Annotated in this window: 202 protein-coding genes, 2 tRNA genes, 1 other RNA gene, 1 CRISPR repeat array, 2 riboswitches and 2 other annotated features (1 of these 210 cut by a window edge); of the genes, 153 read left to right on the top strand and 52 right to left on the bottom strand. The window is 33.1% G+C overall.

Features of this window, described 5'->3' with window-relative positions:
• The 25 genes from glyS to C683_RS03725 all read left to right on the top strand — a co-directional run.
• Positions 1 to 418, top strand: the end of a protein-coding gene (glyS, locus tag C683_RS03840) for a glycine--tRNA ligase subunit beta (protein WP_040388678.1). 1,634 nt of this gene lie to the left of the window's left edge; only the last 418 of its 2,052 coding nucleotides appear in the window; the start codon falls outside the window, past its left edge; it ends in the stop codon at positions 416 to 418.
• A gap of 188 nt (positions 419 to 606) precedes the next feature.
• Positions 607 to 735, top strand: a complete 129-nt coding sequence (locus tag C683_RS06695) for a hypothetical protein (RefSeq protein WP_009490187.1) — start codon at positions 607 to 609, stop codon at positions 733 to 735.
• Between the two features lie 98 nt (positions 736 to 833).
• Positions 834 to 2,675, top strand: a complete 1,842-nt coding sequence (gene dnaG, locus C683_RS06370) for a DNA primase (protein WP_009490185.1) — start codon at positions 834 to 836, stop codon at positions 2,673 to 2,675.
• 18 nt (positions 2,676 to 2,693) lie between these two features.
• Entirely contained in the window at positions 2,694 to 3,806 is a 1,113-nt protein-coding gene (gene rpoD / locus C683_RS03830) for an RNA polymerase sigma factor RpoD (RefSeq protein WP_009490183.1), read from the top strand.
• Between the two features lie 107 nt (positions 3,807 to 3,913).
• Positions 3,914 to 5,260 carry an amino acid permease gene (locus tag C683_RS03825; RefSeq protein ID WP_009490181.1) on the top strand — a complete coding sequence of 449 codons (1,347 nt, stop codon included), beginning with the start codon at positions 3,914 to 3,916 and terminating at the stop codon, positions 5,258 to 5,260.
• 97 nt (positions 5,261 to 5,357) lie between these two features.
• Positions 5,358 to 8,030, top strand: coding sequence for an ATP-dependent chaperone ClpB (gene clpB, locus C683_RS03820; protein WP_009490179.1), 2,673 nt, complete (start codon positions 5,358 to 5,360; stop codon positions 8,028 to 8,030).
• A 100-nt stretch (positions 8,031 to 8,130) separates the two neighbouring features.
• Positions 8,131 to 10,068, top strand: a complete 1,938-nt coding sequence (locus C683_RS03815) for an acyltransferase family protein (RefSeq protein ID WP_009490177.1) — start codon at positions 8,131 to 8,133, stop codon at positions 10,066 to 10,068.
• A gap of 69 nt (positions 10,069 to 10,137) precedes the next feature.
• Positions 10,138 to 10,374 (top strand): hypothetical protein, encoded by a 237-nt coding sequence (locus C683_RS03810; RefSeq protein WP_009490175.1) that lies wholly within the window; start codon positions 10,138 to 10,140, stop codon positions 10,372 to 10,374.
• Positions 10,375 to 10,522: 148 nt separating this feature from the next.
• A complete protein-coding gene (locus C683_RS03805) occupies positions 10,523 to 10,714 on the top strand; it encodes a hypothetical protein (protein ID WP_009490173.1) in 192 nt (63 codons plus the stop codon).
• Between the two features lie 62 nt (positions 10,715 to 10,776).
• On the top strand, positions 10,777 to 11,247 hold the full coding sequence (locus C683_RS03800) for a nucleoside 2-deoxyribosyltransferase (RefSeq protein ID WP_009490171.1): 471 nt from the start codon (positions 10,777 to 10,779) through the stop codon (positions 11,245 to 11,247).
• 139 nt (positions 11,248 to 11,386) lie between these two features.
• Positions 11,387 to 13,219: a translation elongation factor 4 gene (lepA, locus tag C683_RS03795; protein ID WP_009490169.1), complete on the top strand. Its 1,833-nt coding sequence runs from the start codon at positions 11,387 to 11,389 to the stop codon at positions 13,217 to 13,219.
• Positions 13,200 to 13,862, top strand: a complete 663-nt coding sequence (locus C683_RS03790; RefSeq protein WP_083848950.1) for a lysozyme family protein — start codon at positions 13,200 to 13,202, stop codon at positions 13,860 to 13,862. Before lepA ends, C683_RS03790 begins: the two co-directional genes overlap by 20 nt.
• Before the next feature lie 18 nt (positions 13,863 to 13,880).
• Positions 13,881 to 14,498, top strand: a complete 618-nt coding sequence (locus C683_RS06555) for a LysM peptidoglycan-binding domain-containing protein (protein ID WP_009490165.1) — start codon at positions 13,881 to 13,883, stop codon at positions 14,496 to 14,498.
• Positions 14,499 to 14,553: 55 nt separating this feature from the next.
• Positions 14,554 to 15,234, top strand: a complete 681-nt coding sequence (locus C683_RS03780; protein WP_009490163.1) for a DnaD domain-containing protein — start codon at positions 14,554 to 14,556, stop codon at positions 15,232 to 15,234.
• Between the two features lie 9 nt (positions 15,235 to 15,243).
• Positions 15,244 to 15,900 carry an endonuclease III gene (gene nth, locus C683_RS03775; protein WP_009490161.1) on the top strand — a complete coding sequence of 219 codons (657 nt, stop codon included), beginning with the start codon at positions 15,244 to 15,246 and terminating at the stop codon, positions 15,898 to 15,900.
• A 136-nt stretch (positions 15,901 to 16,036) separates the two neighbouring features.
• On the top strand, positions 16,037 to 16,750 hold the full coding sequence (apf, locus tag C683_RS03770) for an aggregation-promoting factor (protein WP_009490159.1): 714 nt from the start codon (positions 16,037 to 16,039) through the stop codon (positions 16,748 to 16,750).
• 112 nt (positions 16,751 to 16,862) lie between these two features.
• The gene (lepB, locus tag C683_RS03765; RefSeq protein WP_009490157.1) at positions 16,863 to 17,480 is read left to right on the top strand and encodes a signal peptidase I; all 618 of its coding nucleotides are present in this window, start codon (positions 16,863 to 16,865) and stop codon (positions 17,478 to 17,480) included.
• 55 nt (positions 17,481 to 17,535) lie between these two features.
• Complete coding sequence (locus tag C683_RS03760; protein ID WP_009490155.1) at positions 17,536 to 21,111, top strand: PD-(D/E)XK nuclease family protein; 3,576 nt, start codon at positions 17,536 to 17,538, stop codon at positions 21,109 to 21,111.
• Between the two features lie 20 nt (positions 21,112 to 21,131).
• On the top strand, positions 21,132 to 24,608 hold the full coding sequence (gene addA, locus C683_RS03755) for a helicase-exonuclease AddAB subunit AddA (protein ID WP_009490153.1): 3,477 nt from the start codon (positions 21,132 to 21,134) through the stop codon (positions 24,606 to 24,608).
• A gap of 41 nt (positions 24,609 to 24,649) precedes the next feature.
• Entirely contained in the window at positions 24,650 to 25,852 is a 1,203-nt protein-coding gene (locus tag C683_RS03750) for a chloride channel protein (RefSeq protein ID WP_009490151.1), read from the top strand.
• 21 nt (positions 25,853 to 25,873) lie between these two features.
• Positions 25,874 to 27,961: an exonuclease domain-containing protein gene (locus tag C683_RS03745; RefSeq protein ID WP_009490149.1), complete on the top strand. Its 2,088-nt coding sequence runs from the start codon at positions 25,874 to 25,876 to the stop codon at positions 27,959 to 27,961.
• An 84-nt stretch (positions 27,962 to 28,045) separates the two neighbouring features.
• The gene (locus C683_RS03740) at positions 28,046 to 28,519 is read left to right on the top strand and encodes a cell wall elongation regulator TseB-like domain-containing protein (RefSeq protein ID WP_009490147.1); all 474 of its coding nucleotides are present in this window, start codon (positions 28,046 to 28,048) and stop codon (positions 28,517 to 28,519) included.
• 11 nt (positions 28,520 to 28,530) lie between these two features.
• Positions 28,531 to 29,829 carry an asparagine--tRNA ligase gene (asnS, locus tag C683_RS03735; RefSeq protein WP_009490145.1) on the top strand — a complete coding sequence of 433 codons (1,299 nt, stop codon included), beginning with the start codon at positions 28,531 to 28,533 and terminating at the stop codon, positions 29,827 to 29,829.
• A gap of 110 nt (positions 29,830 to 29,939) precedes the next feature.
• Positions 29,940 to 31,802: a heavy metal translocating P-type ATPase gene (locus C683_RS03730; RefSeq protein WP_009490143.1), complete on the top strand. Its 1,863-nt coding sequence runs from the start codon at positions 29,940 to 29,942 to the stop codon at positions 31,800 to 31,802.
• Between the two features lie 142 nt (positions 31,803 to 31,944).
• Entirely contained in the window at positions 31,945 to 33,393 is a 1,449-nt protein-coding gene (locus C683_RS03725) for an APC family permease (RefSeq protein WP_009490141.1), read from the top strand.
• A 25-nt stretch (positions 33,394 to 33,418) separates the two neighbouring features.
• On the opposite strand, the gene C683_RS03720 is transcribed toward C683_RS03725, so the two are convergent.
• Complete coding sequence (locus C683_RS03720; protein ID WP_009490139.1) at positions 33,419 to 35,134, bottom strand: ATP-binding protein; 1,716 nt, start codon at positions 35,132 to 35,134, stop codon at positions 33,419 to 33,421.
• Positions 35,127 to 35,819, bottom strand: coding sequence for a response regulator transcription factor (locus tag C683_RS03715; protein ID WP_009490137.1), 693 nt, complete (start codon positions 35,817 to 35,819; stop codon positions 35,127 to 35,129). Before C683_RS03715 ends, C683_RS03720 begins: the two co-directional genes overlap by 8 nt.
• A gap of 105 nt (positions 35,820 to 35,924) precedes the next feature.
• Between C683_RS03715 and C683_RS03710 the strand changes: the two genes are divergently transcribed.
• Both C683_RS03710 and ffh read left to right on the top strand, forming a co-directional pair.
• The gene (locus C683_RS03710; protein ID WP_009490135.1) at positions 35,925 to 36,266 is read left to right on the top strand and encodes a putative DNA-binding protein; all 342 of its coding nucleotides are present in this window, start codon (positions 35,925 to 35,927) and stop codon (positions 36,264 to 36,266) included.
• A gap of 8 nt (positions 36,267 to 36,274) precedes the next feature.
• Entirely contained in the window at positions 36,275 to 37,711 is a 1,437-nt protein-coding gene (gene ffh / locus C683_RS03705; protein ID WP_009490133.1) for a signal recognition particle protein, read from the top strand.
• A gap of 46 nt (positions 37,712 to 37,757) precedes the next feature.
• On the opposite strand, the gene C683_RS03700 is transcribed toward ffh, so the two are convergent.
• Positions 37,758 to 39,083: a C1 family peptidase gene (locus C683_RS03700; RefSeq protein ID WP_009490131.1), complete on the bottom strand. Its 1,326-nt coding sequence runs from the start codon at positions 39,081 to 39,083 to the stop codon at positions 37,758 to 37,760.
• A gap of 216 nt (positions 39,084 to 39,299) precedes the next feature.
• Between C683_RS03700 and C683_RS03695 the strand changes: the two genes are divergently transcribed.
• From C683_RS03695 to C683_RS03605, 19 genes are all read left to right on the top strand, one after another.
• On the top strand, positions 39,300 to 40,049 hold the full coding sequence (locus C683_RS03695) for a VOC family protein (RefSeq protein ID WP_009490129.1): 750 nt from the start codon (positions 39,300 to 39,302) through the stop codon (positions 40,047 to 40,049).
• Positions 40,046 to 41,026, top strand: coding sequence for a serine hydrolase domain-containing protein (locus C683_RS03690; RefSeq protein WP_051011327.1), 981 nt, complete (start codon positions 40,046 to 40,048; stop codon positions 41,024 to 41,026). The genes C683_RS03695 and C683_RS03690 overlap by 4 nt, the downstream gene beginning before the upstream one ends.
• A 109-nt stretch (positions 41,027 to 41,135) precedes the next feature.
• Positions 41,136 to 42,098: a mannose-6-phosphate isomerase, class I gene (gene manA / locus C683_RS03685; RefSeq protein WP_009490126.1), complete on the top strand. Its 963-nt coding sequence runs from the start codon at positions 41,136 to 41,138 to the stop codon at positions 42,096 to 42,098.
• Positions 42,099 to 42,225: 127 nt separating this feature from the next.
• Positions 42,226 to 42,747, top strand: coding sequence for a YqeG family HAD IIIA-type phosphatase (locus tag C683_RS03680; RefSeq protein WP_009490124.1), 522 nt, complete (start codon positions 42,226 to 42,228; stop codon positions 42,745 to 42,747).
• On the top strand, positions 42,747 to 43,862 hold the full coding sequence (gene yqeH, locus C683_RS03675; RefSeq protein WP_009490122.1) for a ribosome biogenesis GTPase YqeH: 1,116 nt from the start codon (positions 42,747 to 42,749) through the stop codon (positions 43,860 to 43,862). The genes C683_RS03680 and yqeH overlap by 1 nt, the downstream gene beginning before the upstream one ends.
• Positions 43,863 to 43,882: 20 nt before the next feature.
• Positions 43,883 to 44,191, top strand: a complete 309-nt coding sequence (gene yhbY, locus C683_RS03670; RefSeq protein ID WP_009490120.1) for a ribosome assembly RNA-binding protein YhbY — start codon at positions 43,883 to 43,885, stop codon at positions 44,189 to 44,191.
• Entirely contained in the window at positions 44,191 to 44,748 is a 558-nt protein-coding gene (locus C683_RS03665) for a nicotinate-nucleotide adenylyltransferase (RefSeq protein WP_009490118.1), read from the top strand. The genes yhbY and C683_RS03665 overlap by 1 nt, the downstream gene beginning before the upstream one ends.
• Complete coding sequence (gene yqeK / locus C683_RS03660; protein ID WP_009490116.1) at positions 44,748 to 45,344, top strand: bis(5'-nucleosyl)-tetraphosphatase (symmetrical) YqeK; 597 nt, start codon at positions 44,748 to 44,750, stop codon at positions 45,342 to 45,344. Before C683_RS03665 ends, yqeK begins: the two co-directional genes overlap by 1 nt.
• Before the next feature lie 9 nt (positions 45,345 to 45,353).
• Positions 45,354 to 45,713: a ribosome silencing factor gene (gene rsfS / locus C683_RS03655; RefSeq protein WP_009490114.1), complete on the top strand. Its 360-nt coding sequence runs from the start codon at positions 45,354 to 45,356 to the stop codon at positions 45,711 to 45,713.
• Positions 45,713 to 46,465 (top strand): class I SAM-dependent DNA methyltransferase, encoded by a 753-nt coding sequence (locus tag C683_RS03650; RefSeq protein WP_009490112.1) that lies wholly within the window; start codon positions 45,713 to 45,715, stop codon positions 46,463 to 46,465. The genes rsfS and C683_RS03650 overlap by 1 nt, the downstream gene beginning before the upstream one ends.
• Positions 46,462 to 47,634, top strand: a complete 1,173-nt coding sequence (locus tag C683_RS03645; RefSeq protein ID WP_009490110.1) for a nucleotidyltransferase — start codon at positions 46,462 to 46,464, stop codon at positions 47,632 to 47,634. Before C683_RS03650 ends, C683_RS03645 begins: the two co-directional genes overlap by 4 nt.
• Positions 47,634 to 48,053, top strand: a complete 420-nt coding sequence (locus C683_RS03640) for a hypothetical protein (RefSeq protein WP_009490108.1) — start codon at positions 47,634 to 47,636, stop codon at positions 48,051 to 48,053. Before C683_RS03645 ends, C683_RS03640 begins: the two co-directional genes overlap by 1 nt.
• Positions 48,053 to 48,766, top strand: coding sequence for an O-methyltransferase (locus C683_RS03635; protein ID WP_009490106.1), 714 nt, complete (start codon positions 48,053 to 48,055; stop codon positions 48,764 to 48,766). Before C683_RS03640 ends, C683_RS03635 begins: the two co-directional genes overlap by 1 nt.
• Before the next feature lie 68 nt (positions 48,767 to 48,834).
• On the top strand, positions 48,835 to 49,620 hold the full coding sequence (locus C683_RS03630; protein WP_009490104.1) for a hypothetical protein: 786 nt from the start codon (positions 48,835 to 48,837) through the stop codon (positions 49,618 to 49,620).
• Between the two features lie 79 nt (positions 49,621 to 49,699).
• Positions 49,700 to 49,771, top strand: a sequence feature (ribosomal protein L21 leader region).
• A 19-nt stretch (positions 49,772 to 49,790) separates the two neighbouring features.
• Complete coding sequence (gene rplU / locus C683_RS03625; protein WP_009490102.1) at positions 49,791 to 50,099, top strand: 50S ribosomal protein L21; 309 nt, start codon at positions 49,791 to 49,793, stop codon at positions 50,097 to 50,099.
• Positions 50,100 to 50,117: 18 nt separating this feature from the next.
• Positions 50,118 to 50,447: a ribosomal-processing cysteine protease Prp gene (locus C683_RS03620; protein ID WP_009490100.1), complete on the top strand. Its 330-nt coding sequence runs from the start codon at positions 50,118 to 50,120 to the stop codon at positions 50,445 to 50,447.
• A gap of 1 nt (position 50,448) precedes the next feature.
• The gene (rpmA, locus tag C683_RS03615) at positions 50,449 to 50,733 is read left to right on the top strand and encodes a 50S ribosomal protein L27 (protein ID WP_009490098.1); all 285 of its coding nucleotides are present in this window, start codon (positions 50,449 to 50,451) and stop codon (positions 50,731 to 50,733) included.
• A gap of 145 nt (positions 50,734 to 50,878) precedes the next feature.
• The gene (locus C683_RS03610; RefSeq protein WP_009490096.1) at positions 50,879 to 52,111 is read left to right on the top strand and encodes an SAM-dependent methyltransferase; all 1,233 of its coding nucleotides are present in this window, start codon (positions 50,879 to 50,881) and stop codon (positions 52,109 to 52,111) included.
• Positions 52,112 to 52,131: 20 nt separating this feature from the next.
• Positions 52,132 to 52,668 (top strand): DedA family protein, encoded by a 537-nt coding sequence (locus C683_RS03605; RefSeq protein WP_009490094.1) that lies wholly within the window; start codon positions 52,132 to 52,134, stop codon positions 52,666 to 52,668.
• A gap of 45 nt (positions 52,669 to 52,713) precedes the next feature.
• Here the strand turns inward: C683_RS03605 and C683_RS03600 are convergent, their stop codons facing one another.
• Entirely contained in the window at positions 52,714 to 53,316 is a 603-nt protein-coding gene (locus tag C683_RS03600) for an FMN-dependent NADH-azoreductase (RefSeq protein WP_009490092.1), read from the bottom strand.
• A 223-nt stretch (positions 53,317 to 53,539) separates the two neighbouring features.
• On the opposite strand from C683_RS03600, the gene C683_RS03595 reads away from it, so the two are divergent.
• The 11 genes from C683_RS03595 to recN all read left to right on the top strand — a co-directional run bounded on the left by C683_RS03595 (position 53,540) and on the right by recN (position 62,481).
• A complete protein-coding gene (locus C683_RS03595) occupies positions 53,540 to 54,610 on the top strand; it encodes a M24 family metallopeptidase (protein WP_009490090.1) in 1,071 nt (356 codons plus the stop codon).
• Between the two features lie 64 nt (positions 54,611 to 54,674).
• Positions 54,675 to 55,232, top strand: coding sequence for an elongation factor P (gene efp / locus C683_RS03590; RefSeq protein WP_009490088.1), 558 nt, complete (start codon positions 54,675 to 54,677; stop codon positions 55,230 to 55,232).
• Between the two features lie 33 nt (positions 55,233 to 55,265).
• A complete protein-coding gene (locus C683_RS03585; protein WP_009490086.1) occupies positions 55,266 to 55,700 on the top strand; it encodes an Asp23/Gls24 family envelope stress response protein in 435 nt (144 codons plus the stop codon).
• 1 nt (position 55,701) lies between these two features.
• The gene (nusB, locus tag C683_RS03580; RefSeq protein ID WP_040388644.1) at positions 55,702 to 56,109 is read left to right on the top strand and encodes a transcription antitermination factor NusB; all 408 of its coding nucleotides are present in this window, start codon (positions 55,702 to 55,704) and stop codon (positions 56,107 to 56,109) included.
• Between the two features lie 52 nt (positions 56,110 to 56,161).
• Positions 56,162 to 57,004: a bifunctional 5,10-methylenetetrahydrofolate dehydrogenase/5,10-methenyltetrahydrofolate cyclohydrolase gene (locus C683_RS03575; RefSeq protein ID WP_009490082.1), complete on the top strand. Its 843-nt coding sequence runs from the start codon at positions 56,162 to 56,164 to the stop codon at positions 57,002 to 57,004.
• A gap of 2 nt (positions 57,005 to 57,006) precedes the next feature.
• Positions 57,007 to 58,356, top strand: coding sequence for an exodeoxyribonuclease VII large subunit (gene xseA, locus C683_RS03570; protein WP_009490080.1), 1,350 nt, complete (start codon positions 57,007 to 57,009; stop codon positions 58,354 to 58,356).
• Between the two features lie 2 nt (positions 58,357 to 58,358).
• Positions 58,359 to 58,574: an exodeoxyribonuclease VII small subunit gene (locus tag C683_RS03565; RefSeq protein ID WP_009490078.1), complete on the top strand. Its 216-nt coding sequence runs from the start codon at positions 58,359 to 58,361 to the stop codon at positions 58,572 to 58,574.
• Positions 58,574 to 59,434 carry a polyprenyl synthetase family protein gene (locus C683_RS03560; RefSeq protein ID WP_009490076.1) on the top strand — a complete coding sequence of 287 codons (861 nt, stop codon included), beginning with the start codon at positions 58,574 to 58,576 and terminating at the stop codon, positions 59,432 to 59,434. The genes C683_RS03565 and C683_RS03560 overlap by 1 nt, the downstream gene beginning before the upstream one ends.
• 3 nt (positions 59,435 to 59,437) lie before the next feature.
• On the top strand, positions 59,438 to 60,277 hold the full coding sequence (locus C683_RS03555; protein WP_009490075.1) for a TlyA family RNA methyltransferase: 840 nt from the start codon (positions 59,438 to 59,440) through the stop codon (positions 60,275 to 60,277).
• A gap of 37 nt (positions 60,278 to 60,314) precedes the next feature.
• Positions 60,315 to 60,818, top strand: coding sequence for an arginine repressor (locus C683_RS03550; protein WP_051011326.1), 504 nt, complete (start codon positions 60,315 to 60,317; stop codon positions 60,816 to 60,818).
• Positions 60,793 to 62,481 (top strand): DNA repair protein RecN, encoded by a 1,689-nt coding sequence (gene recN, locus C683_RS03545; RefSeq protein WP_009490073.1) that lies wholly within the window; start codon positions 60,793 to 60,795, stop codon positions 62,479 to 62,481. The genes C683_RS03550 and recN overlap by 26 nt, the downstream gene beginning before the upstream one ends.
• On the opposite strand, the gene C683_RS03540 is transcribed toward recN, so the two are convergent.
• Entirely contained in the window at positions 62,478 to 62,852 is a 375-nt protein-coding gene (locus tag C683_RS03540; protein ID WP_009490072.1) for a type II toxin-antitoxin system RelE/ParE family toxin, read from the bottom strand. The genes recN and C683_RS03540 overlap by 4 nt on opposite strands.
• Position 62,853: 1 nt before the next feature.
• On the bottom strand, positions 62,854 to 62,967 hold the full coding sequence (locus C683_RS06485; RefSeq protein WP_009490071.1) for a DUF4044 domain-containing protein: 114 nt from the start codon (positions 62,965 to 62,967) through the stop codon (positions 62,854 to 62,856).
• Positions 62,968 to 63,754: 787 nt separating this feature from the next.
• On the opposite strand from C683_RS06485, the gene rsmH reads away from it, so the two are divergent.
• The 16 genes from rsmH to C683_RS03455 all read left to right on the top strand — a co-directional run bounded on the left by rsmH (position 63,755) and on the right by C683_RS03455 (position 82,181).
• The gene (rsmH, locus tag C683_RS03530; protein WP_009490069.1) at positions 63,755 to 64,717 is read left to right on the top strand and encodes a 16S rRNA (cytosine(1402)-N(4))-methyltransferase RsmH; all 963 of its coding nucleotides are present in this window, start codon (positions 63,755 to 63,757) and stop codon (positions 64,715 to 64,717) included.
• 13 nt (positions 64,718 to 64,730) lie between these two features.
• Positions 64,731 to 65,111 (top strand): cell division protein FtsL, encoded by a 381-nt coding sequence (ftsL, locus tag C683_RS03525; protein ID WP_009490067.1) that lies wholly within the window; start codon positions 64,731 to 64,733, stop codon positions 65,109 to 65,111.
• Positions 65,101 to 67,128 carry a peptidoglycan D,D-transpeptidase FtsI family protein gene (locus C683_RS03520; protein WP_009490065.1) on the top strand — a complete coding sequence of 676 codons (2,028 nt, stop codon included), beginning with the start codon at positions 65,101 to 65,103 and terminating at the stop codon, positions 67,126 to 67,128. The genes ftsL and C683_RS03520 overlap by 11 nt, the downstream gene beginning before the upstream one ends.
• A gap of 17 nt (positions 67,129 to 67,145) precedes the next feature.
• Positions 67,146 to 68,108: a phospho-N-acetylmuramoyl-pentapeptide-transferase gene (gene mraY / locus C683_RS03515; protein WP_009490063.1), complete on the top strand. Its 963-nt coding sequence runs from the start codon at positions 67,146 to 67,148 to the stop codon at positions 68,106 to 68,108.
• 27 nt (positions 68,109 to 68,135) lie between these two features.
• Positions 68,136 to 69,509, top strand: coding sequence for a UDP-N-acetylmuramoyl-L-alanine--D-glutamate ligase (gene murD, locus C683_RS03510; RefSeq protein WP_009490061.1), 1,374 nt, complete (start codon positions 68,136 to 68,138; stop codon positions 69,507 to 69,509).
• Positions 69,506 to 70,597, top strand: a complete 1,092-nt coding sequence (gene murG / locus C683_RS03505) for an undecaprenyldiphospho-muramoylpentapeptide beta-N-acetylglucosaminyltransferase (protein WP_009490059.1) — start codon at positions 69,506 to 69,508, stop codon at positions 70,595 to 70,597. Before murD ends, murG begins: the two co-directional genes overlap by 4 nt.
• Before the next feature lie 12 nt (positions 70,598 to 70,609).
• On the top strand, positions 70,610 to 71,971 hold the full coding sequence (locus C683_RS06365; RefSeq protein ID WP_009490057.1) for a cell division protein FtsQ/DivIB: 1,362 nt from the start codon (positions 70,610 to 70,612) through the stop codon (positions 71,969 to 71,971).
• Between the two features lie 129 nt (positions 71,972 to 72,100).
• Positions 72,101 to 73,447, top strand: a complete 1,347-nt coding sequence (gene ftsA / locus C683_RS03495) for a cell division protein FtsA (protein ID WP_009490055.1) — start codon at positions 72,101 to 72,103, stop codon at positions 73,445 to 73,447.
• Positions 73,448 to 73,464: 17 nt separating this feature from the next.
• A complete protein-coding gene (ftsZ, locus tag C683_RS03490) occupies positions 73,465 to 74,679 on the top strand; it encodes a cell division protein FtsZ (protein ID WP_009490053.1) in 1,215 nt (404 codons plus the stop codon).
• A gap of 62 nt (positions 74,680 to 74,741) precedes the next feature.
• Positions 74,742 to 75,212, top strand: a complete 471-nt coding sequence (locus C683_RS06360) for a cell division protein SepF (RefSeq protein WP_009490051.1) — start codon at positions 74,742 to 74,744, stop codon at positions 75,210 to 75,212.
• A 61-nt stretch (positions 75,213 to 75,273) separates the two neighbouring features.
• Positions 75,274 to 76,173, top strand: coding sequence for a tyrosine recombinase XerC (xerC, locus tag C683_RS03480; protein WP_009490049.1), 900 nt, complete (start codon positions 75,274 to 75,276; stop codon positions 76,171 to 76,173).
• A gap of 41 nt (positions 76,174 to 76,214) precedes the next feature.
• Positions 76,215 to 76,760, top strand: a complete 546-nt coding sequence (hslV, locus tag C683_RS03475; RefSeq protein WP_040388664.1) for an ATP-dependent protease subunit HslV — start codon at positions 76,215 to 76,217, stop codon at positions 76,758 to 76,760.
• A gap of 24 nt (positions 76,761 to 76,784) precedes the next feature.
• Positions 76,785 to 78,200 (top strand): ATP-dependent protease ATPase subunit HslU, encoded by a 1,416-nt coding sequence (hslU, locus tag C683_RS03470; protein ID WP_009490045.1) that lies wholly within the window; start codon positions 76,785 to 76,787, stop codon positions 78,198 to 78,200.
• 11 nt (positions 78,201 to 78,211) lie between these two features.
• On the top strand, positions 78,212 to 79,084 hold the full coding sequence (locus C683_RS03465; RefSeq protein ID WP_009490043.1) for an aldose 1-epimerase family protein: 873 nt from the start codon (positions 78,212 to 78,214) through the stop codon (positions 79,082 to 79,084).
• A 140-nt stretch (positions 79,085 to 79,224) separates the two neighbouring features.
• Positions 79,225 to 79,395: riboswitch (Lysine riboswitch) on the top strand.
• Between the two features lie 87 nt (positions 79,396 to 79,482).
• Entirely contained in the window at positions 79,483 to 80,922 is a 1,440-nt protein-coding gene (locus C683_RS03460) for an amino acid permease (RefSeq protein WP_009490041.1), read from the top strand.
• Positions 80,923 to 81,035: 113 nt separating this feature from the next.
• Entirely contained in the window at positions 81,036 to 82,181 is a 1,146-nt protein-coding gene (locus tag C683_RS03455) for a THUMP domain-containing class I SAM-dependent RNA methyltransferase (RefSeq protein WP_009490039.1), read from the top strand.
• Between the two features lie 149 nt (positions 82,182 to 82,330).
• On the opposite strand, the gene C683_RS03450 is transcribed toward C683_RS03455, so the two are convergent.
• Positions 82,331 to 83,623: a solute carrier family 23 protein gene (locus C683_RS03450; protein WP_009490035.1), complete on the bottom strand. Its 1,293-nt coding sequence runs from the start codon at positions 83,621 to 83,623 to the stop codon at positions 82,331 to 82,333.
• 328 nt (positions 83,624 to 83,951) lie between these two features.
• Between C683_RS03450 and C683_RS03445 the strand changes: the two genes are divergently transcribed.
• Positions 83,952 to 85,136 (top strand): hypothetical protein, encoded by a 1,185-nt coding sequence (locus tag C683_RS03445; RefSeq protein WP_009490032.1) that lies wholly within the window; start codon positions 83,952 to 83,954, stop codon positions 85,134 to 85,136.
• Positions 85,137 to 85,204: 68 nt separating this feature from the next.
• Here C683_RS03445 and C683_RS03440 read toward each other — a convergent pair whose 3' ends face one another.
• The gene (locus C683_RS03440) at positions 85,205 to 85,405 is read right to left on the bottom strand and encodes a hypothetical protein (RefSeq protein ID WP_009490030.1); all 201 of its coding nucleotides are present in this window, start codon (positions 85,403 to 85,405) and stop codon (positions 85,205 to 85,207) included.
• A 206-nt stretch (positions 85,406 to 85,611) separates the two neighbouring features.
• Between C683_RS03440 and C683_RS03435 the strand changes: the two genes are divergently transcribed.
• From C683_RS03435 to C683_RS03425, 3 genes are all read left to right on the top strand, one after another.
• Complete coding sequence (locus C683_RS03435) at positions 85,612 to 86,691, top strand: ABC transporter permease (RefSeq protein WP_009490028.1); 1,080 nt, start codon at positions 85,612 to 85,614, stop codon at positions 86,689 to 86,691.
• A gap of 13 nt (positions 86,692 to 86,704) precedes the next feature.
• The gene (locus tag C683_RS03430) at positions 86,705 to 87,385 is read left to right on the top strand and encodes an ABC transporter ATP-binding protein (RefSeq protein ID WP_009490026.1); all 681 of its coding nucleotides are present in this window, start codon (positions 86,705 to 86,707) and stop codon (positions 87,383 to 87,385) included.
• 176 nt (positions 87,386 to 87,561) lie between these two features.
• Complete coding sequence (locus C683_RS03425; protein ID WP_009490024.1) at positions 87,562 to 89,076, top strand: carboxypeptidase M32; 1,515 nt, start codon at positions 87,562 to 87,564, stop codon at positions 89,074 to 89,076.
• Between the two features lie 23 nt (positions 89,077 to 89,099).
• On the opposite strand, the gene pflA is transcribed toward C683_RS03425, so the two are convergent.
• Positions 89,100 to 89,873: a pyruvate formate-lyase-activating protein gene (gene pflA, locus C683_RS03420; protein WP_009490022.1), complete on the bottom strand. Its 774-nt coding sequence runs from the start codon at positions 89,871 to 89,873 to the stop codon at positions 89,100 to 89,102.
• 66 nt (positions 89,874 to 89,939) lie between these two features.
• Positions 89,940 to 92,192, bottom strand: coding sequence for a formate C-acetyltransferase (gene pflB / locus C683_RS03415; RefSeq protein WP_009490020.1), 2,253 nt, complete (start codon positions 92,190 to 92,192; stop codon positions 89,940 to 89,942).
• 317 nt (positions 92,193 to 92,509) lie between these two features.
• Here pflB and C683_RS03410 point away from each other — a divergent pair, with 317 nt between their 5' ends.
• The 10 genes from C683_RS03410 (at position 92,510) to ileS (ending at position 104,332) form a co-directional block, all read left to right on the top strand.
• Complete coding sequence (locus tag C683_RS03410) at positions 92,510 to 93,133, top strand: YpmS family protein (protein ID WP_009490018.1); 624 nt, start codon at positions 92,510 to 92,512, stop codon at positions 93,131 to 93,133.
• A 25-nt stretch (positions 93,134 to 93,158) separates the two neighbouring features.
• Positions 93,159 to 94,016, top strand: a complete 858-nt coding sequence (gene ylqF / locus C683_RS03405; protein ID WP_009490016.1) for a ribosome biogenesis GTPase YlqF — start codon at positions 93,159 to 93,161, stop codon at positions 94,014 to 94,016.
• The gene (locus C683_RS03400) at positions 94,003 to 94,773 is read left to right on the top strand and encodes a ribonuclease HII (protein ID WP_009490014.1); all 771 of its coding nucleotides are present in this window, start codon (positions 94,003 to 94,005) and stop codon (positions 94,771 to 94,773) included. Before ylqF ends, C683_RS03400 begins: the two co-directional genes overlap by 14 nt.
• 50 nt (positions 94,774 to 94,823) lie before the next feature.
• Positions 94,824 to 95,693: a DNA-processing protein DprA gene (gene dprA, locus C683_RS03395; protein ID WP_009490012.1), complete on the top strand. Its 870-nt coding sequence runs from the start codon at positions 94,824 to 94,826 to the stop codon at positions 95,691 to 95,693.
• 68 nt (positions 95,694 to 95,761) lie between these two features.
• Entirely contained in the window at positions 95,762 to 97,831 is a 2,070-nt protein-coding gene (topA, locus tag C683_RS03390; protein WP_009490010.1) for a type I DNA topoisomerase, read from the top strand.
• A 21-nt stretch (positions 97,832 to 97,852) separates the two neighbouring features.
• A complete protein-coding gene (gene trmFO / locus C683_RS03385; protein WP_009490008.1) occupies positions 97,853 to 99,169 on the top strand; it encodes an FADH(2)-oxidizing methylenetetrahydrofolate--tRNA-(uracil(54)-C(5))-methyltransferase TrmFO in 1,317 nt (438 codons plus the stop codon).
• Between the two features lie 9 nt (positions 99,170 to 99,178).
• Positions 99,179 to 99,466: a YggT family protein gene (locus tag C683_RS03380; RefSeq protein ID WP_009490006.1), complete on the top strand. Its 288-nt coding sequence runs from the start codon at positions 99,179 to 99,181 to the stop codon at positions 99,464 to 99,466.
• Entirely contained in the window at positions 99,466 to 100,251 is a 786-nt protein-coding gene (locus tag C683_RS03375) for a YlmH family RNA-binding protein (protein WP_009490004.1), read from the top strand. The genes C683_RS03380 and C683_RS03375 overlap by 1 nt, the downstream gene beginning before the upstream one ends.
• 19 nt (positions 100,252 to 100,270) lie before the next feature.
• Positions 100,271 to 101,275 (top strand): DivIVA domain-containing protein, encoded by a 1,005-nt coding sequence (locus tag C683_RS06740; RefSeq protein WP_009490002.1) that lies wholly within the window; start codon positions 100,271 to 100,273, stop codon positions 101,273 to 101,275.
• Positions 101,276 to 101,296: 21 nt separating this feature from the next.
• Positions 101,297 to 101,509 (top strand) — a binding site (T-box leader).
• 39 nt (positions 101,510 to 101,548) lie between these two features.
• Entirely contained in the window at positions 101,549 to 104,332 is a 2,784-nt protein-coding gene (gene ileS / locus C683_RS03365) for an isoleucine--tRNA ligase (protein ID WP_009490000.1), read from the top strand.
• Between the two features lie 47 nt (positions 104,333 to 104,379).
• On the opposite strand, the gene treC is transcribed toward ileS, so the two are convergent.
• Both treC and treR read right to left on the bottom strand, forming a co-directional pair.
• Complete coding sequence (gene treC / locus C683_RS03360; protein ID WP_009489998.1) at positions 104,380 to 106,044, bottom strand: alpha,alpha-phosphotrehalase; 1,665 nt, start codon at positions 106,042 to 106,044, stop codon at positions 104,380 to 104,382.
• 12 nt (positions 106,045 to 106,056) lie between these two features.
• Positions 106,057 to 106,773, bottom strand: a complete 717-nt coding sequence (gene treR, locus C683_RS03355; protein ID WP_009489996.1) for a trehalose operon repressor — start codon at positions 106,771 to 106,773, stop codon at positions 106,057 to 106,059.
• A 159-nt stretch (positions 106,774 to 106,932) separates the two neighbouring features.
• Between treR and C683_RS03350 the strand changes: the two genes are divergently transcribed.
• From C683_RS03350 to C683_RS06355, 15 genes are all read left to right on the top strand, one after another.
• Positions 106,933 to 108,849: a PTS sugar transporter subunit IIABC gene (locus tag C683_RS03350; RefSeq protein WP_040388642.1), complete on the top strand. Its 1,917-nt coding sequence runs from the start codon at positions 106,933 to 106,935 to the stop codon at positions 108,847 to 108,849.
• Between the two features lie 127 nt (positions 108,850 to 108,976).
• Positions 108,977 to 112,399: a type II CRISPR RNA-guided endonuclease Cas9 gene (gene cas9 / locus C683_RS03345; RefSeq protein WP_009489992.1), complete on the top strand. Its 3,423-nt coding sequence runs from the start codon at positions 108,977 to 108,979 to the stop codon at positions 112,397 to 112,399.
• A 203-nt stretch (positions 112,400 to 112,602) separates the two neighbouring features.
• A complete protein-coding gene (gene cas1 / locus C683_RS03340) occupies positions 112,603 to 113,517 on the top strand; it encodes a type II CRISPR-associated endonuclease Cas1 (protein ID WP_009489990.1) in 915 nt (304 codons plus the stop codon).
• 18 nt (positions 113,518 to 113,535) lie between these two features.
• A complete protein-coding gene (gene cas2, locus C683_RS03335) occupies positions 113,536 to 113,844 on the top strand; it encodes a CRISPR-associated endonuclease Cas2 (RefSeq protein WP_040388659.1) in 309 nt (102 codons plus the stop codon).
• Between the two features lie 2 nt (positions 113,845 to 113,846).
• The gene (gene csn2-St / locus C683_RS03330) at positions 113,847 to 114,773 is read left to right on the top strand and encodes a CRISPR-associated protein Csn2-St (RefSeq protein ID WP_009489987.1); all 927 of its coding nucleotides are present in this window, start codon (positions 113,847 to 113,849) and stop codon (positions 114,771 to 114,773) included.
• Positions 114,774 to 114,826: 53 nt separating this feature from the next.
• Positions 114,827 to 115,390: a CRISPR direct-repeat array (repeat unit 36 nt; unit sequence GTTCTTGTACTTTCTAGATTTTCATATTAGTAAAAC).
• 152 nt (positions 115,391 to 115,542) lie between these two features.
• Positions 115,543 to 116,700 carry a hypothetical protein gene (locus tag C683_RS03325; protein ID WP_040388641.1) on the top strand — a complete coding sequence of 386 codons (1,158 nt, stop codon included), beginning with the start codon at positions 115,543 to 115,545 and terminating at the stop codon, positions 116,698 to 116,700.
• Between the two features lie 129 nt (positions 116,701 to 116,829).
• Complete coding sequence (locus tag C683_RS03320; RefSeq protein ID WP_040388640.1) at positions 116,830 to 117,036, top strand: hypothetical protein; 207 nt, start codon at positions 116,830 to 116,832, stop codon at positions 117,034 to 117,036.
• Positions 117,037 to 117,284: 248 nt separating this feature from the next.
• Entirely contained in the window at positions 117,285 to 117,572 is a 288-nt protein-coding gene (locus C683_RS03315) for an HU family DNA-binding protein (protein ID WP_009489981.1), read from the top strand.
• A gap of 96 nt (positions 117,573 to 117,668) precedes the next feature.
• Positions 117,669 to 118,934 carry a tetratricopeptide repeat protein gene (locus C683_RS03310; protein WP_009489978.1) on the top strand — a complete coding sequence of 422 codons (1,266 nt, stop codon included), beginning with the start codon at positions 117,669 to 117,671 and terminating at the stop codon, positions 118,932 to 118,934.
• 19 nt (positions 118,935 to 118,953) lie between these two features.
• Entirely contained in the window at positions 118,954 to 119,313 is a 360-nt protein-coding gene (locus C683_RS03305; RefSeq protein WP_009489976.1) for a nucleotide pyrophosphohydrolase, read from the top strand.
• Complete coding sequence (locus C683_RS03300; RefSeq protein WP_009489974.1) at positions 119,304 to 120,509, top strand: CCA tRNA nucleotidyltransferase; 1,206 nt, start codon at positions 119,304 to 119,306, stop codon at positions 120,507 to 120,509. The genes C683_RS03305 and C683_RS03300 overlap by 10 nt, the downstream gene beginning before the upstream one ends.
• 1 nt (position 120,510) lies before the next feature.
• A complete protein-coding gene (locus tag C683_RS03295; RefSeq protein ID WP_009489971.1) occupies positions 120,511 to 122,427 on the top strand; it encodes an ABC-F family ATP-binding cassette domain-containing protein in 1,917 nt (638 codons plus the stop codon).
• 29 nt (positions 122,428 to 122,456) lie between these two features.
• A riboswitch (purine riboswitch) is annotated at positions 122,457 to 122,554 on the top strand.
• Positions 122,555 to 122,638: 84 nt separating this feature from the next.
• On the top strand, positions 122,639 to 123,961 hold the full coding sequence (locus C683_RS03290; protein WP_009489969.1) for an NCS2 family permease: 1,323 nt from the start codon (positions 122,639 to 122,641) through the stop codon (positions 123,959 to 123,961).
• Between the two features lie 81 nt (positions 123,962 to 124,042).
• Entirely contained in the window at positions 124,043 to 124,585 is a 543-nt protein-coding gene (locus C683_RS03285) for a DUF5662 family protein (RefSeq protein ID WP_009489967.1), read from the top strand.
• A 156-nt stretch (positions 124,586 to 124,741) separates the two neighbouring features.
• On the top strand, positions 124,742 to 126,637 hold the full coding sequence (locus tag C683_RS06355; protein WP_009489965.1) for a C40 family peptidase: 1,896 nt from the start codon (positions 124,742 to 124,744) through the stop codon (positions 126,635 to 126,637).
• A 43-nt stretch (positions 126,638 to 126,680) separates the two neighbouring features.
• Here C683_RS06355 and C683_RS03275 read toward each other — a convergent pair whose 3' ends face one another.
• The gene (locus C683_RS03275; protein ID WP_009489963.1) at positions 126,681 to 127,298 is read right to left on the bottom strand and encodes a hypothetical protein; all 618 of its coding nucleotides are present in this window, start codon (positions 127,296 to 127,298) and stop codon (positions 126,681 to 126,683) included.
• A gap of 271 nt (positions 127,299 to 127,569) precedes the next feature.
• Between C683_RS03275 and C683_RS03270 the strand changes: the two genes are divergently transcribed.
• Both C683_RS03270 and C683_RS03265 read left to right on the top strand, forming a co-directional pair.
• Complete coding sequence (locus C683_RS03270) at positions 127,570 to 128,247, top strand: CPBP family intramembrane glutamic endopeptidase (RefSeq protein WP_009489961.1); 678 nt, start codon at positions 127,570 to 127,572, stop codon at positions 128,245 to 128,247.
• Between the two features lie 152 nt (positions 128,248 to 128,399).
• On the top strand, positions 128,400 to 129,314 hold the full coding sequence (locus C683_RS03265; RefSeq protein WP_040388638.1) for a hypothetical protein: 915 nt from the start codon (positions 128,400 to 128,402) through the stop codon (positions 129,312 to 129,314).
• A gap of 152 nt (positions 129,315 to 129,466) precedes the next feature.
• Here C683_RS03265 and C683_RS03260 read toward each other — a convergent pair whose 3' ends face one another.
• A complete protein-coding gene (locus C683_RS03260; RefSeq protein ID WP_040388637.1) occupies positions 129,467 to 129,742 on the bottom strand; it encodes a hypothetical protein in 276 nt (91 codons plus the stop codon).
• Positions 129,739 to 130,470: a hypothetical protein gene (locus C683_RS03255; protein ID WP_009489957.1), complete on the bottom strand. Its 732-nt coding sequence runs from the start codon at positions 130,468 to 130,470 to the stop codon at positions 129,739 to 129,741. Before C683_RS03255 ends, C683_RS03260 begins: the two co-directional genes overlap by 4 nt.
• A 338-nt stretch (positions 130,471 to 130,808) precedes the next feature.
• Between C683_RS03255 and C683_RS06650 the strand changes: the two genes are divergently transcribed.
• From C683_RS06650 to C683_RS03240, 3 genes are all read left to right on the top strand, one after another.
• The gene (locus C683_RS06650; protein WP_244425055.1) at positions 130,809 to 131,507 is read left to right on the top strand and encodes a type I restriction-modification system subunit M; all 699 of its coding nucleotides are present in this window, start codon (positions 130,809 to 130,811) and stop codon (positions 131,505 to 131,507) included.
• Between the two features lie 1,570 nt (positions 131,508 to 133,077).
• Complete coding sequence (locus tag C683_RS03245) at positions 133,078 to 133,731, top strand: hypothetical protein (RefSeq protein WP_009489951.1); 654 nt, start codon at positions 133,078 to 133,080, stop codon at positions 133,729 to 133,731.
• A 5-nt stretch (positions 133,732 to 133,736) separates the two neighbouring features.
• Complete coding sequence (locus C683_RS03240; protein WP_009489950.1) at positions 133,737 to 134,735, top strand: hypothetical protein; 999 nt, start codon at positions 133,737 to 133,739, stop codon at positions 134,733 to 134,735.
• 220 nt (positions 134,736 to 134,955) lie between these two features.
• Here the strand turns inward: C683_RS03240 and C683_RS03235 are convergent, their stop codons facing one another.
• Positions 134,956 to 136,428: a C40 family peptidase gene (locus C683_RS03235; RefSeq protein ID WP_009489948.1), complete on the bottom strand. Its 1,473-nt coding sequence runs from the start codon at positions 136,426 to 136,428 to the stop codon at positions 134,956 to 134,958.
• Positions 136,429 to 136,654: 226 nt separating this feature from the next.
• Between C683_RS03235 and C683_RS03230 the strand changes: the two genes are divergently transcribed.
• Positions 136,655 to 136,981, top strand: coding sequence for a hypothetical protein (locus tag C683_RS03230; RefSeq protein WP_040388634.1), 327 nt, complete (start codon positions 136,655 to 136,657; stop codon positions 136,979 to 136,981).
• Positions 136,982 to 137,024: 43 nt separating this feature from the next.
• Here C683_RS03230 and gad read toward each other — a convergent pair whose 3' ends face one another.
• Entirely contained in the window at positions 137,025 to 138,431 is a 1,407-nt protein-coding gene (gene gad / locus C683_RS03225) for a glutamate decarboxylase (RefSeq protein ID WP_009489944.1), read from the bottom strand.
• Between the two features lie 193 nt (positions 138,432 to 138,624).
• Here gad and C683_RS03220 point away from each other — a divergent pair, with 193 nt between their 5' ends.
• The 9 genes from C683_RS03220 (at position 138,625) to C683_RS03180 (ending at position 148,573) form a co-directional block, all read left to right on the top strand.
• Complete coding sequence (locus C683_RS03220) at positions 138,625 to 140,385, top strand: DUF262 domain-containing protein (RefSeq protein ID WP_009489942.1); 1,761 nt, start codon at positions 138,625 to 138,627, stop codon at positions 140,383 to 140,385.
• Positions 140,386 to 140,510: 125 nt separating this feature from the next.
• Positions 140,511 to 142,031 carry a TM2 domain-containing protein gene (locus C683_RS03215; RefSeq protein ID WP_009489940.1) on the top strand — a complete coding sequence of 507 codons (1,521 nt, stop codon included), beginning with the start codon at positions 140,511 to 140,513 and terminating at the stop codon, positions 142,029 to 142,031.
• A gap of 43 nt (positions 142,032 to 142,074) precedes the next feature.
• Positions 142,075 to 143,415: a hypothetical protein gene (locus C683_RS03210; RefSeq protein WP_009489938.1), complete on the top strand. Its 1,341-nt coding sequence runs from the start codon at positions 142,075 to 142,077 to the stop codon at positions 143,413 to 143,415.
• Between the two features lie 125 nt (positions 143,416 to 143,540).
• On the top strand, positions 143,541 to 143,819 hold the full coding sequence (locus C683_RS03205; protein ID WP_009489936.1) for a bacteriocin immunity protein: 279 nt from the start codon (positions 143,541 to 143,543) through the stop codon (positions 143,817 to 143,819).
• Positions 143,820 to 144,168: 349 nt separating this feature from the next.
• The gene (locus C683_RS03200) at positions 144,169 to 144,444 is read left to right on the top strand and encodes a bacteriocin immunity protein (protein ID WP_161599366.1); all 276 of its coding nucleotides are present in this window, start codon (positions 144,169 to 144,171) and stop codon (positions 144,442 to 144,444) included.
• Between the two features lie 121 nt (positions 144,445 to 144,565).
• Positions 144,566 to 145,003, top strand: a complete 438-nt coding sequence (locus C683_RS03195; RefSeq protein WP_009489932.1) for a hypothetical protein — start codon at positions 144,566 to 144,568, stop codon at positions 145,001 to 145,003.
• 33 nt (positions 145,004 to 145,036) lie between these two features.
• Positions 145,037 to 146,683: a DUF2075 domain-containing protein gene (locus C683_RS03190; protein WP_009489930.1), complete on the top strand. Its 1,647-nt coding sequence runs from the start codon at positions 145,037 to 145,039 to the stop codon at positions 146,681 to 146,683.
• Positions 146,684 to 146,707: 24 nt separating this feature from the next.
• Positions 146,708 to 147,604, top strand: a complete 897-nt coding sequence (locus C683_RS03185; protein WP_009489927.1) for a BRCT domain-containing protein — start codon at positions 146,708 to 146,710, stop codon at positions 147,602 to 147,604.
• Positions 147,605 to 147,766: 162 nt separating this feature from the next.
• Entirely contained in the window at positions 147,767 to 148,573 is an 807-nt protein-coding gene (locus C683_RS03180) for a ZIP family metal transporter (RefSeq protein WP_009489925.1), read from the top strand.
• A 53-nt stretch (positions 148,574 to 148,626) separates the two neighbouring features.
• On the opposite strand, the gene C683_RS03175 is transcribed toward C683_RS03180, so the two are convergent.
• The 3 genes from C683_RS03175 to C683_RS03165 all read right to left on the bottom strand — a co-directional run bounded on the left by C683_RS03175 (position 148,627) and on the right by C683_RS03165 (position 152,305).
• Positions 148,627 to 150,525 (bottom strand): PTS fructose transporter subunit IIABC, encoded by a 1,899-nt coding sequence (locus C683_RS03175; protein WP_009489923.1) that lies wholly within the window; start codon positions 150,523 to 150,525, stop codon positions 148,627 to 148,629.
• Between the two features lie 119 nt (positions 150,526 to 150,644).
• Positions 150,645 to 151,559 (bottom strand): 1-phosphofructokinase, encoded by a 915-nt coding sequence (gene pfkB / locus C683_RS03170; RefSeq protein ID WP_009489922.1) that lies wholly within the window; start codon positions 151,557 to 151,559, stop codon positions 150,645 to 150,647.
• Positions 151,556 to 152,305, bottom strand: a complete 750-nt coding sequence (locus C683_RS03165; RefSeq protein ID WP_009489920.1) for a DeoR/GlpR family DNA-binding transcription regulator — start codon at positions 152,303 to 152,305, stop codon at positions 151,556 to 151,558. The genes pfkB and C683_RS03165 overlap by 4 nt, the downstream gene beginning before the upstream one ends.
• 257 nt (positions 152,306 to 152,562) lie before the next feature.
• Here C683_RS03165 and C683_RS03160 point away from each other — a divergent pair, with 257 nt between their 5' ends.
• Positions 152,563 to 153,405: a DegV family protein gene (locus tag C683_RS03160; protein WP_009489919.1), complete on the top strand. Its 843-nt coding sequence runs from the start codon at positions 152,563 to 152,565 to the stop codon at positions 153,403 to 153,405.
• A 32-nt stretch (positions 153,406 to 153,437) separates the two neighbouring features.
• Here C683_RS03160 and C683_RS03155 read toward each other — a convergent pair whose 3' ends face one another.
• Positions 153,438 to 153,842: a ribonuclease HI family protein gene (locus C683_RS03155; protein ID WP_009489917.1), complete on the bottom strand. Its 405-nt coding sequence runs from the start codon at positions 153,840 to 153,842 to the stop codon at positions 153,438 to 153,440.
• Between the two features lie 29 nt (positions 153,843 to 153,871).
• On the opposite strand from C683_RS03155, the gene C683_RS03150 reads away from it, so the two are divergent.
• The 5 genes from C683_RS03150 to pyrR are packed head-to-tail and all read left to right on the top strand — an operon-like array spanning position 153,872 to position 157,849.
• Positions 153,872 to 154,279: an EbsA family protein gene (locus C683_RS03150; protein WP_040388633.1), complete on the top strand. Its 408-nt coding sequence runs from the start codon at positions 153,872 to 153,874 to the stop codon at positions 154,277 to 154,279.
• A 17-nt stretch (positions 154,280 to 154,296) separates the two neighbouring features.
• Positions 154,297 to 155,961, top strand: coding sequence for a formate--tetrahydrofolate ligase (locus C683_RS03145; RefSeq protein WP_009489914.1), 1,665 nt, complete (start codon positions 154,297 to 154,299; stop codon positions 155,959 to 155,961).
• A complete protein-coding gene (gene lspA / locus C683_RS03140; RefSeq protein ID WP_009489912.1) occupies positions 155,962 to 156,399 on the top strand; it encodes a signal peptidase II in 438 nt (145 codons plus the stop codon).
• A gap of 12 nt (positions 156,400 to 156,411) precedes the next feature.
• Positions 156,412 to 157,317, top strand: coding sequence for an RluA family pseudouridine synthase (locus C683_RS03135; protein WP_009489910.1), 906 nt, complete (start codon positions 156,412 to 156,414; stop codon positions 157,315 to 157,317).
• A 4-nt stretch (positions 157,318 to 157,321) separates the two neighbouring features.
• The gene (gene pyrR, locus C683_RS03130) at positions 157,322 to 157,849 is read left to right on the top strand and encodes a bifunctional pyr operon transcriptional regulator/uracil phosphoribosyltransferase PyrR (RefSeq protein WP_009489907.1); all 528 of its coding nucleotides are present in this window, start codon (positions 157,322 to 157,324) and stop codon (positions 157,847 to 157,849) included.
• 71 nt (positions 157,850 to 157,920) lie between these two features.
• Here the strand turns inward: pyrR and C683_RS06590 are convergent, their stop codons facing one another.
• A complete protein-coding gene (locus tag C683_RS06590; RefSeq protein WP_009489905.1) occupies positions 157,921 to 159,639 on the bottom strand; it encodes an Ig-like domain-containing protein in 1,719 nt (572 codons plus the stop codon).
• A 246-nt stretch (positions 159,640 to 159,885) separates the two neighbouring features.
• On the opposite strand from C683_RS06590, the gene pcrA reads away from it, so the two are divergent.
• The 12 genes from pcrA to C683_RS03065 all read left to right on the top strand — a co-directional run bounded on the left by pcrA (position 159,886) and on the right by C683_RS03065 (position 175,803).
• Positions 159,886 to 162,141 (top strand): DNA helicase PcrA, encoded by a 2,256-nt coding sequence (pcrA, locus tag C683_RS06530; protein WP_009489904.1) that lies wholly within the window; start codon positions 159,886 to 159,888, stop codon positions 162,139 to 162,141.
• Positions 162,142 to 162,150: 9 nt separating this feature from the next.
• Positions 162,151 to 164,157: an NAD-dependent DNA ligase LigA gene (gene ligA, locus C683_RS06525; protein WP_009489902.1), complete on the top strand. Its 2,007-nt coding sequence runs from the start codon at positions 162,151 to 162,153 to the stop codon at positions 164,155 to 164,157.
• A gap of 19 nt (positions 164,158 to 164,176) precedes the next feature.
• Positions 164,177 to 164,692, top strand: coding sequence for a DedA family protein (locus C683_RS03110; RefSeq protein ID WP_009489900.1), 516 nt, complete (start codon positions 164,177 to 164,179; stop codon positions 164,690 to 164,692).
• A gap of 151 nt (positions 164,693 to 164,843) precedes the next feature.
• Positions 164,844 to 165,146, top strand: coding sequence for an Asp-tRNA(Asn)/Glu-tRNA(Gln) amidotransferase subunit GatC (gatC, locus tag C683_RS03105; RefSeq protein WP_009489898.1), 303 nt, complete (start codon positions 164,844 to 164,846; stop codon positions 165,144 to 165,146).
• Entirely contained in the window at positions 165,143 to 166,615 is a 1,473-nt protein-coding gene (gene gatA / locus C683_RS03100; RefSeq protein WP_152411688.1) for an Asp-tRNA(Asn)/Glu-tRNA(Gln) amidotransferase subunit GatA, read from the top strand. The genes gatC and gatA overlap by 4 nt, the downstream gene beginning before the upstream one ends.
• Complete coding sequence (gatB, locus tag C683_RS03095; RefSeq protein ID WP_009489894.1) at positions 166,608 to 168,041, top strand: Asp-tRNA(Asn)/Glu-tRNA(Gln) amidotransferase subunit GatB; 1,434 nt, start codon at positions 166,608 to 166,610, stop codon at positions 168,039 to 168,041. Before gatA ends, gatB begins: the two co-directional genes overlap by 8 nt.
• Before the next feature lie 49 nt (positions 168,042 to 168,090).
• Positions 168,091 to 169,446, top strand: coding sequence for a 23S rRNA (uracil(1939)-C(5))-methyltransferase RlmD (rlmD, locus tag C683_RS03090; protein WP_009489892.1), 1,356 nt, complete (start codon positions 168,091 to 168,093; stop codon positions 169,444 to 169,446).
• An 18-nt stretch (positions 169,447 to 169,464) separates the two neighbouring features.
• Entirely contained in the window at positions 169,465 to 171,624 is a 2,160-nt protein-coding gene (locus C683_RS03085) for a Tex family protein (RefSeq protein WP_009489890.1), read from the top strand.
• Positions 171,625 to 171,895: 271 nt separating this feature from the next.
• Positions 171,896 to 172,117: a glutaredoxin family protein gene (locus C683_RS03080; RefSeq protein ID WP_009489888.1), complete on the top strand. Its 222-nt coding sequence runs from the start codon at positions 171,896 to 171,898 to the stop codon at positions 172,115 to 172,117.
• Between the two features lie 2 nt (positions 172,118 to 172,119).
• Positions 172,120 to 174,279 carry a class 1b ribonucleoside-diphosphate reductase subunit alpha gene (nrdE, locus tag C683_RS03075; protein WP_009489886.1) on the top strand — a complete coding sequence of 720 codons (2,160 nt, stop codon included), beginning with the start codon at positions 172,120 to 172,122 and terminating at the stop codon, positions 174,277 to 174,279.
• A 1-nt stretch (position 174,280) separates the two neighbouring features.
• The gene (gene nrdF / locus C683_RS03070) at positions 174,281 to 175,252 is read left to right on the top strand and encodes a class 1b ribonucleoside-diphosphate reductase subunit beta (RefSeq protein WP_009489885.1); all 972 of its coding nucleotides are present in this window, start codon (positions 174,281 to 174,283) and stop codon (positions 175,250 to 175,252) included.
• A gap of 59 nt (positions 175,253 to 175,311) precedes the next feature.
• Complete coding sequence (locus C683_RS03065; RefSeq protein WP_009489883.1) at positions 175,312 to 175,803, top strand: dihydrofolate reductase; 492 nt, start codon at positions 175,312 to 175,314, stop codon at positions 175,801 to 175,803.
• Positions 175,804 to 175,819: 16 nt separating this feature from the next.
• On the opposite strand, the gene C683_RS03060 is transcribed toward C683_RS03065, so the two are convergent.
• From C683_RS03060 to C683_RS03045, 4 genes are all read right to left on the bottom strand, one after another.
• On the bottom strand, positions 175,820 to 177,259 hold the full coding sequence (locus C683_RS03060) for a hypothetical protein (protein ID WP_009489881.1): 1,440 nt from the start codon (positions 177,257 to 177,259) through the stop codon (positions 175,820 to 175,822).
• Between the two features lie 862 nt (positions 177,260 to 178,121).
• Complete coding sequence (locus C683_RS03055) at positions 178,122 to 179,459, bottom strand: APC family permease (RefSeq protein ID WP_009489879.1); 1,338 nt, start codon at positions 179,457 to 179,459, stop codon at positions 178,122 to 178,124.
• Between the two features lie 94 nt (positions 179,460 to 179,553).
• The gene (gene tdcB / locus C683_RS03050; RefSeq protein ID WP_009489877.1) at positions 179,554 to 180,546 is read right to left on the bottom strand and encodes a bifunctional threonine ammonia-lyase/L-serine ammonia-lyase TdcB; all 993 of its coding nucleotides are present in this window, start codon (positions 180,544 to 180,546) and stop codon (positions 179,554 to 179,556) included.
• Between the two features lie 53 nt (positions 180,547 to 180,599).
• Positions 180,600 to 181,697, bottom strand: a complete 1,098-nt coding sequence (locus C683_RS03045) for an alanine dehydrogenase (RefSeq protein ID WP_009489875.1) — start codon at positions 181,695 to 181,697, stop codon at positions 180,600 to 180,602.
• A 477-nt stretch (positions 181,698 to 182,174) separates the two neighbouring features.
• On the opposite strand from C683_RS03045, the gene C683_RS03040 reads away from it, so the two are divergent.
• The 11 genes from C683_RS03040 to glf all read left to right on the top strand — a co-directional run bounded on the left by C683_RS03040 (position 182,175) and on the right by glf (position 194,684).
• A complete protein-coding gene (locus tag C683_RS03040) occupies positions 182,175 to 183,860 on the top strand; it encodes an Rqc2 family fibronectin-binding protein (protein ID WP_040388631.1) in 1,686 nt (561 codons plus the stop codon).
• Positions 183,853 to 184,686, top strand: coding sequence for a shikimate dehydrogenase family protein (locus C683_RS03035; RefSeq protein ID WP_009489871.1), 834 nt, complete (start codon positions 183,853 to 183,855; stop codon positions 184,684 to 184,686). Before C683_RS03040 ends, C683_RS03035 begins: the two co-directional genes overlap by 8 nt.
• 33 nt (positions 184,687 to 184,719) lie before the next feature.
• Entirely contained in the window at positions 184,720 to 185,568 is an 849-nt protein-coding gene (gene aroF / locus C683_RS03030; protein ID WP_009489869.1) for a 3-deoxy-7-phosphoheptulonate synthase, read from the top strand.
• A gap of 1 nt (position 185,569) precedes the next feature.
• Positions 185,570 to 186,634: a 3-dehydroquinate synthase gene (gene aroB / locus C683_RS03025; RefSeq protein WP_009489868.1), complete on the top strand. Its 1,065-nt coding sequence runs from the start codon at positions 185,570 to 185,572 to the stop codon at positions 186,632 to 186,634.
• Positions 186,635 to 186,644: 10 nt separating this feature from the next.
• Positions 186,645 to 187,781, top strand: coding sequence for a chorismate synthase (aroC, locus tag C683_RS03020; protein ID WP_009489867.1), 1,137 nt, complete (start codon positions 186,645 to 186,647; stop codon positions 187,779 to 187,781).
• Positions 187,778 to 189,070, top strand: a complete 1,293-nt coding sequence (gene aroA, locus C683_RS03015; RefSeq protein WP_009489865.1) for a 3-phosphoshikimate 1-carboxyvinyltransferase — start codon at positions 187,778 to 187,780, stop codon at positions 189,068 to 189,070. The genes aroC and aroA overlap by 4 nt, the downstream gene beginning before the upstream one ends.
• 34 nt (positions 189,071 to 189,104) lie before the next feature.
• Entirely contained in the window at positions 189,105 to 189,899 is a 795-nt protein-coding gene (locus C683_RS03010; protein WP_009489864.1) for a YveK family protein, read from the top strand.
• Positions 189,896 to 190,510 carry a tyrosine-protein kinase family protein gene (locus C683_RS03005; protein WP_009489862.1) on the top strand — a complete coding sequence of 205 codons (615 nt, stop codon included), beginning with the start codon at positions 189,896 to 189,898 and terminating at the stop codon, positions 190,508 to 190,510. Before C683_RS03010 ends, C683_RS03005 begins: the two co-directional genes overlap by 4 nt.
• A 156-nt stretch (positions 190,511 to 190,666) precedes the next feature.
• Positions 190,667 to 192,988 carry a single-stranded-DNA-specific exonuclease RecJ gene (recJ, locus tag C683_RS03000; RefSeq protein ID WP_009489860.1) on the top strand — a complete coding sequence of 774 codons (2,322 nt, stop codon included), beginning with the start codon at positions 190,667 to 190,669 and terminating at the stop codon, positions 192,986 to 192,988.
• Position 192,989: 1 nt separating this feature from the next.
• Positions 192,990 to 193,502 carry an adenine phosphoribosyltransferase gene (locus tag C683_RS02995; protein WP_009489858.1) on the top strand — a complete coding sequence of 171 codons (513 nt, stop codon included), beginning with the start codon at positions 192,990 to 192,992 and terminating at the stop codon, positions 193,500 to 193,502.
• Between the two features lie 63 nt (positions 193,503 to 193,565).
• Positions 193,566 to 194,684 carry a UDP-galactopyranose mutase gene (gene glf / locus C683_RS02990; RefSeq protein WP_009489856.1) on the top strand — a complete coding sequence of 373 codons (1,119 nt, stop codon included), beginning with the start codon at positions 193,566 to 193,568 and terminating at the stop codon, positions 194,682 to 194,684.
• Between the two features lie 208 nt (positions 194,685 to 194,892).
• Here glf and C683_RS02985 read toward each other — a convergent pair.
• The 11 genes from C683_RS02985 to C683_RS02935 all read right to left on the bottom strand — a co-directional run bounded on the left by C683_RS02985 (position 194,893) and on the right by C683_RS02935 (position 203,605).
• Positions 194,893 to 194,979 (bottom strand) — tRNA-Ser (locus tag C683_RS02985).
• Between the two features lie 3 nt (positions 194,980 to 194,982).
• Positions 194,983 to 195,056 (bottom strand) — tRNA-Arg (locus C683_RS02980).
• 51 nt (positions 195,057 to 195,107) lie between these two features.
• Positions 195,108 to 196,043, bottom strand: coding sequence for a DUF1803 domain-containing protein (locus C683_RS02975; protein ID WP_040388630.1), 936 nt, complete (start codon positions 196,041 to 196,043; stop codon positions 195,108 to 195,110).
• The gene (locus C683_RS02970; protein WP_009489852.1) at positions 196,036 to 196,962 is read right to left on the bottom strand and encodes a manganese-dependent inorganic pyrophosphatase; all 927 of its coding nucleotides are present in this window, start codon (positions 196,960 to 196,962) and stop codon (positions 196,036 to 196,038) included. The genes C683_RS02975 and C683_RS02970 overlap by 8 nt, the downstream gene beginning before the upstream one ends.
• 105 nt (positions 196,963 to 197,067) lie before the next feature.
• Positions 197,068 to 197,658, bottom strand: a complete 591-nt coding sequence (locus C683_RS06350) for a TetR/AcrR family transcriptional regulator (protein WP_009489850.1) — start codon at positions 197,656 to 197,658, stop codon at positions 197,068 to 197,070.
• Positions 197,645 to 198,040, bottom strand: a complete 396-nt coding sequence (locus tag C683_RS02960) for a LapA family protein (protein WP_009489759.1) — start codon at positions 198,038 to 198,040, stop codon at positions 197,645 to 197,647. The genes C683_RS06350 and C683_RS02960 overlap by 14 nt, the downstream gene beginning before the upstream one ends.
• Positions 198,037 to 199,005: a ribonuclease Z gene (gene rnz / locus C683_RS02955; RefSeq protein WP_009489757.1), complete on the bottom strand. Its 969-nt coding sequence runs from the start codon at positions 199,003 to 199,005 to the stop codon at positions 198,037 to 198,039. The genes C683_RS02960 and rnz overlap by 4 nt, the downstream gene beginning before the upstream one ends.
• A gap of 19 nt (positions 199,006 to 199,024) precedes the next feature.
• Positions 199,025 to 200,302: a sensor histidine kinase gene (locus tag C683_RS02950; RefSeq protein WP_009489755.1), complete on the bottom strand. Its 1,278-nt coding sequence runs from the start codon at positions 200,300 to 200,302 to the stop codon at positions 199,025 to 199,027.
• Entirely contained in the window at positions 200,302 to 200,985 is a 684-nt protein-coding gene (locus C683_RS02945) for a response regulator transcription factor (RefSeq protein ID WP_040388653.1), read from the bottom strand. The genes C683_RS02950 and C683_RS02945 overlap by 1 nt, the downstream gene beginning before the upstream one ends.
• Before the next feature lie 62 nt (positions 200,986 to 201,047).
• On the bottom strand, positions 201,048 to 202,355 hold the full coding sequence (gene obgE, locus C683_RS02940; RefSeq protein ID WP_009489751.1) for a GTPase ObgE: 1,308 nt from the start codon (positions 202,353 to 202,355) through the stop codon (positions 201,048 to 201,050).
• Positions 202,356 to 202,513: 158 nt separating this feature from the next.
• A complete protein-coding gene (locus tag C683_RS02935) occupies positions 202,514 to 203,605 on the bottom strand; it encodes a DUF871 domain-containing protein (RefSeq protein WP_009489749.1) in 1,092 nt (363 codons plus the stop codon).
• A 140-nt stretch (positions 203,606 to 203,745) separates the two neighbouring features.
• Between C683_RS02935 and C683_RS02930 the strand changes: the two genes are divergently transcribed.
• Positions 203,746 to 204,528: a peptidylprolyl isomerase gene (locus C683_RS02930; protein ID WP_009489747.1), complete on the top strand. Its 783-nt coding sequence runs from the start codon at positions 203,746 to 203,748 to the stop codon at positions 204,526 to 204,528.
• A 12-nt stretch (positions 204,529 to 204,540) separates the two neighbouring features.
• Positions 204,541 to 207,006 carry a YfhO family protein gene (locus C683_RS02925; protein ID WP_040388629.1) on the top strand — a complete coding sequence of 822 codons (2,466 nt, stop codon included), beginning with the start codon at positions 204,541 to 204,543 and terminating at the stop codon, positions 207,004 to 207,006.
• A gap of 21 nt (positions 207,007 to 207,027) precedes the next feature.
• Here the strand turns inward: C683_RS02925 and uidA are convergent, their stop codons facing one another.
• Complete coding sequence (gene uidA, locus C683_RS02920; RefSeq protein WP_051011322.1) at positions 207,028 to 208,821, bottom strand: beta-glucuronidase; 1,794 nt, start codon at positions 208,819 to 208,821, stop codon at positions 207,028 to 207,030.
• A gap of 176 nt (positions 208,822 to 208,997) precedes the next feature.
• Between uidA and C683_RS02915 the strand changes: the two genes are divergently transcribed.
• Complete coding sequence (locus C683_RS02915) at positions 208,998 to 210,116, top strand: linear amide C-N hydrolase (RefSeq protein ID WP_009489741.1); 1,119 nt, start codon at positions 208,998 to 209,000, stop codon at positions 210,114 to 210,116.
• Positions 210,117 to 210,158: 42 nt separating this feature from the next.
• Here the strand turns inward: C683_RS02915 and C683_RS02910 are convergent, their stop codons facing one another.
• Together C683_RS02910 and C683_RS02905 are read right to left on the bottom strand one after the other, a co-directional pair.
• A complete protein-coding gene (locus C683_RS02910; RefSeq protein WP_009489739.1) occupies positions 210,159 to 211,133 on the bottom strand; it encodes an outer membrane protein assembly factor BamD in 975 nt (324 codons plus the stop codon).
• A gap of 497 nt (positions 211,134 to 211,630) precedes the next feature.
• The gene (locus tag C683_RS02905; protein ID WP_009489737.1) at positions 211,631 to 213,241 is read right to left on the bottom strand and encodes a glycosyltransferase family protein; all 1,611 of its coding nucleotides are present in this window, start codon (positions 213,239 to 213,241) and stop codon (positions 211,631 to 211,633) included.
• A 189-nt stretch (positions 213,242 to 213,430) separates the two neighbouring features.
• On the opposite strand from C683_RS02905, the gene C683_RS02900 reads away from it, so the two are divergent.
• Positions 213,431 to 214,642, top strand: coding sequence for a MalY/PatB family protein (locus tag C683_RS02900; protein WP_009489735.1), 1,212 nt, complete (start codon positions 213,431 to 213,433; stop codon positions 214,640 to 214,642).
• A gap of 40 nt (positions 214,643 to 214,682) precedes the next feature.
• Here the strand turns inward: C683_RS02900 and C683_RS02895 are convergent, their stop codons facing one another.
• The 11 genes from C683_RS02895 to C683_RS02850 form a co-directional block, all read right to left on the bottom strand.
• Positions 214,683 to 215,318 carry an HD domain-containing protein gene (locus C683_RS02895; protein ID WP_009489733.1) on the bottom strand — a complete coding sequence of 212 codons (636 nt, stop codon included), beginning with the start codon at positions 215,316 to 215,318 and terminating at the stop codon, positions 214,683 to 214,685.
• Between the two features lie 4 nt (positions 215,319 to 215,322).
• On the bottom strand, positions 215,323 to 216,357 hold the full coding sequence (locus C683_RS02890) for an LD-carboxypeptidase (protein WP_009489731.1): 1,035 nt from the start codon (positions 216,355 to 216,357) through the stop codon (positions 215,323 to 215,325).
• Positions 216,358 to 216,460: 103 nt separating this feature from the next.
• Positions 216,461 to 217,474 carry an NAD(P)H-dependent glycerol-3-phosphate dehydrogenase gene (locus C683_RS02885; protein ID WP_040388652.1) on the bottom strand — a complete coding sequence of 338 codons (1,014 nt, stop codon included), beginning with the start codon at positions 217,472 to 217,474 and terminating at the stop codon, positions 216,461 to 216,463.
• A 113-nt stretch (positions 217,475 to 217,587) separates the two neighbouring features.
• Positions 217,588 to 218,397 (bottom strand): prolipoprotein diacylglyceryl transferase, encoded by an 810-nt coding sequence (lgt, locus tag C683_RS02880; protein ID WP_009489727.1) that lies wholly within the window; start codon positions 218,395 to 218,397, stop codon positions 217,588 to 217,590.
• 20 nt (positions 218,398 to 218,417) lie between these two features.
• Entirely contained in the window at positions 218,418 to 219,347 is a 930-nt protein-coding gene (hprK, locus tag C683_RS02875) for an HPr(Ser) kinase/phosphatase (RefSeq protein WP_009489725.1), read from the bottom strand.
• A gap of 74 nt (positions 219,348 to 219,421) precedes the next feature.
• Positions 219,422 to 219,786, bottom strand: an RNA gene (gene rnpB / locus C683_RS06475) — RNase P RNA component class B.
• Positions 219,787 to 219,801: 15 nt separating this feature from the next.
• A complete protein-coding gene (gene gpsB, locus C683_RS02870) occupies positions 219,802 to 220,113 on the bottom strand; it encodes a cell division regulator GpsB (protein WP_009489723.1) in 312 nt (103 codons plus the stop codon).
• Positions 220,114 to 220,233: 120 nt separating this feature from the next.
• Positions 220,234 to 220,791, bottom strand: coding sequence for an SLOG family protein (locus tag C683_RS02865; RefSeq protein ID WP_009489721.1), 558 nt, complete (start codon positions 220,789 to 220,791; stop codon positions 220,234 to 220,236).
• Positions 220,791 to 222,101, bottom strand: coding sequence for a bifunctional folylpolyglutamate synthase/dihydrofolate synthase (locus tag C683_RS02860; protein ID WP_009489719.1), 1,311 nt, complete (start codon positions 222,099 to 222,101; stop codon positions 220,791 to 220,793). Before C683_RS02860 ends, C683_RS02865 begins: the two co-directional genes overlap by 1 nt.
• 29 nt (positions 222,102 to 222,130) lie before the next feature.
• The gene (locus C683_RS02855) at positions 222,131 to 224,767 is read right to left on the bottom strand and encodes a valine--tRNA ligase (RefSeq protein WP_009489717.1); all 2,637 of its coding nucleotides are present in this window, start codon (positions 224,765 to 224,767) and stop codon (positions 222,131 to 222,133) included.
• Positions 224,768 to 225,174: 407 nt separating this feature from the next.
• Positions 225,175 to 225,864 (bottom strand): N-acetylmannosamine-6-phosphate 2-epimerase, encoded by a 690-nt coding sequence (locus C683_RS02850; protein ID WP_009489715.1) that lies wholly within the window; start codon positions 225,862 to 225,864, stop codon positions 225,175 to 225,177.
• Positions 225,865 to 226,155: 291 nt separating this feature from the next.
• Here C683_RS02850 and C683_RS02845 point away from each other — a divergent pair, with 291 nt between their 5' ends.
• On the top strand, positions 226,156 to 227,106 hold the full coding sequence (locus C683_RS02845; protein WP_009489713.1) for a phosphotriesterase family protein: 951 nt from the start codon (positions 226,156 to 226,158) through the stop codon (positions 227,104 to 227,106).
• Positions 227,107 to 227,330: 224 nt separating this feature from the next.
• Here C683_RS02845 and C683_RS02840 read toward each other — a convergent pair whose 3' ends face one another.
• Positions 227,331 to 228,050: a YebC/PmpR family DNA-binding transcriptional regulator gene (locus tag C683_RS02840; RefSeq protein ID WP_009489711.1), complete on the bottom strand. Its 720-nt coding sequence runs from the start codon at positions 228,048 to 228,050 to the stop codon at positions 227,331 to 227,333.
• 164 nt (positions 228,051 to 228,214) lie between these two features.
• Here C683_RS02840 and C683_RS02835 point away from each other — a divergent pair, with 164 nt between their 5' ends.
• Positions 228,215 to 229,159, top strand: coding sequence for a Gfo/Idh/MocA family protein (locus tag C683_RS02835; protein ID WP_009489709.1), 945 nt, complete (start codon positions 228,215 to 228,217; stop codon positions 229,157 to 229,159).
• A gap of 280 nt (positions 229,160 to 229,439) precedes the next feature.
• Positions 229,440 to 230,686: thioester domain-containing protein (locus C683_RS02830; protein ID WP_161599365.1), on the top strand; the 1,247-nt coding region annotated here is incomplete at its 3' end.

The raw sequence follows: 230,686 nt of genomic DNA, 5'->3' as shown, positions 1-230,686 counted from the left end.
TATTATGGATGCTGCTTTTGCTAGCACTACGCTAGACTTCTACTATCAAATTCAAGCGGCAGAAGTACTAGAAAACCATCGTCAAGATGCAGATATGAAAGTAGCAACAGAAAGCTTTACTCGTATCGCTAACTTAGCGCAAAAAGCAGAAAAAGAAGTAGTTGTAGATGCAAAATTATTTACCGATGCTTCTGAAAATGAATTATATGAAGCTTATCAAGCTTTATCTTTAGAAGGAACGATTGAAGAAAACTATTTAGCTTTGAAATCATTGCAGCCTGCAATCGCTAATTATTTTGAAAATAATATGATTATGGTAGAAGATGAGGCGGTTCGTAACAATCGTTTATCTCTATTAAAACAAATTAATCAATCAGTACAAAAAATTGCTGATATGAGTAAATTAGTAATTAAATAATAAAAAGGAGCTATTCTTCGGAATAGCTCTTTTTGATAAAGGGCTTGCAGTTTTAAATATAAACAAGATAATCTATTTATATGATTTTAATAAATAATCATGACTTTGATATTTTATAAGTAAAAAGAATTAAAATTGAAAAAATCTTTAATTTATCTAGCTGTGATATTAAAACTTTTGCTAAAAAAATGGTAGAAATTGTCCGTTTAGAAAAAGAACATCAATTATGGACTCGTGATAAAATTCAAAGAATAGAACAAGAAAAATATGGTCTTCCTGCATATGTTCAAAAATGGAAAGATTTATTATTAAAATAGTCTAAGAAAATCATCTCTTCATGAGATGATTTTTATTTGACACTAATACATATAATTACTATAATAAAAGTTATGAAAAAATAAGGAGCAGACAGGAAATGGTATATATTCCACCAGAAAAAGTTGAAGAAATTCAAGCAAAATCAAATATTGTCGAATATATTGGTCAATATGTTCCATTGAAAAAAACAGGTTCTGATTATTCTGGATTATGTCCATTTCATCATGAAAAAACACCTTCCTTCCATGTCAGTGAGGAGAAGCAAGTTTTTCACTGCTTTGGTTGTGGAAAAAAAGGGAATTTATTTCAATTTATCCAACAATATCAACATGTAGGATTTTTAGAAGCGGTCCAAGAGGCGGCACATTTCATTCATGAGCCATTAGAAACTACAACAACTGTGACTCATCATTCTTCCCAATTTTCTCAACGAACAAAATTTTATGATTGGCATCAAAAAGCAGCTGAAATTTATCACTATGTATTGATGCATACAAAAGAAGGTCGAGTTGCTCGAGAGTATTTACAGCAACGAGGAATAGATACCAAAACGATGGAGCATTTTCAATTAGGGTATGCTCCTAAGCTACAAGGAAACGATTTTCTCTTTCCTTTATTGAAAAATGAAGAATCAAAAGAAAGCGATTATGAAGATAGTGGTTTGTTCCAAATGGACCGCTCGGGTAATTATCATGATCGTTTTTTTGACCGCTTAATGATTCCACTTTTAGACTTGCAGCAACATGTTGTTGGATTTTCGGGTCGAAGCATTCACCCTGAGTTAGAGCCAAAGTATTTAAATACAAATGAAACGCTTATTTTTAAGAAAAGTGAATTGCTCTTCCATTATCAAGAAGCGAAATCTAGCTTACGTCCAGAATCGCCATTACTATTGATGGAAGGTTATATGGATGTGATGCAAGCCTGGCAGCAAGGGATTCCTCAAGCAATCGCTAGTATGGGTACAAGTTTAAGTGCAACGCAAATTCAAGCGATTCAAAAATGTGGGGATACATTGATTTTATGTTTTGATGGAGATCGAGCCGGTTGGAATGCCACTTATAAAGCATTAGATCAATTATGGGGGAAAATAAAAGAACTTCGTGTTGCTATTTTTCCAGAAAATTTAGATCCAGATGAGTTTTTAAGAGAAAAAGGAAAAGAGGCGTTCGAGCATTTTTTACAAACTCAAACTCTTTCTGCATTTTCTTTTTTATTACAATATTTCAAAAAGGATTTGAATTTACAACAAACCAAAAGCAAGCTTCAGTATATTGAAGAAATTTTACAATTTTTAGCACCAAGAACGGATCGCTTAGAAGCTGAACTTTATCTTCAACGTTTAAGTGCTGAACTGCAAATTGATGAGACACTTTTACAACAAAAATTTCTTTCTTATCAAAGAAAAGAAATCATATCCAAACCGACAAAAAAGAGATATAATAATAGAGAAACTATTTCTTTTCCTAAACAAAACAAAAATCATGTCACTTTATCTATTCAAGAAAAAGGAAAGTGGCAAAATAAACAAAAAGAGATAGCAATGAAATGCTTGTTACAACGAGCATTTTATTTTCCAAAAGTGCGAGATTATTTATCAGAAAAAGAATTTTATTTCGCTGATTCAAAATATGCACAATTGTATACCTTTATGGAAATGTTCTTTCAACATTATGAAAGTCACAATATAGAACTATTTCTTTCGTATTTACCAACGGAAGAAATGAAAACTTTATTTTCTGATGTGTTAGCTCAACCATTAAATTCAGATTGGCAATATGAAGAAATTGATGATTATTTAGCATGTTTAACAGAAAATGATTTACAAGCATTGATTCGTGAAAAGCAATTTGCGATGAATGAAGCAAAAGAAAAAGGCGATACAGCACAGATGAAGCAACTAAGCTTAGAAATAATTCATCTGCTACGTCAACAATAAGAAGGAGAGAGAGAACGGATGACAAAAAATACGACAAACCCTGAAGTAATTAAGGTTTTTAATAAAGTAGTTCGTGAAAATAAATTGTTAGGACAAATTAACTACGAACAATTATCAAAAGAAATTGCAGAACCTTTCTCATTAACAGCAGATGAAATGGATGACATTATCCAAAAATTAGAAGATAAAGGAATCAGCGTGGTTGATGAAAACGGTGAACCTTCTCTTCGTAGTTTAAGTATTAATCAAAAACAAGAAGAAACGGAAAATGTAGAAGAAATTCTAGAAGATAATAGTAGCATTAAAATTAGTGATCCTGTCCGTATGTACTTAAAAGAAATTGGTCGTGTTCCTTTGTTAAATGCTGAAGAAGAAAAAGCATTAGCAGAACGAATTGCAGCTGGAGACCAAGAAGCAAAACAACGTCTAGCTGAAGCGAACTTACGTTTAGTGGTAAGTATTGCTAAACGTTACGTTGGTCGTGGAATGCATTTTTTAGATTTAATCCAAGAAGGAAATATGGGGTTAATGAAAGCAGTAGAAAAATTTGACTATACTAAAGGATTTAAATTTTCTACTTATGCTACTTGGTGGATTCGTCAAGCGATTACACGTGCGATTGCTGACCAAGCTCGTACAATCCGTATTCCAGTTCATATGGTAGAAACTATCAATAAATTAATTCGTATCCAACGTCAATTATTGCAAGATTTAGGTCGTGAACCTTTACCAGAAGAAATTGGTGCAGAAATGGATATGACGCCAGAAAAAGTTCGTGAAATTTTAAAAATTGCTCAAGAACCAGTATCTTTAGAAACTCCAATTGGAGAAGAAGATGATTCTCATTTAGGCGATTTTATCGAAGATTATGAAGCAACCAGTCCAGCAGATCATGCAGCATATGAATTATTAAAAGAACAGTTAGAAAGCGTATTAGATCGTCTAACAGATCGTGAAGAAAATGTTTTACGTTTACGTTTTGGTTTAGATGATGGTCGTTCTCGTACTTTAGAAGAAGTCGGAAAAGTCTTTGGGGTAACAAGAGAGCGTATCCGTCAAATTGAAGCGAAAGCATTGCGTCGTTTACGTCATCCATCTTGTTCGAAACAATTGAAAGATTTCTTAGATTAAGGCTGATAAATTCAGCCTTTTTTCTTTGGAAAACAAAAAAAGCTTAACATTTCTTTCGTTTTTTAGTAGAATATACATAATATTAAAAAAAGAAAGGGATGATAAGTATGTCTCAAGAGAAACTAGAACGTGGGTTGAGTAACCGCCATGTTCAATTGATTTCTATTGGAGGAGCGATTGGTACAGGGCTATTTTTAGCTTCCGGAAAATCAATTGCGATTGCTGGACCGTCTGTATTATTAGCCTACATGATTGTAGGGATGTTCGTGTTTTTCATTATGCGTAGTTTAGGAGAGCTTTTATTAGCTAACTTAGATTGCCATTCCTTTGTTGAATTAGCTCATCAATATTTAGGAAGACGTTGGGCGTTTGTTACCGGATGGACCTACTGGTTCTGTTGGATTACTGTAGCGATGTCAGATTTGACAGCCGTTGGGATGTATATGCGTTATTGGTTCCCACATTTACCTCAGTGGATACCTGCATTATTGATGTTATTATTCTTAATGGCATTGAACTTGCTATCAGTAAAATTATTTGGTGAAATTGAATTTTGGTTAGCTTTGATTAAAATTTTAGCGATTGTAGCTTTAATTGGCGTAGGTCTATATATGATCTTTACTCACCATAAGTTAGAAAATGGAATTGTTGCAAGTTTTGCTAATTTATATCAAGATGGTGGATTCTTCCCACATGGATTTAGTGGCTTCATTTTATCGTTCCAATTAGCAGTATTCTCCTTTACAGGGGTGGAGTTAGTTGGTTTAACGGCAGGAGAAACGCAAGATCCAGAAAAAACATTACCAAAAGCAATCAACAATATTCCTGTTCGTATTTTGCTATTTTACGTTGGATCATTAGCAGTGATTATGGCTGTTCAACCTTGGAATATCATTGACCCAACACAAAGTCCATTTGTAACTGTGTTCAGTTCTATTGGTATCGCTGCAGCCGCAAGTATTATTAACTTTGTTGTTTTATCTTCAGCAGCATCTGCTTGTAACTCAGCGTTATTCAGTACTAGTCGTATGTTATATGGATTGGCAAAAGATGATAATGCACCAAAAACTTTTGCGAAATTAAATAAAAATAGTACTCCAGCCATGGCATTATTAATGTCTAGTGTAGTTGTTGGAATCACTATTGTTCTAAACTATGTGATGCCAGAGGGAGTATTCTCTTTAATCTCTGGTATTTCTACAGTTTGTTTCTTATTTATTTGGACAATTATTGTGATTTGTCATATGAAGTTTTTAAAACAAACAAAAGACGAAGATCGTCCAAAATTCCGTCTGAAAGGTGCAAAAGTGATTAATATTTTATCTTTAATCTTCTTAGCGTTGATTATTGTTATTTGTGCCGTATTGGAAAGCACACGTATTGCTTTATTTATTACACCAATTTGGTTTATTGCATTATTAATCATTTATCAAGTAAAATTCAAAGAACAATAAGAAAAAAGAGCCTAGAAAAATTTCTAGGCTCTTTTTAATCATATCTTTTGTATTTTAAGAATAGATGAGATAGCATAAAGACAGAAGGAGGGGTTAGATGAATATAGAACAAATGACAACGACAATGCAAGAGGCGATTGGTTCAGCGCAACAAATTGCAGTGCATCGTCAAAACCAAGAAATTGATATCGCCCATTTATGGAAAGTCTTTATGGGACACGGTCATTTTGGTCGTTCTTTTTATGAAGATTTGGGTGTGAATGTTGATGCTTTTGAACAAAAGATTGATCAACAATTAGATGCTCTTCCGGTAGTAAGTGGGAATGTACAATATGGACAAGTTATGAGTCAAAACTTGTATCGTTTGTTACAAGAAGGATCCCAATTAATGACACAATTCCAAGATGAATATCTTTCTACAGAGATTGTGTTACTTGCCCTTATGGAATTAAAAAATCATCCTTTGACTGTGTATTTAACACAACAAGGAATTACTAAAGAAAAAATGAAAAAAGAAATTGAAGAATTGAGAGGAGGACAAAGCGTGACAAGTCAAAATCAAGAAGAAACTTATAAAGCACTAGAAAAATATGGTACAGATTTAGTAGCTGCAGTAAAAAGCGGTAAAATGGATCCAGTTATTGGTCGTGATGAAGAAATCCGTGATGTAATCCGTATTTTATCTCGTAAAACAAAAAATAATCCAGTCCTAATCGGAGAACCAGGGGTTGGTAAAACAGCTATCGTAGAAGGATTAGCACAACGTATTGTAAAACGCGATGTGCCAGAAAACTTACTAGATAAGACTATCTTTTCTCTAGATATGGGTGCTTTAATTGCGGGCGCTAAATTCCGCGGTGAATTTGAAGAACGTTTAAAAGCAGTGTTACAAGAAGTGAAAAAATCAGATGGACGTATCATCTTATTCATCGATGAAATTCATACGATTGTTGGTGCTGGAAAAACAGAAGGTAGTATGGATGCTGGTAACTTATTAAAACCAATGTTAGCTCGTGGTGAATTACATTGTATTGGTGCTACAACTTTAGATGAATATCGTCAATACATGGAAACTGATAAAGCCTTAGAACGTCGTTTCCAAAAAGTATTAGTTCAAGAACCAACAGTAGAAGATGCAATTTCTATTTTACGTGGTTTGAAAGAACGTTTTGAAGTTCACCATGGAGTAACGATTCATGATAATGCGTTAGTTGCAGCAGCAACTTTATCTAACCGCTATATTACTGATCGTTATTTACCAGATAAAGCAATCGACTTAGTCGATGAAGCTTGTGCAACGATTCGAGTAGAAATGAACTCTATGCCTACTGAATTGGATCAAATTACTCGTCGTAAAATGCAATTAGAAATTGAAGAACAAGCATTGAAAAAAGAAACAGACGATGCAAGTAAAAAACGTTTGGAAATTTTACAAAGTGAATTAGCAGATTTAAATGAAGAAGCTAATAAAATGCAATTACGTTGGCAAAAAGAAAAAGATTCAGTCGAAGCTATTAATCAAAAACGTGCGGAACTAGAAAAAACAAAAATTGAATTAGAAGATGCTGAAAATAAATATGACTTAGAAAAAGCTGCAGTTTTACGTCATGGAACAATCCCAAGCTTAGAGCACGAATTGAATGAGTTAGAAAAAGAAGCTCATAAGGATAATGGAGAAAGTTTAGTTCAAGAATCTGTTACAGCAGATGAAATTTCTCGTGTTGTAAGTCGTATGACTGGAATTCCAGTAACAAAATTAGCAGAAGGCGAACGAGAAAAAATCTTACGTCTAAATGATACATTACATGAACGTGTTATTGGACAAGAAGAAGCAGTAGATGCGGTAAGTGATGCTGTTATCCGTTCTCGTGCTGGACTACAAGATCCAAATCGTCCATTAGGCTCATTCTTATTCTTAGGACCTACCGGAGTCGGAAAAACAGAATTAGCAAAAGCTTTAGCTGAAAACCTATTTGATTCTGAAGAACATATCGTTCGTATCGATATGAGTGAATACATGGAAAAACACAATGTGAGTCGTTTAGTCGGAGCTCCTCCAGGATATGTAGGTTACGAAGAAGGAGGACAATTAACAGAGGCTGTCCGTCGTAATCCATATACGATTGTTTTATTAGATGAAATCGAAAAAGCACATCCAGATGTTTTCAATATCTTATTACAAGTACTAGATGATGGTCGTTTAACTGATTCACAAGGACGTGTTGTTGATTTTAAAAATACAATCCTTATTATGACAAGTAATTTAGGTTCACAACAATTACTAGAAGGAGTAACTCCAGATGGTCATATTCCAGAAGAAGTAGCTAATGAAGTAAATAGTATGTTAAAAGGTTACTTCAAACCTGAATTTTTAAATCGTATCGATGATACTATCTTATTCACACCATTAACATTAGCAAACGTGAAAGAAATCGTTGTGAAGATGACAAAACAATTACGTAAACGTTTATCTGAACAAGAAATTCATTTGGAAATTACAGAGGAAGCAAAAACTTGGATTGCAGAAAAAGCATATGATCCAATGTTCGGAGCTCGTCCATTACGTCGTTTCATTACAAAAGAAGTAGAAACTCCTTTAGCAAAAGAAATGTTAGCAAGTAATATTTTACCTAAGACAACGGTAACGATTGAATTGGTAGATGATCATCTACAATTTATCGATCGCGATGAAGATGGAAATATTATTGTAAATGCCAACGAAAAAGATGCAGAAGATGCTATCGAAGATGAAGCTCATTCTCAAAAATAAAAAAATAATAGCTCTCGGTAAGCGGGAGCTATTTTTTTATTGTCTCATAACGTGTAATATGGTATTTTAAATTTAAAATGATAAATTTAAGGAGAAAATGATGAGAAGCGAGAAATTAAATAACGATTGGGAAATAGATTCAACTCGCAACGAAAAAGAGGAAGGAAAGCCATTATTACGTCGTCGAGCTCGTTATCAAGAGCAAACACTTTTACAACGACGTTATATTCAAGGGATTGATGGACTACGTAGTTTAGCTGTTTTAGGTGTGATTTTTTACCATCTAATGCCAAAAGAATGGAGAGGTGGATATTTAGGAGTAACGTTATTTTTTGTTATTTCTGGATATTTAATGACAGATATTTTATGTCGTCAATGGCAGGAAAATAAATTTTCAATTTGGAAATTCTATGGTCGAAGAATTCGACGATTGTTACCTGCCATTTTAATTTTATTCATTGCTTGTGGAGCAGTATTACCGTTTTTTGGTTTAGAATACATGGTAAAGTTTCGTGGAGTGGTGTATTCTACTCTATTAAATATTAATAACTGGTGGCAATTAGCCAATGGTGGAAATTATTTTGATCAATTTTCGCAAATTACTCCTTTTGCTAATCTGTGGTCTTTATCTGTAGAAGGACAATTTTATATTTTTTATCCTATTATTGTCTTTATTTTATTAAAATTAAAAAATGAGAAATGGCTTTTTGGAGCATTAGTTTTAGGAACTATAGCTTCTAGCATCGAAATGGGAATGCTTTATCAACCTCATGACGTAATGAGAATTTATTACGGAACCGATACTCGTATATTTTCTCTTTTAATTGGTGGATTATTAGCGTTAATTCTTCGTCGGTATGGTACAGTATTACAACAAAAGTTACAAAATGTATTTTGGAAATGGATTGCTGGTATTTGCGTAGGAATTACGGTTTGGTCTTTTTTTGCTATTAGTGACCAACAACCATTTGTTTACCGTGGAGGCATGGTTTTATTTAGTGTGATTGATGCTTTCTTACTATTATTTACTATTGTACAACCTCAAGTGGAACAATGGTTCATTCATCCATTTTTCCATTGGTGTGGGACACGCAGCTATGAAATTTATTTGTGGCAGTTCCCAGTGATGATTGTGTTGGAACATATGTGGAAAGTAAATCCAAGTCAACAAATCCAATTTATAACCGTGAGTTTATTAATTATTGCTGCTTTAGCTGAAATTACTCATCGTTTAGTCGAATCCTTCTATTTATTCCAAAGCAGAGTGAAAGAAAAAGGATTTTGGCGTACGCTTTGGCGTTATGTTCCTACTGGAGTGGTAGCTTGTGTAGGGTTGATGCTATTTGCTACTGGATTTTTAAAAGCACCAACAAAATCACTAGCTAGTCAAAATACATTAGAACAGCAATTGACACAAAATCAAGCACAAATCCAAAAACAAAAGAAAAAGAAAAACTTGAGTCCAAAAGAAAAAGCTCAACAAAAAGCAGCATCTCAAGTGGAATCTATTTTACAAGGAAATATCAAAGATTTAGCGTTATCCAAAGCTCAAAAAGAAAAAGCGCAAAAAACACCATTAACAGCAATTGGAGATTCTGTTCTTTTAAATGCAGCTCCACAATTGCAAGAGATTTTCCCAAATATGCAATGTGATGCGATTGTAGGTCGACAAATCACAGATGGAATTGGGATTATTAATCAAATGAATCAAAATGGTACATTAGCTAAAAATGTTTTATTTGCTTTAGGAACCAATGGACCAACTTATAATGAAGAAGATTTCGATCAAATGTTGGCCCAACTAAAAGATAAAAATGTTTTCATTGTAAATACAAAATCGAATTTGTATTGGCAAGATGAAGTCAATGAAAAATTAGTTAAAGCAAGTGAAAAATATAAAAATATTCATTTGATTCAATGGTGTGAATTAGCAAATCAACATTCGGATTGGTTTGGTGATGATCAAACGCATATGCAAGGAGAAGGAAGTAAATATTACGCTGAGTTTATTGCGAAAAATATTTTAGCGGATATATAAAGAAGAGACTAGAAATCTAGTCTCTTTTTTTATGGTGTGCTATGATGATAACAGAAAAGAGGGACGAAAATGAAATGTAACCAATGTGGAAAAAATTTACAAGATACACAAAGTTGGATGTGTGAAGAAGAAGGGCATGAAATTTATTTATGTGAAGATTGTTTTTCTCAATTAGAAGGATCAGAGGAAGAAATTGTTTTTTGTGCTTCTTGCTTGCGTCCATTATTACCAGGAGAAGAATATATGGAAGAAACAGAAACAGGGGAAGCTTTTTGTTTATCTTGTGCTGAAAAATTGATGCAATAATAAAAAAACACTCCTCAAAAGAGAAGTGTCGAGTTAAAAGATAAATAATTTTTAATTTTAAAAGAAGATATGTCTATATTATAACGTATTTTTCTAAAATAAGACATAATTTTGAATAGAAAAATAAGAAAAATAGGAGAAAAAATTTATGTTAAGTACACGTCGTAAAGAAACGAAATTACCAGAAGGAATTGAATTACCTTTAGAAGGAGAAATTGTCGTTGAGGACTACCATTTATCTAGTAAAAATGCAGGATATACTATGAATACAGAAATTTTTTCTTGTCATAAACAAGAAGAAGATGGATTGGTTAAGGAAAAAGAAAAAAATAAAAAATAACATTCACAAATAGAGAGATATTCGCTATACTATAAAGGTATTTTTAAATAAAGGAGAAATTTATGCGTAAGAATCATATCTATTTGGCTGGTCCTTTTTTTAATGAGCAGCAATGTCGAATTTTAGACGCTGTCCAAGAAGCGTTACAAAAAAATGCTACGGTAGGAGAAATTTTTTCACCAAGCAAATGGCAAGGAGCTAAAGACCTAGCTTTTGGCTCAACAGAATGGAAACAAAAAACATTTTTAGCCGATATTCGCCAAATTGATCGCTGTGATGCAGTAGTGGCAATTGCAGATTATACCGTATTAGAAGGTGAAACTCTACCAGATTCAGGGACAACCTTTGAAATGGGGTATGCTTATGCAACGAATAAACCTCTAATTATTGTGCATGCAGAAGATATGAATAAATTGAACTTAATGTTGCTAGAAGCACAAACTTCAATTCAATCTATTGATACATTAGCAAATTACGATTTCAATACCTTACATCCAAATATTGAAATGGAACAGAAATTAGAAGTATTTTAGTCGTTAAGGAGATGATTCTTTTTCCCACTCTGAAAGATTAGGTGAAAGAGAATCAATCCTTTTTTTTATCTGAATTTTGCAATAGAATGATGAACTTATGATATAATCAAAAGAAGAATAAATAGATGAGAGTGATGAAATGAATATTGAACAGATGAAGCAAAGACAAGAGAAAATTCGTAATTTTTCAATTGTTGCTCATATTGACCATGGAAAATCAACATTAGCAGACCGTATTTTAGAAAAAACAAATACGGTTTCTAAGCGCGAAATGCATGATCAACTGTTGGATTCTATGGATTTAGAACAAGAGCGTGGAATTACTATTAAATTAAATGCAGTAGAATTAAGTTATAAGGCGAAAGATGGAGAAGAATATATCTTTCACTTAATTGACACCCCAGGTCACGTCGACTTCTCTTATGAAGTTTCACGTAGCTTAGCAGCTTGTGAAGGTGCCATCTTGGTTGTCGATGCTGCTCAAGGAATTGAAGCTCAAACGTTAGCTAATGTTTATTTAGCTTTAGATAATGATTTGGAATTAATTCCTGTCATTAATAAAATTGATTTACCTGCGGCTGATCCAGAACGTGTAAAAAAAGAAATTGAAGACGTAATCGGATTAGATGCTGAAGATGCAGTATTAGCGAGTGCCAAAGCAGGAATTGGTATTGAAGAGATTTTAGAAGAAATTGTTGATAAAGTCCCTGCTCCAGATGGTGACATTGAAGCACCATTGAAAGCATTAATTTTTGACTCAAAATATGATTCTTATCGTGGAGTGGTTTTAAATATCCGTGTTGTAGATGGAATGGTAAAACCAGGAGATAAAATTTTATTAATGAGTAATGGAGCTACTTTTGATGTAACAGAAGTAGGGGTGTTCTCACCAAAACCATTATCAAGAGAGTGCTTAATGCCTGGAGATGTAGGCTATTTAACTGCAAGTATTAAAACTGTTCAAGATACACGTGTAGGGGATACCATTACCCTAGCAAATCGACCAGCAGAAGAACCTTTAGCAGGTTATCGTCAAATGAATCCAATGGTCTATTGTGGATTATATCCAGTAGATAATTCAAAATTTAACGATTTACGTGAAGCTTTAGAAAAACTACAATTAAATGATGCTGCTTTACAGTTTGAAGCAGAATCCTCACAAGCACTAGGATTTGGTTTCCGTTGTGGTTTCTTAGGATTGCTACATATGGATGTCGTGCAAGAGCGTTTAGAACGTGAATTTGATTTAGATTTAATTACCACTGCACCATCTGTAATTTATGAAGTAACAAAAACAGATAAAACGACGCTACGTGTGGATAATCCAGCTGATTTCCCAGAACAAGGATTGATTGATCACGTGGAAGAGCCTTATGTTAAAGCGAGCATTATGGTACCAAAAGAATATGTCGGTGCAGTAATGGATATTGCTCAAAGAAAACGTGGAGAATTCATTACGATGGATTACATTGATGACTATCGTGTGAATGTTATTTATGAATTACCATTATCAGAAATTGTTTTTGACTTTTTTGATAAATTAAAATCAGGAACAAAAGGATATGCTTCTTTAGACTATGAAATGATTGGTTATAAACCAAGTAATCTAGTAAAAATGGATATTTTATTAAATGGAGAACAAGTCGATGCATTAAGCTTCATTGTCCATAAAGATTTCGCCTATGATCGTGGAAAAGCGATTGTAGAAAAATTACGTGGATTGATTCCACGTCAACAATTTGAAGTGCCAATTCAAGCAGCAATTGGAAATAAAATTGTGGCTCGTAGCAATATTAAAGCATTGCGTAAAAATGTATTGGCTAAATGTTATGGTGGGGATGTTTCCCGTAAGCGTAAATTATTAGAAAAACAAAAACAAGGGAAAAAACGTATGAAACAAGTCGGAAGTGTGGAAGTACCACAAGAAGCCTTTATGGCAGTTCTGAAGATGGATGATGAAGATACAAAATAAAATTTCTGCTTTCTTAAAAAAAGAAAAATGGCAAGCAGGATTTCGTATTCTTCTACTTGTGATGGTTAGTATTTTTCTATTTATTGGTTCAGCTTTTATTACAGAGAGAGGATTAGAAATAGAAAATGTACGTACGTTACAACCCTTAATTTCAGAGGTGGCGAAAGAAGAAGGAATGATGGAATATCTTCCTTATATCAAAGGGATTATTATGTTAGAATCAGCAGGTACAGGAACCGATGTGATGCAATCCAGTGAAAGTAAATATGGAGTTCCTAATAAAATCACTTCGCAAAAAGAAAGTTTAGAAGCAGGAATCTCTTTTTTAAAACAAGCGATTGAAAAAGCAAAAGAGATGGATTGCGATATTTGGACTGCTATTCAAGCATATAATTTTGGCTTAAGCTATATTCATTATGTAGCTCAACATGGAAAGAAAAACACGATTCCTTTAGCAGAAACCTATTCTGAACAAATGTTAGCTAGTAAAAATGCAAAAGGAGAACATCAAAAATATCGTTATTGGAAATTAAAAGCGATGAAATATAATGGAGGTTACCTTTATCGTGATGGTGGAAACTTCTTTTATGCAGAGCAAGTTGCTTTTAATATGAAGATTTTGAAGTTTTTCCATCAAGGATAAAGAAAGTGTGAATAGAAAATGAAAAAATCGTCAATATTTCTCATCGCACTTGCAGCTATAATTACCGTTGGTATTTGCTTTTATGGTGAAGTAAAAGATAAAAAAGAAGTTGCGCAATATGAAGCAACTTATAAAAAGCAGGCAAAAGAAGAAAACGTGTTGCAAGAACGCGATGATGATAAGGAAAAAGAAAGTACAGATTCAAAAGATAAAGAAGAGACCAAGAAAAAAGAAGAACCTAAAAAAGCTAAACCAGTGAAAAAAGAAAAAAAACAAGAGAAAGATAAAAAAGAAGAAGATAAGGAACAAACGGCAGGTTATACAATTAAAGAAGGGGATGACTTACAAGTCATTGCTAATAAATGTGGAATTTCAACAGATGAATTAATGAAAATGAATCAATGGAGTTCTCTTCCTATTGTTCAACCAGGTCAAGTGATTCAAGTTCCAGCAAATAAAGTAGGTGCACTAGGAGGAGAAAATATTTCTCAACAGGCACCCACATCAAATGCACCAGTAGCGCCAGCACCACAAAATAATGGAACGCAGGGAGCCACACAAACGCCAGCTCCAACTCCAACACCGGCGCCAGCACCAGTACAACAACCAGTAGCACCAACACCGGTAGCTCAATAATAATTAGTAATGGAAAGACTGACTTTGTCAGTCTTTTCATAATTCAGGGGGAACTATGGAAATTAGTCGATATCTTAGTGCAGGAAGTGTTACGCTTTCGAATCTATTATTAAAATATTATCGTCAACTTAATTTATCAGAAATTGAGTTAGTAATGTATATTCAATTGTCTTCAGCTCAACAACGCAGTAAAAAAATGCCAGATATTGGTAAAATTAGTGAAGCGATGGGCTTAGATGTGAAACAAGGATATCATATTATTGAATCATTGATGAGAAAAGGGTGTATTCAACTCTGTCGTTATGAAACTGAAGAAGGAAAAGAAGCGGATGCTTATGATCTTTCTGGTGTTTTTCAAAAAATTGATTTATTGGAAAGAAAAGAAAAAGAATTGGCAGTTAAAGAACAATTACCTAAATTAGTAACAGAATTTGAATTAGACTTAGGAAGAACAGTATCTCCTTATGAAATTGAACAAATTCAATCTTGGTTACAAAATTATTCCTTTGATTTAATAGTATTAGCATTAAAAGAGACTGTATATCATCGAGCAAAAAGTCCTTTTCGTTATTTACAGAAGATTTTGGAGTATTGGCGAAATCAAGGGGCAAATACAGTAGAAAAAGCAAAAATGATCATTGAAGAATCAAGAAATCATAAGTTAAGACAAGAAAAAGAAGAAACACCACCACTAGAAGTACCTATCTTTGAGGATTGGAATGGTGGATACGAATAGGAGGATTTGATGCGTTCAAAAGAGGAAAATCGCAAATTGATTACAGCAGTATCCCAAGTATATAAAGATGCTACGGTAGCTTTGCATTATGAAACTACTTTTCAGTTATTAATTGCAGTGATTTTAAGTGCACAAACTACAGATGTGGCAGTAAATAAGGCTACACCTAGTTTGTTTGCTTCTTATCCGACACCTGAAAAATTGGCCAATGCTTCAATAGAAGATGTAATCTCAAAAATTAAAACGATTGGCCTTTATCGAAATAAAGCTAAAAATATTATTGCTTGTAGTCAAAAATTAGTAGAAGAATTTGGTGGAAAAGTTCCAGCCGATCGTAAACAATTAATGAGTTTACCGGGAGTAGGAAGAAAAACAGCGAATGTAGTATTAAGTGTGGCTTTTAATATTCCAGCATTTGCGGTAGATACGCACATTCAACGAATTGCTAAGCGTCTACAAATTGTTCCTTTAGATGCTTCAGTAGATGAAGTAGAAAAAACCATTACTTCTATTATGCCCAAAGAGACATGGAATCATTTGCATCATCAATTAATTTATTTTGGTCGATATTTATGTACGGCCAAAAAACCAAAATGCGATCAATGTCCATTTACAAAGGAATGTTTATATTATGAATCAGAAGTAGCCGAGAAAAAAGAATCCTAGATGTAATCATTTTGTAATAAAACGTTATCGTTTTGTAAACTGATGTTTAACTATGAAATAGAAAATCATGATATCCTAAGACAGTAGTTAAAAGAGAAGAAAAAAGAAGATTACAAACAAAGGAGATCATTATTTTATGAAAGCAAACAAATCACTAGTATTAGGAACTGTATTAGCAGCGGCAGGAATTGGCGTATGCATGACAAGTGGAGACGCAAAAGCAGATACTGTTTACACAGTTCAAAAAGGCGATACTCTATACAAAATTTCTCGTAAATTTGCTGGAGACGCAAGTTTAGTACAAGCGATTGTTGAAAAAAATAATATTGCTAACCCAAACATGATTTTTGTGGGTGAAAAGGTTACAATTCCTGAAAATGCAAATGATACAAAATCTGTTAAAAAATCAACAAATACTTATAAATCAGTAGCAAAAGCACAAACAGTGAAAGCTACACCAAAAGCAGTAAAAGCTACACCAAAAGCAACTGCACCAAAACAACAAAATACTTACCAAGCGCCAAAACAAAATGTTGCTCCACAGCAAACATACCAAGCTCCTAAGCAACAACAAACTTATCAAGCGCCAAAACAACAAAATACTTACCAAGCACCTCAACATTCAGGTAGCGAAGCAAGTGCAAAATCATGGATTGCAATGAAAGAATCAACAAACAACTACAACGCTCGTAACGGTCGTTACATTGGTAAATACCAATTAGACGCTGCTTACTTAAACGGAGATTACTCTGCAGCAAACCAAGAACGTGTAGCTGAACGTTATGTAAAACAACGTTACGGTAGCTGGTCAAAAGCGAAAGCTTTCCACGAAGCAAACGGTTGGTATTAATAAGATAAGAAAAGATAAAGGTTAGTGAATTTCACTAACCTTTTTTTTGTAAAAAAATTGGTAATTCTTTTCAATAATGATAAAATGAAACTATATTAAAGGGGGAATTGAATTGGCACAAAAAGAGAAAAAAGAATCTGGCTGGATAGGGACTCTTGTTTATTGTGCAATTATTATATTAATTGTCGTTTTATTACGTACTTTTGTCTTTAGTCCGATGAAAATTTCTGGTCATTCAATGGATCCAACATTACATGATGGTGAGCGTGTAATTTCTGTCAAATTAGCAAAAGTAAAACGATTTGATATTGTTACATTGAAAGCACCAGATGATCCAGATAAAGATTATGTCAAACGAGTCATTGGTTTACCAGGAGATACAATTAAAATGCAAAATGATACATTGTATATCAACGGTAAAAAATATAATGAACCTTATTTAGATGATTTTAAAAAATTAATGAAAAAAGGGACATTAGCTAGTCAATATGAACCAATGTTCCAACCAGAAGTAGAGAATGCCAAACATTTTACTGAGAATTTTTCATTACAAACGTTAGCTTCCACAAAAGGAGCAATTAAAGTTCCAAAAGATACTTATTTTGTGATGGGAGATAATCGTCTAATCTCAAAAGATAGTCGAATGTTAGGTTTTATTCCGAAAAAGAATATTTTAGGAGTTGTAGAATTTGTCTACTGGCCATTAAAAGATATTGGTTTTGTCCATTAATTAATCAGAAAAGAATCTATGGAAACATAGATTCTTCTTTTTTATAGGAGGAAGTATGAGCTTACTTTATATTTATGGAGATCGTAGTCATCAGCACTTACAAATGATGATGCAAGAAAAAGAGAAATTTTGTGGTGCAAAAGCATGGTTACAAGAAAAAGAGCATCAAGTCTGTTTTCTTGTTCCCAATAATTTGAAATTTGAAGGAGAAGTAGCGATTTTACAAGAGTATGCACAAGGAGAATCCTACGATTTTATTAGTAACCTTTCTCTTTCTGTTTTCAGTTTTGAGCGTTTAGCATGGTATTTGTTGGAAGAAGATCATACACCAAAAATTTCGCAAAGTGGATTACAAATGTTATTGCGAAAACAAATGTTAGAGATTGAAAAAGATACGACAGAGGATAAGTATACCCACTTAAAGCCATTATTTAATAAGAAAGGATTTATTGAAAAAGTATTAGACCTTTTTTTAGAATGGATAGAAGGTCAATTAACTCCAGAATTACTTTTGGACTATCTTTCTCTAGCGGAAGAAGCATCTTTGAATGAAGAAACGCTGAAGGAATTAATCTATTTATATCAAAATTTTTTACAAGTAAGTCAAGGATATTCATTTAATAATCACCAATTATTAGCGCAATTAAAAGAATATTTACAAACACATTCTTTAAATCATTACCAGTTTTATGTTTATGGATTTCAGCGTTTTACCGCAGAAGAACTAGAAATTCTATCTTTACTGGCAAAACGCTCTCAATTAATCGTCAGTGTTATCAGTCCAGATCATCCATTGACAGGAAGTATGAGTTCATTATATGAGAGTCAAAAACAATTAGCCAAACGTTTAGCTATTCTGGCAGAAGAACCTTATCCATTATGCTTTTTAGCGCCAAAAGAGGAATATCCATTAGCCTCAATGTCACAAGTGTGGCAAACGTTTGATGAGGGAAAAACTTCTAATTATTCTTTACCTCAATCGGTAATGTTATGGAAAGCAGAGGATGAATTAGCAGAGGTAGAGCAAGTAGCACGAACAATCTATCAACTGGTTCGAGAAGAGAACTATCGCTATCGAGACATTACGATTTTTACTCGTAATTTAGAAGGATATCATTCACATTTTGCGCCTATTTTTCATAAATATCAAATTCCATATCATCTAGGAGAATCGCAAAATATGGCGCACCACTCTTTAACGATTTTATTGGAATCTTTATTTAAAATCGAACAATACCCACATCAGGCACAGTTTGTTTTTGACTTTCTAAAAACAGGTTTAGTTCGTCCAACCTATGAAGAAATTTGGTCTGAGCAAGAAAAAGAACAATATGAAAAAGACCAGCAAACGCAAGCTCTAGAAGAATATCAAGCAGCGTTCACAATGGAAGAAGAAAAAGAAGAAGTTCAAAACCGGGAATTAACAGATTTTGTTTCGTTTGAGGAATGGTCCCAATGGATTTCTCTTGCAGAAATTTTTATGGAAACAAGTGGGTATGATGGAAGAGATTGGCAAAAAGAAGAATTCCCTTACCGTGGGAGCCAATTAAAAGAAGGGGATGAAAAAGCGATTGCTAAATTAACAGAAGCCATAACTTATGTAGCACGTTTTGTTCGTCAATTGTTAGCAGACATCCATCAAATTTTTGCAGAGAAAAATACCTATCGTGAAGTATTACAAGCTTTGTATCAACAACTACTTTCTTGGCACGTTCTAGAAGAATTACAAAAAGAAGAAGTAGATAAAAATGAAGAAGTGTGGAATCAATTTGTCGCTTTAGTAGAAGAAATGAATCAATTATTAGGAGCTTATCCTTATCAAAAAGAAGAGAATCTCTTTTTTGAATTATTTATCGAAGGACTAAGAAGTAGAACCTATTCTTCGATTCCAAATACAGTAGATGAAGTACATATTGCCGATATTATGCGTCCTAGAATGGTAAAAACAAAAGTTTGCTTTATTATCGGTGGAGATGAATTGCATTTACCAAAAGTGATGAGTAATGATACGTTACTTAGCGATGAAGAACGAATGCATTTAACTACGTATTTAGAAGATTATCCACAGTGCTACTTGGGTAAAGATACGATTACGATGATGAATCATGAATATTATCATGCCTATTTAGCAATGACTACCGCTAAAGAAAAATTATATTTAAGCTATGCTCAAAGTAAAGGAGAAATGTCTCCTTATTATCAATGGATGAAAGAATTAGGAGTAGAAACTAAATCTATCTTTTTATTCCCACAAAATGGTACCTTCCAAAAAGAATATTTAGCCAATGGGCAACAAAATAATGCGGTCGCTCTTACTTTATATCGTAAAGAACAAACAGGAATTTTTCCTTTAGATCCAACTTGGCAAAAATGTTTAACTTCTTGTCAACAAAAATTTCCAACTCTTTGGCAAGGTCTGTTTTTAGAAAATCAAGCCGAGTCTTTACGTAAAGATCAAATCTTTGATTATTATGATGAACCATTTGGTAAAGAACATCAGTTTATTACATCAGTAAGTCAATTGAGTGGATATTTAACCTGTCCTTATCGCTATTATTTACAAAAAGGATTACAGTTAGAACCACTAGAAGAATATCAACCAGATTATCGGATGCATGGAAACTTTTTACACGAAGCATTAGATGTTTTAATGAAAGAATTACGTCAAAGAAAACAAAATTTCCATGTTTTATCTACGCAAGAATTATATGATTTATGTCAATCGGTGTTAAAAGAATTAGAGGGAGAAAAGATATATTCTGTCTATCAAGCAAATGAAAAGAATCGCTTTGAAAATCAACAATTAAAACGATTGTTCCAAAATGTCTGTGCGATTTTACATTATGAAATGGAAATACAAGAAGATATTCAATATGAAGACTCCTTAACCGAGATTCGTTTTGTGCCAGAACGAGACAAAATCTATCCTAATCAATTGATAGCTCCTAATTTAAGCATTCACACAGAAGATGAAACTGGAAAAGAAGTACCTATTACTATTGGTTTAAAAGGACGAATTGACCGGTTAGATTTATTAAAAGTCGGCAAAGAAAGATATTATCAATTGCTAGATTATAAATCAAAAGCTAAAAAATTAAGAGCGAATGGTGTCGATGTTGGGGATGCTTTACAATTATTGACTTATATTGCAGTATTGCAAGAAAACCAAGAAGCTCTCCGTCAAGCTTTTTCGTTACCAAAAGAAGAGGTCGAGGAAATTCATTTAGATGGTGCATATTTTGTTCCTTTAGAAAATAACGATTTACAAGAAAAAGATCAGATTAAGATTAGTTCACAAATTCGTTGGGAGGGAATTGCTTTAAAAGAAGGACTACCTAAAGAAAAAGAAGTATATCATTTATTGGGAAGCCCAAAAAAGGAATATGCCGCTGGATTAACGGAAGAGCAAATGACACAATTAGTGGAAAAAAATAAAGCAGATATTAAACAAGCAGTACAAAATATTTATGATGGAGACTGCTCGATTCGTCCTCGTAATGAAAAGAGTTGTCAACATTGTCCATTCCATAGTATTTGTCAGTTTTCAACAGAAACGAATCAATATCAAAAAGGAAGTTCGGTCCAAAATGTCGACGAACTTTTTGAAAAATTGAAGAAAGGAAAAGAGTAAGTCGCTTTACTCAAAAGATTATGGCTGAAGTACATTATACTGAAGAACAAAAAAGAATTATTGAACATGAAGGGAATAATTTACTTGTTTCTGCTTCGGCAGGCTCAGGGAAAACGATGGTATTAATTGAGCATATTTTATTTTTAATCCAAGAAAAAAAAGTATCTCTCGATCAATTACTCGTTGTAACTTTTACCAATGATGCTGCCAATGAGATGAAACAGCGCTTAAAATCATTATTACAAAAAGCAATTCAAAAAGAAAAAGAGAAAGAGCAGAAGCGTTGGTTGCAAGACCAACTAGTAAAATTACCTAGCGCGATGATTTGTACGATTGATAGTTTTTGTTTACAAGTCTTACAAAAATATTATTATTTATTAGAATTAGATCCCAAAATTCAATTATTAACCGAAAAAGTGGAACAAATGGAGATGCAAGAAGAAACGTTCGATACTTGGTTTGAAGAACAAGTTCGATTACAAAAGCATCCTTTACTATTCCAACAATTCCAAGATTTAGCTGCTCTACAGAGAGTATTTGTTATGGCAAATCAAGAGCTAGATGCAACTGCTGATGAAGAAGCGTTATATCAACAATGGTTGTATTGGTTTGATCATAAAGAAGAATATTACCAACAAAAATTATTATCTATCGCCAAAGAAATGTCTTTCTTTTTGAGTGATAACGCTTTTGCAATAGAAGGTACTTCTTTTTTTGAAAAAGGAACAGAAATTTATCAACAATTTTGTCAAGCGTTAGAGGGGAAACAAGCTTGGTCAGAAGTTCCTAAAGGACTGCGAAAGCCACCTAGAGTAGAACTGAAAGGTACAAATCCTTTTACCAATACTGCACTAAAAGAAGACCAAAAGCTACTAAAAGAAGCATTTGAATCTCAAAAAGAAGAAGCAATTAGTAAAGAATTGGCCATTGAATTATTAGAAAGTATTTATGAAATTCGCCAATTAGAAAAAGAATGGCGCAAAGAAAAGGGAGTAGCTACCTTTAGTGATGTGGCTAAAAACGTTCAACAATTATTACAAGAACAACCCGAATTAGTTCGTTTATATCAAGAACAATTCATTGAAGTGATTGTGGATGAATATCAAGATGTGAACGACCTACAAGAAAATATTTTATCAACGATTAGTCGAGGAGATAATTATTTCATGGTGGGAGATGCTAAACAAAGTATCTATCAATTCCGAAAAGCGAATCCACATAATTTTATCGCTAAACGGACTTTATATTTAGAAGATCAGCAAAAAGGAAAAGTAATTTCTTTACGAGATAATTTCCGTTCTCGTAAAGAAGTTCTTGATTTTGCAAATGCGGTATTTGAAAAAACGATGACAGATGCTTTTGGTGGTATTTCTTATGATGAAAAAGAGGCTTTACGGGCAGGAGCTACTTATTCACAAAGCTGGGATGCTACGACCGAATGGTTAACCTGTGAAGAAATAAAAATACCAGAAGAATGGCAAGAAACGATAGAAGAATCCAAAGAATTGCAAGATGCGTTCTTCCAAGAAGGAAAATTGGATGAAAAGAAATTACAAGCACATCTAATTGCTCAATCCATTCAAGAACAATTAGGAAAAGAAATTTATATTCAAGGAAAAGAAGAAAATCATCCTCTTTCTTACCATGATATTGCGATTTTAAGTCGTAGCAATGTGGGATTAAGCATTGTAGAAAATATTTTAGCCAAATATAAAATTCCTACGGTTCGTAGTAAAAATATGAATTATTTCCAAGCCATTGAAGTGCAACAAGTACTAGCATTATTAGAAATTATTGAAAATCCCTACCAAAATATCCCATTTGTAGCGGTATTGCGTTCGCCTTTTGTCGGAATGAAGGAACAAGAATTAATGGATTTGCGTCACTATCAAAAAGAAGAAGGAAAGCAAAGTATTTATTTGCAAGCAAAAGTATGGGCTGAAAAAGATGAACGTTTAGCTCAATTTTTGGAACAATTATCCTTTTGGCAACAAAGAAAAAGAAATATCTCTGTTCGAGAGTTATTATGGGATATTTATGAACAAACGCAAATTGTCACTTATCAACTAGCTTTTGATAATGGAGAACAAAGACAGAGAAATTTATCTTTACTTTATGAACAAGCAGAAGCCTTTGAAGCTTTGGAATATCGAGGGTTGTCATCTTTTTTACGATATGTCCGTCGTTTAGTAAAAAATAATAAAGAACTAGAAGGCATTCAAAAAGAAAATGCAGTTATTTTGCAGACCATTCATGGAAGTAAAGGATTAGAATATCCCTTTGTTTATTTATATCAAATGGATCAAAGTTTACAGCTAAAAAATAATAAAGATTTAGTGATTTTTAGTAATAAAAATCATTTAGGATTAAAGTATCGTCAAATTTCTGACTTTGCTAAAGAAAAAGAACAGCTCCCTTATCAAAAGACAATTCGTAATTATACGTATCAAGCAGTAGCCGAAGAAGCGAAAAAAGAATATTTAGAAGAGGAGTTGCGTATTTTATATGTAGCCATTACTCGTGCGAGAGAAAAGTTATTTGTCGTTGGTTTTGGGAAAGAAACAGAAATTGAAGCAAGAGAAACGATTTCCTTACCTTTAGAAAAAAATAATTCCTTTATGAATTGGATCTTAGCTGCATCTAGTGCGACTTATCATTTTCCTTGGAAGAAAAATGAGCAAGAAATAGAGCAAATTTTTAGAAATTTTTGGGAACAAAAACAAAAGAAACTCGAGTTTATTACTACCGTTGAGCCAGCAAAAGAAAAAGCAGCAGAAAAAACTTGGCAAGAAGTAGAAGCTGTATTGCAACAAAAATATCATTATGAAGCACAAACAGAGATTCAAAGTTATCAATCTGTTTCTCATTTAAAACATGAATTTAGCGATCCTGATATTGTTCAATTAGAGGAACAAGGAGCTTCTTTCTTTAAAGAAAAAAGTACAAATTGGAAACAACCTAATTGGCAGGAAAGTCAAAAAGAAGTGACAAGAGCTCAATTGGGAAGCGCGATGCACTTACTTTTACAATATTTAGATTGGACAAAAGATATTACATTAGATACTTTCATTGAGCTAAGTAATGAATTAGTACATAAAGGAAAATTAGATCTTCTCGTCGCACAAAAACTAGATTATACTACTTTATTAAAATTCGTTCATAGTCCATTAGGGCAATTTTTTAAAGAACACCACGCTCATTTATATTGTGAACAAGCATTTTCAGGTCTTTTTCCTGTAGAAAAAGAGGATGTTTTAGTTCACGGAATTATTGATGGTTATATCGTCTTAGAAGATTGGGTGTTATTATATGATTATAAGACGAACTTGCGCCGTAAGTATGAACGTAAAGATACATTTAAAAAACGAATGAAAGATGAATATTACGGACAGTTACGCTTATATGCGAAGGCGTTACAGGGTACATATCCAGAAAAGAAAATTGTACCCATCCTGATTTTATTATCAGAAAATGATTGGCTATTAATAGAAGAATAGAAAAGAATTATAAAAAGTACGATATATAGAAAGAGAGAATAATGAAAGAACATTCAATTCATGCAACAGTATATTATGTCTTAAAATGGCTAGTAATTTCTTTTATTTTAGCCATTTTATGTGGGAGTATTATTTCCATTTATATTTTAGCGATTAATAAAGGAGAGCAAGTCCGAGCCTTGCATCCAATAATGATTTTAGGCTTACCTTTTGTTGGTGCAGCGGTAACTTATATGTATCAATATTTTCATTTAACAAGTCAAGTAGGAAATAAATTATTAATTGCCAAAGCCAATGGATCTGAAGAAAAAATTCCTTTTCGAGCAATTCCTGTATCCATGTTAGGTACGATTGCTTCTCATTGGTTTGGAGCCTCAATCGGTCGAGAAGACATTGCGACTCAATTAGCAGGTGGAATGATTGATCAAGTAGATCAGCATTTCTATTTTCGATTTACAGACATAGAAAAACAATGGTTAATTACTTGTGGATTAGGAGCAGGGTTTGCTTGTACCTTTGGCACTCCTGTCGCAGGAACATTGTTTGCTTTAGAAATTTCAAAAGCTCGCTCTTTTCGCTTAGATGCAATTTATCCTGTATTTATGACGTCTCTATTATCTTATTGGGTGACGACTTGTTTTGACTTACATCAAAGAGGAGTTTTTTCTGTGACTGGTTATCCAAAAGAAGAATTAATGACTTTTGTGTGGTTATTTATCATTAGTATTCTTTTTGCTTGTATCGGTCGTTGTTACCGTTTTGGTATTTCTTTAGTGCAAAAGTCAATGCAAACTTGGATTAAAAATCCTGTTTGGATTACTTTTTTAGGAGGATTATGTGTTGTCATTTTAACTTTGATTTTTCATAATATAGAATATTTAGGGTTAAGTTCGGCGATGCAAAAGGAAGCTATTGATGGTACTCCATCTCCATTTGGGTTTTTTTGGAAACTACTCTATACTATGATATGTGTAGGAACAGGATTTCGTGGGGGAACCTTAACGCCTTTATTTGATATTGGCTCCAATTTTGGACATTTTCTTAGCCGTTGGGTTCCATTTGATGCCAGTTTCATTTCTGCACTAGGATTTTTAGGAGTTTTTGCGGCAGCAACAAATACTCCGTTAACTTGTTTTATTTTAGGAATTGAATTATTTGGTGGGAAAGGAGCAATTTTCTTTTTCTTTGTCACCATTACTAGCTATATTTGCTCTGGGAAATATAGTGTCTTTACACAAAAGTAAAAAAGAGATGAGGCTATAACAGTGAAGAAAACGTATGCGATTATTGATATCGAGACAACGAATTCAAGTTTTAAAAAAGGAAAGATGATCCAATTTGCTTGTGCATTGGTTCAAAAAGACAAAGTAATTCAACGTTTTAATACGTTTATTAATCCAGAAACGCCTATTCATGAAGGAATTACTCAATTAACGGGAATTACAGAAGAAATGGTAAAAGATGCTCCTTATTTTTGTGATGTAGCTTCCATTTTACATGATTTATTGACTGATTGTACTTTAGTCGCACATAATGCACAATTCGATGTTAATTTTTTAAATATGCAATTTGAGCAAGAAGGATTGACTCCTCTTTCTTGCCCTGTCATAGATACTGTGCAGTTAGCAGAGGTATTATTTCCAACCGTAGAAGGATATCGATTACAAAATTTAGCTAAAGAATTGAAACTGACTCATTGTCATGCGCATCGAGCAGATAGTGATGTTGAAGCAACAGTTGAACTTTTTTTGGCGCTAAAAACAAAGTGGCAGAGTTTACCTGCACATATTCAAAAACGAGTCGTACGTTATGCGGATTGTTTTTATGAGAATACAGGAGAATTTTTTGCCGATTTCATATCCTTGGAAAAGGAACTTGATCCTAAATATATTAAAATTGGCATCTTTTCTTTATTACGTAAAGAAAAAGAAGATGACACATTATCATTTGCTGAAGTAGGTCAACAAAAAACGATAGGTATAGAATTGCCACAAAAAGATCGTTTTTTTGCTTATGAAGAAATGAAAAAAAAGAAAAAAAATAGTTTATGTTTAATTCCTAAATATGAGTATCAACGTTGGACGGAAAAAGGGTATGAAGTTTGGGATTGTGCTTCTGAATATATTGATTTGGAATTATTTCAAAATCATTGGGACGAGTCAAATTCAGATGAGGTCCGTAGATTACAAATTAAATTATTGATTTGGTTAACAGAGACAAAGACAGGATGTTTTCATGAATTAAGATTGAAAATTCGTCCTAATTTTTTCCAACAAATCGCTCATAGGGGACTATCTTTTTTACAAAAAAGAAAAAGAACCTATTCTTATGATTTTTTAGTTCGTCAAGAGGAAAGAATAAAACATCAAGCACATATTATAATGACTCAAGAACGTTTTTTAGAATATGAAGAAGAAGAAAATCCAATTCGAAATACGTTATATGTGGATGAAGCTACTTATTTTTCTTTTTTATTAGAAGAAAATACAAAAGAATATTTATCTCTACAAAAGTTTAAGCATTGGCAACAGCAATTAACGAAAGAAGATTTTGCAAGTAAAATTGAATTTCCTTCTGAAAAGCAAACTCGACAATGGAATTCTTATTTACCTTTTTTAAAGAAAAAAACGGTCTTTTTCTATCAAAAATGGAAAGAATACTATCAAACAGGAGATTTGAAGAAATTACCATCGATTGAGAAAATGAAAAATCAATTACAGCAATATATCACAATTTTGAACAAAGGAATTCAATATGTACAAAAGAGTCAAAATCGAAAACGTGAGAAAAAAGAAATTGAATCTTTTTTTATCGAACTAATTCAATGGGCAGATTATTTATATGTATATCTAGAATCAGAAAATATGGGAATAAAAACAGGAATAGATGACAAAGAGCATCCTTATCTTTTCCGAGATAAAAAACGAGAATGGGAGTTTTATATCCATATCCAGGAAGTAGGAACTATTTATTTAGTTGACGAATGTTTAATCCAAGAAGGGAAAAGCTATTATCCTTTAGATTATTGTTTTTATTGGAAAGAGGAAACAAACATTCAAAAACAAGAGAAAGAAGTAATTTTATATGATCAACTTTCTTCTTTATCGACGAATGAATTCGTTTATGCTTATGTAAATCAACAAGGAATTTACAGTATTAATAAATGGTTATCTCAAGGACAAAGAGTATATCTTCCTTTTACAACAAGTTTTTATTATGCGTTCTTATTCCAAAATATAAAGATTACTTTGATGAATACTATTTCGCTAACTCTTTGGCAAGAGATATTTTTAGAAAAATTACATCGAAAAGATTGCCTTATTGAAAGAAGTTCTTTTCCTAGAGAAAAATGAGGAAATTCATCATTTTGAGTAGAAAAAGAACTTAATATTGTCTATAATAAACATATATCTATGCGAAAAAAGGAGAGGCAAAAAATGAAAAAAATAATTACTACATCGTTAATTACTATTGTGACGATTGTTTGTCTTGTAGGTGCCTTTTTCTTTTATGCAAGTACTCCAGTTCGTAAAGAGAGGAAAGAAGCGATTCAATTGGCAGAAAAATATGCAGATATGAATAAGCCAGAACGCTTTTATCTTTTTACACGTGATCAAACGTATTATACGATTGCTGGAGAAAACAAAAAACGTCAAGAAATTTTAGTTTCCATTCCAAAAGACGGAGATACCATTAAGGTAGTAGACCAAAAAGATGGAATTACTGAAAAACAAGCGCAAGAGATTGTACAAAAAAAATATCATCCCTACAAGATAGAAAATATTAATTTTGGCTATATTAAAGGTATTCCAGTGTGGGAAGTCACAACAATGAATAAAGATCATACTTTATCTTATTATTCATTACGCTTCCGTAATGGTAGTATCTATAATAAAATTACAAACTTTTAAGGAGTGAGTTTATGGAAAAAATTAGCATCATTGATTCAAAGAACCATGTTAACGAGGTTGTAGAAATTAATGGTTGGATTGCCAACAAACGCTCTAGCGGTAAAATTGCCTTCTTAACATTGCGTGATGGATCTGCTTATTTCCAAGGAATTGTTTTAAAAGAAACAGTAGGAGAAGAAGCTTTCGCTCAAATTAAAAATTTACCACAAGAAACAGCAGTAAAAATTATTGGAGAAATCCACGAAGATAAGCGTTCAAAATTTGGTTATGAAATTGAAATTAGTCAATTAGAAGTAATTGGTACAAGTGGTGATTATCCAATTACACCAAAAGAACACGGAACAGATTTCTTGATGGATCACCGTCATTTATGGCTACGTTCATCAAAACAACATGCGATTATGCAAATCCGTAATGAAATTATTCGTGCGACTTATGAATTCTTTAACGACCGTGGCTTTATTAAAATTGATCCACCAATTTTAACTGGTTCTGCTCCAGAAGGAACAACAGAATTATTTGAAACAGATTACTTTGGTCAATCTGCTTATTTATCACAAAGTGGTCAATTATATGCTGAAGCTGCAGCAATGGCTTTTGGTAAAGTATTTACTTTTGGACCTACTTTCCGTGCCGAAAAATCAAAAACACGTCGCCATTTAACTGAATTCTGGATGATTGAACCAGAAATGGCTTTCACTCATCAAGATGAAAGCTTAAAAGTGCAAGAAGATTATGTTGCCTTTTTAGTACGTAACGTATTAGATCATTGTGAATATGCGTTAGATGTTTTAGGTCGTGATCGTGACGTTTTAGAACGTTATACACAAACACCATATCCAAGAATCAGTTATGATGAAGCAATTGAATTATTAAAAGAAAATGGATTTGATGATATTGAATGGGGCGATGACTTTGGTTCACCACATGAAACATTTATCGCTAACTCTTTTGAAAAACCAGTATTCATCATGAACTATCCAGCAAAAATTAAACCATTCTATATGCCATTAGCACCAGGACGCGATGATGTTGTTATTTGTGCAGACTTAATCGCTCCAGAAGGATACGGCGAAATTATCGGTGGTAGTGAACGTGAAGTTGACTATGATGTATTAGCTGAAAACATCGAAAAATTTGGCTTATCTGAAGAAGAATATGGTTGGTATTTAGATTTACGTAAGTATGGTTCTGTACCACACAGTGGTTTTGGTTTAGGGCTAGAACGTACAGTAACATGGATTAGTGGTATTGAACACATCCGTGAAGCAAGCCCATTCCCACGTTTATTACATCGCTTACGTCCGTAATAGAGAAGTAATAAAAAAGTCCCATACTTGCATGGGACTTTTTTCTTTATATTGTCAAAGAAAGGATAAAAAGCAATTTAATTTCTAAATAAATTGCTGATAAAAAGAAAATGAATCAGAAAAATAAAAAAAGATTAGGATTGATCTTAGCAACGATTGTTTTATTGGTAGCGGTAATTTTTATTGAACCTCATGTCTCTGCTCCCATTTCATTTATTTTATACTTTTTAGTTTACTTACTAATCAGTTTTGATATTTTCCAAGGAGCATTTAAACATATTGCTAAAGGAGAATGGTTCGATGAAAATCTATTGATGATTGTAGCAACATTAGGAGCCTTCTTGATTAAAGAATATCATGAAGGAATCATGGTTATGCTATTATTCCAAATTGGCGAATTGTTACAAAGCTTAGCATTGAATAAATCTCGTCAATCCATTCACCATTTACTAGATTTACAAGAAGATACCGCTCGCGTAAAGACAGAAAATGGTTGGCAAGAAGTTCCATTAGAAAAAATTGCTATTGGATCTACTTTACAAGTTAAAGCTGGGGAACGCATTCCAATTGATGGAGTATTATTAAGTGAACAAGCAGTGGTGGATACTTCTGCTGTCACAGGAGAAGCACTAGCTCGTACTTATCATCAAGGAGAAGAAATTAGTAGCGGAACTTTGAATGAATCTTATACGATTGAGTTAAAAACAACGATTCTTTCAGAAAATAGTACTACAAGTAAAATGATTGAATTGGTACAAAATGCGCAAGCGAAAAAAGCTCGTAGTGAACAATTCATTCGTAAGTTTGCAAAGGTGTATACGCCAATTGTTTTGGCAGTAGCTTTATTAGTAGGAATTATTCCACCACTTGTTTTCCATTTCCCATGGCAAGAATGGATATATCGTGCATTAATCTTTTTAGTCATTAGTTGTCCATGTGCTTTAGTAATTTCTGTACCATTAAGCTTCTTTGCTGGAATTGGTGCAGGATCAAAAAATGGAGTTCTATTTAAAGGAAGCCAATATATTGAACAATTAGCGACGGTGAAACATGTAATTTGTGATAAGACGGGTACAATTACTACAGGAAAATTCACAGTTAAGGAAGTATATACGAGTGAAACTTGTACAAAAGAAGAAGCATTAGCATTAAGTGCAGGCTTAGAAGCTTATTCTAACCATCCAATTGCCCAATCAATTGTGGAGGCAAATCAAGGAAAAACAGATGAATATACTTTTGAAAATGTGCAAGAAATTGCTGGTTATGGATTGAGTGCTTTTTATAATGGAAAACCAATTTTTATTGGAAACGAAGATTGGATGACACAACAAAAAATCTTAGTTCCACAAATTAAAGAAGCAGGAACGATTGTTTATTTAGCTTATGATGGACTATATCAAGCAGCCATTTTAATTGGAGATACGATTAAGAAAAGTGCTTATGGTTTCTTCTCTTACTTGAAAGAGGAAAATATTGATTCAGCCTTAGTTACTGGAGACCGTGCAGAAAGTGCGGAATCTGTAGCTCGTACATTAAATATCCGCACTGTCAAAGCAAATTGTTTACCAACAGATAAAGTAGATTATGTAGAACAAGTGCTACGTAATGAAAAAGAAGGGGAAGCAACTGCCTTTATTGGCGATGGAATGAATGATGCTCCAGTAATTGCGACAGCAGATGTAGGGATTTCTTTAGGAGGAGTTTCTAGCCAAGCAGCCATCGATGCAGCAGATGTTGTATTTATGGACAATGATTTGACGAAATTTAATTTTGCTCAGCAATTGTCACGAAAAATTATGAAGACTGTTAAGATTAATATTGTTTTTGCGTTAGTAATTAAAGTCTTGTTCTTATTACTTTCTACCTTAGGATTGGTTTCTATGGAAGGAGCTATTTTTGCTGATGTGGGCGTAACTATCTTAACAATTTTATATGCTAGTCGTTTATTATATGATAAACATGTAAAAGAATAGAATATTAAATAGGAAGAAAGAGTTAAATGTTCGTTATTTACGAACTTTTTGAACTCTTTCTTCTTTTTTATAGTGAAAAGATTTGCAAGAGCATCCATTTATTCATATAATAGTGATAATTATATGATAAGGAGGGGTTCCTATGAATCCACAGTCGGAGCAGACGAAAAAGCAGCTTCGTTGGTTTAACATTTCCTTTATCGCTTTTACTTCTGTATGGGGATTAGGGAATGTCGTAAATAACTATGCTCAACAGGGAGTATCAGTTATTGTTTCTTGGCTATTAATTTTAGCCTTATATTTCATTCCATATGCTTTAATTGTAGGTCAATTAGGTTCTACATTTAAAGATAGTGCCGGAGGCGTAAGTTCTTGGGTAGAACATACGACAACAAAACAATTGGCATATTTAGCAGCCTGGACCTATTGGGTAGTACATATCCCATATTTAGCACAAAAACCACAAGGGATTTTAGTTGCTTTATCTTGGGCTGTTAATGGAAATGGCGATATGGTTAAAGAGACACCAGCATTACTACTTTCACTGATCTGTTTTGCTATTTTCTTACTTTTCCTATGGATTGCTTCAAAAGGAATTAAGACAATTAATGCCATCAGTAGTATTGCCGGTATCGCAATGTTTATCATGTCTATGTTATTCATTCTTTTAGCTGTATCCGCACCGATGGTATTTGATATTAAAGCAGCAACGCCAAATCTAGCAGATATTAAAACTTATTTACCAAAATTTGATTTGCAATACTTTACAACATTATCAATGCTAGTATTTGCGGTTGGAGGAGCAGAGAAAATTTCTCCTTATGTTAATAGCACAAAAAATCCAGAAAAAGAATTTCCAAAAGGGATGATTTTCCTAGCGATTATGGTAGCAGTATCTGCTTTATTAGGATCATTTGCCATGGCATTTATCTTTAATAGTAATGATATTCCAAAAGACTTAATGATGAACGGTGCTTATGAAGCCTTCGCTAAATTAGGTCATTATTACCATATTGGAAACTCATTAATGATTATTTATGCTGTAACAAATACATTAGCACAAATTGCTGCGTTATCTATTTCTATCGATGCACCACTGAAAATTTTATTAGCGAATGCAAATCCAGAATATATTCCATCTGCATTACGCAAACAAAATAAACGTGGTACTTTTGTTAACGGATATTTAATGACAGGAATTTTAGTAGGAATTTTAATTTTAGTTCCAGCATTAGGAATTGGTGATATGACAGAGTTATATAACTGGTTATTAAACTTAAACTCTGTAGTAATGCCTATGCGTTACTTATTCGTATTCTTAGCCTTCATTTTCTTAATGAAAAATATTCAAAAATTCCAATCTGAATATCAGTTTATGAAGAAAAAAGTTCCTGGTATGATTGTCGGAATTTGGTGCTTTGGCTTCACAGCATTTGCATGTATTTTGGGTATGGTACCAAAAGTAAGTTATGCTGCTGAACCAACACAATGGTGGTTCCAATTATTAATGAATATTGCGACACCATTAATCTTATTAGCATTAGGTTTAATCCTACCATTTATTGCTCGACGTGAAAATCGAAAAAAATAATAAAGATAGATAAAAAGCTTCGTCATTAAGACGAAGCTTTTTCTTTTGGAAAAGTTAATGAAAAGGTAGTACCTACTCCAATTTGACTTTTTACTGTTAATGTTCCTTTTAAAATTTCTGTATAATGTCGGACGATAGAAAGTCCTAATCCCGTTCCGCCAGAATTTCGACTACGTGCTTTATCTACACGATAAAAACGTTCAAAGATACGTTGTTGATCTTGATGTGAAATACCAATCCCTGTATCTGCGACAGAAATTTTAATGGCTTTAGCAGTTTCTTTAAATTGAATTTCGATTTTTCCGTATTCTTTATTATACATCACTGCATTTTCAATCAAATTTTTCAAAATAGGTTCAAAGTAATAAAGATAGGTAGACCACTCAATTGTAGAATCTCCTTGAACCGAAACTTGTAAATGTTTTTCATCAATCTGCCGTTGATAACGTTCCAATAGATGTTCAATAAAAGAAGACAAATGAACTGGAACTTTTGTTTCATTTTTTAATTCATTTCCACTACGAGATAATTGAATAATTTCTTGAATTAATTGTTTTAAGCGTTGTGCATCTTTTTCCATAATGGTTAAAAATTCTTTTGTAATGTCTGGTTCTAGATAGGCACCGTCTAGCAGTGTCTCAATAAAACCAATAATAGAAGTTACTGGTGTTTTTAATTCATGAGAGACGTTACTGATGAAATCCTCTTGCATCAATTCTACTTTTTTCAAATCCGTTAAATCATAGATCGTTCCTAAAATCCAATAATGCTCTTGATTGGATAGGTAACGTAAAGAAAGATGAAGAATCTGTTCTTGGGGTTGAAAAATATGAATTTCTTTTTGGATATCTTTTTGTTTTTGATAACATTGTTCCACTGAACGAATGAAATCAGGATTCACTTGTGCTTCTAAGTAATGTTGATTCTTTTTTTGTAAATGCAATAAGCTCTTGCCTCGTGGGTTAATTAAGGTAAATCGTTGTTTGGCATCTAGCACGAAAACTCCGACTTGTAAGTCATCAATTAAAGAAGAAAATTGAATCGCTTCTGCATCTGCTTTTTTTCGCTCTTCTTGCCAAGAAGAAGAAAGAGTTTCAATATCTTGAAAAAGAGGAGTCCATTCTGAATAACGATAAAATAAAGAAGGTTGTTTGGTAGGTTCCTCTTTTATTTTTTGAATCCATTGATGAATCGTAGAAAGTAATTCCTCTCTTTTTTTCTTATGGTAATAAAAAAGATAAAAGACAATCACTGTAAAAAGTGTCGCAAAGAAAAAGAGCCAGTGAAAAATTTGATCTAAAAGATGAAAAGAGGGAATCTTTTTTTGAATGACTTCTATATATCCAACTTTTTGTTGTTTTTGATTATAAATGGGTTTTGCGACAAAGAGTGTTTTATTTTTAGTGTCATAATGATATCCAACTTTTTGTTGATGAGAAAGAGCAGTAAACTCTTTTTGAGAACTATTAGCCAAATCTGCATTATTATCTTTACTTTTGCGATTTTTATCTAAGAAAAGCAAAGTCATTTCTTTATTTTTAATCGTTGCTGGTAGAAGTCCTTGTTGAACTTTCTTCCATTCCTTTTGCCAAGGAGTCATCGTTTCAGATAAAGTCTGTACTTGAGATTCTAATGCTTTATGATAGATGAATGGACGTAAAAGAAAAAGACTTCCCCAAAAAAGAACTACACTTAAAAAAAGAAGAAGGAAAGATCGTTGTACTCTTTTTGTTTTACTCATCGATTTTTACCATCCGATATCCAATCCCTCGTACTGTTTGTAAATATTGAGGTTTTTTAGGATTCTCTTCAATTTTTTCACGCAAAGCACTGACGTGTACATCAACAATTCTTGATTCTCCAACAAAATCTGTATGCCAAATTTTTTCTAATAAATAATCACGAGAAAGTGGCTCATCGAGATGTTGTAAAAAGCAAAGCAATAATTTATATTCTGTTTTACGTAAAGAAATTTCTTTTCCAGAAATAAAAACTTGTTTTGTATCCATATGAACTACAATTGGTCCATTTTGTATTTCGTTTTTGACAGGAGAAGTTGTTTTCATCCTTCTTTGAATTGCTTTCATACGGGCAATGACTTCTCTTGGGCTAAAAGGCTTCACCATATAATCATCAGCTCCCATTTCTAACCCAATGATACGGTCAATGGTATCCTCTTTTGCTGTAAGCATAATAATAGGAGTTTCGACATGTTGTTGGCGTAATTTTTTAACAACTTCCATTCCATCTAGTTTGGGTAACATCCAATCTAATAAGATGAAGTCATAAGATTCTTTTAATGCTAATTGGTAAGCAGTTTCTCCGTCTTCTGCCACATCCGTTTGATATCCTTCTTTTTCTAAATTATAGGTAAGTAAAGTGACAATCGAAGGTTCATCATCTACTACTAATACTTTTTGTGTCATAAAGTTTTCCTTTCTCTAGTCAGTTCTTACAACCTATTATATACGAAAAGAAGATTCTGTGGTAAAGTGAAAGGTGATAAAATGCTCGGTGTTAGGTGAGGAATCATGGAAATAGAAAAAACAAATCGCATGAATGCTCTTTTTGAGTGTTATGCGACATTATTAACCGATAAGCAAATGAATTATATGGAATTATACTATGCAGATGATTTCTCATTAGGGGAAATTGCAGAGGAATATGGAGTTAGTCGACAAGCAGTTTATGATAATATTCGACGTACAGAAACGATTTTAGAAAATTATGAGCGCAAGCTTCATATTTTATCTGACTATATTATGCGTAGTGAAATTCTTGATCAAATGGAGCAAATGTTAAAAGAAGATTGCTACACAAAAGAAGAACTTTTAACACAAATTGACCAATTAAAAAAAATTGATGAGGAATAGGTGAAAAAATGGCTTTTGAAAGTTTAACAGAACGCTTACAACAAGCAATGTCAAAATTAAAACGTAAAGGGAAAATTTCACAATCAGATGTAAAAGAAATGATGCGTGAAATTCGTATGGCGTTATTAGATGCTGACGTAAGTTACAAAGTAGTTAAAGATTTTACAAAAACAGTTTCTGAACGAGCTGTTGGAAGCGAAGTTTTAGAAAGTTTATCTCCTTCTCAACAAATTGTAAAAATTGTCGATGAAGAATTAACAAAAGTATTAGGGGAAGAAACAGTTCCTTTAAATAAATCGCCTAAAATTCCAACGATTATTATGATGGTTGGTTTACAAGGGGCTGGGAAAACGACTTTTGCTGGAAAATTGGCGAATGATTTAAAACAAAATCAAAAGGCGCGTCCATTATTAATTGCAGGAGACGTTTATCGTCCAGCGGCGATTGACCAATTAAAAACGGTAGGAGAAATGATTGATGTACCTGTTTTTGAATTGGGTACAGAAGTTAGTCCGGTAGAAATTGTACGCCAAGGATTAGAACTAGCGCATGAAAAGAAAAATGATTATGTGATTATCGATACGGCCGGTCGTTTACATATCGATGAAGCACTAATGACAGAGTTAAAAGAAATTAAAGAATTAGCGCAACCTGATGAAATTCTATTAACGGTCGATGCGATGTCTGGTCAAGATGCAGTAAATGTCGCAGAAAGTTTCAATGAGCAGCTAGATATTACCGGAGTTGTTTTAACAAAATTAGACGGGGATACTCGAGGCGGGGCTGCTCTTTCTATTCGTGCAGTAACTGGAAAACCAATCAAATTTGTTGGTACCGGAGAAAAAATGAATGCGATTGAAGTCTTCCACCCAGACCGCATGTCTAGTCGTATTTTAGGAATGGGTGATTTACTAACTTTAATTGATAAAGCAAGTAAAGAATTCGATGAGAAAAAAGCACTAGAAGTAACAGAAAAAATGCGTGCTAATACGTTTGATTTCAATGATTTTATTGAACAATTAGATCAAATGATGAATATGGGACCTTTAGAAGATTTAATTAAAATGATTCCAGGAATGAGTCAAATTCCAGGAATGAATAACATTGAAATTGACCATAAAGAAATTGCTCGTAAACGTGCGATGATTTTATCTATGACAGAAGAAGAACGCCAAAATCCAGATCTATTAAATCCAAGTCGTCGTCGTCGTATTGCTCGTGGTTCAGGAAATAGTGAAATTGAAGTTAATCGTATGATTAAACAATTTAAACAATCACGTAAAATGATGAGTGACATGACAAAAGGGAATATGCCAAAAGAATTTGAATCTATGTTTGGTCAAGGAGTCAAAGGAAAAATTGGTAAAGCAGTAATGAGCCGTGAAATGAAAAAAATGAACAAAAAACTGCAAAAAAATAAAAAGAAACGTAAAAAGAAAAAATAAAAAGAGGAGCAAGTAGCTCCTCTTTTTTATCTATTATAATTAAAGACTAAGCTAAAGAATCCCATAAAGGAAGACGAATAGGTTCTTTTTCTAAGTCTGCCTTTAATTCATCTGTTAGATAATCTTTGTGAATGACTACTTCATAGACATAGTCATCGAACCAAGCATCATCCATAACAAAGTATCCTTCATGACCAATTTTTTCGCCCCAACTATTTTCTACTTTCCAACGATTTGGTGTGCCATCAATCAAGTTAACACCAGTAAATGTCATTGCATGAGAGCAAGCTGCTTGGCGATAACGTAGACGGTCTGCTTTATTGAAAGATAGGTCTCCGTCAAATAGTGCTTGATAATTATAAAGATCTTTGGCTAGCCAACCATTTTTACGATCCATTTGTTCTAATACATCACAACCAAACCAAGCGGTACGACCATCTAATAATTGTTGAATCGTTAGATGTTTTAAAGTATCTAGTTCGACATTTAAGAAACGAACTGGACGACCGCCAATAATATTATCTTCTTCTGGTAAAGAATAAGTTTGATGATATTTGTGATCAGGTGCGTTGCAAAGTACAACATAATCTTCAATAGCAAAAATAGGGTGAACATATTGTTCATAAAAAGCTTGAGGAGTAAGTTGTAAATCGCGATGGAAGTTTTTATCTTCGTCACGATATTCAAAATCAAAAGTTTCTACTGGTTCACCAAAACATAAGGTACATAGACGATAAACATCAGCCATAAATTCTTCTTTTAATTGACGTAAATGAGATACATCTTTGTTTTGTTCCCAATCTTCTTTTAATTGTAAAGCATCCTTACGTAATTTTAAGTTTAAAAGACGATCGAAATCATCTGTATGGTCACTCACTGCAGTTTCGTGCATTGCTGCTTGAGGAACTAGGCCATATTTTTGAATTAATGCGACAGCATTATCAAATTGACCGCCATCCCCATTTCCCATTTGTAAAAGTGAGGTTAGTTCACGACTATCTAAATCTAAATCAATTTGTGCAATAAAGTGTTCAAAGAAAGCATTAGATTTTTCGATACGATCCCAAAAAGATAAATAATTTTGAGAAAATTGGAAATCTTTACAATTGTATTTCTTCGTAAAAGCGTAGCGGATGGTATTTAATGTGGCAAATAACCAACAACGTCCGCTATCTTTTTGTGCACAAACCTTTCCTGTTTCTAGTTCACAAGAGAATGAAGGATTTAATGTGTCAGAAGCTTTCTTTTTCTGCTCACATGCTTCATTCAGACCGACATTAGCAATTGCATTTTGTAACCATTGGTCACGAGTGTCTTTGTTCCATTTTGTTTGATAAGTTTTGATTTGTTCCATCAATAATTTTTCATCCATGATGAATCCCTCCTCATTTTCATAGTACGCCTTTTTGATTTAATTTTCCAGAAAAAGTGTATTCTATCACAAAAAAATATTTAATTTTTTTGAAAAAATAAATTATTCATATTTTAAGCTAAGAAGATAATTTAGGAGAGATAAGGGCTATCGCTTTATTTTAGATAGTAGTATTGCTAGAATAAGATTAGATAATTATGGGAGAAAGGAGATATTATGAATCAGTCTGTTTTAAGTTTAAATTATATTTCAATTGCAACATGCAACTTTGAAGAAATGTTAACTTTCTATACAGAAGAATTACATTTAGATGCATTAAGCTTTGAAAATGATTTAGTATATTTAGGAAATAAAAAAGACCAAGCGATTTTATTTATGTTAGTGGAAGAGGAAGAATTGGAACAGCCAATTGTGAATGAAAAGCGTGCATTAAATCATATTAGTTTTAGTGTTCCAACAGAAGAACAATTTTTATCTCTTTATGAAACGTTAAAAAATCATGGATACGAGTGCTCTGATTTCCATGCTTATTGTGCAGGTCGTTGTTTTATTACGAACGATCCAGATGGAAATCAAATTGAAATTTGTTTACCTTTCGAAATTGAATATCATCGTATTCATTTAGAACACATTCATTTACGTGTGCCACACTTAAAACAAACGCTATCTTTCTATCATGACTGTTTGCATTTAACGGTAGAAGAAGAAGATAATGCTTATTTAGTCTATGGAGTAGGTTGTCAACCACTGATTGCTTTAGAAAAAGAAAGTCATCCAGAATATCATGAAAATCGAATCGATTTTATTGCATTAGAAGTTCCTTCAATGAAAGCAGTAGATGACTTATATGAAAACTTACAAGAACGTGGATGGAATTGTTACTACAATAGAGGGAAACGTATTGTTCAATTTTTAGATGACAATGGTATTTCTTATTGGATTCAAGCCAAAGAGTTAGAAGAATGAGAGATACAGAACAGCAAATCATAGAAATGTGTCAAAAAGAAGTCATTTCTTATGCGCAAGTTGCTTATTTCTCTCATCAACAATGGAAAAAAGAATGGGTGAATTCTGAAGGTATTTATCCAATAACGTCACCTTGTAATCTTCAATTTGATATTGCTTCTTTAACAAAAGTTTTAGGGACAACACCTATTATTTTACAATTGTTAAAAGAAAAAAGAATTGCTCTAACCGATAAAGTAAGTACTTATTTACCGATTAAAAATCAGGACTTGGAAATTATTCATTTATTAACACATACGAGCAATTTTGTTGGCTATATCCCTAATCGCAATCAATTACCCGCCGACCAGTTGGAAAAAGCGTTATATGAAGAAATGAATCCAGGAAACTTATTAGGAAAAGAAGTTCAATATTCAGATATTAATTTTATTTATTTAGGGATGATTATTGAACAAATTTATTATAAACCCGTTCAGCAAGTGATTAAAGAGGAGATATTAAATAAGAAATCCTTGCAAAATACAACATTTCATCCTATGGCCCAACAATGTATTCCTACAGACTGGAGAGAGAAAGGGATACGTAGAAGAGGAGAAGTTCATGATCCAAAGGCAAGAATTTTACAAGAGCGTTGTGGAAGCGCAGGCTTATTTTCTACTTTAGATGATTTATGCGTCTTGATAGAAGAATATTTGTCATTACCTATCAACTCATTTGTCCAAACTTATTTACAACAAGTTTGGACTAAAGAGGCTAAAGGCAGAACTCGAAGCTTAGGATGGGTCGTGGAAGAAGAAGCTGAAACATTAACCTTATCACATACAGGATATACAGGGATGTATCTTTGTTGGAATCAAGAAAAACAAAAAGCATTTATCTTTTTGAGTCAACGTTTTGATCACGGAGATGATAATGCAACTTATTTAACTTATCGTGATTCACTTATTCAAAAGTATATTATGGAAGAAAATCTATAGAAGAAAGTATTTTACTTTCTTCTTTTTGTTTTTTATGTAATAAATCATGATATAATAGAAGGAACAAAATATGAAGAAGACTATCAAAGTAGAGTTAAAGGAGAAAATAATGAAAGAAGTATTATTTTTAAACCCAGTATTCCAAGAACGTATTTGGGGCGGAAATCGTCTACATGAAGAGTTTGGATATGAAATCCCAAGTGATAAAACAGGAGAATGTTGGGCCATCAGTGGTCATAAGAATGGAGAAGCGACTATTAAAAATGGAGAATGGAAAGGAGAGTCTTTAGCTCATCTTTATGCCAATCATCCAGAATTTTTTGGTGAAAAAGAAAAAGGACAAAACTTCCCACTATTAGTAAAAGTATTAGATGCAAAAGCAGATTTATCTGTACAAGTTCACCCAGGAGATGAATATGCTCAAGAATTTGAAGGAGAACTTGGAAAAACAGAGTGCTGGTATGTACTAGATTGTCAACCAAATGCTAAAATTGTTTATGGTCATAATGCAAAAACAAAAGAAGAATTAAAAACATGGATTGAAGAAGGAAAATGGTCTGAATTATTACATGAAGTTCCTGTTCAAAAAGGAGATTTCTTCTATGTACCAAGTGGAATGGTTCATGCAATTGGGGAAGGAATTATGATTTTAGAAATTCAACAAAGTAGTGATACGACTTATCGTGTTTATGATTATGATCGTAAAGATGATGCAGGAAACTTACGTGAATTACATTTAAAACAAGCATTAGATGTAATTACTGTTCCTTGTGAATATCCAGTATGTAAAAAAGTAGAAGAGCATACAAAAGGTGGAGTAGTAACAACACTAGCAGAAGAGCATTACTTCTCTGTTTATCGTTGGGATATCGATGGTATTTTCCATTGGCAACAAAAAGCTCCTTATACTTTAGTAAGTATTATTGATGGAGCTGGTCGTTTAATCGTTGATGGTACATCTTATGAGCTACAAAAAGGAGATCACTTCTTGTTACCTTACGATGTAACCGATACACAATGGGAAGGTAAGTTTACTGCTGTTTTAGCAAATAATAGTCAAAAAAGAGCGTAACAAAAGGGACTCTGGTAGTCCCTTTTTCTTATCATTACAAGGGAAAGCGTTAGATAAACGTTGACCCGTGTTCAAATATTCAATATAATTTTTCTGTAATGAGTAAGAAACAGAGAAAGGAAAGAAAATGTTAAAATCATTTCAACCAACGTGGCAAATTCGTTCTATTACCAAAATCACTCCTTCTCAATGGAAAAAAGAAGGAATCCAAACCATTTTGACGGATTTAGATAATACTTTGGTTTCATGGAAAGAGCCACTACCTACACAGGAATTAAAAGATTGGGTTCACTACTTGCAATCAGAAGGAATCCAAATCATTATTATCTCTAATAATAATAAAGAGCGTGTTCAATTAGTAGCACAAGAACTAGGCGTTGATTATATTTCTCGTGCTTTAAAACCATTGCCAACTGGGATTTTAAAAGCTATTCATCGCTACCATTTAAATAAAGAAGAGGTTGTTATGGTTGGAGATCAATTAATGACTGATATTCAAGCAGCACGTCTAGCAGGTGTTCGCTCTATTTTAGTACAACCTCTAGTAAATACGGATTCTAAAGCAACGAAATTCAATCGTTTGATGGAAAATAAAGTAAAACAAAAACTACAAGCCGCAAACCTTTGGCACTGGGAGGATCAATTATAATGGAACAAGAAGAATTACATTGTATTGGTTGTGGGGTACCGATTCAAACCGAAGATAAAGAAGGACTAGGATATACACCAAAAAGTTCTTTACAAAAATCAGAAGAATCTGGAAAGGCGTTATATTGCCAACGTTGTTTCCGTCTACGTCATTATAATGAGATACAAGATGTCTCTTTAACGGATGATGATTTTTTACGTTTATTAAATGAAATTCGTACAAAAGATGCTTTGATTATTAATGTGGTAGATATTTTTGACTTCAATGGTAGTATCATTAAAGGATTACATCGTTTCATTGGAGATAATGAACTATTATTAGTAGGAAATAAACGTGATTTATTACCTAAATCATTGAAAAAAGGTCGTTTAATTCAATGGATGAAGGAACGTGCTCATGAAATAGGGCTACGTCCAGAAGAAGTGTTATTAACGAGTGCGAAAAAGAAAGAAGACGTATTAGAATTATTATCAACCATTGAAGAATATCGTCAAGGGCGTGATGTTTACATTGTTGGTGTTACGAATGTTGGAAAATCAACATTAATTAACGCAATTATTCAAGCAGCAGTCGGAGAAGAGAGTGTGATTACTACTTCTCAATTCCCAGGAACGACGTTAGATTTAATTGAGATTCCTCTAGATGATGGACATTATATCATTGATACTCCAGGAATTATTCATCGTGAGCAAATGGCCCACTATCTAAGTCCAAATGACTTAAAAGCAATTACACCTAAAAAAGAACTAAAACCAAAAACCTATCAATTAAATGCGGGGCAAACACTATTTTTAGGTGGATTAGCTCGTTTTGATTATTTAGAAGGAGATAAAGGTTCATTTGTTGTATATACTGCGCGTGATTTAATGATTCATCGTACAAAATTAGAAAAAGCAGATGCATTTTATCAAAAACATGTGGGAGAACTATTACAGCCTCCTACAGATTTAGAACATTATCCTTTACCAGAACTTGTTCGTTTTGAATTTACAGCAAAAGAAAAAATGGACATCGTCTTTTCTGGTCTAGGATGGATTACCGTACCAAAAGGAAGTAAAATTGCTGGATGGGCTCCTAAAGGGGTAGCAGTTATTCGTCGTAAAGCATTAATTTAAAGATAGAAAGGAATTCATTTATGTTACGTGGAAAACAAAAACGTTATTTAAGAAGCCAAGCGCACCATATGCAACCGATTTTTCAAATTGGAAAAAATGGTGTAAGTCCAGAGTTACTACAACAAGTAGATGATGCTTTGGAAAAACGTGAATTATTTAAAGTAAGCTTGCTACAAAATACCGATGAAATCGCTGAAGATGTAGCAGAAATTTTTGAAGAAGAATTAGGTGCACAAGTTGTGCAAATTATTGGCCGTATTCTAGTTGTTTATCGCCCAAGTTCAAAAGAAAAAAATCAACGTTATTCAACCGAGGTGAATCGTATTTAATGCGAGTTGGTTTATTAGGTGGGAGCTTTAATCCCGTTCACAATATGCATTTATTTATTGCCCAAAAGGCAAAAGAGCAATATCAGTTAGATGAAGTATACTTACTTCCTGCTTATGTTTCACCGCATAAAATAGGACAAAAAATGGCCAGTGTAAAGGATCGCTGTGAAATGCTATCTTTAGCTATTGCACATAATGCAGATTTGAAGATTGAATATCTTGATGTTATGCGAGAAGAACCAAGTTATACTTACCATACCATCTGTCAATTACAAGAAAAGTATCCAGAAAATGAATATTTTTTTATTATCGGTGGAGATCAAATTGCTAACTTAGATCAATGGTATCGAATTGAAGAACTAAAACAAAAAATCCAATTTATTGGAGTGAGTAGAAATCAAGTGGATGTGCCTAAAGGGATTTTGCCGCTACTTATCCCACAATATGAATTGAGTTCTTCTTATATTCGACAACAATGTCATGAAGGAAAAAGTATTCGTTATTTAGTACCTGATGCTGTAAATGCGTATATTCAAGAAAAGGAGTTGTATCAATAATGGAAGAAAAAATTGTTTATCAAAGTAGTTGGATTCCTTATACAAGAGATCAGTTATTAGAAAAAATTAAACGTAGTATGAGTGAACGTCGTTTTCAACATGTATTAGGAGTAGAAGAAACAGCAATTGAATTAGCGAAACGCTATGGAGAAGATATCAATATGGCGAGTTTAGCAGCGTTACTCCATGATTATGGAAAAGAACGTTCAGATGCTTCTTATTTATCTTTAATTGAAAAACACCATTGCGATTATATTAAAGCCTATGGTAATAACATTTGGCATGGATTATTAGGAGTTGAACTAATTCGTCATGAATTAGAAGTAAACAATGATTATGTATTACATGCGGTTCAAGTTCATACTACAGGAGCACCTCATATGACGTTACTTGATAAAATTATTTTTGTGGCGGATTATATTGAACCACATCGTCATTTTCCAGGAGTTGATACCGCTCGCCTATTAGCTGAACAAGACTTAAATGCGGCGGTTGCGTATGAATTAAAACATACATTATTACATTTAATTTCAGAAAATCAACCGGTCTATCCATTAACATTAGAAGCATATAACAAATGGGTAGCTCATATTTAGGAGGATATTATGACAAAAAGTTTAGAGTTATTAGAAGTAGCTGTAAAAGCTGCAGATTTAAAACGAGCAGAAAATATTATGGCTGTTGATGTACAAAATATTTCTTTATTAGCAGATTACTATATGATTTGCGAAGGATCTAATGTACGTCAAATTGAAGCTATTGCAAACGAAGTGATTGAAAAAGTAGAAGAAGCTGGTGGACAATTAAAACAAGTAGAAGGAATGGAAAAAGCAGAATGGATTTTACTTGATTTTGGAGATTTAATTGTTCATGTTTTAAATGAAGACACACGTTCTTTCTATCAATTAGAAAAATTATGGATTGATGCGACTCCTGTTGATGTTCGTCCATGGGTGAGTGAATAATGGAATACGAAACATTTGCTTTTGTTTATGACGCAATGATGGATACCAGTTTATATGAACAATGGTTGGATTTTACTTTACGTCATACGAAAGGAAAACAGAATTTATTAGAACTTGCTTGCGGAACGGGACATTTAGCTTTGTTATTAGCTAAAGCTGGATTTACAGTGACAGGATTAGATTTATCAGAAGAGATGCTTTCCATTGCCAGCGAACGATTTAATGAAGCTTTTGGCGAAGAGGATAATCCTATTTGCTTAACTCAAGGTGATATGATGGATTTATCTGAGGTAGGAACTTATGAGGTAGTTACTTGTTATTCTGATTCTCTTTGTTATATGAAAAATGACTTTGAGGTCCAACAAGTTTTTGATGAAGTATATCGCATTTTAGAGGAAGATGGAATCTTTATTTTTGATGTTCATTCAGATTATAAGATGACAGAATGTTTCCCTAATTTTAGCTTCCATAATGAAACCGAAGATTATGCGTTTTTATGGGATTCTTATCCCGATGAAGCTCCACTAAGCATTGTCCATGAACTATCTTTCTATGTTCGCGATGAAGATGATCGTTTTGAACGCTATTTAGAAGACCATCATGAGCGTACCTATCCATTAGAGCATTATCTGCGTCTTTTAGAGAATGCTGGATTTAGTCAAGTAGAAGTATATGCTGATTTTACAGATGAAGCACCAACAGAAACAAGTGAACGCTGGTTTTTCGTCTGTCATAAAGAAGAAAATCTATGAGAAGTTGTGGCGTAATTGTAGAGTATAATCCCTTTCACCAAGGGCATGCCTATCACTTACAAAAAGCAAAAGAAAAAAGTGGAGCAGATTGTTGTATTGCAGTTATGAGTGGTAATTTTGTGCAAAGAGGGGAGCCTGCAATTTTAGATAAATGGACAAGAACAAAGTTAGCACTAGAAGCAGGAGCAGATTTAGTTATTGAACTTCCGTGGTTTGGTGCTGTACAACCTGCAGATTATTTTGGATCTATGGCTGTTCAACTTTTATCTGCTTTGCAAGTAGACGCTTTTTGTTTTGGTACAGAAAAGGAAAATGAATTTTCTTATATGGATTTTGTCAAAAAAGAAAAAGCTCATCAAAAAGAATTAGACCAACGGATTCAACAACTAAATTGTGAACATCCAGAATGGTCTTATCCTAAAAAAATGGCAGAAGCTTACCGTGAAATTTTTCCAGAAGAATATAAAGATATGGATCAGTCCAATCACTTATTAGGACTAGCTTATGCTCGGGCAAATCTACAATTGGAACGTCCCTTAGAATTATTGACGATTGAGCGAAAAGGAAGTCAACATCGAGAGAAAGAGTTAACTTCTTTTGCTAGTGGTACGGCAATTCGTAAAGCAGTACAACAAAAGGATTGGACGGAACTTAAAAATTATGTTCCAATAGCTACCTATCAAGCTTTAAAAGAAGGTCCTTGTCATCGTTGGGAAGATTATTGGGCACAATTGCAAGGAATTGGTTTGAGTTTATCTTCTTCACAGTGGAAACAACTCTATGAAGTACATGATGGCTTAGAAGAACGATTACAAAAATCATTTTATGAAGCGAATAGCTTTTCAGAATGGAAGGAATCTTTAAGTTGTGCCCATCTTACACAAGCAAAGATTCAAAGATTGGCAACGTATATTTTAACGCAAACTACAAAAGAAGAAGTTACTTATGCGTGGAATCATCCATACATTAAAATATTAGGTTTTAGTTTGCAAGGACGACAATGGTTAAAAGAAAAAGAGATTTCTTTACCGATAGTAGTAAATATTAGACAACAAGAGGAACGATTACTCCGTTTAGAACAACGTTACGATATGATTTACTTAAGTCCTTATCAAACTCCTAAAGATTATTTTTCATTATATAAACCAATTAGCAAGGAGGAGTTGTAATGGATCGTCAACCCATGTCTACATTTATGTTATGGTTTGATTTTCTAATGTTAGGTTTTGTGATGTTTAGTGCTTTTTTCACTCAGTATTCCACTGCAGAATCTAATTGGTATATTTGGTTGTTGACTTATATCGTGAGTGATAGTCTATCTTGGATTCAACAATCAAGAAATCGTCCATTATCCGTAGAAGAATATATTTTTGCTACGAAAAAACCTGCGCCACGGAGTCTATATCTATTACAAAAAATGAATCGTTTATTAACAACGATTTCTTTGATTTTTGTTATCGTTGGTATCTTTACTTCTTCTTGGATGGTTTGGTTAGGGATGATTTGTTTAATCCGTTTAATTGTTTTGATTTTATTTATGTTAATTATGAATCGAACATGGGAAATAAATAGGAAAGGAGGACTATAATGCGAGAAATTCAAAAAAATGAAATGATGCACCGACCAATTGTTGATGAACGTGTATTACAATTTATGCGTACTGGACAAAAGCCATTAACAGGTTATATGCGAGAAATTCAAAAAGAAGCTCAAGAAGAAGAAATCCCAGTAATTCCAGAAGAAACGGTCGTCTTTTTACGTTTTTTATTTAGTCAAATTCAAATTCGTGAAGTATTAGAAATTGGTGCGGCAATTGGTTTTTCTTCAGCTTTAATGGATCAATTAATGCATCAAGAAGGGCATGTAACAACCATCGATCGTTTTGATTATATGATTAAAAAAGCAAAGAAGAACTATGAGAAATACCAATTAACAGATCGCATTACTCTTTTAGAAGGTCAAGCGGTTGATATTTTACCTACTTTGCCAAGTGCTCACTACGATTTTTTATTTATGGACAGCGCAAAAGCGAAATACATTGAGTTTTTACCCCAATGTCTACGTTTAGTAAAAACAGGAGGATGTATTATGATTGATGATATCTTCCAAGGCGGAACGGTTTTTGATCCAGAAGAGACGATTCGTCGTGGAACGAGAAAAATTCATCGTCGCTTAAAAGAGTTACTAGAAGTAGTAAATGAAGTAGAGGGATTAACTTCTTGTGTTTTACCATTGGGAGATGGCGTTATGTTAATAACAAAAGAAAAAGATCAAGTGATTTTACCAGAACTAAGAGATTAAATCTTTAGTGTTAATCACAAAAGAATCATGTATAATGGAATTATGAAAAATTAGTAAAGGTGGATTTCATGTATTATTTAATTGGTTATGTTATGTATATCGCCTTAACCATCGGAGTTTTATTTTATTTACTCGTATATCGTTCACACATTTCTTTATTATGGAAAAAAGTTTGGACGAGTATAACTTTAGTGGGAGTATTAATCTTTACGATTTTATGTACTAGCTTTTTACCATTTCGTTGGATTAATATTTTATTCTATATTGGTGTGATTGTTAGTTACATCCTTATTTTTAGTGCAATTTATTTATTAAGTTCATTTCTTTACAATAAATGGTTAAAACATAAAGGACAGCAAACAGAAGGTTCAAGTTGGAAAACTGAAATTGAACAATTGAGAAAAAAACATCAAAAGAAAAAAGAAAATCAAACTACAGGAACAAAACCAACGAAAACTTCTCGACCTAAAAGAAAAAGAAGAGAGACTCCTCTTTTTGTTGAGCGAGAAAAAGTAGCGAAAAAAGAAAAAGTAGTGAAAGAAAAAGAGCCTAGTATCCAAGAAGAAATTAAACAATGGAATCAAAAGAAAGAGAAAAAAGAATTAAAGAAACAACCGATTAAAGCGGTAACAAAACAAAAAAAAGGCAATAAGACAAAAGTACCTTCACCTGATCAAAAGGCAGCTCCTGTAAAAGTAGAAACTAAACCTACTAAAAATACAGAGAGTGTTCAGGTAAAATCAAAAACAAACAATCAACGTCCGAAAAATATTCAAGATTATGCACCAAAGATGAATACAACATCCAAAGTGAAAAAACCAAAATCTATTAAGAAATTTAATAATAAAAAATAGAGAGGAAGAATTTCCTCTCTATTTTTGTTTGACAATCAAAAAGACTATGATATAATTGTTTATGTTGTAATTGTGGCACACACAGCTACAACCGCTCCGACTAAGTTTTTAAGAACCATGGTCACTTAGGAAGGCGAGTCTAAGATTTAAATAAGGAGGTGCTACATAGAATGTACGCAATCATTAAAACAGGTGGAAAACAAATCAAAGTTGAAGAAGGACAAGCAATCTACGTTGAAAAATTAAACGTTGCTGCTGGTGAAAAAGTAGTCTTCGACGAAGTTATTTTAGTAGGTGGAGAAAACACTAAAGTAGGTACTCCATTAGTAGAAGGTGCTACTGTTGAAGGAACTGTTGAAAAACACGGAAAACAAAAGAAAGTAGTTACTTTCAAATATAAACCTAAAAAACATTCTCACCGCAAACAAGGTCATCGTCAACCTTATACAAAAGTAATGATCGACAAAATTTGTGGTTAAGAGAAAGTAGTGTGAACGATGATCTCTATTTTATTTACCGTAGATTCACAAAAAAACATTCAAAGTTTTACATGTTCCGGGCATGCCGGTGCAGGACCTTATGGTAGTGATATTGTTTGTGCGGCGGTTTCTGCTTTAACAATCAGTACTGTAAATGGAATGGAAGCACTCGCTCATCTAACGCCAAAAGTAGAGGTTGATGTAGTAGAAGGTGGGTATTTATCAGTCGAATTGAATGAGTCTAATCCTACCGCACAAATTTTATTACAAAATCTGTATTTAGCGTTACAACAATTACAAAAAGAAAATGAAACGTATATAGATTTAAGCATACAGGAGGTGCAATGACATGTTAAAATTTGATTTACAATTATTCGCTCATAAAAAAGGTGGAGGTTCTACATCAAACGGACGTGACTCAGAATCAAAACGTCTAGGTGCTAAACGTGCTGACGGACAAATGGTTTCTGCAGGTTCTATCTTATACCGTCAACGTGGAACAAAAATCTACCCAGGTGCAAACGTGAAAAAAGGTGGAGATGACACTTTATTCGCAGTTGCTGACGGAATCGTTCGTTTTGAACGTAAAGGACGCGATAAAAAACAAGTTTCTGTATATCCAGTAGAAGCTTAATATTAGTGAGAAAAGAGGCCTTTAAGAGGTCTCTTTTTTTGTGTGTTGAATATAAAAAAACAAAAAAAATATAAAATGAAGAGTTATTATTTCTCATTCTTTCTTAATAAGAGTACAATAGAATTATTAAAAAGGAGTGAAAGAAATGAAAATAAGAGAAGAAGAGATCAACGAATTTTTAAACCAACAATTACCATTCCCAGTAGAAATGAAAGACAGTGATGGAACAGTACGTTGTTGGGCAGAAAATAAAGAAGGAGATGCAATCCGCATTACTTGGCATGTCCCATTCTCTCTTAAAGATTGTATGAAAAAAGGAGTATCTATGTATTTAGGAGAAGCATACATGGATGGTCTAGTTGATGTTGAAGGTGAAAATCGTCCTTTAGAACGTCTAGTAGAATTTGCCTATGAAATGATGTTGAAATTACAACAAAATGCCACATGGACAAAATGGGTATCTACAACGATGAAAGTAAAACAAAAATTCCATCGTCATACCCCTTCAGAAAATAAAGAAGAGATCCATGCTCATTACGATATTTCTAATGATTTCTATCGTTTATGGTTAGATGACACAATGACTTATTCTTGTGCTTATTTTGCAAATGAAAAAGATACATTAACGCAAGCGCAAGAAAATAAAGTACAACATATTTTGAAAAAATTAAATCCAAAACCAGGAAAAACATTGGTAGATATTGGTTGTGGCTGGGGAACATTAATGTTAACTGCTTGTGAACAATATCAATTAAAAGTGACAGGGATTACCTTAAGTGAAGAACAATATAACTATGTACAAGAACAAATTGAAAAACGTAATTTACAAGATCGAGCAGAAGTATTATTGATGGACTACCGTAACTTAAAAGGCCGTCATTTTGATTATGTAACTAGCGTTGGTATGTTTGAACATGTAGGTTCACAAGAATTACCAAATTATTTCCAAATTGTTTCTGATTTATTATCTGAAGGTGGAAATGCATTGATTCATGGAATTACAAGCCAACAAAATGGAGGAACAGATCCATGGCTAGATAAATATATCTTCCCAGGAGGCTATATTCCAAGTATGGTGGAAATTTTGGAAGATACACGCAGTGCAGGATTACAACTTTTTGATTTAGAAACCTTACGCCGTCATTACCAAAAAACATTGGAATGTTGGACAGATAATTTCCATCAATGTAAAGATGAAGTGTTGAAGATGGAAGGAGAGCGCTTCTATCGTATGTGGGATGCTTACTTACAAGCTTGTGCAGGATCTTTTGCGGCAGGAAATATTGATTGTTGCCAATATCTATTAACTAAAGGTCCAAGTGGAATGAACTTGCCAATGACACGTGAATATATGTATCATAATATTAATATTCAATAATTTATTTTATAAGGAAAGATATGTCAGTATTATCAACCATTGTATTTAGTCTTAGTGCATTATTAAGAATTCATGCAGAACATGTACATTTTTGGCATGTACTTTTAGCGATTTTCATTGCGTTAGTGATGAGTGTAAGCGGGGATGCCATTGATTTTTGTATTGGAAAATATACGAATAAACTATTAAATCATTGGAAGTTTTTCCAAAAGCATTTTTCTGAACAAGAATTAGCTAGAGGAGAGCGGTTCGTGCAACGTTATGGAAAGATGGCTATCTTTTTTTCCCGTTATATTCCAGGAATCCGTACTATTACTTCTTATGTAATTGGGGCATCTAATTATTCCTTTCCGATTTATGTTTCGCTAAATATACTAGCAAATCTAATTATGTTAACTTTATATGCACTATTTGGCTATTTTTTGGGAGGAATTCCTTTTGTCAAAGAGCATTTCGTTGTCATTGTTATGTTATTAGTGCTTTTACCATTGATTCCAAGTTTATATTTTACTTGGAAGAAAAACAAAAAGGATTCTAGCGAGAAAACCGAAAAATAAAAAACAAAAAGTCCAAAAGGTTGTTTCCTTTTGGACTTTTTTATTTTAAAATTCTTTTGCTTTTTCTTTTGCTTCTTCCATCGCTAATTTTGGTAAATGACGTCCTGCAGAACGATCTTTTCCGTCGATAAAGATGTGTTCGACATCATGAATACCAATAAATTTAAAAATTCCTTCAATATGTTTTGTGGCTGGATCTTGTCCACCAAAAGGACTTCCATTGGATTGTAAATGCATTACCTTTTTGCCTTTTACTAACCCTTCTGGACCATGAGAAGTATAACGGAATGTTTTATTGGTAATCAATAAAGTATCTAACCACGCTTTTAAACGTGTAGGGACATGCATATTCCACAATGGATTAGCAATAACGATTTTATCATATTCTAAAAATTGATTACTAAATGAATCAAAACGTTCTGCGCATACTCGTTGAGCTTCTGTCCATTCTGAAGGATCTGTCTCCCAAGCTGTTAACAAAGTTCCATCAATATCTGGAATCTCTGTCGCAAATAAATCTAAAACAGTAATCTCATCTTCAGGGTGAGACTCTGCATAACTTTCTAAAAATTGATCTAATAAAGCAACAGTAGTACTTTTCTCTTTCGTAAAAGGATGAGCTTTAATTGCTAATAATTTTTGTGTCAATGTAAATTCTTCCTTTCAATATTATTATTCAATGTTTCTAGGATACGATGGATAAATAAAGAAGTCAAAAAAATTGCTTTAAAATACCAAAAAATAAAAGTTTTGCTAAAAATAATAAGCTTTGCTTTAATTTGTTCTCATAAAAAGGATTTTTCTTTTTTATTCATAAAAAATAGAGAAAGATATGCTATAATGTAAGAGATAAAGAAAGGAAGATCTGTTTATGAATAAACGCTTATCACAATTAAGAACAAAAATGTTAGAGGAAAAAATTCCTGCCTTATTAATTACAAATCCATATAATTTACGTTATATGACTGGATTTACAGGTACAACAGGAATGGCATTGGTAACAGCAAATCAAGCCTATTTTATTACTGACTTCCGCTATGTTGAACAAGCAAGTGAGCAATGTGTAGGTTATGAAATTGTCAAAAATACAGGTCCAATTTTTGAGGAAATCCTACCTCTTTTAAATAAAGAAGAGATTGCACAATTAGGATTCGACGATTTACATTTATCTTTTGCCCAATATATGGAATTAGATGATTTACTATGGGATGTTGACTTAATTCCTGTTCATGGAATCATTGAAGGATTGCGTGAAGTAAAAGATGAATCAGAAATCGCTACAATTCAAGAAGCATGTCGCATTGCAGATGCTGCTTTTGATCACATTTTAGGATTTATTCAACCAGGAATGACAGAAATCGAAGTGGCAAATGAATTAGATTTCTTCATGCGTAAACAAGGTGCAAGTGGAGTTTCTTTTGATACAATTGTTGCAAGTGGGGTTCGTTCTGCTTTACCTCATGGAGTGGCAAGTCATAAAGTAATTGAAAAAGGTGATTTCATTACTTTAGATTACGGTTGCTATTACAATGGATACGTGTCTGATATGACAAGAACAATTTCTTTAGGTGAACCAAGTGATCCTGTATTGAAAGAAATTTATGATATTGTTTTACAAGCTCATTTGAAAGTAGAACAAGAAATGAAACCAGGAATGACAGGAAAAGAAGTGGATGCCATTGCTCGTGACTATATTAAAGAACATGGCTATGGTGAACAATTTGGACATTCTACAGGCCATGGTATTGGTTTAGAAATTCATGAACATCCTATGATTTCTATGCGTAGTGATGCTGTATTAGTAGAAGGAAATACAGTAACAGATGAACCTGGTATTTATTTACCAGGAATTGGTGGAGTTCGTATTGAAAATGACTTCTTAATTACAAAAGATGGATGTCAATCCTTTACAACTTCCCCTCGTGAACTTATTATTTTATAATAGAGAACAAAGAAGAGATATTTTTAGTGAAAAATAGTTAGAATTGATTTTTAGGAGGCACATTATGATTTCTGTAAATGATTTTAAAAATGGTATGACAATTGAAGTAGATGGTAACTTATGGCGTGTTATTGAATTCATGCACGTTAAACCAGGAAAAGGAAGTGCGTTTGTACGTTCTAAATTAAAAAACTTACGTACAGGTGCAGTTCAAGATAAAACATTCCGTGCAGGTGAAAAAGTACAAAAAGCACAAATCGATAACAAAAAAATGCAATACTTATATGATTCTGGCGAAGGGCATGTGTTCATGGATATGGATACTTATGAACAAATTGAAATTCCAGCAGAACGCTTAGAACATGAATTAAAATACTTATTAGAAAACATGGAAGTTAATATCATGATGTATGGTTCTGAAATTTTAGGTGTTGATTTACCAAATACTGTAGAATTAGAAGTTAAAGAAACAGAACCAGGAATCAAAGGAGATACTGCTTCAGGTGGTTCTAAACCAGCAACAATGGAAACAGGATTAGTAGTACAAGTTCCATTCTTTATTAATGAAGGGGATAAATTAGTAATTAATACCGTAGATGGTAGCTACATTTCTCGTGCTTAAAATTACATCGTATATGGAGAAAGCAGGTGCTTTATGACAGATCATAAATTATTAATTAGTGAACAACGTGAAGGTATGGAAGGAGAAATTGTTATTTCTCCAGAAGTAATGGAAATTATAATCGGGATTGCTGCTTCAAAAGTAGAAGGAGTATATTCTATGCAAGGTAGTTTAGCTAGCAATGTACATGAATGGCTAGGACGTAAGGTTTCTCACGACAAAGGAGTTTCTTTATCTCAAGATGAAGATGGAAACTTAATTGTGGATCTATATTGTTATGTTCGTTACGGAGTATCTGTGCCTAAGGTAGCTATTGCGATGCAAAATGCCGTAAAACAACAAGTACGCAATATGACAGACTTCGAATTAAAAGAAGTAAATATTCATGTCGTAGGTATGGTTCCAGATTCTGAAACAGAATTACCTACTGGAGAATTTTCAACGCTAACAAAAGAGGAAGAAGAATAACGTGAAATTAAATCGACACAAGATACGAGAAAAGGCATTACAAACACTTTTTTCATTGCAGTTTAATAAAGTGGCAGTTGTAGAAGCATTGGATTTTGCTCTTTATTATGAACAAGAAGAAACAGTCTCTAACGCAGAAACTGTTTTACAACTAATTGAAGGAGTACAATCTCGTCGTGAGGAAATTAATGAATTGATTCGTCCTCATTTGAAACGTTGGACTCTGGATCGTTTACCAAAATTAAACTTGTTAATTATGCAAATTGCAATTTACGAAATGTTAACGGGACAAGCACCAGGAATTGCAATTAACGAAGCAGTACAATTAACAAAAGAATATAGTGATGAGAAAGATACTCGTTTTGTTAATGCGGTCTTAAATAATGTGAAAACAGCATTAGAACAATAGAAAAAGAGGCAGTTCTGGCTGCCTCTTTTTTTCTTATAAGGAGAGAACTTTTGTGGAAAAAATTTTAGATGGTAAGCGCTGCGCTCAATTTTATTACGAGCGATTAGAAAGAGCAGTACAAGATTTAAAAGAAAAAGGAAAGACACCAAAATTAGTGGTGATCATTGTTGGAGAAGATGCTGCAAGTCATATTTATGTGAAAAATAAAGAAAAAGCAGCACAAAGAATCGGTATTGATAGTGAAACAGTATATTTACCAAAAGAAACAACAGAAGAAGAATTATTACGTTATATCCATCATTATAATTCTATGATGGAAGTAGATGGGATTTTAGTTCAAACGCCATTACCTGACCATATTTGTGAAGCAAAAGTGTTAGAGGCGATTGATCCAAGAAAAGATGTAGATGGATTTCATCCACACAATGTTGGTGCTTTGTACTGCGGAACTCCACAAAGCTATCCTTGTACTCCTTTAGGAATTATCCAATTATTGAAATATTATGATTATTCTTTTGAAGGAAAAAATGTTGTTGTTGTGGGAAGAAGTAATATTGTGGGTCGGCCAATGGCACAATTATTATTAAAAGAGGATGCAACGGTTACGATTTGTCATTCAAAAACAAAAGATATTACCTCTTACTTACAAAATGCAGACTTAATTGTGGTAGCTATTGGAGTTGCTAATTGGCTACAACCAGAATGGATTAAAAAAGAAGCAGTTTTAGTAGACGTAGGAATGAATCGTACCAAAGAAGGATTACGAGGAGATATTTCTAAAGCTGCTCAAGAGAAGGCCTGTGCGTATACTCCTGTACCTGGTGGAGTAGGACCGATGACAATCGCGATGTTAATGGCACAGACTGTATATTTTGCACAACAGAAAGAGGGATAAATATGAGTGAAACGTATTTAACTGTTGGTGCACTAACAGATTATTTACAATATAAGTTTACTGCGGATCCTTATCTACAAGAAGTAACAGTAGAAGGAGAAGTAACAAACTTTAAAATTGGGACAAAGCACAAATACTTTAAATTAAAAGATGAAAATGAAGAAAAACAAATTTCTATTACGATGTTTTCTTGGCAATTTAATCAAGTGAATTTTCCAGTTGAAAATGGAATGAAAGTTCGAATCACTGGTAAAATTGAACTTTATGCTCCAAATGGAACCTATAGTTTAGTAGCGAAAAAAATGGTTCTAGCCGGTGAAGGAGAATTACATCAAAAATTTTTAGAGATTCAACAAAAGCTACAACAAGAAGGGATTTTTCAATTTCAAAAGAAAGCAATCCCACTGTATCCTAAAAAGATTGCTGTGGTTACGTCTCCCACTGGAGCTGTGATTCATGATATCATTCGAGTAGTGAATGAACGCTATCCTTTAGCAGAAATTGTTTTATTTCCAGCAGTTGTTCAAGGTCAATTAGCACCAGCCTCTATTGTTCAACAATTAGAAGCGATTCAAAGAAACGCTGAGGAATATGATGTTGCTATTGTTGGACGTGGTGGCGGATCTTATGAGGAGCTATTCTGTTTTAATGATGAAGCGGTTGTCCGAGCGGCAAGTCAATTGACTCTACCTTTAATTACTTGTGTGGGACATCAAGTGGACTTAACATTAATTGATGAAGTGGCAGATTATTCTGCATCTACACCTACTGCAGCAGCAACAAAAGCGACACCAGATAAAATAGAATTAGTTCAAAAATTGCAGTATTTTCGTCAGTTATTACAAACGAATATAGAAAAAGTTTGGTTAAATAAAGAGCAGCAATTACGTCGTTGTGCTCAATCTCCAGTTTTTAAACAATCAGAACAGTTGTACCAAATGAAAGAGATACAGTTAGAACAACTGAAAGTGAAATTAGAACAGGCAATTCAACAACAGTATCAGCAAAAATGGATTGCTTATCAAAATGTTAAAGCACGATTAAATGACCGAGTATTAGAACAACAATTTACACATAATCAAACCATTTTTCAACATCAAAAAGCACAATTGTTAAAGGCTTTTGAACAAGATTATACAAAAAAGAAAGAAAAACTTTCTTTTTTAAAACAACAATTAAGTGCATTAAATCCAGAAGCAGTATTGAAACGTGGGTATGCTTATGTAACAAAAGAAAAAGAATGGATTGAATCTGGAGAAAAACTACAAGTTGATGATGAAATTGTGATTCATTTACAAGATGCGACTTTATTAGCAACAATTACGAAAAAAGAAATGAGAGAGGAAGACTAATTATGGCAACAGAATCTTTTGAACAAGCAATGCAGCGCTTAGAACAAATTGTTTATCAATTAGAACAAGGACAATTATCTTTAGAAGAGTCCGTCCACTCCTTTGAAGAAGGAATGCAATTATGTAAGGATTGCGAAGCAATGTTAAATCAAGCCAAAGAAGCAATTGTAAAAGTAAAACAAGAAGATGGAAAAGAAGTAGATTTTGAGGAAAAATAATGAAATTAGATGAAGTACAGACTCATTTATCAAAAGTCGAAGCGATTTTTTTAGATCAAATGAAAAATACAGCTTCCTTTCGATTAAAAGAAAGTATGGAATACTCTTTTTTAGCTGGGGGAAAAAGAATTCGACCGTTATTACTACTATCTCTTTATGCAGATTTAACTGGAAAAATAGAAGATAAGGCAATTACTGTAGCAACAGCTTTAGAGATGATTCATACTTATTCTTTAATTCACGATGATTTACCAGCAATGGATAATGATGATTATCGTCGAGGTCAATATTCGAACCATAAACAATTTGATGAAGCAACAGCCATTTTAGCAGGAGATGCTTTGTTAACGGATGCTTTTGTGGTATTAGCAAAAAGTCCCATAGATTCAGCATTAAAGATTCGTTTGGTTGAAGAATTAGCTTCTACAGCAGGATCGAATGGAATGGTAGCAGGGCAAATGGAAGACATGCTAGGTGAAGAAAAACATTTATCGTTGCAAGAATTACAAAAAATACATCGAGAAAAGACAGGGCGATTATTTGTTTTTGCCTGTCAAGCTGCAGCACAATTGGCGGATAAAGATGATTATTTAGCTCAAAAATTAGGAGAGCATTTAGGAATAGCTTTTCAAATTCGTGATGATATTTTAGATGTGACTGCTTCTTTTGAAAGTCTTGGCAAAACTATAGGGAAAGATGCTGCTACAGAAAAAAGCACATATGTGCAATGTTTTGGTTTAGAAGGAGCGAAAGAAAAACTAAAAGAGCAAATTCAAGAAGCAAAAGAAACTCTAGCTCAGTTAACCAATGAGCGAGGAGCAACATGGGAAATTATAGAGAGGATAGAGAAGGTTAATTAACGCATGAAAAAAGAACGAGTAGACGTTTTATTAGTGAAGCAAGGATTATTTGAAACAAGAGAGCAAGCCAAACGTGGTGTAATGGCAGGTCTGGTTTGTAATGAAAAAAATGAACGTTTTGATAAACCAGGAGTAAAAGTACCAGAAGATACCATTTTTCATTTAAAAGGAAACCAAAAACAATATGCGAGTCGTGGTGGCTTGAAGTTAGAAAAAGCATTAAATGATTTTGCTGTAGATGTAAAAGATAAGGTAGTATTAGATATCGGTGCTTCAACCGGTGGATTTACAGATGTAATGTTACAAAGTGGAGCGAAATTAAGTTATGCCTTAGATGTAGGTTATAATCAATTAGCGTGGCGTTTACGACAAGACCCAAGAGTTGTTGTTATGGAGCGACAAAACTTTCGTTATTCTAAATTAGAAGATTTTACAGAAGGACAACCTGAATTTGCTTCTATCGATGTTTCTTTTATTTCATTGAAATTAATTTTGCCAGTGTTAGCTACGATTATTCAAAAGGGCGGCGATGTAGTAGCTCTAATTAAGCCACAATTTGAAGCTGGAAAAGAAAATGTAGGAAAAAATGGAATTGTTCGAGATCCACAGATTCATGAACAAGTATTAGAAGATATTTTATCTTTTGCTGTACAAGAAGGATTCAACGTGGAAGAATTATCTTTTTCACCGATTAAAGGAGGAGAAGGGAATATCGAATTTTTAGTTCATTTAAATTATGTTGGAAAAGAAGATGCCCAAATTTCTTCTTCTATTCCTTCTATTCATGAACTAGTGGCACAAGCACATACACAATTGAAAAAAGAAAAAAAAGCTTCTGAGTAGAAAGGAGTTAGGAATTGATAAAATTCCATAAATTCGTATGAAGGTGACAAAAAAAGAGAGACAATCTTTGATTCAAGAAATTGTTCAAACAGGGAAAATTCGTACTCAACAAGATTTATTGGATGAACTAACAAAACGCGAATATCGATTTACACAAGCCACCATTTCTCGTGATATGCGAGAATTAGGATTGATAAAAAAGGTGAATGCAGAAGGTTGTTGGGTTTATCATTTACCACCTAAAAAACCAGATGCTGGGAAAATGCGTTTGGTTCATTTATTAAATCAATGCTTTCGTTCTTATCGTCGACAAAAAGAAATGGTTGTCATTTATACCTTACCTGGAAGTTCACCAGCATTAGGGAATCTAATTTTAGAAGTGTATCAAGAAGAATTATTTACCGTAATGACCAATGATGATCATTTATTGATTATTGCGAAAGATGAAGAAAAAGCAATTTACATTATTGAAGAATTGATTTCTTTCCAAGAAAAAAGAGAAGAGGGTGGCTATTATGTTGCAGGAATTAAACATTCGTAATTTTGCGATTATTGAACAGTTACAACTTTCTTTTTCTGATGGAATGACAGTATTAACAGGGGAAACTGGTGCAGGAAAATCCATTATTATTGATGCGGTTAGTCTTTTATTAGGTGCTCGTGGTTCAGCAGACTACATTCGCTCAGGTGCAGAAAAATGCCAATTAGAAGCGTTGTTTATGATAAGTGATGAAGAGGAAATGTCTGAAAAATTACAAGCGTTAGGAATTGAGCCAGATGAGATGCTTGTCATTCAACGTGAGATTTTTAAAAATGGACGTAACGTTTGTCGTATTAATGGACAACTTGTCAATACCTCTATGCTGCGCCAAATTGGGCCAGATTTAGTAGATATTCAAGGACAATATGACCAGCAAAAATTAATGCAAGAAGAAAATCATGTCCTATTGTTAGATAGTTATGGTGGAATTGATTTAGAAGCAAAGGTACAAGACTATCAACTTGTATTTCATCGCTATCAAAAGTTAAAAGAAAAAATTCATCATGATGAAGCGCATGCTAAAGATTTCGCTCAGCGAATGGATATGCTACGATTTCAACGCCAAGAAATTGAAAATGCAGAACTAAAACTAGAAGAAGAAGAAACACTGCGAGAAGAGAGAACATTATTACGAAATGCCACTAAGATTCATGAATCACTAGAAGAAAGTTATCAATTACTTTCTGGAGATAATTTTGTTCTAAGCTTTTTAAGCATCATCCGTCATAATTTACAAAAAATTTCTGACTGGAATTCAGAGTATGCTACGATTCAAGAAAATATCGATAGTGCGTATTATTTATTACAAGAATGTTCTGCTGATATTTTACAACAGATGGAACAATTATCTGCAGACCCGAATCGTTTAGAAGAAGTAGAATCTCGTTTACAACAAATTCGTAATTTAGAGCGTAAATATGGCAGTACCATTCCCGAAATTCTATCGTATTATGATGAAATTACAAAAGAATGGGAAGAAAATTGCTATGATGAAGACCATATTGAAGTCTGGAAAGAAGAGCTAATTGGATTAAAAAAAGAAGTCGAACAGAAAGGACAATCGCTACAAAACGCACGAGAAAAAATTGCACTTTCATTGGAAGAAGCAGTAGAAAAACAATTGAAAGATTTATACATGCCTCATGCCCAATTTAAAGTGAAATTTTTACCTTGGCATCAAGGAGAATGGAGAGAAGAAGGACTATCTCGAGTTGCTTTTTATATTTCAACCAATAAAGGGGAACCCTTCCATCCATTAGCAAAAGTGTTATCAGGTGGCGAATTAAGTCGTCTCTTATTAGCTTTAAAAGTGATTTTTCATGATAAAGATGCGAAAACAAGTATTGTTTTTGATGAGGTGGATACAGGAGTATCTGGACGTGTTGCTTCTGCTATCGCTCAAAAAATTTATCAAATAGGACGCGATGCACAAGTATTGTGCATTACTCATTTGCCACAAGTGGCTGCGATTGCAGATCATCAATTTTACATTTCAAAAGTCGAAGAAGAAGGTCGAGTAGAAACAAAAGTTCAAGTGTTATCTACAGAGGAAAGAATAAAAGAAATTGCTCGCATGATGACAGGAGAAGAAGTGACAGAATTGAGTCTACAACATGCAGACGAATTATTACAATTAAGTCAAAAAGAAAGAGAGATATCTTAGTGATATCTCTCTTTTATTTCATCCCATAGAATATAGCTGTCTTGTTTAATTTCTTTATTTACTTGTTTAACTTCTTTTTCAGGTGTCGTTTGTGAATGCTTTGGGAAAGCATGCAATAGATAATAATTGTGATTTTGATATAAGAAAAATAAACGATATTCTCCAAGACGCATTTTAAATAAATTCCGATGTTTTGTTCGTGCTAACATTTTTTTTACTTGTGGTGGCTTCATAGAAAGCTCACCTTTTTCCATTTGTTGAATCGTCACTAAAGCTTTATGGTAAACGGATGTATTTTTTGTTTGCACATGATCTAACCAAGTTTGAATCGGAATTTTATTGGTCGGTGATTGAAAAATATAAACGGTCATTTTATTGGAAGTTTACTAATGCACCGATGACAATTCCACCAACCATAATGAATAACATTAAATAAATGAAAAATTTAGTTACTTTTTGAAAGGTAGATTCTTTTTTCTTTGCCATAATAATACTCCTTTTTTTCTTTTTACTCGATACAATTCTATCATATCCTATTATGGAATCCTACTGATTTTCTAAAGAAAAAAGAAGAAGCAAACATTTACTAATAACAGGGGATGATTTATAATGAGATTAAATTATTATTAAAGAGGAGAGATGAGTTTGCTAACAATATTGAATGGGTTTATGCTCCCGTTACTATATATTCTTATTTTATATCTACTGCAAGCGTATATCCCTAAATTCCAATCATTTATTTTTAAAAAAGGAAATCGGGTTTGGGTACTCTTTCTCTTTTCTTTTGTTGTTCTCTATAGTGCACTTTTTTTAGCAAAGAAAACCTTTACCCTATCGTTTCTTCCTTTTTATTGTTTGATTTTATTATTTTTATCCGCTTTTATTTGGGGAGTACAACTTCATTATTTAAAACAAGTAGTTTTTAAAGTTTATCGAAAATTATTGATAGGAATTATTTTTATGTTGAACATTGGATTATATTTCTTTTTTGTTATTAGTTTTTTCCTTTGTCATTTTATTTCTTTTACTAGTTAAAAATTCCTGTTTTTAATCTATAAAAAATAAAAATAAATGAGCGATTCTGTTTTTTAAAAAATAGAATCGCTTTTTTCTTAAAAAAATTGCAAAAAAACGTAAGAAATACAAGGGAATTATGGTATCTCTATAGGGGTTGTGTTAGAATAAGCGTAGATTATATGAAAATAGATTGAAATCAATGAAAATATGATAATATATAGCGAATTGAGAAGATAAAATAGAAGGGAATGAAAAGATGTCACAAATGTTTCATCATGTGACTGTCTTATTAAAAGAAACGGTTGATTATTTAAATGTTAAAAAAGATGGGGTTTATGTAGACTGTACACTTGGTGGAGGTGGACATAGCGAGTATCTGTTAAGTCAACTAGATCAAGCAGGACATCTGTATTGTTTTGACCAAGATGAGACAGCAATTGAAAATGCAAAAATTAGATTAGCAGAATATGTAGAAAAAGGAATGGTCACTTTTATTCATGCTAATTTTCGTGAATTACAAAAACAACTGGCAGCTTTAGGGGTAACAGAAGTAGATGGGATTCTTTATGACTTAGGAGTTTCTTCTCCGCAGTTGGATGAAGCGGAACGTGGATTTAGCTATCATCAAGATGCACCATTGGATATGCGAATGAATCGCCAACAAGCATTATCGGCTTATGAAGTTGTGAATGAATATTCATTTCAAGATTTAGTTCGTATTTTTCAACGTTATGGAGAAGAAAAATTTGCGAAAAATATTGCCAGAAAAATTGAAATGGCAAGAGAAAAAGCACCAATCCAAACTACAGGAGAATTAGTGGAGTGTATCAAAGAGGGAATTCCTGCTCCTGCTCGTCGTAAAGGAGGACATCCAGCAAAACGAGTGTTCCAAGCCATCCGAATTGAAGTAAATGATGAATTAGGTGCTGAAGAATCTTCCTTAGAACAAGCATTACAGCTTTTAAAAGTAGGAGGAAGAGTAAGTGTGATTACTTTCCATTCTTTAGAAGATCGAATTGCGAAAACGTTATTTAAAGAATATAGTGAGCCGCATGCTGATTTACCACCAGGATTACCAATCATTCCTGAAGAGTATCAACCAGAGTTTAAATTAATTACTAGAAAACCAATTCTTCCATCTGATGAAGAATTAGAAGAAAATAATCGAGCTCGTAGTGCTAAATTACGTGTGATTGAACGAATAAAAGAAACAAATTAAGGAGGGAGTTACGATGGCAGAAGCACGAAATTTGCCAGAATATGAAGAAAAACCAAAGATCATTAGCGTCGTCAAGCCAAGTACAACTCCTACGCAAAAAGCTCCTAAAACAAAAAAGAAAAAGATATACTATTGGCTAACTGCCATTGGAGCGTTGTTAGTTACTTTTATTTGCATTATTTCTTTAATTAGTATTCAGAATGAAATCACTGATATTTCGCAAAATATTGTGACGATTGAACAAAAGAACAATGATGTAGATGAAGAGATTAAAGAAATGACACAAGAAGAGAATGAATTGTCTCGTGTTGATCGCGTAATGAAAATTGCGAAAGAAGAAGGCTTAAGTGTAGATGATAATAACATAAGGAAAGTGATTCCGAATGAAAAATAAAAAAAATAATAATCCACAAAATATGAGCTTTCTAGATATGGTAGATCAAAAGGTAGAATCTCTTTGGGATAAAGGAAAAGAGATTCTATCTCGTTTTATTAGAAAGCCAATCTTTCGTCGTCTAAGACGGTGGTACTTAGTTTCCAAACGACAAATGCCTAATGCCAACAATAATCGAAAATTATCAGCAATTTTTATTTTAGGAGGTAGTATTGTTCTACTTTCGACTTTAATTTGTGGGCGATTGCTTTATGTAGAAGGACGGCAAATGGTAGATGGAGTCTCTTTAGATAAAAAAACAAAAGAGTTATATCAAGGCTCAAGAGAAGTAGAAGCAAAACGAGGGACCATTTACGATCGAAATGGAGTAGCTATTGCTAAAGACGCTACCTCTTACTCAGTATATGCAGTTTTAGATAAGGATTATGTAGGAATTGAAAATGAGAAATTATACTTACAATCCAAAAATATTTCTAAAGTTGCAGAAATTTTTCATAAATATTTAAAAATGAAAGTTTCCTTTGTCGAAAAGCAATTAGAACAAGCAGAAGATAAACATTTAAAACAAGTTGAGTTTGGGACACAAGGAAAAGGGATTTCGATTGAAACAAGAAACAAAATAGAAGAAGCTTTGAAAAAAGAACATATCAAAGGAATTTATTTTGAAAAACATCCAGACCGAATTTATCCCAATGGAGTCTTTGCGTCTCATTTAATTGGGTATGCGGATTTAGTAAACCAAGATGACGATTCCAAAGGATTACACGGTGTGATGGGAATTGAAGCAGCATTCAATGATCAATTAGATGGTACGAATGGAGAAGAATATTTCCAAAAAGATGTCAATGGGAATCCAATCCCAGGTACTATTGTTGAAACAAAGAAAGCATCAGATGGAAAAGACATTTATACGACATTAGATGCAAATTTACAAACGTATCTAGAAAGTTTAATGACAAAAGTAGATAAGACTTATTATCCAGAGTCAATGACAGCTGTATTGATGAAAGCAAATACAGGAGAGATTTTGGCAGCAGCGCAACGTCCATCTTTCAATCCAGAAACTAAAGCTGGCTTACAAAATACGAAAGATAGTCGTGAAGCTCAATGGCGAAACTTGTTAGTGCAAGATGCGTATGAACCAGGTTCGGTAATGAAGATTTTCACTGTAGCTGCAGCAATTCAATGTGGAAAATTCAATCCTAATGCGACTTATCAAGCAGGGTCTATTAATGTAGATGGAACGACCATTCGAGATTGGGACTATGATAAGCCAAAAGTATTGACGTACGCTCAAGCATTGGCTCACTCAAGTAATGTTGGGATGGTAAAACTCCAACAAGCAATGGGTCCAGAATGGGAAGAATATCTACAAAAATTTGGATTCACGAAAAAAACAAACTCTGCCTTGCCAGGAGAAGTTTCTGGATCGATGCAAACAGGTACAAGTGTCGACCAAGCGATGACTGCCTATGGTCAAGCGATTGCGGTGACAAATTTCCAAATGCTACGAGCATATACAGCAATTGCTAATTTAGGAACGATGTTAAAACCACAATATATTAGTAAAATTGTGGATCCAACTACTAAAAAGGTAACAGAAATTGAACCAAAAGTAGAAGGACATCCAATTACTGCAAAAACGGCACATGAAGTGTTATCAATTATGCAGCAAACCGTAGATACTCCATTAGGAACTGGGAAAGATTATTCTTTACCAAATTATAATTCTTCGGTAAAAACAGGAACTGCTCAAATTTTTGAAAATGGTTCTTATAGTTTGGTGGATGGAGATTATATTTATTCTGTTGTACAAATGGCACCAACAGAACATCCAGAATATGTAATGTACGTAACTTTAAAACGACCACATATTCCAGATTCTGATCCAATGACACCAACAAAATTAATTTCATCGATTTCTACTCCAATGATGGAACGAGCTTTAGCTTTGAATACAAGCGCTAGTCGTTATGAAGTAGATCGTAAATCAACAGACAAAAAAACAAATGAATAAAGATTGTGAGGGAAATTATGAAGTGGACAGACATTTTCTTACCAATCGTTAGTGGCTTTGGAATTACCTTTGTCATTATGCCAATGGTAATTGCTTATTTTCGTCAAAAACAATTTGGTCAAGAAATCCGTGAAGTAGGCCCAGAGTGGCATCAAAAAAAATCAGGGACACCAACGATGGGAGGAGTAGTCTTTATTTTGGCAGCAGCAATTACTATGCTGTGGGTAGGATTATGGCAAAAACAATTTACTCCTTCACTTGTGCTCCTATTATTCGTTATGCTAGGATATGGAGTAATTGGTTTTTGTGATGACTTTGTAAAAGTATTTAATAAAAGAAATTTAGGATTGACTTCAAAACAAAAATTTCTTTTCCAATTAGTAATTGCAGTAGTATTTTATTGTATTTACTGCTTTGATGGCTTCCCAAATATTTTACATTTACCATTTGGTAATTTACATTTGGGTTGGTTCTATCCTATCTTTGTTGTATTCTGGTTAGTAGGATTTTCTAATGCAGTGAATTTAACAGATGGTTTAGATGGTTTAGTAACTGGATTAGGAACAATTTCTTTTGGTACCTATGCGATTATTGCATGGCATCAACAGCAATGGGCAGTACTTATTGCTTGTCTAGCTATTATTGGTGGGTTATTGGGATTCTTCCCTTATAACCATAAACCTGCGAAAATTTTCATGGGAGATGTTGGTTCTCTATCATTAGGCGGATTGTTAGCTGCGATATCTATTCTTTTACATCAAGAATGGACATTATTACTTGTCGGATTCATTTATGTGATTGAGACATTAAGCGTTATGATTCAAGTAACTGTCTTCCGTGCAACTGGAAAACGAGTATTCAAAATGAGTCCAATTCACCATCATTTTGAAATGTGTGGATGGTCTGAATGGAAAGTAGACATTGTCTTTTGGACAGTAAACTTAATTGGTTCAATCATTGCATTGATGATTGTTTTATAATAAATCTCAAAAAGTGGGGCAAATAGAATGAAAAAAATTCTAGATTTTAAAGAAAAACATATTTTAGTGTTAGGTTTGGCTCGCAGTGGGATGAATGTCGCCAAGTTGTTAACTCGACTTGGCGCTTTTGTTACTGTGAATGATATTACGCCAAAAGAAAAAAATGAAGAGGCAAAAGAATTGGAATCATTGGAAATTCCTATGTTATTAGGAAAACATGATACTCATTTGTTTGATGAGCAAGATTTTGCTTATGTCGTAAAAAATCCAGGAATTCCTTATCGAAATGAAATGTTGGTAGAAGCACAAAAAAGAAAGATTCCGATTATTACAGATATTGAAGTAGCAAGTCGTTGTGTCGAAACACCGATGATTGCGATTACAGGAACGAATGGGAAAACTACAACAACGATGATGACAGGAGAGATTTTAAATGCTAGTTCCAATCACCAAGTTCGCCTAGCAGGGAATATTGGTTATCCGATGAGTGAAGTAGTGATGGAATTACAACCTAAAGAACAAGTGGTTTTGGAATTATCAAGTTTTCAGTTAATGGGAACAGAAACCTTCCATCCTCATATTGCAGCCATTACTAACCTTTATTCTGCTCATTTAGATTATCATAAAGATCGTACAGAATACGTAGAAAGCAAATGGAAAATTCAACAAAATATGACAAAAGAAGATTATTTAATTTTGAATTTTGATCAAGAAGAACTTCGTCAATTGAGTCAACAAACAAAAGCAACGGTTATTCCTTTTTCTCGTCAAAAAGAATATACAAATGGTGCTTATGTAAAAGATGGAACTCTTTATTTCCAACAAGAAGAAATTATGGCAGTAGAAGAAATTGGGGTTCCTGGAGAACATAATATTGAAAATGCATTAGTTGCTATTGCGATTGCAAAATTAAGTGATGTAGATACTGAAGTGATTCGCCATGTTTTGATGCATTTTTCAGGAGCTAAACATCGCCTACAATGGGTGGATCGTTTCCATGATGTAGATTTTTATAATGATTCTAAAGCGACCAATCGTTTAGCAATGTTAAGTGCGTTAAGCGGATTTGATCTTCAACATGTTATCCTATTACTAGGTGGGTTAGACCGTGGAGATGAAAATGAAGTTCAGCCTAAAGATATTGTTGGATTGAAAGGTCTTGTTACTTTTGGTGAAGTGAAAGAAAAGATGGCTAGATGTGGAAAAGAAGCTAACCTTTCTCTTATCAAAGAGGCAGACTCATTACAAGATGCGGTACAAAAAGCCTATACCATGGCAGAAAAAGGCGATACAATTTTATTATCTCCTGCTCATGCGAGTTGGGATGCTTATCGTACTTTTGAAGAACGAGGAGAAGAATATATGCAATGTGTTGCAAAATTAAAGGAGGACGTAAAATGAAAGTTGTAGTAAGTGGTGGAGGAACTGGAGGACACATCTATCCAGCGTTAGCCTTAATTCACCATATTCAAAAGGTAGATCCATCCACTGAATTTTTATATATTGGAACCGAAAAAGGACTAGAAAAGAAAATTGTAGAAAAAGAACATATTCCGTTTAAAACGATTGAAATTCAAGGTTTTAAACGTTCTCTATCTCTTTACAATGTTAAAACAGTGCAATTATTTTTCAAAGCGATTAAACGCTCAAAAGAATTATTAGAAGAATTTCAACCGGACGTTGTGATTGGTACAGGAGGATATGTTTGTGGTGCGGTAGTATATGCTGCCCATAAATTAAATATTCCAACAATGATTCACGAACAAAATAGTGTTGCAGGTGTAACAAATAAATTTTTATCAAAATATGTAGATAAAGTAGGAATTTGTTTCCCAGAAGTAAGAACTGCTTTTCCAGAACAGAAAGTTGTATTTACTGGTAATCCACGTGGGCAAGAAGTAGTAGAAATTGATAAAGAAGAAGGCGTTTTAGAACAATATGGCTTGAAAACGGGGATTCCAACGATTTTAATTTTTGGTGGTAGTCGCGGAGCATTAACAATCAATAATGCAGTTTTAGAAGCTATACCAGAATTAGTGAAAAAAGATTATCAAGTGCTTTATGTACCTGGAAATTACTATTATGAAGAAGTAATGAAAAAAATGCCCCAAGAGCATCCAAATATTTCTGTTCAACCTTATATTGATCAAATGCCAGAAGTATTAGTCAATGTTGAATTAGTATTAGCTCGCGCGGGTGCAACAACGTTAGCAGAACTAACGGCATTAGGACTTCCATCTATTTTAGTCCCAAGTCCAAATGTTACGAACGACCATCAAACGAAAAATGCGAAAAGTTTAGTGGATGCTGGTGCTAGCGTGTTAATAAAAGATGATGAATTGAATGGAACTTCATTAGTACAAGCGATTGATCAAATTTTATTACAACCTGATGAATTGCAAAAAATGACATTGAAAGCAAAAGAACAAGGCGTTCCTGATGCTAGTCAACGAGTATATGAAGTGTTACAAGAAATTTCCCATTCATAAAGGAGGATTTCTATGAAGCGATTTCTCTCTTCTAGGAAGAAAAAAGAAGAAAAAGAAGTAGAGATGAAAAAAGAGGAAGAAGAGAAAGAAAAAGAAGAAGAAAGTCTTTCTCCTTGGCAAAAAGAAAATGTCAAATATTTAAAGAAACATAGCTCTACAAAAGAAGAAGAAAAAGAACAATCTCTGCCTACTACGGTGGAAACGCCGGAAGATATTTTTCCTACTCCTGTGAAAAAGAAAGATGGCCGAGTAAAACGTTATTTATTGCCTTCTGAATTAGATGAAATAGATTGGACAGAAGAGCAAAAAGAACCAGAAGATAAACCAACAATTGCAGTTGTTGAAAAGACAAAGGAAAAAGAAATAAACAAAGAAAAGAAAGTAAATTCTTCTTCATCAAAATCAGAAAATAAAAAAGAAGGAAAAGAACCAACGATTGAGGTGGTCAAAGCAGAGCCAACGAAGGATAAAAAGGAAGAATCTAATTATCAAAAAGAATTATCTTTGTTGGATAAAGAAGCAGAACAAGAAAAGAAAGAACAGCGATTAAAAGAAGAAAAGCAAAAATTAAAGAAACCAAAATTAAGTAAAAAGGTTCGTTGGCAAACCACAGCATTTATTGTCTTTTTTACGATTTCTTTATTAATTATTCTGTATTATGCTAGTCCATTGAGTAACCTACACGAAGTCCAAGTCGTAGGAGATAAATATATGAATAGTAATAAAATTATCAAAACGGCAAACTTTAAGCCAGGAGAGCGTTTATGGCATCAATATTTTGGTCGCGATGAAGTAGAACAACGAATTCAAAAAGCGTATCCTGGAATTAAAAAAGTAGATATTACCTTAGATCATCTCAATGATTTTACCATTCATGTAGAAGAATATCCTTTAGCAGGGTATGTAATTGTGGATAAAGTGAAATATGCCCCTATCTTAGAAAATGGGACTATTTTAAAAGAAACGATTAAAAACAAGCCAGAAGGAATTATTTATGCCGATTTCAAATCTGGTGAATTATTAAAATCAGTGATTTATGCTTATATGCACTTACCAGAAAAAATTCGTTCTTTAGTGCAACAAATTACGTTAACGCCAACAAAAAGTAATCCAGAATTACTAACTTTATATATGAAAGATGGAAATCAAGTGAAAGTAAGTAGTTCAGAAATGGAAGAACAACTTCCTTACTATGAGCAAGTAGCAAAACAAATGAAGAACAAAGGAATTGTTGATATGGAAGTAGGGATTTACTCTTATCCATATGGAAATAATGATACAGAGCGAAAAAATTTAAATGCTTCTGAAACTCAACCAACAGATTCAGAAACAAGTAGTTCTTCGACAATGGAAATTGTAATTCCAGAAAATTGAGAAATTTGCGAAAATAAAGAAACAACGCTTTCTCTTTTCCTTATAAATATGATACTATGATAAAAGTAAGATATAATAATCATCGATCAATAAGATGTTGTAATTAAAAAATTTAGGAGGGAACCTTTCATGGCAAAATCAGGAATGTATGTCGGCTTAGATATTGGTACTGCTTCCGTTAAAGTCGTAGTAGCCGAATATGTGGAAGGTCAAATGAATATTATTGGCGTAGGAGACGCCAAATCAGAAGGTTTAGATCGTGGAATAGTGGTAGATATTGAAGAAACAGTATCTTCTATTCAAAAAGCAGTAAAACAAGCTGAAATGAAATCAGGAATTGAAATTAAAGAGGTGGCTGTTGGGTTACCTGGAAATCAAGTAGAGGTAATTCCTTGTGAAGGAATGATTGCAGTAAATCCTGATTCACAAGAAATTGGTGTGGAAGATGTGTACAATGTTGCATCTGCTTCTATGGTTCGTTCTATCCCACCAGAAAGAGAAATTATTTCTATCGTACCTCAAAGCTTTAAAGTAGATGGATTTGATGGAATTAAAGATCCACGTGGCATGGTCGGTGTACGTTTAGAAATGAAAGGATTATTATTCACAGGTCCAAAAACAATTGTTCACAATATTGAAACCTGTGTGAAACGTGCAGGACTAGAAATTGATAAAATGGTCATCACACCATTAGCATTAGTAGAAACCATTTTACCAAATGGCGAAAAAGAATTTGGTACTACAGTGATTGACATGGGTGCTGGTCAAACAACTGCCACAGTAATTTATGAAGATGAAATGAAATTCACTCATGTAGAACAAGAAGGTGGCGATAATGTCACAAAAGATATCTCTCTTGTGTTAAATACTTCAATGACAAATGCAGAAGGATTAAAAAATAACTACGGTTATGCTTATGCGAAAGAAGCTTCAGAAACAGAAGACTTTCCAGTAGATGTGATTGGTCAAAATGATCCTGTGATGGTAACCGAACATTACTTAGCAGAAATTATTGAAGCACGTGAAGCAGAAATTTTTGAACATATGAAACAAATCTTATCAGAAATCGACGCTTTATCTCTTGCTGGAGGAATCGTCTTAACTGGAGGCGCAGCTAGCATCCCTGGCATTCTTGATTTAGCGACAGAAATTTTTGATATTGATAGTAGTATTCGTTTACATGTACCAAATCATATGGGATTACGTAATCCAATGTTTTCTAGTGTATTAGCGATTGTCGAATATACTGCCAATTTAACAGATATTGATCGTATCGTGAACGGAAAACCAGTTGCACCAAAAGCAACACCTAAAAAAGAAACAGTAGCGGCGAAAAAAGCAGAACCTACAAAACAAAAAACTGTAGATAATAGCTACTATGAACAACCAAAAGAAGAAAAGAAAAAAGAAGAGGAACAACCGGAAGAAGAAAAAACTTCTCGTTTCAAAAACTTCTTTGATAATATCTTTGAATAATGAGGGAGGACACCACAATGGAATTTAGTATTGATAATAACTTTGAAAATAGCGGTGCCGTAATTAAAGTAGTCGGTGTCGGAGGCGGCGGTGGAAATGCCGTAAATCGCATGATTGAAGAAGGAGTACAAGGAGTACAATTCTACTTAGCAAATACAGATGTGCAAGCATTAAAACAAGCAAAAACAGAAAACGTAATCCAATTAGGACCTAAAGTAACTCGTGGATTAGGTGCTGGTTCTAAACCAGAAGTTGGGGAAAAAGCAGCAGAAGAAAGTGAAAACGAATTACGCTCTGCTTTAGAAGGCGCAGATATGGTCTTTGTTACTGCCGGAATGGGTGGTGGTACAGGTACAGGTGCTGCTCCAATCGTTGCTCGTATCGCTCAAGAAATCGGTGCATTAACTGTTGGTGTGGTTACTCGTCCATTCTCATTTGAAGGTTCTACTCGTGGTAAATATGCTGCAGAAGGAATTGCTAAATTAAAAGATAATGTAGATACTTTATTAATCATCTCTAATAACCGTTTATTAGAAGTAGTAGATAAGAAAACACCAATTACAGAAGCATTCCGTGAAGCAGATAACGTATTACGTCAAGGGGTACAAGGAATCTCTGACTTAATTACTTCAGAAGGACAAGTCAATGTTGACTTTGCCGATGTACGTACTGTAATGGCTGACCAAGGTTTAGCTTTAATGGGTATTGGTACAGCAGTAGGAGAAGATCGTGTTGTAGAAGCGACAAAACTAGCGATTTCTTCTCCATTATTAGAAACTTCTATCGATGGTGCCGAACAAGTCCTATTGAACATCACAGGTGGTTTAGATATGACATTATTCGAAGCACAAGAAGCTTCTGATATCGTGGCAGCTGCAGCTGCAAGCGATGTAAACATCATCTTAGGAACTTCAATTAATGCTGACTTAGCAGATGAAATCATCGTTACAGTAATTGCTACAGGAATCGAGAATAAAGAAAAAAAGTCCGCACGTCCCGCCGCTAACAATTTACGACCACAACGTAAAGAAACAGAATTAGGGACAGCTAAAGAAAAAACAAACGGACAATTTGGGAATTGGGATATTCAAAAAGAAACTTCTGCTCGTACAAATGATGCTGGTATCGAAAGTAGTACGATTGAAAAGAAAGAATTTGAAGCGAATACTCATACATCAAACAATAAAGGAAAAGATGACACACCAGCAATTTTCCGTAAGTTTAATCGCTAATAGATTGAAAAGAAGTGTTGAGGTTCAGCACTTCTTTTTTTTCAAAAAAGGGGGAGAAATGGGTGCATAAAAATCATTTAGACTGGGCAAATTTAGAAGACAATCCTATAGATAAAGATCAAATTGTAGCTGAAATTGATCAACAATTGGCACAAGAATATCATGATGAAGAAATACAGGAAGTAGCATCGCAAAAAGAAGAGGTTGAAGGTACGGAAGAAAAGAAAAATGCAGCAATTTTTTCTACTAGTATGGATGAAAATCAAGAATTACCTGTGATGCAAGTCTATCAACCTTTATCTTATCGTGATACACAAACCATTGCTTTGCAATTAAAGGCAGGACAAGTAGCCATTATCGATTTTGTACAAACAGAAGAAAAAATTGCTTCTCGTATTGTAGATTTCTTAACCGGATTAGTTTATGGCTTGGATGGAGATATTGTTCATTTTAAAGAAAAGCAATATATTTGTGCGCCAAAAGGAATTTCACTAACAGAAGAATTTCTAAATCGTTTCCGTGCTACTTCATAAGGAAGATTATTTTTGGTACTTAAAATAAAGAGTGTTATAATATGCCAAAGGAGAGAAAATAATGGAAGAAATACAAGAAATAAAAGATTTTCTCTTATATTTAAAGGTAGAACGTAATTATTCTGAAAAAACGATCCAAAATTATGAACGAGATATTAAAGATTTCCTTCAATTTATGGAAAATACTGGTAACCTAGAAATAACTAAAGTAACCAGTCGGGATGTGAGAATTTATACTAGTGAGATGTATGACAGAGGGTATAAACGAACCACGATGCAACGTCATTTATCAAGTTTGCGTTCTTTTTATCGTTATTTATTACAACAAGGAAAGGTTACAGAAAATCCTTTTTCCTATGTAGTAATGCAAAAAAAAGAAAAACGATTACCGCAATTCTTTTATGAAAAAGAAATGCAAGCATTATTTCAAGCAACAGAAGGTTCGGAACCACTGCGCTTAAGAGATAATGCTCTATTGGAAGTTCTTTATGCTAGTGGCATGCGAGTGAGTGAGTGTGTTAGTTTACAACTTTCTGATATTCAACAGAATCAATCTTTTGTTTTAATTACTGGGAAAGGAAATAAACAAAGATATGTTCCTTTAAATCATCATGCCATGGCTTCTATTGAGCGTTATGTATCACAGGCAAGACCAAAATTAATGAAGCAAAAAGAACATGAATTTCTTTTCGTTAATGGTAAAGGAGATCCGCTAACTGATCGAGGGGTTCGCTATGTACTTGATCAAATTATTAAGCGTTCAAGTTTAAATTCAAAAATTCATCCGCATGAATTACGTCATACTTTTGCGACTCATTTATTAAATAATGGAGCCGATATGAGAACCGTTCAAGAATTACTAGGGCATGTTGATTTGTCTTCCACACAAATCTATGCTCATGTAACAAAAGAAAGCCTACAAAGAACGTATCGCTCTTGTCATCCAAGAGCCGAGGAATAAAGAAAGGAGAAGTTATTTGTTTAATACAAATAACAATAAAGATAATGTCAGAATTTCATTCAACAACTATTTGTGCAGTACAAAAAGATGGTCACTTTGCGATGGCTGGAGATGGTCAAGTGACTATGGGAGAACAAGTCGTTATGAAAGGGACCGCACGTAAAGTACGCCGTATTTATGGTGGAAAAGTGGTCGTTGGGTTCGCTGGTAGTGTTGCCGATGCTTTTAATTTAGAAGGAAAATTCGAAGCTAAATTAAATGAGTTCAACGGTCATTTGCAACGCGCTGCTGTTGAGTTAGCTCAAGAGTGGCGTAAAGACCAAGCAATGCAAAAATTAGAAGCTCTATTAATCGTAATGAATGATAAAGAAATGTATTTAGTTTCTGGAACAGGAGAGGTGATTGCTCCTGACGATGGTATTTTAGCGATTGGTTCAGGTGGGAACTATGCATTAGCAGCAGCTCGTGCTTTAAAACAAGATGGGGCAGCAGAATTAACAGCTAAAGAAATTGCAGAAAAGGCATTACATGTTGCTGCTGATATTTGTGTATTTACGAATCATAATGTCATTGTCGAAGAAATGTAAAAAGGATAGAAGGAAGTAACAACTATGGAAAATCAAACACCTAGACAGTTAGTCGCAGAATTAGATCGTTATATTATTGGTCAAGAAGAAGCGAAACGTGCAGTAGCGATTGCTTTTCGTAATCGTTATCGTCGTCAACAATTACGTGAAGAATTACAAGATGAAGTAACACCTAAAAATATTTTAATGATCGGTTCTACTGGGATTGGGAAAACAGAAATTGCACGTCGTTTAGCTAAAATTACAAAAGCTCCTTTTGTAAAAGTAGAAGCAACAAAATTTACAGAAGTAGGCTATGTTGGACGCGATGTAGAATCAATGATTCGAGACTTAGTGGAAGTTTCTTATAAAATTGTCAAAGATGAAGCCTACGTTCATGTGAAACCAGAAGCGACAAAACGTGCGAATGAACGTTTAGTGGAAGCATTAGTACCTAATAAGAAAGCTCAAGAAGATGCTAACGCTAAAATGAATCAAGATTTTATGAATATGATGCAACAAATTCAACGTGGGAATTTTGATTTTAATTCTTTACAAGGGACAAAAGAAGAATCTATTCCTACAGAAATCAAACAAGAACGTGCTCAAGTTGCAGAACAATTAGATAAAGGATTGTTAGAAAATCGCACAGTAGAAGTAGATGTGTTACAACAAAGAGAAACTCCAGATAGTAATCCTACAGAAATGGCGTTAGGGATTGATTTAAGTGGGATGATGTCTAGCTTAATGCCAAAAAATTATGAACGTCGTACTCTAACTGTTAAAGAAGCACGTGAACGCTTTATTGATGAAGAATCAGAAAAATTAGTTAATACAGCAGATTTATCTGCAAAAGCGATTGAATTAGCAGAAAATATGGGAATTGTTTTTATTGATGAGTTTGATAAAATCACTTCTAAAAATAATCAAAACAATGGTCAAGTTTCTCGTGAAGGAGTCCAACGTGATATTTTACCAATTGTTGAAGGAAGCCAAGTAAAAACAAAACATGGGCTAATTAACACTGATCATATTTTATTTATTGCTTCTGGCGCTTTCCATTTCAGCAAACCAAGTGATTTAATCCCTGAATTACAAGGACGTTTCCCAATTCGTGTGGAATTAAAATCATTAACTAAAGAAGATTTTGTTCGTATCTTAATGGAACCAAAACATTCATTAATTGAACAATATGTAGCGTTATTAGCAACAGAAAATATCCAGGTGATTTTCACAAAAGAAGCCGTAGAAAAAATTGCAGAAATTGCTTATAACGTCAACGAAGAAACAGATAATATTGGTGCTCGTCGTTTGCATACTATTTTAGAAAAAGTATTAGAAGACTTATTATTCGAAGCTGCGGATATGGGAGCTGCTGAAATTACCATTACAGAACAATATGTTTTGGATAAAGTAGGCAATATTGCTCAAGATCGTGACTTAAGTCAATATATTTTATAGGAGTCAAAAAGATGGACTATGTATTAGAAAATGAAGACTTAAAAGTAATAATTTCTTCTCATGGCGCAGAATTACAAAGTGTCTATGATAAAAAAGCACAAAAAGAGTATCTTTGGCAAGGAGATGCAACGATTTGGGGCCGCAGAGCTCCAGTGCTTTTTCCTATTGTGGGACGATTAAAAGAAGGAAAATATAAGTATCAAGATACAGAATATATGATGCCTGGACACGGATTTGCTCGTGATTTAGAATTTCATGAATTATTACATGATACAACAGAAATTTGTTTTGAATTACATGATTCAGAACAAACAAAAGAAATGTATCCTTTTGCTTTTGTTTTACGCATTTTTTATCAACTAAAAGGAAGAGAGATTGCGGTCCGTTATGAAGTGTTTAATCCTGATAGTGAAGAAATACTGTGGTTTAGTATCGGTGGGCATCCTGCATTCCAAGTTCCAATGACAGAAGAAGGAGAATTTATCGATACCCATTTCTTTTTAGGAACAGATGAACCTGTCACTCAGCGTTTTATCCAAGGAGTATTGTTAACAAAAGAAAAAGAAGAACAACCAAAATTAGAGCGTGCGATTCATCGTAAAGATTTTGAGCAAGATGCTTGGATTTATGAAACAAAAAATTCCGTTACAGCTATCTTAAAGAGTCCTTATTCAACGATTCGTTTATCTTATCAAAACGCACCTTATCTTGGAGTTTGGTCACCAGCTGATAAGAAAGCACCTTTTGTTTGCTTAGAACCTTGGTGGGGAATTACAGATACAGAAGAAGCTAGTCAACTTTGGCCAGATAAATTAGGATTACATTCTCTTTTACCAAGACAAAAATGGGATACATCCTATCAATTAATTTTTGGTGAAAAATAAAATCGATTTCTGATTGTTTTTTTAATAAATTAAAAATCGTGATATTTTCTATAAGGAAGACGGGATTTGACCGTCTTCTTTTTTTATTTTTATTGACGAACCTTGTGATTTTCGATATAGTTTATATCAAGAATGACTCTTTATGAGATAGAGGTTGCATTAGGCGAAGAGTATCTTTTTTGAAGTATAGGGCTAATGAGAAAAAGAGAAAGGCGTCGATGCCGAAAGAAAAAGAGAGCCTATCTCGATTTTTCTTGGGGGTATGTTGAAGAAGCGTATCACTGTCCTTTTTAGGATGAGCTATCCATATACTGATAGAAATCATGAGTGAATGATTCACGTACAGTTTATCGCATGAAGGGCTGTTTTGAAAATTAAATATTTTGGAGGCTATGACTATGAGCGAAAACGATCATTCGATGCAGCGCGGGTTGAAAACTCGTCACTTGTCCATGATTGCTATCGGGGGTTCTATTGGAACGGGTCTTTTTGTAGCAAGTGGATCAGCAATTTCAACCGCTGGACCTGGAGGTGCTCTTGTTGCATACGGATTAATCGGATTATTAGTATTCTTTATGATGACTTCTTTAGGAGAAATGGCAACTTATATGCCAGTATCAGGATCATTTAGTACGTATGCGACAAAATTTGTCGATCCAGCGTTTGGATTTGCTTTAGGATGGAACTATTGGTTTAACTGGGCGATTACTTTAGCGGTAGATATCAGTACTTCAGCAATTATTATGGAATACTGGTTCCCAGATGTCCCAGGGTGGATTTTTAGTATCATTTTCTTTGTCCTAATTTTCTTGATGAACTTAGCATCTGTAGAGTTATTTGGTGAAGCTGAGTTTTGGTTCTCAATGATTAAAGTAATTACTGTAATTTGCTTTATTGGAGTTGGGTTATTAACCGTAACAGGAATCTTAGGTGGTCATGCGGATGGATTAATGAACTTTACAAAAGGAGATGCTCCTTTTGTTGGGGGATTACCAACGATTGTTAGTGTGTTTGTAGTAGCAGGATTTTCTTTCCAAGGGGTCGAAATGATTGGGATTACTGCTGGTGAATCTGCCAACCCAGAAAAATCGATTCCAAAAGCGATTAAACAAGTATTTTGGCGTATTTTGCTATTCTACTTAGTATCAATTTTCATTATTGGTTTGATTATTCCTTATACTTCACCAAACTTATTAGGAAGCGATGCGACAGATATCGCAATCAGTCCATTTACATTAGTTTTCCAACGTGCAGGGTTAGCTGCGGCAGCTAGTGTGATGAATGCAGTAATTTTAACTTCTGTATTATCTGCTGGAAATTCTGGATTATATGCAGGGGCTCGTATGCTATGTGCGATGGCACAAAGTGGACAAGCACCAAAAGCATTCCAAAAAATTAATCGTCGTGGAATCCCAGTAAATGCTTTATTATTAACTGCTGCTGTAGGTGGTTTAGCATTTATTACTTCTTTCATGGGAGACAAGATTTATAACTTCTTATTAAGCGCATCTGGATTAACTGGATTTATTGCTTGGTTTGGGGTTGCTGTATCTCATTACCGTTTCCGTCGTGCATTTATTAAACAAGGACATGACATCAGTGAATTAAAATATAAATCAAAATGGTTCCCATTTGGGCCAATCTTTGCCATTATTATGTGTATTGCCGTAATTGTGGGACAAGATATTCCAGGGTTCATTAATGGAAATTGGGATGAATTAATTGTAACTTATATGAGTTTACCTTTATTCTTTATCCTATTCTTCTATTACAAATGGAAACATAAAACACATCTAATTCCATTAGATGAAGTAGATTTAACTTATCATGAAGAATAAAAAAAGGAGCTTTGGCTCCTTTTTTTGCGTTTATTAGAGGAAGACTTTTTACTCATCCTATGCTATTATCAAAAATAGAATAAAAGACAAACTTGGAAAGAAAAGGAAAAACTATGAAGAAATTTAAATGTATGGCTACTTGTGCCAGTGGATTAGAAGCGTTAGTAGGAAAAGAACTACGCGCGATGGGCATTGAATGTCAGTTAGAAAATGGTCATGCTCTTTTTATGGGAACAATGGAAGATATCGCCAAAGCGAGTCTATGGCTTCGTACTGCTGACCGAATCAAAATTATTGTAGCTCAATTCCCAGCTACAACGTTTACACAATTATTTGACTATACAGCAGCGATTCCTTGGGAAAAATTATTACCTTTAGATGCAAATATTCATGTCACAGGAAAATCAGTGAAATCTACGTTATTTAGTGTTCCTGATTGTCAATCCATTACAAAAAAAGCAATCGTTCAACGTCTAAGTAATTATTATCATCGTTATGGACGTTTACCAGAATCAGGAGCAAAATTCCCAGTAGAGGTTGCTTTGTTAAAGGATAAAGTGACATTGAGTTTAGATACAACAGGGGATAGCTTCTTCAAACGTGGATATCGGACAGAAAAGGGAGGAGCCCCACTAAAAGAAACGTTAGCTGCTGCTCTTGTTTCTTTAACGAATTGGCGTCCAGATCGTCCTTTTGTTGATCCAACATGTGGTTCAGGAACGATTTGTATTGAGGCTGCGATGATGGCATTAAATATTGCTCCAGGACTACATCGCAAATTTTTATGTGAAGACTGGCCATGGGTAGAAGAAGAAATCTTTGCGAATGCTCGTCAAGAAGCGAAAGCTGCCATTCGATGGGATCAATCTTTACAAATTTTTGGTAGTGATATTGATCATCGTTTAGTAGAAATTGCGAAAGATAATGCGAAAAAAGCAGGAGTAGCCGATTATATCGAATTTAAACAAATGCGTTTACAAGACTTCCATACCGACCAACAATATGGAGTAATTGTGAGCAATCCCCCTTATGGAGAACGTTTAAATGATAAAGAAGAAGTAGAACAATTATATAAAGAAATGGGAGAAGTATTCCGCCCATTAAAAACTTGGAGTAAGTATATTTTAACTAGTGATCTGAATTTTGAAGCTTATTATGGGGAAAAGGCAACGAAAAAACGTAAACTATACAATGGAGCATTAAGAACAGACTACTTCCAATATTGGGGAGAACGTCCACCAAAACCCAAAAGAAAATAAGAGGAGAAAAGGAGAATAAAAATGAAAAAGAGTTTAGTGGCGATTGGAGTTACTTTAGCTTGTATTGGAGGGTTATTTGTCCCTGCAAAAGAAGTGTTATCAGAACATAAAAAGAATAAAAAAAGCCAATCTTAAAGATTGGCTTTTTCTTATGCTTCACTTTTGGCTTTTTTTGGTAGGACTAAGTTTAATACAATACCAATGACCGTAGCTAAGGCCATTCCAGAAAGAGAGAATGAACCAATTTGGAAGGTTAATCCACCAATTCCGATAATTAAAATGGCTGAAGCAATGATTAAGTTACGTTTTTCGTTAAAATCAATTTGTTTTTCAATTAAGATGCGTAGTCCACTAGCTGCAATAACACCAAAGAGAATGAAGCTAATTCCACCAATGACTGGATTTGGAATACTTTGAATCACAGCTGTTACTTTTCCACAAAATCCTAATAAAACGGCAAAGATAGCTGCACCGGCAATAACGTAGACACTATGAACTTTTGTAATCGTCATTACACCAATATTTTCTCCATAACTTGTTACTGGAGGAGCTCCTACAAGAGAAGCTGTAATTTGTGCTAATCCATCTCCTAATAAGGTTTTATCTAAGCCTGGTTCATCATAGAAATCACGCTTTGTAATTTGGTTTAATACCATTAAATGACCAATATGTTCTGTCATTGTAACAAAAGCGATAGGAGTCATCGTCGTAATCGCAGCTAAATAAAATTTTGGCTCATAGTTAACAAAAGGTACATGTAGATTAGGGACCTTAAACCAAGGTGCATCTAAAATAGGTTGGAAATCCACTAAACCAAATAGCACCGCAGCAATATATCCAGTAACGATTCCTAATAAGATAGGAATTAAACTGAAAAATCCTTTCATATACATATTAAAGAAAATTACTGCAGCTAATGTAATTAGAGCCACACAAATATATTTAATATCATAAGTTTGTGTCCCATGGACGGTACGATACATCGCGTTACTACAAGCATTCCCTGCTAGACCTAATCCAATGACCATAACTACTGGACCAACTACAATTGGCGGTAAAATACGATGGATCCAGTTGCTTCCTAAGCGATGAACAATCAGTGAAACAATGATATAGACACATCCTGTCGTTAAACCACCAAGAGCTACTGCTTTAAATCCGTAGCTTTTCATCAAAAATTGCATGGCAGTAATAAAAGCAAAACTACTTCCCATATAAGCTGGGATTTTTCCTTTGGTTACTAACAAATGAACAATCGTTCCTAATCCAGAACTAAATAATGCAATGGCTGGATCAATTCCAACTAGTAATGGAACGAGCACAGTTGCTCCAAACATGGTAAATAAATGTTGTAGACTTAAACCAATTCCTAGCCAAAAAGGTGGACGCTCATGAATGTCTAGAACCACCTCTGGATTACGAAATACTTCTTTTTTTTCCATAGAATTCCTCCTGGCACGACCCCAAAAGAAAAAGGACATAAGGAATCCCTTATGTCCAATGATAGTATCTTTTCTACAGTTTTATCTCTGTATTTTATATCGAACTCTACCTTATCAGCCTCACAGGACTCATTTAAAGGGACGTGTATTTTTATTTTTAAAATATTTTACTCGTTTTTATCTAAAAAATCAATCTCTAAATGAGAAATTCCAAAAAGTAAAATTATCGTTGATAAATTGTAAAGATAATGCAAAGAAAAACAAGTATAGTTTTAAGATTTTCTTTATATAATAAATGAGGATTTATTAAAGAAAAGAGGAGATATTCATGAAAAAAGGGTATTATGGTCTTTTTCTGGCGGCTGTAGCAGGCTTTTTTGGAATGACACATTCTGTTCAGGCGAGTACAGAAGATTTTGGACCGAAAATTAGTCACAAAGCATATCTTTCCGTAGTGGAGAATAATTATTCTCGCTTAGGAGATAAAAATGGAAAAATAAAAGGGTCAACTAATGATTACTATCAACAAACTTTAAAAACCGATGGATATTATAATCATGTAAATGGTCATCGCTATTATTCAGCTTATAACAATAAAGATAAATGGGTAGGTTATATTGATGCTAAAGCAGTAAAAGAAGCGAATAGTTCCTGGGGCGTAGGATATTCCACAAAACAATATGGAAGTTACACAAGAAAAGATTGGAGTATTTATGATAACAAGTCCTTTAAAGAAAGCGATAATTTATTAAAAAAAGGAAATAAAACTTACCAAGTTAAACGATACTATTATCACTTTAATGGGAATATGTACTTATCTTTATATGATAAAAACAATCAGTGGGTTGGTTATATTAATAAAAAAGCAGGGGGATTAACAAATTCTCCGTGGGGAACAAAATTTAAAGGAGAAAAACCCATTTCTTTAAATAAAAATTACCCAATTTATAACAATAAAAATTTCCATGAAGTCGCTACAGGAGATAAATATAAAAATAAACTTGTAAGAACTATGGGATATTATAACCATTTTAATGGAAGAAGATACTATAGTATGGAAGTTAATGGAGATTGGATAGGTTATACAAATTCTGATGGAACAGTAAATAAAAAAACGAATGGTGTATATCAATTTGTTTTAGATGCAGCTCATGAAATCCAAAAGAAATTTGGAGCAAACTTGATTAGTGGCTATCGTGAAGGAGATATTGATTACTATGGTACAGGTCATGGTAATGGATTAGCTGTCGATTTAAGTGTAGGAACTGCAGAAAAGAAAAATGATCCTGTTTGGAAGAAAAATAATGCCATGCGTCAATATGCATTAGAACATTATGGAAATGAAACAGAATATATCATTACTAACAATAGTGTATTAGGAGATCAACATGGTTGGAATCCAACAGACTATTTAGCAGCGATTGGTAGCAACGCCTATAAAGATCCAACACAAAGTCACCGCAACCATATGTGCTGGCACTTCAATCGTCCACAAGATATTTTTGATTTCTAATATAAAGCATCATTTAAAAATCAATTAGGAGTTTACATACAAAGAAAGACACGCATTGCGTGTCTTTTTTATTCTTTGATTAAATTCCAATGTTTTAATTCGTTAATCGCATCGACAAAATCTTCGTTATCTTCCCAATCACTAGCAGCGATTTCTTTTAATTGCTCTGCGGAAAGAGGAGCATACTCTACTAATTCTGTATATAATTTTTTGGCATTTTCACTCAATGGAGGTAAATGACGTTCATTTTGTTTTACTAAAGTATACATACAAAATCCCTACTTTCTTTGATTTTTATTCATTATACCTAATTTTACCAAGAATTGCGATGAATTTATGAAGGAAATACAATTTTATTTTTTAGAAAAAGTCAAATATAAAGGTAAAAATTTTGAGCAAAATTTTCTTATCCTTTTCTTATTTGTGATATAATCTGTAGTCGGAATCAAATAATATAAAGAAAAGAGGAATGAGTATGTTTCTAGCATGGAAAGAAATTAAACATGCCAAAGGAAGATATGCGTTAATCACAGGAGTAATTTTCTTGATTGCTTTTCTTGTCTTCTTTTTAAGCGGACTTGCTTATGGATTAGCACAAGAAGGTAGAATGGCAGTAGATAACTGGAAAGCAAATGCTGTGATTTTAACCAAAGATGCCAATGATAATTTAAGTGCATCTCAATTTGATAAAGAGGATATAAATGGTGTAACAGCAAAAGAAAAAGCAACTTTATTACAAGGAGCAAGTGTTATCCAAGTCAAAAATGATAGTGATAAAAAAGATAACATTATGATGTTTGGGATTAACAAAGATCAATTTTTAGCTCCAAAAATTAGTAAAGGAGAAATGTTCCAAAATAATAAAGAAGTAGTCATTGATGAATCATTAGCCAAACAAAAAGGATTTGCGATTGGGGATAAAGTATTATTCACTGGTTATGATACACCAATGAAAGTGGTAGGGATGACAAAAGGCAATATGTTTAATATGGCGCCTACAGTTTATATGTCAGAAAAAGCCTTTCAAAATGTACGTCAAACTCCCGTACCAATGCAAAAAAATGTGAATGCGATTATTGTTCGTGCAAAAGATGGTAATTTAGATAATGTGAAAGTGAAAAATAAAAAATTGGAAGTTATTCCAACGAAAGAATTTATTGATCACTTGCCAGGATACAAAGCCCAAGTAATGACATTTAGCTTTATGATTGGCTTTTTAATTTTAATTGCTGCGATTGTTGTAGGAATTTTCATTTATGTATTAACAATGCAAAAGAAACAAATCTTTGGTGTAATGAAAGTTCAAGGAATTCCAACTTCCTTTATTGCTAAATCTGTCGTAATGCAAACTTTCATTTTAGGAGTCATTGGAGTCGTTATTGGTTTTGTAGCAACGATTGGTGTAAGTTTATTATTACCAGCAGCTGTTCCATTCCAATTAAATGTTCCATTAATGATTGTTATTGCAATCTTAATGATTATTATTGCAGTATTAGGTTCAATTTTCTCTGTCCGTTCGATTGCTAAAATTGATCCATTACAAGCATTGAATTAAGGAGGATGAATGTATGTCAACAATTGAATTAAAACAAGTAAGTAAACAATTTTATGATGGAGACACCGTCATCCAATCTTTAAAACCCACTGATTTTTCAGCAGATAATGGAGAATTTATCGCTGTGATTGGTCCTTCTGGTTCAGGAAAAAGTACGTTCTTAACCATTGTTGGTGGATTACAAACACCAACAGAAGGAGAAGTGATTATTAATGGAACTTCTTTCCAAAGTCTAAGTGAGAAGAAACGTTCTAAATTGCGTTTTGAAAACATCGGTTTTATTTTACAAAGCTCAAATTTAGTACCATTTTTAACCATTTATGATCAATTTGTTTTGATGGATAAAGTAGCAAAGAAAAAAACGGATCCAAAGCAATTAGAAGAGTTATTAACTCAACTAGAAATTGCTCATTTACAAAAAAAATATCCAGAAGAAATTTCTGGTGGGGAACGTCAACGTGTTGCGATTGCTAAGGCGTTATATCATAACCCAAGTGTAATTTTAGCGGATGAACCAACCGCAAGTTTAGACTCTAAACGTGCGTTTGAAGTAGCAAATTTACTAGCAAAAGAAACTCATGAGAAAAATAAAACAACGATTATGGTTACTCATGATACACGTTTAATTGATTTATGCGACAAAGTCTATATGATGAAAGATGGCGTATTAACGTTACAAGAAAAAGAAGCATAAAGAAGCATAGAGAGAAGAGCCTTGTTTATAACAACAAGGTTCTTTTTTTGTATTCGTTTTCACTTTATTACTGAATTTTTATCAATCTTTGTTATAATAAAGGTGAAAGGATAGTTTTCCTTTTTAAATGAATCTTAGGAAGGAGAGTTATCTTCTTAGAGATAACAACAAAAGTTATGGAACATAAAACAGAACAAGAAGCACAATTTTTCCAATTGTTAAAAGAAGCTGCTTTATTAAAAGAAGCTTATTATTTAGCAGATTGGGACACACAAACAGGAATGCCAGAAAAAGCAAATGAATACCGTGGAGAATTAGAAGGTTACTTAAACGAGTTAATCTTTGAAAAAGAAAACGGAAAAGAAATGGCTCACTGGATTGAATATTTTACTGAACATCCAGAAGACTTATCTGAATTTGGTCAAAAAGTCTTTAAAAAAGTTAAAGAAGAGTTTACTCGTAATCATACGATTCCTGCTGATGAATGGGCACATTATACAAAATTAGTCGCTCAATCACATGCTATTTGGGTCGAAGCGCGTGAAAAACAAGATTATCAAATTTTAGAACCAGTCTTAGAAGAAATGGTAGATTGTGTTCGTAAATTTATTCCGTTATGGCGTCAGGATGAAAAGACTCCTTATGATGTTTTATTGAATCAAAATGAACCAGGAATGACTACTGAAAAATTGGATGCTTTGTTTGCGGAAGTGCGCGATGGAATTATTGAAATTCGCCAACGTCTAGAAAAAGAAGGAACAGCTCCTGAACGTGATTTCTTATATCGTTTCGTTCCAAAAGAACAACAAGAACGCTTCTCAAGAAAAGTGGCAGCTCAATTGGGATATGATTTTGATAAAGGAAGATTAGATGACACGGTTCATCCATTCATGCAAGAATTAAATCGTTGTGATGCTCGTATTGCGACACGTTGGAATGAACATGATGTAATGTTTGCGGTATTAGGAATTATGCACGAAGCAGGACATGGTACTTATGAACAACATATTGATGCTAAATATGACTACACACCATTTGCTGGTGGGGTTTCTGCTGGAATGCATGAAGGACAATCTCTATTTAATGAATTAGTAATCGGTTCAAACTTAGAGTTTTGGCGTCAAGTATATCCATTCTTCCAAGAATGTACCGAAGGAGCTTTTGATGATATCGATGTAGAAACATTCTATAAAGCATTGAAATATTCTCAATCTAGCTTAATCCGTATTGAAGCTGATTCTTTAACTTATCCTTTACATGTTATTATTCGTTATGAAATTGAAAAAGCATTGTTTAACGATAATTTACCAGTGAAGGATTTAGCAAAAGTATGGAACGAAAAATATGAAGAGTATTTAGGAGTTCGTCCAGATAACGATACAGATGGGGTCTTACAAGATGTACATTGGCCTACAGGTTTATTTGGTTACTTCCCATCTTATGCTTTAGGATTCATGTATGCGACTCAATTGTATTATGCAATGAGTAAAGATTTCTCTATGGATGAAGCCTTCGCAGAAGGACGTTTAGATGCACCAAGTCAATGGTTAAAAGAACATATTCATCGTTTCGGTGGATCAAAATCACCAAGTGAGTTGATTATGGATGCGACTGGCGAATCATTGAATGCGAAATACTTATTACAATTCTTAAAACAAGTCTACTATCCAGTATATGGAATTGAAGAATAAAAGAGAAATAAAAAAGAACCACTTTATTGTGGTTCTTTTTTTGTGTCTTCTCCTGTATATTTTCCAGTATGCAAACGAAGGTTCGCATTTTTAATGCGCTCTGGAGTAGGAGGCTGAATATCTTCCAATTCATAAGGAATGCCTAATTGATCCCATTTAAATTTACCCATTGTATGATAAGGAAGAACTTCGATTCTTTCTACATTATTTAAAGTGTCAATAAAGACATGTAGACGATCTAAATATTCATCTTTATCAGACCATTCTGGTAATAAAACATGGCGAATCCAAACTGGTTGATTCACTTCCGATAGATAAGTGGCCATTTCTAAGATCGGTTCATTTTCACATTTTGTTAATTCTAGATGGACTTTAGGATCAATATGTTTTAAATCCAATAAAATTAAATCTGTATATTCTAGTAATTCATTAAATTGAGAAAAGAAAGGATCTTTTTTAGTAAAAGGTTGACCACAAGTATCTAAACAAGTATGGATTCCACGTTTTTTCGCTTCTTTAAATAATTCAATGAGGAAAGGAAGTTGTAATAAAGGTTCGCCTCCGCTTACAGTGATTCCACCATTTTCTCCCCAATAAGGACGATAGCGTTCTGCTTTATCTAATAATTCCTTTGCTGTGTATTCTTTTTCTTTTCCTGTACGTAATTTCCAAGTATCTGGATTATGACAGAATTTGCAACGCATACGACATCCTTGGGTAAAAATGACGAAACGAATACCTGGTCCATCGACCGTACCAAAATTTTCTGTTGAATGTATAATTCCTTTTGTTTCCATAAGCGATACTCCTATAAAAGAAATAAGGCTGGAGCAACCAGCCTTATTCCAACTCATTGATTGATATTATAAACGATCATGTGCAGTACGAGCAATAACGTCTGCTTGTTGTTCTGGTGTTAAATCACGGAATTTAACAGCGTAACCAGATACACGAATCGTTAAGTTTGGATATTTTTCTGGATGAGCTTGTGCGTCTAATAGTAAATCAGTTGTAAATACGTTTACGTTTAAGTGGTAAGCTCCTTGATCGAAGTAGCCATCCATAACTTGACGTAAGTTATCTACACGCATGTCTTCATCTTTTCCTAAGCCACTAGGGTTAATCGTTTGTGTATTAGAAATACCATCTAAAGCACAGCAATAAGATAAACGAGCTGTAGAGTTTAATGAAGCTAATAAGCCGTTTAATTCTCCTAAGAATTTACCATCTTTGTAAGAAGGGTTAGCTCCTGGAGCTAAAGGTTTACCAGCACGACGTCCGTCTGGAGTGTTACCTGTTGCTTTTCCGTATACTACGTTAGAAGTAATCGTTAAGATTGATGTTGTAGGTGTAGCATCACGGTAAGTATGTTGACGTTTGATTTGATCCATGAAGTATTCAATGATCCAGTTTGCCATTGCATCTGCTTCTTCATTGTCATTTCCGTAAGTAGGGAATGCGTTTTGTGGTTCATAGTCAACTGCTAAACCATCTTCATCACGAATTACTTTAACGTTTCCGTATTTAATAGCCATGATAGAGTCAGCAGCGTGAGAAAGTCCAGCAATACCTGTTGCGAATGTACGTTTCAAATGAGTATCCATTAAGGCAGTTTGTGGAGCTTCATACGCATATTTATCATGCATGTAGTGAATGATATTTAATGTATTTACATATAATTCTGCTAACCAATCTAAGATGTCTTTGTAGTGCATCATAAATTCGTCAAAGTCTAGAGTATCTCCTGTCATTGGACGGAAGCGTGGAGCAACTTGCATCTTCGTATTTTCATCAACCCCACCGTTGATAGCGTATAATACTGCTTTCGCTAAGTTTGCACGAGCACCGAAGAATTGCATATCTTTACCCATAACTGTACCAGATACGCAGCAAGCAATAGCGCAGTCGTCTGAACCCCAGTTTGTACGTAATAAATCATCATTTTCAAATTGAACAGATGAAGTATCTTTTGCGACTTTAGCAGCAAAAGTACGGAAGTTCAATGGTAATTGTGATGAATATAAAATTGTTAAGTTTGGTTCAGGAGATGGTCCCATGTTATATAGTGTATGTAAGAAACGGAAGTCATTTTTTGTAACTAAAGAACGACCAGTTAAGCTCATACCAGCAATAGATAAAGTAGCCCAAATAGGGTAACCAGAGAATAATTGGTTGTAATCTGGTGTACGAGCGAATTTAACCATACGTAATTTTAATACGAAATGGTCGATTAATTCTTGTGCTTCTTTTTCATCGATAATACCACGATCTAAGTCACGTTGAATATAAATATCTAAGAATGCAGAAATACGACCAACAGACATTGCGGCACCATTTTGTGATTTAATCGCAGCTAAATATCCGAAGTATAACCATTGGATTGCTTCTTGTGCTGTAGCTGCTGGACGAGAAATATCGAAACCATAAGAAGCAGCCATTTCTTTCATGTCTTTTAAGGCGCGAATTTGTTCAGATACTTCTTCACGTAGACGAATTACATCGTCAGTCATTGTTTTATAACCAATTAATGATTTATCTTTTTCTTTTTCTTCAATTAAACGATCAATACCGTAAAGAGCGACACGACGGTAGTCACCGATAATACGGCCACGACCATAGGCATCAGGTAAACCAGTGATGATTTTATTTTTACGAGCCATTCTCATTTCAGGAGTGTAGGCATCAAATACACCTTGGTTATGTGTTTTACGCCAATCAGTGAAGATTTTTGTCATTTCTTCATCAGATTCATATCCATTTGCTTCTAAAGCAGTATTAGCCATACGAATACCACCAAATGGCATGAATGCTTGTTTTAAAGGTTCATCAGTTTGTAGACCAACAATTTTTTCTTCTTCTTTAATTAAGTATCCAGGACCATAAGCAGTAATTGTAGCTGGAATATCGTTATCCATGTTGTATACACCGTTATTTTGGTGTTCAATTTCTTGTAATTCTTGTAAACGATTCCATAATTTGTTTGTACTTTCAGTAGGGCCTTCTAAGAAAGAATCGTCCCCTGTGTATTCTGTGTAGTTATCTTGAATGAAAGCTCGAGTATCAATATGTTTTTTCCATGCATCACCATGGAAGCCTTCCCATTCTTTATATTCCATAATATTCACCTCTGATGTGCTTCATTTAATCGCGTCATCTCTGACATCCTTAGTTTATCACAAAGATTTTGGGGAGAAGAACTGTATTTAATAAAAAATAAAGAAAGAAACATTAAATTTATCAAAAAAATAGTAGTTTTAGCATAAAAAATGAAATCGTTTCCAAAAATATATACAATATTGTATAAAGTTTGTGAAAAAAATTTATTATTTTTTTAAGTTTTCTTAAGTTAGGAAGAGATAAAGAGAGTTCGCACAATGAATCAAGAATTGCTATAATGAAAATAATCCATTTTTTCTTTGGTTAGGAGGAAATAATGAAGAAAGAAAGAAATTATTGGAAAATCGCCTTTTGGACACTTGTTGGAATTCTTTTCTTAGGAGGAGGAATTGTGAGCTGGAAACTCTTTGCTCCAAGTCCAGAGCATGTTTCAAAAGAAGAACAGACGGAAATTCAAAAAGCCGAGAAAAAAGAACAAGTGCCAATTCAAATTTCTTTAACAGGAAATGAAGTAGAAACGATGGTTAACGAGGCATTAAATACAAAAGAAAATCAAAAAACGAGCTATGATTTTGTTTTACAAAAAAAAGAAGCCTTATTACAAATGAAAACAAAATTATTAGGTTTATCTGTCGAAATTATTGCTAAGGTGCAACCAGTAGTAATGGAAAATGGAGATTTGAAATTAAAAATTAATGAATTGGGCTGTGGAGAATTACTTCATTTCCCAACAAAATTTTTATTAAGAGAAATCAAAAGAAATGAAATCTTACCAGAATGGATTGAAGTATTACCGGATGAAAAAGCATTTGAACTTCATTTTGCAGAAAGTCCATTTAGTAATTATGGTCATTTAAAAGTAGAAACTATCGATTTAAATCGAGATGTTTATCAATTTACTTTTGATTTAAATATGAAAAAAATGTTGCAAAATTCATAAATAAGAAATCTAAGGAGGAAAAAGAATGGGGAAAATTCAATGGTTTCCAGGACACATGGCCAAAGCGCGCCGTGAAGTAATTGAAAAACTAAAATTAGTCGATATTGTAATTGAAGTAGTGGATGCTCGATTACCAAAATCAAGTCAAAATCCAATGTTAGATAAAATTATTCAACAAAAACCACGTTTAGTTTTATTAAACAAAGCAGATTTGGCAGATCCAGAAGAAACAAAAAAATGGCAAGCACATTTTGAAGCACAAGGAATGGCTTGTCTAGCAATTAATGCCCAAGAAGGAAAAGGAATTAAACAAATTACACCGACTTGTGAAAAAGTACTAGCAGATAAAATCCAACGTCGCCGTGAAAAAGGAATGAAAGATAAAGCGATTCGAGCAATGATTATTGGAATTCCTAATGTTGGAAAATCAACAGTATTAAATCGTTTGATTCGTAAAAATGTGGCTAAAACAGGAAATAAACCAGGAGTAACAAAAGCACAACAATGGTTGAAAATTGATAAAAAGTTAGAATTGTTGGACACACCAGGAATTTTATGGCCAAAATTTGAAGAGGAAGAAACAGGATATAAATTGGCACTAACTGGAGCAATTAAAGACGATTTACTTCATTTTGATGATATTGCTTTATTTGGGTTAGAATTTTTTGATCGTCATTATCATGAAGCGTTATGGAAACGCTATGCCTTTATTCCAGAAGAAGATCGTACCTTACCTTATCCAGAATTATTGATGTTGATGACGGAAAAACGAGGATTCCGTGACGATTATGAACGAATGAGTAAACAATTTATTCAAGATGTGCGTACCAATAAATTAGGACGTTACACGTTAGATTGGGTTGAGGAAAATGAAAACGATTAAAGAAGTAAAAGAATATTTAGCTCAATGTACTTCTTTAGACGATCCAGAGCTTATCCTTTTCAAAGAAGATCAAAGAAAAGGAGTACAACAAGAATTACAGCGTTTTTATAAACGTTGGCAAAAAAGAGAAGAACAGCATCAAAAATTTTTAGAGCGACAAAAATATGAGCGTTCGTTACGCACGCAAGGGTATACAAAAATTGCGGGAATTGATGAAGTAGGGCGTGGACCTTTAGCTGGACCTGTCGTTGCGGCTGCAGTCATTTTACCAGAAGACTGTACAATTGAAGAATTAAATGATTCAAAACAATTATCAGAAAAGAAAAGAGAAGAGCTGTTTTTAGCGATTCAAAAAGAAGCGATTGGAATTGGCGTTGGTATTTGTAGTCCAGAAGAAATTGATGAATATAATATTTACGAAGCAACAAAAATTGCTATGCAGCGAGCTATTGCTCAATTAAAAGAGCAGCCTGATTGTCTTCTATTAGACGCGATGGAATTGCCTTTAGAAATTCCTCAACAAAGTCTGATTAAAGGAGATGCAAAAAGCATTTCCATTGCCGCAGCAAGTATTGTTGCCAAATGTATTCGTGATGGACAGATGAAAGAATATGCCAAAGAATATCCTTATTATGATTTTGAACATAATATGGGCTATGGTACGAAAAATCATTTAAAAGGATTAGAAAATCATGGGATTTGTGATTTACATCGCAAATCTTTTGAACCTATTAAATCAATGGTAGAGAAAGGATAGGAAGATTAATTCCTATCCTTTTTTGTATCAATTTAATGAGGTGAATCATTATGCAAGATATGGAAGAAGAAAAAGCAATTCTTTTAGGATTAAGAGAACAAAAAGGATGGGGCAATCGTCGTTGCCACCGATTATTAGATCATTGGGAAGAGGCTGAAACGAAATCTTCTTTTTTAGAATGGGTGATAGAAGAAGGAGAAAAAGAAAATATCGAAAGAGAAGGAATTGAAAAGGTAATAAAAAATCTCGCTTTTTGGCAACGTATTATAATAGAAGAAAAACCAATTTATTATCGAGAAGAGGAATATCCTTCCTTATTAAAAGAGATTTATAATCCACCTTTATTTTTATTTTGGCAAGGAAAGATAGAACTATTACAAAAACCAAGTCTAGCATTTATTGGTAGTCGCAAGATGCAAAAAGAAGCACAACAACAAGTCACACAATTTGTCCAAGGATTGAAAGAAGAGTATGTTATTGTAAGTGGGTTAGCTAGAGGAGTGGATGCTGAAAGTCAATTTCAAGCTCTTAAACATAAGGGTTCAACCATTGCCGTTTTAGGAAATGGATTGGATTATTATTATCCAAAAGAAAATCAAGCACTACAACAAATTATCGCCAAAAAAGGATTACTTCTTAGTGAATATCGAAAAGGAACAGCACCAAAAAAATATCATTTTCCTGCACGAAATCGAATCATTGCTGGACTTTGTCAAGGTATTATTGTCATCCAAGCCGGCGAAAAGAGTGGTACTTTTATTACGGCAAAAATTGGATTAGAAGAGGGAAGAGAAGTTTTTGTTCTACCAGGAAGCACTATAGAACATGCTTATGATGGTAGTTATTCTTTATTGCGAGAAGGAGCAGAATTAGTTTGGCAACCAGACCAAATTTACGAAAGCTTAACGTTTTGGCGTTAGAAAAAGATTGACAAAAGCTAAATGTAAATGTTAAAAGTAATAATGATTATATTAAGGGAGGACTTAGTTTGGCGTATAAATATTTAGTGATCGTAGAATCTCCAGCAAAAGCAAAGACTATTGAAAAGTATTTAGGGAAAAATTATAAAGTAATCGCAAGTAAAGGACATGTTCGTGACTTGCCAAAAAGTAAAATGGGAATTGAAATCGAAAATGATGAACATTTCATTCCACAATATATTACGATTCGTGGACAAGGAGAAACCATTAAAGAAATTCGTAAATTAGCAAAAAAAGCAGAAAAAGTATATTTGGCTTCCGACCCGGACCGTGAGGGAGAAGCGATTGCTTGGCATTTAGCTCATTTATTAAACCTAGATGTCCAAGATAAAAATCGTGTAGTATTCAACGAAATTACCAAAGATGCGGTAAAAGAAGCATTTAAAAATCCACGTAGTATCGATAAACGTTTATTTGATGCGCAACAAGCACGTCGTGTATTGGACCGTTTGGTAGGATATTCTATTAGTCCAATGTTATGGCAAAAAGTTAAAAAAGGGTTAAGTGCCGGACGAGTTCAATCCGTTGCCTTAAAACTAATTATCGATCGTGAAGAAGAAATTAAACAATTCCAACCTGAAGAATATTGGGAAATCACTGGACAATTTATGAAAAAACGTAAAAAATTCGAAGGTCATTTCCATGGTGTAAATCATAAAAAAGTCAAATTACGTAGTAAAGAAGAATGTGACGCAATTTTAGAGCGATTAAAAGGAAAAGAGTTTGTGGTAACTAAAGTAGAGAAAAAACAACGCCAACGTAAAGCGCCAAAACCATTTACTACGAGTACATTACAACAAGAAGCCGCAAATAAATTAAACTTCCGTACAAGAAAAACAATGATGGTGGCCCAACAACTTTATGAAGGAATCTCTTTAGGTCGTAAAGGAACTGTAGGGTTAATTACTTATATGCGTACTGACTCAACGCGTATTTCTAATGTGGCAAAAGATGAAGCAAGTCAATTCATCCAAGAAAACTTTGGAGAAAACTATGCTAGTCATAAACCATCTCAAGTGAAAAATAGTAAAGGGGCACAAGATGCCCACGAAGCAATTCGTCCTTCAAGTGTGGAACGTACTCCAGAAAGCTTAGAAGCTTATTTAGATAAAGATCAATTGAAATTATATCGTTTGATTTGGAACCGCTTTGTAGCTAGTCAAATGACACCGATGGTTTTAGATACAATGCGTGTAGAATTAGATCAAAATGATGTTCAATTTATCGCTAATGGATCAGAAGTCATCTTTGATGGCTATAGTCGTGTTTATCCATCTGATACAAAAAAAGAAAAACAATTGCCATTACTAGAAGAAGGAGAAAAAGTGCAATCTGTACAAATTGAAGCTACTCAGCACTTTACAAATCCACCAGCACGCTTTAGTGAACCAACGATGATTAAAACGTTAGAAGAAAACGGTGTTGGTCGTCCATCTACCTATGCACCAACCTTACAAACGATTCAATCTCGTTATTATGTGAAATTGGATAATAAACGTTTTGAACCAACAGAATTAGGGGAAATTGTTGATGATATTATGGAAACTTATTTCCCACAAATCGTTGATGTGAAATTTACCGCTGAAATGGAAAATCAACTGGATAAAGTAGCCGAAGGAGAAGAAGATTGGCAAGAAGTCATTCATGAATTCTATGTTCCATTTAAAAAAGAATTAACGACCGCAGAAAAAGAATTAGAAAAAGTCCAAATTAAAGATGAGCCTGCTGGCTTTGATTGTGAAGAATGTGGTAGTCCAATGGTAATCAAAATGGGACGCTTTGGTAAGTTTTATGCGTGTAGTAACTTCCCAGAATGTCATAATACAAAAGCCATTGTCAAAGAAATCGGTGTGACTTGTCCAGAATGTCATCAAGGTCATGTTATTGAAAGAAAAACAAAGAAAAATCGTGTTTTCTATGGTTGTGACCGCTATCCAGAGTGTGAGTTTTTATCTTGGGATAAACCGATTGCTCGTAGTTGTCCAAAATGTGGCCATTATTTAGTAGAGAAAAAAGTAAAAGGTGGTAAACAAGTTCAATGTAGCCACTGTGATTATAAAGAAGAAATTCAAAAGTAAGTGAAACGAGGGAAAAATAGAATGGAAAAACCAATCGTAACGGTTATTGGGGCAGGTTTAGCAGGAAGTGAAGCTGCCTTTCAAGCAGCAGAACAAGGAGTAGAAGTGCATTTATATGAAATGCGTAAAGAAAAGAAAACACCAGCGCATAAAACTGATCAATTTGCAGAATTAGTGTGCTCTAACTCTTTACGTGCCAACCAAATTACAAACGCTGTAGGATTATTAAAAGAAGAAATGCGTCAATTATCTTCTGTCATTATGTCAGCAGCAGATCATAATAGCGTTCCTGCAGGAGGAGCCTTAGCTGTTGACCGTGAAAACTTCTCAAAAGAGATTACAGAACGCGTTCGTAATCATCCGAACATCACTGTTCATGATGAAGAAGTTACAGAGATTCCAAAAGAAGGAATTGTTATCATCGCTTCTGGACCTTTAACAAGTGACGCGTTAGCTGAAGATATTAAATCCTTCAATGAAGATGAAGGATTATACTTCTATGATGCAGCAGCACCAATTATTGAAAAAGATTCGATTGATATGGACAAAGTATACTTGAAATCCCGTTATGATAAAGGAGAAGCAGCGTACTTAAACTGTCCAATGACAAAAGAAGAATTTACTACTTTCTATGAAGCATTAATTACTGCAGAAGTCGCTCCATTGAAAGAATTTGAAAAAGAAAAATTCTTTGAAGGTTGTATGCCGATTGAAGTAATGGCAAAACGTGGAGAAAAAACGATGTTATTTGGACCATTAAAACCAGTAGGATTAGAAGATCCAAAAACAGGGAAACGTCCTTATGCTGTTGTTCAATTACGTCAAGATAATGCAGCTGGTTCTTTATATAATATTGTTGGCTTCCAAACTCACTTAAAATGGGGCGAACAAAAACGCGTCTTCCAAATGATTCCAGGGTTAGAAAATGCACAAATCGTTCGTTATGGAGTGATGCATCGTAATACCTTCATGAATTCACCAAAATTATTAGAACCAACGTATCAAACGAAAAAACGCCCTTCTCTTTTCTTTGCTGGTCAAATGACAGGGGTAGAAGGATATGTGGAAAGTGCAGCGAGTGGTTTAGTTGCTGGATTGAATGCTGCTCGTTTAGCAAAAGGCGAAGAACCAGTGATCTTCCCAGAAACAACACAAATGGGAAGTATGGCTCATTATATTACGCATACTGATGGCAAACATTTCCAACCAATGAATGCAAACTTTGGTATTATGCCAGCATTGCCAAATCGTATCAAAGATAAAAAAGAACGCTACGAAGCTTTAGCCGGTCGTGCACTAGCAGATTTAGAAGAATTTAAAGAAGCAAAAGGATTATAGGTGACAGACATGGGATTTTTAATCTTTTTATTGAACTTTACATTAAAAGCGGTCAATTTATATAGCATGTTATTAGTGGCCTATGCGTTACTATCTTGGTTCCCTAATGCTTATAATACAGTGATTGGTCGTTTTTTAGTACGTATTTGTGAGCCTTACTTAAACTTGTTCCGTCGTTTACCTTTACAATTTTTTGGCTTAGATTTTAGTGTAATTGTAGGAATTTTAGTGCTAGAACTAGGTTCAAATCTCATTGTTCGTATTGCAAATCATTTATTAATAGGAATGATGTATTAATGGTCGAAGAAAATATTGCGCAACATTTTCGTCCAGAAGAACGACCATTTTTAGAACAAGTGGATCGTTGGTTAACTCAAGTAGAAGAACAATACCAACCAAAGTTAACTGCATTTTTAAATCCAAGAGAACAATACTTAGTCGAAAATTTAGCGCATCAACGAGGGGTTTCTGTTCAAGCTTATAGTCAATTCCGCCATAGTGAACAAAAACGAGTGCTTCTTTATCCAGAATATTTTGTGCCAGAAGAAGAAGATTTTGAAACGCAATTAATCGAAATTCATTACGCACAAAAATTTGTCGAATTACATCATAGAGAAGTACTCGGTACATTGTTAGGACAAGGAATTAAGCGAGAACAAATTGGGGATATTCATCTGAATGATAAGCAAATTCAAGTCGAAGTGAGTCAAAATTTAACTTCTTATTTATGTATGAATGTCACTAAAATGAGTAACCAAAGTGTACGGTTAGAACCTATCGCAAAAGAAAAGCGAATTGATGCTGAAGAGAGAAGTAAAACAGAAAATGCAACGATTACCTCGTTTAGGCTTGATAATATCGTGGCAACTGTTTACAATATATCTAGACAACTTTCCAAAAAACTGATTCAAGCAGAAAAGGTAAAAGTAAATTTCATGACTGTAGATAAGGCCGACTTTTCTGTCGCTGAAGAAGATTTAATTTCTGTTCGTGGTTATGGCCGCTGTCAGATCAAAGAAATTGGGAAGGAACGGACAAAGAAAGGCCGATATCGCATAACGTATTCCGTTTTGCGCAAATAATAAATGGGGTGAATGAAGAATGGTATTAAGTCCATTAGATATTCGTAACAAAACATTTTCAACAAAAATGCGTGGCTTCTCACAAGAAGAAGTCGATGATTTTTTAGACCAAGTCATCAATGATTACGAAGGAATCTTAAATCAAAATCGTGATTTAGAAAAACATGTAAAACATTTAGAAGAAAAATTACGTTATTTCAATGAATTAAAAGAAGCATTGAACCAAAGTATTATCGTTGCACAAGAAACAGCAGATCAAGTAAAAGAAAGTGCACAAAAAGAAGCAGAAGCTATTATTGCAGATGCTCGTTTAGAAGCAAATCAAGTACTAGAAGATGCGACAACAAAAGCAACAGATATGGTACAAGATGCTAAAGAACGTTCTACTACTATGGTTAAAGATGCGACAGAACGTGCAAACTTCTTAATCAATGATGCAACAGCAAAAGCAAATTCACTAGCAAGTGAAACTGATGATTTGAAGAAGAAAACTCGTACTTTCCATCAACGTTTAACTTTATTATTAGAATCTCAATTAGAAATTGTGAAAAGTGATGAATGGGAAGACCTTTTAAAGCCATTCTCAGCGTATATTACAGAGGGACATCAAACTTTCCGCAATGCAGTAGACATGAACAAATTGGAAGAACCAAATGTTCAAAAGAAAGTGGAAAAACAAGAAGCTCCAGAATTACCAAGTCGTAATATTACAAAAGAAGAGAAAAAAGAAGCTGCACCAAAAACAGAAGAAAAAGTAGAAGCTCCAGTAGCTGAAACTCGCGCAGCTCGTACAGAAAAAACAGTGGATACACCAAAAAAAGAAGATCCACAACCTAGCTTAATGCAACAACAATCTGCAAATCACGATGAATTTTTAGGTCAAACTATGGCGTTAGATCGTTCACAATTAAATGAACAAATGACTCGTCAAACTCGTCGCTCACGTAATCAAAACTTGGATTTCCAAGAAACAACAGCGATTGAATTACCTAAATTACGTCGTCGTAGCGATTTATCAGAATAATAAATAATTATACATAAAAGAATAGAAAAGAAGATGTAGACGGCAGTTTATCTCTTTCCAGCGAGTTGAGGATGGTGGAAGCTCAATAAGTAAGATAAACCTGTAGATCACTACGGATTTGTAAGTTGGAATTCAGTACAGCTTACCGGCGACTAACCGTTATTAGATGAAGGGAAAAAGAGTATATACTCTTTTTCTAAATAAAGGTGGTACCACGAGCAATTCGTCCTTTGCGGATGAGTTGCTCTTTTTTTATTTTAAGGAGGAAGCAACGTGAAATTAAAGGAAACATTACATATTGGAAAAACTGCTTTTCCAATGCGTGCTGGTTTGCCAAATCGTGAACCAGAATGGCAAAAGGAATGGGAAGAAAATCAATTATACGCACAACGTTTGAAATTAAATGAAGGAAAACCTTCATTTGTTTTACATGATGGACCTCCTTATGCCAACGGAAATATCCATTTAGGACATTCATTAAACAAAATTAGTAAAGATATCATTTTACGCTATAAAGCAATGAGTGGTTATTATACTCCATTTATTCCAGGATGGGATACTCATGGATTACCAATTGAAACGGTATTAGCGAAAAAAGGTATTAAACGTAAAGAAATGCCAATGGCTGAATACTTAGATCGTTGTAAAGAATATGCGCTAAGCCAAGTGGATAAACAACGCGATGACTTTAAACGTTTAGGAATTTTAGCTGATTGGGAACATCCTTATTTAACTTTACAACCAGAATACGAAGCAGCACAAATTCGTGTCTTTGGAAAAATGGCAGAAAAAGGTTATATCTATAAAGGATTAAAACCAATTTATTGGTCACCATCTAGTGAAAGTTCTTTAGCCGAAGCTGAAATCGAATATAAAGATGTGAAATCTCCATCTATCTATGTAGCGTTCAAAGTAAAAGATGGGAAAGGTCGTTTATCTGAGGATACAGAATTTGTCATTTGGACAACTACTCCATGGACATTACCAGCTAACTTGGGAATTTCTGTAAATGCTAACTACACTTATGATGTCGTTGCTGTGAATGGACATCGTTATGTTGTCGCTCATGACTTATTAGAAAACGTGGCGAAAGCGATTGGTTGGGAAGATTATGAAATTGTAGACCAATTAAAAGGTTCAGAAATGGAATACATGACAGCTCAACATCCATTCTATGATCGTGAATCATTAGTAATGAATGGAGATCATGTTACTTTAGAATCTGGTACAGGATTAGTTCATACGGCACCAGGACATGGGGAAGATGACTATCAAGTAGGAATGAAATATCATTTAGACGTATTATCTCCAGTCGATGCTAAAGGGGTGTTTACTGATGAAGCTCCTGGCTTTGAAGGAATGTTCTATGATAAAGCTAATCCAGTAGTTACTGAATTATTAGAAGAAAAAGGTGCGTTATTGAAATTAGACTTCTTTACGCATAGTTACCCACATGACTGGCGTACGAAAAAACCAGTAATCTTCCGTGCTACTCCACAATGGTTTGCATCGATTGCTGATTTCCGCCAAGAAATCTTAGATCAAATCGAAAAAGTAAACTGGATCAATCCATGGGGTAAAACTCGTATTTACAATATGATTCGTGACCGTGGAGACTGGGTAATTTCTCGTCAACGTGCTTGGGGAGTTCCACTACCAATTTTCTATGCTGAAAATGGAGATGCCATTTTAACAAAAGAAACAACAGATCATGTCGCAGAATTATTTGAAAAACATGGTTCTAAGATTTGGGTTGAATGGGAAGCAAAAGACTTATTACCAGAAGGATTCACTCATCCAGGTTCACCAAATGGAATCTTTACAAAAGAAAAAGATATCATGGATGTTTGGTTCGATTCTGGTTCTAGTCATGAAGCAGTCTTAAAAGGACGTGAAGGCTTAACCTTCCCAGCAGACCTAGTATTAGAAGGAAGCGACCAATATCGTGGTTGGTTTAACTCAAGTATTACTACTTCAACTGCGATTAACGGTGTAGCACCATATAAAGCATGCTTATCTCAAGGATTTGTTTTAGATGGTGAAGGACGTAAGATGAGTAAATCTTTAGGAAATACAATCTTACCAGATAAAGTATGGAATCAATTTGGTGCAGATATTTTACGTCTTTGGGTTTCTAGTGTTGACTATGAAGCAGACGTACGTGTTTCTATGGATATCTTAAAACAAGTTTCTGAGACTTATCGTAAGATCCGTAATACAATGCGCTTCTTAATTGCTAATACCAGTGACTTTGTGCCACAAAAACAACGTGTCGCTTATGAAGATTTACGCTCTGTAGATAAATATATGATGAATCGTTTACAAGAAGAAATTGCAACGATGGAAGAAGCTTATGAAAACTATCGCTTCATGGATGTTTATAAAGCATTTGTAAACTTCTGTACTTCTGATTTATCTTCATTCTATTTAGACTTTGCAAAAGACGTAGTATATATTGAAACAGAAAATAACTATGATCGTCGTTGCATGCAAACAGTCTTCTATGAAATCTTAGTTGCATTAACAAAATTAATGAACCCAATTTTACCATTCACTTCTGAAGAAATTTGGGGTTACTTAAGTGAAGAAGAAGACTACTGCTACTTATCTGAAATGCCAGAAGTTCAACACTTTGCTGATAAAGAAGAATTAATGGACTTATGGCAAGCCTTCATGGACTTCCGTGATGAAGTATTGAAAGCATTAGAAGAAGCACGTAATGAAAAAATCATTGGTAAATCTTTCGAAGCAAAAGTAACGGTTTATCCAAGTGAACCAGTTCGTATGATGTTAGATGGATTAAACGCAAATGTTGCTCAATTATTAATCGTTTCTGATTTTGCAGTATCAAAAGATGCAGCACCAGAAAACGCGATGAAATTTGAAGATTGTGCCATCCTTGTTGAACATGCTTCAGGTCATACTTGTGATCGTTGCCGTGCAATTAAAGAAGATGTAGGAGAAAACGAAGCTTTACCAAACTTATGTGGACGTTGTGTTGCGATTGTAGAAGAAGAATTCCCAACACAAGCCAAAGAAGGTTTTGAAGAAAAATAATTCCAAACAAAAAACTCTCACTAATATAGTGGGAGTTTTTTTTATGGTTATTTTTCAATTTTAAAAATATAAGATTGATAAGGTTGTAGTGTGATTTTTTCTGGAATTACAGAAATATCGGCTACTTCATAATTAGATAAAAGAATATGACCTGTTTTCCCTTGGAATTTTTTCGGAATTTCGATAGTTGTTACTTTGCCATAAAATTGGTTAACAACAAATAAAACTTCTTTTTCTGATTCTAAATAACGCTCATAAGCAAATACACTTGGATGTTCTTTTAAATGAGCTTGGAAATGCCCTTGAGAAAGCAAAATTTCTGTTTTACGTAACTGGATTAGTTGTTGATAATAGTTAAAAATTTTACCTTCCTGTTGTTCTTTTTCTACATTGATTTCTTTTTGATTAGAAGGAGCTAACCAAGGAGTCTCTTTGCTAAATCCAGCATTATCTGTATCATCCCAAGACATAGGGATGCGAGAGTTATCACGTGCTTTTGTTGCAATAATTGAAAAAGCTTCTTCTTTAGGAATAGTTTTACATAATTCTTCATATGCGTTTATCGCTTCTACATCTACATAATCATCCATAGATTGATAAGACGGATCAATCATTCCAATTTCTTCTCCCATGTAGATATAAGGAGTTCCTCTTAATCCATGAATGGCTGTAGCCAGCATTGTAGCTGATTCAATATGATAATGTACTGGATCACCAAAACGATTTAAAGCTCGAGGCTGATCATGGTTATTCCAAAATAATGCTTGCCAACCATTTCCTTCATCCATTTTAGTTTGCCATTCAATAAATAAATCCTTCAATGCTAGAAAATCAAAAGGTGTTTTTGTCCATTTTTCTCCATCTTTATAATCTACTTTTAAATGGTGAAAAGAAAATACCATAGATAATTCATGACGATCAGGACGAGTATACTGAATCGAATTTGAAATTGTAGTAGAAGACATTTCTCCCACAGTGATTGAATCTTTTTCTTTACCAAAAGTGGCTTCATTTAGTTCTTGAATATACTCGTGAACAATAGGAGTATCTGTATATAAAGATTTTTCTTGTGTTGGATTGATAGAATCTACTAAAATTTCGTCTTTTCCAATGACATTTAAAACATCAAAACGGAATCCTTTTACTCCTTTATCTAACCAAAAATTCACAATATTTTGCATCTCATGACGAACATCAGGGTTATGCCAATCTAAATCAGCTTGTGATTTATCATATAGATGTAAATAATATAAATCTGTATTCCCAAAAGGTTCCCAAGCTGGTCCGCCAAACTTCGACTGCCAATTAGTTGGTAAAGATCCATCAGGTTTAGCTGGACGTAAATAGAAATAATCTTGATATTTTTTTTCACCTGCTAAAGCACGTTGGAACCATTCATGATCTGTAGAACAGTGATTAAATACCATATCTAACATAACTTCGACATTGATTTCTTTTAGTTTATGGACTAATTCTTCAAAATCTTCCATAGTTCCAAAGAGAGGATCAATTTCATAGTAATTAGCAATGTCATATCCATTATCTTTTTGAGGAGAAACATAAAAGGGATTAAACCAAATCATATCAATATTTAATGATTGAATATAAGGGATTTTTTGAATAATTCCTCGTAAATCGCCAATTCCATCTCCATTACTATCATAAAAAGATTTAGGGTAAATTTGATAAATAACTTTTTCTCCTAAATTCATCTGTTTTCCTCCTTAAAATTGAATTGGATTTCGTCTAGCAAAATCAGTGAATTTGAATTTTTCTGGTCGATGATAAGATTCTGTTAATTGAAAAAGGGTAGTATCTTGTAAAAAAGACATGCTTCTGGTTACTACTACTAGTGGTTGGTCTAGTTGTAATTCCTCTTTGATTTTTTCTGTTGCTGGCTCAACAGTAATTTCTTTATTAGCATAAGCAATTTTTAATTTTAATGTGTCCTCAATATATTGATATAAAGAATGTTCAGCAATTTCTTTTGTAATTCCTGTGACTGGTGGAAGGAGATAGTCGCAATCAATTACACTTGGAACTTGATCAATCGTACGAAGACGCTCTACATAAGTACCTGTAGTATTTTCATCTACTCCATGCTCTATAAAATATTGCGGGATAGAAGAAATGGGTTCGCAAGAAATAACTTTAGTAGAAGCATGTAACCCTAGTTGTTCATTTAATTCTTGGAAACTAACAATCCCCGAAATAGGTAAAGAAAAGCGGTCTGAATTAAGTACGATGGATCCTTTACCTTTAATTTTTTGAATGAGTCCTAATTGAGTTAAAAGGGATAATGCATTTCGAACGGTTTCTCGAGAAGTTCCATAAAGTTCAGTTAATTGATTTTCACTAGGAAGAAACTCACCTACTGAATACATTTTTGAGCGGATTTTTTGTGCTAAATCGCTTGCAATAAGTTCTTGTTTGTTTTTCATTATCTTCACCTTTTTCTATATCATCTTGTCTATACAAGAATATTAAATCATATAAACAAGTATAATTCAATTGAAATTAAAGCTAAAAAAATATTTGACAACTTGTATAGACAAGTATAGAATAAAAATCAAGAAAACGATTTCATGGGAGTGAGGAAAATGAAAAAACAATGTACACTATTTTCTCCAGTATTTGGACAGGTCATAGAATTAAAAGATACAAAAGATCCTGTTTTTTCTTCTGGAATGATGGGAAAAGGCTTAGGAGTAGAGCCATCTGAAGATAACATTTATTCTCCAGTTAATGGAACAATTACTATGATTGCAGAAACAAAACATGCAATTGGGATTACAACAGAAGAAGGAATAGAACTGTTAATTCATATTGGGATTGATACGGTGAAATTAAAAGGAGAAGGATTTAACTTGTCTTGTCAAGTTGGATCAGAAGTCAAAGTTGGAGATTTATTAGGAACTGTAGATTTTTCTTTCATAAAAGAAAAGGGATATGCTTCTACAATTATGCTTATCTTAACAAATAGCATTGGGAAAGAAATGGAAGTTGAAACTTTTGTTGGAGAGAAAAAAGCAAAAGAACCTATTTTTGTTGCCTCTTGGGAAGAAGAAGCAAATGAAAATGGAAAAGCGAAACCAAAGAAAAAAGATTATCAACTGTTAGCTCAAGAAATTATTGCTTCCGTTGGAGGAAAAGAAAATATTAACAATGTGGTTCATTGTTTTACTCGTTTACGCTTCTATTTGAAAGATGAATCTATTGCTCAAACAGAAAAATTACAATCTATGTCTGGAGTTATCGATGTCATTCAATCTGGTGGACAATATCAAGTGGTTATTGGACAAGAAGTGGATGTAGTTTTTGATAAAATCATTCAACAATTAGGAACTTTGAATCAAGAAGTTGTAGAAGAGCCAAAAGAAAAGAACCCATTGAAACGTGGCATGAATCAATTAATTGGAGTAATTACAGGATCAATGAGTCCAGTTGTTGGAATTATCGCTGCATCAGGGATTATTAAAGGAATTTTAGCATTATTAACACTACCTCAATTAGGTAGTATTATGAGTACAAATAGTGAAATTTATATTACGATTAGCGCGATGGCCGATGCAGCATTCTTCTTCTTACCAGTATTGGTCGGATTTTCAGCCGCAAAACGTTTGGGAGGAGATCCGATTGTTACTGCCACGATTGGTGCCTTTCTAACCTATCCACAAATAGTAGAGTGGGGAATGAAAGGGAAAGAAATGTTTGAAATTGGTGGCTTATCTTTTAACTTTATCAATTATACTTATTCTATTTTCCCAATGATTTTAGCTGCTTGGTTAGTAAAAGTTATTGGAAATAAATTAAAAGAATGGTTACCTTCTTACTTAAAATCTATTTTGACACCATTATTAACTTTACTACTTGTATGTACGATTACATTAGTTGTGACAGGTCCAGTAATTCAAGGAATTGCAAATCTGATTGCAGATGGAATTACTTGGTTAGTTAGTGCTTCTGGTTGGTTAGGCGGCTTAATTATTGGTGGATTCTATCAATTACTAGTTATATTTGGTTTGCACTGGGGCGTTGTTCCGTTGATTGCACAACAAATTGCAAGTACAGGAGAAACACCATTAAATGCGATTATTTCTATTACCATGGTAGCACAAGGGGCAGCTGTGTTAGCAGTAGCTATGAAATCTCGTAAAACAGAAATGAAAGAATTAGGTTTTGCTGGAGCGATTTCAGCATTTTGTGGAATTACAGAACCAGCCATTTACGGAGTAAACTTACGTTATAAAAAAGTCTTTATTTCTGGATTAATCGGTTCTGCTTGTGGTGGCTTAATTACAGGATTAATGCATGGAACGATGTATGGATTTACAGGATCTTTAATTGGATTCTCTTCTTTCTTCAATCCACAACATCCAACAGATTTACATAGTTTCTATGCTTTCTTAATTTCTAGTGCTGTAGCAATTGTTGTATCTTTTGTTATCACTTGGGTTTGGGGATACTCTGATGATATGACAATGGGACAAAAAGTAGAAAAGAAAAAACGTCCATAATTTTAAACAAAAAACTCTCACTAATATAGTGGGAGTTTTTTTTATGGTTATTTTTTTATAAATTATCTATGTGAATATACGTACAAAATGGTATAATAAAAGTAATAAATTATAAGGAGATAAGATAATGAAAAATATGACTAAAGTCAACGTAGGACTAGACGTAGGGATTTCTTCTGCTGGTTGGTCTGTCATTAATGCAGAAACGAATCAAATTCTTGAATCTGGTGTTCGTTTATTTTCTGGTTCAGATGCAGATGAAAATGTAAATCGACGTAATCAGCGTCAAGGTCGTCGTTTATTCCGTAGACGCAAATTAAGAATTCAAGAAGCAAAGAAATATTTAGAAAATGTTTTCCAATTAAAAGATATAGAACCTAAAGATGAATGGAACCCCTATGAAATTCGAGTGCGAGCATTAAATGAAAAAGTATCTAAAGAAGAATTAAGCATTGCACTTTTAAATATCGTTAAACATCGAGGGATCAGTTATGAATTAGAAGATGTTACAGATGAAGAAGGAACTAATACCCAATCTTTCCAATCAGGATTAGATTATAATCGTCGTTTATTAAAAACAAAAACGGTGGGTGAAATTCAATATGATCGTCTACAAAAATATGGACAAGTCAGAGGACAAATCCAAACAGAAGATGGATTACTCATCAATATTTTCCCAACTAAAAATTATGTAGAAGAAGTAGAACGAATTTTGGAGACACAAAAGAAATATCATCCAGAAATTGATGATGTGTTTATTGAAAAAATTATCTCTTTTGTGACTCGAAAACGTGAATATTTTGTAGGTCCAGGGAACGAAAAATCAAGAACAGATTATGGTATTTATCGTGAAAATGGAGAAACATTAGATAATCTTTTTGAAATTTTAATTGGAAAAGATAAATTTTATCCTGAAGAGTATCGTGCAGCAGGAAGTTCATATACAGCACAGATTTTTAATTTATTGAATGATTTAAACAATTTACGAATTCCAACGACAGAAGATCATCATTTAACGAAAGCACAAAAAGAAGAAATTATTACAGAATTAAAAAATACTTCTCGTCTATCGGGTGGAATGTTAAAACTGATTTCTAAAGTGACAAAAGCACCGAAAGAAGAGATTTCTGGATATCGAAAAGATGAAAAAGATAAACCAGATTTGCATTCTTTAGCTTATTATCGAAAACAGAAAAATATGCTAGAAAAAGAAGGAATTCAAATAGCAGATTTTTCTGAAGAATTGTTAGATGAATTAGCGACAATGATGACATTAAATACTGAACCTGGGGAAATTCGCAAGCAATTGAATAAGATTACAAATCAATATGATATTTTAACCCCAGAGGTCATTGAAGTTTTAGTGAAAAATCATACAGCCTTTGTTGCGACATCGAATCATAAATGGCATCGCTTTTCTTTGAAACTGATGAAAGAATTTATTCCAGAATTATTGGAGACTTCAAAAGAACAAAGTACAATTTTATGTGAGAGAGGATTTATTCAAAATCGAGCAAGTTATCTAGATGAGAACCATCATTTTAATTATGCAGAATTGCGAGAAAATCTTTATAATCCAGTAGTACGAAAATCAACTTGTGAGATGTTAAAAGTATTTACAGCGATTCAAGAAAAATACCCAAATATTCAAAATGTGATTGTAGAATTGCCACGTGAAACAAATGAAGATGAACAAAAACGAAAAATTAAAAAAATCAATGATAATAATGCGAAACGCAAAAAAGAAATTTTAAAAGAAGCGCAAGCACAAAGTGGATTATCAGAAGAAGCATTAGAAGAAAAATTATTGAAAACAAAAGGTCTTTATTTGAAGTTAATGCTTTGGTATGAGCAAGAAGGAAAATGTGTTTATTCGGGTCAAGAAATTCCATTATCTGATTTACTTCAAAATAAAGGAGGATATGAAGTAGATCATATCATTCCGATTAGTATTTCTTTTGATGATCGATTATGCAATAAAGTTTTAGTTCGTCAACAACTAAATTCACAAAAATCCAATCAAACTCCATTTGAATATATGACTACTCATACAGATGGTCACTTAAGCTTCCATGAATTGAAAGAATTAGTTGGAAAAAATAAACGTTTCTCTAAAGAAAAACGAGAACTATTATTAGCTGAAATTTATAGCAATGATATTGAAACAAGAAAACGATTCATCAATCGTAATTTAGTAGATACTTCTTATACTGCTCGTATTGTCCTAAATGCATTACAACAATATAAAAAAGAAAATCAATTGTCGATGAATGTTTCTGTTGTTCGTGGCGCGATGACTAATATTTTACGTAAGAAAGTGAAATTAGATAAAACTCGAGAAACTTTCCATCATCATGCGATTGATGCTTCTTTAATGGCAGTCATTCCAAATATCGAATTTTTCAAAGAAAGAAAAGAATGGTTACCAAAATCAGCGAATGAAGAAGTTGTTGAAGTAGAAGTATCAGAAGAAGAAACAATGCCTGAAAAAGAATTCAAGGTGAAAATGCGTCTTCCTGAAAGCTTTATTCAAGACGTACAAATTTTACAACGTAATTCTTTTGCAAAAGAAGAGGTTAGTGGCCCACAAACAAGAGAACGTAATTTAAAAATTAAGTTCTCGCATCAAGTAGATCAAAAGATGAATCGAAAAGTAGCGGATGATACGATTTATGGCACAAGACAAGCTCAGCTTGGAAAAGATAAAAAAGAAGAAACTTATGTTATTGGGAAGATTAAAGATATTTATAATTACGATGAGTATGTTCGCTTTAAAAAACGTTATGATAAAAATAAAGAATCTTTCTTAATGTATCATCATGACCCACAAACTTTTGAAAAATTAGAGGAAATTTTAGCGCAATATCCAGAGTATATTGAAGATGAAAAAGGAAAGAAGAAAAAGGTGAGTCCTTTTGCATTATATCGTGAAGAAAATGGCCCAGTAACAAAGTATGCGAAGAAAAATAATGGTCCAGTAATCAAACAATTGAAATATTATGATAGCAAATTAAATCGTAAAATTGATATTAGTCATAAATATTCAACAAAAAATCGTCAAGTAGTATTACAATCGTTGAAACCATATCGCACAGACGTATATCGTAACCAAGATACTGGTGAATATACATTGGTGGGAATTGATCAAAATGATGGTAAATTTGTGAATGGACATTATGGAATTCCAAAATCTCGTTATGAGGAAATTAAAGCTAATAATAAATTGTCTGAGCACGATGAATTTGTCTTCAGTCTTTATAAAAACTCGATGGTTAAAGTGATTGATGAAAATGGTGAGTCCATTGTTGTGCGTTACTTATCACGAAGTATGCCAAATAGAAAAAATAACGCTGAAATTAAACCGGTAGAAAAATATCAATTTGAAGATGGAGAAGTAGTTCCAGTATATGGAAAATGTCGTAAACAAATGCAAACAGTATTTGTAAAAAAAGGATGGACTTTATTAAAAGGAAATACAGATATTTTAGGAAATACCTATTTTGTAGAAAAAGAAAGTGAAAATCCGAAAAAAATGATTGACGACAAATAAATAATTATTTATAATAAGAGCGTGGAATGAATTCCACGCTTTTTACTAATATGAAAATCTAGAAAATCTACAAGAATAAGACTTTATGTCGGATTCACCTCACTCTTTGAGTGAGGTTTTTTTGTTTTTTCTTGCTCAATGTAAAATTCTTTTGTATATTGTTTGTGAAAAATATTTCAAATAATCAATAAAAGGAGATAAACATGAGCTGGAGAATTGTTCATATCAAAGAGGGAAATCGACTCTCATTAAAATTAACAAATATTGAAGTGGTTAAAAATGGAGAATCGATTTATATTCCCTTACAAGATATATCTATTATCATTTTAGAGGGACAGCGAACAACGATTACGACTCGCTTATTAGCAAAATTAAGTGAGTATAATATTGCATTAATTACATGTAATATAAAATATGAACCGATTGGAATATATTTACCCCTATACAAATATCATCGCATGGCAAAACGACATCAAATGCAAATCGCAGTACCAAAATTATTTCAAGAGATTATGTGGTCTGAAATTATTCAACAGAAGTTAGATAATCAATATCAACACTTACAATATTGGGATATTGCAGAAGAAGATGTACTTTCTACAATTGAAAAACATAAATCTGAAATTGCTTTAGGGGATCGAACGAATAAAGAAGCTATTGTAGCTAAACTATATTTTAATGCTTTATTTTATAAAAATTTTACGAGAGAAGATGAAAATGGAATTAACGCTGGGCTAAATTTTGGCTATACAATTTTACGTACAGCTTTAGCTCGATTAGTAATTGCCAATGGATTAATTCCTTGTTTAGGCATTCATCATTGTAATGAATATAACGAGTTTAATTTAGTAGATGATCTTATTGAACCTTTTCGTCCATTTGTAGATTATTATGTACAAAAAGAAATTGTTCGTGAAGATGTAAGGTATTTAAATTATGAACATCGTTTAGCGATTATTGATTTATTAAATCAACCGATGCGTTATAAAAGTAAAATTTGTACTTTACATGAAGTGATGCAAAAATATGTAGCTAGTTTTGTAAAATCACTCGAATTAAGAGATGAAAAACAACTAATAAAAATATCATTAGATGATTTTATTTCGCTGGAGGAATAGAAAGTGAGTTATGAACGAATGAGAATTTTATGTATGTTTGATTTACCTATGGAAACAAAAAGAGAACAAAAATATTATCGAGAATTTCGTAAATGTTTACTAGAGAATGGTTTTACAATGATGCAGTATTCAGTTTATCAACGACCAGTGCCCAATCGACAATCAATGAAAAAATACCAAGCCATTTTACAAAGAAAAATTCCACAACAAGGAGAAGTACGCCTGCTTTATGTGACTGAACGGCAATATAATGATATGCAATTTTTATTAGGAACGAGTAGTAGACAAGAAGAATTAGTTGGAAATAAAAAGCTTGTGGTGATTTAATTATGGAATTATATTTGAGATATCGAAATGAAGAATTATACATTGAAAAACAATGCATCCATTATTTTCTAGGTCCAGATCAAGAAGGGAAAAATAATTTCTATCAACTTTTTTTACGTCTAGCGGAAAATAAATCATTGAGTTTAGAAGAAGAAGCTTATTTTGGTGAAAGTTTTCCTATTTTTTGTGTTGATGAAAAAGAGATAAAGTCTAAACAAGCGCTATTTCTTTTTTTAGAGAGGAAGGAAGATTTTTTAACTCAATTAGAAAGTCAAAAGAAGGGAACACTATCCTTTCACTATATTAAAAATTATATAGAGAGCTTTGTGGTACAAAGATATATAGAAGAATGTCGCAATACATTATTAGAAATAGAAAATATATGGATGGATGATGAGTTAAGTAAAGATTTACAATTACAAATTCATTGGGATTTGAATCAAGAAATTATGAAACACGTGGACCTGTGTACACATCAAAATTATCCTCTTTATAGTTTAGATTCACAGTCATTAGTCTTACTTCTTCTACAAATGTTAGAGACCTATTTACGACAAAATAATGAGTATGTAGTTGTTATTTTAAAAAACCTAACTCAATTTTTATCCCAAGAAGCAATGAAAGAATGTATAGAAGGATTACAACATTTAGCTAAAAAATATCCGCAGTTAATCCTCTTTTATTTTCAAGAAAAAGAAAAAATATATCCTAATGATTTAGAAGAAATTTTATATATTGGAGTGGATCATATACAATTACCTTCTTTTGAGATAATGAAAGAAACGATTCTTTTCCATTATCCTTTGGAATATACGGAAGAAGATTCTGTTTTATATGCAGAGATAATTAATACGTTATTAGCAATTGCGATTGATGAAGAAACAGAAAATATGTTATTCTATAATACAGTAAAAGAATTATTATTATAGAAGTTTTACGATGAAAAGAAGAAATACTGGAATTTTAAATATTACAATTTAAGGTTCTTGTACTTTCTAGATTTTCATATTAGTAAAACCAAAAGAGTCGATGACTGACAAAGGTCACAGTTCTTGTACTTTCTAGATTTTCATATTAGTAAAACAATTACAGGTATTATCAAATCTAAAAATAGGTTCTTGTACTTTCTAGATTTTCATATTAGTAAAACATGACCATGATGTTATGAAAAAATCTCTATGTTCTTGTACTTTCTAGATTTTCATATTAGTAAAACAAATCTTTTTCAAGAAGATTCGGCATTTCAGTTCTTGTACTTTCTAGATTTTCATATTAGTAAAACAGCATTTACCGAACAGATTAGTTAAGTACTGTTCTTGTACTTTCTAGATTTTCATATTAGTAAAACGCAGAATGTTCTTTATTGAAGTAAAGACTCGTTCTTGTACTTTCTAGATTTTCATATTAGTAAAACTGTTGTTTTCGTTGTCAGTAACTTTCTGTTGTTCTTGTACTTTCTAGATTTTCATATTAGTAAAACGCAGAATGTTCTTTATTGAAGTAAAGACTCGTTCTTGTACTTTCTAGATTTTCATATTGGTAAAGAGTAGATAATTATTCAAAATTACATACTTGTTCTTATACTTTCTAGATTTCATTCCAACCTCTCCCTACAAAAAAAGGAGAGGTTTTTTATTAAAACTAAGGTGGATTTTAAGATTTTCTTGTGGTAGTATACCTTGAGAAAGGGGTCTTAAAATGAAGAATACAAAAAATATAATGATGAGTATTTTAATGGGAGGAGTAGCTTTATCTTGCTTTTCAACTGCAGAAGCTAGTAGCAATTCTTTAGTGACAGTTACAAAAGATCAAGCAGTCTGCTACACAAATCAAAAATTAACCAAAAAGGTAAAACTGAAAAAAGAAAAAGTTTATCAACTAGTAGGGAACAAGAAACTAAAAGGACAATCTTACTACCTAATTTCTGAAGGAAACTTTAAAGGTTATATTCTACCTACTCAAGTAACCACATTAAAAGCGCAAAAAGAAAATCAATTTGTGGTTGCCTCTAAAAATACAACGAGTTGGAAAGATTTAAACCAAACAAATAAAAAATTAACAATTAAAAAAGATAGCATCTATAAAGTGAAATATGCTTATCGATTAGGAAATGGACAAGTTTATTACTCTATATATCAAAACGATGCTAAAGAGAATATGAAATGGAAAGGATATATTGCTTCTAAAGATATTCATTTATTAAAAAAAGAAAAAGTATCAGTAGAAAAAGAGTATCAAAAAGCAGCCGATTATCCGATTTATGTAGCAGTTAACAAGGCACAATGTAATAATGACCTATACGGAAATCACAAAAATCAGACTTTGAAAAAAGATCAAACTGTTTTTGTTCGTTGCATTTACCGTGTAAATCAACAAAAATCTTATTATTCTGTTTCTGATGAAAATCATTGGCTAGGGTATGTACAAGGAAAAGATTTATCTAGTAAAATTTCTTCAAAACAGAAAAAAGAATTAGAAAAATTGGTTCATGATTATCAAGAAATTTCTAGTAAAATTCCAGCGGAGAGCTTGAATAAAAAAGACACAAAACAAGTGATTTCTTTTGTTCATAGCACGCAAAAAGTGTTGAAAGATAAACACGCTTCAGCAACTGCAGGATATTATTGGAATTTTACATTGGGAAATGCTTTAAATCAATGGAGATTAAATACCTCTGGTGATGAAAATATGATCCAATACGCAAAAAAATATGTTGAATCAGCTCCAGAATCACGAAAAGAGCAAGTGAAAGAAGCAATCAAAAAGGCAGAGGTTGCATTGAAACAATATGCAACAGTACCGCATTATAAAGAGTATCAAAAAGCGATGCAGGCATTATCTTTCCAAATTCAATAATTTTTGTACTTTCTAAATTTTATTCCAACTTCTCCCTACAAAATAGGGAGGGGTTTTTACTCAAAACAATTGTGTATTCTTTAGCAAAGTCTTACAATAAGGATGAATATAGAAGTGGAGGGAACAATGATGGCTACATTATTAGTCATTTTAGCAGTCTTTGGTATCGGATCAATCATCATCCATTTTTTCTCTTTTATGATTGCTGGATTTTGGAACATTTTGCAATTGATTGCTGAGGGACTGGTTTGGTTATGTACGATTGGTGGATTAGTAATCTATGGACTTTATAAACTCATTTCCTATTTCGTTCGAAAAATATGGCATGCTTTATAAAAAGATACACCTTTGTTTTTTCTTATAAAATAAGTCTTTTTGTTGTAATTCAAAAGGAAAATTAGGCATAAATAGGAAGAAATTTCTAAAAAAGTGTTAAAATCGACGAAAAAACCGAAAAAAACAAGAAAAATGTTGATTTTATAGTATTTTTTTATTGATAGAATGAAAAGACTTTGATATATTATCTGTAGATAAATACTGAATATTCAGTATTTTAAAGATTTTTATAATGGAGGGTCATTCAAATGGCTAACAAAGCAGAATTAATCGATAGCGTTGTTGAAAAAACAGGCTTAACTAAAAAAGATGCGACTGAAGCAGTAGACGCTGTATTCTCTTCAATCGAAGAAACTTTAGCAGCAGGCGATAGCGTACGCTTAATTGGATTTGGTACATTTGCCTTAAGTCAACGTTCAGCTCGTAAAGGACGTAATCCACAAACAGGTGAACCAATGGATATTGCTGCAGCAGTAACTCCTAAATTTAAAGCTGGTAAAGCTTTGAAAGATGCAGTAAAAGACGTTCAATTATAAGAGTTATTATGATCATAATGAAGCATAGGAGGTTCCTATGCTTCTTTTGTATTTTACCTCCATTTATTGAGTAAGAAAGGAATTGTAGATATAGATATGACACATAGTGAAAAAGTAGTTCAAGCCATGGAAGATGGCAACATGACTGTATTAGAAGAAGAAATCAAACAAGCGATTTCAGAAGATCCTATCGAATATTTATACGCCTTACAAGAAGTTTTATACCAAGAAGGATATATTGAAGCAGCACAAAAAGTGATTACTGCTATTTTGGAAAAAGAGCCAAGTTTTGACGAATTAAAAGTCACATTGGCAGAAATTGCGATTGAAGAAGATCAATTAGAAGAAGCTTTTGAATTATTAGATTCTATTCCAGAAGATAGTGATGCCTATGTACCTGCTTTACTTTTATTTGCGGATTTATATCAAATGATTGGCTTTAGTGAAGTTAGTGCGCAAAAATTATTATTAGCAAAAGAAAAAAGCGATGATGTGTTAATCGATATTGCTTTAGGAGAATTTTATTTCCATGAGCAACAATATAAAGAAGCTTATCGTTACTATTTAGAAGCACTAGAGAAAAATCAAGATGATCCACATATTGCAGGAATTTCTCTGTGGTCTCGTATTGGGGAATGTAACTTAGAAATGGACCGAGCAGAAGTGGCGATTCCTTATTTAGTCAAAGCGGTAAAAGACCAACCCGAATGGTATACTGTAGAATTATTAGCTTCCGCCTATGTAGCGATTAATGAAAATGAAAAAGCGTTACGTTGTTTACAATATTTAGAAGAGCAAGATGGTTTAAGTGCCGCGTCTTCTTTCTTATATGCACAACTATTATTGAAAGAACAACGTTTAGAAGAAGCAAAAGCAATGGCAGAAAAAAGCTTAGAATATGATCCATTGAAGAGTAGCACTTATCATTTAGCTGCAGATATTGCTTATCGTCTAAATGAACCAAAAGAAGCAGAAGAGCTACTATTAAAAGCAATGGAAGTAAGTGAGTATGAAAATACCGATACGACAGCTCTTGCTTTAGCTACTTTATACGTTAAAGAAGGACGTTCTGATGAAGCATTAGATGTGTTACAACGTTTATCAGAAGTCGATGGTTATGCTCATTGGTTGTTTGCACAAGCTTATCGTGAAGAAGAAGAATATGAAAAAGCGATGGAACACTATGAAAAAGCCAAAGAAGAAATGGGGCATGACCCTGAATTTTTAAAAGATTATGGTTTCATGTTACAAGAAGAAGGACGTTTAGAAGAAGCGATTCATTATTTAGAGCATTATTTAGAACATGAACCAACAGACTTTGAAGTCGAAGATTGGTTAGAAGCGAACCGATTAGAAAATTAAAACGAAAAGAGGGATCTCGATGAAAACGATCAACGAAATGCAACAAGAAGTCGATCAATATATTCAACAGTTTAAAACGGGGTATTTCTCACCGTTAGCACAAATGGCACGAATTACTGAAGAAGTCGGCGAGTTAGCGAGAGAAGTCAACCACAGTTATGGGGAAAAGCAAAAGAAAAAAGAAGAGCCAGAAAATAGTGTCGAACAAGAATTGGCCGATGTTTTTATTACCTTAATTATGCTAGCGAATAGCTTAGAGATTGATTTAACCGAAGCATTCAATCAAAGTATGCAAAAATTCCAAGTTCGCGATCGTTATCGTTTTGAACGTCGAGATGGAAAAACAGACCCAAAGGAAGGAGATTCATCATGCAAGTAACTCAATTACCAGAAGAATTTATTGCGGCGCTTCCTGTTATGGAGCGTTTAGAAGAACACGGCTATGAAGCTTATTTTGTTGGAGGTTCTGTCCGTGATATTATGATGGATCATCCGATTCATGATGTGGATATTGCAAGTTCTGCTTATCCAGAAGAGGTACAAGCAATTTTCCCACAAACCATTGATTTAGGGATTGAACATGGAACCGTTCTTGTTTTATTTAATGAAGAGCATTATGAAATTACAACGTTCCGTACAGAAAGTGAGTATCAAGATTATCGTCGTCCAGACCATGTGACTTTTGTTCGCTCATTAAGTGAAGATTTGAAACGTCGTGATTTCCGAATGAATGCGTTAGCGATGAATCGAAATGGTGAAGTGATTGATTTATTCGATGGCCTAGAAGATATTAAAAATCATCGTATTTGTGCTGTGGGTGAGGCAACGGAGCGTTTCCACGAAGATGCTTTACGCATGATGCGTGCGGTTCGTTTTGCCAGTCAATTAGACTTTACCATTGAAGAAAAAACATATGCTGCGATTCAAGAACACCATTGTTTATTAGAAAAAATTTCAGTTGAGCGAATTCAAGTAGAATGGTTGAAATTAATGGCTGGAGTCGCTCCTAAAAAAGGTTTGCGTCCATTTATTGATACCTTATGTTATGAAAGTTGTCCTGCTCTGAAAGAGCAAAAAGAAGCAGTAGAACAACTTTATACTGTTGTAAATGGTCCGTTAACTGAAGAAGAAACTTGGTTGACCTTAGCTCATTTTGCTCAATGGTCAGAAAAAGAAACATCAAAAGTACTTCGCGCTTGGAAATGCTCGAATGCGGTACGTCAAAAAGTATGTCACACATTGCCTTATTTAGAATTACGTTTAGAACGAGCATTAACTTCTTGGGAATTATACCAATTGGGAGCAGAAAATTTAGAATTATTATTATCTGTCTATCATTTATTACAACCAGAAGAAGAAACTACAGAAAAAGAACGCTATGAACAATTGGCCATTCACCAAATTGCAGATTTAGCAGTAGATGGGAAATTGTTGATGCAAGAATTAGGAGAAAAACCAGGTCCTTGGTTAGGAAAAGTCCTTCATTTCTTACAACAACAAGTGGTCAATACGAATGTAGAAAATACAAAAGAAGCGTTACTTGCCGCAACAAAACAATGGTTAGAGGAACAATAATATGAAAGAATTTAAAGCAGAACAATTAACAAAAACTTATGGTGAAAAACAACTGTTTAAAAATATTGCGTTTTCTATCCAAGAAGGCGATAAGATTGGATTAATTGGAATCAATGGTACAGGGAAAAGTAGCTTAATGCGCATTTTAGCTCAACAAGGAACTAACCCTTATGTGGAAGAAGAGCCATTTGAAGGGGAGTTTACTTATCCTCATGATTACAGTGTGGCGTATTTACCACAAGAGACAAAATTAGATCCAGAAAAAACAGTGTTAGAAGTTGTCTTCAAAGGGGAAGCACCGATTATGCGTGCGGTGCGTCAATATGAAGAAGCTTTATTAGCAATGGAAGAAAAAGGCTATGATGAAGCGTGTCAAGCACAGTTTGAAAAAGCAGAAAATCGTATGAATGAAACGGATGCTTGGTTAGCAGAAACGAATGCGAAAATTATCTTACAACAGTTAGGAATTTCTGATTTACAACAAAAATGTGGTACGTTATCTGGAGGACAACAAAAACGTGTTGGCTTAGCTCAAGTATTGATTGCTCAACCTGATTTATTATTACTTGACGAACCAACTAACCACCTAGATTATCGTAGTATTTGTTGGTTAGAAAAATACTTACAACAATACAAAGGAGCACTTTTAGTCATTACCCATGACCGTTATTTCTTAGATCAAGTAACGAACCGAATTTTTGAATTAGACCATGGAATCATCTATGAATATCAAGGAAACTACCAAAGTTATTTAGAAGGAAAAGCGTTACGTTTAGAACAAGAAAAAGTGCAACAGCATAAGCAACAACGCCTATATAAACAAGAATTAGCTTGGATGCGTAAAGGGGTTGAAGCTCGTCGAACAAAACAAGAAGCACGTAAGAAACGTTTCTATGATTTAAAAGAAGCGATGAAATCGAATCAAAAAGAAGAAGCAGACTGGAACATTGATCTGGCAACTACTCGTCTTGGGAAAAAGGTATTAGCGATTGAAGAAGGTTCATTAGCTTTTGGCGACCATGTTCTTTTTACACATTTAAATCTTTTAATCCAAAATCATGAACGATTAGGGATTACAGGGGATAACGGAACAGGGAAAACTTCATTGTTAAATGTTTTAGCTGGGCGTTTACCACTAACGAGTGGCGTTTATGAAATTGGAGAAACGGTAAAAATCGCTTACTACACACAACAAAATGAAGGAATGGAAGATAATAAGCGTGTCATCCAATTTTTACAAGAAGTCGCAGAAGAAACAAGAACAAAAGATCAATCAATTGTCAGTGTGACAGAAATGCTAGAGCGTTTCTTATTCCCACGTTCTATGCACGGAACGTTAGTTGGAAAACTTTCTGGTGGAGAAAAACGTCGTCTGTATCTATTGAAATTATTAATTCAACAGCCAAATGTTCTTTTATTAGATGAACCAACCAATGACTTAGATATCGATACTTTGACTATCTTAGAAGACTATTTGAGTACTTTTCCAGGAGCAGTTATCACTGTGAGTCATGATCGTTACTTCTTAGATAAAGTAGCAGAACGTCTATTACTTTTTGAAAAAGGGGAAGACTTATCTTTATACTATGGTTCAGCTTCAGAATACTTTGCAGAGAAAGAACAATCTTTCCGTAAAACAACAAAGAAAGAAGAAAAACCAAAAGAACCAAAAGTAGAAGAAAAACCAGAAAAAGTAGAAAAGAAAAAACTAACGTATATGGAACAAAAAGAGTGGGAAACCATAGAAGAAGACATTGAACAGTTGGAAACTTCTATTTCTGAGATTGAAGATGAAATGAGTCAAAATACGACGGCAGATTTTGTTTATCTTGGAGAATTGCAACAAAAATTAGATGAGACCAACCAAGCGTTAGAAGAAAAATTGGAACGTTGGGAATATCTTTCTCAATATGTATAATCTATATTGACAACAATTGAGATCGTGATATAATACAAGAAAAAATTAATTGTATAAAGATGTAATAAGGTCATCAGTCTCTACCCATTACCGTAAATAATGGACTACAATTATTATGAAATTAATTTTTCTTTTTCATGATAAATTCGTACAAGAGCGTACCTTATTAAGGTATGCTCTTTTTTTGATGACAACATCGAAAGGAGATTATATGTTTGAAAAACTATTCAAATTAAGAGAGAATCATACCTCTGTGAAAAGGGAAGTCATCGCGGGAATTACCACCTTTCTTTCTGCAGGCTATATCTTAGCGGTGATTCCTAACATTCTTTCTCAAGCAGGGATGAATCGAACTTCGGTGGTTGTAACGACTGCGATTGTTTCAGCCTTATGTTCTTTTGCGATGGGATTCTTTGCAAATTATCCAATCACATTAGGGCCAGGAATTGGTACTGCTGCTTTATTTGCTTTTACTGTAGTGCCTCAATTAGGCAGTTGGCAAGCAGGACTAGCAGCTGTCTTTTTATCTGGTATTTTATTCTTTATTATTTCTTTGACTGGACTGCGTAAAATCATCATTGATGCAATTCCTGAACCGTTAAAATATGCGATTGGAATTGGAATTGGCTTTTTCATCATGTTCATCGGATTAAAAAATTCAAATATCATCGTAGCTGATCCAAATAATTTTGTAAAACTAGGGAATTTCACAAAACCAACAGTATTATTAGCTTTGATTGGAATTTTAATTACTATTGCTTTATTAGCTCGTGGTGTTCCTTTAGCTATCTTTTGGGGAATGATTGCAACGATTATCATAGGACTTTGCATGGGAGCGATGGGATTTTCTGGTATGCCTTCTTTTCCAAGTCATTTTGGCGTAGATTTTCGTTTAGATGAAATGGGTGGATTTATCCAAGGATTACCTGATTTATTCCATTCGATTCCTAATTTGATTTTAGTTTTATTTTCTTTTTTATTTATTGACTTTTTTGATACAACAGGAACATTACTAACCGTCAATCAACGTTTGAAAGTTGCGAATCCTAATTTAGGAGAAGAAAATATGCATAAGGCATTATTAGTAGATTCAGCAGCGAATATTTTTGGGAGTACAATAGGCGTTAGTAGTATGGCAACCTTGATTGAAAGTACAAGTGGAATTGAAGTAGGGGGACGTACTGGTCTAACTTCTATTGTTTCTGGATTATTATTTGGGCTATCTTTATATATTGCGCCATTTATTAATAGTCTAGTTACTCCTGCGGTAACAGCACCCGCACTAGTAGCTGTGGGGATTTTGATGAGTCAAGATTTAATTCGTATTCAATGGGATCATATTTTATATGCGGCTTGTTGTTTATTAACGATTTTGACGATGGTACTAAGTTTCTCTATTAGTAATGGAATTGCAGTAGGGTTTATTACTTATAGTTTTGTCGCTCTTGTTGTTGGAGATGGGAAAAAAGTCCATCCAATGATTTGGATTTTAGATGTTATTTTCATCTTGAACTTTTACTTAATGAACTTATAAAAAGAGGACCTTTTTAGGTCTTCTTCTTTTTTTCTACTGAAATTTGCGTTAGGATAATAGAAGAAAAGAAAGGAAGAGTTTATGACATCAACATTATGGAATCATTTAAAAACAATTACTCATCACCGACATTTAGTAATGAAAAATTGTTTCCGCTGTGGTTTATATAAAAGAGGTTTATTACATGATTTATCCAAATATTCGCCTCAAGAATTATACGTTCATCGTTATTGGACAGGAACTCATTCGCCAATTCATCAAGATAAGGTGGAACATGGAGGATGTTCAAAAGCATGGCTTCATCATAAAGGACATAATGCCCATCATTTAGAATATTGGTTAGATAATAGTAAAGAAGGAACTATTGCACAGCCGATGACAGATGAATATCTAGTGGAATTACTATGTGATCGCATTGGTGCTAGCAAAAATTATCTAAAAGACAAATACACGGACGCTTCGCCTTATGAATACAACGAGAAAACAAAACATACGATATTAACCCATCTCAAAACTGCACAACAAATTCATGATGCTTTATACTATTTAAAAGAAGTAGGGGAAGACCAATTCTTTAAAACTGTTCGAGAAGAATTAAAACGAAAGAAAAAGATTAAAAAATAGAGAAGTGAATTCACTTCTCTATTTTTTAATACTATAAATTATTTATTTTTTTAAATTTTTGTGAAAAAATACTAAAAATAAATAATTGACAATTATATTAAATATGTATTATTCTATTATTCGTATTTTATTTATTTTTATTAAAGAGGGGTTTTTATGTTTAAGAAAATATTATTGTTTTCTACAATATTATCTACAATAGGAATTAGTAATATTAGCATAGTTAATGCTAAAGAAAATCAAAGTACAATAGTAAATGATTGTAGTATTAATTTTAATAGCGAATGGTCTAAAGCTAAAAAAGAGGGATATACTAAGGAACAATTTAATAACATTATGTCTATTCCTAAACAACCTATTATTAATAGTCATAATTTAATGGAAAAGAGAGAAATGTTGAGTCCACAACAATCATCCGTTCTTAATACTGCTAAAAAATATTTAGGGGTTCCTTATGTTTGGGGAGGAACTAGTCCTTCTGGATTTGACTGTTCTGGACTTGTACAATATGTATATAAAGAAGCTATTAATTTATCTCTTCCTCGTGTTACAACAGAGCAAGAGAAGTGTGGTAAAGATGTTTCTTTAAATAATTTAAAAGTTGGAGATTTATTATTTTGGGGTGACAAGAACAATACATATCATGTAGCTATTTATGTTGGAAATGGACAATATATACATGCTCCACAACCAGGAGAAACTGTCAAATATGGAGAAATAAAATATTGGAAACCAGATTTTGCCAGACGTGTATTACCAGAATCTTCTTTAAGCCCAATACGTTGCGATAATTTTATGACAATTATTAGTAATAATACTGATTGTTATACAGATAAAACTTTAACTAAAGTAAAACAAAGTAGTAAAAATCTATATCAAAAGACATTACATGCTACCAATTATATAATAAATAATGATGGTAAAAAATATTATGAATTATATAATAATAAAAAAGAATTTCAGGGATATTTATGCGAAAGTGCATTAAAAATAAGCGACTATGGATCAGCAGGCAGTTTTATTTCAGATGATTATTATATTAAAATTCATCCAAAAGGAAATAATGCTAAGATTTGGAAAGATTTAGAATTAAAGAATTCTATTGGTACAGCTCAAGATCACGTTAATGAAATTTATCATGTAAAAGGACATTATAATAATTTTAATGGATATACTTATTTAAGTTTATATGATTCAAATGATAAATGGTTTGGATATGTTAATCGCCTGGATTGTTTAGAGGTTTCTAGTGTCTTAAATGATCATCATTCATATAAGAAATATGGAACCATTATAAATACAGGATTTAATATATACAAAGATACTATGCTAAAAAAAGCTATTTCTAGTACGAATAAATATTTAAATAAGACAGTATACATTCGTGGATACTATGATGCTTATGACAATCATAGATATATGAGTATATTTGAAGAAGATAAATCTGATCTTGATGATGGATTAAAATGGATTGGATATGTGGATTCAGATGCTTTAAAATTATCTGATCTTGAAGGTGATTCAAAAGAAGGAGTACCATTTAAACAAAAACCAAATACCTTAGTATCAGTTCAAAAAGATAATATAGCAATTTGGAAAGATTTAAATTTCACTCAACAATTAGGAGTGATAGAAAAAAATCATTGGTATGAAATTAAAAATAAATATCACCATTTTAATAATGATTGGTATGCTTCGATATATGATGTTAATCGTCAAAATGGAGAAAGAACTTTCATTGGGTATGCAAATATGGATGCATTAAAAATTGAGGAATATAATTTTGGAGAATATCATCCATTGAAAAAGATGGTTATAGTGGCAAAAAAAGATACTAAATATGGTTTATATACTCATCAATCATTGAGTGCAGATTGTATGATTAATAATTCTTTAAATATGGCTGGAAACACATACTACGCTCAAGGATATTATGATCGAATTCCTACAGAAGATAATAAAAAAGGTGGTCGTTTTTACTCTATAAGAGAATCTAAAGACGGAAAATGGTTAGGATATATGAGATCAACGGCATTTGAGCCTATTAAGTAATAGTTAAATAAAAAAAAGCGAACTCCAAAGAGTCCGCTTTTTTTTATTTGTCTAATAATCCATGTTCTTTAGCCCATTCCGTTTGAATTTCTGCTGTTTCTACTTGGATGACTGGGTCCCCACCACCATTATTGATGATTTCTTGACGTTGTCCTTCGGTAAGAACGTTCCCATCTTGATCATAAATTTTCTGTCCTTTAGAGGTTAACGCTGGACGATTATTTTTTTCTCTAATTTCTTTAGCAATTTTATTATGGTCAAGTGAAGCACATGATTCTGGACCTATTTCAGGAATAGTAGCTGCAGCAGAAATTCCTTCACCACTTTGACTTTGAGTTGTGTTTTCTGTTGGCGTCGAAGTAGAAGTAGCGATAGTTTGTTGTTGTAACTGTTTTTGACGATTACTTTCCTTCTTCGACGCTAATACTTTTTTTAATCGTTCGATTTCCTCTTTTTGTTTTTTATTTTCTTTCTTTAGTTTGTCCACATCAGCAGCACTTTTTTTATTTTTATCCTCTGCACTTTGCTTTTCTTTTTTTAATGTTTCCACTTCTTTACTTTGACTATCAATGGTGGACTGCAATTCTTTTTCTTTTGTTCCACAAGCGGATAAAGTTAATAATAAGCTTAACGAACAAAAGCTAACGAGTAATTTCTTCATAATATTCTCCTTGTGAAATGTTTATAATGTTATTTTATCACAAAATAGAAAAATAAAAATAAGTTATAAATATAGAATTAAAATATTTCTATTTGCTTTTCAAATCAAAATCAATTTAGAAATAAATCTTTTAGAAATTTGGTTTTAATTCTAATTATGAAATATAGTTAATGATATATTTTTAAGTTTTTATTTAGGAAGATTCATTTTTTATCATTTTATTATTGCTTTTGTTTCTTTCATGATAAGATAACAAAAAAAGGAGGAAACAATGAAAGAAAAAGGATTTTTACAAACCCCAACATTTAAAATTATTGCATTTACAATTGCTTATCTTTGTTTAGGCTATACACTTGCTCCATTATCGAGCCAATTTTATCAACAAACCTTCCATTGTTCGATGATGGATGCAGAAATGTTCCGCCAGTATGGATTCTTTGGTTTCCATTTTCTATGTTTGATTTTGGGAATTCTTATTTTTAGAAAAACACTGAAATTAGATATGACTCGCTTCAAAGAAAAAATTTGGAGCAATATGGGGAAAATCGTACTTACTTTCATTTTAATGTTAGTTGGTTCTATGGTTTTCTCATTCATTCAAAGTGATAATCAAGCAGCGGTAGATTCTTTAGCTAAAGTAGGTAGTCCTTTATCTAACTTCTTATTTATGATTACGGTTGGAATTATTGGACCGATGAACGAAGAATTATTATTCCGTGAAGTGATTATTGGTCAATTAGGTACAAAATTACCAAAATGGATTCTGGTCATCGCTTCTTCTATTCTATTTGGCTTGATTCATATCACTTCTCTTGATCAATTACCACAAGCCTTACCATATATTTGGAACGGATTAATGTTGAGTTTATTATATGTTCGTAGTAAAGATAATGTCCTATTATCTTCAGGAGCACATATGTTAAATAATATTGTTGGTATGCTCGTATAAAAATATTTATTGTGTATGATACAATCCCCGAAAGATTTCTTTTGGGGATATTTTTATGTTTTCTTCTTATTCTTTTGTGAAGCAAGTTACATTTAGTAAAGGAAAAGAAGCTTATAATGAAAGAGGAGTTAAGATTAAAAGGGGAGAAAAAGATGAAAAAAGGATATTTATTAGCATTAAGTAGCCTTTGCTTATGTGGAGGAATCCTTGCGACAACTGGATCAGCAGATGCCGCTGTAAAATGGGGAAACTATCATAAAGATGGACATTATGTAACCATCATGAAAAAAGGATATGGCTTCTACAAAGATAAAGACTTCAAGAAAAAAGCGACTACAAGTGATAAATTATATCATAAGACATATCTAGCTAAAGGATATTATAATTTATCAGATGGTCGTCGTTACATGAGCTTATATGATCATAATAAAAAATGGGTAGGATATGTTCGCTCTTCCGCAGTAAAAACAGCGAAAACTGCAGGAGGAATTGCGTTTAACACGGATAAAAAAGTAAAAGTCACAAAAAAAGACTATCGTATTTGGAAAGATTTAAATTTCAAAGAGAAAAAAGGTACAACAAATAGCTATTATAAAAAAACATTATATGTAAAACCACATTATAATCATTTCAATCAAAATGTTTATTATTCTTTATATACAAAAGAAAATGGCAAATGGATTGGTTATGTCAATAAAAATGCCGTTTCTGCAGTGAAAACTTCAAAACCATCAAAACCTGCAAATCCACAAGATTCATTAAGTGCGAATGAAGTGAATAAACAATTCCAACAAACAATTACAAATAGCGGTTGGAAAGGTCAATGGGTATCAAATAATGAGGATTACTTTGCTACTATGGATGCATTTGAAGGTGATGCAACTTCTGTTACTTGGAAAGGTGACAAAAACCCTAATCAAACATTAGGACAAGGGTCTGGAAATGCAACGATAAAAGAAAATGGTATGAATAAATTAAATAAATATAAATATGGTTACTCTCATACAATAACAATAAAAGGAGAAACTGATTCTCAATCTAACACAGAATATTACTTCTGGAACTAGAAAAATTTTTGAGTATTTAAGAAATTTGAGTATTGAAGCAAAATAACTAGGAATATAAGGAAAAGAAAAAGCGAACTCTTAGAAGTTCGCTTTTTGTTTTATATGCTTATTGTATTATAAAATGAAATACTTAATATAAAAAATGAATTAACTTACACTCTAAAAAATGTAAAGAAATGGTAGGCACATAAAGCTTTTATGGCAAGTTTTTTAGACACATCTCCAGATCTAACCATACCATGAAGAAATAAGTTTCTACATAAGGGAATCTCTCCTAAAATATTTAACTGACATATGAACTTTCCTTTATCAAATCCATGATAAAGTTGAGCAGGCGAAGCAGCATCAAAAAATAATTCTAGAAGCATTAATGTTTCCTCATCAAATGAATTATTCTTCTTTTGTTTTAATTCTTGAATTTTATTCATATATTCTTCTTTTTGTCCAATTGTGAAACTTTTATATTCAGCTCTTTCCTTTCTATTTTTAGAGAGATAATCATTAATGTTAGGTAATTAATGTTAGGTAATGATTTATTTTCTAAATAATTGATAAAATTTGTCAAAATAGATTCTATTTTATGTAGACATAAAATCACGATTTCAATATAGCGTTTTTGTACGTAAAGATCATATAGATATAAGTCGTTATTTGAAAATAAATCAATAAAGTTTCCTTTCGTATCTAATGTATTTTTAAATAAATTGTATAGTGATATATCTAATATTGATAAGGTATAATTATTGATATTCTTAGAGTTAAGTTGTGATAGCAGTTTAAAAATAGTATCATCAAATAATTTGAATGGCAAACTCCATATATGGACATACCAATCTATTTTATATAAGTTATAAGAAATAATTTTAAAATTATCACATACATATTTCACATTTTTTATATGTTCAGATTCGCTTAATGATGTAATAGCATCTTTAAAGATATTCTGTATATTTGTTTGCATTAACAAAATTTCATCAAGAATACAGCTATTGTTATTGATAAATAATTCTGAGTTTAAAGCGAATTTATTTAGATTATTATTTTTGGAAATTATTGCAGAATATGATTTCATATTAGGGGTTAATTTTTTGTAAGTATAGAGGAATGGTTTATTTATATTCTTCAAAAAATTTTCGACATAAATTTCTCCTTCCATAGTTTTTTGTTATTATATCATATAAATAACAAACTTTAGATTTCAATCTTTATCTAGGTATATATTTTTTTGCATATTTTCTAATATTATCAATAGATAAGGTTTTCATTTTTTATTTGTTTTATCTATTTTATATAGATTCACCAAATTAACAAAATCTGTAAAAGTATTTGTATTAATTTCAACATATAGAACTAATACAATATTATGCATCAATACATTGTCATATAGATATAACAATGATAAAATTATTTGTGTATTTTAAATATTTTTGTATTTTATTTTTATATAGAATGAAGCAATAAAGTGAGCATTTTCTTTTTCTAATTATAACTATTGTGCAAATTCAAGTTACTATGATTTGGAATATTGTAAATATTTTACGTAGTGGTTATAAAGCTCATGAATATGAAAAAGTTATTTTATCAATGACAATTATTAAACGTTTTCACGATGTATTACGATCCACATGTGATGTAGTCATAGAAACGAGTAGAAAAACAGAAAAATTTGCTAATGAGATGTGTCAGAAAATGCTAAACAAAGCATTTGGATATGATTTTAATAATATTAGTTCATTTACATTTGAAACATTATTATCCAATCCAACCTATATTGAGGAGAATTTTCGTTCTTATTTAAACAAATTCTCTGATAATGTTCAAGATGTACTATCAAATTTTGAATTTGATAAAGAGATTAGTAAGTTAGTTTCAGAAAATATGCTATTTTATATGATTAAAGGATTTAATAAATCATCATCTTATTTTGGATCTAAAGCAGTTATTAGTACCGATATGGGATATATTTTTGAGGAATTAATACGGAAATTCTTTGAAAGTTATGAAGCTGATGGAGGAGAATATTTCACCAGTCGTGACATTATCTACTCGATGACCAATTTATTACTAGTGGATAAGAAAGAAGTGCTTCAAGATGATAGTATTACGACAACGATATATGATCAAACAATGGGAACAGGACAAATGTTAGGCGCGATGACTGAACGTATTCATCATTTAAATTATCACTTATGAGCAAGAGTGAAATCATGAAATGTCAGAGTAGATATGATGATTCGTGGTGGTAACGTGAATAATATGAAAAAAAGACGACATATTATCTAATGATCAGTTTATAGCTCATCACTTCAATTATTGTATTTCTAATCCGCTATTTGTCGTTGATTGGAAATCATCAAAGGAAGCAATCACAGAAGGAACAGAAGGATATGAAATGAGAGATGCTGGACGTTTTGCGCCTGGATATCCAAGAATAAATGATGGACAACTCTTATTCTAATTAAATGGATTGTCTAAGTTAAAAGAAACAGGACGTATAACTATTATTCATGATGGAGTTGCTTTATTTTCAGGAAATACAGAAGAAGAAAGTGCTATTCGTCAATATATCGTTGAAAATGATTAATTAGAGGGCATTATTCGATTACCAAATGATCTGTTCTATAACACAGATATTGCGATGTATATTTGAATTTCAACTAAAAATAAATTAGGTTACGAAACGGAAAAATGCAACTGGTTAATGTATCAAAATGTTATGAAAAACGTCGTAAAAATATTGGAAAGAAGCATGTTGATATTACAATACCTTGTCGTGATTTGATGGTTAAATTCTAGATTTACCAATGAACTACTAGAACATCAAAATTTGAGTATTGAATCTAAAGTATATAATAATTTATCTTTTGGTTATACAAAAGTAATGATTGAAAGTCCATTATCCATTAAAGGACGAAAAGATAGATATAGAAGATATACAGTTAACAAAAAATATTGATGAATACTTTGAACGTGAAGTTAAATCTTTTAATCTAGACGCCTAAATGACGCATAAGAAGGATAAAATTGGCTATAAAATTTCATCTGCACGCTTATTCTACATATACGAAGTACCTGAATCTTCATAAGTAATTGCTAAACATATTCAAGAATCTGAAGCGCAAATGTAAGAAAAATTTAATCCTCTACTTTCAGGAGATCAAGACAATGGTTAAGGGAATGAAGGACAATGGTATTGAGTGGATAGGTCAAATCTTAGAAGATTGAGAAATTGTGAAAATAAAAATAATATTATATATGTTGGTAGTGGATCTACTTCAAATTCAAATGATAATAAATACCATGGTGGAAATATCAAATGAATTCAATTTGGAGATTTATATGATAAAAAATATTCTAAAAGCAAAAAAATGCTAATTTAATTAATGTTAAAAGATTATAAAGCATTAAAAAGAATAGAAGCTCCATTTTTATGCATTACAATGTGTGAAGTATCAAAGAGAATATAAAAAACCAATGATTTATAAATGAATATAGGGAAAAAGAAATATAAAGTGCAGATGATAGTATAAAAATTCGAAAGCATTATTGATATGGAATATGCAATCAACTTCTAAATAAAGTGAAATATTTTAAAATAATCATTTCAATGAATTGAAACAAACTGAAAAAAGGATTACAATTCAAATTTAATAAGATAAAAAAGAAAATAATTCTTTGAGATTAAAAACTAAGAATATAAATTATAAAAAACAAAAAATTCTATTAGAAGAATAGAGAAATAACGAAAAACTTGGGTGATAATATGAATGGCTATGGGAAAACAAATAAGAAGTTTAAGAATTGTTATTTTATGTCATCAATGTTACTATGCAGTTTTTTTATATTGATAACATCTTCCGCAACATTCTTTAAGTATATTTTTAATGATAAGGGGAGCTGGAACTCATATAACGGAATATGTTTTTTAATAAATATAATAATTGCCTTGATTCTTTTTATTTGGGGTGTAGGTGGTATTTTTATCATTAGAAAAATTATAAAAAACATTTCTACAGGATCAGCACAACGCCAAATTAAAGAAGTAAAATTAAATACTTCATTTAATGAGGGGATTTGGGAATTTATTTTCAGCTATTTTTTACCACTATTCTCTAGTTTTTCATTATATGATTATCCTGTTGCTACAACGTTAATTTGTTGGGGTTCATATATAATAATTTATTATTTTAATAGTCATTCATCTGATTTATTGCCTAATATTTTTTTAATTGTATTTAATTATGGAATTGTTAGAGGGAATAGTACCTTATCTATAAACGGCTATCAAATTAATATGGATGTATACATTATTGTACCATTAAAAAATAAAGAAAAATATCTTGGTCAAAAAAAAGCTAATTGTATATTTTTAGGGGATAGAAAGCAACCTCTTAATATAGGAATTATTAAGGAGTGATAAACTTGGAAAATAATATTTTAATATTGAATTTATCGAATGATATTAATGATTTTGATAAACGAATGTATTTTTTGGGTGGACAATCTAATAATGAGATAGAAGATGAGTTGAAAAAAGTGAATTTTCCAACTGAAAAACAAAAGAAAAGAATTAGATCTTGGGAGGAAGCATTTGATAGTCATGAAAGATTTACTCAATATTATATTACATTTGGCGAAGAAATTTATAGTAGTAATATTTTAAATAAACTCTCAAGTAGTATTAAATCAGATAATCATGATTATATACCTTGTTTAGATGAATTGTGCTCTTGTTTTAAAACTACCATGTTAGTAATCTACATTAAAGATAATGAGGCTTTTATTTTTGAAGAAAGTATAAAAAATATTTATTTAAGTAATAAAAAGATTTTATTTTCTAAAGAAAAATGGCAAGAACAAAATTCATATAGATTGAAAGCCATTGATGAAATAATATCTCTTCCAGTAGATAGAAAAAAATGTATTGCTAGTATTGATTTTGATGAGGAAAGATTTTATATTTATAACAGTTATGCTTTTGATGATTGTTTTAATCTATCAGAGTCGCAAAAAATATCAGCTAAAAATAATATACAAAAATTTAGAGATAGTATTTATAAAATTGCTAATGATCAAGTGAAAGTAATAATAGATATTGATATAGATAATGAAGAAAAATTTAATAATTTGATAGAATCGGACTCTAAAATATATGATCCTTTATCAAAATATACAAATAATAGGAAACGAAAAATTAATAGTATAGATATAGAACGAGTAAAATCAGTTATCGATTATTTAAATGAGTATGTAAAAAAAATTGAAAATACTCCATTTACCAAAGATAAGGTACCTATATTTAATAACGGAGAATTAATTGTAACACTAAATAGTTTACCTATTTTTGCTGCATTATTAGATAATAAAATTATTGTTTCTTTATTAGAAGGAAAAGTTAAAATTCCCTATTATAACAATTAATTAAAAGATGGATATAATAATAATTCAAATGGATGAGCGGAATTTTGAAGAAGATATTGAATATGCAATGACGCAAAATGGTTGGAAGAGTGAGAAATTTCGAGAGGTTGGATATAATGTAAAACTAGGGTTATGTTGAAGAAGCAAATAGATTAGAAATAAGACGAAGGAAGTAAAAAAGAAAAAGCGAACTCTTAAGAGTCCGCTTTTTTTATAGGTTTTATTTTTTTAATGTAATAGCTTTATCTGTAAGATAACCTAAGAAATCGCCATCTTTTTGGCTGTACACTGCATAGTATACACTACCATCTGCACATTGGAATTTATCTTTTAGATAGACTTCTTTATTGGCCCATTTTTTAGTTGTGCTTTGAATATTATTGAAAGTGAAATCTTTCCATAAAACATAGTCTCGGCCATTGATAGTTCCTGTAGCTGCGACCGCAATTGGTGCACCTTCCATTGTTTTTCCACCATTATGACCTAAAGTAGTTGCTTTTTCATCGATATAGCCAACCCATTTATTATCGTTGTCATAAAGACTTAAGAAACGATCATTGTTTGTAGAAGTGTAGTATCCTTTTGCGAAATATGTTTTTTGATATAGTTTATCAGAAATCGTTTTTACTTTCGTTAATTCTTTGTCACGATAAATATTGAATCCTTTTTTCGTAATAGAAACATATTTTTTATAATTTTTGTATTTATCTAAGGTTCCTTTTGTATAAGAAATCGCATGGTCATTGACATAACCTAACCATTTATTTTCTTTGTTATAAAGGGAAGCGTAAGTCGCTCCGTTGAAGTGGTGATATTCACCTTTTACAAAAAGTACTTGTTGATATAGGTTATCGGTATTACCACGTTTCTTTTTAAATGTTAAATCTTTCCATAGATCATAATCTTTTTTCACAACTTTAGCATTGCGTTTTACAGAGTAATAAATACCCCCTTGGTCTGGCGCAACTTCCATATTTTTTTCAGAAAGATAGCCTAACCATTTATCTTTGTTGTTATAAACAGAGTAATATTTCACACCATCAATTGTGTAGTAACGTTTTGCTTTTAATGTTGTATGGTAATAATCTGCTAAATTCGCTTTTTTAGTTTTTAATGTTAAATCTTTATATGTGTAGTCAGAATTGTTAATTACAGAAACATAAGTATCTTTCAATTCTGTCGCTTCAGAAGTTGAAGTATCTCCTTTGATTACTCGACGAATAGAAGAAGGAGTACCTAAATTTTTCAGATCCATAGTTTTTACTTTAGAAGTACCACTTGTGGCGATGACTTGATTATCTCCAACATAAACACCGTTATAAGTATTATTATTGAAGAAGACCATATCTCCAGGTTGGATATCTTTCATCGTAACTGCTGTACCTTTAGTGGCTTGTTCACTCACAGAACGACCAACATTCATATTCAAGGCTGTTTTGTATACATATTGAACAAGTCCAGAGCAGTCAAAACCTGTTTCTGGAGTATTTCCATTCGCAGCATATTTCACACCAACTTGTTTTTTAGCTACATCTACTACTTTTTGTTGAGCTGTAGATAACGCTGCTTTTACTTTAGAAATTTGTGTTGCTTTTGCATCTGCAGGTTTTGTAGCTGCAGCACAAACTTCAGTGATTCCTACGCTAGAAACTGCCAATAAAATAGAAGTATTCATAATCCATTTTTTCTTCATCATTGTCATCCTTTCTGTAAGACCATTCACATGTCATATTCTGTAACTTTATTGTAACATTTTTGTAACGTTATAGGGTAGTAGTATTGAAAAAATTTTTGTTTTTTCAAGTTATCCATCATTATATAGTAAAAAACCTCTTCGTCAATAGTGAATCTTTTCTTAAGTGTGTTCATTATTGATAACTTTATTTATCTTCTATAATAAAGAAGAGGAGGAGAGTATAATGTTTCAATATAAGAAAAGGACGAAAAGAAGAAGAGAGGTCCATCCACAAAAGGATAGAGAGGATATGATTACTGCGATTCGCAAAATTTATAAAGAGGTGCATCCTTTACCGCAAGGAGTAGAAGAAATCCTTGTTCGCGCGATGAAACGATTGAACAAAGAAAAGGATATTGAATATGCGGCGTATCGAATTTGTACAGATTTAATATTAGAAAGTAAAAAAGATCCTACAATAGGAAGCATTTCTGCTTATCCTAAAGAAATTCAAGAACTATATGCATTGTGTTATGACATCGGGCAATATTTTTTTGAAGGATTATGTTGATATAAGAAAAAGCGAACTCTTAGGAGCTCGCTTTTTTGTATGTTTAATGAGTGAAGCCATAAGTTCCTTTCTTTTTCACCACATCAGAACCATCGACAAGATGAGCTTCATTCAATTCTTTAATACTATCTTTCAAGTCATTGATAAATTCAATGGCCTCATTCATTCCAAGGTCGGCACGACAGACGACACGTTGAACAATTAAATCTTGTAAATTTTTAGACATTGGATAGGTAGGGACTTGCCAACCACGCATACGTAAATGATCAGATAAATCATATAACGTCCAAGGAACATCAATCTCTTCTTTTAATGTATAACAAAGAACAGGTAAGTGTTCGGCACCATTTACCATGGTGAAGTATCCAGTTTCTTTCAATTCTTTTTCGATATACATCGCGACTTTATGCGTACGTAAATGGATTTCTTTATAACCATCAAAGCCAAAACGAATGAAATTATAATACTGTCCAATAATTTGTGAGGCACTACGAGAGAAGTTAATTGCCATCGTAGGAAGTTCACCACCAAGGTAACTAACATTAAAGATCAATTTTTCTGGTAGATATTTTTTATCACGCCATAATACCCAGCCAATTCCAGGATAAACTAAACCATATTTATGTCCTGAAGCATTAATAGAAATGACATTTTTTAAACGGAAGTCCCAAGGAATTTCTGGTTCTACAAAAGGAGTATAAAATCCTCCTGAGGCAGCATCGACGTGAATATAAACCGGGAACTCACTTTCTTGGTTATGTTTTTCTACTAAAGCATCCAATGTTTTTAAATCGTCATAGCGGCCACTATAGGTGATGCCCATAATGCCAACAATCCCGATGGTATATTCATCGACATAATCCATCACGGTATCCATGTTTAAAGAAAGATGTTCTTTATCCATAGGAACTTCACGCAATTCAATATCCCAATAGGTACAAAATTTCTCCCAACAAACTTGATAACCAGAAGAAATGACAAGATTTGGTCGTTGTTTTGTTCGATCTAATCCTTGAGCTTCTGCTCGTTGTTGCCAAGAGAATTTCATCGCGATTCCTGCTAACATACAAGCTTCAGAAGAGCCGACAGTAGAAGTTCCAATAAATTCTTCTTTTTCAGAAGCGTGCCACAAATCTCCAATAATATTCACACAACGATTTTCAATCTCTGTCATGCGTGGATATTCAGACTTATCAATCGCATTAATCGATAAGGTTTGTGCCATTAATTCTGTAGCTTCTGGTTCCATATAGGTTTGGCAGAAGGTTGCTAAATTTTGACGAGCATTTCCTTCATCCACTAACTGGTCTTGAACTACACGAGACGCGATGCGTGGCTCTACTCCTTTTTGATTCAAACGATATTTTGGCAGTGGATCTCCTTCAAGAGAAGAACCAAAAATTGGATCTAAGTAAGGATTTTCCTCCTGATTCTTTTTTCCATATAACATCCAATCACTCCTTTTTCATTTTTACTACCAAGTTCATTTTATCACTTAATGGTTAGAAAATAGAAAGAGAAGGATTGAGGGAAAAGAATTGAATAACAGAGAGAATTGCAATGAAGAATTGTTTTTATTATGATAAAATTAGTTTTATTATTAAAGAATATAGATGAATTTTAAGAAATATAGAGGAGATAAAATGTCAAAGATAGAAGCTCATGAAGAAACATTAAAAAGTTATTTGCAAATAGAAAATGGTTCATTATTCATTCCTTATTCTCAACGTCCTTATGAATGGACAGAGAAGCAGGTAAAGCGATTATTTGAAGATCTAATTATATTGAATAATTCAAATGTGGAAATACATATGTTGAATTTTTTTACCTTGTCAAAAGAAAATGATAATTTATCTATTTTTGATGGACAACAACGGACAATTACCACCATATTATTTATCGGAGCAATAGCTAATATTGCTAAAAAAGAAGGGTTTACAAAATTAGGAAAAGAAATCGTAGAAACATATATAAAGAAAACAGGAAGTGAATTGGAAGGAAATAATGATAAATTGAAAATTCTTTTTGATTCAAATCATAAAGAATCTGAATCATTTTTGTATTCTATCATCGAAGATCCTAATTATACTATAGATATCGACAGTATAGATTCAGGTTCTAAAAACACTGTACAGTCAATTGAAAAAAACTATCATTTATTAGAAAAACTTATCGATGATTATTTAAAAGATTCTAACTTTAATACTTTGGAAGATAATAGTAAGAAAAAATTTATCATTTCTCTTTTTAATGATATCCTTACTAAAACTCAATTGATAACAATAATAACAGAAAATGATAGTTTAGCAATGGCTATGTTTGAAACATTGAATAATACTGGAAAACAGTTGGAAAATTTTTTTGTTTTGAAGAATGATATTATTTCTACAACAGATGTAGAGCCAATAAAAGAACTTTGGGAAAATATAGAAGTTTCTTTGGATAGTATTAATTACAATCAATTTCTTACTACATTTGCAACTATTTTGTTAGGGAAAGTATCAAAGGATAATTTGTTGAATAAATTATATAGTATATTCCCAAAGAAAGATGTTCAAAAAATGAAAGAGTTATTGAAGTTGATGGATGAAGGATCTATTAATTATCGATATATATGTATTCCAGATACAATGTATAACAATAAAAAATATACTAATACTTATGAAATAGAAAAATTTATTAAATATTCTCGTGCAATTGATTTATTTCATATTCGACAACATTTTCCTATATTGCTAGCAATGTTTATGCATCCATCTCAATATTTACTAGAAGATATCATCAAAGTTCAAAAATCTATTTTAGCTCTAACTATAAGTAAATTTTATTTTTGTTCTGAAAAGGCTAATAAAATTGAAAAATCATTTGCTAACTTAGCTCATAAGATATATACAGATAAAATCAATACATTAGAAATATTAGAAAATATAAAAATAGAATTTCCTATTCTAAATTTATTAAAAAATAATATTGAAAATTTTGAGGTACGTAGGCAAAATCATAAAATAAAATTTTTATTAAGAGAAACTTATAATCATAAATATAATAAAGAAACGGTTATTAAAGAAGATACCAAAAACATTCATTATGAACATATATTACCTCAAACTATTAGTAGTGATAGTGAATGGAGTAAGATGTTTACTGTTGAAGAACATGAAAGATATTATAAGTATATAGGTAATGGTACGTTATTATTGAATTCTATTAATGCATCTATTAAGAATAGTGATTTTAGCATAAAAAAAAGTAAATATTTAGAAAGTAGCATTATTGAAAATCAAAAATTGTGTTTAGAAAATGATATATGGGATAAAAAAGCTATTGAAAGAAGAACAAAATCTTTAGCTGTAGATATTATCAAATACTTAAATTCTCTATGTAATGTTTATACAGATATATAAATAAAAAAGATGATGGGTTTTCATCATCTTTTTTATTTTGAAAACCTTTCCAAATATTAAAAAAATGTTAAATCAATGATATGATAAAAATATGAAAAATTTTGTTATCTTATCAAGGAGGTCTTATGATTAATAAACAAAAAAGTGCAGGGATAGCCTATTTATTGGAAATTTTACTTTTCAATTTTGGGGCAGGATGGTTTTATTTAAACCGTATTGCTCATGCAGTCATTCATTTAGTATGTGGACTTATTTTTGGTTCTATATCTTGGTATATGGCTTGGTTATTAATTATTGCTAATCGATTGGATGCAATAAATGATACTAGTATTTATGTAACGAATCTAATGACAAATACACCTATTCGCTTCTTGATTTTTGTTTTATACATCTTTTGGTTCATTTGGGATATGATTGTATTGAAGAGTGCAATCGATGAAACGAATAAAGAAATTATGGAACAAGATCAAAATTATATGATGCGAATGTCACAAATGTTTGGTCATAATCCACAGTCACCTGTTCCAACTTCTGCAGCTACTCCAGTAGAACAAAAAGTGGAACCAACTACAGTTCAACCTACAACGCAACGTAAAAAACAAGCAACAAGTACAATGAATAATCAATTGGATTCTAAAGCTTGGGCAAAAGTAGTACAAAATGAAAAACAAACAGAGGAATATCAAAAATTCCAAAATGCGTACTATGATATTACGAATCATTTAGAAAATGGAAAATTAAAACGTAGTTATCAACTATTGGAAGATGAGGATTATGTAACAGCGAGTCAATATTTTGAAGAATTGTTGATTGCTGGAGAAGATCAATCTTTAGTTTATTTGGGTCGTAGTTTAGCAAATTTAGAAATTCATTCTCCAGAAATGATGTTCTTATGCGGACACATGTTAAAAAAAGATAATAATTTCCAACGTGGAAGTCGCTTAGAGGATGAAGGTCATACGATTTATGAATTATTCAATCAATTAATGCAACGAGCACAGAAAAAATATGAAGCAATTGTGGTTTATCAGTCGGTAGAAGCTCGAAAAAATATGAATTATGACCAAATTATTCATGAATTAACTCCTTATAAAGAGGAATTAAATTCAGAGATTTTTTCTCGTTTACAACAAGAACGAGAAGAGATTTATAATCGCTCAGTGAAAATGCAAGAAGAAGAGACTCCTTCTATTGAGTACTTCACCACATTACATTCTCAATATGCTTGGTGTGGGGAATATAAAGACGCACCACAACGAATGAAAGAATTAACAGAACAAAGAATGGTATTTGAAGCCCAACAGAAGAAAAAAACTCAACGTTTATGGATTACCATTGCTTCTTCTATTGCAGTTCTTGTCGTGGTTAGTGTTTCTGGATATTTTATGTATCGCAATTATGAGGGAAGTACTTCTTTAAATCACTTAAGCGTTAAAGAACGTATGGCTATTGAAGAATTTTGTAAGAAAAATGAATTGAATTCCAAAGAATTTATTTGGAAAAAAGAAAAAGATTCAAGTAAAGAATTTATTTATATTACTTATGAGCCAATTCAATTATTTAAAGATAGTCCACAAGAAGAGGGCTCTTCAGAAATCGGTCGAGATCAAACGATTTATATCAATCCTAAAGATAAAAAAGAATAGAAAAAGTAATAATGGTTGGATAAAAACATAAATGGAGAACATGATGTCAGAATTCAATCAACAGAAAAATGAATTATTAAATGAACTAGAAAAACTAGAAGATGGAGGAACAAAAGAACCACCAAAAAAAGGAAGTTCTTCGTTTTTTACTCCCAAACAAAAGAAAACAGAAAATAAAAAAAGTATCGTAGGTATGATTTTACCTATTTTATGTGTAATTATCTTTATTGGTATGATTGGTATGATTTTACAATTTAATGCCTCTCGCACACAATCAACAAAAGATAACTCCGGCTCTATCGTAGCACCTTCGAATCGTGAAGAAATGAAAAAAGTTCTTTCTAGTGCCAAAGTTTCATTAGTAGATAATAGATTATATATTGACCAAGAAGTCAATCATAATACATTAGTGCGCTCTACATTATCTGTAGAGAAAAAAGATGGAAACTATATTTTTGAATCAGCGGATAATTTTGTACGCTATGAAATTGGTAGTGGCTCTTTATTAACGGATGCTACAGTAGAGACAGATGATAATACGTATGATTTTAATACCAATTCAGATGCGATGATGAATTATGATAATACTCATGATGGAAATGGACAATATTTTGTCCTATCTAATGAAAATTTAGAAGATAGTGATATCGATATGTTAGAAGTTTTACAAAATATGGCTTCTAGCGATAATGTAAGCATTCATTATACTACAAGTGGTGGGTCAGGAGAAGAACCGATATCCACAGAAGATGCAGAAGATACTTATAATAAAATGCAAGAAAATACAGAAATGGCAAAAGTCTTAGAAAATCAAAGTATTTCAATTGATGAAGCCCAAAAATACTTGGAAAAAGGGAAAGAAGAGCGCAAAAAAGTATATAAAGAACAAGCAGCACAAGCGAAAAAAGATTTGAAGAAATACACAAAAATCAAGCGAGGAAATTCTACATACTGCCTTCGTTCTCTAAGTGAAGACGTATCTGTCGGCTACTTATTTGTCAAAACAGATGATGGAAATGTTGCAGGATCACCTTGTGTAACGTTTAGAAATAATGTTTATTTAAGTGATGTTACTTTTGAATCAGAAAATGAAACTTTCATGTTTGATGATGGAGATTCTTCAGATTCTATTGTCACTTACTTTGATTATAATGGAGAAAAATATACAGCACTAATTCAAACTTCAAATAAACTAGATGTTGTCAATGTAATGAATGCTCTTTCTAAAACAGGAGCAGATATGCGCGCAATCGCCCAAAACTTCAGTGATTCAAATACACAGTATTTTGATGCAGAATTTTATGGTAAAATCTATAAATCTTTACAAGTAGTTATGGATGAAGTAAAACCTTTACTTGGTGAAAAGTATAGTATATTAGATTAATACAGAACAAGACGATGAATTTTCATCGTCTTTTTTGTTGGAAAACGTTTTTATCTTTATTTTTTATTAATTTATGGTATATTTATGATAATAAAAGAAGAAAGATTCTAGAAAAGAGGCGTAGTATGAAGTGGTATGCTGGGGGACAAGAACGAAAAAAGGTCGCAATGAAATTATTGATTGAGTTATATCAATCGACAGAAGACCCTATTTTAAAAGAATTCTTTGCGAAATACATTAGAGAGTTAGATTGGGGGACTTCGATTCCTTTTGCATTAAGCGCGATGAATATTGAAATGGCAAGTGTCTTGTTGAAAAATAAAATTCTATTGACAAAAGAACAGGAAGAAAAAGTCGAAGAATTGAGAAAAATGTCAAATATTCGCTATGGTTACCCTAACTAAAAAGAAGAGAGAAAGTAAGACAAATCAAAAATATAGAAGTAAAATGGAATTAAAAGAAAAAGAGTGAGGGTTACAATGAATATTGATAAATTTATTACTCGTTCCATTTTAGTCTGTATTTTTGCTTTCTTTGTCTTAGAAACTATCCTTCCTGGATCTTGGGTCTCTTAGATAAAAGAGCATGCGATTTATATCATTGCCTTATATATTGTTTTTATGGATGGTTTTGGTGAATCTTTGATTTATCGTATAGCTGCATTATTTGGCGAAGATCTAGATGGAAGTGCGAATTATAAAGGTAAACATAGTAAGAAAAAATAAGTGAATGAAAGAAAAAGAGAGTGGTTGGATGTCAAAAAAAGAAGAGCAACAATTGTTGCAGCAAATTCATTTAGCGTATAACGATGTAGTGAAGACAAGTCCTGAATTTGCACAATTATTATTGGATGCGTATCAATCGATTGAAAAAGGCGAATCCTATCAAATTATTTGTACAAGAATTGGCTATACTTGTGCTAAGTATGCATTGAATCATTATTCAGAATTAACAGAAAATGTCGCCAATTGCATTCAATTGATTGAAAAAATTGATCGTACCTATCGAGGATGGGCAACGATTATTTAAGAAATGAAATAAGAGAGATGAGAATGAAAATTCTCATCTTTTTTATTTTAAATCCATATTTTTTTATAAAATAATCTATGGTATGCTTAAAAATGAATAGGAATAATGGAGGAAAAGAAATATGAGTATGTATGTTATCCCTGCGAATACAAAATATTATGACGTTTGTAGCGCATTTTTAGAAAATAAAGAAATTGACTGGACACAACGAGGAAATTTTGAAGTAGGTGATTATATATATATCTATTTGGGAGAACCTTATCAAAAAATTGCATTTTTAACAGAGGTAACAGAGATTAATATTCCTTTTGAATTTTCAATTGATGATTCGAAGTATTGGATTGACCCAACAAAAAGACAAAATCAAAATCAAAACTTTGTGCGATTAAAATTGGTATATAATCTTTTGGAAAAAGGTGGTATTTCTTATTCAGAATTAAAAGAAAAAGGTTTACGAGGAAATATACAAGGAGTTCGTAAAGTTTATAAAAATTCTGTAGAGCCTCAACTAAAATGGGGAGATTATTTGATTCGTAGAACAAAGAATATTATAAGTTAAAAATAAAACATACAAATGATGGAAGGATTATATATGGAATATAAAATAGATACATATGATTTTGATAAAAATTTAAAAAATGAAATAGAAAATAATGATAGCATTAATGAATGGCCAGTTGTATATATGATACATGGTAAAAATGAAATGTATATAGGAGAGACAAATGATGTAAATATGCGTATGAATCAGCATTTGTCTACAAAAGAACGATATACAAAATTAAATCGAGTAAATATCATTTCTAATGAAAAGTTTAACAAATCTGCAATCCTAGATTTAGAAGCTTTATTAATTGAATATATTTCCGCAGATGGTAGATATAAGTTACAAAATAGAAACGGTGGTCAAAGTAAAAATCATAAATATTATCAAAAAGATATGTATTTAGATTCTTTTGAAAATTTATGGAAACAATTAATGGAAAAAAAATTAGTTAACCATACTTTAGAAGAAATTAAGAATACAGATTTATTCAAATATTCTCCATACAAAACTTTTACTAATCAGCAAAATTCTATTGTTAAATCTATAATCAACAAAATTTTAAATGATCATAATAGTAATCATAAAAATTTTATTATCGAGGGAGGCGCAGGAACAGGGAAAAGTGTTTTAGCTGTATATTTGGTTAAGCAATTAACGGATATATTTAAAGAAAAAAATATTGATGTTAATATAGCTCTTGTCGTTCCAGTAAAATCATTGAGAAAAACTTATAAAGAGGTATTTGGACAAATTTATGGATTAAAAAAATCTATGGTTGTATCTCCAACGGAAACCTTTAAAAAAGATTATGATATTTTAATTGTTGATGAGGCACATAGGCTAAAACGTAGATTTGGACTGACAAATTATAAATCTTTTGACAACAATAATAAGAAAATTAAGGATGAAAATGGAACAGAATTAGATTGGATTTTAAATAATTCGAAATATTCAATATTTTTTTATGATAGAGGACAATCTGTATTACCATCTGATGTAAGAAGCTCTCAATTTAGAAAAATTATGACTAAAGATAATATCTACAAATTAGATACTCAAATGAGAGTTATAGCAGGAGATGAGTATATCAATTTTATTAATGAACTATTTAAAGATAATAATTTATACCGTTTAAATCAATATTCTATCAAAGACTATGATCTAAAATTATTTACAAATTTAGATAATATGATTAATAGTATTAAAAAATTAGATGATGAGTATGGACTATGTAGGATAGTCGCAGGTTATTCATGGGATTGGAAAACTAAAGAATTAACTTATAAGGAAGCTATAGAGAAGGATATCTATGATATTGTGATTGGAAATACCAAATTAATATGGAATAAAAAGGATGAAGACTGGATTAATAGTGAAAATTCTATTAATGAAGTTGGTTGTATACATACAGTTCAAGGATATGATCTTAATTACGTTGGGGTAATTTTCGGAAAAGAAATAGATTATATTGATGGTCACTTTGTAATATATAAAGATAATTATAAAGATAAAAAAGGTAAATTGAAGGCTACCGAAATTTCTTTGAAGGATTATGAAGCTTCTTTAAAAGAGTATATTATTAAAATTTATAAAGTTTTACTAAGTAGAGGGATTAAAGGATGTTATATCTACTGTGTAAATCCAGGATTGAGAGAATATTTTTCTAAAGCATTTGATATAGCATCTCATTAAATTATATAAGAAGGTATTTTAATTATGAACAAAACAAATTATGTTAGAGAAATAGTGGATAGCTATTGTGTATTAGATGTAGAAACCACTGGATTATCTCCTTATTTAGATAATATAATTGAGGTTAGCATCTTAAAAGTTGAAAATAACCAAATTATTGATACATATTCACAATTAGTTGACCCTGAAATTACTTTGGATGATTTCATAATTAACTTAACAGGCATTGATAATAATATGTTGGTAAATATGCCTAAAATATATGAAATAGAGAGTGAAGTGTTAAACTTTATAGGCACTGATATTATTGTAGGACATCATACTTCATTTGATATACGATTTTTATCTCAAAACTTTAAAGAAGAAGTGAACAATAAATATATTGATACAATACAATTTTCTAGAAAGCTGTATCCAGAGTTAAGAAATTATAAGCTTTCAACTTTAACAGAATATTTGAATTTACATGAGAATACACATAGGTCTTTGGATGATTGTATATCAACAAAGGAACTATATGATAGGATTAAAAATGATATGAAAGAGAAAAATTTAACGATTCAAGATTTATGGAAAAAAAGCTATAAATCTAAATCCAAATTAGATCTTACTTCTATACATCCAGAAAATGAAAATATAGATGAAGATAATTTCTTTTTTAATAAACATATTGTTTTTACAGGGAAATTAGAAACAATGACTAGAAAAGAAGCTTGTCAATTAGTAGTTAATAAAGGTGGAATTTTAGATAATTCTGTTTGTAAGAAAACAAATTATTTAATATTGGGAAATAATGACTATAATAAGTCTATTAAAGATGGAAAATCAGTAAAACAAAAGAAAGCAGAAAATTTAAAATTAAATGGGCAAGATATAGATATTATAGATGAACAAACTTTTTATGATTTAATTAATGAATAACTTTTATAAAACGAGTCCTTGATGGCTCGTTTTTTGCTTTCTAATTGTGAAAAATGATTCATGTTGTCAAAAAATAGGCTTTTCGTTACAATGAAGGTGATTGAGAAAGGTTTTCATTTAAACCTGTTTCTCAATACTATGGATAATAATGGAGATAATGAAATGGAAAAACTATTGACGTTACCTTTATGGCAGTTAGCTCTTTTAGCGACGTTATTTACCTATGGGATGACGGCTTTAGGAGCAGCATTGGTTTTCTTTTTTAAAGAGATTAAACCCAATGCGCTAAAATTAATGCTAGGCTTTGCTTCCGGTATCATGGTGGCAGCAAGCTTTTGGTCTTTACTAGATCCTGCGATTGAAAAGGCGGAGGAAAATGGACAAATTGCTTGGCTAATTGTCGCAGCAGGATTTGCTTGTGGAGGATTAGTGTTGTATTTAGCAGATCGCATTTTACCACACTTACATATTGGAGCAAGTGAGCCAGAAGGGAAAAAGACGAGTTGGCAACGAAGTGTTCTTTTAGTGCTATCAATTACTTTGCATAATATTCCAGAAGGATTAGCAGTAGGGGTGGCTTTTGGAGCGCTTCAAGGAAGTAACAATATGGAACAAGCACTGATTGGTGCGATGACGATTGCGCTAGGGATGGGGATTCAAAACTTCCCAGAAGGGGCAGCAGTATCCATTCCATTGCGTCAAGAAGGAATGAGTCTTGGCAAATCCTTCTTCTATGGACAAGCATCAGGAATCGTAGAGCCAATCTTTGGGGTGTTAGGAGTACTTTTAGTTACGAGCATGGCTAGTATTTTACCGTTTGCCTTAGCTTTTGCGGCAGGCGCGATGATTTATGTAGTAGCAGAAGAACTAATTCCCGAAGCCAAACAATATGGAAATGATCATTATATGGTTTTTGGTCTAATGGCTGGATTTATTATTATGATGATTTTAGATGTAGCGTTAGGCTAGAAGATAAAAGAAAAGAACCTAGTATCAAATACTAGGTTCTTTTTTATGATTGATTATGCATTTTGTTTTTTCTTTAATAAACCAAGAATTACACCACTGATTACCGCACCTAAAGCGATTAATCCTAAGTATAAGAATGGGTGGCTTACTAACATGATAACGAAGATACCACCGTGAGGAGCCATTAATTTAATGTTCATTAAACCAACTAATCCTCCAGTTACCGCAGAACCAATGATGAAACTTGGAATCGCACGTAGTGGATCAGCGGCGGCAAATGGGATTGCCCCTTCAGTAACGAAAGATAGACCCATAACGATATTTGATAATCCAGCATCGCGTTCTTCTTTTGTAAATTTATTACGGAATAAAGTTGTCGCAACAAAGATTGCCAAAGGAGGAACCATACCACCAGCCATTGTGGCAGCCATCATTACAGAACCACCAGAAGCTACGCTTGCTGCTAAAGTACCTGTCGCAAAGACATAAGCTGCTTTGTTTACAGGACCACCTAAGTCTACAGCCATCATACCTGCTAATAATGCACCTAATAGAACTGCGCTTGTACCGCTCATTCCGTTTAAGAAACCATTTAACGCATCATTGATTGCTTTCATTGGAATGTTAATTAATAACATAGCAAATCCAGTAACCATTACTCCAAATAGTGGGTATAATAACACACTACGGATACCTGCTAATGCATTTGGTAAGTAAGAGAAGACTTTCTTCACACCTAATACTAAGTATCCAGCAGCAAAACCACCTACTAAAGCACCTAAGAATCCAGCACCACCTGCGTTTGCTAACGCACCAGCAACAAATCCGGCTACTAAACCAGGACGGTCTGCAATACTTGAAGCAATAAATCCAGCTAATACAGGTAACATGAAGCCAAATGCAGCATCACCGATTTGTTTAAACATCGCAGCTGCAGGGTGGTAAGAACCTAATTGTGCTAAATGATCTTTAGGAACTCCCATCGTTTGGTCAATCAAGAAGGCAAGTGCAATCATGATTCCGCCACCGATAATGAATGGTAACATTGTAGAAACCCCATTCATTAAGTGTTTATAAATTGTTTGCCATACAGAAGTTGGTTGTGCTTTTTCTTCTGTCGCTACGGATTGATCAGCTTCATAAATTGGGCAACGATCAGATAATGCTTCGTCAATTAATACTTCTGGTTTACGAACTCCATCAGCTACTGGACGGAATAATACGCGTTTTCCAGCAAAGCGAGCAGTTTCCACTTTTTTATCTGCAGCAATAATAACAGCTTGTGCTTTCGCAATTTCATCGCTTGTTAAAACGTTTTTCGCTCCATCTGAACCATTGGTTTCTACTTTGATGTTCACGTTTAAATCTTTCGCTGCTTGATACAATGCTTTTTCTGCCATATAAGTGTGGGCAATTCCTGTTGGACAAGCAGTAACCGCAACGATAAATGGAGCATCGTTATTTTCTTCAACTGCAGGTTGATTTTGTTTTTCTTCTTCTTTTTGTTCTTCTTTAAATAACTCGATCACTTGTTCTTTAGATGTTACTTCTTTTAATTTTCCAACAAAAGAAGGATTCATCAATAATTGAGATAGGGCAGATAATGCTTGTAAATGTTCATTATTTGCGCCTTCTGGAGCAGCAATCATGAAGAATAAATGAGTGTTTTGACCATCTAATGCTTCATAATCTAAACCTTGTTTACTACGAGCAAATAAAACGGTTGCTTGTTTTACGCTAGCACATTTTGCGTGAGGGATAGCAATACCATCTCCTAATCCAGTAGAGCTTTGTGCTTCACGTTTTAAAATTCCTTCTTTAAATGAAGCAACATCTTGGATCACTCCTGCTTCATATAAACGCTGCACCATTTCATCAATGGCATCTGCTTTGTTTGTTGCTTTTAAATCTAAGATCATGCAATCTTGATTCAGTAACTTTGTTACGTCCATCTTGTATCTCCTTGTGATTATATTTTAATTTTTCCTTTTTTATTTGTATCTTATATATCTTTCTTTTATCTGTACGAGGGGATCTTGTATTTTTCTTTTTTCTTTCTTATTTTTCTTTCTTATTTAATTTTTTCAATGACAACTTCGTTATAGCATTCTTGAATGAAGTCTGCCGTAGCTAAGTCATCAGAAAAAGCAGTAGCACTTCCGCAAGCAACGCCCATTTTGAAGGCTTCTAATGGATTCTTTGTTTGTGCATAAGTTCCTGTGAACCCAGCAATCATAGAATCACCAGCGCCGACTGAATTTTTTAATGGTTTTTTCAAAGGAGCTGCAAAGTAAATGTTTTCTCCTTCAAATAAAAGAGCACCATCTCCAGCCATAGAGATTAAGACTTGTTGAGCACCTTCTGCCATTAATTTTTGAGCGTAAGGATAAATATCTTCTTGCGTTTCAAAAGTAGTTTGATATAATTCTGCCAATTCATCTTTATTTGGCTTTACAACAAGAGGGCGGAAAGATAAAGCAGCTTCTAAATCTTTTCCTGTAGTATCAATAACAAATTGAGCGCCTCTTTCTGTGACAAACTGAATTAATTTTTGGTAGAAACCATCTTTTAAGTTTTTGGGAGTGCTTCCAGCAAAAACAATGATGTCTTCTTTTGTTACTTGAGATAATTGGTCAAATAACTGTTGTTGCTCTGCTTCAGAAATCATTGGACCTGCACCATTAATTTCTGTTTCTTGTTGAGCTTTAATCTTCACATTGATACGTGTATCTTCAGCAATCGAGATAAAATCAGTCGTAATGTTTTCTTTAGCTAATTCATTGGTGATGAAAGCTCCAGTAAAACCACCGACATATCCTAAAGCTGTATTTGGAATTTCTAAACGTTGTAAAATACGAGAAACATTGATTCCTTTTCCACCAGGAAATTTAAAATCAGTGTCCATACGATTTACTGTACCTAGTTCCAAATGATCCATTTGAATCACGTAATCAATAGAAGGATTTAGGGTGATAGTATAAATCATAATAGTTCCTCCAATTGTGTTTTTTCTTGAATCTCTTGACGTAGAGCTTCAGGGCAAAAATCAGTAATAATTTTTGCATCCTCCAAGGCAGAAAATGTTACAAAGGAAGAGCGATCAAATTTTGTATGATCAGTTAACACATAAGCTTGGCCACTATGTTGAATTGCAACTTTTTTAATACTTGCTTCTTCTGGATCTGGAGTCATAAAACCATCTTGCACATCAATCGCATTCGCTCCTACAAAAGCATAATCAAAGTGAAATTGTTGTAATTGCTCAAGAGCAGTAGTATTAATAATTGCTTGTGTATTCTCTTTAATCATTCCGCCAATAATATAGGTAGGGATATGATGTTGCATTAATTGATTTGCGTGGATGATAGAATTCGTTACCACTGTAATTTCTTTTCCTGCTAGATGAGGAATCATTTGTAACGTTGTACTTCCTGCGTCTAAGAAAATGACACTTCGTGGTTTAATTTTCTTCGCTGCAACCACGCCAATTTTTAATTTTGCCTCCATTTGGAACGTCGTTTTATCACTTAACTTTTCTTCATCAATTCGACTAGAAACGAGTTGTGCTCCTCCGTGACAACGACGAAGTAATCCCAATTCTTCCATTTCTTTTAAATCTCGACGAATGGTAGAAAGAGAAGTATTTAATTCTTCTGCTAATTCGTTAGTGCGTACAAATTGTTGTTTTTGTAGCGCTGCTAAAATTTGATTTTGTCTTTCAATTGTAAGCATTTTCATCTTCCTTTCGTTCTTATCTTATCATAGAGAAAATTCAAAATCAATCACAAAAATGCAAAAAATATATAAAAACAATCAAAATAAATCAAAAAAGAGCAAAAAGAGTAGAAGATAATTTTGCTTTTCTTAAAAAAATCCAATAAAATCCGTGAAAACTCAATAATTCGTTTCCCAAAAGAAGAAAAAACGTGATAAAATGAATTGTAAATAGGGGAGAGAGAACTCTTCCACCAGTGAAAGAGGTAGCTTATATGCAAAAAGTTAAGATTGTAACAGATTCCGCAGCAACCATTGAGAAAAAATGGGTCGAGCAATTTGATATCCATGTCATTCCTTTGACAGTGATGATTGATAATGTGGTATATGTTGATGGGGTTACGGTCCAAAGTGATGAATTTATGGATTTAATGGCTGAAAGTGAGTCTCTACCAAAGACTAGCCAGCCACCACTTGGAGAGTTTATTGAACTTTATAATGAATTAGGTCGTGACGGTAGTGCGATTATTTCCATTCATTTAGCAGAAACGTTAAGTGGTACAGTGAACTGTGCTCGTCAAGCAGCTACCATTGCGGATGCGGATGTTACGGTAATTGATTCTCATTTTATCGATCAAACACAAGCATTTTTAGCCATTCATGCCGCTAAAATGGCACAAGAAGGCGCAAGCAAAGAAGAAATTATTGAAGCGATTGAACGTCAACGTGATGAGCAAAGCTTCTTATACTTAGGAGTGGCCAATTTACGTAACTTAGTTGAAGGTGGACGTGTAAATCGTGTTACTGGTTTCTTATCTAGCTTTTTAAACATTCGTATTACTTTACAAATGAAAGATTCTAATTTAGAAGTAATGGGCAAAGGTCGTGGTGAAAAATTCTTTTTACGTTGGTTAAATAAATTTAAAGAAGATCTACGTACAAAAGAAGTGACACAAATTGGTATTTCTCATGCTGGAGATTTAGAATTAGCCAACAAAATTCATGCTGAAATGCAAGAGATGTATCCTGATATGTACATCCCTGTATTGCAAACTACACCAATTGTAGCGACACATACAGGACAAGGTGCGTTTGCGATTATGTACTGTACAAAATAAGAAAAAACAACACGTTAATTCGTGTTGTTTTTTTATTCTTTTAATCTTTTTTGTAATGCTTGGCGAGCAAGGTGGTCCGCTCCTTGGTTTTGTTTTTCTGGAATCCAAGTCAAAGAGTGGAGTGGGAATTTTTGGAGCTGCTGTAAAGCTCCTTTTAAAAGCTTTTGAAACTCTGGTTTTTTTGTGTATTGTTTCTCAATGCTTTGCACGACAATTTTGCTATCACTATGAATGGAAACCCATTCATTTTCCCAATGATGCTCTAAAAGAATGTTAAGTCCAGTAATTAACGCTATGAATTCTGCTTCATGGTTGGTATAATTATGAACTAAGGGCTGACTGATTTGCAGTTGCTCTTGATCTTTAAGAATGACAATGCCGACACCACAAGGACCAGGATTTCCTTTCGTGGACGCATCTACATATAATCTAATCATAGAAATTCCTTTCGATTGGTGGGTATAGAATGAAAAAGAAAGAGAAAAAAATTTTTTATTGTTTTGATCGTTATCATAACATCACTTATTGGTCTCTTACTTTATTTTTAATATGTCTTGTGGTCATTATATCATTAGAAGTAGGAAAACCAAATGTTTGGTCGATTAGCTGTGGACTTTTAGCATTTCTTTTAGTTATCATCGCTTATCGCCAACAATTACAATTCACAGACAAATCACTAAAAAAGAATTCCGTATGGCCCAAAAAAAGAAGGGACATCCCCTATACATCAATAGAAGGAGTTCAATGGAAACAAGGAATGTGTATTATTTATTTGCAAGATAAATCCATGCTTTCTATCCATCTTTGGCCAAAAGAAAAAGAAAGATTGATGGAATCATTTCAAGCAAAGGGAATCAAAATTGAAAATAAATAAAGAAAAGAGGGAAAAAGATGAAGTCAGATATTGAAATTTCACAAGCAGCTACATTATGGCCCATTACTAAAGTGGCAAAAGAAGTAGGATTAACCGAAGGACAAATTGAATGTTATGGCCATTATAAAGCCAAAATTAATGATAAAGCATGGGAAAACATGCCAACAAAAGAAGGAAAACTAATCTTAGTTACTGCTACGAATCCAACGCCAAGTGGCGAAGGAAAATCAACGGTTTCGATTGGTTTAGCTGATGCTTTACGTTTAGAAGGGGAAAATGCAACTTTAGCGTTACGTGAACCTTCTTTAGGACCTGTAATGGGAATCAAAGGTGGAGCGACTGGTGGTGGATATAGCCAAGTAGTACCAATGGAAGATATCAACTTGCATTTTACAGGAGATATTCATGCCATTACGACTGCCAATAATGCTTTAGCGGCTTTAATTGATAATCATATCCAACAAGGAAATGAATTAGGAATTGATGTTCGCAAAATTTTATGGAAACGTTGTGTAGACTTAAATGACCGTGCATTACGTCACGTTGTTGTTGGCTTGGGGGGACCTATGCAAGGTGTACCACGTGAAGATGGGTTTGATATTACAGTCGCAAGTGAAATTATGGCGATTTTATGTTTAGCTACTTCTCTTTCTGATTTGAAAGAACGTTTAAGTAATATCTTAATTGGCTATAACTACAATAATGAACCTGTTTATGTACGTGACTTAAAAGTAGAAGGTGCGTTAACTGTTCTTTTGAAAGATGCCTTCCAACCAAACTTAGTACAAACTTTAGCTCATACGCCAACCTTTATTCATGGAGGTCCATTTGCGAATATTGCTCATGGATGCAACAGTATTATGGCAACAAAAGCGGCATTACGCTTAGGAGATTATACTGTAACAGAAGCTGGTTTTGGAGCAGACCTTGGTGGAGAAAAATTCTTAGATATCGTTAGTGAACGACTAGATCACCGTCCAGAAGCTATTGTTTTAGTCAGCACTATTCGCTCTTTAAAATACAACGGTGGAGTAGCAAAAGAAGACTTAACAAAAGAAAATTTAGAAGCTTTAGAAAAAGGAAGTGCCAACCTAGCACAACATATTCAAAGTCTGACACGTTATCAAGTTCCTGTCGTTGTTGCGTTAAATCGCTTTGTTACAGACACAGAAGCTGAAATTGCTTGGGTAAAAGATTTCTGTGCTCGTCTAGGAGTAGTTGCGGTAGATACAGAAGTATGGGCAAAAGGTGGCGAAGGTGGTCGTGAGTTAGCCAAAGCAGTAATTGCAGCTTGCGAGGAAAAACATGAGTTTTCACCTTTATATACAGAAGCAGATTCTTTAGAAGAAAAAATTCGACAAATTGTCATTCATACTTATGGCGGAAAAGATTTTGTATTAACTACAGAAGCACAAAAACAATTAGCTGAAATTAAAGCTCACGGTTGGGATCACTTACCAATTTGTATGGCAAAAACACAATATTCCTTATCCGACCAACCAGAGAAATTAGGAGCACCAAAAGACTTTACGATTACAATTCGTTCCTTTATTCCAAAATTAGGAGCAGGATTTATTGTTGCCTTAACAGGTACAGTATTAACAATGCCAGGGTTACCAAAAAAACCAGCCGCATTAAATATGGATGTAGATGAAAATGGAAAAATTAAGGGGTTGTTTTAATTGGTTATTCCATTAATGATTAGTGCCTTTGTTTTACTAGCTGATCAAGCCTTAAAATTTTGGGTTGTCCAACATATTCCTTTAGGAGATATTGTTGGGCATAACCCTGTATTAGATTTGACGTATTTACAAAATCGAGGCGCTGCATGGAGTATTTTTCAAGGAAAAGTAGGATTTTTATTTTTAATTGCGTTTATCGCAAGTTTAGTAATCATTTATTTACTATATAAATATCGCCATCGCAGTCCATGGTTACGTATTGGTCTAGGACTATGTTTAGGCGGAGCACTAGGGAATATGATTGATCGTATTCGTTTAGGTTATGTAGTAGATATGTTTCATTTAGAATTATTCTCTTTTCCGGTTTTTAATATTGCAGATATTGCTTTATGTATTGGTGTGGTCTGCATTATGTTCTATTTGGTGAAAGAAGAATAAGGGAGAGAAACAATGACAGAAAAACAATATACGATTACAACAGAAAAAGGACGTATCGATAAAGTATTAGCGAATCTTTTCCCAGAATATACTCGTTCCAAATTACAAACATGGGTAAAAGAAGGCATCGTGACAGTTAATGGAAAACCAACTAAATCCAATTATAAAGTAGCTACAGGAGACCAAATTTCCTTTACGCCACAAGAGGATAAACCACTAACTGCAGAGCCACAAAATATTCCGTTAGATATTATTTATGAAGATGAAGATGTAATCGTCATTAATAAACCGCAAGGAATGGTTGTACATCCATCTCCAGGACATCCTGATGGAACATTAGTCAATGGATTACTTTATCATACGCAATTATCAGAAATGGAAGAGGGCACAATTCGTCCAGGAATTGTCCATCGTATCGATAAAGATACTTCTGGCTTATTGATGGTAGCGAAGAATAATCAAAGTCATGAATCATTAGCGAAGCAGTTATCAGAAAAAACGAGCCATCGCCGTTATTTAGCGATTGTTCATGGAGATATTGATCATGCCAAAGGGAAAATTGATGCACCGATTGGACGTGATCCAAAAGATCGTAAAAAACAAGCAGTGATTAAAGAAGGACGTCCAGCAGTCACTCACTTTGAAGTACTAGAGCGCTTTGGTCGTTATACTTTAATTGCTTGTCAGTTGGAAACTGGACGTACGCATCAAATTCGAGTGCATATGAATTATATTGGACATCCTTTAGCTGGAGATCCATTGTATGGTCCAAAGAAAACTTTAGCTGGAGAAGGGCAATTTTTACATGCTCAAGAACTTGGGTTTGAACATCCAACGACGGGAGAATGGATGCAGTTTTCTGTAGAACCACCAAAATTATTCCAAGAAACATTAGAGAAATTACGTAAAGGGGAATAAGCAGATGACAGAGACAATGAAACAAATTATTGATGCTGAAGCTATGAAACGTATGATTACTCGTCTGTCTTATGAGATTATTGAAAAGAACAAAGGATTAGAAGATGTTGTTTTATTAGGAATTCGTTCTCGTGGAAGTGATATTGCTTTACGCATTGCAAAACGTTTAGAAGAATTAGAAGATACGAAAGTCCCTGTCGCAAGTATTGATATTACTGCGTACCGCGATGATAAAAAAGAAGACACTACTTATTCTAATCAAGAAGCGGTTCATTTTTCTATTACAGATAAAAAAGTTATTTTAGTAGATGATGTATTATATACGGGTCGTACCATTCGTGCAGCCTTAGATGCAGTAATGGATCTAGGACGTCCACAATCTATTTCTTTAGTAGCATTAGTAGATCGCGGTCATCGTGAATTACCTATCCGTGCTGACCATGTAGGGAAAAATATCCCGACTGCAAAATCAGAAGAAATTGTAGTCTTATTAGAAGAAACCGATGGTAAAGATGGTATTTATTTAAAATAAATTGCATCAAAAAAGAAGCTCTTCGTTAACGAAGAGCTTCTTTTATTTTATCGTACTATTATTTTATCGTACTATGCTTTACGATTTTGTTTTTTATGACGATACCATAGGTAAGAAATTCCACTAGCGGCTACAAGGAAAGAAGTACCTAAAAGGACTAATTTTCTTTCTTTTTGGGCACCAGTTTGAGGTAATACATCTTTATCAAACTCTTGTACACTACCCGTATTTGGTCGAGTATTTTGGTTGACATCATCAACTGTTGTGTCGTCGATTGTTGTATCTACTACTTCTGTATTTCCCCCTTGGCTACCGGAATGGCTACCTGTTCCATTAGGACGAGATTGAGAACTAGATCCTTGTCCTGAAGAAGGTTGACCAGATTCACCTTGTCCTGGCGTAGTACCAGTATTTGGTTTGTTACCAGTACCTTGGCTTGGCTTATTACCACTTGGTTTATTACCTGGTTTGTTACCAGTGCCTTGACTTGGTTTATTACCTGGTTTGTTTCCAGTGCTTTGACCTGGTTTATTACCACTTGGTTTGTTACCAGTTGGTTCATCAGAGGTACCTGTAGTTCCTGTATCTCCAGAAGGGCCTGAAGTGGCAGGAGTTGAACTTGTATCTACAGGGGTAGATGAAGTTGATGAACTACTACTTGAGCTAGATGAGCTACTACTTGAACTGGAGGAAGAACTAGAACTACTTGAACTGGATGAGCTACTGCTTGAACTACTACTTGGAGTTGTTGGTTTCGTAGCTGAAGAACTTGAACTTGAAGAACCTTCATTTCCGGTAATACCACCAGATCCTTGGTCGGTAATTTTCAATACATAATCATCTTTAACGGTTTGGTGATTAGTAGTAACAACGACATGGTTCGTATAATTTTGTCCATTTTTCAATGAATCAGGTTTACATTGATAATAAACAATCCAATTTGTATTTGCTAAATATTTAGCTGGAACAGAAAGAGACCAACTATTACCATTTACTTTTAACCAACCTAATTGGACTAATTTTGTATATCCCACTTGATATTGTTGGGTAGAACCTGCAGGTGTGATATATAAATGGAAAGAGCTTGGAATGAATGAGGCACCTGGTGTCGCATTTGGTGTATCATGAATAACTACATTTCCAGTTGCATTTTGTGCTGTAGCTCCTTGAATTTGCCAGTTGATTAATCCATTTTTCCCATTATGTCCTACTTTTTCTACCATATTTGCGGTAATCGGACCAGAAGGATTTTGTCCAGGACCTGTCGTTGTACCTGGGACAATATGGATGATAATATATTTACCATTCACTTCAATTTTGACATCTTGTGTTTGTTGAGATGTTCCTTCTAATGCCCATTGGGCTTCTACTGAGAAAGTGAAGTGACCTGTAAATCCATTTGGTAACTTAGAAACATTATTATTAAATGTAACAACCGCTTGATTATTTTGAATATTCACGGTTGCGATATCTTTCACATCTTGACCATTTGCTGTTTTTCCGTCAATGGTAAAAGTACTTTTCACACCATATAAGCCTGCTTTATCATTGGTAGGTTGAGGAATGTTAATGGTTAACTTTGTCCCTGGTTTAACATTTCGACCTCCCGCAAAGTCCACATTTACCGTTACACGTTGTCCATCAGTGACATTTTGTGCTCCAGTTGTTATATTTGTGACTTCTACTTGACCCTCACCTGGATTATTTGTTTGTGCTGCTGCACAAATTCCAGGAGTCAGAAAATTAAGGAAGAGCAAAAGACTTAAAAACATTGATACTATCTTTTTCATATCAATCTCTCCTTTCGCTAAGAAATTATAGCGTTTACATATTGTTGTGTCCGATTCTAGCTCCTAGCGGCCAGTTCCTATTTTTTCTTAATCATATGTTGAATATGAGATATTTTCATTTGTTTTGTTATTTTTTAAGGAATAAATTCTAAAAAGAAAAGACAAAAATCCAAGAAAAATAGTAGAAGGAAAGAGGAGAATTTTGCTACAATAGTAAAGAATACAAGAAGAAAAGAAGGAAAAATCATGACAGAAAATCAATTTACTATTGGAATGAATCCGCAACAAAAAGAAGCGGTTGAATATACAGAAGGGCCATTACTTGTAATGGCTGGCGCAGGAAGTGGGAAAACTCGTGTGTTAACTCACCGTATTGCATATTTATTATCTACACATATGGATTTACGTCCTTGGAATATTTTAGCGATTACTTTTACAAATAAAGCAGCGCGTGAAATGAAGGAACGTTTAGAAAATCTGATTGGCCCAAGTAGTCGTGATTTATGGGTTTCTACGTTCCATAGTATGTGTGTCCGCATTTTACGCCGTCATGCTGAAAAATTAGGATATCATTCAAACTTTTCAATTTTGGATGCTTCTGAAACAAAAACAATTGTGAAACGTATTTTAAAAGAAAAAAATTATGACGAAGAGAAATTCAGTGCAGATGCTATTTTGTCTTATATTCGTCGTTGGAAAAATGAAACCATTTTCCCAGAAGAAGTCCAAAAACAATTAGAAGGATCGACTCATATTTTGCAAAAAATTGCTTGTGAATGCTATGTAGCTTACCAAGAAGAATTGAAACGTAATGATACGATGGACTTTGATGATTTAATTATGTTAACTCTATCTCTTTTTGAGGAGTTTCCAGAAGTACTTGCACAGTATCAAGAACAATTCCGCTATATCCATGTCGACGAGTATCAAGATACAAACCATGCACAATATTTATTAGTGCAACAATTGGCTGCAAAATATCAAAATCTATGTGTTGTAGGAGATGCAGACCAAAGTATTTATGCTTGGCGTGGAGCAGATATTACTAATATTTTGAATTTCAAAAAAGATTATCCAAAAGCAAAAGAGATTTTATTAGAACAAAATTATCGTTCAACAAAAACGATTTTAAATGCTGCAAATAATGTAATTCAAAACAACTATGATCAGGGAGATCAATTGAAACAATTATGGACCGATAATGAAGAAGGCGAAAAGATTACTTACTATACAGCTGATGATGAAAAAGCAGAAGCTATTTATATCGCTGAAAAAATGAAAGAATTGATTGCTGATGGATTCCATTACCATGAAATGGCTATTTTATATCGTACCAATGCGCAATCTCGTGCTTTAGAAGATGTGTTTATGCAATTTAATCTTCCGTATCATATGGTGGGAGGATTAAAATTCTATGACCGCAAAGAAATTAAAGATTTAATTGCTTATTTGAAAGTGATTGCTAATCCCCAAGATATGATTAGTTTCCGTCGAATTATTAATACGCCAAAACGAGGAATTGGGGCTACTTCTTTAGAAAAGATTTTAGCATTTGCTAAAGAACAAGGTTTATCTGCGATTGAAGCATGTAAAAATGCAAGTATGGCAGGAATCCGTGGAAAAGCAGTAGGTCAAATGGAACAATTTGCAGAACAAGTAGAACGTTGGGCAGAGTTAAGTAAAGAAATGGACTTAACAGAATTTGTCGACTTAGTTCTAGAAGAAAGTGGCTATTATGACATGCTTCGTGAAAGCAAAGGGTTAGAAAATGAGACTCGCATGGAAAACTTAAAAGAGTTTCAATCCGTTACTCGTGCTTTTGTAGAACGTTGGGAACGTGGAGAAGTAGAAAAAGAATTAGGACAAACAATGCTTTCTGCCTTTTTAAATGACTTGTCCTTACTATCTGATATGGATATTAAAGAAGAAGAAATTCCAGATAGTGTGGCCTTTATGACGCTTCATGCTGCAAAAGGATTGGAGTTTCCTGTTGTCTTTATCGTTGGTTTAGAAGAAAATCTTTTCCCAAGTAAAATTGAAGAAGATCAAATTGAAGAAGAGCGCCGTCTAGCCTATGTGGGAATTACTCGTGCTGAAAAACGTCTATTTTTATTAAACGCTCGTCGTCGTATGTTCTTTGGACGTACACAATATAATTCTCCTTCTCGCTTTATTGAAGAGATTGATGCCCGTTACTTAAATACGATTCAACCAAATCCAATTGGCTTTAAAAATACAATGACAGAAAATAAAAATCCATATCGTAAAAATCGTGGATATCGTCAACCACTACAAAAGATTGTAGAACATAAAACTTTATCTGGGGCTGAAAAAGAAAGTTATCAAGTAGGCGATAAAGTCATCCACCGTAAATGGGGTGAAGGAGCAGTATTGAATACGAAAGGTTCTGGAGATCAATTAGAGTTGGAAGTATTCTTTAATAGTCTTGGAGAAACAAGAAAATTAATGGCTAAATATGCGCCAATTGAAAAAAAGAAATAGGGTGAGTTCATGAATGAAATCCAAAAAGAAATGGCACAACTACAAGAGGAATTGAAACGTTATGCTAAAGCATACTATGTTGAAGATGCTCCTTTAGTAGAAGACCATATCTATGATGAAAAATATCAAAAATTATTATCTTTAGAAGCACAATATCCACAATATAAAATGAAAGATTCGATTACTTCAGAAGTGGGAAGTGCCAATGAAATTCAAAATACACCATTTGAAAAAGTACGTCATCGAATTCCCATGCTAAGTTTGGGCGATGTCTTCTCTTTTGCGGAATTGGAACAATTTATTCAACGAGTAGAAAAAGAAGTGGGACCTTGTCAGTATATGTGTGAATTGAAAATTGATGGCTTGGCGATTAATTTACGCTATGAAAAAGGAAAATTAGTTCAAGGTTCTACACGTGGAAATGGAGTAATTGGTGAAGATATTACTCATAATATTCGAACAATCAAAGATATTCCTCAAACATTACCGGATGAATTATCTATCGAGGTTCGTGGAGAATGTTACATGTCTAAGCGTTCTTTTGAACAGTTAAATCAACGCCAAGAAGAGGCAGGATTGGCTCCTTTTGCTAATCCAAGAAACGCAGCGGCAGGAAGTTTACGTCAATTAGATGCAAAAGTAACGAAAGAACGTCAATTATCTTCGTTCATTTATCAAATTGCTCATTATGACCGTTTATCAGTGACAACACAAGAAGAAAACTTACATCAGCTAAAAGAATTAGGGTTTGCTGTGGATGTTCATGATCGTTTATGTCATTCGATAGCAGAAATTGAAGACTACATTACAGAAATGCAAGAAAAACGTCATGAACTTTCTTATGATATTGATGGGATTGTCATTAAAGTAAATTCTTTAGATACACAAGCTCATTTAGGAACAACCATTAAAGTTCCTCGTTGGGCAATTGCGTATAAATTCCCACCAGAAGAGGTAACAACCGTTTTACGAGAAATTGAATGGACCGTGGGAAGAACAGGGGTCGTGACCCCAACGGCAATTATGGATCCTGTTTTTGTGGCAGGAACAACCGTTTCTCGAGCAAGTTTGCATAATCCAGATTATATTCAAGAAAAAGATTTACGTTTAGGAGATACCGTCTATTTACATAAAGCAGGAGATATTATTCCTGAAATTAGCCGAGTAGATCTTAGCAAACGTCCAAAAGAAGCAACACCTTATGTCATTCCAACAACTTGTCCAAGTTGCCATGAACCATTGACTCATTTAAAAGAAGAAGTAGCTCTTCGTTGTATGAATCCTTTATGTCCAGCGCAAGCAAAAGAATTGATGAAGCACTTTGTTTCTCGTAATGCGATGGATGTTCGTGGTGTAGGCGAATCGATTTTAGATCAATTATTCCAAAAAGGAATGATTCATACGATGGATGATTTATACCGTTTAACGGAAGATGATCTTTTACAATTAGATAAAGTAAAAGAGAAGAAAGCACAAAATATTTTAACTTCGATTGAAGAAAGTAAACATCGTTCTTTAGAACATTTAATTTTTGGTCTAGGAATTCGTCATATTGGTTATAAAGTCGCAAAAATGTTAGCGCAAACCTTTAAAACGATGGAGCATTTACAACAAGTAACTAAAGAAGAGTTGTTAGCACTCGATGGATTTGGTGAAATTATGGCGGACAGTCTTTTACATTATTTTGCCCAAAAAGAAGCTCAAGAGTTGATTGAACATTTAAAAGAGTTAGGAGTATCTATGAAATATCATGCTCCACACGTTGAAGAAACGACAGTAGATACTGCACTTTTTGCTGGTCAAACGATTGTTTTAACTGGAAAATTAAGTCATTTTACACGCGATGAATTAAAAGAAAAGCTAGAACAATGGGGAGCAAAAGTAACAGGAAGTGTTTCGCAAAAAACAGATTTGGTAATTGCTGGTGAAAAAGCAGGCTCCAAAAAAACAAAAGCGGAATCTTTAGGAATTCCTATTTGGTCAGAAGAAGAATTATTAGAAAAAATCAAAGAATAAAAATAGAGGAGATACGCTTATGTCGATGTTAGCACCGATTTTATTTAGTTTATCTGCGTTAGCCACTCATCCACAATATCATGGAATTGCTCCTTCTCTTGCTGCGTTATTAATTTTGGGAAGTTGTCTTTTTGGTGATACTTTTGATTATTTAACAGGAAAGTATTTAGAATATGTCATTGAAAAATGGCCACAAAAGAAAAATAAGGAAGCTAAAGTAAAGGAAGCCATCCAAAAAGGAGAGGCAATTTTTAAAAAATATGGACCGATGGCCATTGTCCTTATGAGCTGTACTCCTGTATTGCATAGTGCAGTTTCCATGTCTGCTGGGGCAACAAAATATGCTTATCATAAATTTATTATCATTAATACGATGGCTAATATTATCATCGTCTGTGCTTGTTTATTATTAGGACATTATTTTGGAAATCTACCTTGGGTCAAATCTCATTTAGTCATCGTTACTTTCTTAGTCATGTTGGCAATTATGATTCCTGTCCTATTATTATCCAAACATTTACAGAAAAAAGCATAAAGAAAGAGACAAAGAAGAGGCGAATTTCGTCTCTTTTTTATTTTTTTGTGAAAAAATGAGAAAAAAACAAGGAATTTTCATTACAAAGTAGCATGGACGCCTTTTTCTGTGCTAGAATGGAAAAGAACCTATAAAGAAAGGAAGAACGATCGTGTCAATTTCAAAAGAACAAGTAAATCATGTCGCTCACTTAGCAAAATTGGAATTGTCGGAAGAAGAAATTGGAGTATTCACTTCTCAATTATCCGATATTTTAACAATGGTTGAGCATTTAGACGAAGTAGATACTACAGGAGTAAAACCAACAACAAATGTTATTTTTGATGAAAACTTATGGCGTGAAGATGTAGCCCAAAAACCAATGGACCGTGACGAATTAATGAAAAATGTACCTGTCCATGAAAATGGCTATATTAAAGTTCCAGCTATGTTAAATCAAGGGGAGGAAGAATAATGAACGTTTTAAATAGTTCCCTTTTACAATTGCATGAAATGTTAGTGAACAAAGAAATCACTTCAGAGCAATTAGTGAAAGCCTATATTGAACGTATTGAAGCAACAGATGAAACGATGCGTTCTTTTTTAACATTAAATAAAGAACAAGCCTTAGAACAAGCGCGTAAAATAGATGAAGAAGGAATCAAAGAAGAAGAATACTTAAAAGGGATTCCAGTAGGGATTAAAGATAACATCGTAACAAAAGACTTACGTACTACAGCTGCTAGTAAAATGTTAGAAAACTTTGTCCCTGTATACGATGCTACAGTTATGGAAAAATTATACCAAGCAGGAATGATTCCAGTAGGGAAACTAAACATGGATGAATTCGCGATGGGAGCAAGTACAGAAACTTCTCATTTCCAACAAACTGTAAATGCATGGGATCATACAAAAGTACCAGGAGGATCTTCTGGTGGTTCAGCAACTGCGGTTGCGGCTCGTCAAATTCCATGTGCTCTAGGAAGCGATACTGGAGGTTCTGTTCGTCAGCCTTCTTCTTTCAATGGAGTTGTGGGAATGAAACCAACTTATGGACGAGTTTCTCGTTATGGTTTAATTGCCTTTGCTTCTAGCTTAGACCAAATTGGTACGATTACAAAAACAGTAGAAGATAACGCATTATTATTAAATGCGATTTGTGGTCCAGATGAAAAAGACTACACTTCTGCTCGTGTAGAAGTTCCTGATTTTACTGCTAAAATCGGACAAAATATTGCAGGTATGAAAATTGGGGTACCAAAAGAATTCATGAGTGATGCAGTTTCTACAGAAGTGAAAGAAAAAGTTCAAGAAGCAATGAAACAATTCGAAGCTTTAGGAGCAACGGTAGAAGAAGTGAGCTTACCTTATGCTCCTTATGGTATTTCTGTATACTATGTTCAAGCCTGTGCCGAAGCTGCTTCTAACTTAAGCCGTTTTGACGGTATTCGTTACGGATATCGTGTTGAAAACGTTGAAAACTTAGAAGATGTTTATGTGAAAAGTCGTTCTGAGGGATTTGGCGATGAAGTGAAACGTCGTATTATGATTGGTACGTATTCATTAAGTGCTGGTAACTTTGATGCACACTACAAAAAAGCTAGCCAAGTGCGTACATTAATCTGCGAAGATTTTGCCAAAGTGTTAAAAGAGTATGATGTCATTTTAGCACCAACTTCACCAACTCCAGCCTTTACTATTGGAGAAGTACAAGATCCAGTAGCGATGTACACAAGCGACTTATTAACTATCCCTGTAAACTTAGCAGGATTACCAAGTATGAGTATTCCTTGTGGTTTTGTAGATGGACTTCCTGTAGGAATGCAAATTATTGGTCGTCCATTTGATGAAGCAACGATTTATCAAGTCGCTTCTGCGTTTGAAAAAGCAACAGATTTCCATCTAGAAAAACCTGAAATTGCGAAAGGAGAAGATCATGAATAATTTTGAAACAGTCATCGGTTTAGAAGTTCACGTAGAACTAAAAACAAATTCAAAAATGTTTTCTCCTTCTCCTGTAACTTATGGAGAAGATCCAAATACAAGTACAAATGTCATTGACTGGGGATATCCAGGAACATTACCTACAGTCAATAAAGGGGCATTAGAATTTGGAATGCGCGCTGCATTAGCCTTAAATTGTAAGATTAACCAAGATACAATGTTTGATCGTAAACATTATTTCTATCCAGATAATCCAAAAGCATACCAAATTACCCAAGATAAATATCCAATTGGTTATGATGGTTGGATTGAAATTGAAGTTGAAGGACAAAAGAAAAAAATCCGTATTGAACGTATTCACGTAGAAGAAGATGCTGGGAAAAATACACACGGTACCGATGGTTACTCTTATGTCGATTTAAACCGTCAAGGTACACCATTAATTGAAATCGTGTCTGAAGCAGATATGCGCAGTCCAGAAGAAGCGTATGCTTATTTAGAAGCATTACGTCAAATCATTCAATTCACTGGCGTAAGTGATGTGAAAATGGAAGAAGGTTCTATGCGTTGTGATGCCAATGTATCTTTACGTCCTTATGGTGCAAAAGAGTTTGGTACAAAAACAGAGTTGAAAAACTTAAACTCTATTTCTAACGTGAAAAAAGGGATTGCTTTTGAACAAAATCGTCAAGCAAAAATCTTACTTTCTGGTGGAGAAATCCAACAAGAAACACGTCGTTATGATGATAGCACAAATACAACTATCTTAATGCGTGTAAAAGAAGGAGCGAGTGATTATCGTTACTTCCCAGAACCAGATCTACCATTCTATCATATTTCTGATGAATGGATTGCGGAAATTAAAGAAACAATGCCTGAATCTCCACAATCTCGTCGTCAACGTTATACACAAGAATTAGGCTTACCAGAATATGATGCAATGGTCTTGACTTTATCTGTAGAAATGTCTGACTTCTTCGATGCAGCAGTAAAAGAAGGAGCAGATGCAAAACAAGTAGCAAACTGGTTAATGGGTGAAGTTTCTGCGTACTTAAACGAGAAGAAATTAGAATTAAGCGAAACAAAATTAACTCCACAAAACTTAGCACAAATGATTCAATTAATTGCGGATGGTACAATTTCTTCTAAAATGGCGAAAAAAGTCTTCCGTGAATTAATTACGAATGGTGGAGATGCCAAAGAAGTAGTAGAAGCAAAAGGATTAGTTCAATTATCTGATCCTGCACAATTACAACCAATCGTAGCAGGTATTGTTGATGAACACCCGGAATCTGTAGAACTATTCAAAAAAGGAAAAGATCGCGCAGTTGGTTTCTTAGTCGGTCAAGTAATGAAAGCGACAAAAGGACAAGCAAACCCAGGTGTGGTTAACCAATTAATCAAAGAAGAATTAGAAAAACGTTAATCAAAAGGGTGGAGGCAATCTCCACCTTTTTTATTCATAGGAGAACAAAATGATACAAAAAAACCAAGAATATGATGTAACCATTGTTGATTTAACATATGAAGGGATGGGAGTAGCTAAAATTGACCATTATCCTTTATTTATTGAAAATACATTGCCTGGAGAAGAAGTTCGCATTAAAGTACTTAAAGTTGGCAAAAAATTTGGCTTTGGGAAAGTGATGGAATTTTATAAAACAAGCCCAGATCGTATTCCTAGTGAAGAAAAGAAATGGACCCAAACAGGAATCGCTCCTCTTCAACATATGCGTTATGAAGCTCAGTTAGCATTTAAAAAACGTCAAGTAGAAGAATGCCTACATAAAATGCATTGTGATGAGGTTCAAGTTCATGATACGACACCTTCTCCACAACAAATGCATTATCGTAATAAAGCTCAAGTTCCTGTTCGTGTAGTAGATGGAAAGATGGAAGTAGGGTTCTATCGTAAAAATAGTCATCAATTTATCTCTATTCAAAATTTTGGCATCCAACAAGAAGATATTGATGATGCCTTACAAGTGATTGCTCGTATTTTAACAGAATTTGGTGTTTCTGCTTATAATGAAGAGCGTCATGAAGGAGTATTACGCCATATTATCGTTCGTCAAGGCTACTATAGTAAAGAGATGATGGTTACTTTAGTCACACGTAAGAAAAAATTATTCCAAGGACAACAACTTGCACAACGTATTATTGAAGAAATTCCAACCGTTGTTTCTGTGATGCAAAATATTAACGACCAAAAAACAAATGTGATTATGGGAGAAAAGACAATTTGTTTAGCTGGAAAAGGAAGAATTGAAGATGAAATGTTGGGACATACTTTCCAAATTTCTGCGCCTTCATTCTATCAAGTAAATACACCACAAGCTGAAGCCATGTATCAAAAAGCTATTGACTTAGCTCATTTATCTAAAGATATGATCGCTATTGATGCGTATTGTGGAATTGGAACGATTACATTATCAGTAGCTCCTCACGTAAAAGAAATTTATGGGGTCGAAGTCGTTGCTCCAGCGATTGATAATGCCAAAGAAAATGCGAAAGAAAATGAAATGACAAATGTTCATTTTGCCGTTGGAAAAGCAGAAGAAGTACTACCAAAATGGCAAGAAGAAGGAATTCAACCAGATGTTGTCTTTGTGGATCCACCACGTAAAGGATTAGCTCGCTCTTTTGTGGAAACAACAATTGAATTAGCACCAGAAAAAATTGCTTATATTTCTTGTAATCCAGCTACCTTTGCCCGTGATGTCGCTTTATTTAAAGAAGCAGGATATCGATTGGATGAAGTATATCCTTATGATATGTTCCCACAAACAACACATGTCGAATGTGTAGGCGTTTTATATAAACAAAATTAAGGGAAAAGAGGAAAAACGGTGGAAGAATTGATTTTACAACGTGTGCAAGCACGCCTTTCTTATAAACCTTGGCAGGTAGAAGCAGTCCAACAACTATTAGAGGAAGACAATACCATTCCTTTTATTGCTCGTTATCGTAAAGAGCGAACAGGCTCTTTAGATGAAGTTGCCATTAAAGAGATTGCAGATACTTATCAAGAAGAAGAACAACTAGAAAAACGTAAACAAACGATTCAACAACAATTAGAAAAACAAAAGCAATGGACAAAGGAATTAGCGCAACAATTAAAAGAAGCCAAAACGCTTCAAGAAGTAGAAGATATTTATCGTCCATATAAACAAAAACGCAAAACAAAAGCGATGATAGCAAAAGAACATGGATTAGAGCCTTTTGCTCTATGGTTACTCGCCCATCCTCAAGAAGAAATTGAAACGCAATGGGAAAAATATCTATCTGACGAAGTGTCAACAAAAGAAGAAGTAGAACAAGGTGCGATAGAAATCATTGCTGAAAGAGTCAGTCAACAAAGAAAAGAAAGAGATTGGGTTCGTAAAGAAATTTGGCAACATGGTTCAATTGCAAGTACAAAGAAAAAAGAGGCCGAAGATGAAAAAGCAGTCTTTCAAATGTACTATGAGTATCAAGAACCTATTAAGAGTGTACCTTCTCACCGTGTGTTAGCTATGAATCGTGGGAAAAAAGAAAAGGTTTTACAAATTCAATTCCTTTATGATAAAGAAAAAATCGAAAACTTCTTTGTTAAAAAAGCAAAAGCGACAGAAGATACAACGGTTTCTGCCTTAATTCGTCAAGGAATTCATGAAGGATTAACTCGCTTTTTATATCCTTCTTTAGAAAGAGAAATTCAACAAGAACTAACACAAAAAGCAGAAAAACAAGCGATTGATATTTTTGGTCTAAATTTATATCACTTATTATTGCAAGCCCCATTACAAGGCAAAGTAATCTTAGGACTAGATCCTGCATATCGTACAGGATGTAAGCTGGCAGTAATTGATTCTACAGGAAAAGTGTTAGAAATTGCTGTGATTTATCCAACAGCTTCACCAAAACAGGATATTCCAAAAGCAAAAGAAAAAATTCGTCAATTGGTGGAAAAATACCAAGTGGAAATGATTGCGATTGGAAATGGAACTGCCAGTCGTGAATCGGAGCAATTTATTAGTGAATGTATCCAAGAATTCCACTTACCAATATATTATACAATTGTTAATGAAGCAGGGGCTTCTGTTTATTCTGCCAGTGAAGCTGCAAGAAAAGAGTTTCCAGAATTAGCCGTTGAAGAACGCTCAGCAATTAGCATTGCTCGTCGTTTACAAGATCCATTGGCAGAACTTGTGAAGATTGAACCAAAAGCAGTAGGTGTGGGACAATATCAACACGATGTAAGCCAAAAAGAGTTAGAACAAGCGTTACGTTTTGTGGTAGAAACGGCTGTAAACAAAGTAGGAGTAGATGTAAATACCGCTAGTACAGCATTATTGGAATACGTTTCTGGCTTAACAGCCACTACGGCGAAAAATATTGTGGCTTATCGAGAAGAGCATGGTCCATTTACAGAGCGAAAAGAATTGAAAAACGTTTCTCGACTTGGACCAAAATCTTATGAACAAGCGATTGGCTTTTTACGTATTTTTGATGGGAAAAATCCACTAGACCAAACGGAGATCCATCCAGATAGCTATTCAGCAGCTCAAGAATTATTGCAAGAAGAAAATATTTCTTTACAAGAGTTAGGAACAAAAGAGGTTTCAGAACAACTCGCACACCTTTCTGCTAAAGAAATTGCCCAAACCTATAATTTGGGACTAGAAACAACAAAAGATATTTTGACAGCCCTACAAAAACCAGGTCGTGATATTCGAGAAGCTTCAGAAAAACCAATTTTACGACAAGATGTTTTATCGATGAGTGATTTACAAAAAGGAATGAAACTACAAGGTACCATTCGAAATGTCGTCGATTTTGGTGCGTTTGTCGATATTGGAGTAAAACAAGATGGATTAGTGCATCTTTCTAAAATGAGTAAAAAATTTATTCATCATCCTTCTGAAGTTGTAGCAGTAGGAGATATTGTAACGGTTTGGGTGGATGATGTGGATCAACAAAAACAAAGAATTGCTTTATCTTTATTACCTATCGAAAATGAAAAATAATAAAAGGTAGATTTATAAATATAGAATCTATTTTATACAAAAAGAGTCTCTAAAATAGGGACTCTTTTTCTTTGTTTATCACAAAATACAATAGCGAATTTTATAAAAGGTTTCTGTTGTTTTATCTATTTCTTTTTAATAAAAATAATATTTATCCACAACAAAAAAGAAGAGAAAACTCATATCATACCACAAAAGTAATTTATTACAACACTACTATTCTATTTTTTTCGATGCTATGATAGTAACATCAATATGACGAGGTGATGAGATGAAATTATATACAAAAAATCAATGCCCACAATGTATGCTAATGAAACGTTTCTTAACAGAACATCAGTTAGACTTTGAGGAAATTAACATTGAAGAAGATGAATCTGCGAAAGATTATTTATTAGAAAATCAAATTCGCCAAGTTCCTGCGGTATTTATCGATGGAGAATGGATTCTTGGTTTTCAACCTCAAAAAGTATTAGAAAAAAGCGAGGGATAATCATGAGCTTAAAAGATAAACAAGACGTATCTTACTTTCGTCTCAACAACGAATTAAACCAAAAGAAAGAGGGGAAGATCCTCTTACACAAAGATAAAGAAGCGCTAGAAGCTTACTTTAATGAGACGATTATACCAAATACACTTACATTTCCCACTTTTGAAGAAAAAGTGACGTATTTACTTCAAGAAAATTATCTTGATCGTCAAATGATTGAAAAGTATGATTTTTCTTTTATTCAACGATTATATGAACAATTGCAATCCCACCATTTTCAATTTCAATCTTTTATGGCTGCTTACAAGTTCTATCATCAATACGCGTTAATGACGCGTGATAATGCGTATTATTTAGAAGATTTCGCAGAACGTGTTTTATGGAATGCTTTATTTTTTGCTAATGGGAATGAAAAATTAGCTACTGCCTTAGCCGAAGAGATGATTACTCAACGCTACCAACCAGCAACTCCTTCCTTTGCTAGTGCAGGAAAAGCAGTACGCGGAGAATTAGTTTCTTGCTTTTTAATTCAGCTAGAAGATAACCTAAATAGTATTGCTCGTGGGATTCACTCTGCTATTCAATTAGGAAATTTAGGTGGAGGAGTCGGAATTTCTCTAAATAATTTACGTGAAAACGGATCTCCAATTCGTGGAATAGAAAATTCTGCCAATGGTGTTGTTCCAGTGATGAAACTCTTTGAAGATGCCATTAGTTATAGTAAACGCTTAGGGCAACGTCCAGGAGCAGGGGCAGTATATTTAAATGTTTTCCATCCAGATATTATGGCCTTTTTATCTACGAAAAAAGAAAATGCGGACGAAAAAATCCGAGTAAAAACTCTATCTTTAGGAATTTTAATTCCAGATAAATTTTATGAGTTATGTCGTAATAATGAACAAATGTATCTATTTTCTCCTTGTGATGTAGAAAAAGAATATGGAGTTCCTTTCTCTTATGTCGACATTACAAAAGAATACGATCATTTAGTAGAAAATCCTAACATTCGTAAATATACGATGTCTGCTCGTCATTTAGAAGAAGAAATTAGTAAATTACAACAAGAGTCTGGTTATCCTTACGTAGTAAATATTGATACTGCCAATCGTAATAATCCGATTGATGGCACTATTATTATGAGTAATCTATGTTCTGAAATTTTACAAGTACAGACTCCATCTGTAATTAACGATGATGAATCTTATGAAGTTGTAGGTGCAGATATTAGTTGTAACCTTGGTTCTACAAATATTGGGAATTTGATGCAAAGTCCTGATTTTGGAAAATCGGTTGCTGCAATGGTTCGTGCCTTAACTTTTGTTACGGATCAAACTCATATTAAAGGAGTCCCAACGATTGATAAAGGAAACTCTGAACGCCATACGATTGGTCTTGGTGCAATGGGCTTACATACTTATTTAGCAGAAAATGAAATCGAATACGGTTCAAAAGAAGCATTAGATTTTGTCGATATTTATTTCATGCTCCTAAATTACTGGACATTAAAAGAAAGTTGTCAAATTGCAAAAGAGCGCAAAGAAACCTTTATTCATTTTGAAAAGAGTACTTATGCGACTGGAGAATATTTCGCTCCTTATTTAGAACAAGATCATTTCCCAACCACAGAAAAAGGTGCTGAATTATTCGCTGGAATCTTTATTCCAACAAGAGAAGACTGGGAACAATTGAAAGAAGAAGTGCAAACTTATGGTTTATATCATCAAAATCGTTTAGCAGTAGCTCCAAATGGGTCTATTTCTTATATCAACGATACAAGTGCTAGTTTACAGCCAATTACCAATATCATTGAAGAACGTCAAGAAAAGAAAATTGGAAAAGTGTATTATCCTGCACCTAAACTTTCTAATAAAACATATCCATATTATACTTCTGCCTATGATATGAATATGTGTAAAGTGATTGATACATATGCTACTGCACAAAAACATGTCGATCAAGGAATGAGTTTAACTCTATTTGTCCGTTCTGAAATTCCAGAAGGATTGTATCCATGGAAAAAAGGAACGAAACAAACCACTCGTGATTTAACGTTGTTACGTAATTACGCTTATAAAAAAGGAATTAAATCTATCTATTATGTTCGTACTTATACGGCAGATAAACGTGAAGTAGGAACAAGTACTTGTGAAAGTTGTGTGATTTAAAATGACAGAAAAAACAAATTATTATGATGCAATTAACTGGAATGAATTACCTGATGAAGTTGATAAATTAGCTTGGGAAAAATTAACTTCTCAATTTTGGTTAGATACGCGTATTCCTATTTCTAACGACTTAGACGACTGGGCAGCATTATCCCCCCAAGAAAAAGAATTAGTACAACGTGTCTTTGGTGGATTAACTTTATTAGACACTATGCAATCTGAAAGTGGAATCGAACATATTCGTAAAGATATTCGTACTCCCCAAGAAGAAGCAGTACTAAATAATATTCAATTTATGGAATCTGTTCATGCGAAAAGTTATTCTTCTATTTTTAGTACTTTAAATACAATGAAAGAAATTGAAGAAATCTTTGAATGGACAAATAATAATGAATTTTTACAAAAGAAAGCAAAATTAATTAATGAAGTATATTTATATGGAGATGGTCTACAAAAGAAAGTGGCTAGTGTTTTTCTAGAATCCTTCCTATTCTATTCTGGATTCTATACTCCTTTATATTATTTAGGAAATAATAAACTACCAAATGTAGCAGAAGTCATTAAATTAATTATTCGTGATGAGTTTGTTCATGGTACTTATATTGGCTATAAATTCCAATTAAGCTATCAAGAACAATCAGAAGAAGAACAAGAACGCTTAAAAATGTGGACGTATAATTATCTTTATGAATTATATGAAAATGAAGTTCAATATGCTCACCAACTATATGATGGAATGGGCTGGACAGAAGATGTCATTAAATACATGAATTACAATGCTAATGTGGCCTTGAAGAACTTAGGATTTGATCCATTATTCCTTGAGACAGAGGAAGATGTAAATCCAATTATTATGAACGGAATTTCTACAAGCACAAATAACCATGATTTCTTCTCACAAGTAGGGAATGGTTACTTAATGGGTGAAGTAGAACCAATGTCAGAAGACGATTACCATTTATTTGATGAATAAAACAAAGAGTCATTCTTTAAGAATGACTCTTTTAATCTATAGAAAGAAGAGAAACGATAATGAAAGCAATTTGGGCAGAAGATAACCAAGGTTGGATGGGATATCAAGGAAAATTACCATGGCATGTTCCAGAGGACCTTCGCTTTTTTAAAGAAAAAACAAGTGGAAATATTGTGATTATGGGACGAAAAACTTGGGAAGGGATAGGACATCCTTTACCCAACCGTGTCAATATTATTTTAAGTCGAACAGAAAAAGAAATTCCTGGATGTCTTACTTTTTCTTCTATCAAAGAAGTATTATCTTATTTGCAAGACAAGAAAGAAGTAGAAGTCTATGTTATTGGGGGAAAAGAAATTTTTGAACAATTTTTCCCTTATTGCCATACTATTTATCGAACAATCATCCACCATTCTTATCCAGGAGATGTACAAGCTCCTCATATCGATAATAAACAATGGGAAAGAGTGGAAGTAAAAGAAGAAAAAAGTCAGACGAAACCTTATCCACAAATTACCTTTGAGACTTGGCAAAGAAAAAGAAGCGAGTAAAATACTCGCTTCTTTTTTATGATAAATAATCTTTATCCATAGTTGTCTTTAAAGAATTGACATCTTCAAAGATAGAATCAATCAATCTTTGAGTATCTTGACGAATAGTATCTACAGCAAACGGAAATAAATTCTTCGCATTTTTATAATTCTCTTTATACAATGAATGGTCGCAAATAATAATATAAGGATAATTAAAATATTCTTCTGGTAGTTCGTCCAAAGTATAATAAATCGTTGAATTGATTTTAAATTGTGCACTACTAATATATTTGAAAAAGAAATTAAAAATAAACGTAAACTGGTCTTGATTGGTTGCGACAATATTACATACATAATAATTATCATGCGTTGCTAAAATATTTTTATATAAATAATAAAAGCCTTTAATGCTATTTTCTTGTAAATTCAAAGCAATAGGGTTTTCAGCATTCCAACGTAGGATAACCTGGCGGAATTGTTGATAGTTAAAAGAATGACTATCAATTAAAAAATGTGGTGTAAATAAATTTATACCAACCCAACCATTAAATAAAACTCGCTCAAATTGACGTTGGAAAGAACTTTCATCAATGATTGTTCGACTGCTTAAAGTGATTAATTGAATATATAAAGCATAAACTTGATTATGTTGTGCAGTTAGAGCATTCCAATGTGTCTTTTGAAAAGGTTGAGATACTGTATAATCTTTATAGTTTGCAAATTGATGATAGACTAAAGTTGTTAAGACAGCTTCAATTTCGGCTTTTTCTTTAGACATTTCTTTCTCATATTCTCTTTTTAATTTTGGATAAGTTGGATCCTCTAAAAGGAAAGCAAATTGACGTAAACTAATTTGCAATGGATGTTCTTCATTTCTAGATAAGGCTAAATAAATATTCATAATGACGATTTTAGCATCAAAATCATTAAAATGAACGGTCCGTTTGTCAATAATGTTTTCTAGTATTATCTTAGCTTTGTGCCATAAAAACTGATCAATGTACTCATCAGCAAAATCAATTCTAGCATAAGTTGCATTTACTAACATTCGATAGCGTACTTCATTTTTTAAAATATCATGCTCTGTTAAATATAATTTAACATTACTTAAAATACGAAAGGCATTACTTTCTGATATAAATTCAGCTTCACGCAGCTCTGCAATTGTTAAGTCTGAAGTATGTAATGCTCGATATAACGAGCGGACAAATTTTGATTCATTATATAATTTTTGGGTAATTTGTAATAGAGGAATATTTGTTTTAAAAGTAATACTAATTTCTTTTGAATTAATATGACTTGTTAAAATAAACTCTTCGATATCAATATTAACACGTTTAAAATCATTTTTTAGCGTCTGTAAACTAATTTTCAATTCATTTAAAATTTCATCTACCAAGCAATGATTATGAGAATAGATGAATTCTACCAATTTAATACGACGAATAACGTCCTTTTCAATATAAAAATCCAACGTCCAAAACTCCTTTCCACTGTAAAATAATGGAAGATGAGATAAATTCACTCTTCTTTTTTAATTTTTTTATAACAATAATTCGACACGATTGTAACAAAAAGAAATTAAAAAAACAATGAATATTATATAAGTTCTCTATCGAATTTTTACTATCGTTTTGTCATATCTTGGAGATGTTCACCATTATTTATTCTCTATAAAATTAGAATTTTATCATTTATCATTGATTTTTATTGATATAGAAGGAATTTTGCAAAAAAATTTATTTTTTTATTTCATTTGTTTCTCATAAAGAAAAAAATAAATAGAAAAAAGAAGAGTAATTGTCAAAAGGAGAAAATTCTGAATTGTTTTTTTAGTATAAAAAAAGCTAGCAATAATTATTGCTAGCTTGTATCTTTCAGGGTAACTCTTTTATCGATAATAGGGTATTAGGGGTAATGGATAAAAGAGCTCTGTTAACCATTTAAAAAAGGTTGGGGTAAAATGGTTAACAGATATATAAATATAGGGTATAAATAGTTAGTTTGATTATAGAATAACTATAATTAAACTACGGAAACAATTTAATAGTGCTTCCCTTTAGTTTTGAAGGGATCATTCAAATAAATTATATTTGTGATAACTACATCACTTATTATAGTAGAAAAAAATTTCTTTACTAGTTCATTTATTAGGAAACATCAAGCAAATAATGAACGAAATTGCTCGTTATTGATTGAATCTGGATTTTTTATCAATAAACTCATAGATTAATATTCATTGTTATCTAAAGGGTAGAGGCAGATCAAATTACCTGCCATGAGAGCATAAAAAAATAGAGTACCTCTATCGAAGTACTCTATTTATTGTATTCGAATTAAGATTCAGTCACTGGGACTTTAGCTTTATCTTTTTTGTAGAAAACAAGTCCAACTAAAGTAACTACAATTCCTAAGATAGCTAGTCCTGTTTGTGCAAATAAAGTATTAATAACAATGAATAAACCACCTAATAATGCAATCGCAGGAACAATTGGATATAGTGGAACTTTATATGGACGTTCTAGACTTGGCTCACGTTTACGTAAGATAAAGACAGCTAAGAAAGTCATTGTGTAGAAAATCCAAATTACGAAAACTAACATATCTGTTAACATATCAAATTGACCAGATAACATATAAATAATCGCAATTCCTAAAATTAATAATGCTGAATTCACAGGAACTTGTGATTTTTTAGAAAGTTTGCTCCATAAGTTACTGAATGGTAAACGATTTTCTTTAGCCATTACGTAAGGGATACGCATTCCTGTCATTGTATATCCATTAATTGTACCGTAAACACTAATTAAAATACCGATAGTAACTAATTTACCACCCAAAGGACCAAATAATTTCATTGCTACATCACTAGCAGCATTGCTGTTACCAGCAATAGATCCAATAGATAAAGTCATTAAGAAGGCAATGTTGATTAATACATAAACAACCATAATACAAATTAAACCAATAGAAATCGCTTTTGGTAAATCGCGTTTTGGATTTTTCATTTCTCCAGCGATATTTCCGACGTTAATCCAACCATCATAAGCAAACATTGTTGCTAATAATCCTGAACCTAATGCTGTTAAAGCATTTGTACTTGGATCTTTTGGTGTCATTGGGAATAAAGATAGATGCTCTGGATTTTTTTGCATCAAACCAAAAATAATAATTAAAGCTAAAGGAATTAACTTACAAATGGTAGAAATTGTTTGTACTAGTCCACCCATTTTACTTCCTAAACAGTTTAAAAATGTTAAAGAAATGGCAGCAATGGCACCGACAATTAAAATTGCTTTAGGACTTAAACCGAATAAATTTGTAAATTGAGTACCAAAAATAATAGCTAACGCAGCAATATTTGCTGGATAATAAATAATCGTTTGAGCCCATCCTAAAAGATGTGATGCTAATGTACCATAAGTATGTTCAATGTAAGCAATCATCCCACCTGTTTTTGGAATTGCTGCTGCTAATTCAGCACCTGTTAATCCGGCACAGATAGTAATAATTCCTCCTAATAGCCATGCTAATAATCCAAGACCAGCATTCCCAGTGGTGGCATAAACGGCAGAAGCTTTAAAGAATACACCAGCACCAATTACTGTTCCAACTACGGTTGATAGAGCGGCCGAAAAGCCAATTTCTTTTTTTAAGGTTACTTCTTCTGTCATAACATTCATCTCCTTACTTTATCCATAAGAAAAGAGAAGAGGGGATACTAGAGTTCTCCTCTTCTCCCGTATTTATTGTCTATTAAGATCTATATTAACGAATAAAGTGTTGTACCACTTCATCGATTTTTGAAAGGTCAATATTTCCTCCAGACACAAGGGCAACTGTTTTCTTTCCTTTTAAGATTTCAGGATCGATTTTTCCACTAACAATAGCAGCGGTTGGAAGGGCACCTGCACCTTCACAAACGATTTTTGCACGTTGAATTAAATCTTTCATCGCGCATTGGATATCTTCTTCATCTACTAAAATCATATCATCTACGATTTCTGTAACTACATCAAAAGTTAATGTACCAGGTACAGCTACTGCACAGCCGTCAGCTAAGGTTTTATCTTCTTTGTGAGAAGTAATTTTTCCTTCACGATAAGAAGCAGTCATTCCGTGAATATTTTCTGATTGTACACCGATAATTTTAATGTTTGGATTAAATGATTTGGCTGCTACCGCAATACCAGAAATCATTCCTCCACCACCAACAGGAACAATAATATTATCGACATCCCATAATTGTTCTAAAATTTCTAGTCCAATCGTTCCTTGACCTGCCATGACATATTTATCATCATAAGGTGGAATAAAGACTAGACCACTTTCTTCAACTAATTGAGCGCATTTTTCTTTTGCTTCATCGAAAAATTCACCATGTAAAATTACTTCAGCACCATAGCCACGGGTGGCATCGACTTTTGATTGTGGTGCGGTTTCAGGCATAACAATTGTTGCTTTAACACCTAATAATTTACAAGATAGGGCAACCCCTTGTGCATGGTTCCCAGCAGAACAAGCAATGACGCCACGTTTTTTTTCTTCTTCAGATAAATGAGAAATGCAATTGAATGCACCACGGAATTTGAAAGATCCAGTTAATTGCATATTTTCTAATTTCAAATAAATATCCCCATCATAGCGACTAGACATAAAATAAGATTTAATTAGGGGAGTGAAGCGGGCATAAGGTTTAATCACATTTTTTGCTTCATGAATATCTGTAATATTAACGGGTAATTTTTTCCAGTTCGTCATTATATATTCCTCTTTTCATCATCATTATCATCATTATTTTGTATTTATCATTTTTATAATTCGGTATATTCTGTACCGATAGAATCTGCTAAAGCTTTAGAAACTACTTTTCCATCATAAACGCTCATTGCGGTATGAATTGGTTCATTTGTTTTTACTGCTTCTTCGATTCCTTTATTGGCAATATCTACTAAGTATTCAATATTTCCTTTTGATAAAGCAATGGTTGCTGTACGAGGAACAGCTCCAGGCATATTTGGTACTGCGTAATGAACCACACCATATTTGACAAAGATAGGATCAGCATGAGAAGTAGGTGCTTCAATCGTTGCTACTGTACCTCCTTGGTCAATGGCAATATCAATGATAACAGAACCTTTTTTCATAGATTGAACCATTTCGGTTGTAACTAATTTTGGTGGTTTTGCTCCTGGAATTAAAAGAGTAGAGATGAAGACATCTGCTTTTTTAATGTTTTCTGCTAATGATTCTTGGGTAGAAGGGATGATTTCTACAGAATCATTGGTGTAACGATCTTCTAAATACGCGATTTGTTTTTCGCTCTTTTCTAAAATAATGACATGGCAACCCATACCGATTAACATGTCACAAGCATTGACCGCAGCGTTTCCTCCACCTAAGATAACTGCAGTTCCGGCTTCAATTCCTGGAATTCCTGGAAGTAATAATCCTTCACCACCGTATTGTGCTTCTAGGTAGTTAGCACCTAGATAAGCAGCACGACGACCTGCTAAGGCACTCATTGGTTTTAATAAAGTTTGTACTCCATCAACGATTAAATTTTCAGCTGATACTGCGTACATATTTTTTTTCATCATTTCTTCTGTACATTCTTTATTAGCGGCTAAATGCAAGAATCCCCAAATGATTTGTCCTTCTTTAAAGTAACCATATTCACTAGGCATAGGTTCTTTTACTTTTACAATTAAAGGAGCAGTCCAAGCTTCTTCTGTGTCAACAATTTTTGCTCCAGCAGCTTGATATTCTTCATTTGAAAAACCTGCACCAATTCCGGCATCGCGATCGACTAAAACTTCATGACCTTCTGCTGTCAAAATTTTGACATTTTCAGGGGTCATTCCTACGCGACCTTCTCCTTGTTTAGGGTCTTTAATTACTCCAATTTTCATCGTAAGTTCCTCCTTATCGTTGATACATTCGTATTATAACACGATAAAAATCATTACTGATACGATTTATATAAGATTATTTTAAAAACATGAAAGCGTTTTATTTGTGATTTATCTGCACTTCGTCTATTTTCATTCATCATAAAAATGAAAAAGAGAAAATAACCTTTATTTTCCATATAAAATAAAAGATTTAAGCGTTTTGTTTTTCATCAAATTAAGATATTTTCCATAAAATGAAAAGGCAATGAAAATGATAAAAAGAAGAGAAAATGATGAAATGAAGAACAATAATAAGGGATAATTGTTTTTTAAGCGAGAAAAATATTTTATTTTTTCTAGCTTAAAAAGACAAAGAATAAGGCAAAATAAAATTTTTTTATTTTCCTATATAATAGGAGATTGAACATTTGGCAAATAGATAAAAATCACGTATGATGAAAACAGTATAAATTAGGCGGATATGGGGTGAAAAAAATGTCATTCGATGGAATTTTTTTACATCAAGTACAACAAGAATTGCAAGAACTAGAAACAGGACGAATTACGAAAGTACAAAGTCCTTATGAAAACGAAATTATTTTAACTGTACGAGCAAAAGGTAAAAATCATAAATTACTATTATGTACTCATGCGCAATATGCTCGTATTCAATGCACTACATTACCTTATTTAAATCAAGAACAACCTTCTTTGTTTTGTATGACCTTACGCAAATATATTGATGGGGCATTTATTGAAAAAATTGAACAGCAAGGAAATGACCGTGTGATTTGTCTTTCTTTAACAAGAAGAGATGAAATTGGTGATCAAAAATATTATCAATTAATTTTAGAAATTATGGGACGACATAGTAATCTCCTATTAGTAGAAAAAGAAACAAATAAAATCATTGATTGCTTAAAACATGTAGGAATTCATCAAAATTCTTATCGAACCTTGTTACCAGGTGCAATCTATCTTTCTGTACCTCACCAAGATAAGAAAAATCCTTTCCAAATGACAAAAGAAGAAGTGTTCCAGTTTTTACATACAGAAGCACATTCAGCAAAAGAGATTCAAACTGCATTACAAGGAATCGGAAAAGATACAGCTCATGAGCTTTTCTTACGTTTAGATGAAGAAAAAGAAAAAGTGATGATTTGGAATCAATTTTTCCAAGAATTAGAAAAAGGAACTCCTACATTGACGACCTATGAAGGAAAAGACTATTTATTGCCAATGCCTTATCAGTCTTTACCAGGAGAAAATGAATTCTTTTCTTCTTATAGTGAGTTATTAGATGTTTATTATGGTGAACGTGTCCAACAAGCACGAGTGCAACAACAAATTGGGGATATTGCTCATCGTTTACGTCATATTGTGGAAAAAAACACTTTAAAAATTCAAAAGTTGGAAGAACAATTATCAGAAGCAAACGATGCAGAACAATGGAGACAATATGGAGAGTTGTTAACTACTTATTTACATTTAGTTCCTAAAGGGGCTACAGAAGTTTCCTTACCTAACTATTATAATGAAGAAGGAAAAGATGCCATCATTCCTTTAGATCCTGCATATTCTCCCAATAAAAATGCACAAAAATATTTCCAAAAATATCAAAAATTGAAAAAAAGTGTAAAAATTGTCCAACAACAAATTACTCAAACTAAAGAAGAAAATCAATATTTAGAAAGTATCTTGGCGCAAATGGAGATTGCGACTCCAGAAGATTTACCAGCGATTCAAGAAGAATTGTATGCTCAAGGATTTTTAAAAGAAAAGAAACATCGTCGTATGAAGACAAAAAAATCTCAGCCTTTACAATTCCATACTTCTAAAGGGACTCCGATTTATGTAGGACGTAATAATTTACAAAATGATGAACTATCTTTGAAAAAAGCGCAAAAAAATGACTACTGGCTACATGCTAAAAATATCCCTGGCTCTCATGTCATTTTAAAAACAAGTACACCTACGGATGAAGAAATTGTAGAAGCAGCGACATTAGCTGCCTACTATTCAAAATACCAAAAAGCAGCCAATGTACCGGTAGATTATATTCAAGTCAAACATTTACGAAAACCTAATGGCGCAAAACCAGGTTTTGTCGTTTATGAAGGACAAAAATCAACCGTGGTCACGCCAACAAAAGAAAAAGTAGAGGCATTAAAAGATGAGTAAAAAAATTATAGCTTTATTTGCTGATCCTGTGGCTCATAGTTTCTCCCCTAGGATGCACACTTATGGTTTTCAAACTTGGAACATAGATGCAGAATATCTTTTAGTTCAAAGTACACCTGAAACCTTGCAAAAAGATTTTCAAAAGTTAGAAGCACAATATGGAGAACAATTTATTGGTGCGAATTTTTCTTTTCCGAATAAAAAAGCAATGCTTACGTTAGCAGATATCAAAGATTCTACAGTCCAAAGAGTAGGGGCAGGCAACACCATTGTAAAAGAACAAGGACTATGGAAAGCTTATAATACTGATGGGAAAGGCTTTTTCTTGGCGCTAAAAGAAAAAGGGTATGAACTAAAAGGAAAAACATTGACTCTTTTAGGAAGTGGTAGTGCCGCAATTTCCATCATTGAACAAGCTCCTTTTTTTGGAATTACAAATATCTATGTGTACTATACAAAGGAATCCTATTATCAAAATACAAAGGAAAAACTAGATTTTTTACAAAAAGAAACTCCTTTTTCCTATCAATTGCTTCCGTATACGTCGCAAGATTTTAGGAAAGAAAAGACAGATTTTTTTGTCAATACAACCGCAGATAGTTTATTACGAAGGAAAAGAGATTCTTTACAATATCCAGATGCACTCATTTTGGATTTAAATTATGTACCGAAATGCTCAACGTTTTTAAAAGAGGCAAAAGCACAAGGTAAAGAGACAATGAATGGACTAGGAATGTTAGTATTTCAAGGAGCATTAGCCTTTGAAAAATGGTGCCATCATCCATTACCAACAAAAGAGATATGGCCAATGTTAGAAGAAAAATAAAGAAAGATCAATAGAAAAGGAATAAAGGAAAAAATGGAAAATAAAAGAAATCATCCCTATTATTTGGGAAGTAGAGAATATCAAAAAGAAGATACCATCATCGATCTTGGGGATTGTAAAATCGGTGGCGGTCATTTTGTAAAAATGGCAGGCCCTTGCTCTGTGGAAAGTGAAGAGCAAATTTTACAAACCGCAAAAGCAGTAAAAGAAGCAGGGGGACAAGTACTACGTGGAGGAGCCTTTAAACCAAGAACAAATCCTTATTCTTTCCAAGGATTGGGATTAGAGGGGCTACAATTATTGCGTAAAGCCGCAGATCAATATGGATTAAAAGTCGTAACTGAAGTGATGGATGAAGGACACATCGCGATGGTTCGAGAATATACCGATATTTTTCAAATTGGGGCAAGAAACATGCAAAATTATCGTTTATTAGAAGCCATTGGAAAAGAAGACAAGCCAGTGCTTTTAAAACGTGGATTAAGTGCCACCATTGATGAATGGCTAAGTGCCGCAGAATATATCGCAAACGAAGGAAATCGACAAATTATTCTTGTCGAACGTGGAATTCGTACGTTTGAAACAAAAACAAGAAATACCTTTGATGTCAGTGCGGTTCCTGTGATTCATCGCTTGAGTCACTATCCTATTTTAGTCGACCCAAGTCATGCTGCAGGGAAAAAAGAATATGTAGAACCTTTAACGTTAGCTGGGGTTGCCGCAGGAGCAGATGGATTTATTATTGAGATTCATCCACACCCAGAAGAAGCATTGAGTGATGGAGAACAATCTTTATCTTTAAAACAATGGGCTTCACTTTCTCAAAAGGTAGATGCCTTACTCCCCGTTGTTCAATCGATTTATGATAGAAAGGATTCCTAAAATGGAAGTAGAAGTAAACACCCAACCGAATTATCAAGTAAAAATTGAAAATCATCTTTTTCAAACAATTGGAAAAGAAATTCGTCACTATTGGACACCAAGAAAAGTAATGGTAGTCACCGATTATACGGTTCAAGCGCTGTATTATGATGAATTACAAGAACAATTACAAAAAGAAGGGTTTGAAGTATTCTTGTTTTCATTTCCTGAAGGGGAACGAAACAAAAGTCTAGAAATCGCGGAACAATTATATGAAGGATTAGCTGAACAAGGATTCAATCGTGGAGATGGCATTATCGCTTTAGGAGGAGGAGTTGTCGGTGATTTAACTGGATTTGTCGCAGCTACTTATATGCGTGGAATTCCTTTTTTACAAATTCCAACAACTTTATTAGCTCAAGTCGATAGCAGTATTGGAGGAAAAACTGCGGTTAATTTACCTTTTGGCAAAAACTTAGTAGGAGCGTTTTATCAACCAGATGCGGTCTTTATTGATCCAATTATGCTACAAACCTTAGAATGGCCTTATTTAGCAGAAGGATTAGCGGAAGTCATTAAAATGGCAATGATTGGCGATAAAGAACTTTGGGAACATTTACAAACTTTACCATTGGAAAAAGAAGCATTCTTTGCTCAATTACCTTATATCATCACTCGAGCTTGCCAACAAAAAGCAGATATTGTAAGACAAGATCCTTATGATTATGGTTTACGTCGCAAATTGAACTTTGGCCATACAATTGCTCATGCATTAGAAGCCATTGACGATTATAAAGGACTTCGCCATGGGGCAGCTGTAGCCATCGGTATGGTTGCTATTCTACAGCTTGCGTATAAAGAACAATGGATTGAAAACGAAACCATGATTGAAGAATTAATTCAATTATTAGAAAAATTCCACTTACCAACCGAATATGATGAAGTCGGTATGGATGAAATTTTTGAATACATCGTTCGTGATAAAAAAGGAATGAAAGATGAAATCACACTTGTTTTAGTGAACGAAATTGGTCAAAGCTTTTTTAAAACGATTTCTTATGAAGAATTATGGGAAATCTTAGAATAGAGGAGAAATTATGAATTTTATTACTGCAGGTGAATCTCATGGACCTTGCCTTACAGGAATCATTGATCACTTTCCAGCAGGATTAACGGTAGATATTGAAAAGATCAATCAAGCGTTAGCCCAGCGCCAAAAAGGATATGGCCGTGGTGGAAGAATGAAAATCGAACAAGACAAAGTTCAAATTTTATCTGGGATTCGTCACCAAAAAACAATGGGAAGCCCAATTACTTTTCAAATTGAAAATCGAGATTTTAAAAATTGGCAAAAAGAAATGTCTGCTTTAGAACCTTATGAAACAAAACGTGGAGTCTATACACCAAGACCAGGACATGCAGATTTAGTTGGTGGGATTAAATATGGACAAGAAGATATGCGCAATGTGTTAGAACGTTCTTCTGCTCGCGAAACAGCAATGCGAGTTGCTATTGGAGCCTTATGTACTCAATTACTAGAAGTATTGGGCATTACTTTGCAAGGACGCGTTTTTCAAATTGGCCCAGTAAAAGATCTTGTAGTCGAAGATGAATTTACCACTCATAATGACTTACGTGTTGTCCATGAAGCAGTAGCCGAGGAAATGAAAAACTGGATTCAAAAAGCCAAAGAAGAAGGAACTACATTAGGTGGAGGCATAGAAGTTATTGTTAAAGGAATGCCTGCAGGAGTTGGCGACTATACGCAGTGGAATCGAAAATTAGATGCTCGTCTAAGTTATGCGGTGATGAGTATTAACGCGATGAAAGGTGTTACTTTTGGAGATGGTATTTCCTTAATTCAATCTTTTGGAAAAGACGTGATGGATGAAATCGCTTGGAAAGAAGAGGAAGGCTATTATCGTCTTTCTAATCATCTTGGAGGAATTGAAGGGGGTATGTCTACTGGAATGCCAATTCGCTTACAAGCGTATATGAAACCTATCCCTACACAATATCATCCACTACAAACCGTAGATGTACGAACAAAAGAAATTTATCAAGCTAGTGTCGAACGTAGCGATCATTGCGCTGTACCAAGTGCTAGTTACGTAGTAGAAGCGGTCGTAGCGACAACTTTAGTCGAAATTCTTTGCGAACAATTTACAAGTGACACAGTAGAACAATTAAAAGAAGCGGTTGAAAAACAAAGAAAAAGAGGACAAGACTTATGATGAATCTTCGTTTTTCTCACCCCTATTTAAAGGGAAAACTACGAGTAGCTAGTGACAAATCAATCTCTCATCGCGCTTTGATGCTTGGTGCATATAGTAAAGGTAAAACAGAGATTCATCACTTATTACAAGCAAAAGATATCACTTCTACAAAAGAGGCTTTACAAAAAGCAGGGGCAATGATCACTGAAGACAACGGTAGAATCATAGTAGAAGGATGCAATCGTCAATGGAAAGAAGAAGAGCTCTTTTTTGATTTAGGAAATTCAGGAACTTCTGCTCGTCTTTTATCCGGTCTTTTTGCTAACACTACAAAAACGTATCATTTCACAGGAGATGAGTCATTACAACAACGCCCTATGAAACGGATTATTGATCCTTTAGAAAAAATGGGCGTTCATTTTACCACTCAAAATATGAAGTTACCTTTTGCTTTTTCTAGTATGGAGTTACAAGGAATGACGTATTCATTACCTGTTGCTAGTGCGCAAGTAAAATCTGCAATTTTACTGGCAGGATTATCCGCAAAAGGAGACACAACAGTGATAGAAACAATTCCTACTAGAAATCACACAGAAGAAATGTTACCTTTCTTTGGAGGTAGGGTTGAAGTTCAAGAAAAAGAAGAACATACAGAAATTCAACTTGTAGGAAATCAAGAGTTAGAGGGGACAGAACTATTTGTACCGGCCGATATTTCTTCTGCGGCATTTTTTATCGTAGGAGCAATTTTAACCCCCAAAAGTGACTTGTACTTAATGGATCTAACAAAAAACAAAACAAGAAATGGTTTGGTTGAGGTTCTACTAAGAATGGGTGCTCATTTGGAGTGGATTCCACAAGAAAATGGATTATATCAACTGCATTGCCAATATAGTCCAAACCTAAAAGGAACGATTGTAGAGGGAAAAGAAATTCCCCAATTAATCGATGAACTACCATTACTTGCCTTAGTAGCAACACAAGCAGAAGGAAAGACGATAGTTCGTAACGCAGAAGAATTGAAAGTAAAAGAATCCAATCGTATTTTATCTACCGCTACAGAATTGAAAAAACTAGGAGCAGAGATTGTAGTTAAAGAAGATGGATGGGAAATTGCAGGAGATTCTTTATTACATGGAGGCAAGGTAGAAAGCCACCAAGATCATCGAATCGCGATGATGCTGATGATTGCTGCTTTGTTGATTCCAGAACCTGTCTTTTTAACAGATGAACAAGCAATGGAGATTTCTTATCCATCTTTTATGAACAATTTACAATCTGTTTTGTATGAAGAGTTTATGATATGATAAATAAAAATAAACCGAACGAAGGAGAAGAATAGTGCAAAAGCAACAAAAGAAGAAAGGACAATTTCTCTTTTGGATTTTATTTTTAGGAATCATTGGCGTGGGAATTTCTGGGATTTATACCTATTGGATTTGTCCTAAAGAATATCAATCCACAGCTACCATGCGTATTGAGCTTTCTAAAGACCAAGAAGAAAGTGTCGCTCAAGATAAGAAAATGCAGCAATCGTTAGAAGATAATTTTCAAGCGATTGCCAAAAATAAAGAAATCTTGGCTATGACAAAAAAACAAATGTCAAAAGACTTCCAACCAAGTATTTCTACCTTACAAAAAGAGATTCATGTTTCTTTAGAAGATAATGGAAAAGAATTATCTTTCCGCGCTCAGTCATCGAACCCACTATGGGCACAAGATGAACTTCAAGCAATGGGAAAAACATGGATGGAAGTTTTGCCACAAAAATTAAAAATTCAAGGATTACATTGGGTAAAAGACCCTACGTTTTCACCAAAACCAATTCAGCCTAATGTACCTTTACAATTAGGAATAGGAGCAATCATTGGGGTTATCCTTGGTGCAATGATTGGCTTATTACTCCGATTAGGACAACGGAAAAAGAAATATGTCCAACATCGCTATTTACAAACTTTATCTGCTCCAGTGATTGGTTCTATTCCTACCTTAACGGAAGTTACCCAAAAACCAATGTATCAAAAGGAAGGAGAGCGTCAAGTAGAAGAACATAATGCTATGGTAGATGAGCGTTTATTAGGAGAAACACAACATCTAGAAACATTGACTCGTTCTCGACGCAAAAGAAAAAGATGAGTACAATTCCCCCATTAGTAAATAACGAAACTGAAGTGGCGTCTTTTCGACAATTAGCAGAAAATATTGATTTGAATTTTGAACATAAACAAATTATTGCGGTGACTTCTAGTCAAAAAGGAGAAGGGAAATCAACGATTGCGGCAAATTTAGCTTTTACTTATGCTAAGGAAGGGTTCCAAACCTTATTAATTGATGCCAATTTAACTTCTCCAATGCAAGATACAATTTTTGATTTACAAAATTATAAAGGAGTATCCACTTATCTAGAAGAAGAATCTCCGCTATTACAGCGTTTTACTTTACCTTCAGGATACATTCGCACACTTGATTTATTAACAAGTGGTCCTCATTTAGCGAAAGCACAAAATTATCGTCAAAATTTGGAACAGTTGTTAGAAGAAGCGAAAAAATATTATCGCCGAATTATTATCGATACGAGTGCACTAGATGTTTCTGATCTTTCTTTAGAATTTATCCAAGAAAGTGAATTAACTCTATTTATTGCACGAAAAAAATATTCAGAACAAAAAGAGGTACAGAGAGCCTTTAAAAAATTAAAACGTTGTGATATTCCTATTGCAATCGTCGAAAATGAATTTAAGTCTTAATGATAGAACGAAAAATATATTTCTAAAATGAGATAAATATCTGTAAGATGAACAAAGAAATAGAAGAAAAAGAAAAGAAGTTTACTTTTTAGGGTAAACTTCTTTCTTTTATGTTAGAATAAATAATTGTGAAAGACTTAGAGAGGGGGCTTTATTTTGCAATCATCCATGTACCAATGGAAACAACCAAAGGAATTAACGAACGAAGAAAAAGAACAAATTTCTATTTTTGCTTCTGATTTATCCATTGCAGGTCCCTTAGCCGAATTATTATGGCGTCGTGGCATTCAGACAAAAGCCGATTATGAAGCATGGATTCATCCAAGAATAGAAGATTTACATGATCCTTTTTTATTCCCAGATATGGCAAAAGCAGTCGCTCGTATTCTTTTTGCGATTGAAAATAATCAGCGAATTTTAATCTATGGAGATTATGACTGTGATGGGATTTCTAGTACTGTCGTTTTAAAAGATGTCTTAGACGCGATGGGAGCAGAAGTAGAATATTTCCTACCAGATCGAACAACCGATGGATATGGACCAAATTTATCTGTTTATAAATATTATATTCAATCAGGAATTGATTTAATTATTACTGTAGATAATGGGATTACAGGATTTGAAGCTTTGGCTTATGCGAAAGAACAAGGGGTCGATGTTATTGTTACTGATCACCATCAATTAAAAGAAGAGCTTCCTGAAGCCTATGCTATTATTCATCCACTTCTACCTGGAACAGACTATCCAGAGAAGCATTTAGCAGGGGTAGGGGTAGCCTTTAAACTTGCTTGTGCTTTAGTAGATGGTATCCCAACTGAAGTGCTAGATATGGTGGCTTTAGGAACGATTGCTGATTTGATGCCATTAACTGGAGAAAATCGCACACTAGTGGCTTTAGGATTGGACGCGATGCGTCATTCTGAACGAATGGGATTACAACAATTAGCGCATTTTGCTAATCTTTCTCTAGAAACGATTACCTCTGAGCAAGTTTCTTTCCAAATCGCTCCTCGATTGAATGCACCAGGACGATTAGGAGATGCAAATATTGCTGTTGAAATGTTGACAACTTTTGACGATGAAGTAGCACAACAATATGCTAAAGAAATTAATGCATTGAATACAGAGCGTAAAGAATACGTAGAAAAAGCAGTAGAAGAAGCGAAAGAACAGTTAACCGAAGATAAAATTCAAATCGTTACAAGCACAGAATGGCCGGAAGGTATTTTAGGAATTGTGGCAGGAAAGATTATGGATCAAACAGGCTGTCCTTGTTTAGCTTTACATTTAGATCCATTAAGTGGAGAAGCAAAAGGCTCTGCTCGTAGCGTGGAATCTTTATCCATTGTTTCTTTACTAGAACAATGTTCTGACCTTTTAGTGACTTTTGGTGGACATCCTGCCGCGGCAGGTTTAACAATTACCACTGAAAATTTGGAAGCCTTTCGTCAAAAAATCAACCAACTACCAGAAGTAGAAGCTTTTGAAAAAGGAAAAAAAGAGCAAGAAATCGACCTTATTTTATCCGTAGAAGATTGCACAATGGACTTTTTTGATGAGTTACAAATCCTTGCTCCTTTTGGGAAAGGAAATCCTATCCCTTGTTTAGAATTACAAGGAGTCTCTATCGAAAATCCTAAAACTTTTGGTAAAAATCAAGCACATATGAAAGGGCTAATTGTCCAAAAAGAAGAAGAAAAAATAAGTAAATTACCGTTTATTTATTTTTCTTATCGTGGCTCCCAAAGAGATCTATTAAGTAGTACTAAAGTGAATGTCATTGGAGAATTGGACTGTAATGAATGGCAAGGAAAGCAAACGTTACAATTACGTTTGAAAGATTATGAGATTCCTACTTTACAATTGTTTGATGCTCGTGGACAACGCTTTTTATCTGAAGATTATGTACAATCCGATGCTCTTTATCTATATTTCAATCCGTTGCATAAACGTCGCTTACAAATGTATTATCCAGAAGCGACTTTACTAGATGTGACCACTTATTTAACACAAGAAGACGATGTTACTCAAGTGATTCTATTAGATCTTCCTACTCATTTAGAAGAGCTTGCTCAAGTAATTCATAAACATAAAGATCAAGAGTACGTTTTAGTCGCTCATGACTTTGAAGAAGCATATCTTAATGGAATGCCAAGTCGAGAACAATTCACTTATGTTTTCCAATATTTGAAAAAACAAAAAGATTTGGATGTCCATCATCAATTAAAACAATTGAGTCAGATGCTAAAAATCCCTATGCAAAACTTGATATTTATGATAAATTTATTTAGGGACTTGGATTTTGTTCGCATTCAAAATGGAATCTTAAATCCAGTACCAAATCCAACAAAACGACCATTAGATAGTAGTACGATTTATCAAGAACGTGAAACCTTAATTCAAAGTGAAGCTTTCTTATTATACGAAACAATAGATAGCTTATTTCATTGGTTTCAACAACAGGAGGAAGAAAAATAAAATGGATTTAAAAAATTATATCGCAAGCATTGAAAACTACCCAAAAGAAGGAATTGTTTTCCGTGATATTTCACCGTTAATGGCAGATGGTGAGGCCTATCGTGCTGCGACACAAGCCATTGTAGAATATGCAAAAGAAAAAGAAGTAGATATGGTAGTAGGACCAGAAGCACGTGGATTTATCGTTGGATGTCCTGTCGCTTATGAAATGAGCATTGGATTTGCTCCAGTCCGCAAACCAGGAAAATTACCTCGTGAAACAATCGAAGTAAGCTACGAAAAAGAATATGGAATGGATACATTAACAATTCACAAAGATGCCATCAAACCAGGTCAACGTGTATTAATTACAGATGACTTATTAGCTACTGGCGGTACGATTGCTGCAACGATTAAATTAGTAGAAGAATTAGGCGGAATTGTTGTTGGATGTGCCTTTTTAATTGAATTAACAGACTTACACGGTCGTGACAACATCAAAGATTATGACATTAAAGTATTAATGGAATATTAATAAACCTTAAAAGCATGAGACCGATTTCTCATGCTTTTTCTTTTTAAAAGAAAGGAGAAACAAATGTACGATTACGTCATTGTCGGAGCAGGGTTGTTCGGTGCTATTTGTGCCCATGAACTAGCGCTGCAAGGGAAAAAAATTAAAGTAATTGAAAAACGCAATCATATTGCAGGAAATATTTATACAAAAGAAGTAGAGGGAATTCATGTTCATGAATATGGTGCTCATATTTTCCATACAAGTAATGAACAAGTATGGCGCTATATCAATCAATTTACAACGTTCCATCCTTTTATCAATTCACCGATTGCAAATTTCCGTGGCGAAATTTATAACTTACCTTTCAATATGAATACTTTTAACAAATTATGGGGAGTGGTAACACCACAAGAAGCTCAAGAAAAAATTGAACAACAAAAGAAAGAAGCTTTAGGGGATAAAGAACCACAAAATTTAGAAGAGCAAGCGATTTCTCTTGTCGGAACAGATATTTATCAGAAGTTGATCAAAGGATATACAGAAAAACAATGGGGGGAAAAAGCAACTAAACTTCCAAGTTTTATCATTAAACGTTTGCCAGTTCGTTATACATATAATAACAATTATTTCAACGATATTTATCAAGGAATTCCTACAAATGGCTATACCGCTATTGTAGAAAATATGTTAAATCATCCAAATATCTCTGTAGAATTAGGAATTGATTTCTTTGAAAACCGCGAACATTGGCTAAATCAAGGAGAAAAATTAATTTTTACAGGAATGATTGATCAATTCTTTAATTATGAATATGGAACCTTGGCTTATCGTTCTTTACGTTTCGAACATGAGTATTTAAATAACATTGATAACTATCAAGGAAACGCTGTTGTTAACTATACAGATGTTACACCAGCTTATACAAGAATTATTGAACATAAACATTTCCAAACCAATCAACCAGAATCAATTTCTGGTACAATGATTACTAAAGAATATCCTGCAGATTGGGAACCTGGAATCGAACCATATTATCCAGTAAATAATGATGAAAATAATGCTTTATATCAGCGTTATGCTCAAAAAGCAGCAGAATTTCCTAATATTATTTTTGGCGGACGCTTAGGCACTTATCGTTACTATGATATGGATAAAATTGTGGAACAAGCTCTTAAAACCGTCGAGAATGAACTTAAATAATTCATAAATTTTAAGATGCATTTTTATCTTTTTATGGATTAATGATGAATCCATAAATAAAATGCCAATAATAAAAATAGAGGAGAGATGAAAATATCAAGCCTCTATTTTTTTCTTATTTCCTTAACTTCCGATAATATATATTATGTAAACTAGGATATCATTTTTTAGATGAGGATTATTCCTCATCTCATAAGATCTATTTCAACCGATGGTGTGGGATTTGAACCCACGCACGATATTCTCGCCTATCGCTTTTCGAGAGCGACCCCTTTAGCCACTTGGGTAACCATCGTAACCGGTCGTACAGGATTCGAACCCGCGACACCAAGCACCGGAAACTTGTGCTCTATCCAACTGAGCTAACGACCGCTATATCATTGAAATTATATCATAAAAAAAGAGAAATAAAAAGAGGACTTTTTATTTCTCAATAACCATTGATGATTCAGATATCGGTAGAATATCCAACTGTTGATAAAGCTCAGATAATAGACAGTAATTTTGCATAGGAGAGGATATAGAAAAAAGATGTTGTAACTCTTTTAAGTTCTCTTGATATTTTTCTTCCCATAGCTCCCATTGTTTACGTAATTTTTTACGGAAAAGACGAATTGTCAGTTGATCATTTTGAATCCAATGTGCAGCAGACAATGCTTGATAAAAAATAGATTGTTTTTGTTTTTCTAAATCACCCGTAGCACGATTCATTTGACGAATAAGGCGTAGACAACGATCTAAAAAGAAACTTGTTTCTACATCGCCTGTATAAGGATAAATCTCTTGGCTATATGCTGTCACTAATGGACATTGTGCATGCAAAGCTAAAAAATAAGAGACCCAATCTTGTTCCCAAACAGAAAGAGATTGATAGCTCGCAAAAATTGCTTTTTCTGAAGAAATAGAAATCCAACGCTGCATCTCTATTCCCTCTTCTAACAATAATAACTCTTGATTTTCAGGAATTACTTTAGCAATAAAATAAGAAAAGGCATCCTTATCCAATCCTTCTTTCCATTCTTCAGTCATCATTTTTTCCTTCCATGAAGAAAGAATCCCTGTTACTTTTTCTTTAGCAAGTTTTTGATCTGCCTGAAATTGATCTTTTGTATAAATAGGTAAAATTACAGAGTATGTACGCTCTTTTCGCTCTATCACTTGACAATCTATCAATTTTTGAATTTGTTCATCTAATTTTTTGCGGTTCACTTCAGGAAACGCCGCTCGAATTTCTTTTAAAGAAGCCTGAGGTGAATCTAAAAGATAAAAAATAAGCTCTTTCGTAAGCGGATGAGCATATAAACGCAAATCCGCCTCGTTAGAGCTTTTCATTTGTAATGGATAAACTAGATTAACCATTAAATGCTTCTGTTAGTGGAGGAACCACTTGTTTTTTACGAGATACAACCCCTTTTAATAGAGATTGATTTTCTTCTAAAGTAGTTTCAAATGCGGCTTCTACTTTATCTACTCCCTCACCTAACGCAATTACGATTGAATCACTATCTAAAATATTTGTAATTAATAACACAAATAAATCATAGCCTTCTTCTTCGTTTTCTTTTAACATTTCTGCTTCTAGAGCATCTTTACGAGATAATACATCTGCAAAGTCGACAGTATTTACTTGGTCGATACGAACTGTAACTCCGTTCATATCAAAGCTTTTAGCATCTGCATTTAGTAATTCTTTTTCTGTTTTAGTTGCTAAATTTGTACCTGCTTTTAACATTTCTAAACCGTAAGTTTCTGCATCTACACCAGCAATTTCTGCTAATTTTTTCGCAACTTCTACATCAAATGGTGTACATGTTGGAGATTTGAATAATAAAGTATCTGAAATAATAGCAGATAGCATCATTCCGGCAATGTTTGCTGGAATTTCTACATTATGTTCTTGATATAATTTATAAATAATTGTGTTTGTGCATCCTACTGGTTCAGCACGATAGAATAATGGTTCTGCACATTCAAAAGCAATACGGTGATGATCGACAACGTAAGAAACACGTACATCTTTAATATCTTTTACTGTTTGTTGTGCTTCATTATGGTCTACTAACATTACTTCTTTTACTTCGTTAGCAGCAGTTTCAATTACACGTAATGGTTCAAAACCAAATGTATTTAATGCATATTCTGTTTCTTCATTTGGTGTTCCTAAAGCAACAGCTTCTGCATTTACTCCTAATTGTTGTTGTAAATAAGCAAATGAAATCGCTGAAGCGATTGAATCTGTATCTGGATTTAAATGTCCGAAAACTAAAACTTTTTCCATGAGTTCTTATCTCCTTTAGTCATACATATATGAATTTATTATAGCATAAATTAAAACTGAATATAACAAAATATCCTCTAAACCATTATGTTTAGAGGATATTTTTTAACGTTGAAATCCAACTTTTAGAATCAATAACGATTTTAACAAATCCGTTTTTGCTAATTCCGGAGTTTTCTTTTCCATTAAATTACGTTGCAATTGATGGAATAAAACGGAAGATAGTAAAAAGAAAATTTCTTGTTGTTCATATTTACTTCGGAAGCGTAAAGTATCTAACTTTGTTCGCTCCCACTGGTAAATTTTTTCTTCTTGAAGTTTTTGAATAAACCAATCCCATTCTAAAAAACTTACTTCATTCAACCAAGACATAGAAAAAGTTTGGTGTTGTAGCAATAAAGGATATAAAGCTTGAAAGCATAAAGCTGTATAATCTAAAACATTATATCTTTGTGGCACTACTTTTTCCATTTCTTCTTTTAACGGATTAATAAATGTCACCGTTAATATGTGATGGAATGCATCTTTTTTATCTTCAAAATAAAGATAAAATGCACCACGAGAAATTTTTGCTTCTTTAATCATTCGATTAATGGAAGCTTGTTCATAACCATATTCAGAAAATTCGCAATAAATCGCTTCTTCAATTCTCTGTTGTTTTTCTTCCGTTAAATGATAGAAATTAGACTTGGTCATGATTTTCTTGTAAAGAAGAATGTTGTGCTAATTTTTCTTCCAATGCATGAATCGCTTCTTCTTTTTCTCCTAATAATTGTTCATATTCTTTTTTAGCATCTTCTACTTTTGCATCAATTTTTCGACTTTGACTTGCTTTTAATTCAGTCATTTCTTTTTGTAAGTTTTTAATTTGACGATTTTTTCCAAATAGACTAGCTGAAGATAATAAGAAGCTAATTAATGCTCCAAGTAAGGTTGATCCTAAAATTAAAATAATTAAAGGCTGTTTCAATTGTACAAAGCCAAAGTTAATTACAGCTTCTTCTCGATTTAAAATCGCAAAGATTACTACGATAAAGGCTAAAATTAACCCAATAATCATTTTCCAATTTTTCTTCATTTTTTGTCGCCCTCTTTTTTATTTGTTTCTTTAATACTTGGAATTTCAAAAACGTCAAAGTCCCAAGCAATTTTTGTATTTTTGAAAATACTACGTGCTTCTTTTTGTAATTGATAAGCTAATTTTCCAACATAGCGAGCACTAATATGAGTTAAGAACAAACGTTTTACATTCGCATTTTTCGCTACAGTCGCTGCTTGCGTACTTGTAGAATGGTAGTAATTGGCTGCTAATTTTTGTTCATCTTTACCAAAAGTACTTTCATGGACTAAAACATCTGCATCTTTTGCTAAAATTTCCACATTTGGCGTTTTTCTTGTATCCCCTAAAATAGTAACGATGCGTCCTTTTTTCGGTTGACCAATAAAATCTTTCCCATCAAAAGTTCTACCATCTTCTAAAGTCACGATTTCTCCTTTTTTCAATTGTGAGTAAACCGGACCTTGTGGAATATTTGCAGCTTTTACTTTATCGATTAATAATTCTCCAGGCAAATCTTTTTCAATGATGCGGTAACCAAAAGAATGAATACGATGATCTAGCAAAGCAACTTCAACTTTAAACTTTTTATTATCAATAATAGTTTTTACCCCTTCAAAGGCATCTAACTCAACATAAGAAATTTTATAACTTAATCTTGATTCTGAAATTTTTAATGTTGTTTCAACAAATTTTTTAATTCCTTTTGGTCCATAAATCACTAGATTTTCATCGCCCCCTTGGAAAGAACGACTACTTAATAATCCAGGTAAACCAAAAATATGATCTCCATGTAAATGAGTAATAAAAATTTTATTAATTTTTCGTGGACGTATATGTGTCTTTAATATTTGTTGCTGAGTTCCTTCTCCACAATCAAATAACCAAATCTCATTACATTCATCTAATAACTTTAATGCAATGCTGGTTACATTTCTTGAGGTAGCTGGGACACCAGCACCAGTGCCTAAAAATTGTAATTCCATAAATAAACTCTTTCCTATTTTAATTATTTCTTTCCTCTGTCTGTAATGGTAATACAACACGAATAATTAAACCTTTTGGCGAATTATCTAATGCTGTAATTGTGCCATCATGTGAATTGACAATCCATTGTGCAATAGATAACCCTAATCCTGTTCCTCCAGTCTCACGAGAACGAGAAGAATCTACACGGTAAAAACGGTCAAATAAATGTTGTTTATCTTCATCACTTGCTCCGATTCCATTATCTTTTACTTCAATAATCCAATGTTTAGGAGTTGTTTTTGATACGACAACAATTTGTCCTTCGTCTTCTGTATATTTCATCGCGTTATCAATCAAAATTACCAACAATTGATGGATTTTTTGTGAATCAAACCATAATTTTAAATGTGGTGTATGATTCTCTATCGTCAAATGACGGTCTTTCATTTCCGCAATTTCACAATAAGGAGAGACTGCCTGGTCAATAAATTGATGAATATCATGTAATTCTTCATGAATTACCAATGCACTACTATCTGATTTAGCTAAGAAAGATAAATCTTTAATCAATTGCTCTAAACGACGAACTTCATTTAAAGAAATAGCAATATTCTCGCTTTCTTCGATAATCGTATGTCGAGGATGAGTAAACAATTGTTCTAATTTAGCTTGAATGACGGTTAATGGAGTTCGTAATTCATGAGAAGCATCTTCCACAAAGCGTTGTTGACTTCTCCAAGAACGAATGATAGGTTTCATTGCTAATTTGGCTAAATAATAACTGATAATAAAAGACAGCAGCGTAAAAATAATCAAATAGAAAAATAATGATTTTCGGAAACGACCTGCTGCTTCATGAATTTGCGTAATCGCAACTAATACTTCAACATAAGTTTTCTTCCCTTTTACCATATAAGGTTTTGTCATCGATCGATAATATACATTAGAATCGTCATCTTTGTATTCTTTACAGACAAAACGATTTAAATCATTTTTATCCAACGAGAGCTGTTTAAACAATGAGTCCGACATATTGCGATCATCAATCGTTTCATCATTTAAAATTTTTCCATCATCAGACCATCGCACAATACGAATCGTATAGCGCGAGGTCTTTTCTACCTGACGAATTCTTTTATCTTCTGTAATATCTTTATTTTGGAAAATTTGCTCGATTACATTATCAACCTGGAAATAAATAGTAGTTTTTGTCATATGATAAATAATCATACCAAAACAAATAAAGAGAAAAGAAAAAATCAAAATATTAGAAAGTAACAGATGTTTCTCTTGTTTGCGAATACGACTATCCATTAGTCTTCCGATGGATTTTCCCAGATATAGCCCACATTACGTAATGTACGGATCATGTTTGGTACATTTTGTTTTTTCAATTGTTTACGTAAATTACTCATATACACTTCAACAACGGTAATAGAAGTACTAGAATCAAATCCCCAGATTCGGTCGAAGATTTGTTCTTTTGTAACAATTACATCTTTGTTTTGTACAAGATATAATAATAAGTCAAATTCTTTTCCTTGTAATTGAATAATACGATCTTCATAAGTAACTACGTGATTATTTAGATTAATTTTTAAGTTTCCATTTTCAATTACATTACTTTCTTCAATTCCCATAGAACGTTTTAATAACGCTTTAACACGTAACATTAATTCTTCGCGATGGAATGGTTTTGTTAAGTAATCATCCGTACCATCTTTAAAAGCACGTACTTTATCTTCTAAGCTGTCTTTAGCAGATAAAATTAAAACAGGTGTATTAATTTTTTTACGACGTAATTCATTCAAGATAGTAAAACCATCTAATCCTGGTAACATTAAGTCTAAAATAATTAAGTCGTAAACTCCTTTTTCTGCTTGATATAAGCCATCTTCTCCGTTAAAAACTTGTTCTACTTTTCCTAGACGACGTAACATATCTGCGATACTATCTGATAAATTACGCTCATCTTCAATAACTAAAAATTTTAACATTTTCATTTTTGGGTTTCCTCATTTCTCATTCATATTTCTTGTTTCTTGATTATCGACCAAGACTACTCAATAAATTCAAAAATAAAGTCATCTAAATAAATATAATCTCCATCTTTAGCTCCGCGAGCACGTAATGCTTCATCCACTCCCATAGCACGTAATTGGCGAGCAAAACGCATACTACTTTCATCATGATCGAAGTTTGTCATCTTGTATAATTTTTCAATCTTATCTCCAGATAAATTCCAAGAACCATCGGAATTTCTTGTAATGTAGAAAGCAGGTTCTTCTTCTTGTAAACCATACTGTACAGTTTCTTCCATTTCTTCTTCAGTATACAATGGAAATTCTGGAGTTTCATTTAGTAATTGTGCAGTTGCCTCTAATAATGGTTCTACCCCTTGTTTTGTAATCCCTGAAATTGGGAAAATTTGTGGCATTTCTTCTTCTGAAAATTCTTCTGCTAAGTGCGCTTTAAACTGCTCTAAATTTTCTTTGGCATCTGGCATATCCATTTTATTGGCAACGATAATTTGTGGACGTTCTAATAAACGTAAATCATAGGATTTCAACTCTTGATTAATTGTAACATAATCTTCATAAGGATCTCTTCCTTCTAGCCCACTCATATCAATCACATGTAATAAAACACGTGTTCGCTCAATATGGCGTAAAAATTGATCTCCTAATCCTACTCCTTGAGAAGCTCCTTCGATTAATCCTGGCATATCTGCCATAACAAAGCTTTCACCATCTTTTAAAAATACCATTCCTACATTAGGAACTAAGGTAGTAAAATGATAATCCCCAATTTTAGGGCGAGCTTTAGAGACTACAGACAATAAAGTAGATTTCCCAACAGAAGGGAAACCAACAAGACCTACATCAGCAAGTACTTTTAATTCAAGATTTAATGTCCGCTCTTCACCTGGTTCTCCATTTTCAGCAATTTCAGGTGCTGTATTTCTAGCAGTCGCAAAACGGATATTTCCACGACCTCCACGGCCTCCACGAGCAACCACTAATTCTTGTCCATTTTCTACTAGGTCTCCTAATAATTGACCTGTATTTGCATCGCGCACAGTTGTCCCTGCAGGAACTTTGACAATCAAATCTTCTGCTCCGCGTCCATGCATCCCTTTATTCATTCCTTTTTCACCACTTTTGGCTTTGAAATGACGATTATAGCGGAAATCCATTAAGGTACGTAAGCCCTCATCTACTTTTAAGATGATACTTCCCCCTTTTCCGCCATCTCCTCCAGAAGGTCCGCCATTCGGAACGTATTTTTCACGACGGAATGAAACCATTCCATCTCCGCCTTTTCCGGCTTTTACTTCAATGTTTACTTGATCCAAAAACATGGACATGTATAAATCCTCCCTTTAATCCGACTTAATCCTACTGACATTTTATCATATTTGTACTGTAGACAAAACATAAAAGGACAATAACCTTTGTCGAAAAGTTCATGTCCTCATGATAAAAGAGCCTCAAAAAGAGACTCTTTTTTCTTATTTTTTATGATTTAACGGAATTCTTTCAATTGGAAGGAGGACCAAGGCTGTAAATAAGATAACAAGAAAATCTCATGAGGAACAATTCTTCCTACAACGTTGACACGGCCATCATTATGCATTTCTTTTAATGCAATTTGTGTTTCTCCTTTATATTGTCCATATCCTTCATTATCAATCAAAACATCGCCTCGTTTCATATTCTCTGTAGTATGTGGAGGGAAATCTTGATCTTTATATTTTACTCGTGTTTGTGTAGAACGTAATAAATACTCACTACGATCTCCACGATAACTATGTAAATTATTAAATAAAACTTCTTTTTCTAATGATGTTGTTTCTTCCTTACACTCGACAAGTAAAGTTGGCATTGGAGCAAAAAATACTTCCGACATTGCTTTTAAATCTTCTTCAGAAGCATAAGCATTTCCAATCGTAATATCTTGGATAGTTCCCATCAAACAATAGTGTTTCACTTGAGTTGCTAATGGTAAATCACGATGTTCTTCCAGTGTACATAAACCATCTGAAGTTTCCCAAGGTCCAAACGTTCCACTAGGAGCATTTACAAAAGCCATAGTATTTAAACGATACTTATTGAATTTTTCAGTACAATAATTAAAATGTTCTTCGCTTAATCCTGAATAACGATGGGGATAAAAATTGTGTGAGCCATATAAATTTTCTGCTTTTGGAGAATAACTCATAATATTATCTACATAATTCGTTCCTTGACTCATATTAATTTCGATTTTTAACCCATAAGGATTTCGTGTCATCTTTGCTTCTTCTTGACCTGTAAATCCTAAGTCTAACCGAATACCATCCGCTCCTAGTTCAGAAAAAAAACTTAAATCATCATAGGAAATTCCTAATTGTGCAAATAAATCTGGATTGATATCTACCATTACGTCAAACCCTAATTCTTTTGCTTTTTGGATTACTGTTTTAAATTGATGTAAAACTTCTTCTTTATTTTCTTTAATTTGTAATAAACTCGTAAACACACGAGTGAATCCATATTTTTTTGCTAATTCTAAATAAGCAATATCCTTCTCTGGTGTAGATTTTTCTGGATAAATGGATATACCAATACGTCCCATACTCTTCTCCTCTTTTTCTTTTAATGAATACGATTACATTATACGAAAAATCAATAAATCCGTCTAGACCAATGCTACTCTTCTTCCCTTTTCTAAAGTATGGTAAACTATAGGAGAATTTAGTGAAGAAGGAGAATATTATGAAAAAAGCATGGATCATTGCGGCATTATGTAGCACGATGTTACTTACTGGTTGTGGATCAGATAAAGAAAACACAAAACAAGCTACAAATTCCACAGAAAAATCAGAACAAAAGGCAGAAAAAAGTACAGATCGTGAACAAAAAATTAAAGATTTAAATAAAATGGATTTACCACAATTAGATAAAAACCCAAGAAAAGATGAATATGTGGTAGAAATTAAAACAACCGAAGGAAATATCAAAGCTAGATTATTCCCTAAGTTAGCACCTAAAGCAGTAGAAAATTTTGTTTCTCTAGCAAAAGGAGGATATTATGATGGATTAACCTTCCATCGCGTCATTAATAATTTTATGATTCAAACAGGAGATCCTAAAGGCGATGGTACAGGAGGAGAAAGTAAATGGAAGAAACCATTTGATGATGAATTGAATGAAAACCTATATAATCTTCGTGGAGCAATCGCGATGGCAAATTCAGGTCCAGATACCAATGGAAGTCAATTTTTCATCAATCAAAATAAAGAAGATAAAAGTGATGGCTTATTAATTGATGAATATCCACAAAAGATTATTGATGCTTATAAAAAAGGAGGAAATCCTGATCTAGACTATTGTAATAAAAGTATGCCTAATGACTATACAGTGTTTGGACAAGTAATCTCTGGTATGAATGTGGTCGATAAAATTGCAGCAACCCCTACAGATAGTAATGATAAACCAAAACAAACGATTAAAATTCGTTCCATTTCTATTCTACAAACACCTAAAAAAGAGAAATAATTTTAGTTTGAAATGAAAAAAATAAAAAAAGCACATCTTTATTGGATGACATTCAGTTTTTCTATAATCTTTATTTTAGGGATTATGTTTGTTTATCATATCTATCCTTTAGGAAAAGACTTCTTTTTTCCAGGAGATTTAGCATCACAATATATGCCATTTATTCAAGAATTTAAACAGTTGATTCAAGATCCAACACAATGGCTTTACTCTTTCCATAATGGTCTTGGTAGTGGTATGTTATCTTTAATTAGTTACTATATCGCTAGTCCCTTGAATTTTCTTTTACTCTTTTTAAAAGAAAATCAACTTCTTGGAGGAGTACTCTTTTTAATTGCCTTAAAACTTATATTAGCAAGTTTAACGATGAGCTATTATCTAATTACACAAAAAAAGATGCAGTCCTTTTCTACTCCACTATTAAGTATTTGTTATAGTTTTTGTGGTTTCTCAGCTCTTTATTTTTACAATACCTTATGGATGGATGTTTTAATCTGGCTTCCTTTAATTATTGCAGGTTTAGAACGATATATTACCGAAAATAAAAAAGGTCTTTATCAATGGAGTTTATTTTTCTTACTCTTATCCAATTACTATATGGCTTGGATGGTTTGTTTATTTATCTTTTTCTATTTTTTCTATTATCGCATGAAGACAACGCATCAATCGTTAAAAGAGGTCATAATAAAAGATTACCGTCTATTTTTCTCTTTCCTTTTCCATTCCGTTCTTTTAGTCTTACTACTTAGTTGGCTTTACTTACCAACGATTGTTAGTATGTTATCCACAGGAAAAGGAAACTTTGAATTTCAATCTTTAATTGAGCCTTTGACACAGACAAAATGGTATGGTTGGGCTGGCTTTGGTTTTGGAATGAGTAATTACGAGATGCGTCTTTCTCATATCCCAAGTTTCTATTTTGGATTACTTCCATTAGCCTTATCTTTAACCAGCCTGTTTACTCGTCATCAAACAAGAAAACTAGATATTGGATTTTTCTTTTTATTGCTTGCTTGTGTGGTATTGACACCTTTGGCAATGGTTTTCCAATTGTTTCAAGAAACCGCGGGATTCCCATTTCGCTCCACTTATCTTATCGTTTTCTTTCTCATTGGAATCTTATGCGAAGGAATTCAAGATCAACGATTAGAAAAAAGAAAGGTTCAATTCACGCTTTTAGCAATGGCTGTCTTTTTTAGTGGATTATATCTTTTTAGAGATCACTTAGATGCAACGCAGCCTTATTTAGCTCAAGGACTCATTTCTTCTGTAATTCTATGTGGAATTTGGTTCCTTTTATGTTCGTTATCTCTTCGCTCTCTATTCTTTGTCTTTATTTTTGGTTCTTTAATAGAAGTATGGGGGCAATCTGTGATGACTTTACAAGATATTCCAATGGTCACACAAAAAGATATGCAAACCTTTTGTCGTACTTATCAAAAAGCTTTACCAAAAGAAAATGATTACTTAACAAGAATAGATAATACATGGGTGGATGAAAAAAAATTCGGATTAGAATTAACTGGATATAATAATGGAATGTGGTTTAACTATCGAGGAACGAGTGCTTATACGTCTACGCTTTCTACAGAAAACCTACAACTAGCAAAAAGCTTAGGTCTTTATAGTTGGAATGAGCGAAGAATCAGTTACTTTGGTTCCACTCCACTCACTGATACTTTATTAGCAGTAAATCACCGTTTAGTACAAAAAGGACAAGCGATTACCACTCAAAGATTAAAAAATGACAATGGGGCTTTTGTCTTAACAAAAGACATTTCTTTAAACAAAAAGGATGCAATTACCAACCAAAATCAAATCGCAACGGCACTTTTCCAAGCTTCAGTATTTGATGCGGTAACCATTCAAAAACAAAAAATCACTGATTCTAGTAATCAAACAGAGATTCAAGCACAAAAAGATGGTCTTCTTTATATCGAATTACCACCGATTGCTGTGAGTGAATCTCGCCAATATCATGTTTTTAGAAATGGAAAAGAGATACCTTTACCACTTGAGATTTGTAATACTACACTCATCCCTTGTGGAAACATTCGACAAGGAGAAAAAATACAAATTAGAATTGATTCTAAAGAAAATACACATCTAAAAGAAGTTAAATTTGCGACTTTTAATGTAAATCGCTGGAAACAAAAGATAGATTCGGTCCCAAAACAAAAAGTGAAAATCAATCACTTAACATTAACTACCTCTTTACAAGGAAGAAAAAAAGGAGAAATTGCTTTACTTTCTGTTCTTTATGATAAAGATTGGCAAGCCACTATCAATGGGAAAAAAGTAATCCCAAAAGAATCAGAACTTGGACTGATGGAACTTCCTTTAGAAAAAGGAAAAAATGAGATTACATTACATTACGTACCTAAACTCTTTTATTTTGGTGTGATTCTTTCTTCTTTTGCTGTAGTGATTGAAGGTATTTGTCTTTACTATAATAAAAAAAATAAGCATCGCGATTAAGACGATGCTTATTTTTTATTTTTATTCTCTTTTTCCTTGCCAACGCTCTTTCATTACATAAGCAGCCATTTTCGGATCTCTTTCTCTTGTAAAAATCCCTTTTCGATTTCCTTTTGCTCGTAAAATACTTGGATCAGTCGCAAAATCTGCAAAATTCCATAGTAATTCTCCTTGTACAAAAGGAGTCTTATCAAATACTTCGGTATAAGCTTTTAATAATTGGATTTGATATTGTTCAGACCACATTCCGCCTGTAACGTCACTATTCCCTTGTAAAGTATCTGCACCAAATTCAGTAAAAATAATTGGATGATGAGGATATGCTTGTTCCCATCCTTTTAATTCCGCCTTTAAGTCCTCCATTCCTTTTTTCAAATCTCCACTATCAATGTACCAACCATAGTAACGATTTAAAGAAATAAAATCGCATAAATCATAACATTGACTATTTTGATAAGATTCAGTCATAATCATTGTAAAAGTGCAAGGACGATGTTCAGGATCTTTCGTTCTTGCAAAAGAAAAGAGATCTGTGAAATATTCTTTTGCTTCTTTTGTCGTCGATTCTGGCTCATTCATTAAACTCCAAGCAATAACAGAGGGATGATTTTTATCTCTTTGAATCATATCTGCAATTGCTTCTTTATGACGTTCTTTAAGTTTAGGTTTTCCTGCAAAAAATGAAGTCGTTTGATGTCCACCAAGAACATTCATCGTTGCTCCTGTAAATCCTACTGCAGGGACTTCATCAATAATTAAGATTCCCTCTTCATCTGCCATCTGATATACTTCTTCGGCATAAGGATAATGAGAAGTTCGAAAACAGTTTGCTCCCATCCATTTCATCGCTTCAAAATCCTTTTTCCAAACTAAAGGTTGATAGCTACGTCCTGTTAAATAAAAATCTTCATGTTTTCCAAATCCTTGCAAATAAATTGAATGTTGATTCAAATAAAAAGTATCTCCCTTTATTTCAAAAGTTCTCAATCCAATTTTTTGAGCATAGGTATCTATCAGAGTTTCTTCTTTTTTCACTTCTAAAACTAAAGTATATAGATATCCTTGACCTACTTCCCAAAGATGAGGGGATTGAACTTCAATCGTTCCTTCTTTTTGCGGACAAGAACCTACATTTTTCCCTTTTTTGTCATATAATTGTGCTTGGAAAGAAAGAGATTCATTCGTAGTATTCATTATCATTTCATAATGTAATATTGCTATTCCATCTCTCAATTCGGTTGAAGTTGAAAAATCGATAATTCTTTCTTTTGGCATATATAACAAAGAAACAGAGCGCTGTAATCCAGAATAATTAAAAAAGTCAAAGAAAGGTTTTACCTCTTTTCTTCCATCTTCATGCTCAATCGTCATTCCTGCAGGTAAAGTATCTCCGTGTAATTCATTATTCAATTGAACACTCAAACGATAAGTATGACCTGGTTGTACTCGGTCTGTGATATCGAGTTCAAAAGGTAAAAAACCACCTTCGTGTTCACCAATGCATTCACCATCTAAATAGATTTTTGCGCGATGGGTTGCGCTATCAAAACGTAAGAAAACACTTTCTTCTTTTGAAAAATCATGAACAACAAATTCTCGCTCATACCAAAAATCTCCTACATAATTTTTTTCTTCTGCGGTCATAAAAACATCAGAAAAACTTCCTGGAACAGGCATCCAAGTATCTTTTGGAATTTCTTTTCCTTTAATTACTGAGGCATATTCTTTTTTAGGATCAAAAGAAAAATACCAAAGACCATCTAAAGATTCTTTTTTACGACAACAATTGACTTGTGGATACAATAGTGATTTCATCATCATCACTCCTTTTCATTTCTCTTTTTATTGTAGCAATCTTTTAGGACAAACCAAAAGAATCTCTCTTTTCATATAAATATACAATGATGTATCTATCACTTCATTTCTTTTGGTAAATGAGAAAAAAAGAAGTACATTAAAGATGGAAATGAAAGTTTAAGGAGGATTTTCTAATGAAACAAGAAATAATGGATGCTGGTTGTAGTAGTTTTGCTTGGGAGACCAAAGACCATTCTCATTTATGGGGTCGTAATTTTGATTACAATACGATTGCTCAAGGTTCTGGCATTTTATACGTCCCAAAAGGAAAAGAGTTTTATTTACAAGGTTGTAGTTTTACTCATACAGAAAAAGGAAAAGCGACTACTGAACACGCATTAGTAGGAATGGGTTCTTTATCTATGGGTTCTACTCCTTTAATTTATGATGGAATTAATGATGCTGGACTAAGCGGTGGCGAATTGAATTATCGTACTTTTGCCAAATATGAAGAAACAGCTAAGGAAGGAACTCGTGGCGTTCAACCTATGTTTTTACTATTCACTGCCTTAGCTCACTGTGCTACAGTAGATGAAGTGATGCATTACTTAAAAGAAGAAGTAACCATCATTAATGAAAAGATTTTTGGTACTCTCGCAGAGTTACATTGGATTTTTAGTGATGCCAAAGGAGATACATTGATTGTTGAAAGTGATGCGACTGGTTTGAATTTCTATAAGAATCATTCAGGAGTGCTAACCAATAGTCCAGATTATGCTTGGCATGAAAAAAATCTCTTAAATTACGTTACATTAACTCCTCAAGATACAGATGAAGTACCTTTCACAGGAAATCCATATACCGCTTGTTTTTCAGGAACGGGTATGAGAGGAGTTCCTGGAGATTGGAGCTCGATTTCTCGCTTTGTGCGTTTGAGTTTATTAAAACAACATGCACTTCCTGGAGAAAACGAAGAACAAGGAGTACAACGAATGTTCCGTTGTTTTGAAGAAGTAGCTTTCCCACTAGGTTTAGTTCGTCTATGCGGAAATGAAAATAATATCGATGAAAAGTACATTGATACTTCTGCAGATGACAATACACTAGATTATGATTACTCTGTCTATACTTGTATTACTTGCGCAGAATCTAAACGCTACTATTGGACAACCTATGATAATCAAATGATTCAATACGTTGATTTAAATCAATTGTTAGATTATGACGATTATTTATTCTTTGAATTAGATCAAAAACAACCTATGCTTGAAATTAAACCAAATACAGCACAAAAAATAACAAATCATCAATAAGAATAAAAAGAACCTCCTTTGAAGGGAGGTTCTTTTTTTGAATTAATACTGAGATAAAATGTTTTGTGCTTCTTGTTGTGCTGCAGCATCTTCTGAAACAATCCAGTTTCCACTCAATGAAGTGGTATTAGTTCCTTGATTCACTCCACCAACACCTACAATTTCACTGGCTGGTCCTTTTAATTCATAAACGACACCATTCGAAGCTAAAATATATTTATTTGCCATTTCATCCATTTCTACATTTTCAAATGTAGTCGCTGTACAACCTCCTAAAGGAAGTTCTCCAGTCACTCCATCTTTTGCATGACAGAAAATCAATCCTGCTACGGCCTCTCCCACATACACATTTGGATTATAATGCCCCTGAATTAAAACTTTTCCATCTGGGGTATTAATATATAAGTCATCTGCAGAAACTGCACCATGAACATTATATGCGTCTGTTACTGCCATTTTAGCGGTTTGTGCTCTTGGAATTGCCCAGTTTAAAAATTGTGCATTCATTGCTTCCATTTGTCCCATTGAATAACTCTTAGGAGTGATAGTCTTCGATTGATTCTTATTTTGGGTTGTTGCTTTTTCTGTATTTGTTTTTTCCTGTTTTTCTTGTTCTTGAGCTAATTTTTCACTAATTTTATCACTCAATTGGTCTTTTTGGTCTTTTAATGCAGGTAAAGTTGCTTTTAATTTACCTAATGCTTTTTTCGCTTCTGCATATTTACCTTTGCGATAAAGATCTTTTACTTTTTGAAATTCTTTGATTTCAGCAATATATCCTTTCGCCTTTTTATCTCCTTGATTTTCTAACTCTTCTAATTGTTGCAGTGCTTGATTCCAGTCTTCATTATTAATTTTTTCCTCTACCGTTTCCATTGAAACATTACTTTCTTTGGATGATTCTGTTTTAGAAGAAACTTCAGAACTAGATTTTGTTTCTTCTGTTGAATTTGCACCACAACCCGCTAAAGTAAGCAAGGATAAAAGCACAGCTCCTTGTATAATCCCTTTTTTCACTTTTACTTCTCCTTTTGAAAATTACTATTGCTCTTCCATTATACGTGGAAAATATCATTTAGTGAACTCAAGCTCTATCTTTTTCTCTTTGCCCTTTAAAAGAAAAAATCTTTTTATTATGTGAATTAAAACAACCAATAAGCTAATTTTAATTTTATTTTTTGTATGTTATAATTTAGCTGAAGGAGAAAAGATAATAGTAATTTATCTTCTTTTAATTGATTTCTTTTCATTCCTTACTCGAAGCGATAAAAAAGAAAACAACAAAAAATAACCGTCTAGCGAACAAAATTTCTTTTTTTGTAACTTTGAGATAGGTAATTCTGTAGTGATTTCTAGGGTGCGATAGAGAAATACTTAGAAAATGATGATTAGAATCCATTAAATAAAGATAAAATGTAGTTGTTCTTATGCGTCAAAATGATCTTTTTCTCCTTCTTATCATTGCCAAAAGAGGGCTTATTAAAGCCCTCTTTTTTTATCATTATATTTTTTCATTAATCATTATATTTTTTCATTAAAAGATAAAACGCCACAAGTAAACTACCCCCACTAATCATTTGGCAAATGCGTGCCCACAACGTGTAGTTATAGCGAATGATATATTGATTACTTCCTTTTTTAATTGGAACCTTGGTTGCTCCATTTTCTGCTTTATGAACAGAGATAGGTTTACCATTATATTCTACCTTTTCTCCTATATAGTGATAAATTGGTAAAATTATAGTTCCATTCTGTTTTGCTTGGACTTCAAAAGTCGCAGTTGTTGCAGTAAAAGAGCAATTTCCTTCTTTCCATTGATTCTTTTCTTTTATTTTTTGTGCTTTAATCATTGGAAAATCCTCTGTTCCTTCTTTTGGTAGATAATCTCTATCCCCATTAAATCCTTGATTTCCACGAATCAATTGTTGAACTTGTTCATTGGTATAACCTACTGTTGTACCATCTACGGTCTTAATATTTTGCAGTAAACTTGTTTGTAAAAATAAAGTACTAGCAATGAAAATTAACCATAAATGAGGAGAAGAAGATTCAAATTGCATACAAAGATAACTAGCACTAAAAGCAATTAAAACAGTACCAATTGCTAAAAAGCGCCAAGGGAATTGAATCATCATTAAACTCGATTGGAAAAAATCCCACGGGAAAAGTTTTGTTGCTAATAATGTAAAGATTCCAATACCAATGGTACATAAACGATACCATGAATTTAATTTTTGATAATTTATGACTAAAAAGATTAATAGAATCAAAAAGATAAGACCATAAGTATTTACAGATCCAGCATTATTATTTAAAGATTGTAAAACTAAATCCTGTGGTGATACTGCCGATTCTAATAAATGATAAACCATAGGGACAGAAATCTTAGTAGTAACCATCATTTCTAACATTGGTCCAAAGAATCCTAAGCCAAGAACTATACTCCAAGCAATACATTTGAGAAATGAGATTCCTCTTTGTTTATTCCATTTTTTCAAAACAATGCTTCCAACGAAGAAAAATAAAACTAAAATTGCTGCTAATAAAGTAGAAATAACATGACTATAAATAATACATACCATTCCTGCAGTTAAATATCCCCATCGTTTCACATTATTAAAGAATAATTCATAACACCCATAGACAACGAGAGGTAAAAAAGTCATTGCGACTGCCTCCCCTACTGCCACTCGAAAATAAATATTGGAGATCCGACATAGAGAAAAAGCATAAAGAATCGCCGCTAAAAGCGCATATTTTCCTGTGATATTCATTCGTTTGGCGCAAAAATAAGTGATCTCTAAAGTTACAAAAGTCATGAGCATAAAATACAAATAAAAACTCAACACTAAATTTTGCGTTACCAAATAAATGAAATACATCGGATAAACGAATAGCCAAGGATAAAATAAATTCACCATACTTCCCACATGATTGAAATAATCAAAGTTTACAGGGCTAGTCCAAATATCCGATAAGCTAGCAATTCTGGAAAAATGAAAAGCTGCATCCAATCCCTGCAAACTTGTTTTCATCACAGGTTCATTTCCTAAAGTAATAATCCAAATTCCTAAGACACTTAGTATCAAAAAAAGAATATGAATATAATATTTTTTACTTTTCATGAGTAACTCCTTTCCTCTTTATTATATCTTATTAGGAAAAATGTTGTTCAAACAAATAGATGCTATATTTTTAATCAATAAAAAACGCTAGAAAAAATATTTTGTTAACGCTTTCTTTTTGTATTCTAATTATGCTATCATATTGATGGAATTATTTTAATTTTTATTTATGTATTAGGAGATATAACTATGAACGAACAAAAATATGATTACAACACAATGATTAATCGTACAAAAACTGGGTCTGTCAAATGGGATGAAATGAAAGAATGGAACCCAAATGTACCACAAGAAGTTTATCCTTTCTCTGTCGCAGACTCTGATTTACGTTTAGCTCCAGAAATTATCGAAGGATTACAAGAATTTATCACTAATGACCTTTCTTTAGGTTATACACATGCAGATGAAGCTTATACCTCTGCTGTTCAAAATTGGATGACAAAGCATCACAATTTCACGCCAAAAGCAGAATGGATTGTACAAACTCCAGGAGTAGTTCCTGCCATTAACTTTGCGATTCGTGCGTTAACACGTGAAGGGGATGGTATTGTAATTATGCCTCCTGTATATTATCCATTTTATGATACAATTAAACACGCCAAACGTCATATTACAGAAAGTCCTTTAATTAACCAAGGAACTCATTACGAAATTGATTTTGAACATTTAGAACATAAATTAAAACAACCACAAAATACAATGCTTGTTTTATGTAGTCCTCATAATCCTGTAGGTCGTGTTTGGACAAGAGAAGAACTAGAAAAAATTGCGGAATTATGTATTCGCTATGATGTTTATCTTGTTTCTGATGAAATTCACTCTGATTTGATTTTACCAGGACATAAACATACAGTAATGGCTACTATTTCTAAAGAAATTGAACAACAAGTAGTCGTTTGTACTGCAGCAAGTAAAACTTTTAATATCGCTGGACAATGCGTTTCTAATATTATTATTCCAAATAAAGAAATGCGTGAACGCTTTATTGCTGAAAAAGAAAGTTACGGAATTAAAACCGTTAGTGCTTTAGGATTAGCAACAACAAAAATTGCCTATGAACGTGCAGGTGGTTGGCTTGATGGATTTTTAGAATTAGTCGTGGAAAATCATCGCGTAATTAAAGAATTTTTCGCACAAAACTATCCAGAAGTAAAAGTCTTTGATCTAGAAGGAACTTACTTACAATGGATTGATATGCGTGCTTTAGGTTTTGGAGTTTCTGAATTAGAAGAATTCTTAAATCAAGAAGCATTAGATTTCTTTGACCAAGGATATATCTTTGGCCCTTCTGGAGAAGGATTTGAACGTATCAACTTAGCTGCCTCAACAGAAAGCATTCGCCAAATGTTAGATCGCTTCAAAGAAGCTATGGAACAATATCAATATCAATCTCAACGTTAATTTTAAAACATAATAAAAACTAGTCTCTTTCTATAGGAGACTAGTTTTTTTGTTGCCATTCTTTTAAAAATTCTTCAATAAATTTTTTAAGATATTGTGTCCGTTCTTTAGCAATTGCTTGACCGATTTTGGTATTCATTTGATTTTCAATAAAAAATAATTTTTCATAGAAATGATGTAAGGTTGAAGAAGAACGTTTTTCAGGGATTTTTTTAATCAGAGGGACTCGTTCATCATATAAAGCTTGATCTTTTCTTCCACCAAACGCAAAAGCACGAGCAATACCGATTGCCCCTATTGCATCTAAACGATCCGCATCCTGGACAATTTGACCTAATAAACTTAAAGAAGCACGTTCCTTTTGATTTTTAGAAAAAGAAAGATGCTCAATAACATAAAGAATTTCTTCTTGCTCTTTTGGTGAAAATCCCTCTTGTTCTAAAAGAGAGTTTATTTCTTGATAACGTTCTTTTCGTTTGCTCGTCAATTTTTCATCCACTACATCATGTAAGTATCCGATTGCTTTTATCAAACGTAATTCTTCTTCTTTAGGAAAAGATACTTCTTTTTCATATATTTTTTCAGCTAAAGAAACTACTCGTTGCGCATGAAAAAAATCATGACCCGTATATTCTTCTTTGAAGCATTGTTTGACATATTGAATCAGTGCATCCATAATTTTACTCCTCTATTTTTTGTTCAATAATAATTTCTTTTTCTTTGGCATGGAAAGTTGCTTTTGCTCCATAAGGAAGTAAGCTATGAGGATACGCGTGTCCAAAGTTTACATTATAAAGAATAGGAAGAGAATAAATTTCTTTTTGTAATTCTTTTTTATATTCTTCATAAAAACATTCGTCTTGTGGTTTACCAAATAAGATACCGCAAATGGTGACTCCTTGCTGTTGAACTTCAAAAAGGATTTCTTTGACCATTGTAATCATTTTTGTTGGTTTTGATTTCACTTCTGAAGGTTCTAAAAATAAGAGAATCTCTTTTTCTTTAATCATTAAAAGATCCTTTAGGTCTGGGTATTCTTCTCGTTTTTCAATTAGACGAGATAATGTTTCGATACATCCACCCCAAAGTGCACCAGAAAAATCTTGCATAGAGCTCTTTCCTAACCATTCATAGCCAAAGCATTCTTTGTGTTGAACCCGTGCTTGTTTAATTCCTTGAGGAGAAAAATCTTTTCGTTCTTCATACCAATAAGGACTAGAAGATAATTTTAGTAAAGATTGCTGCTGTAAGACGTTTACTAATTGTGATTTGGAATAGGATAAAAGATTTTCTTTTTCTTCAGCTAAATCATTTAAAATAGACATCCCATAATAAGTTGGAATCCCTAAACGATAGAAAAAAAGATGATGAGTAGTAGAGTCTGAAAAACCAATGAACGGTTTTGGATTATTTTTCTGATTTTGAAAAAATTCTTTTTGTTGGTATAAATAGGGGATAACTTTATATCCGTCTTCTCCTCCAATTACACTGAAAATCCACTTTACATCTTTTTCTTTATAACATTCTATTAAATCTTCTGCCCTTTTTTCTGGGTGTTCTGCCAGTTCCTCTGCTCCCTCTAGCACATGGGTAGGATAATAAATAGAAAATCCTAATTCTTGAATTCTATTTTCTGCTAGTTCTTTTTGAAATTGACAATAAGATTCCCCTAAAATTCCTTTAGATAAAGAGATTACTGCAATTTTATCTTTCATTTTCTTTATTCTCCCTTTTCTTTATTATTACGTTCCATCATAGCATAAAAAAATATAAGAAAAAAGGTATCCTAAAAAAGATACCTTTCTTTTTAATTTACTGTTAAAATTCATTTTCTGAACGCATATCACGTTTCATTAAGTTTTCTACTGCTGTTCTTGCTTCTACACCATTATAAAGTACATCATAAATCGTTTCTGTAATTGGCATAGAAATTTTTAGTTGTTGCGCTAGTTCAGTTACGGCTTTTGTTGTAGAAACACCTTCTACAATCATTCCCATATGATCTAAGATTTCATCTAAACTTTTTCCTTGTCCTAATTGGTTTCCACAACGCCAGTTTCTAGAATGCACACTAGTACAAGTAACAATCAAGTCTCCTACACCACTTAAGCCCATAAAGGTTAACGGATCGGCACCTAAGGCAACCCCAAAACGAGTAATTTCCGCTAATCCACGAGTCATTAATGCTGCTTTAGCATCATCTCCATATCCTAAACCATGAATAGCACCAGCACCAATCGCAATAATATTTTTAAGAGCAGCACCAATTTCTACTCCTTTTACATCAGCATTGGTATAAATACGGAAATAATGATTTGTAAATAAACGTTGAACAAATTCTGCCGTTTCAATGTTATCACAAGCAGAAGTAATCGTTGTAATATCTCCTACTGCTACTTCTTCTGCATGAGAAGGTCCAGATAAAACAACGATTTCTTGGCGAAGATTTGCTGGAATTTCTTCGGCTAATACCTCACTTAATCGTTTATGAGTTCCTAGCTCTAATCCTTTAGAAGCGTGAATAATTATAGGTTTAGTATTCATTGCTTCTACCAATTGTTTTGCGACTGGACGAATTGCTTTTGTAGGTACTACAAATAATACTGCATCAACGTCTTTTACTGCCTCTTTCAAATCAAAAATAGCTTTTAATCCTTCTGGTAAATGAATATCTGGTAAGTAATTAGGGTTTTGATGGGTACGATTCATTTCTTCTAATTGTTGTTCGTTATTTCCCCAAATACGAACATCATGTCCATTTTCTACTAATACTTTTGCTAAGGCAGTTCCCCATGAACCTGCACCTAAAACAGCAACTTTTTTCTGTTCCATTTCTTTTCTCACTTTCTGATACAACGATGTATCTTCTATTCTTAGCTTTATTATAGCACAACTTAAATTCATCGAGACAAAGAAAAAAGAGGGTCTCATCCCCTCTTAATAATTCATTTATAATTACGTTGGTAGGTATTATTTTTCTTCTTACGAACATAGATAAATAAAACAATTCCTAAAATAAATAAAACGACAGATAGACATTGTGATACACGTAAAGAAGTATGTCCAATATAAAGACTATCCGAACGCAATCCCTCAATAAAGAAGCGTCCTACAGAATACCACATTAAATAAAGACTAGCAATTTCCCCATTATGTAAAGTTTTATGGAAATGACGATAGATACACATCATAATTACCCCTAAAATATCCCAGACACTTTCATAAAAGAAAGTAGGTTGACGATAATAGCCATCAATATTCATGTTTTCAATAATAAAATTAGGAATATGTTGTTTTTCTAAAGTTATACGAGAAACAATATTACCGTAAGCTTCATGGTTAAAGAAATTTCCCCAACGGCCAATCCCTTGAGCCAATAAGACTCCAGGAGCTGCTAAATCTAAGTAACGCCAAATATTCAAATGACGTTTTTTACAAAAGAAATATAAAAAAATGGCTCCTGCAATTAACCCACCATAAATAGCAATTCCTCCATTCCAAATCGCAATAATTTGATCTGGATGAGCAATATAATAATCTAAACGGAAAACTACATAGTATAATCGAGCACCAATAAAAGATAAAGGAACCCCCCATAATACAAAGTCATAAATATCATCTTCTGACATTTGTAGTCGTTTTGCCTCACGTACAGCCATAATGACAGCACAGACAATTCCAGTAACAATACATAAAGCATACCAGTGGATTTCTAGTGGCCCAAGCTTTAAAGCAATGGGATCAACATAATTCATTTTGATTCCTTCTTTACTATTTATTCATTTTTTGCATTTTCTTCAATTAATTTAGATAAGCGATCATTAAACATTTTTGTTGCATCATAACCCATACTACGTGCACGATAATTCATTGCCGCAACTTCGATAATCGTAGCTACGTTTCGTCCAGTTTTTACAGGAATAGAAATTTTAGGAATATCAACATCTGCGATTCGTGTTGTCTCATCTCCATGCCCTAATCGATCAAATTGTTTATCCTTTGTCCAATTTTCTAAATAAACGACCAATTGAATACGGGCAGATTTACGAACAGCACTCGCACCAAAAAGATTCATTACATCGATAATTCCTACTCCTCGAATTTCCATCATATTTTTTAAAATATCTGGAGCTTCTCCTGTAACTTTTGATTCATGTTGAAAAACATCAACGCGATCGTCAGCAATCAATCGATGTCCTTTTTTAATCAATTCTAGCCCTGTTTCAGACTTCCCAATTCCGCTATCTCCTTGGATTAGTACACCTAACCCATAAATATCCATTAAAACTCCATGGACAGAAGAGCGTACTGCTAATTTTTCTTCTAAATAGTTCGTTACATCTCCACCAAGGCGCGATGTAGCTAATGGAGAACGTAATACCGGCACTTTAGCTTTCTTTGCACATTTTAAAAGTTCTTCTGGAATTTCTAAATTACGTGCAATAATAATGGCTGGCACTTTAGGGTTACATAATTTACGCATAATAATGCAACGTTCTTCATGCCCCATTTTTTCACAAAAAGAAATTTCTTTCATCCCAAACATTTGTAGACGATCTGCTGGATAATAGTTAAAATATCCTGTCAATTCCAACCCTGGACGTGAAATATCACTAGTTGTAATATAACGATTTAATTCATCTTCTCCATAAACTACTTCTAGACGAAGCGAATGGACTAAATCTTCTAATAACGCTTTTTCCATGTAAATATCCTTACTTTCATTTTCTTTCTTTATAAAAAAAGCCACAACAATTGTTGTGGCTACCTGGGTATATTTTCTATAAGCCATGTTCTGTCCTTATTTTTGCCAGGTTACAAAAATAATGGGTAATTATCTATCTACATTTCTGCCTCTTTCTTTCGTTCAATTCCTACTAAAAAGAGCGCCCCTACCATAATTTGGGTTGCTCACTCGAGGGGTTTACCGCGTTCCACTCAACTTCTTTCAAAGTTGACTCGTCTCTATGGCACTTTATAGAGTACTAAGACATAGATTTCTCCTTAGCCTATTCCTCTGCCGTCACTATTTACATAGTGCCTTAGCTTATGATTTCGCTAAGCACGAACACTACAACCATCGCAGGTTGTGTGAGCATGGACTTTCCTCAGCTCATCAAGATGAACCGCAATTACCTAAAAATATACCATTTCATTTATTATTGGTCTAATTGATTTCCGAATACTTTTCGTTCTAAATTAGACAGGCGTTTTAAAATATCAAAATTTGTTACAGTCTGATTTTGTTTTGGTGCTTGACTATATAATTCTTGTTCACGATTTAATTTTTCAACTTCTGCTTTTAAACGCGCATTTTCATCTTTTAATTGCGCAATTTGTCGTTGAAAAGTTCCATAATCTTTAATAATTTCATCTAAATATTGATCAACTTCTACTTGATCATACCCACGCATTTTAATATCAAAATCTTTTTGTAAAATTTCGTCTGCCGTATGAATAACTTTTGGCATCGTGGCACCTCACTTCCTTCATTTCCCTCATTCATCACAATATGTATTCTACATAAATAAAACAGAAGTCGTCAATAGAAAACCTATATCTTTTTTGATTTTTGTAGATTTTTAATCATTTCATTCTACCCATTCATCCACCATTTGTTCACGAATAAACTCATCGATATCACAAAGAGAATAAATAAATAATGAATAGTTATCTACTTGTTCTTGATATTGCCTTGCCCGTCGCAAAGTATATTGAACGACTCCTTTTACTTCATCATCGTAAATACAAAAGAACCCTTCACTATGTTGAAATAAAAAATTCTCTTGTTGAATAAACTGTTCTTTATTTTGATAGGAATATTGACTTACAGTTGCAACATAATCAGCCTTTTCTTTATATTCATTTAAAAGAAGTTGGTTTTTTTCACTCCAATTTTCTCCATATTGCAAATAAGGGAAAAAGACTGCTATTTTGATTTCTGGATATTCTGTTCTTAATTCTAAAAGAGCACGAAAAGCAAGATATTCCACACCTAACTGACCTTTAAACAAAAACCAATCATATCCATTTTCGATTTGTTCTTGTAAACGACAAGTTAAAAAGCGTTGTAACCATTGTGCTCTTTCATCTTGATAGTTGAATAAATTTAATTCATGTGCCAAATATCCAGTCACCCATAATTTCATTACACAATCCCGCTCATTAGGAAGTTACGAACTTGTGATAAGAAATATAATGATCCTGTCACTACAACCATTTCTTTACTATCATCCATTCCTTTTAGTAAATCAAAGAACGCTTTTTTCCAATTGTCTGTGACCGTTAATCCTCCTTCACGATAAGATTCAAAAGCTTCTATTGGTAATGCTTTTGGTGTATCAAATGTAGTTAATGTAATATCAACATTTGGTAATTTTTGTAATTCAGCAATCATTTCTGGATATTGTTTTCCTTGTAATGCTGAGAATAAGACATGCACTTCGTAATCTTTATATTCATCTTCTAGTGTTTCTACCAAACGTTTCATGGCTGGAGCATTATGTGCTCCATCTAAGATGATTAATGGTTCATTTTGGTAAATTTCCATACGTCCTGGCCAATTTACTTTTGCTAAAGCATGTTGAACATCATTATTTGAAAGTGTACGTTTTTCATAATGTAAAGCAATGTCAAAAATTTGCAAAGCAAAACTAGCATTTTCTACTTGATGATGTCCAATTAATGGAGTAACTAAGCGTTTTGCACTACGCATATTATCTTTATAGTTAAATTTTTCGCCTACTTTTTTAGAACTACGACCTAAGTAATCCACACGATATTCTGTATTATATCGATAAACAGGACATTTTAGACTCAATGCATAATCTGTACAATAATTTTCAATACATTCTTCCATTTTTCCTAATACTACAGGACAATTAGGTTTAAAAATCCCCATTTTCTCTGAAGCAATTTCTTCTAAAGTATCTCCTAACAATTGCATATGATCATAGCCAATACTAGAAATTCCTGTCACTAAAGGTTTACAAACTACATTTGTAGAATCATACATTCCACCTAATCCCACTTCAATTAGGGCAATATCGACTCCTTTTTCTTTGAAATAACAAAACATCATTGCAGTAGTAATTTCAAATTCTGTACATCCTTGTAAATCTTCTATTTCATCCATCTCTTTGACTAAAGGTTGAATACGACAAATTAAAGCAATTAATTCAGTATCTGAAATGGGACGACCATTTAAACAAATTCTTTCATTAAAAGATTCAATGTAAGGAGATGTAAAAGATCCTACGGTATAGTTTAATTCTTGGAATAAAGCGGAAAGATAGGCCACAGTAGACCCCTTTCCGTTTGTTCCTGCAACATGAATTACTTTCAAATCTCTTTCAGGATTTCCTAATTGATGTAATAAATGTTGTACTCGTGTTAAATTTGGATTTTTTGAAAACTTTTTACGTTCATGAATCCAATTAATTGCTGTATACACATCCATAATTTATTCCCTCCACGCGTGTTAAAGGCTTATAAAGACTTTAGACTTGCAATACGTTCTTGAACAGCGGCTTGTTTTTCTTTATAAGTCACTTCTTTTTCACGTTCTGCTGCTACTACTTCTTCTGGTGCATTATTGACAAAGCGTTCATTTGATAATTTACCTTGTACACGTGCTACTTCTTTATTCCATTTTTCCAATTCTTTCTCTAAACGAGCAATTTCTTCTTCAATATTAATTAAATCTGCCAATGGTAGATAAATTTCTGTTCCAGTAATTACGGCACTCATCGCGTCATTTGGTGCTTCTACTTCTGTATCAATTTTTAAAACTTCAGGATTACAGAAACGTTGAATGTAACTCATATTTTCAGTTAATAACGCTTTTTCTGCTTCTCCATTTGCTTTAATTAATAAGTGGATTGGTTTTGATAAAGGAGTATTTACTTCAGCACGAATATTACGAACAGCACGAATTAATTCAATCAACATATCCATTGCTTTTACTGCTTGTTCATCATTCAATTCTTCATGAACTACTGGATATTTTGCTACAACGATAGATTCTCCTTCATGTGGTAATGCTTGCCAAATTTCTTCTGTTACAAATGGCATAATTGGGTGTAATAGACGTAAGATTTGATCTAATGTATAAACTAAGATACTACGTGTTAAACGTTTTTGTTCTTCGTCTTCTCCATATAATACTTCTTTACTCATTTCGATATACCAGTCACAGAAATCATCCCAAATAAAGTTGTATAAAATACGACCTGCTTCCCCAAATTCAAAACGATCGAATAATTCTGTCACTTGTTCTACCGTTTGATTTAAACGAGTTAAAATCCAGCGATCTTGCAAAGTACGATTTCCTTCAATTTGGATATCCTCAACGGTCATATTTTCATCTAAGTTCATTAATACAAAACGGCTAGCATTCCAAATTTTATTAATAAAGTTCCATGCAGCATCCATTTTTGTATAACTAAAGCGTGTATCTTGACCTGGAGCAGAACCATTTGCTAAGAACCAACGTAATGCATCTGCTCCATATTGATCAATCACTTCCATTGGGTCAATACCATTTCCTAGAGATTTACTCATCTTACGACCTTGCTCATCACGAATTAATCCATGGATTAAAACATTTTCAAATGGACGTTCGCCTGTAAATTCTAAACTTTGGAAAATCATACGACTTACCCAGAAGAAAATAATGTCATAACCGGTTACTAATGTATTTGTTGGGAAATAACGTTTAAAGTCTTCAGCTTCTTCTTCTGGCCAACCCATTGTTGAAAATGGCCATAATGCAGAGCTAAACCAAGTATCTAATACATCTGGATCTTGCTCCCAATTTTCAATATCTTTTGGTGCTTTGACACCGACGTACATTTCTCCTGTTTCTTTATGATACCAAGCAGGAATACGATGACCCCACCATAATTGACGAGAAATTACCCAGTCATGAACATTTTCCATCCAAGTTTCAAAAGTATGTTCAAAACGTGGTGGGAAGAAGTTTACTGGTTTTTCTGATTTTTGGTTTTCTAACGCTGCTTTTGCTAATGGTTCCATTTTAACAAACCACTGTGTAGATAAACGAGGTTCTACTACGACACCAGTACGTTCAGAATGCCCTACAGAGTGTACCATTTTTTCTACTTTAATTAAGTGACCTGTTTCTTCTAATTTTTTCACCAATGCTTTACGAGCTTCAAAACGATCCATTCCTGCAAATTCGCCAGCATTTTCATTCATTGTTGCATCATCATTCATAACATTTACACGTGGTAAATCATGACGATTTCCAACTGCAAAGTCATTTGGGTCATGAGCAGGAGTAATTTTTACAACTCCAGTTCCTGTTTCCATATCTGCGTGCTCATCTGCTAAAACAGGAATTTCTTTATTAACAATTGGTAAAACTACTTTCTTACCAATGAACGATTGATAGCGCTCATCATTTGGATTCACAATAACGGCTGTATCCCCAAACATTGTTTCTGGACGAGTAGTCGCAATTTCTAGTGAACCTGAACCATCTGCTAAATCATAACGAATATGGTAGAACGCACCTTCTACATCTTTGTGGATAACTTCGATATCAGATAAAGCAGTTCTTGCTTTTGGATCCCAGTTAATAATGTATTCTCCACGATAAATTAAGCCTTTTTCATAAAGAGTTACAAAGACTTTTTTCACTGCTTCAGATAAGCCTTCATCTAGAGTAAAACGTTCACGAGAATAATCTAAAGATAGACCTAATTTTGCCCATTGCGCTTCAATAGTTTCTGCATATTCATCTTTCCAAGCCCAAACTTGTTCGATAAATTTCTCACGACCTAAATCATAACGAGAAATTCCTTCTTCGGCTAATTTTGCTTCTACTTTTGCTTGAGTCGCAATTCCTGCATGGTCCATTCCTGGAAGATATAATGTGTCATATCCTTGCATACGTTTTTGACGGATAATCATATCTTGCAAGGTTGTGTCCCAAGCGTGACCTAAGTGTAATTTACCAGTTACGTTTGGTGGTGGAATAACAATAGAATAAGGTTCTACAGAACGATCGCCATTAGGTTCAAATAATTTTTCATCTAACCATTCTTCATAACGGCCTTGTTCCACTTCTTTTGGATTATATTTTGAGGCTAATTCTTTCATTACTATATATCCTTTCTGCATTTCATCATAAAAAAAGCCCTAAAGTGCCATGCACTTCAGGACGAACTTGTTCGCGGTACCACCCAAATTTGTAGTATCATACTACCTCTCATGTAGATAACGGCTACTTCACCGGATCCAAGTGGACCAACTCTCAAGCTACTTTTCGTACTTATGTATGTCTCAGCACACGCATACATTCTCTGTAATTGTACTTTTCCTCTTGATCTTTGTTGTTGAATTTATTGTACACTTTTTCAAATCAAAGCGTCAACCATATTTTATAAATTATTTTTCCTATTTTTTCTTTATTTTCAAATCTTGTGAACGATTGGATTCAAATTTATTTCATTAACTAAAATAAAAAAATGAAGGAGTAATTTCCTTCATTTTTTTATTCTTTATTATTAAGCTTCCATTTCTTGCACAAATCGAGTTGCAATTTCTTGTGGACGAGTAATCGCACCACCAACAACTACAGCATAAGCGCCTTTTTCTAACGCTTCTTTTGCTTGTTGTGGAGTATGAATACGTCCTTCAGCAATCGTTGGAACACCAGCAGCTACTAATTCTTCTAACAATTCGAAATTAGGACCCTTTGTCGCAGGTTTTGTTTCTTCTGTATATCCATTTAATGTAGTTCCCACAAGATCTGCTCCTGCTTGATAAGCAGAAATTCCTTCTTCTGCTGTAGAAATATCTGCCATCAATTTTTGATTTGGATATTTTTCTTTAATTGCTTGAATAAATTCTTCTACTGTACGACCATCGTAACGTGGACGATGTGTTCCGTCAAAAGCAATAATATCTGTACCTACAGCCACTAATTCATCCACTTCTTTCATCGTAGCTGTGATGTAAGGCTCTTGAGGCGGATAGTCTTTTTTAATTAAGCCAATAATTGGTAAATCTACTTTTTCTTTGATTTCTTGAATATCACGGACAGAATTTGCACGAATTGCTTTTGCTCCACTACGCTCAGCTGCTAAAGCAAATAGAGGCATAATTCCACCTGTCTCTGAATACATTGCTTCTCCCTCTAATGCTTGACAAGAAACAATCAATTTTCCTTTAAAAGATTCTAGCATATTGTCCATTTAATCATCCATCCTTGCTTCGACAAATTTCTTATTTTTATCGTATCATTGATAAATTGAAAAGAAAAGCACTTCTCTTTTTTCCTCAGTGGAATCTAATTTTTATTAGACAATTTTGTTCAAAAAATATCTTCATTGATTTTAAACGGATAAAAAAATAATAGAAAAACAAAAATAAACTTAATAAAAAAAGTTTTGTTTTTCCAGATTTAATTCCCTTCCTTTTTATTATTCTTTTCGATTGGAAAAGAGTATATTCGCGATAGACAATAAAAGAAAAGAGGAATGAATATGAAAATTCATACTGTCAATGGAGATATCGATTCAACAGAATTGGGAATTACTTTGATGCATGAACATATTACTTATGCTGATTGGGTAATGCGTGCTAATTTTGGTTATCATTTTTGTGAACCTGATTTAATCGTAGAGGCAGCAGTTGAACAATTTTCTAAATTAAAAAAATACGGTGTAAAAACAGTTGTCGATGCCTCTGTTCCTAATATCGGTCGTGATGTACATTTAATTAAAGAAGTTTCTGAACGTACAGGATTAAACTTTATTGTTTCTAGTGGATTTTATTATCAACAAGAACCTGCGCTAGAATATCGTCCAGAAGATCAAATTTATGAATTATTATTAGAAGAGTGCACAAATGGGGTGGTAGACAGTAATATTATTCCAGGAATTATGAAAGCTGCTACTGGACCTGAAGGAGTGACTCCTTATACAGAAAAACTTCATCGCGCTATTGGTCGTGTAGCTACAAAATTAAACTTACCTATTTTCTCTCATCACCATCCAGATACAAAATGTGGAAATAAAATTTTGGATATTTTAGAAGACGTAGGTGTACCGGCAAACAAAATTATTATTGGTCATACAGGGGATACCAACGACCTAGATTATATTGAATCTTTATTAAAACGTGGCTGTTATATTGGAATGGATCGTTTTGGTTATTGTGATATGGGAAATGATTTAGAACATCGCGTTCAAACGATTGCTACATTATGTGATAAAGGATATGCTGACCAAATGTTCCTATCTCATGATTTAGCTGTCTTCATAGGTGTTTATGATTATTGGCCTGAATTTGCTAAAAATGAACTATTTAATCCAAAAATTGACTATACCTTCTTATTCGAACAAGCTTTACCAAAAATGAAAGCACTAGGTGTCTCTGATCAACAAATTTTACAAATGTTAGAACAAAATCCAAAAAATATTTTTGAAGCATAATAAAAAGATATCCTCTTTTTAGAGGATATCTTTTTTCTTTTTTATTGCACTAATACCGCCCATTTACGAGCATTAAAAATCTTTTCTACTTTGGATGAATTAGATAAATTTTCTCAATATTGATTGTTAATAAAACTAAATATTATTTATTTTGTATTTTTTAACAAATATTCTCAAAATAAAAAGTCTCGTATCGAGACTCTTTATTTTTTATTGACTATAAATTAAGCATCTAAATCTACGTTATGATGTACTTTTTGTACGTCTTCGTCATCTTCTAACACATCAATTAATTTTTCAAAGGTTTCTAAATCGTCGCCTTCTAAAACTACTTCATTTTGTGGTACCATTTCTAATTCTGCCACGTCAAAACTTTCGATACCTTCTGCTTTTAATACATCACTGATATGCATTAATTCTGAAGGTTCTCCATAGACAACAATTTTTCCTTCTTCTTCTGTTACATCACGTACATCCACATCATTTTCCATTAATACTTCTAAATAATGATCTGCATCTGTACCATCAAATACATAAACTGCAGTATTATCAAATAAGTAATCAACAGAACCCTTTACTCCCATGTTTCCGCCATTTTTCTTAAAGGCAGCACGGATGTTTGCTGCAGTACGGTTTACATTATCTGTTAATGTATCTACGATAATCATAGAGCCATTTGGTCCAAAACCTTCATAACGTAATTCTTGATAATCTTCTCCGCCAACACCTTTTGCTTTTTCAATCGCACGATCAATTACGTGTTTTGGACAGTTAGCAGCTTTTGCTTTTTCAATTACGAATTTTAACTTTTGGTTTGCTTCTGGATCTGGCTCTCCAGCTTTTGCTGCCGCATAAATTTCAATCCCGAATTTAGCATTTACACGACTTGCGTTTTGCTCTTTTGCAGCTTTTTTATCTTTGATATTAAACCATTTACGTCCCATATATCCATCTCTTTCTTATAAAATTTTACTATTGTTATAGTATCATAGATTCAATTTTTTGATAAGAAAATTATTGTAAATGATATGAAATTCTCTTTTTTTACCTAAAAATACAGTATACTAACGGTATATTAATACTTAAAAATTGATTTGGAGGTTTTATTATGAGCTATCATTGGGCAATTGTTGGATTGGGAACTGTAGCGGAAGAATTTGCTACAGCCATTACACAAGCGGACCTACCTATTTACGCTGTACAATCTCGTAGTCCAGAAAAAGGAGAGGCTTTTGCGAAACGTTTTCAAATTCCAAAAGTATATTCTTCTTATCAAGAATTATTAGAAGATCCAACAATAGACATTATTTACTTAGCTACTCCACATGCTTTTCACTACCAAATGGTAAAAGAAGCATTACAACATCAAAAACATGTTTTTTGTGAAAAAGCAATTACAGTGGATGCTAAAGAATTAGCAGAATTAATTGAAATTAGTAAAGAAAATCAATGTTTACTAGCTGAAGGAACCACAATTTTTTATATGCCACTTTATCAAAAATTAAAAGAGTATCAGCCTCAATTTGGAAAATTAAAAATGGTCCAAGCTAACTTTGGTAGTTTTAAAGAAGATAAAGAAGACAATCGCTTCTTTTCACCAAAAGATGCTGGAGGAGCTCTTTTAGACATTGGTCCATATGCTTTTGGTATTTGTCAATATTTCATGACTTCTTCTCCAAAAGTTTTTGCTTCTACTGTAGAATATCATCCTTCTGGTGTAGATGAGAGCAGTTGCACTATTTTAAAAAATGATCACGAAGAACTCGCAAGTATCAATTTAACCTTCCGAGCAAAAATGCCGAAACGAGCAATTGTTGCTTTTGAAAAAGGCTATTTAACCATCGATGATTATCCACGAGCAACTTCTGCTACCTTTACTACCCCAGACGGCACTAATTATTTAATAGAAACGAAAGATACTACGCATGCCTTTGTTCATGAATACCAAACGATGAATCATTGGCTAGAACAAGGAAGCGTAAGCAGTCCTTTTATTTCAAACGTTTTACAAATTATGCAATTATTTGATTCTTGTCGCCAACAATGGAAATAGAAAACGATAAGTCTTAGGCTTTCTATAAGTTCTAAGACTTTTTTTATTACTAAAAAATATTGTGATATTAACCACAATATTATCATCACTTTTTCATTAAAATTATTTATTTAATTTTAAAGTTACACTTTATTTTACAACATGAAAACGTTATCTACATTACACTTTTATCATTTTTTTCTTTTCCGAAAGTAAAATTTGAAAATGCAATTTAGTTCATAGATAAAATTTTCACGTGCTATTATGACTAATATCTTAACAAGGGAGGAAATGATTGTTGGTGAAAAAATATAGAACTTCAGTTTCTTTATTATCTTTGATTGGTCTTTTAAGTATTTCATTTTCATCGAATGCAGAAGCTATTGAAAAAGGAGATTATTATTGTTATCGAACCACTGCTCCTGGGAAAAATGAGGCAATTAGTGAATATGACTTTTTTACCATGGTGGATGAAAACGGAAAAGAATCCATTGTTTATTGCTATAACGCTACTCGACCTCAACCTTTATCTAATAAAGAGACAGCTGAAAAATTATGTCGTTTTGATCGTTTTGGTTTTTATGAAGGAATGGATTCTTTAGGAACTGATCGTGGGAATAAAGAAAAAATTGATCAAATCGCTGCTATTTTAATGGCAGGATACCCTAATGATGGATTAGGTGAGCAAATGAATCGATATGCTTATGAATGCTATCAAAAAGTACATCGTGATTATACATATACTTTTGATGATTTCAAACGTGAAATGACACAAAGAGCTATTTGGAAAGCAGATCGACCACGTGGAAAATATACGGACCATTATCCTTATGCAGAAGCTTTATATCGTTATGGGAAACAGTACCCATTAGATCAACAAACTGCTTATGATGATCAATTAATTTTTCAAACCAATACTAATGAAATTATTGATCCGCAGCACCCAATGATTATCGATGAAAAAACGAGAAAAAGTGATCAATTCCAAATCAAAAATTACAATGGATTAGTTTCTATTGAGAACCCTTCTACAGAAGTAAAAATTATAGAAGAACAGTCTCATAAGGAAGTCACCACTTTAAAACCTAATACGTACTATTATGCAGAATTAACGAATGGACAACAAAAAGAGAGTACTTTAGATATTAAATATATGAAAATGGATCATTCTTATTTTTATCAATATGTTACTTCCCCTTATCCATTTGGTTTACAAAATATGGTTCAAGCAAATATTAAAAAGAAAAAGTTACCTATTGATATCAAAATAGAACCTGTGACTTCTTCATCGGAAGAGGCTTCTAAAGAAGTAGAAACTTCAAAAGATACTTCTTCATTCGAAGAATCTTCTAAAGAAGTAGAAACTTCAAAAGATACTTCTTCACCGGAAGAATCTTCTAAAGAAGTGGAAACTTCAAAAGATACTTCTTCATCCGAAGAATCTTCTAAAGAAGTGGAAAATCCAAAGGATACTTCTTCATTCGAAGAATCTTCTAAAGAAGTGGAAAATCCAAAAGATAGTTCTTCATCCGAAGAATCTTCTAAAGA

Source organism: Catellicoccus marimammalium M35/04/3 (assembly GCF_000313915.1).
Lineage (GTDB): Bacteria > Bacillota > Bacilli > Lactobacillales > Catellicoccaceae > Catellicoccus > Catellicoccus marimammalium.
This window is presented reverse-complemented; position numbering and strand designations above follow the sequence as displayed.

Coding starts and splice junctions, on each gene's coding strand:
- C683_RS03715 (WP_009490137.1), bottom strand. CDS start 35,819: ATGACACAAAAAGTATTAGTAGTAGATGATGAACCTTCGATTGTCACT.
- C683_RS03725 (WP_009490141.1), top strand. CDS start 31,945: ATGAATCCACAGTCGGAGCAGACGAAAAAGCAGCTTCGTTGGTTTAAC.
- C683_RS03455 (WP_009490039.1), top strand. CDS start 81,036: ATGAAGAAATTTAAATGTATGGCTACTTGTGCCAGTGGATTAGAAGCG.
- C683_RS02915 (WP_009489741.1), top strand. CDS start 208,998: ATGAAACAAGAAATAATGGATGCTGGTTGTAGTAGTTTTGCTTGGGAG.
- C683_RS03230 (WP_040388634.1), top strand. CDS start 136,655: ATGTTTCAATATAAGAAAAGGACGAAAAGAAGAAGAGAGGTCCATCCA.
- C683_RS03585 (WP_009490086.1), top strand. CDS start 55,266: ATGACAGATCATAAATTATTAATTAGTGAACAACGTGAAGGTATGGAA.
- pflA (WP_009490022.1), bottom strand. CDS start 89,873: ATGGAAACAAAAGGAATTATACATTCAACAGAAAATTTTGGTACGGTC.
- C683_RS03825 (WP_009490181.1), top strand. CDS start 3,914: ATGTCTCAAGAGAAACTAGAACGTGGGTTGAGTAACCGCCATGTTCAA.
- C683_RS03610 (WP_009490096.1), top strand. CDS start 50,879: ATGAAAATAAGAGAAGAAGAGATCAACGAATTTTTAAACCAACAATTA.
- obgE (WP_009489751.1), bottom strand. CDS start 202,355: ATGTCCATGTTTTTGGATCAAGTAAACATTGAAGTAAAAGCCGGAAAA.
- C683_RS03270 (WP_009489961.1), top strand. CDS start 127,570: ATGAAAGAAAAAGGATTTTTACAAACCCCAACATTTAAAATTATTGCA.
- C683_RS03790 (WP_083848950.1), top strand. CDS start 13,200: ATGATGAAGATACAAAATAAAATTTCTGCTTTCTTAAAAAAAGAAAAA.
- dprA (WP_009490012.1), top strand. CDS start 94,824: ATGCAAGATATGGAAGAAGAAAAAGCAATTCTTTTAGGATTAAGAGAA.
- C683_RS03295 (WP_009489971.1), top strand. CDS start 120,511: ATGAAAGAATTTAAAGCAGAACAATTAACAAAAACTTATGGTGAAAAA.
- C683_RS03325 (WP_040388641.1), top strand. CDS start 115,543: ATGAAGAATACAAAAAATATAATGATGAGTATTTTAATGGGAGGAGTA.
- C683_RS03435 (WP_009490028.1), top strand. CDS start 85,612: ATGTTTCTAGCATGGAAAGAAATTAAACATGCCAAAGGAAGATATGCG.
- manA (WP_009490126.1), top strand. CDS start 41,136: ATGAAAGAAGTATTATTTTTAAACCCAGTATTCCAAGAACGTATTTGG.
- C683_RS03380 (WP_009490006.1), top strand. CDS start 99,179: ATGGGATTTTTAATCTTTTTATTGAACTTTACATTAAAAGCGGTCAAT.
- C683_RS03595 (WP_009490090.1), top strand. CDS start 53,540: ATGAATAAACGCTTATCACAATTAAGAACAAAAATGTTAGAGGAAAAA.
- C683_RS03065 (WP_009489883.1), top strand. CDS start 175,312: ATGAAAGCAATTTGGGCAGAAGATAACCAAGGTTGGATGGGATATCAA.
- cas9 (WP_009489992.1), top strand. CDS start 108,977: ATGAAAAATATGACTAAAGTCAACGTAGGACTAGACGTAGGGATTTCT.
- pcrA (WP_009489904.1), top strand. CDS start 159,886: ATGACAGAAAATCAATTTACTATTGGAATGAATCCGCAACAAAAAGAA.
- C683_RS03410 (WP_009490018.1), top strand. CDS start 92,510: ATGAAGAAAGAAAGAAATTATTGGAAAATCGCCTTTTGGACACTTGTT.
- C683_RS03750 (WP_009490151.1), top strand. CDS start 24,650: ATGAAAGAACATTCAATTCATGCAACAGTATATTATGTCTTAAAATGG.
- pyrR (WP_009489907.1), top strand. CDS start 157,322: ATGACAGAGACAATGAAACAAATTATTGATGCTGAAGCTATGAAACGT.
- C683_RS03550 (WP_051011326.1), top strand. CDS start 60,315: ATGAAGGTGACAAAAAAAGAGAGACAATCTTTGATTCAAGAAATTGTT.
- aroB (WP_009489868.1), top strand. CDS start 185,570: ATGGAAGTAGAAGTAAACACCCAACCGAATTATCAAGTAAAAATTGAA.
- C683_RS03630 (WP_009490104.1), top strand. CDS start 48,835: ATGTATTATTTAATTGGTTATGTTATGTATATCGCCTTAACCATCGGA.
- C683_RS03290 (WP_009489969.1), top strand. CDS start 122,639: ATGTTTGAAAAACTATTCAAATTAAGAGAGAATCATACCTCTGTGAAA.
- C683_RS03045 (WP_009489875.1), bottom strand. CDS start 181,697: ATGAAAATTGGAGTAATTAAAGACCCTAAACAAGGAGAAGGTCGCGTA.
- C683_RS03760 (WP_009490155.1), top strand. CDS start 17,536: ATGAGCTTACTTTATATTTATGGAGATCGTAGTCATCAGCACTTACAA.
- C683_RS03645 (WP_009490110.1), top strand. CDS start 46,462: ATGAGAAGTTGTGGCGTAATTGTAGAGTATAATCCCTTTCACCAAGGG.
- C683_RS03040 (WP_040388631.1), top strand. CDS start 182,175: ATGTCATTCGATGGAATTTTTTTACATCAAGTACAACAAGAATTGCAA.
- cas1 (WP_009489990.1), top strand. CDS start 112,603: ATGAGCTGGAGAATTGTTCATATCAAAGAGGGAAATCGACTCTCATTA.
- xerC (WP_009490049.1), top strand. CDS start 75,274: ATGGAAGAAATACAAGAAATAAAAGATTTTCTCTTATATTTAAAGGTA.
- ffh (WP_009490133.1), top strand. CDS start 36,275: ATGGCTTTTGAAAGTTTAACAGAACGCTTACAACAAGCAATGTCAAAA.
- csn2-St (WP_009489987.1), top strand. CDS start 113,847: ATGGAATTATATTTGAGATATCGAAATGAAGAATTATACATTGAAAAA.
- C683_RS03220 (WP_009489942.1), top strand. CDS start 138,625: ATGTCAAAGATAGAAGCTCATGAAGAAACATTAAAAAGTTATTTGCAA.
- yqeK (WP_009490116.1), top strand. CDS start 44,748: ATGGAAGAAAAAATTGTTTATCAAAGTAGTTGGATTCCTTATACAAGA.
- aroC (WP_009489867.1), top strand. CDS start 186,645: ATGAATTTTATTACTGCAGGTGAATCTCATGGACCTTGCCTTACAGGA.
- C683_RS03245 (WP_009489951.1), top strand. CDS start 133,078: ATGAATGGCTATGGGAAAACAAATAAGAAGTTTAAGAATTGTTATTTT.
- aroF (WP_009489869.1), top strand. CDS start 184,720: ATGGAAAATAAAAGAAATCATCCCTATTATTTGGGAAGTAGAGAATAT.
- ylqF (WP_009490016.1), top strand. CDS start 93,159: ATGGGGAAAATTCAATGGTTTCCAGGACACATGGCCAAAGCGCGCCGT.
- rsfS (WP_009490114.1), top strand. CDS start 45,354: ATGACAAAAAGTTTAGAGTTATTAGAAGTAGCTGTAAAAGCTGCAGAT.
- C683_RS06555 (WP_009490165.1), top strand. CDS start 13,881: ATGAAAAAATCGTCAATATTTCTCATCGCACTTGCAGCTATAATTACC.
- C683_RS02905 (WP_009489737.1), bottom strand. CDS start 213,241: ATGAAAAGTAAAAAATATTATATTCATATTCTTTTTTTGATACTAAGT.
- C683_RS02935 (WP_009489749.1), bottom strand. CDS start 203,605: ATGGGACGTATTGGTATATCCATTTATCCAGAAAAATCTACACCAGAG.
- mraY (WP_009490063.1), top strand. CDS start 67,146: ATGAAGTGGACAGACATTTTCTTACCAATCGTTAGTGGCTTTGGAATT.
- addA (WP_009490153.1), top strand. CDS start 21,132: ATGGCTGAAGTACATTATACTGAAGAACAAAAAAGAATTATTGAACAT.
- trmFO (WP_009490008.1), top strand. CDS start 97,853: ATGGAAAAACCAATCGTAACGGTTATTGGGGCAGGTTTAGCAGGAAGT.
- C683_RS02925 (WP_040388629.1), top strand. CDS start 204,541: ATGAAAAAAATAAAAAAAGCACATCTTTATTGGATGACATTCAGTTTT.
- C683_RS03700 (WP_009490131.1), bottom strand. CDS start 39,083: ATGGATGAAAAATTATTGATGGAACAAATCAAAACTTATCAAACAAAA.
- glf (WP_009489856.1), top strand. CDS start 193,566: ATGTACGATTACGTCATTGTCGGAGCAGGGTTGTTCGGTGCTATTTGT.
- C683_RS06695 (WP_009490187.1), top strand. CDS start 607: ATGGTAGAAATTGTCCGTTTAGAAAAAGAACATCAATTATGGACTCGT.
- C683_RS03565 (WP_009490078.1), top strand. CDS start 58,359: ATGGCAACAGAATCTTTTGAACAAGCAATGCAGCGCTTAGAACAAATT.
- C683_RS03160 (WP_009489919.1), top strand. CDS start 152,563: ATGCAAAAAGTTAAGATTGTAACAGATTCCGCAGCAACCATTGAGAAA.
- C683_RS03215 (WP_009489940.1), top strand. CDS start 140,511: ATGATTAATAAACAAAAAAGTGCAGGGATAGCCTATTTATTGGAAATT.
- C683_RS03285 (WP_009489967.1), top strand. CDS start 124,043: ATGACATCAACATTATGGAATCATTTAAAAACAATTACTCATCACCGA.
- gatB (WP_009489894.1), top strand. CDS start 166,608: ATGAATAATTTTGAAACAGTCATCGGTTTAGAAGTTCACGTAGAACTA.
- C683_RS03450 (WP_009490035.1), bottom strand. CDS start 83,623: ATGGAAAAAAAAGAAGTATTTCGTAATCCAGAGGTGGTTCTAGACATT.
- C683_RS03680 (WP_009490124.1), top strand. CDS start 42,226: ATGTTAAAATCATTTCAACCAACGTGGCAAATTCGTTCTATTACCAAA.
- cas2 (WP_040388659.1), top strand. CDS start 113,536: ATGAGAATTTTATGTATGTTTGATTTACCTATGGAAACAAAAAGAGAA.
- ftsL (WP_009490067.1), top strand. CDS start 64,731: ATGGCAGAAGCACGAAATTTGCCAGAATATGAAGAAAAACCAAAGATC.
- C683_RS02885 (WP_040388652.1), bottom strand. CDS start 217,474: ATGGAACAGAAAAAAGTTGCTGTTTTAGGTGCAGGTTCATGGGGAACT.
- C683_RS02855 (WP_009489717.1), bottom strand. CDS start 224,767: ATGAAAGAATTAGCCTCAAAATATAATCCAAAAGAAGTGGAACAAGGC.
- C683_RS03255 (WP_009489957.1), bottom strand. CDS start 130,470: ATGGAAGGAGAAATTTATGTCGAAAATTTTTTGAAGAATATAAATAAA.
- C683_RS03425 (WP_009490024.1), top strand. CDS start 87,562: ATGGAACATAAAACAGAACAAGAAGCACAATTTTTCCAATTGTTAAAA.
- C683_RS03640 (WP_009490108.1), top strand. CDS start 47,634: ATGGATCGTCAACCCATGTCTACATTTATGTTATGGTTTGATTTTCTA.
- C683_RS02975 (WP_040388630.1), bottom strand. CDS start 196,043: ATGGTTAATCTAGTTTATCCATTACAAATGAAAAGCTCTAACGAGGCG.
- C683_RS03460 (WP_009490041.1), top strand. CDS start 79,483: ATGAGCGAAAACGATCATTCGATGCAGCGCGGGTTGAAAACTCGTCAC.
- rpoD (WP_009490183.1), top strand. CDS start 2,694: ATGACAAAAAATACGACAAACCCTGAAGTAATTAAGGTTTTTAATAAA.
- recN (WP_009490073.1), top strand. CDS start 60,793: ATGTTGCAGGAATTAAACATTCGTAATTTTGCGATTATTGAACAGTTA.
- C683_RS03815 (WP_009490177.1), top strand. CDS start 8,131: ATGAGAAGCGAGAAATTAAATAACGATTGGGAAATAGATTCAACTCGC.
- C683_RS02860 (WP_009489719.1), bottom strand. CDS start 222,101: ATGGATGTGTATACAGCAATTAATTGGATTCATGAACGTAAAAAGTTT.
- C683_RS03190 (WP_009489930.1), top strand. CDS start 145,037: ATGGAATATAAAATAGATACATATGATTTTGATAAAAATTTAAAAAAT.
- dnaG (WP_009490185.1), top strand. CDS start 834: ATGGTATATATTCCACCAGAAAAAGTTGAAGAAATTCAAGCAAAATCA.
- C683_RS03135 (WP_009489910.1), top strand. CDS start 156,412: ATGACAGAAAAACAATATACGATTACAACAGAAAAAGGACGTATCGAT.
- C683_RS03780 (WP_009490163.1), top strand. CDS start 14,554: ATGGAAATTAGTCGATATCTTAGTGCAGGAAGTGTTACGCTTTCGAAT.
- C683_RS03320 (WP_040388640.1), top strand. CDS start 116,830: ATGGCTACATTATTAGTCATTTTAGCAGTCTTTGGTATCGGATCAATC.
- C683_RS03035 (WP_009489871.1), top strand. CDS start 183,853: ATGAGTAAAAAAATTATAGCTTTATTTGCTGATCCTGTGGCTCATAGT.
- C683_RS03175 (WP_009489923.1), bottom strand. CDS start 150,525: ATGGACGTAACAAAGTTACTGAATCAAGATTGCATGATCTTAGATTTA.
- C683_RS03080 (WP_009489888.1), top strand. CDS start 171,896: ATGAAATTATATACAAAAAATCAATGCCCACAATGTATGCTAATGAAA.
- C683_RS02890 (WP_009489731.1), bottom strand. CDS start 216,357: ATGAAAGATAAAATTGCAGTAATCTCTTTATCTAAAGGAATTTTAGGG.
- asnS (WP_009490145.1), top strand. CDS start 28,531: ATGGAAAAAATTAGCATCATTGATTCAAAGAACCATGTTAACGAGGTT.
- C683_RS02900 (WP_009489735.1), top strand. CDS start 213,431: ATGAACGAACAAAAATATGATTACAACACAATGATTAATCGTACAAAA.
- C683_RS03540 (WP_009490072.1), bottom strand. CDS start 62,852: ATGACCGTTTATATTTTTCAATCACCGACCAATAAAATTCCGATTCAA.
- C683_RS02840 (WP_009489711.1), bottom strand. CDS start 228,050: ATGGGACGTAAATGGTTTAATATCAAAGATAAAAAAGCTGCAAAAGAG.
- C683_RS03400 (WP_009490014.1), top strand. CDS start 94,003: ATGAAAACGATTAAAGAAGTAAAAGAATATTTAGCTCAATGTACTTCT.
- C683_RS03275 (WP_009489963.1), bottom strand. CDS start 127,298: ATGAAGAAATTACTCGTTAGCTTTTGTTCGTTAAGCTTATTATTAACT.
- C683_RS03440 (WP_009490030.1), bottom strand. CDS start 85,405: ATGTATACTTTAGTAAAACAAAATGAACGTCATTTACCTCCATTGAGT.
- gpsB (WP_009489723.1), bottom strand. CDS start 220,113: ATGCCAAAAGTTATTCATACGGCAGACGAAATTTTACAAAAAGATTTT.
- C683_RS03210 (WP_009489938.1), top strand. CDS start 142,075: ATGTCAGAATTCAATCAACAGAAAAATGAATTATTAAATGAACTAGAA.
- pfkB (WP_009489922.1), bottom strand. CDS start 151,559: ATGATTTATACTATCACCCTAAATCCTTCTATTGATTACGTGATTCAA.
- murG (WP_009490059.1), top strand. CDS start 69,506: ATGAAAGTTGTAGTAAGTGGTGGAGGAACTGGAGGACACATCTATCCA.
- ftsA (WP_009490055.1), top strand. CDS start 72,101: ATGGCAAAATCAGGAATGTATGTCGGCTTAGATATTGGTACTGCTTCC.
- C683_RS03145 (WP_009489914.1), top strand. CDS start 154,297: ATGAAGTCAGATATTGAAATTTCACAAGCAGCTACATTATGGCCCATT.
- C683_RS03305 (WP_009489976.1), top strand. CDS start 118,954: ATGAAAACGATCAACGAAATGCAACAAGAAGTCGATCAATATATTCAA.
- hprK (WP_009489725.1), bottom strand. CDS start 219,347: ATGGAAAAAGCGTTATTAGAAGATTTAGTCCATTCGCTTCGTCTAGAA.
- C683_RS03805 (WP_009490173.1), top strand. CDS start 10,523: ATGTTAAGTACACGTCGTAAAGAAACGAAATTACCAGAAGGAATTGAA.
- yqeH (WP_009490122.1), top strand. CDS start 42,747: ATGGAACAAGAAGAATTACATTGTATTGGTTGTGGGGTACCGATTCAA.
- pflB (WP_009490020.1), bottom strand. CDS start 92,192: ATGGAATATAAAGAATGGGAAGGCTTCCATGGTGATGCATGGAAAAAA.
- xseA (WP_009490080.1), top strand. CDS start 57,007: ATGAGTGAAACGTATTTAACTGTTGGTGCACTAACAGATTATTTACAA.
- C683_RS03180 (WP_009489925.1), top strand. CDS start 147,767: ATGGAAAAACTATTGACGTTACCTTTATGGCAGTTAGCTCTTTTAGCG.
- apf (WP_009490159.1), top strand. CDS start 16,037: ATGAAAGCAAACAAATCACTAGTATTAGGAACTGTATTAGCAGCGGCA.
- C683_RS03265 (WP_040388638.1), top strand. CDS start 128,400: ATGAAAAAAGGATATTTATTAGCATTAAGTAGCCTTTGCTTATGTGGA.
- C683_RS03665 (WP_009490118.1), top strand. CDS start 44,191: ATGCGAGTTGGTTTATTAGGTGGGAGCTTTAATCCCGTTCACAATATG.
- nth (WP_009490161.1), top strand. CDS start 15,244: ATGCGTTCAAAAGAGGAAAATCGCAAATTGATTACAGCAGTATCCCAA.
- C683_RS03635 (WP_009490106.1), top strand. CDS start 48,053: ATGCGAGAAATTCAAAAAAATGAAATGATGCACCGACCAATTGTTGAT.
- lgt (WP_009489727.1), bottom strand. CDS start 218,397: ATGAATTATGTTGATCCCATTGCTTTAAAGCTTGGGCCACTAGAAATC.
- nrdF (WP_009489885.1), top strand. CDS start 174,281: ATGACAGAAAAAACAAATTATTATGATGCAATTAACTGGAATGAATTA.
- rpmA (WP_009490098.1), top strand. CDS start 50,449: ATGTTAAAATTTGATTTACAATTATTCGCTCATAAAAAAGGTGGAGGT.
- nrdE (WP_009489886.1), top strand. CDS start 172,120: ATGAGCTTAAAAGATAAACAAGACGTATCTTACTTTCGTCTCAACAAC.
- C683_RS03810 (WP_009490175.1), top strand. CDS start 10,138: ATGAAATGTAACCAATGTGGAAAAAATTTACAAGATACACAAAGTTGG.
- C683_RS06485 (WP_009490071.1), bottom strand. CDS start 62,967: ATGGCAAAGAAAAAAGAATCTACCTTTCAAAAAGTAACTAAATTTTTC.
- efp (WP_009490088.1), top strand. CDS start 54,675: ATGATTTCTGTAAATGATTTTAAAAATGGTATGACAATTGAAGTAGAT.
- C683_RS02865 (WP_009489721.1), bottom strand. CDS start 220,791: ATGAAATTATGGGTGACTGGATATTTGGCACATGAATTAAATTTATTC.
- C683_RS03695 (WP_009490129.1), top strand. CDS start 39,300: ATGAATCAGTCTGTTTTAAGTTTAAATTATATTTCAATTGCAACATGC.
- C683_RS03110 (WP_009489900.1), top strand. CDS start 164,177: ATGTCGATGTTAGCACCGATTTTATTTAGTTTATCTGCGTTAGCCACT.
- C683_RS03205 (WP_009489936.1), top strand. CDS start 143,541: ATGAAGTGGTATGCTGGGGGACAAGAACGAAAAAAGGTCGCAATGAAA.
- rsmH (WP_009490069.1), top strand. CDS start 63,755: ATGTCACAAATGTTTCATCATGTGACTGTCTTATTAAAAGAAACGGTT.
- C683_RS06590 (WP_009489905.1), bottom strand. CDS start 159,639: ATGAAAAAGATAGTATCAATGTTTTTAAGTCTTTTGCTCTTCCTTAAT.
- C683_RS03235 (WP_009489948.1), bottom strand. CDS start 136,428: ATGAAGAAAAAATGGATTATGAATACTTCTATTTTATTGGCAGTTTCT.
- ligA (WP_009489902.1), top strand. CDS start 162,151: ATGAATGAAATCCAAAAAGAAATGGCACAACTACAAGAGGAATTGAAA.
- C683_RS03155 (WP_009489917.1), bottom strand. CDS start 153,842: ATGATTAGATTATATGTAGATGCGTCCACGAAAGGAAATCCTGGTCCT.
- C683_RS02970 (WP_009489852.1), bottom strand. CDS start 196,962: ATGGAAAAAGTTTTAGTTTTCGGACATTTAAATCCAGATACAGATTCA.
- aroA (WP_009489865.1), top strand. CDS start 187,778: ATGATGAATCTTCGTTTTTCTCACCCCTATTTAAAGGGAAAACTACGA.
- C683_RS03730 (WP_009490143.1), top strand. CDS start 29,940: ATGAATCAGAAAAATAAAAAAAGATTAGGATTGATCTTAGCAACGATT.
- C683_RS03300 (WP_009489974.1), top strand. CDS start 119,304: ATGCAAGTAACTCAATTACCAGAAGAATTTATTGCGGCGCTTCCTGTT.
- C683_RS02845 (WP_009489713.1), top strand. CDS start 226,156: ATGAAAATTCATACTGTCAATGGAGATATCGATTCAACAGAATTGGGA.
- C683_RS03315 (WP_009489981.1), top strand. CDS start 117,285: ATGGCTAACAAAGCAGAATTAATCGATAGCGTTGTTGAAAAAACAGGC.
- C683_RS02895 (WP_009489733.1), bottom strand. CDS start 215,318: ATGGATGCACTGATTCAATATGTCAAACAATGCTTCAAAGAAGAATAT.
- C683_RS02850 (WP_009489715.1), bottom strand. CDS start 225,864: ATGGACAATATGCTAGAATCTTTTAAAGGAAAATTGATTGTTTCTTGT.
- C683_RS03560 (WP_009490076.1), top strand. CDS start 58,574: ATGAAATTAGATGAAGTACAGACTCATTTATCAAAAGTCGAAGCGATT.
- rlmD (WP_009489892.1), top strand. CDS start 168,091: ATGATACAAAAAAACCAAGAATATGATGTAACCATTGTTGATTTAACA.
- C683_RS06365 (WP_009490057.1), top strand. CDS start 70,610: ATGAAGCGATTTCTCTCTTCTAGGAAGAAAAAAGAAGAAAAAGAAGTA.
- C683_RS02835 (WP_009489709.1), top strand. CDS start 228,215: ATGAGCTATCATTGGGCAATTGTTGGATTGGGAACTGTAGCGGAAGAA.
- C683_RS03800 (WP_009490171.1), top strand. CDS start 10,777: ATGCGTAAGAATCATATCTATTTGGCTGGTCCTTTTTTTAATGAGCAG.
- C683_RS03555 (WP_009490075.1), top strand. CDS start 59,438: ATGAAAAAAGAACGAGTAGACGTTTTATTAGTGAAGCAAGGATTATTT.
- C683_RS06740 (WP_009490002.1), top strand. CDS start 100,271: ATGGTATTAAGTCCATTAGATATTCGTAACAAAACATTTTCAACAAAA.
- C683_RS03310 (WP_009489978.1), top strand. CDS start 117,669: ATGACACATAGTGAAAAAGTAGTTCAAGCCATGGAAGATGGCAACATG.
- C683_RS02960 (WP_009489759.1), bottom strand. CDS start 198,040: ATGAAGAAAAATTGGAAAATGATTATTGGGTTAATTTTAGCCTTTATC.
- treC (WP_009489998.1), bottom strand. CDS start 106,044: ATGAATTTAGGAGAAAAAGTTATTTATCAAATTTACCCTAAATCTTTT.
- hslU (WP_009490045.1), top strand. CDS start 76,785: ATGGAAAATCAAACACCTAGACAGTTAGTCGCAGAATTAGATCGTTAT.
- C683_RS02945 (WP_040388653.1), bottom strand. CDS start 200,985: ATGTTAAAATTTTTAGTTATTGAAGATGAGCGTAATTTATCAGATAGT.
- C683_RS06350 (WP_009489850.1), bottom strand. CDS start 197,658: ATGACCAAGTCTAATTTCTATCATTTAACGGAAGAAAAACAACAGAGA.
- C683_RS02930 (WP_009489747.1), top strand. CDS start 203,746: ATGAAAAAAGCATGGATCATTGCGGCATTATGTAGCACGATGTTACTT.
- C683_RS03465 (WP_009490043.1), top strand. CDS start 78,212: ATGGACTATGTATTAGAAAATGAAGACTTAAAAGTAATAATTTCTTCT.
- C683_RS03185 (WP_009489927.1), top strand. CDS start 146,708: ATGAACAAAACAAATTATGTTAGAGAAATAGTGGATAGCTATTGTGTA.
- murD (WP_009490061.1), top strand. CDS start 68,136: ATGAAAAAAATTCTAGATTTTAAAGAAAAACATATTTTAGTGTTAGGT.
- C683_RS03710 (WP_009490135.1), top strand. CDS start 35,925: ATGGAAATAGAAAAAACAAATCGCATGAATGCTCTTTTTGAGTGTTAT.
- C683_RS03165 (WP_009489920.1), bottom strand. CDS start 152,305: ATGCTTACAATTGAAAGACAAAATCAAATTTTAGCAGCGCTACAAAAA.
- ftsZ (WP_009490053.1), top strand. CDS start 73,465: ATGGAATTTAGTATTGATAATAACTTTGAAAATAGCGGTGCCGTAATT.
- C683_RS03055 (WP_009489879.1), bottom strand. CDS start 179,459: ATGACAGAAGAAGTAACCTTAAAAAAAGAAATTGGCTTTTCGGCCGCT.
- lepA (WP_009490169.1), top strand. CDS start 11,387: ATGAATATTGAACAGATGAAGCAAAGACAAGAGAAAATTCGTAATTTT.
- C683_RS03200 (WP_161599366.1), top strand. CDS start 144,169: ATGTCAAAAAAAGAAGAGCAACAATTGTTGCAGCAAATTCATTTAGCG.
- rnz (WP_009489757.1), bottom strand. CDS start 199,005: ATGGAATTACAATTTTTAGGCACTGGTGCTGGTGTCCCAGCTACCTCA.
- C683_RS02950 (WP_009489755.1), bottom strand. CDS start 200,302: ATGGATAGTCGTATTCGCAAACAAGAGAAACATCTGTTACTTTCTAAT.
- C683_RS02995 (WP_009489858.1), top strand. CDS start 192,990: ATGGATTTAAAAAATTATATCGCAAGCATTGAAAACTACCCAAAAGAA.
- C683_RS03740 (WP_009490147.1), top strand. CDS start 28,046: ATGAAAAAAATAATTACTACATCGTTAATTACTATTGTGACGATTGTT.
- C683_RS03430 (WP_009490026.1), top strand. CDS start 86,705: ATGTCAACAATTGAATTAAAACAAGTAAGTAAACAATTTTATGATGGA.
- C683_RS03375 (WP_009490004.1), top strand. CDS start 99,466: ATGGTCGAAGAAAATATTGCGCAACATTTTCGTCCAGAAGAACGACCA.
- rplU (WP_009490102.1), top strand. CDS start 49,791: ATGTACGCAATCATTAAAACAGGTGGAAAACAAATCAAAGTTGAAGAA.
- treR (WP_009489996.1), bottom strand. CDS start 106,773: ATGAAAAACAAACAAGAACTTATTGCAAGCGATTTAGCACAAAAAATC.
- C683_RS03520 (WP_009490065.1), top strand. CDS start 65,101: ATGAAAAATAAAAAAAATAATAATCCACAAAATATGAGCTTTCTAGAT.
- C683_RS03690 (WP_051011327.1), top strand. CDS start 40,046: ATGAGAGATACAGAACAGCAAATCATAGAAATGTGTCAAAAAGAAGTC.
- C683_RS03350 (WP_040388642.1), top strand. CDS start 106,933: ATGAAAAAACAATGTACACTATTTTCTCCAGTATTTGGACAGGTCATA.
- C683_RS03150 (WP_040388633.1), top strand. CDS start 153,872: ATGAAAAAGAAAGAGAAAAAAATTTTTTATTGTTTTGATCGTTATCAT.
- C683_RS03005 (WP_009489862.1), top strand. CDS start 189,896: ATGAGTACAATTCCCCCATTAGTAAATAACGAAACTGAAGTGGCGTCT.
- yhbY (WP_009490120.1), top strand. CDS start 43,883: ATGTTACGTGGAAAACAAAAACGTTATTTAAGAAGCCAAGCGCACCAT.
- gad (WP_009489944.1), bottom strand. CDS start 138,431: ATGTTATATGGAAAAAAGAATCAGGAGGAAAATCCTTACTTAGATCCA.
- C683_RS03650 (WP_009490112.1), top strand. CDS start 45,713: ATGGAATACGAAACATTTGCTTTTGTTTATGACGCAATGATGGATACC.
- C683_RS03260 (WP_040388637.1), bottom strand. CDS start 129,742: ATGAATAAAATTCAAGAATTAAAACAAAAGAAGAATAATTCATTTGAT.
- C683_RS03620 (WP_009490100.1), top strand. CDS start 50,118: ATGATCTCTATTTTATTTACCGTAGATTCACAAAAAAACATTCAAAGT.
- uidA (WP_051011322.1), bottom strand. CDS start 208,821: ATGAAATCACTATTGTATCCACAAGTCAATTGTTGTCGTAAAAAAGAA.
- C683_RS06355 (WP_009489965.1), top strand. CDS start 124,742: ATGTTTAAGAAAATATTATTGTTTTCTACAATATTATCTACAATAGGA.
- tdcB (WP_009489877.1), bottom strand. CDS start 180,546: ATGACGAACTGGAAAAAATTACCCGTTAATATTACAGATATTCATGAA.
- C683_RS03445 (WP_009490032.1), top strand. CDS start 83,952: ATGAAAAAAGGGTATTATGGTCTTTTTCTGGCGGCTGTAGCAGGCTTT.
- C683_RS03605 (WP_009490094.1), top strand. CDS start 52,132: ATGTCAGTATTATCAACCATTGTATTTAGTCTTAGTGCATTATTAAGA.
- C683_RS03720 (WP_009490139.1), bottom strand. CDS start 35,134: ATGAGTAAAACAAAAAGAGTACAACGATCTTTCCTTCTTCTTTTTTTA.
- clpB (WP_009490179.1), top strand. CDS start 5,358: ATGAATATAGAACAAATGACAACGACAATGCAAGAGGCGATTGGTTCA.
- C683_RS03195 (WP_009489932.1), top strand. CDS start 144,566: ATGAGTATGTATGTTATCCCTGCGAATACAAAATATTATGACGTTTGT.